Source organism: Vibrio sp. 2-2(8) (assembly GCF_963888495.1).
Classification (GTDB): domain Bacteria; phylum Pseudomonadota; class Gammaproteobacteria; order Enterobacterales; family Vibrionaceae; genus Vibrio; species Vibrio anguillarum.
The window spans coordinates 1-210464 of the sequence record NZ_CAWPJM010000054.1 but is presented as its reverse complement, the minus strand read 5'-3'; the positions used below and the strand labels follow the sequence as shown (position 1 = coordinate 210464).

At 45.4% G+C, this 210464-nt stretch carries 180 protein-coding genes, 18 tRNA genes, 1 pseudogene and 1 riboswitch; of the genes and pseudogenes, 74 read left to right on the top strand and 125 right to left on the bottom strand.

What is annotated here, in order from left to right:
- Window positions 1–133: 133 nt before the first annotated feature.
- The 5 genes from AACV12_RS17475 to AACV12_RS17455 form a co-directional block, all read right to left on the bottom strand.
- Complete coding sequence (locus AACV12_RS17475; RefSeq protein WP_170901082.1) at window positions 134–967, bottom strand: SIS domain-containing protein; 834 nt, start codon at window positions 965–967, stop codon at window positions 134–136.
- Window positions 968–1097: 130 nt separating this feature from the next.
- Window positions 1098–1997: a dihydrodipicolinate synthase family protein gene (locus AACV12_RS17470; RefSeq protein ID WP_170901080.1), complete on the bottom strand. Its 900-nt coding sequence runs from the start codon at window positions 1995–1997 to the stop codon at window positions 1098–1100.
- Between the two features lie 37 nt (window positions 1998–2034).
- A complete protein-coding gene (gene siaM / locus AACV12_RS17465) occupies window positions 2035–3318 on the bottom strand; it encodes a sialic acid TRAP transporter large permease SiaM (protein WP_170901078.1) in 1284 nt (427 codons plus the stop codon).
- A 5-nt stretch (window positions 3319–3323) separates the two neighbouring features.
- On the bottom strand, window positions 3324–3833 hold the full coding sequence (locus AACV12_RS17460) for a TRAP transporter small permease (RefSeq protein ID WP_272870675.1): 510 nt from the start codon (window positions 3831–3833) through the stop codon (window positions 3324–3326).
- Window positions 3834–3898: 65 nt separating this feature from the next.
- Complete coding sequence (locus AACV12_RS17455; RefSeq protein WP_170901076.1) at window positions 3899–4864, bottom strand: sialic acid TRAP transporter substrate-binding protein SiaP; 966 nt, start codon at window positions 4862–4864, stop codon at window positions 3899–3901.
- 247 nt (window positions 4865–5111) lie between these two features.
- On the opposite strand from AACV12_RS17455, the gene AACV12_RS17450 reads away from it, so the two are divergent.
- Genes AACV12_RS17450 through nagA form a run of 3 tightly spaced genes read left to right on the top strand, consistent with a single transcriptional unit; the run spans window position 5112 to window position 7810 of the window.
- The gene (locus AACV12_RS17450) at window positions 5112–5822 is read left to right on the top strand and encodes a putative N-acetylmannosamine-6-phosphate 2-epimerase (protein WP_170901074.1); all 711 of its coding nucleotides are present in this window, start codon (window positions 5112–5114) and stop codon (window positions 5820–5822) included.
- Complete coding sequence (locus AACV12_RS17445; RefSeq protein ID WP_170901072.1) at window positions 5810–6673, top strand: N-acetylmannosamine kinase; 864 nt, start codon at window positions 5810–5812, stop codon at window positions 6671–6673. The genes AACV12_RS17450 and AACV12_RS17445 overlap by 13 nt, the downstream gene beginning before the upstream one ends.
- 3 nt (window positions 6674–6676) lie before the next feature.
- The gene (gene nagA / locus AACV12_RS17440; protein ID WP_170901069.1) at window positions 6677–7810 is read left to right on the top strand and encodes an N-acetylglucosamine-6-phosphate deacetylase; all 1134 of its coding nucleotides are present in this window, start codon (window positions 6677–6679) and stop codon (window positions 7808–7810) included.
- Window positions 7811–8367: 557 nt separating this feature from the next.
- Here the strand turns inward: nagA and AACV12_RS17435 are convergent.
- The 3 genes from AACV12_RS17435 to AACV12_RS17425 form a co-directional block, all read right to left on the bottom strand.
- On the bottom strand, window positions 8368–9138 hold the full coding sequence (locus AACV12_RS17435) for an ABC transporter permease (RefSeq protein WP_170901092.1): 771 nt from the start codon (window positions 9136–9138) through the stop codon (window positions 8368–8370).
- A gap of 5 nt (window positions 9139–9143) precedes the next feature.
- Complete coding sequence (locus AACV12_RS17430) at window positions 9144–10064, bottom strand: ABC transporter ATP-binding protein (RefSeq protein ID WP_026027559.1); 921 nt, start codon at window positions 10062–10064, stop codon at window positions 9144–9146.
- 140 nt (window positions 10065–10204) lie between these two features.
- Window positions 10205–11872, bottom strand: a complete 1668-nt coding sequence (locus AACV12_RS17425; protein WP_094147634.1) for a SulP family inorganic anion transporter — start codon at window positions 11870–11872, stop codon at window positions 10205–10207.
- A 250-nt stretch (window positions 11873–12122) separates the two neighbouring features.
- On the opposite strand from AACV12_RS17425, the gene can reads away from it, so the two are divergent.
- Window positions 12123–12791 (top strand): carbonate dehydratase, encoded by a 669-nt coding sequence (gene can, locus AACV12_RS17420; RefSeq protein ID WP_013857670.1) that lies wholly within the window; start codon window positions 12123–12125, stop codon window positions 12789–12791.
- 84 nt (window positions 12792–12875) lie between these two features.
- On the opposite strand, the gene hpt is transcribed toward can, so the two are convergent.
- Complete coding sequence (hpt, locus tag AACV12_RS17415; protein ID WP_010319544.1) at window positions 12876–13406, bottom strand: hypoxanthine phosphoribosyltransferase; 531 nt, start codon at window positions 13404–13406, stop codon at window positions 12876–12878.
- Window positions 13407–13777: 371 nt separating this feature from the next.
- Between hpt and AACV12_RS17410 the strand changes: the two genes are divergently transcribed.
- Window positions 13778–14395, top strand: coding sequence for a LuxR/HapR/OpaR family quorum-sensing transcriptional regulator (locus AACV12_RS17410; protein ID WP_013857672.1), 618 nt, complete (start codon window positions 13778–13780; stop codon window positions 14393–14395).
- Between the two features lie 117 nt (window positions 14396–14512).
- Here the strand turns inward: AACV12_RS17410 and lpdA are convergent, their stop codons facing one another.
- The 7 genes from lpdA to xerD all read right to left on the bottom strand — a co-directional run bounded on the left by lpdA (window position 14513) and on the right by xerD (window position 25646).
- Window positions 14513–15940: a dihydrolipoyl dehydrogenase gene (lpdA, locus tag AACV12_RS17405; RefSeq protein ID WP_013857673.1), complete on the bottom strand. Its 1428-nt coding sequence runs from the start codon at window positions 15938–15940 to the stop codon at window positions 14513–14515.
- Between the two features lie 300 nt (window positions 15941–16240).
- On the bottom strand, window positions 16241–18124 hold the full coding sequence (gene aceF / locus AACV12_RS17400; RefSeq protein WP_170901067.1) for a pyruvate dehydrogenase complex dihydrolipoyllysine-residue acetyltransferase: 1884 nt from the start codon (window positions 18122–18124) through the stop codon (window positions 16241–16243).
- Window positions 18125–18142: 18 nt separating this feature from the next.
- A complete protein-coding gene (gene aceE / locus AACV12_RS17395) occupies window positions 18143–20818 on the bottom strand; it encodes a pyruvate dehydrogenase (acetyl-transferring), homodimeric type (protein WP_013857675.1) in 2676 nt (891 codons plus the stop codon).
- A gap of 53 nt (window positions 20819–20871) precedes the next feature.
- The gene (pdhR, locus tag AACV12_RS17390) at window positions 20872–21639 is read right to left on the bottom strand and encodes a pyruvate dehydrogenase complex transcriptional repressor PdhR (RefSeq protein WP_096036003.1); all 768 of its coding nucleotides are present in this window, start codon (window positions 21637–21639) and stop codon (window positions 20872–20874) included.
- 530 nt (window positions 21640–22169) lie between these two features.
- Complete coding sequence (recJ, locus tag AACV12_RS17385) at window positions 22170–23909, bottom strand: single-stranded-DNA-specific exonuclease RecJ (RefSeq protein ID WP_170901065.1); 1740 nt, start codon at window positions 23907–23909, stop codon at window positions 22170–22172.
- A gap of 41 nt (window positions 23910–23950) precedes the next feature.
- Complete coding sequence (locus AACV12_RS17380) at window positions 23951–24724, bottom strand: thioredoxin fold domain-containing protein (RefSeq protein ID WP_017045785.1); 774 nt, start codon at window positions 24722–24724, stop codon at window positions 23951–23953.
- A gap of 13 nt (window positions 24725–24737) precedes the next feature.
- On the bottom strand, window positions 24738–25646 hold the full coding sequence (gene xerD / locus AACV12_RS17375; protein ID WP_013857679.1) for a site-specific tyrosine recombinase XerD: 909 nt from the start codon (window positions 25644–25646) through the stop codon (window positions 24738–24740).
- A gap of 152 nt (window positions 25647–25798) precedes the next feature.
- Here xerD and fldB point away from each other — a divergent pair, with 152 nt between their 5' ends.
- Entirely contained in the window at window positions 25799–26317 is a 519-nt protein-coding gene (fldB, locus tag AACV12_RS17370) for a flavodoxin FldB (protein WP_013857680.1), read from the top strand.
- A gap of 21 nt (window positions 26318–26338) precedes the next feature.
- On the opposite strand, the gene ampD is transcribed toward fldB, so the two are convergent.
- Complete coding sequence (gene ampD, locus AACV12_RS17365; RefSeq protein ID WP_212752689.1) at window positions 26339–26890, bottom strand: 1,6-anhydro-N-acetylmuramyl-L-alanine amidase AmpD; 552 nt, start codon at window positions 26888–26890, stop codon at window positions 26339–26341.
- Window positions 26891–27014: 124 nt separating this feature from the next.
- On the opposite strand from ampD, the gene nadC reads away from it, so the two are divergent.
- The 8 genes from nadC to yacG all read left to right on the top strand — a co-directional run bounded on the left by nadC (window position 27015) and on the right by yacG (window position 34157).
- Window positions 27015–27902, top strand: a complete 888-nt coding sequence (gene nadC / locus AACV12_RS17360) for a carboxylating nicotinate-nucleotide diphosphorylase (protein ID WP_017047002.1) — start codon at window positions 27015–27017, stop codon at window positions 27900–27902.
- Between the two features lie 258 nt (window positions 27903–28160).
- A complete protein-coding gene (locus AACV12_RS17355; RefSeq protein WP_176428646.1) occupies window positions 28161–28616 on the top strand; it encodes a pilin in 456 nt (151 codons plus the stop codon).
- A gap of 4 nt (window positions 28617–28620) precedes the next feature.
- Window positions 28621–30309: a type IV-A pilus assembly ATPase PilB gene (pilB, locus tag AACV12_RS17350; protein ID WP_170901063.1), complete on the top strand. Its 1689-nt coding sequence runs from the start codon at window positions 28621–28623 to the stop codon at window positions 30307–30309.
- Window positions 30310–30351: 42 nt separating this feature from the next.
- Entirely contained in the window at window positions 30352–31578 is a 1227-nt protein-coding gene (locus tag AACV12_RS17345) for a type II secretion system F family protein (protein WP_047688859.1), read from the top strand.
- A 38-nt stretch (window positions 31579–31616) separates the two neighbouring features.
- The gene (locus AACV12_RS17340; protein WP_013857687.1) at window positions 31617–32498 is read left to right on the top strand and encodes a prepilin peptidase; all 882 of its coding nucleotides are present in this window, start codon (window positions 31617–31619) and stop codon (window positions 32496–32498) included.
- Window positions 32489–33097 carry a dephospho-CoA kinase gene (coaE, locus tag AACV12_RS17335; RefSeq protein ID WP_013857688.1) on the top strand — a complete coding sequence of 203 codons (609 nt, stop codon included), beginning with the start codon at window positions 32489–32491 and terminating at the stop codon, window positions 33095–33097. Before AACV12_RS17340 ends, coaE begins: the two co-directional genes overlap by 10 nt.
- 32 nt (window positions 33098–33129) lie before the next feature.
- Complete coding sequence (gene zapD / locus AACV12_RS17330; protein ID WP_013857689.1) at window positions 33130–33870, top strand: cell division protein ZapD; 741 nt, start codon at window positions 33130–33132, stop codon at window positions 33868–33870.
- An 89-nt stretch (window positions 33871–33959) separates the two neighbouring features.
- Entirely contained in the window at window positions 33960–34157 is a 198-nt protein-coding gene (gene yacG, locus AACV12_RS17325) for a DNA gyrase inhibitor YacG (RefSeq protein WP_010319526.1), read from the top strand.
- Between the two features lie 69 nt (window positions 34158–34226).
- Here the strand turns inward: yacG and rplS are convergent, their stop codons facing one another.
- The 5 genes from rplS to ffh all read right to left on the bottom strand — a co-directional run bounded on the left by rplS (window position 34227) and on the right by ffh (window position 37825).
- Window positions 34227–34580: a 50S ribosomal protein L19 gene (rplS, locus tag AACV12_RS17320; protein WP_010319525.1), complete on the bottom strand. Its 354-nt coding sequence runs from the start codon at window positions 34578–34580 to the stop codon at window positions 34227–34229.
- Between the two features lie 41 nt (window positions 34581–34621).
- Complete coding sequence (trmD, locus tag AACV12_RS17315) at window positions 34622–35368, bottom strand: tRNA (guanosine(37)-N1)-methyltransferase TrmD (RefSeq protein ID WP_010319524.1); 747 nt, start codon at window positions 35366–35368, stop codon at window positions 34622–34624.
- A gap of 27 nt (window positions 35369–35395) precedes the next feature.
- Complete coding sequence (gene rimM / locus AACV12_RS17310; RefSeq protein ID WP_013857691.1) at window positions 35396–35950, bottom strand: ribosome maturation factor RimM; 555 nt, start codon at window positions 35948–35950, stop codon at window positions 35396–35398.
- A 29-nt stretch (window positions 35951–35979) separates the two neighbouring features.
- On the bottom strand, window positions 35980–36228 hold the full coding sequence (gene rpsP / locus AACV12_RS17305; protein ID WP_010319522.1) for a 30S ribosomal protein S16: 249 nt from the start codon (window positions 36226–36228) through the stop codon (window positions 35980–35982).
- Between the two features lie 214 nt (window positions 36229–36442).
- Window positions 36443–37825, bottom strand: a complete 1383-nt coding sequence (ffh, locus tag AACV12_RS17300) for a signal recognition particle protein (protein ID WP_019281904.1) — start codon at window positions 37823–37825, stop codon at window positions 36443–36445.
- Between the two features lie 305 nt (window positions 37826–38130).
- Between ffh and AACV12_RS17295 the strand changes: the two genes are divergently transcribed.
- Together AACV12_RS17295 and AACV12_RS17290 are read left to right on the top strand one after the other, a co-directional pair.
- Window positions 38131–38925: a cytochrome C assembly family protein gene (locus AACV12_RS17295; protein WP_026027563.1), complete on the top strand. Its 795-nt coding sequence runs from the start codon at window positions 38131–38133 to the stop codon at window positions 38923–38925.
- Window positions 38926–39008: 83 nt separating this feature from the next.
- Window positions 39009–40283, top strand: a complete 1275-nt coding sequence (locus AACV12_RS17290; RefSeq protein WP_017046996.1) for an HlyC/CorC family transporter — start codon at window positions 39009–39011, stop codon at window positions 40281–40283.
- A gap of 82 nt (window positions 40284–40365) precedes the next feature.
- Here the strand turns inward: AACV12_RS17290 and luxS are convergent, their stop codons facing one another.
- The 26 genes from luxS to cysP all read right to left on the bottom strand — a co-directional run bounded on the left by luxS (window position 40366) and on the right by cysP (window position 62391).
- Window positions 40366–40884, bottom strand: coding sequence for an S-ribosylhomocysteine lyase (gene luxS / locus AACV12_RS17285; RefSeq protein WP_010319518.1), 519 nt, complete (start codon window positions 40882–40884; stop codon window positions 40366–40368).
- Between the two features lie 64 nt (window positions 40885–40948).
- A complete protein-coding gene (gshA, locus tag AACV12_RS17280; protein WP_088733042.1) occupies window positions 40949–42514 on the bottom strand; it encodes a glutamate--cysteine ligase in 1566 nt (521 codons plus the stop codon).
- 102 nt (window positions 42515–42616) lie between these two features.
- Window positions 42617–45472 carry a M16 family metallopeptidase gene (locus AACV12_RS17275; RefSeq protein ID WP_170901061.1) on the bottom strand — a complete coding sequence of 952 codons (2856 nt, stop codon included), beginning with the start codon at window positions 45470–45472 and terminating at the stop codon, window positions 42617–42619.
- A gap of 9 nt (window positions 45473–45481) precedes the next feature.
- Window positions 45482–45943 (bottom strand): YqaA family protein, encoded by a 462-nt coding sequence (locus AACV12_RS17270; protein WP_017045773.1) that lies wholly within the window; start codon window positions 45941–45943, stop codon window positions 45482–45484.
- On the bottom strand, window positions 45937–46887 hold the full coding sequence (locus tag AACV12_RS17265) for an NADP-dependent oxidoreductase (RefSeq protein WP_017045772.1): 951 nt from the start codon (window positions 46885–46887) through the stop codon (window positions 45937–45939). Before AACV12_RS17265 ends, AACV12_RS17270 begins: the two co-directional genes overlap by 7 nt.
- A gap of 117 nt (window positions 46888–47004) precedes the next feature.
- Window positions 47005–48135 (bottom strand): sodium ion-translocating decarboxylase subunit beta, encoded by a 1131-nt coding sequence (locus AACV12_RS17260; protein ID WP_013857700.1) that lies wholly within the window; start codon window positions 48133–48135, stop codon window positions 47005–47007.
- A gap of 9 nt (window positions 48136–48144) precedes the next feature.
- Window positions 48145–49923 carry a sodium-extruding oxaloacetate decarboxylase subunit alpha gene (gene oadA, locus AACV12_RS17255; RefSeq protein WP_026027803.1) on the bottom strand — a complete coding sequence of 593 codons (1779 nt, stop codon included), beginning with the start codon at window positions 49921–49923 and terminating at the stop codon, window positions 48145–48147.
- A gap of 30 nt (window positions 49924–49953) precedes the next feature.
- A complete protein-coding gene (locus tag AACV12_RS17250; protein ID WP_029388148.1) occupies window positions 49954–50208 on the bottom strand; it encodes an oxaloacetate decarboxylase subunit gamma in 255 nt (84 codons plus the stop codon).
- A 372-nt stretch (window positions 50209–50580) separates the two neighbouring features.
- Window positions 50581–50657, bottom strand: a tRNA-Arg gene (locus AACV12_RS17245).
- Between the two features lie 66 nt (window positions 50658–50723).
- Window positions 50724–50800: transfer RNA gene (locus AACV12_RS17240), tRNA-Arg, on the bottom strand.
- A gap of 36 nt (window positions 50801–50836) precedes the next feature.
- A tRNA-Arg gene (locus tag AACV12_RS17235) sits at window positions 50837–50913 on the bottom strand.
- A gap of 66 nt (window positions 50914–50979) precedes the next feature.
- Window positions 50980–51056 (bottom strand) — tRNA-Arg (locus AACV12_RS17230).
- A 36-nt stretch (window positions 51057–51092) separates the two neighbouring features.
- A tRNA-Arg gene (locus tag AACV12_RS17225) sits at window positions 51093–51169 on the bottom strand.
- Between the two features lie 66 nt (window positions 51170–51235).
- A tRNA-Ser gene (locus AACV12_RS17220) sits at window positions 51236–51328 on the bottom strand.
- Window positions 51329–51359: 31 nt separating this feature from the next.
- Window positions 51360–51436: transfer RNA gene (locus tag AACV12_RS17215), tRNA-Arg, on the bottom strand.
- A 41-nt stretch (window positions 51437–51477) separates the two neighbouring features.
- Window positions 51478–51570 (bottom strand) — tRNA-Ser (locus tag AACV12_RS17210).
- A 186-nt stretch (window positions 51571–51756) separates the two neighbouring features.
- On the bottom strand, window positions 51757–51954 hold the full coding sequence (gene csrA / locus AACV12_RS17205; RefSeq protein ID WP_010320440.1) for a carbon storage regulator CsrA: 198 nt from the start codon (window positions 51952–51954) through the stop codon (window positions 51757–51759).
- A 92-nt stretch (window positions 51955–52046) separates the two neighbouring features.
- Window positions 52047–53234, bottom strand: coding sequence for an aspartate kinase (locus AACV12_RS17200; protein WP_013857703.1), 1188 nt, complete (start codon window positions 53232–53234; stop codon window positions 52047–52049).
- A 205-nt stretch (window positions 53235–53439) separates the two neighbouring features.
- Window positions 53440–56022 carry an alanine--tRNA ligase gene (gene alaS, locus AACV12_RS17195; protein WP_170901059.1) on the bottom strand — a complete coding sequence of 861 codons (2583 nt, stop codon included), beginning with the start codon at window positions 56020–56022 and terminating at the stop codon, window positions 53440–53442.
- Between the two features lie 121 nt (window positions 56023–56143).
- Entirely contained in the window at window positions 56144–56647 is a 504-nt protein-coding gene (gene recX, locus AACV12_RS17190) for a recombination regulator RecX (protein WP_017047536.1), read from the bottom strand.
- Between the two features lie 35 nt (window positions 56648–56682).
- Entirely contained in the window at window positions 56683–57729 is a 1047-nt protein-coding gene (recA, locus tag AACV12_RS17185) for a recombinase RecA (RefSeq protein WP_010320444.1), read from the bottom strand.
- A 133-nt stretch (window positions 57730–57862) separates the two neighbouring features.
- Window positions 57863–58354, bottom strand: a complete 492-nt coding sequence (pncC, locus tag AACV12_RS17180; RefSeq protein WP_094147674.1) for a nicotinamide-nucleotide amidase — start codon at window positions 58352–58354, stop codon at window positions 57863–57865.
- Window positions 58355–58467: 113 nt separating this feature from the next.
- On the bottom strand, window positions 58468–59595 hold the full coding sequence (locus AACV12_RS17175) for a sulfate/molybdate ABC transporter ATP-binding protein (RefSeq protein ID WP_013857708.1): 1128 nt from the start codon (window positions 59593–59595) through the stop codon (window positions 58468–58470).
- Window positions 59592–60455, bottom strand: coding sequence for a sulfate ABC transporter permease subunit CysW (gene cysW, locus AACV12_RS17170; RefSeq protein WP_170901090.1), 864 nt, complete (start codon window positions 60453–60455; stop codon window positions 59592–59594). Before cysW ends, AACV12_RS17175 begins: the two co-directional genes overlap by 4 nt.
- Window positions 60456–60465: 10 nt before the next feature.
- A complete protein-coding gene (gene cysT / locus AACV12_RS17165; protein WP_017046719.1) occupies window positions 60466–61323 on the bottom strand; it encodes a sulfate/thiosulfate ABC transporter permease CysT in 858 nt (285 codons plus the stop codon).
- Window positions 61324–61389: 66 nt separating this feature from the next.
- Window positions 61390–62391, bottom strand: a complete 1002-nt coding sequence (gene cysP / locus AACV12_RS17160) for a thiosulfate ABC transporter substrate-binding protein CysP (protein ID WP_010320449.1) — start codon at window positions 62389–62391, stop codon at window positions 61390–61392.
- A 213-nt stretch (window positions 62392–62604) separates the two neighbouring features.
- On the opposite strand from cysP, the gene cysM reads away from it, so the two are divergent.
- Window positions 62605–63495: a cysteine synthase CysM gene (cysM, locus tag AACV12_RS17155; protein WP_047688250.1), complete on the top strand. Its 891-nt coding sequence runs from the start codon at window positions 62605–62607 to the stop codon at window positions 63493–63495.
- Window positions 63496–63738: 243 nt separating this feature from the next.
- The gene (mutS, locus tag AACV12_RS17150; protein WP_094129971.1) at window positions 63739–66327 is read left to right on the top strand and encodes a DNA mismatch repair protein MutS; all 2589 of its coding nucleotides are present in this window, start codon (window positions 63739–63741) and stop codon (window positions 66325–66327) included.
- Window positions 66328–66459: 132 nt separating this feature from the next.
- On the opposite strand, the gene rpoS is transcribed toward mutS, so the two are convergent.
- From rpoS to folB, 11 genes are all read right to left on the bottom strand, one after another.
- On the bottom strand, window positions 66460–67461 hold the full coding sequence (gene rpoS, locus AACV12_RS17145; protein ID WP_017047531.1) for an RNA polymerase sigma factor RpoS: 1002 nt from the start codon (window positions 67459–67461) through the stop codon (window positions 66460–66462).
- A gap of 72 nt (window positions 67462–67533) precedes the next feature.
- Entirely contained in the window at window positions 67534–68457 is a 924-nt protein-coding gene (gene nlpD, locus AACV12_RS17140) for a murein hydrolase activator NlpD (RefSeq protein ID WP_029189954.1), read from the bottom strand.
- 5 nt (window positions 68458–68462) lie between these two features.
- The gene (locus tag AACV12_RS17135; RefSeq protein WP_013857716.1) at window positions 68463–69089 is read right to left on the bottom strand and encodes a protein-L-isoaspartate(D-aspartate) O-methyltransferase; all 627 of its coding nucleotides are present in this window, start codon (window positions 69087–69089) and stop codon (window positions 68463–68465) included.
- A complete protein-coding gene (gene surE, locus AACV12_RS17130) occupies window positions 69089–69835 on the bottom strand; it encodes a 5'/3'-nucleotidase SurE (RefSeq protein ID WP_010320454.1) in 747 nt (248 codons plus the stop codon). The genes AACV12_RS17135 and surE overlap by 1 nt, the downstream gene beginning before the upstream one ends.
- 12 nt (window positions 69836–69847) lie before the next feature.
- Window positions 69848–70945 (bottom strand): tRNA pseudouridine(13) synthase TruD, encoded by a 1098-nt coding sequence (gene truD / locus AACV12_RS17125; RefSeq protein ID WP_170901057.1) that lies wholly within the window; start codon window positions 70943–70945, stop codon window positions 69848–69850.
- A gap of 154 nt (window positions 70946–71099) precedes the next feature.
- On the bottom strand, window positions 71100–71585 hold the full coding sequence (gene ispF, locus AACV12_RS17120) for a 2-C-methyl-D-erythritol 2,4-cyclodiphosphate synthase (RefSeq protein WP_170901055.1): 486 nt from the start codon (window positions 71583–71585) through the stop codon (window positions 71100–71102).
- Window positions 71578–72309 (bottom strand): 2-C-methyl-D-erythritol 4-phosphate cytidylyltransferase, encoded by a 732-nt coding sequence (gene ispD / locus AACV12_RS17115; RefSeq protein WP_170901052.1) that lies wholly within the window; start codon window positions 72307–72309, stop codon window positions 71578–71580. Before ispD ends, ispF begins: the two co-directional genes overlap by 8 nt.
- Window positions 72310–72591, bottom strand: coding sequence for a cell division protein FtsB (gene ftsB, locus AACV12_RS17110; RefSeq protein ID WP_026028366.1), 282 nt, complete (start codon window positions 72589–72591; stop codon window positions 72310–72312).
- Between the two features lie 129 nt (window positions 72592–72720).
- Entirely contained in the window at window positions 72721–73524 is an 804-nt protein-coding gene (locus AACV12_RS17105) for an undecaprenyl-diphosphate phosphatase (RefSeq protein ID WP_170901049.1), read from the bottom strand.
- 12 nt (window positions 73525–73536) lie between these two features.
- On the bottom strand, window positions 73537–74028 hold the full coding sequence (folK, locus tag AACV12_RS17100) for a 2-amino-4-hydroxy-6-hydroxymethyldihydropteridine diphosphokinase (RefSeq protein ID WP_088731684.1): 492 nt from the start codon (window positions 74026–74028) through the stop codon (window positions 73537–73539).
- Window positions 74025–74378: a bifunctional dihydroneopterin aldolase/7,8-dihydroneopterin epimerase gene (folB, locus tag AACV12_RS17095; RefSeq protein WP_013857722.1), complete on the bottom strand. Its 354-nt coding sequence runs from the start codon at window positions 74376–74378 to the stop codon at window positions 74025–74027. The genes folK and folB overlap by 4 nt, the downstream gene beginning before the upstream one ends.
- A gap of 187 nt (window positions 74379–74565) precedes the next feature.
- On the opposite strand from folB, the gene plsY reads away from it, so the two are divergent.
- Window positions 74566–75168, top strand: coding sequence for a glycerol-3-phosphate 1-O-acyltransferase PlsY (gene plsY / locus AACV12_RS17090; RefSeq protein ID WP_017047525.1), 603 nt, complete (start codon window positions 74566–74568; stop codon window positions 75166–75168).
- 110 nt (window positions 75169–75278) lie between these two features.
- Here plsY and AACV12_RS17085 read toward each other — a convergent pair whose 3' ends face one another.
- Both AACV12_RS17085 and tsaD read right to left on the bottom strand, forming a co-directional pair.
- On the bottom strand, window positions 75279–76127 hold the full coding sequence (locus AACV12_RS17085) for an alpha/beta fold hydrolase (protein ID WP_017047524.1): 849 nt from the start codon (window positions 76125–76127) through the stop codon (window positions 75279–75281).
- 135 nt (window positions 76128–76262) lie between these two features.
- Window positions 76263–77279, bottom strand: a complete 1017-nt coding sequence (gene tsaD / locus AACV12_RS17080) for a tRNA (adenosine(37)-N6)-threonylcarbamoyltransferase complex transferase subunit TsaD (protein WP_017046706.1) — start codon at window positions 77277–77279, stop codon at window positions 76263–76265.
- Between the two features lie 240 nt (window positions 77280–77519).
- Here tsaD and rpsU point away from each other — a divergent pair, with 240 nt between their 5' ends.
- The 5 genes from rpsU to AACV12_RS17055 all read left to right on the top strand — a co-directional run bounded on the left by rpsU (window position 77520) and on the right by AACV12_RS17055 (window position 82220).
- Window positions 77520–77735, top strand: a complete 216-nt coding sequence (rpsU, locus tag AACV12_RS17075) for a 30S ribosomal protein S21 (protein ID WP_004396009.1) — start codon at window positions 77520–77522, stop codon at window positions 77733–77735.
- A 29-nt stretch (window positions 77736–77764) separates the two neighbouring features.
- Window positions 77765–78208, top strand: coding sequence for a GatB/YqeY domain-containing protein (locus AACV12_RS17070; protein ID WP_010318215.1), 444 nt, complete (start codon window positions 77765–77767; stop codon window positions 78206–78208).
- A 95-nt stretch (window positions 78209–78303) separates the two neighbouring features.
- Window positions 78304–80046, top strand: coding sequence for a DNA primase (dnaG, locus tag AACV12_RS17065; protein WP_170901047.1), 1743 nt, complete (start codon window positions 78304–78306; stop codon window positions 80044–80046).
- A 98-nt stretch (window positions 80047–80144) separates the two neighbouring features.
- Window positions 80145–82001, top strand: a complete 1857-nt coding sequence (gene rpoD / locus AACV12_RS17060) for an RNA polymerase sigma factor RpoD (protein WP_013857727.1) — start codon at window positions 80145–80147, stop codon at window positions 81999–82001.
- Window positions 82002–82144: 143 nt separating this feature from the next.
- Window positions 82145–82220 (top strand) — tRNA-Ile (locus AACV12_RS17055).
- Window positions 82221–82483: 263 nt separating this feature from the next.
- Here the strand turns inward: AACV12_RS17055 and AACV12_RS17050 are convergent.
- From AACV12_RS17050 to AACV12_RS17020, 7 genes are all read right to left on the bottom strand, one after another.
- Window positions 82484–82780: a Dabb family protein gene (locus tag AACV12_RS17050; RefSeq protein ID WP_094123655.1), complete on the bottom strand. Its 297-nt coding sequence runs from the start codon at window positions 82778–82780 to the stop codon at window positions 82484–82486.
- A gap of 144 nt (window positions 82781–82924) precedes the next feature.
- A complete protein-coding gene (locus AACV12_RS17045; RefSeq protein ID WP_064624360.1) occupies window positions 82925–83209 on the bottom strand; it encodes a type VI secretion system PAAR protein in 285 nt (94 codons plus the stop codon).
- A gap of 170 nt (window positions 83210–83379) precedes the next feature.
- Window positions 83380–84108 carry a hypothetical protein gene (locus AACV12_RS17040; RefSeq protein WP_170901045.1) on the bottom strand — a complete coding sequence of 243 codons (729 nt, stop codon included), beginning with the start codon at window positions 84106–84108 and terminating at the stop codon, window positions 83380–83382.
- Complete coding sequence (locus tag AACV12_RS17035) at window positions 84109–87366, bottom strand: T6SS effector BTH_I2691 family protein (RefSeq protein ID WP_170901043.1); 3258 nt, start codon at window positions 87364–87366, stop codon at window positions 84109–84111.
- On the bottom strand, window positions 87363–88250 hold the full coding sequence (gene vasW / locus AACV12_RS17030) for a type VI secretion system accessory protein VasW (RefSeq protein WP_170901041.1): 888 nt from the start codon (window positions 88248–88250) through the stop codon (window positions 87363–87365). Before vasW ends, AACV12_RS17035 begins: the two co-directional genes overlap by 4 nt.
- Window positions 88251–88255: 5 nt before the next feature.
- Window positions 88256–90337: a type VI secretion system Vgr family protein gene (locus AACV12_RS17025; RefSeq protein ID WP_170901039.1), complete on the bottom strand. Its 2082-nt coding sequence runs from the start codon at window positions 90335–90337 to the stop codon at window positions 88256–88258.
- Window positions 90338–90476: 139 nt separating this feature from the next.
- A complete protein-coding gene (locus AACV12_RS17020; RefSeq protein ID WP_013857791.1) occupies window positions 90477–90995 on the bottom strand; it encodes an Hcp family type VI secretion system effector in 519 nt (172 codons plus the stop codon).
- Between the two features lie 303 nt (window positions 90996–91298).
- Between AACV12_RS17020 and arfB the strand changes: the two genes are divergently transcribed.
- Together arfB and AACV12_RS17010 are read left to right on the top strand one after the other, a co-directional pair.
- Window positions 91299–91712 carry an alternative ribosome rescue aminoacyl-tRNA hydrolase ArfB gene (arfB, locus tag AACV12_RS17015; protein WP_017043428.1) on the top strand — a complete coding sequence of 138 codons (414 nt, stop codon included), beginning with the start codon at window positions 91299–91301 and terminating at the stop codon, window positions 91710–91712.
- Window positions 91713–92093: 381 nt separating this feature from the next.
- The gene (locus AACV12_RS17010; protein ID WP_170901038.1) at window positions 92094–93851 is read left to right on the top strand and encodes a lysophospholipid acyltransferase family protein; all 1758 of its coding nucleotides are present in this window, start codon (window positions 92094–92096) and stop codon (window positions 93849–93851) included.
- A gap of 94 nt (window positions 93852–93945) precedes the next feature.
- Here AACV12_RS17010 and AACV12_RS17005 read toward each other — a convergent pair whose 3' ends face one another.
- The 3 genes from AACV12_RS17005 to AACV12_RS16995 all read right to left on the bottom strand — a co-directional run bounded on the left by AACV12_RS17005 (window position 93946) and on the right by AACV12_RS16995 (window position 101110).
- Window positions 93946–97392 (bottom strand): Ig-like domain-containing protein, encoded by a 3447-nt coding sequence (locus AACV12_RS17005; protein WP_170901035.1) that lies wholly within the window; start codon window positions 97390–97392, stop codon window positions 93946–93948.
- A gap of 1036 nt (window positions 97393–98428) precedes the next feature.
- Entirely contained in the window at window positions 98429–100261 is a 1833-nt protein-coding gene (gene glmS, locus AACV12_RS17000; protein WP_017045440.1) for a glutamine--fructose-6-phosphate transaminase (isomerizing), read from the bottom strand.
- A gap of 87 nt (window positions 100262–100348) precedes the next feature.
- Window positions 100349–101110: a DeoR/GlpR family DNA-binding transcription regulator gene (locus tag AACV12_RS16995; RefSeq protein ID WP_013857797.1), complete on the bottom strand. Its 762-nt coding sequence runs from the start codon at window positions 101108–101110 to the stop codon at window positions 100349–100351.
- 424 nt (window positions 101111–101534) lie between these two features.
- On the opposite strand from AACV12_RS16995, the gene pykF reads away from it, so the two are divergent.
- On the top strand, window positions 101535–102947 hold the full coding sequence (pykF, locus tag AACV12_RS16990; RefSeq protein WP_026027602.1) for a pyruvate kinase PykF: 1413 nt from the start codon (window positions 101535–101537) through the stop codon (window positions 102945–102947).
- A 103-nt stretch (window positions 102948–103050) separates the two neighbouring features.
- Here the strand turns inward: pykF and AACV12_RS16985 are convergent.
- The 3 genes and pseudogenes from AACV12_RS16985 to AACV12_RS16975 all read right to left on the bottom strand — a co-directional run bounded on the left by AACV12_RS16985 (window position 103051) and on the right by AACV12_RS16975 (window position 106773).
- Window positions 103051–104916: pseudogene (locus AACV12_RS16985) on the bottom strand (diguanylate cyclase).
- A 165-nt stretch (window positions 104917–105081) separates the two neighbouring features.
- The gene (locus AACV12_RS16980; protein ID WP_170901033.1) at window positions 105082–105774 is read right to left on the bottom strand and encodes an oxidative stress defense protein; all 693 of its coding nucleotides are present in this window, start codon (window positions 105772–105774) and stop codon (window positions 105082–105084) included.
- Between the two features lie 102 nt (window positions 105775–105876).
- Window positions 105877–106773, bottom strand: coding sequence for a LysR family transcriptional regulator ArgP (locus AACV12_RS16975; protein ID WP_094134260.1), 897 nt, complete (start codon window positions 106771–106773; stop codon window positions 105877–105879).
- Window positions 106774–106895: 122 nt separating this feature from the next.
- Here AACV12_RS16975 and AACV12_RS16970 point away from each other — a divergent pair, with 122 nt between their 5' ends.
- Window positions 106896–107528, top strand: a complete 633-nt coding sequence (locus AACV12_RS16970) for a LysE/ArgO family amino acid transporter (RefSeq protein ID WP_017047512.1) — start codon at window positions 106896–106898, stop codon at window positions 107526–107528.
- A 74-nt stretch (window positions 107529–107602) separates the two neighbouring features.
- Here the strand turns inward: AACV12_RS16970 and mscS are convergent, their stop codons facing one another.
- The 5 genes from mscS to AACV12_RS16945 all read right to left on the bottom strand — a co-directional run bounded on the left by mscS (window position 107603) and on the right by AACV12_RS16945 (window position 114485).
- Window positions 107603–108529, bottom strand: a complete 927-nt coding sequence (gene mscS, locus AACV12_RS16965) for a small-conductance mechanosensitive channel MscS (RefSeq protein WP_170901032.1) — start codon at window positions 108527–108529, stop codon at window positions 107603–107605.
- A gap of 233 nt (window positions 108530–108762) precedes the next feature.
- Window positions 108763–109839 (bottom strand): class II fructose-bisphosphate aldolase, encoded by a 1077-nt coding sequence (fbaA, locus tag AACV12_RS16960; RefSeq protein ID WP_013857804.1) that lies wholly within the window; start codon window positions 109837–109839, stop codon window positions 108763–108765.
- Between the two features lie 153 nt (window positions 109840–109992).
- Window positions 109993–111156: a phosphoglycerate kinase gene (locus tag AACV12_RS16955; protein ID WP_026027969.1), complete on the bottom strand. Its 1164-nt coding sequence runs from the start codon at window positions 111154–111156 to the stop codon at window positions 109993–109995.
- A gap of 148 nt (window positions 111157–111304) precedes the next feature.
- Window positions 111305–112330, bottom strand: a complete 1026-nt coding sequence (gene epd, locus AACV12_RS16950; RefSeq protein WP_170901088.1) for an erythrose-4-phosphate dehydrogenase — start codon at window positions 112328–112330, stop codon at window positions 111305–111307.
- 199 nt (window positions 112331–112529) lie between these two features.
- Window positions 112530–114485: a ligand-gated channel protein gene (locus AACV12_RS16945; RefSeq protein WP_170901031.1), complete on the bottom strand. Its 1956-nt coding sequence runs from the start codon at window positions 114483–114485 to the stop codon at window positions 112530–112532.
- Window positions 114486–114628: 143 nt separating this feature from the next.
- Here AACV12_RS16945 and AACV12_RS16940 point away from each other — a divergent pair, with 143 nt between their 5' ends.
- Complete coding sequence (locus AACV12_RS16940) at window positions 114629–115531, top strand: LysR family transcriptional regulator (protein ID WP_019282284.1); 903 nt, start codon at window positions 114629–114631, stop codon at window positions 115529–115531.
- Between the two features lie 63 nt (window positions 115532–115594).
- Here the strand turns inward: AACV12_RS16940 and tkt are convergent, their stop codons facing one another.
- On the bottom strand, window positions 115595–117604 hold the full coding sequence (gene tkt / locus AACV12_RS16935) for a transketolase (protein ID WP_170901030.1): 2010 nt from the start codon (window positions 117602–117604) through the stop codon (window positions 115595–115597).
- A gap of 330 nt (window positions 117605–117934) precedes the next feature.
- Here tkt and metK point away from each other — a divergent pair, with 330 nt between their 5' ends.
- The 7 genes from metK (at window position 117935) to ruvX (ending at window position 123426) form a co-directional block, all read left to right on the top strand.
- Entirely contained in the window at window positions 117935–119089 is a 1155-nt protein-coding gene (gene metK / locus AACV12_RS16930) for a methionine adenosyltransferase (RefSeq protein ID WP_026027375.1), read from the top strand.
- Window positions 119090–119156: 67 nt separating this feature from the next.
- On the top strand, window positions 119157–119657 hold the full coding sequence (locus AACV12_RS16925; protein WP_017045505.1) for a SprT family zinc-dependent metalloprotease: 501 nt from the start codon (window positions 119157–119159) through the stop codon (window positions 119655–119657).
- A 133-nt stretch (window positions 119658–119790) separates the two neighbouring features.
- On the top strand, window positions 119791–120498 hold the full coding sequence (endA, locus tag AACV12_RS16920) for a deoxyribonuclease I (protein WP_013857813.1): 708 nt from the start codon (window positions 119791–119793) through the stop codon (window positions 120496–120498).
- A 108-nt stretch (window positions 120499–120606) separates the two neighbouring features.
- Window positions 120607–121338, top strand: a complete 732-nt coding sequence (rsmE, locus tag AACV12_RS16915) for a 16S rRNA (uracil(1498)-N(3))-methyltransferase (protein WP_013857814.1) — start codon at window positions 120607–120609, stop codon at window positions 121336–121338.
- 13 nt (window positions 121339–121351) lie between these two features.
- A complete protein-coding gene (gene gshB, locus AACV12_RS16910) occupies window positions 121352–122305 on the top strand; it encodes a glutathione synthase (protein ID WP_040122940.1) in 954 nt (317 codons plus the stop codon).
- Between the two features lie 46 nt (window positions 122306–122351).
- Window positions 122352–122915: a YqgE/AlgH family protein gene (locus AACV12_RS16905; protein WP_017045507.1), complete on the top strand. Its 564-nt coding sequence runs from the start codon at window positions 122352–122354 to the stop codon at window positions 122913–122915.
- 82 nt (window positions 122916–122997) lie between these two features.
- The gene (gene ruvX, locus AACV12_RS16900; RefSeq protein WP_017045508.1) at window positions 122998–123426 is read left to right on the top strand and encodes a Holliday junction resolvase RuvX; all 429 of its coding nucleotides are present in this window, start codon (window positions 122998–123000) and stop codon (window positions 123424–123426) included.
- An 83-nt stretch (window positions 123427–123509) separates the two neighbouring features.
- Here ruvX and AACV12_RS16895 read toward each other — a convergent pair whose 3' ends face one another.
- Window positions 123510–124616 (bottom strand): PilT/PilU family type 4a pilus ATPase, encoded by a 1107-nt coding sequence (locus AACV12_RS16895; RefSeq protein ID WP_017048293.1) that lies wholly within the window; start codon window positions 124614–124616, stop codon window positions 123510–123512.
- 10 nt (window positions 124617–124626) lie between these two features.
- Window positions 124627–125664 carry a type IV pilus twitching motility protein PilT gene (locus AACV12_RS16890; protein ID WP_013857819.1) on the bottom strand — a complete coding sequence of 346 codons (1038 nt, stop codon included), beginning with the start codon at window positions 125662–125664 and terminating at the stop codon, window positions 124627–124629.
- Between the two features lie 25 nt (window positions 125665–125689).
- Here AACV12_RS16890 and AACV12_RS16885 point away from each other — a divergent pair, with 25 nt between their 5' ends.
- The 7 genes from AACV12_RS16885 to hemW all read left to right on the top strand — a co-directional run bounded on the left by AACV12_RS16885 (window position 125690) and on the right by hemW (window position 130432).
- On the top strand, window positions 125690–126391 hold the full coding sequence (locus tag AACV12_RS16885; RefSeq protein ID WP_170901029.1) for a YggS family pyridoxal phosphate-dependent enzyme: 702 nt from the start codon (window positions 125690–125692) through the stop codon (window positions 126389–126391).
- Between the two features lie 61 nt (window positions 126392–126452).
- Window positions 126453–127271 (top strand): pyrroline-5-carboxylate reductase, encoded by an 819-nt coding sequence (proC, locus tag AACV12_RS16880; RefSeq protein ID WP_026028958.1) that lies wholly within the window; start codon window positions 126453–126455, stop codon window positions 127269–127271.
- A 70-nt stretch (window positions 127272–127341) separates the two neighbouring features.
- A complete protein-coding gene (locus tag AACV12_RS16875) occupies window positions 127342–127899 on the top strand; it encodes a YggT family protein (RefSeq protein WP_010320643.1) in 558 nt (185 codons plus the stop codon).
- On the top strand, window positions 127899–128189 hold the full coding sequence (gene yggU, locus AACV12_RS16870; RefSeq protein ID WP_026028229.1) for a DUF167 family protein YggU: 291 nt from the start codon (window positions 127899–127901) through the stop codon (window positions 128187–128189). Before AACV12_RS16875 ends, yggU begins: the two co-directional genes overlap by 1 nt.
- A 42-nt stretch (window positions 128190–128231) precedes the next feature.
- On the top strand, window positions 128232–128663 hold the full coding sequence (locus AACV12_RS16865) for a DUF4426 domain-containing protein (protein WP_013857823.1): 432 nt from the start codon (window positions 128232–128234) through the stop codon (window positions 128661–128663).
- Window positions 128664–128675: 12 nt separating this feature from the next.
- A complete protein-coding gene (locus tag AACV12_RS16860) occupies window positions 128676–129275 on the top strand; it encodes an XTP/dITP diphosphatase (RefSeq protein ID WP_017042394.1) in 600 nt (199 codons plus the stop codon).
- Window positions 129275–130432, top strand: coding sequence for a radical SAM family heme chaperone HemW (gene hemW / locus AACV12_RS16855; RefSeq protein ID WP_170901028.1), 1158 nt, complete (start codon window positions 129275–129277; stop codon window positions 130430–130432). The genes AACV12_RS16860 and hemW overlap by 1 nt, the downstream gene beginning before the upstream one ends.
- Before the next feature lie 83 nt (window positions 130433–130515).
- On the opposite strand, the gene glsB is transcribed toward hemW, so the two are convergent.
- Both glsB and trmB read right to left on the bottom strand, forming a co-directional pair.
- On the bottom strand, window positions 130516–131436 hold the full coding sequence (gene glsB, locus AACV12_RS16850; RefSeq protein ID WP_026028230.1) for a glutaminase B: 921 nt from the start codon (window positions 131434–131436) through the stop codon (window positions 130516–130518).
- Between the two features lie 143 nt (window positions 131437–131579).
- A complete protein-coding gene (trmB, locus tag AACV12_RS16845; protein ID WP_026027213.1) occupies window positions 131580–132299 on the bottom strand; it encodes a tRNA (guanosine(46)-N7)-methyltransferase TrmB in 720 nt (239 codons plus the stop codon).
- Between the two features lie 175 nt (window positions 132300–132474).
- Between trmB and mutY the strand changes: the two genes are divergently transcribed.
- The 12 genes from mutY to AACV12_RS16785 all read left to right on the top strand — a co-directional run bounded on the left by mutY (window position 132475) and on the right by AACV12_RS16785 (window position 136441).
- Window positions 132475–133530, top strand: coding sequence for an A/G-specific adenine glycosylase (mutY, locus tag AACV12_RS16840; protein ID WP_170901027.1), 1056 nt, complete (start codon window positions 132475–132477; stop codon window positions 133528–133530).
- Between the two features lie 21 nt (window positions 133531–133551).
- Window positions 133552–133824, top strand: coding sequence for an oxidative damage protection protein (locus AACV12_RS16835; protein ID WP_010320634.1), 273 nt, complete (start codon window positions 133552–133554; stop codon window positions 133822–133824).
- Window positions 133825–133902: 78 nt separating this feature from the next.
- Window positions 133903–135033, top strand: coding sequence for a membrane-bound lytic murein transglycosylase MltC (gene mltC, locus AACV12_RS16830; RefSeq protein ID WP_013857830.1), 1131 nt, complete (start codon window positions 133903–133905; stop codon window positions 135031–135033).
- 106 nt (window positions 135034–135139) lie between these two features.
- Window positions 135140–135215, top strand: a tRNA-Phe gene (locus AACV12_RS16825).
- A gap of 55 nt (window positions 135216–135270) precedes the next feature.
- Window positions 135271–135346 (top strand) — tRNA-Thr (locus tag AACV12_RS16820).
- 6 nt (window positions 135347–135352) lie between these two features.
- A tRNA-Phe gene (locus AACV12_RS16815) sits at window positions 135353–135428 on the top strand.
- Window positions 135429–135464: 36 nt separating this feature from the next.
- A tRNA-Asn gene (locus AACV12_RS16810) sits at window positions 135465–135540 on the top strand.
- A gap of 386 nt (window positions 135541–135926) precedes the next feature.
- A tRNA-Phe gene (locus AACV12_RS16805) sits at window positions 135927–136002 on the top strand.
- Window positions 136003–136057: 55 nt separating this feature from the next.
- Window positions 136058–136133 (top strand) — tRNA-Thr (locus AACV12_RS16800).
- A 15-nt stretch (window positions 136134–136148) separates the two neighbouring features.
- A tRNA-Asn gene (locus AACV12_RS16795) sits at window positions 136149–136224 on the top strand.
- Window positions 136225–136258: 34 nt separating this feature from the next.
- Window positions 136259–136334: transfer RNA gene (locus AACV12_RS16790), tRNA-Thr, on the top strand.
- A 31-nt stretch (window positions 136335–136365) separates the two neighbouring features.
- Window positions 136366–136441, top strand: a tRNA-Asn gene (locus AACV12_RS16785).
- Window positions 136442–136562: 121 nt separating this feature from the next.
- Here AACV12_RS16785 and djlA read toward each other — a convergent pair.
- The gene (gene djlA, locus AACV12_RS16780; RefSeq protein WP_017043798.1) at window positions 136563–137417 is read right to left on the bottom strand and encodes a co-chaperone DjlA; all 855 of its coding nucleotides are present in this window, start codon (window positions 137415–137417) and stop codon (window positions 136563–136565) included.
- Window positions 137418–137566: 149 nt separating this feature from the next.
- Between djlA and lptD the strand changes: the two genes are divergently transcribed.
- Genes lptD through apaH form a run of 6 tightly spaced genes read left to right on the top strand, consistent with a single transcriptional unit; the run spans window position 137567 to window position 144352 of the window.
- Entirely contained in the window at window positions 137567–139930 is a 2364-nt protein-coding gene (gene lptD / locus AACV12_RS16775) for an LPS assembly protein LptD (protein WP_170901026.1), read from the top strand.
- A 56-nt stretch (window positions 139931–139986) separates the two neighbouring features.
- Complete coding sequence (gene surA, locus AACV12_RS16770) at window positions 139987–141282, top strand: peptidylprolyl isomerase SurA (protein WP_170901025.1); 1296 nt, start codon at window positions 139987–139989, stop codon at window positions 141280–141282.
- Window positions 141272–142264 (top strand): 4-hydroxythreonine-4-phosphate dehydrogenase PdxA, encoded by a 993-nt coding sequence (pdxA, locus tag AACV12_RS16765; protein ID WP_129532215.1) that lies wholly within the window; start codon window positions 141272–141274, stop codon window positions 142262–142264. Before surA ends, pdxA begins: the two co-directional genes overlap by 11 nt.
- A gap of 13 nt (window positions 142265–142277) precedes the next feature.
- The gene (gene rsmA / locus AACV12_RS16760) at window positions 142278–143084 is read left to right on the top strand and encodes a 16S rRNA (adenine(1518)-N(6)/adenine(1519)-N(6))-dimethyltransferase RsmA (RefSeq protein ID WP_013857835.1); all 807 of its coding nucleotides are present in this window, start codon (window positions 142278–142280) and stop codon (window positions 143082–143084) included.
- A 60-nt stretch (window positions 143085–143144) separates the two neighbouring features.
- On the top strand, window positions 143145–143525 hold the full coding sequence (gene apaG, locus AACV12_RS16755) for a Co2+/Mg2+ efflux protein ApaG (protein WP_170901023.1): 381 nt from the start codon (window positions 143145–143147) through the stop codon (window positions 143523–143525).
- An 11-nt stretch (window positions 143526–143536) separates the two neighbouring features.
- Window positions 143537–144352, top strand: a complete 816-nt coding sequence (gene apaH / locus AACV12_RS16750) for a bis(5'-nucleosyl)-tetraphosphatase (symmetrical) ApaH (protein WP_013857837.1) — start codon at window positions 143537–143539, stop codon at window positions 144350–144352.
- Between the two features lie 46 nt (window positions 144353–144398).
- Here the strand turns inward: apaH and folA are convergent, their stop codons facing one another.
- The 6 genes from folA to rplU form a co-directional block, all read right to left on the bottom strand.
- Window positions 144399–144881 (bottom strand): type 3 dihydrofolate reductase, encoded by a 483-nt coding sequence (folA, locus tag AACV12_RS16745; protein WP_170901021.1) that lies wholly within the window; start codon window positions 144879–144881, stop codon window positions 144399–144401.
- Between the two features lie 43 nt (window positions 144882–144924).
- A complete protein-coding gene (locus tag AACV12_RS16740) occupies window positions 144925–145413 on the bottom strand; it encodes a threonine/serine exporter family protein (RefSeq protein WP_129532214.1) in 489 nt (162 codons plus the stop codon).
- Window positions 145401–146162 (bottom strand): threonine/serine exporter family protein, encoded by a 762-nt coding sequence (locus tag AACV12_RS16735; RefSeq protein ID WP_013857840.1) that lies wholly within the window; start codon window positions 146160–146162, stop codon window positions 145401–145403. Before AACV12_RS16735 ends, AACV12_RS16740 begins: the two co-directional genes overlap by 13 nt.
- Before the next feature lie 116 nt (window positions 146163–146278).
- Entirely contained in the window at window positions 146279–147451 is a 1173-nt protein-coding gene (cgtA, locus tag AACV12_RS16730; protein WP_010320622.1) for an Obg family GTPase CgtA, read from the bottom strand.
- A 221-nt stretch (window positions 147452–147672) separates the two neighbouring features.
- Entirely contained in the window at window positions 147673–147930 is a 258-nt protein-coding gene (gene rpmA / locus AACV12_RS16725; protein ID WP_010320621.1) for a 50S ribosomal protein L27, read from the bottom strand.
- A gap of 21 nt (window positions 147931–147951) precedes the next feature.
- The gene (gene rplU / locus AACV12_RS16720; protein WP_010320620.1) at window positions 147952–148263 is read right to left on the bottom strand and encodes a 50S ribosomal protein L21; all 312 of its coding nucleotides are present in this window, start codon (window positions 148261–148263) and stop codon (window positions 147952–147954) included.
- Between the two features lie 272 nt (window positions 148264–148535).
- Here rplU and ispB point away from each other — a divergent pair, with 272 nt between their 5' ends.
- Window positions 148536–149507: an octaprenyl diphosphate synthase gene (gene ispB / locus AACV12_RS16715; RefSeq protein WP_017047084.1), complete on the top strand. Its 972-nt coding sequence runs from the start codon at window positions 148536–148538 to the stop codon at window positions 149505–149507.
- 97 nt (window positions 149508–149604) lie between these two features.
- Here ispB and AACV12_RS16710 read toward each other — a convergent pair whose 3' ends face one another.
- Both AACV12_RS16710 and mdh read right to left on the bottom strand, forming a co-directional pair.
- Complete coding sequence (locus AACV12_RS16710; RefSeq protein ID WP_013857842.1) at window positions 149605–151011, bottom strand: basic amino acid/polyamine antiporter; 1407 nt, start codon at window positions 151009–151011, stop codon at window positions 149605–149607.
- 293 nt (window positions 151012–151304) lie between these two features.
- Window positions 151305–152240 carry a malate dehydrogenase gene (gene mdh / locus AACV12_RS16705; protein WP_017043806.1) on the bottom strand — a complete coding sequence of 312 codons (936 nt, stop codon included), beginning with the start codon at window positions 152238–152240 and terminating at the stop codon, window positions 151305–151307.
- Window positions 152241–152565: 325 nt separating this feature from the next.
- Here mdh and argR point away from each other — a divergent pair, with 325 nt between their 5' ends.
- The 5 genes from argR (at window position 152566) to AACV12_RS16680 (ending at window position 158373) form a co-directional block, all read left to right on the top strand.
- Complete coding sequence (gene argR / locus AACV12_RS16700) at window positions 152566–153039, top strand: transcriptional regulator ArgR (protein ID WP_013857844.1); 474 nt, start codon at window positions 152566–152568, stop codon at window positions 153037–153039.
- A 463-nt stretch (window positions 153040–153502) separates the two neighbouring features.
- Window positions 153503–154471, top strand: a complete 969-nt coding sequence (locus AACV12_RS16695) for a TAXI family TRAP transporter solute-binding subunit (RefSeq protein WP_026027829.1) — start codon at window positions 153503–153505, stop codon at window positions 154469–154471.
- Window positions 154472–154716: 245 nt separating this feature from the next.
- Window positions 154717–157290, top strand: a complete 2574-nt coding sequence (locus tag AACV12_RS16690; RefSeq protein WP_094128151.1) for a TRAP transporter permease — start codon at window positions 154717–154719, stop codon at window positions 157288–157290.
- 84 nt (window positions 157291–157374) lie between these two features.
- A complete protein-coding gene (locus AACV12_RS16685; RefSeq protein ID WP_170901020.1) occupies window positions 157375–157812 on the top strand; it encodes a universal stress protein in 438 nt (145 codons plus the stop codon).
- A 168-nt stretch (window positions 157813–157980) separates the two neighbouring features.
- Window positions 157981–158373, top strand: a complete 393-nt coding sequence (locus AACV12_RS16680; RefSeq protein WP_064624308.1) for a DUF2061 domain-containing protein — start codon at window positions 157981–157983, stop codon at window positions 158371–158373.
- A gap of 11 nt (window positions 158374–158384) precedes the next feature.
- Here the strand turns inward: AACV12_RS16680 and AACV12_RS16675 are convergent, their stop codons facing one another.
- Both AACV12_RS16675 and rraB read right to left on the bottom strand, forming a co-directional pair.
- Window positions 158385–159188 carry a glycosyl hydrolase 2 galactose-binding domain-containing protein gene (locus AACV12_RS16675; protein WP_013857849.1) on the bottom strand — a complete coding sequence of 268 codons (804 nt, stop codon included), beginning with the start codon at window positions 159186–159188 and terminating at the stop codon, window positions 158385–158387.
- 163 nt (window positions 159189–159351) lie between these two features.
- Entirely contained in the window at window positions 159352–159777 is a 426-nt protein-coding gene (rraB, locus tag AACV12_RS16670) for a ribonuclease E inhibitor RraB (protein WP_017046663.1), read from the bottom strand.
- A gap of 687 nt (window positions 159778–160464) precedes the next feature.
- On the opposite strand from rraB, the gene arcA reads away from it, so the two are divergent.
- Window positions 160465–161685, top strand: a complete 1221-nt coding sequence (gene arcA, locus AACV12_RS16665) for an arginine deiminase (RefSeq protein ID WP_170901019.1) — start codon at window positions 160465–160467, stop codon at window positions 161683–161685.
- 117 nt (window positions 161686–161802) lie between these two features.
- On the opposite strand, the gene tldD is transcribed toward arcA, so the two are convergent.
- From tldD to AACV12_RS16535, 26 genes are all read right to left on the bottom strand, one after another.
- Window positions 161803–163248, bottom strand: a complete 1446-nt coding sequence (gene tldD / locus AACV12_RS16660; protein ID WP_013857867.1) for a metalloprotease TldD — start codon at window positions 163246–163248, stop codon at window positions 161803–161805.
- Window positions 163245–164078, bottom strand: coding sequence for a carbon-nitrogen hydrolase family protein (locus AACV12_RS16655; protein ID WP_170901018.1), 834 nt, complete (start codon window positions 164076–164078; stop codon window positions 163245–163247). Before AACV12_RS16655 ends, tldD begins: the two co-directional genes overlap by 4 nt.
- Window positions 164079–164088: 10 nt before the next feature.
- The gene (locus tag AACV12_RS16650) at window positions 164089–167973 is read right to left on the bottom strand and encodes a YhdP family protein (RefSeq protein WP_170901017.1); all 3885 of its coding nucleotides are present in this window, start codon (window positions 167971–167973) and stop codon (window positions 164089–164091) included.
- A 10-nt stretch (window positions 167974–167983) separates the two neighbouring features.
- The gene (rng, locus tag AACV12_RS16645) at window positions 167984–169453 is read right to left on the bottom strand and encodes a ribonuclease G (RefSeq protein ID WP_017047090.1); all 1470 of its coding nucleotides are present in this window, start codon (window positions 169451–169453) and stop codon (window positions 167984–167986) included.
- A 22-nt stretch (window positions 169454–169475) separates the two neighbouring features.
- Complete coding sequence (locus AACV12_RS16640; RefSeq protein WP_026027832.1) at window positions 169476–170042, bottom strand: Maf family protein; 567 nt, start codon at window positions 170040–170042, stop codon at window positions 169476–169478.
- Window positions 170039–170527: a rod shape-determining protein MreD gene (gene mreD, locus AACV12_RS16635; protein WP_013857872.1), complete on the bottom strand. Its 489-nt coding sequence runs from the start codon at window positions 170525–170527 to the stop codon at window positions 170039–170041. The genes AACV12_RS16640 and mreD overlap by 4 nt, the downstream gene beginning before the upstream one ends.
- Window positions 170517–171404, bottom strand: coding sequence for a rod shape-determining protein MreC (mreC, locus tag AACV12_RS16630; RefSeq protein WP_170901016.1), 888 nt, complete (start codon window positions 171402–171404; stop codon window positions 170517–170519). The genes mreD and mreC overlap by 11 nt, the downstream gene beginning before the upstream one ends.
- Before the next feature lie 51 nt (window positions 171405–171455).
- Window positions 171456–172499, bottom strand: a complete 1044-nt coding sequence (locus AACV12_RS16625) for a rod shape-determining protein (RefSeq protein WP_013857874.1) — start codon at window positions 172497–172499, stop codon at window positions 171456–171458.
- Window positions 172500–172669: 170 nt separating this feature from the next.
- Window positions 172670–176446 carry a DUF6701 domain-containing protein gene (locus AACV12_RS16620; protein ID WP_170901014.1) on the bottom strand — a complete coding sequence of 1259 codons (3777 nt, stop codon included), beginning with the start codon at window positions 176444–176446 and terminating at the stop codon, window positions 172670–172672.
- On the bottom strand, window positions 176433–176858 hold the full coding sequence (locus AACV12_RS16615; protein ID WP_170901086.1) for an MSHA biogenesis protein MshP: 426 nt from the start codon (window positions 176856–176858) through the stop codon (window positions 176433–176435). The genes AACV12_RS16620 and AACV12_RS16615 overlap by 14 nt, the downstream gene beginning before the upstream one ends.
- On the bottom strand, window positions 176833–177603 hold the full coding sequence (locus tag AACV12_RS16610; RefSeq protein ID WP_170901013.1) for a PilW family protein: 771 nt from the start codon (window positions 177601–177603) through the stop codon (window positions 176833–176835). Before AACV12_RS16610 ends, AACV12_RS16615 begins: the two co-directional genes overlap by 26 nt.
- Window positions 177603–178160: a type IV pilus modification PilV family protein gene (locus AACV12_RS16605; protein WP_170901011.1), complete on the bottom strand. Its 558-nt coding sequence runs from the start codon at window positions 178158–178160 to the stop codon at window positions 177603–177605. The genes AACV12_RS16610 and AACV12_RS16605 overlap by 1 nt, the downstream gene beginning before the upstream one ends.
- Entirely contained in the window at window positions 178150–178647 is a 498-nt protein-coding gene (locus tag AACV12_RS16600) for a prepilin-type N-terminal cleavage/methylation domain-containing protein (RefSeq protein WP_170901009.1), read from the bottom strand. The genes AACV12_RS16605 and AACV12_RS16600 overlap by 11 nt, the downstream gene beginning before the upstream one ends.
- Window positions 178648–178778: 131 nt before the next feature.
- A complete protein-coding gene (locus AACV12_RS16595) occupies window positions 178779–179252 on the bottom strand; it encodes a prepilin-type N-terminal cleavage/methylation domain-containing protein (RefSeq protein ID WP_017046653.1) in 474 nt (157 codons plus the stop codon).
- A gap of 37 nt (window positions 179253–179289) precedes the next feature.
- The gene (locus AACV12_RS16590; protein WP_013857881.1) at window positions 179290–179865 is read right to left on the bottom strand and encodes a prepilin-type N-terminal cleavage/methylation domain-containing protein; all 576 of its coding nucleotides are present in this window, start codon (window positions 179863–179865) and stop codon (window positions 179290–179292) included.
- 95 nt (window positions 179866–179960) lie between these two features.
- A complete protein-coding gene (locus AACV12_RS16585) occupies window positions 179961–180422 on the bottom strand; it encodes a hypothetical protein (RefSeq protein ID WP_017046652.1) in 462 nt (153 codons plus the stop codon).
- Window positions 180423–180432: 10 nt separating this feature from the next.
- Window positions 180433–181650, bottom strand: a complete 1218-nt coding sequence (locus AACV12_RS16580) for a type II secretion system F family protein (protein ID WP_013857883.1) — start codon at window positions 181648–181650, stop codon at window positions 180433–180435.
- A gap of 12 nt (window positions 181651–181662) precedes the next feature.
- Window positions 181663–183387, bottom strand: a complete 1725-nt coding sequence (locus tag AACV12_RS16575; protein ID WP_064624286.1) for a GspE/PulE family protein — start codon at window positions 183385–183387, stop codon at window positions 181663–181665.
- Window positions 183377–184507: a tetratricopeptide repeat protein gene (locus tag AACV12_RS16570; protein WP_170901007.1), complete on the bottom strand. Its 1131-nt coding sequence runs from the start codon at window positions 184505–184507 to the stop codon at window positions 183377–183379. The genes AACV12_RS16575 and AACV12_RS16570 overlap by 11 nt, the downstream gene beginning before the upstream one ends.
- Complete coding sequence (locus AACV12_RS16565; RefSeq protein ID WP_026029164.1) at window positions 184504–185349, bottom strand: ExeA family protein; 846 nt, start codon at window positions 185347–185349, stop codon at window positions 184504–184506. Before AACV12_RS16565 ends, AACV12_RS16570 begins: the two co-directional genes overlap by 4 nt.
- 5 nt (window positions 185350–185354) lie before the next feature.
- Complete coding sequence (mshL, locus tag AACV12_RS16560; protein ID WP_013857887.1) at window positions 185355–186983, bottom strand: pilus (MSHA type) biogenesis protein MshL; 1629 nt, start codon at window positions 186981–186983, stop codon at window positions 185355–185357.
- 14 nt (window positions 186984–186997) lie between these two features.
- On the bottom strand, window positions 186998–187324 hold the full coding sequence (locus AACV12_RS16555) for an MSHA biogenesis protein MshK (RefSeq protein ID WP_170901005.1): 327 nt from the start codon (window positions 187322–187324) through the stop codon (window positions 186998–187000).
- Complete coding sequence (gene gspM, locus AACV12_RS16550) at window positions 187314–187958, bottom strand: type II secretion system protein GspM (RefSeq protein WP_170901003.1); 645 nt, start codon at window positions 187956–187958, stop codon at window positions 187314–187316. The genes AACV12_RS16555 and gspM overlap by 11 nt, the downstream gene beginning before the upstream one ends.
- A complete protein-coding gene (locus AACV12_RS16545) occupies window positions 187955–189397 on the bottom strand; it encodes a hypothetical protein (protein WP_017046644.1) in 1443 nt (480 codons plus the stop codon). Before AACV12_RS16545 ends, gspM begins: the two co-directional genes overlap by 4 nt.
- Window positions 189398–189409: 12 nt before the next feature.
- Window positions 189410–191398: an RNase E specificity factor CsrD gene (gene csrD, locus AACV12_RS16540; RefSeq protein WP_170901000.1), complete on the bottom strand. Its 1989-nt coding sequence runs from the start codon at window positions 191396–191398 to the stop codon at window positions 189410–189412.
- Window positions 191399–191527: 129 nt separating this feature from the next.
- On the bottom strand, window positions 191528–192061 hold the full coding sequence (locus tag AACV12_RS16535) for a single-stranded DNA-binding protein (RefSeq protein WP_013857892.1): 534 nt from the start codon (window positions 192059–192061) through the stop codon (window positions 191528–191530).
- Between the two features lie 285 nt (window positions 192062–192346).
- On the opposite strand from AACV12_RS16535, the gene AACV12_RS16530 reads away from it, so the two are divergent.
- The 4 genes from AACV12_RS16530 (at window position 192347) to AACV12_RS16515 (ending at window position 198800) form a co-directional block, all read left to right on the top strand.
- Window positions 192347–192994, top strand: coding sequence for a LuxR C-terminal-related transcriptional regulator (locus tag AACV12_RS16530; RefSeq protein WP_026027842.1), 648 nt, complete (start codon window positions 192347–192349; stop codon window positions 192992–192994).
- A gap of 117 nt (window positions 192995–193111) precedes the next feature.
- Window positions 193112–193981 (top strand): UTP--glucose-1-phosphate uridylyltransferase GalU, encoded by an 870-nt coding sequence (gene galU, locus AACV12_RS16525; protein WP_013857894.1) that lies wholly within the window; start codon window positions 193112–193114, stop codon window positions 193979–193981.
- A 168-nt stretch (window positions 193982–194149) separates the two neighbouring features.
- A complete protein-coding gene (gene uvrA / locus AACV12_RS16520) occupies window positions 194150–196972 on the top strand; it encodes an excinuclease ABC subunit UvrA (protein ID WP_026029161.1) in 2823 nt (940 codons plus the stop codon).
- A 34-nt stretch (window positions 196973–197006) separates the two neighbouring features.
- Entirely contained in the window at window positions 197007–198800 is a 1794-nt protein-coding gene (locus AACV12_RS16515) for a PglL family O-oligosaccharyltransferase (protein WP_272870670.1), read from the top strand.
- Window positions 198801–198914: 114 nt separating this feature from the next.
- Here the strand turns inward: AACV12_RS16515 and mgtE are convergent, their stop codons facing one another.
- The 3 genes from mgtE to AACV12_RS16500 form a co-directional block, all read right to left on the bottom strand.
- A complete protein-coding gene (mgtE, locus tag AACV12_RS16510) occupies window positions 198915–200291 on the bottom strand; it encodes a magnesium transporter (RefSeq protein ID WP_170901084.1) in 1377 nt (458 codons plus the stop codon).
- A 166-nt stretch (window positions 200292–200457) separates the two neighbouring features.
- Window positions 200458–200853, bottom strand: a complete 396-nt coding sequence (locus AACV12_RS16505; RefSeq protein WP_064624263.1) for a hypothetical protein — start codon at window positions 200851–200853, stop codon at window positions 200458–200460.
- A gap of 852 nt (window positions 200854–201705) precedes the next feature.
- Entirely contained in the window at window positions 201706–202827 is a 1122-nt protein-coding gene (locus AACV12_RS16500) for a pyridoxal-phosphate-dependent aminotransferase family protein (protein WP_170900994.1), read from the bottom strand.
- Between the two features lie 178 nt (window positions 202828–203005).
- Window positions 203006–203181, top strand: a riboswitch (Lysine riboswitch).
- A 109-nt stretch (window positions 203182–203290) separates the two neighbouring features.
- On the opposite strand from AACV12_RS16500, the gene lysC reads away from it, so the two are divergent.
- Window positions 203291–204643 carry a lysine-sensitive aspartokinase 3 gene (gene lysC, locus AACV12_RS16495; protein WP_170889035.1) on the top strand — a complete coding sequence of 451 codons (1353 nt, stop codon included), beginning with the start codon at window positions 203291–203293 and terminating at the stop codon, window positions 204641–204643.
- A gap of 66 nt (window positions 204644–204709) precedes the next feature.
- Here the strand turns inward: lysC and metH are convergent, their stop codons facing one another.
- Window positions 204710–208387: a methionine synthase gene (gene metH, locus AACV12_RS16490; protein WP_170900991.1), complete on the bottom strand. Its 3678-nt coding sequence runs from the start codon at window positions 208385–208387 to the stop codon at window positions 204710–204712.
- A gap of 182 nt (window positions 208388–208569) precedes the next feature.
- Here metH and AACV12_RS16485 point away from each other — a divergent pair, with 182 nt between their 5' ends.
- Complete coding sequence (locus AACV12_RS16485; protein WP_026027845.1) at window positions 208570–209850, top strand: cation:proton antiporter; 1281 nt, start codon at window positions 208570–208572, stop codon at window positions 209848–209850.
- Window positions 209851–210464 lie beyond the last annotated feature (614 nt).

Genomic DNA, 210464 nt, shown 5'->3' with positions numbered 1-210464 from the left:
CGCTGCTTCTAACTTAAATTCTGCGCTAAATAGTCGTCTTGTACGTTTTGTCATAATGTCACCTGTTAACTTATGAGGTGATGATATCACCTCTAACTAAGTGACCAAATTCACTATGCCACTACAATTAGAATCAATCCATGAGAGGAAGAACAACCTCTGCCGTTTCAAAAACAGATTCTGAGTATTCAGGGTAAATATCTAAAAGTGTGTTAATCAAAGCATCAACAAGTAATAACGCTCCAACTTTAGAGGAGAAAGCGCCCCCAGTAAGTGGCCCTTCCGGTCGCGCAGCAACCAGCATTTCATCTGAAATAGACGATAATGGACTGTGGCTTATATTGGTTAAAGAAATGACAGGAACACCTCGTTTATGCGCTTGGGAAGCAGCATGTATCACTTCTTTGGTTGTACCCGAACTCGATACCGAAAACCAAATGTCACCTGTAGTGCTTCTACGGGCACTCATTGCTGCAAGATGAGTATCATCATACATAATCGCTTTTTTGCCGATACGAACTAGACGGTAAGCAAGGTAACGCCCAACGATGCTAGATGCCCCAACACCTACGCAGCCGATAAATTGAGCTTTATGGATAAGTTCGCAAATACGTTTCAGTGAGTTTCTGTCGATCAGCTTTGCAGTATCAAGGAGGCTCTCTACCGCGCTTTGTGCTGATACATCACATATATCACCATCAATTTTAGGTTGTGAGTTGTTTGCAGACTGACTTAAATCAACCGCCAATGCCATTCTAAAATCTGAATAGCCTTTGTACCCCATATCTCGACAGAGACGCAGAACCGTCGCTTCACTCGTTTTTGTATTTCGCGCTAAATCAGTAATGGTTTGATACTGAACATCATGTGCGTTTTCCATCACATAGTCGGCAACCAATCTTAGTTTTTTACTTAACGGCTCAATATTTGATCGCAACCGAACCAGTAAGTTTTTAGGCAAATTCACGGGGCATCCTTAACAATAATTTGGCTACTGATAAAGTATCAAAGACCTGAATCTATTAATACACTATCTCAATGATTTGTTTCTAGATTCTTAAATATGAAGGGAGCATCGCTCCCCTCATTGATGAGAATCAAGATAATGACATAAATCCCGCATCTTTCATTTTCGCAATAACATCTGCTTTCTGCTTATCCGTTAAAGAGCGGATTGGCTGACGAGGATTACCCGCATCAATACCATGCAGTTGCATAGCAACTTTACCCGCCGCAACGCCACCATATTCAACAAGGACACGAATGATAGCAATCACTTTATCCATTAGAGAAGCGACTTCATCATGTTTACCTTGATTAAAGGCTTCAATGATTTTGAGATATAAAGGCGCAGCGTAGTTGTAAGTACTACCTACTGCACCCACAGCACCAACAGCTAAGCCTGCAGGCAGAAATTCATCAACACCAAATGGCACATCAAACTTTCCGCTAGATACACGAACGCAACGTTGGTACTCGTACAGATCAGAATTGTTGAACTTCGCACCCGACAAATTCGGAATACGTTGCTCACCTTTGATTAAGAACTGCTCTAGGTCCAGATTTACACCTGACATTCCTGAATGATAGTAGTAAAAGCCTTTTGAAGGCGCTGCCGCAGCAATTTGCGCGCAATATTCAACCAAATCGTCAACACTTCCTGGTCTAAAGAAACAAGGGCCAATCGCAGATGTTGCCAAAATATCGAGAGTTTCGGCGTGTACAGTTAAGTTTATTGAGTCAACAATGCTTAAAGCACCAGTGTGTAAAACCAAATCCAGTTTACCGTCCGCAGCTTTTACCCAACGTTCAGCAATCGCTTTTCGCTCTTCAACAGAACAGTGGATTCCTTCTCCCGTGGTACCACATATGTAAGCACCTTTAACACCTTGAGAAATTAGTAACTCAGCAATTTGATCAATCGCACCAAAGTTAACCTTGTTGTCCACTGTAAATGGAGTATGCGGAGCAGCAATCAGGCCAGTTAATTTTTTCATTTCATTTACCTTAATAATTTAATTTGCAGTCGCCAAACTACTGTCCATAACCTAAGAACATTTCAGGTAGTAGTAGGGTGAATTGTGGGAAAATTGCAACAAGAGCCAAAACAATAAACAAAGGCACTAGCAACGGCATTACACCTCTAGTCAATGTATGGAATGGAATGTCACCAACACGTGAAACAACATAGAGAGCCATGCCCATAGGCGGTGTTAGAATGCCAATCATTAGGTTAAGAATTGCCATAACGCCAAAGTGAACAGGGTCGATACCTACAGCTGCAGCCACTGGAACCAAGAACGGGACCAAGAGTAGAAGTAAGGCTAATGACTCAATAAAGGTACCTAAGAACAACAACAGTAAGTTGATTAGTAGCAACAATATCAACGGGTTATCGCTGATTGTTAAGAAATAATCTGCAAGCATTTGTGGCAACTGCTCACGAGCTACGATCCAACCAAATACGGTTACACCCATAACCATTAACGCGACAACTGCCGTAGTGTTTACTGTCTCTTTTAAAATGTCGACCAAGCTGCTTAACGTAAGTTGTTTGTATACCACTAGACCCAAGAACAAAGCATATAGAGATGACACTACTGCGGCTTCTGTTGGAGTAAACTTGCCAGAGAAAATACCACCGATGATGATCACAGGCGTTAAGAGTGACAAGAATGCTTCTTTAAAAGATTTTAGTTGTTCACGACGAGTCGCTTTTGGCAACGTCATGTACCCACGCTTTTTACAGATGAAGTAACTCATTACCATCAACGCGACACAACACAAAAGACCCGGAATGGCACCCGCTAAAAATAAAGCCCCGATGGATGTATTTGACACAACACCGTAAATGACCAAAGGAACTGAAGGGGGAACTAAAGGACCAATAATACAAGATGCAGCGGTCAAACCACCGGCAAAATCGTCGTCATACTTAGCATCACGCATTGACTTAATCTCAAGTTGTCCTAAACCACCAGCATCAGCTAATGCTGAGCCGGACATACCTGAAAATAACAAACTTGCCATGATATTTACGTGGCCCAAACTACCCGTAATATGACCAACAAGAGACTTAGCGAAATTAAAAATACGTTCCGTAATACCAGCACTGTTCATTAGGTGTCCAGTTAACACAAAAAAAGGAACCGCTAATAAAGTGAAGTTATCGATACCACCTATCATCTGCTGAGCAGCAAAGTTAATACCTGTGCTATTGGTTAATACTAAAAATACAAGAGCGACAAAAATTAACGAAAAACCAACGGGCATACCTGCAAATAGCAGAGCTAGCCAGCCAAAAATTGAACCAACCATAGTCACTACCTCTCAGCGATTTGCGAGTCATTCATCGATGCAGATTTTGCACAACCACACAACTCTTTAAAAATATGGAACATTTTTTCCAGTTGTCTGAACACCATAAACACACCACCTAATGGCAGACTGTAGTTCATCCAACTAATTGAAACTCCAAGAGTAATCAATTCAAAGAAAGCATTTCTTTGAACATGCTGATACCCAAGGTAAATGATGGCAGCAATAGAAACTAGAACGGCAAGTTCCAATGATAAAACCAGACACAGCCGCACTTTCTCCGGTAGTTTGTCTGAAAAGAAAGTAATGTTTACGTGTGAACTTCGCTTGATAGCGATTGCACACCCGACTAACGACATATACATAAAGAGAACTCTAGCGAGCTCTTCACTCCACAAGGAAGGAGCATTCAGCAACCAGCGAGTACCGATCTGCCAAGTCAATACAACTAGCAGCGCGGCCATCAAAGGTACTGTGATGATTTCTTCTATATTATTGAAAATCTTACGTAACATCTTGAACTCCATAGCTGGCCAAACAAGGCCAGCTAAAACATTGAGAGATCGACGAATCAATCCATTTACATTGCAGCAAGTTTCTCAACGATAGGTTGACCAATTTTGCTTTCAAACTCTTTGTAAAGGGGTTGCATTGCTTCACGGAACGGAGCAAGATCTGGGTGAGTCACGTTAACACCTTCGCTTTGGAAGAATGAAACCTGTTCTTCTTCTTGCTTTTTCACAGATGCAGTATGTGCATCACCCGCTTTCTTCACTGCTTTTTGGACCAGTTCTTTCTCTTCGTCAGACAGTTTCTGCCAAGTTGCATCGGAAATAATTACCATCTGGTCGTTCACAATGTGGTTTGTCATCGCCAAGTTCTTTTGCACTTCGTAGAACTTCATTGTTTTGATCGTTGGTAGTGGGTTTTCTTGTCCATCTACAGCGTTAGTTTGAAGTGCTAAGTAGACTTCTGAGAAAGCCATAGGCGTTGGTGATGCACCAGAAAGCTTTGCATAATTGAGGTTAGGTTTAGCATTAGGTACACGCAATTTCAGACCTTTAAAGTCTTCAATTGAGTTAAGTGGGCGGTTAGAAGTAGTTTCACGCGTACCGTTGTACCAAGTATCCAGCGCTCGCCAGTTAAACTTCGTCAACATCTCTTCACGAATACCTAATCCGAATTCAGAGTCAAACATACGACGTAGATGATCAAAATCGCGAGCAACATACGGTAAAGTTACGGCTTCTGCTCTTGGGATCCATAACCCCATACGTCCAAACTCAGCATAAGTGATATCAAGGTCACCCATACTCAGTTGTTGAAGCATTGCACGGTCATCACCAAGTTGAGCACTTGGATAAAGAGCCAGTTTAATTTCACCCTTACTCATTTCTTCTAGAGTGTCTGCTAGCATTTTTGCAGAAGTGTATTCCACAGAACCTACGGAAGCCTGCATTCCCATTTTTAATGTAGTAGCAGCTTGTGCTGAAACAGCACACCCGAGAGTTAGCATTGCGATAGTAATCTTATTAATGGCTTTCATGTTATTCCCTTTATTTTTCGTGTTACACCTTACTTCACCATTTTCAAAAAAAAATTTTATTTTGTTTGAAAAAAATCTTCGTTATGAATTATCATTGCCGTGAAGATTATTTTCAAACCACCTTTTTTCAAAATGTGATCGCGGACAAAAATTGATTATTTCTGCCCTTTTGCAAATAAAGCAAAGAATCAAGTCTATCTATTCAGATAGGTTGTTCGCCCGCAGTCAAAGACATACGAGGCCTGTTGTGAGAACAAAAAAATTAACGATCGAAGAACTTAAAAAATCTTTACAAGGTCAAACTGTTGTTTCTATACAGCCAGTGACCGGTAGTCCTTTAGACAAAACAGAATTCATTGTTGCAATGGCATTAGCCGCTCAGCAAGCGGGCGCAAAAGCACTTCGTATAGAAGGTGCTATTAACGTCGCGGCAGTTGCCGCAGCGGTGTCTATACCAATCATCGGTATCGTAAAACGTGATTTAATAGGCAGCCCAATTAGAATCACGCCGTTCGCTTCAGACGTTGACGCTCTTGCAAATGCTGGTGCTACTATCATCGCATTTGATGCAACTAACCGCCCTCGTCCTGAAAGCCGTGAACATATTGCCCAGGCAATAAAGAATACTGGCTGCTTTGCAATGGCAGACAGCTCATGTTTTGAAGATGGAGAGTGGGCACACACTCAAGGCGTTGAAATTATTGGCACAACATTGTCAGGATACGTAGGAGATGCTGAACCAACCGAGCCTGATTTCCAATTAGTACAAGCTTTCTCAGACGCCGGCTATTTCACTATGGCTGAAGGACGCTTTAATACGCCGGAACTCGCAGCGAAAGCTATTAAAGCGGGTGCTGTCGCTGTTACTGTTGGTTCGGCAATTACTCGCTTAGAAAGCGTGACTCAATGGTTTAACAAAGCAACTCAAGCTGCAGGAGAAAGGAAATGCGCACTCTAGCAATCGATATCGGCGGAACAAAAGTCGCATTGGGTGTCGTCGAAGGTGGCGTTCTAATTAAGAGACATCAAATAGAAACGCCTGAATCACAGAATGTTGTGCTTTTTACCGAGTCGACACTCAAGGACATCCAAAACTGGATTGACGATATCGACAATATTGGTGTCTCAACGACTGGCTTTGTAACCGAAAGCGGCATTACAGCCATCAACCCAGATACGCTCAGCTTCCCGACACCATTTCCGTTCGCTCAAGAGCTGGAGAGGCAAACAGGTAAAACAGTTTCGATGTTAAACGATGCTCAGGCAGCTGCCTGGTATGAGTTTGTGCAGTTAAATGATGCTTCAGTAAATATGGCCTTCATTACTGTTTCTACAGGTGTTGGTGGTGGAATCATTATTGACGGAAAACTTCATCAGGGTCATAGCGGACTCGCCGGGCATATTGGGCACATGTCCATTGATATCAACGGCAAAGAATGTGGATGTGGTCAAGTTGGATGTGTCGAGTCAATTGCTTCAGGTACTGCAATTAAAAAAACCAGTGATGAACGGTTTAATAAGCCATTAACGAACATCGAATTGTTTGAACAGGCAAAAACTAATCCTGTTGCTGAGCAGATTATTACTACTAGTGCGCAAGCTATTGCCACCCTGTGTTGCAATTTAAAAGCCTGCTTAGATCTGGATATTGTTGTACTTGGCGGCGGAATTGGCTTTGCGGACGGATACTTGGAAAGAGTGAATAACGCAATCCAAAACCGCCCAAAAGTTTTCCAACTGCCTGTTGTTGCAGCAAAAGGCAATTACGATGCATGTTTACTCGGTGCTGCATTTCAATTTAAGGAGTAGCAGATGACGTTAAAAGCGATTTCTGCACCACGTCTTTTTGATGGTGTTAAATATCATGATAATTCGGCTTTACTATGGGAAGGCACATCAATAAAAGCCGTTGTTCCTATTACTCAACTCCCTGCGGATATCGAACATCAGCATTTTGAAGACGCCATCATCGCTCCGGGCTTTATCGACATTCAGGTGAATGGTGGCGGTGATGTTATGTTTAACAATGACCTATCCCCTTTTGCGGTTGATACTATTTGTCGTGCGCATCGCTCCCATGGCACAGCTTACTTATTGCCAACTCTAATTAGCACCACACCTAGCGACATTCAAAAAGCACTCTCAGCTATCGATAAAGCTATAAAAGAAGGGATTGTGGGTGTTTTAGGTATTCATCTTGAAGGCCCTTGGCTAAACCAAGAGAAGAAAGGCGCACATAATTCAGAGCTTTTTTACTCTCCTACACCTGAGCAGCTAGCAAATTTTAACTGGCTAACAAAAGGTAAAACGCTCGTTACTGCTGCAGTGGAAAACATTTCTACAGACTCTTTAGAATGGCTAAAACATAAAGGGATTGTCGTAGCCTGTGGTCATAGCAATGCTAAAGCAGATGAGTTGACCGTTGAAAAGATGCAATTAGTGGATGGTTTCACGCATCTTTATAATGCTATGTCAGCATTGGAAGGTCGTGAACCCGGTGCAGTAGGAACGACAATGTTGAGTGACCACACATGGTGTTCCATCATCACCGATGGCATTCATGTTCATCCAAAGAGTTTCTTGCTGGCTCATAAAGTGAAACCAGAAGGAAAACTACTTATCGTTACCGATGCTATGGCGAGTCTTGGCAGTGTGACCAACCAGTTCGAACTTGATGGCGAAACCATTCGTGTGGTGGACAACAAACTGGTCAACAGCCGAGGAAGTCTGGCTGGGGCTCACATAGGCATGGATGAATCCGTAGCGAACGTAATTAAGTGGGGAATTTGCGAACAAGAAGCCTTGAAAATGGCTTCAACCTATCCATCCATTGCTATGAAATGTGAAGACCTTGGCTTCCTTAAACCGAATTATAGAGCGGCTGCCACAGTCCTTAATACTCAATATCAAAGCCAAGCAGTACTGGCGGATGGCGATCTCTATTAAGTAACGGCACCCTAAAATTCAAATATATTTAAAGATCGAATAAGAAAGCGCTTTTGATTAGAAAAATGGCTTTTTACACATTCGATCTTTTTTATTTTCGAATCAAAAAGCTATTCAAAAAAGCAAAACGATTAAAAGACAACAAAAGAAGTCATTTCTGAAGAGAGAATTGTGTTTGATTGGGGAAAACTGATAAGACAAATGTGTCGCTGAAACCATAAGATGTCCTAACGCCCTACTACGAATCAATCAGTTAAGAACAGTTCAAAACCATATGGTGTCCTAATATGAAAGCATAAGGTGTCCTATTTTTTGCTTCGGTTTAATCCTGATGAGTGTTGTGAAAGAAAACTACTTACAGTCCAGGCAGCATTACAGCCCCAAAATGCACAAATTAATCGTAACAAAGTTTTGGACAAAAACTGTTTTAGCAAACCACATCGATCATCATAAATGGCTTACTCTCAACGCTCACAAAACTAATTCCCTCCTCTTTAAGGGGAGAGTTAGGGTGGGGTGACCCCCTCCTAGCCTCCCCCTAAAAGGGGGAGGAACTATTAAGTCCTTAACCCGATACCACGCGAAACCAGATAATGCGCAACCCCATACAGGGCCACGACAAAAATACCAAGCACACTGAACGAGGTAACAATTCCCACATCCGACACACCAAAAAAACCGTAGCGGAAGGCATTAACCATGTAAACGATTGGGTTGATTTTCGATACCGCTTGCCAAAAGTCAGGCAATAGGCTGATCGAATAAAACACCCCACCTAAGTAGGTTAATGGCGTCAATACAAAGGTAGGAATAATCGAAATGTCATCAAAGGTTTTAGCAAAAATGGCGTTAATCATGCCGCCTAAAGCGAACACAACAGAGGTGAGAAAAACCGTCGCCGCAATGATCCCCCAATGATCGACCTTGAGATCAACAAAGAACAGCGACACTAGAGTCACTATCGTGCCTACCAACAAACCACGCACTACCCCACCCATCACAAATCCGGCGATAATGACGTAGTTAGGTACAGGCGCAACTAACAACTCTTCGATGTTTTTCTGAAACTTCGCACTAAAGAAAGAAGAGGCGACGTTCGAGTATGAGTTAGTGATCACCGACATCATAATTAAGCCCGGGACAATATATTCCATATAGCTAAAGCCGTTCATCTGGCCAATACGCGAACCAATTAGATTGCCAAAAATAATGAAATAGAGCGTCATGGTGATGGCTGGCGGTACTAAGGTTTGCACCCAAATACGCGTAAAACGGTTGATTTCTTTAGTCAGCAAGCTGCAAAAAGCCGTCCAATATAAACGATACATCATGATTATCCTCGGCTCTGCTGTTGAACAATGCTGACAAACAGCTCTTCAAGGCGGTTCGCTTTATTGCGCATTGAAAGCACCGTAATTCCCTGTTCTGTTAACTGTGAAAAGACTGAATTTAGCCCTTTCGTTTTCTCCAACTCAATTTGTAACGAACCGTTGAGCATGGTTTGCGAGATCACACCACTGAGTTGTGGCGCTGGCGGAGAATTCTCTGCGATATCTAAAATAAAGGTTTCGAGCTGTAATTTGGCCAGCAAATCCTTCATCGAGGTATTTTCAATAAGCTCACCTCGGTTAATAATGCCGATATTGCGGCACAGCATCTCCGCTTCTTCTAAATAGTGCGTGGTTAAGATAATGGTGATCCCTTGCGCGTTAATTTCGGTTAAGAACTCCCACATAGAACGGCGCAGTTCAATATCCACACCGGCGGTGGGTTCATCTAAAATCAGCAACTTAGGTTCATGCATTAAAGCTCGAGCAATCATCAAACGACGTTTCATACCACCAGAAAGATTACGTGCACGCTCTTTACGTTTTTCCCACAAATCGAGTTTTGAGAGGTACTTCTCTGCCCTCTCTTTCGCTAACGCTTTCGTCACGCCGTAATACCCAGCTTGCTGCAACACAATTTGCTCAACCGTTTCAAACTGGTTGAAGTTAAACTCCTGCGGCACTAAACCAATATGTTGCTTGGCCAGTTCAAGATCTTTATCAATATCAAAACCAAACACTTTAACGGTGCCAGAGGTTTTATTGACCAGCGAAGAGATAATGCCAATGGTGGTTGATTTCCCAGCCCCATTGGGCCCAAGCAGTGCGTAAAAATCGCCTTTTTCAACCTGTAAACTCACCCCTTTTAGGGCCTCAAACCCACCAGCGTAAGTTTTTCGTAATTGTTCTATTTCTAATGCGTACATTCGACGGATCACTCTTTGTGATATTAACCTATCCTATGTGCTGCTAAGGCTCGCATTTTTCAACCCAATATTAGAAATTGATAAAATAAAAAACGCAGATCCAGCGATCTGCGTAATTCATTCTTGCACAACCTTAACGCTTAACGATTTTGGGCTACCTGCTTAACCGCAGCATTGAGCGCTTCATAACGAAACGAAAAAGTCTGCTCGGTTGGCACCAGATCCAAAATATGAAACTTTTCCAGTTGCTGCTTGGTGTGCACATTTGGGCAAAGTAAGTAGACCGCGCAGTGAGCATCTAAGGCATCATTAATCGCGTTTTCTAAAGCAAGTCCAACCGTCACATCAATCATAGGTACATCAGTAAGATCTAAAATCATCGCTTCATAGTCACTGATGTGATTGTGCTGGCGAGCGATCGCTTTAGATACACTAAAAATCATCGGCCCTGAGAGATAAAAAAACAGCACCTTACCATTGGCTTGATCCAATAAAGCTCGTTCGCTATCAGTCAATGGCACATCGTTTTCATCAGCATCACTAATGGCTTTCACTTGGCGAGCTTGCTCGCGGCTCAAGCGTTCTATGATCAAAATATTTGAGATAAAAACGCCCAAGCCAACCGCAACAATCAAATCGACAAAGACAGTTAACAGCATCACGCCATACATGATGGCCATCCCCTGCACACTCACTTTATGCGCGCGTTGGATAAAGCTCCAATCAAGAATATTAAAACCAACATACACCGCAATCCCTGCCAATACCGCCATTGGAATCGGTTCGGTTAAGCCTCCCGCCACCAATACCACTAAGGCTAATACTAAGGCACGAACTACACCAGACAGAGGAGAACGCGCGCCGACCTGAATATTGGTCACCGTACCCATGGTTGCACCTGCACCTGGCAACGCACCCAATAAGCCCGCGATCATATTAGCCAGCCCTTGCCCTCGCAGTTCTTTATCGGAATCATGCTCTTTACGCGTTAGAGAATCGCCAATTACCGCGGTGAGCAACGTATCAATGCAGCCGAGCGTACCGAGTACTAAAGCGTCAATCACCATGGTGGTGAACATCTCGGCATTGAAGGTTGGAATAACAAAAGAGGGTAAGCCAGCAGGGATCACACCAATACGGCGGATCTCATCGCTATCAAATAACAGTACCGAAACAAGCGTCACGCCGACTAAAGCGACCAATTGAACGGGCACTTGTTTGCGATATTGAACCGGGAGAAAAAATAAAATGCCTAAGGTTAACAAACCAAGAAAGAGCTCACTGAACTTCATCTGGCTAATGATCTCGGGCAACGCGGTTAACGTTCCCATCACTCCCCCAGCGGGAGCCGCCTGACCAAGCAGCGGTGACAACTGCAGGATAATCAAAATCACCCCAATTCCTGACATAAAGCCAGAGATCACGCTATAGGGCATTAAGGTGATGTATTTCCCAAGTTTTAAAGTGCCAAGTACAATCTGAAAAGCGCCTGCCATCATGACAACCGTGAAGCTAACTGCAAGCCCCGTTTCAGGATAACGCGACACCATGCTGGTTAAAATGGCCGTCATAATGACCGTCATTGGCCCTGTGGGTTCAGAAATTAATGTAGATGAACCACCAAACAAGGCAGCAAACAGCCCCACCAATATTGCTCCCCAAAGCCCTGCTTCTGCACCCGCACCAGACGCCACACCAAAAGCCAAGGCAAGTGGCAGTGAAATAATCGCGGTCGTGACGCCACCAAAGACGTCTCCTTTTAGGTCGATATCGGCAAAACGGCCTCTAAACACAATGCTTTTCCTCATACTCAAAATAGGTTGTCTCACTCTAACAAATCATCATTCTAATCATTAACCATTATTTTACATGTGATTGATTCTCTGTTGACCATCCAAATAGCGATGGAAGCAGTTTAATTTTTTTACTAGGAAAACTCGTCAGATGAGTGAGTGTTTTGTCATTTTATAAGAGAACAGAATTGTAACATTGTGTATAGTCAGGCCTATTCTTGCGCATTACCATTGATGCGATTGAACTATTTTTAAGGGAAGTGAGATGCCAGAACTGAAACAGCTTTTTGAAAATAACTCACGTTGGTCTGAATCGATTAAGGCTGAACGTCCTGAGTACTTTGCAAAACTCGCTCGCGGGCAAGACCCAGATTTTCTATGGATTGGTTGTTCTGATAGCCGAGTTCCGGCCGAGCGTTTGACTGGGCTTTATTCTGGTGAGCTGTTTGTACACCGCAACGTTGCAAACCAAGTGATTCACACTGACCTTAACTGCCTTTCTGTGGTGCAGTACGCGGTTGACGTACTGAAGGTCAAGCACATCATCATCTGTGGGCACTATGACTGCGGTGGCGTCAACGCAGCGATTGATAACCCACCGCTGGGCTTGATCAACAACTGGTTACTGCACGTTCGTGACTTATACCTTAAGCACCGTACCTACTTAGATGCAATGCCAGAACAAGATAAAGCCGACAAATTGTGCGAAATCAACGTTGCAGAGCAAGTGTATAATTTAGGTAACTCAACCGTACTGCAAAACGCATGGGAGCGCGGCCAAGATGTCGAGCTGCATGGCGTGGTCTACGGTATTGAAGACGGACGTTTGGAATACTTAGGCGTTCGCTGCGATTCACGTGAGCGAGTCAACGACACCTATCAAAAAGCGATGGAAAAAATTCTTAATGCGCAACATAACTTGCTGTGCCGATAACAGCGTATTAATTGCCGTTAAAACTGATAGTTAAAAATACAGAATGCCCACTATTTAGTGGGCATTCTATTATCGCTGGCAAAATTACGCTTGCGGCACAACTTTACCAATGTAAGGTAGGTGACGATATTTTTGCGCGTAGTCGATACCTACGCCCACGACAAATTCATCTGGGATTTCAAAACCGATCCACTTGACCTCTACAGGTACTTCACGGCGTGAAGGCTTATCCAGTAAAGTACAAATGTGAATGGATTTAGGTTCACGTAAAGACAAAATTTCTTTTACTTTATTTAGTGTATTACCCGTATCAATAATGTCTTCTACCAGCAACACATCTTTACCTTTAATGTCATCATCCAGATCTTTCAGAATGCGCACATCACGTGAGCTTTGCATCGTGTTGCCATAGCTTGACGCGGTCATAAAATCGACTTGATGAACTAAGTCAATCGCGCGAGCTAAGTCTGCCATGAAGACAAATGAGCCGCGCAACAAGCCCACCAGTACCAGATCTTCACTACCTTGGTAATGCTCTGTGATTTGTTTGCCTAATTCACGAATTCGTTCCTGAACGACTTGCTCAGAAATCATCACTTCAACTGTATGTTTCATACTGTTCTCTTTTCGGGTGATGCGACACGCTACGATCATCGCAGTTTAATGATGGCGTCGCGTAACTAGCTTGGCGCGTATAGTACCACTGCCACACAGGATAGTTAAATAATTAGCAAAACTCTGGATATGATGAAATAAAGCTCCTACGCTGCCGCGAACACCTTCACAGCACATACGTCACATCAATAAAACACACAATAAAACACGTTGAATCCGATAAGATTTAACACAATCGCACAAAAAACAAACTCGAAACGTTGACCTCAACCATATGCAGCAGTACACTCATAAAGCTTTAAAGCAACTAACAAAATAATCATTAGAGCGAAAAGCTCAATTCAACAGTCATTGGCAAGGATTAACAACTCATGGAAACATCGATAGAAAAACGCCCCAGAACTCGCTTATCACCACAAAAACGCAAACTTCAACTGATGGAAATCGCCCTTGAAGTGTTTGCTACACGGGGAATAGGCCGAGGTGGCCACGCAGATATTGCTGAAATCGCCCAAGTTTCAGTCGCTACTGTCTTTAACTACTTTCCAACCCGAGAAGATTTAGTCGACGACGTACTCACTCATGTTGTACGTCAGTTTTCAAACTTCCTCGCAGATAATATTGATCTTGATTTGCATGCGAAAGATAACTTAACCAACATCACCACTAAGATGATTTCTCTTGTGATTGAAGATTGTCACTGGTTAAAAGTATGGTTTGAATGGAGCGCTTCAACGCGCGAAGAAGTGTGGCCACTTTTTGTCTCCACCAACCGTACTAATCAACTTTTGGTACAAAATATGTTTATCAAAGCCATTGAACGTGGCGAAGTGTGCGATCGGCATGAACCAGAACATCTTGCTACGCTCTTTCTTGGTATCTTCTACTCACTGTTTGTACAAGCAAATCGCATACAAGACGAAGCCAGCATGGGTGTACTCGTGAAAAGCTACCTCAGCATGCTCTGCATCTATAAAAAAGATCACTAGGCTTAACTTCCTAGTCTCTGAATTATGAGCATAAAAAAACCGCTGAATTCAGCGGTTTTTACTATTTAACTAACCAGCAATTTAATGAACCGGCAATTTAACGCATCAGCGTTGAAGTTACTTTTTCTTCTTCGCTTTTGCGTTTGGCAGATCAGTAATCGTGCCTTCAAATACTTCCGCAGCAAGGCCTACCGATTCATGTAACGTTGGGTGAGCATGAATCGTCAAAGCGATATCTTCTGCATCACAACCCATCTCGATAGCCAAACCGATTTCACCAAGCAGTTCGCCGCCGTTAGTACCAACAATAGCTCCACCAATCACGCGGTGAGTCTCTTTATCAAAGATAAGCTTAGTCATACCGTCAGCACAATCAGAAGCGATAGCACGGCCAGAAGCTGCCCATGGGAATGTCGCGACTTCGTAGTTAATGCCTTCTGCTTTGGCTTCTTTTTCAGTTTTACCAACCCAAGCCACTTCTGGCTCAGTGTACGCAATTGAAGGGATAACTTTAGGATCGAAGTAGTGCTTCTTACCAGAAATTACTTCTGCCGCTACGTGGCCTTCATGCACACCTTTGTGCGCCAACATTGGTTGACCAACGATATCACCGATCGCGAAGATATGAGGAACGTTAGTACGCATTTGCTTATCAACATTGATAAAGCCGCGCTCATCCACTTCAATACCTGCTTTTTCAGCATCCATCAGCTTACCGTTTGGTACGCGGCCGATAGCAACAAGAACGGCATCATAACGCTCAGCTTGCGCTGGTGCTTTTTTGCCTTCCATTGAAACGTAGATACCATCTTCTTTTGCTTCAACAGCGGTTACTTTGGTTTCAAGCATCAGGTTAAATTTGTCTTTGATACGTTTGGTGTAGACTTTAACCATGTCTTTATCCGCCGCTGGGATAAGTTGGTCAAACATCTCAACCACATCAATCTTAGAACCTAGCGAGTGGTAAACCGTCGCCATTTCTAGACCGATGATACCACCACCCATGATCAACAGTTTTCCAGGAACTTCTTTCAGTTCAAGTGCATCCGTTGAATCCCAAATGCGTGGGTCTTCATGAGGAATGAATGGCAGTTTAATTGGACGAGAACCAGCTGCAACGATGGCGTTATCAAAGTTAACCACGGTTTTGCCGTCTTCACCTTCAACTTCAATGGCGTTAGGGCCAGTAAATTTGCCGAAACCGTTCACGACAGTCACTTTGCGCATCTTCGCCATGCCGCCAAGACCGCCCGTTAACTGGTTGATAACTTTTTCTTTCCAAAGGCGGATTTTATCGATGTCCGTTTGTGGTTCACCAAACACAATACCGTGCTGGGCCAATGCTTTCGCTTCTTCGATAACTTTTGCAACGTGCAGCAACGCTTTTGATGGGATACAACCCACGTTCAAACACACACCGCCAAGGGTGCTGTAGCGTTCAACAAGTACTGTTTCAAGACCTAAGTCTGCACAGCGGAATGCAGCGGAGTAACCAGCAGGACCGGCACCAAGTACGACGACTTGGGCTTTGATTTCTTTGCTCATTTTGACCTCTTGTAGTCATTATCCCTAACAGGCTGAGTGGATGTTCTCGTTGTTTTTAGTGTTTAATCCAATGAATTAAACCCATGACTGAGCCAATTACTTAAAACAAATGAATTAAAACGAATTATTTTCAGACCGCAACAGTTTACAGAGATGTTAATGGTGTGAAAAGTAAATCCATTTAGCCTGTGAGCTAGACGACAATTCGATTAAGAAAAAACCCTTCATAATCCAATTGTTCAATTATTCGTGTTAACAAGGGCGGCTTTAACGGCCGCCCTCTCTTTCACTAAACTTGGCTTACAGAACCAGACGACGAATGTCTGATAGCGCTCCATTTAGGAATGTGATGAAACGCGCACCTTCCGCACCATCAATCACACGGTGATCGTATGACAGTGATAGTGGCAGTTGTAGGCGTGGTTCGAACTCTTTACCGTTCCACACTGGCTTAAACTCAGACTTAGATACCCCAAGGATACCAACTTCTGGCGCGTTAACGATAGGCGTAAACGCTGTACCGCCGATGCCACCTAAGCTAGAGATAGTGAAACAGCCACCTTGCATGTCTGCAGCGGTCAGTTTACCTGCACGGGCTTTCTTCGATACTTCAGCCAGCTCTCTTGATAGCTCATAAATGCCTTTTTTGTTCACATCTTTGAAGACAGGAACAACAAGACCATTTGGCGTATCAACAGCAATACCCACGTTCACGTACTTCTTCAGAATCAAGCTTTCGCCATCTTCAGAAAGTGAAGAGTTAAACGATGGGAATGCTTCTAGTGCTTTCGCTACCGCTTTCATGATGAACACCAGTGGGGTGATCTTCATGCCAGTGTCGTTCTTCGCTTCAATCGCATTTTGCTCTTTACGGAAGTTCTCAAGCTCGGTGATATCCGCATTATCCCATTGGGTAACGTGTGGGATCATCACCCAGTTACGATGCAAGTTAGCACCAGAGATCTTCTTAATACGTGAAAGCGGTTTTACTTCTGTGTCACCAAACTTGCTGAAGTCCACTTTTGGCCAAGGTAGCAAGCCAAGCGCGGCGCCATCACCTTTACCAGAAGCCACTGCGGCAGAACCCGATTCAAGACGCTTCAGCGCTTCTTTCACGTAGTTTTGCACGTCTTCTTTTAGGATGCGGCTCTTACGGCCAGAACCTTTGACTTTCGCTAGGTTAACACCAAATTCACGCGCAATACGGCGCACAACCGGTGATGCGTGAGAGTACTCATTGTTCTCTTCAAACTCGGCAGGTGCTGCCACCGCTGATTTTACCGCTTCCGCTTTTGGCGCTGATGCGGCTGGAGCCGCTGCTTGCGCAGGGGCCGCTACGGCAACGGGCGCTGCACCGGCAACTTCAAACACCATGATAAGAGAGCCTGTTGACACCTTATCACCAGCCGCCACTTTAATTTCTTTCACAACACCAGCAAACGGCGCAGGAACTTCCATTGATGCTTTATCGCCTTCAACGGTGATAAGAGACTGCTCTTCACTCACGGTATCGCCAACCGCCACCATGATTTCCGTCACTTCGACTTCATCACCACCGATATCCGGTACGTGGATCTCTTTTGCTGCCGAAGCGGCTGGTGCTGCGGCTACAGGTGCTGCCACTTGAGCAGAGGCTGCCGCCGGAGCGGAACCCGCCACTTCAAAGATCATCACCAGTGAGCCTGTCGATACTTTATCGCCCGCGGCCACTTTGATCTCTTTCAGTACACCAGCAAATGGAGCAGGTACTTCCATTGAGGCTTTGTCACCTTCAACCGTCAGTAGAGATTGCTCTTCTACGATTGAATCGCCGACTGCGACCATGATTTCAGTGACTTCCACTTCATCACCGCCGATATCTGGCACGTGAACTTCTTTAAGCTCAGCGACAGCCGCGGCAGCAGGAGCCGCAACCGGTGCAGCTTCCACTGCTGGCGCTGCGACCGCAGCGCCTTCTGCTTCAAAAATCATGATAAGTGAACCGGTCGATACTTTATCGCCAGCGACTACTTTGATTTCTTTTACAATACCCGCTTGAGAAGCGGGTACTTCCATAGAAGCCTTATCACCTTCTACAGTAATAAGAGATTGCTCTTCTTCAACCTTGTCGCCAACGCTGACAAGAATCTCAGTAACTTCAACCTCATCCGCACCAATATCCGGTACATTAATTTCGATTGCCATTATTCTTTCCTACCTTAATTAAGCGTATAGCGGGTTTGTTTTTTCAGTATCGATGTTGAATTTCTTAATCGCTTCAACCACAACTGATTTCTCAACATCACCACGTTTCGCTAGTTCGCTTAGCGCGGCAACCACAACGTAACCTGCATTCACTTCGAAGTGACGACGTAGGTTTTCACGGCTATCAGAACGACCAAAACCATCAGTGCCTAGTACTTTGTATGATTCAGCCGGGATAAACGCACGTGCTTGCTCAGCGTAGTTCTTCATGTAGTCAGTTGCTGCGATGGCAGGCTCGCTACCCATTACTGTTTGAATGTAAGGTACTTGCGGCTGCGCTTCTGGATGAAGCATGTTGTAACGCTCACATGCTTGGCCATCACGAGTCACTTCATTGAATGATGTTACTGAGTAAACATCTGAAGCCACGCCGTACTCATCACTTAAGATTTGAGCCGCTTTGCGTACTTCGTTCATGATCGTACCTGAGCTCATTAACTGAACTTTACCTTTAGAGCCAGTCGTTCCTTGTGGAGCGTAGCTTTCTAATTTGTAGATACCTTTACGAATACCTTCTTCAGCGCCTTGTGGCATTTCAGGCATTGCGTAGTTCTCGTTCATCAGCGTTAGGTAGTAGAACACGTTCTCTTGATCGCCATACATGCGGCGAATACCGTCTTGCATGATGACTGCAACTTCGTAAGCAAATGTTGGATCGTAAGAAAGACAGTTAGGAACCGTTGCCGCCAATATGTGCGAGTGACCATCTTCGTGCTGTAGACCTTCACCGTTCAGCGTCGTACGACCAGCGGTAGCGCCCAATAGGAAACCACGTGCTTGTTGGTCACCTGCCATCCATGCCATGTCGCCAACGCGTTGGAAACCAAACATAGAGTAGTAGATGTAGAACGGAATCATTGGCAGATCGTTTGTCGAGTATGAAGTTGCAGCAGCAACCCATGAAGACATAGCACCCAGCTCGTTAATCCCTTCTTGCAGTACCTGACCTGAAGTCGCTTCTTTATAGTAAGAAACGATGTCGCGGTCTTGAGGAGTGTAGTTCTGACCGTGCGGGTTATAGATACCGATTTGACGGAACAGGCCTTCCATACCGAAAGTACGTGCTTCATCTGCAATGATTGGCACAATATTTTTACCAATGCTCTTATCTTTGAGCAAAATGTTCAACGCACGGACAAACGCCATTGTGGTTGAGATTTCTCGTTTTTGCTCTTCAAGCAGAGGCTTGAACTCTTCAACCGCTGGAATCACAAGTTCTTGAGTGAACTTAGGCAAGCGTTGAGGTGTGTAACCTTTTAGCGCTTTACGGCGAGCGTGTAAGTATTCGTGCTCTTTCGAGCCTTCTGCCAATGTTAGGTATGGCAACTCTTTCACAGCTTCATCTGTTAGAAGATCTTGTAGACCAAGACGATCACGCAGTTGCAGCACGTGAGTCATGTCCATTTTCTTCACTTGGTGAGCGATGTTCTTACCTTCTGCCGCTTCACCCATGCCGTAACCTTTAACGGTCTTCGCCAGAATCACGGTTGGCTTGCCTTTCGTGTCTTGAGCATTAGTAAAGGCTGCGTACAGTTTAGAAGACTCGTGACCACCACGCTTAAGCGCGAAAATTTGATCGTCAGTCATGTCAGCAACAAGCGCCGCTGTTTCTGGGTATTTACCAAAGAAGTGTTTACGCACGTAAGCACCATCTTTCGCTTTAAATGTTTGGTAGTCACCATCGATGGTTTCGTTCATCAACTGAAGCAGCTTACCTGTGGTGTCTTTCGCCAGTAGAGAATCCCAGTTGTTACCCCAAATCACTTTAACAACGTTCCAACCTGCGCCTTTAAATAGGCCTTCAAGTTCTTGGATGATCTTACCGTTACCCATGACCGGGCCGTCTAGACGTTGCAAGTTACAGTTGATAAGGAAACATAGGTTATCAAGCTTCTCACGAGCAGCGAATGAAATCGCACCGCGTGATTCTGGCTCATCCATCTCGCCATCACCTAGGAACGCGTATACACGCTGTTCAGAAGTGTCTTTCATACCACGGCCATCAAGATATTTGAGGAAACGCGCTTGATAGATTGCAGAAATTGGACCCAGCCCCATAGATACGGTCGGGAATTGCCAGAATTCAGGCATCAATTTCGGGTGTGGGTAGGAAGGAATACCTTTGCCATCCACTTCTTGGCGGAAGTTGTCAAGTTGCTCAGCCGTTAGGCGGCCTTCAACGAACGCACGTGCGTAGATCCCTGGAGAGATGTGACCTTGATAATAAACCAAGTCACCGCCATCTTTTTCATTCGGCGCACGGAAGAAGTGGTTAAAACATGTTTCGTAGAACGAAGCAGAAGACTGGAATGACGCCATGTGGCCGCCAAGATCGAGGTCTTTTTTCGATGCACGTAGAACGATCATAATCGCGTTCCAACGGATGATTGAGCGAATGCGACGCTCAAGCGTTGTGTCACCTGGGTATGCTGGTTCTTGCGCAGCTGGAATGGTGTTGATGTAGTTCGTGGTAATACCGGTTGGCATATCAACACCGTCTAGACGTGCTTTATCTAGAATTTGCTCAAGTAAGAACTGAGCGCGTTCTACACCTTCTTCACGTACAACTGACTCAAGGGCGGCTAGCCATTCCTGAGTTTCCAGTGCATCTACGTCATGCTTCATGTCAGACATGGCGATCTATCCTTCTATTGGTTGGATCTATAAAACAAGCAATTCGCCGTAGGTTACGACTCATTACCCTGCTGAATTCGGCGCAACGAACGCTCACGACGAGACTCTTCTTTGGTCAAATCCAACAATGTTTCTTCGATATAAGCTAAGTGAGAATGGGACATTTCGCGCGCCTTTTCCGGCTGACCAGAAACGATCGCATCCACGATATTAGCTCGGTGTCTACTTACTTTATCCACCACTTCATGGCGGCGGTGTAATAGTTTTAAATTCTGTAGAACATTTTGCTCAAGCAAAGGAGCGAGGCTGCGAACAATATGCAAAAGCACCACGTTGTGGGCCGCTTCAGTGAGAGCGACTAAAAACGCGACCACCGCAGACGCTTCTGCTTCGACCTCTTTTTTCGCTTGTTGTTCACCAATTCTCGCCAAACAGGCTTGAATGCGAGCAAAATCTTCCTCAGTACCACGCAATGCTGCGAAATAAGCTGAAATACCTTCCATCGCGTGGCGCGATTCCAATAGATCGAGCTGGGTTTCAGAGTGGCTAGACAATAAATTTAGCAGAGGATCAGAAAAACTCTGCCAAATGTTCTCACTGACAAACGTACCTCCACCTTGACGGCGGGTTAATAAACGCTTGGCTTCGAGGCGTTGAATGGCTTCACGAATGGATGGACGAGACACCTCGAACTGTTTTGCCAGTTCTCGTTCTGGAGGCAATTGTTGCCCCGGAGAGAGTGTTCCTTCCACTATCAGCCTTTCTAACTCCTGTTCAATTACATCAGAGAGTTTTGGCTGACGAATCCTTTGATAAGCCATAATTTATTATTCTTCTACTCTTTGCAGTCAATTGGTAATACCAATTTCAAGTTGGTGCAGAAATTAACATAATTAAAACGTAGCTGTCCAGCCAAAAGTTGACCTAAATCATAGAACAGCCCACGCTTAAACACTTTGATAACAATAGTCGATTAAAACAGCAATATTATTGGTCAGACCAATTACAAAATGAATACAGATGGGGAAATAATGGGCTAGAAATGGGGAAACATTCTTTGGCTCCTCCCCCTTCAAGGGGGAGGCTGGGAGGGGGTGTAATTAGAAAAACACAAAATCAATCAAAAGATACACCCCACCCTAACCCTCCCCTTAAAGGGGAGGGAAGATCACTTAACCGCAATCTTTCAAGAGGAAACATTCGTTGGCTCCTCCCTCTTCTAGGGGGAGGCTGGGAGGGGGTGTAATTCGGAAAACACAAAATCAATCAAAAGATATACCCCACCCTAACCCTCCCCTTAAAGGGGAGGGAAGGTTATGTCACGCATCGAAAGAAGAGAAATATCAAGCCGTTACTTCGCTTCGAGGTGATCAATCATCAATTGCAATGACTGATTGCCGCGAAACTCATTAATATCAAGCTTATACGCAAGACGCACCGTTTTCACCGACGCATCTGGCCAGCGTCTTAAATCGACATTAAAAGCAATGCCATCGATCATAATGTTGGTTGGGTGGCCTTTGAATAACGGCTCAAGCATCAGTTTCAAATGCTTTTCCCCCACCAGCTTTTGGTGCAGTAGTTTGAACTCACCGTCAAAGAGAGGTTCAGGAAACGCCTGCCCCCATGGGCCACCGGAACGCAAGGTTTCAGCGGTGTGCATCGAGAACTCTTCAGGTGTTAACTCCCCGTCGGATAAAATCACGCCCTTGAGCGCGCTTTCATCTAACTCGCGACGTACAGCTTGATCAAACAGCTCAGCAAAACGCTCAAACTCTTTTTCGGCAATAGTTAAACCTGCCGCCATCGCGTGACCACCAAATTTGACGATTAAACCGGGGTTTTGTGTATCAATGCGATCCAGCACATCGCGCATGTGTAACCCAGCAACAGAGCGGCATGACCCTTTGATACTGCCATCGCCACCATCGGCAAACGCAATCACAGGGCGATGATATTTATCTTTAATACGTGAGGCTAAAATACCAATCACACCTTGGTGCCAATCGCGTTGAAACAGCACTAAACCGTGCGGCAATTCGCTATTTTCACTCAGTTGTAAGCGCTCACAAAAAGCCAGCGCTTCTTGCTTCATCCCCTCTTCAATCTCTTTACGAGTTTGGTTAAGGCCATCCAGCTCACTAGCCATTCTACGCGCAGAATGAATGTCATTGCACATTAGCAGCTCAACGCCAAATGACATATCATCCAAGCGCCCTGCCGCATTGATGCGTGGCCCTAACGCAAAGCCAAAATCCGAGGCAACTAAACGCCTCGCGTCACGTTTAGCAACCTCAATCAAAGCTTGAATACCCGGCCTTGCATGCCCGGCGCGAATGCGTTGCAAACCTTGATGCACTAAAATGCGATTGTTTTCATCGAGCGGCACAACATCAGCGACAGTACCCAGTGCGACTAAGTCAATCAGCTCCATCAACTTGGGTTCACTCATACCTTGTCGAGTAAACCAGCCGTTTTTTCGCATATGCACGCACAGCGCCATCATCAAATAGAAAGCCACCCCTACGCCAGCTAATGCCTTCGAGGGAAACGGGCAGTTAGCCAAATTGGGATTCACCATCGCATCAACCTCTGGCAACTCGTGTCCCGGTAAATGGTGATCGGTCACCAAGACAGTCAGCCCTTGCTGCTTGGCATAACGCACCCCGTCGATAGAGGAGACGCCATTATCGACCGTCATGATCATCTGCGCGCCAAGCTCAATCGCTTGATCGACCACTTCAGGGCTTAAGCCATAACCATCTTCAAAACGGTTAGGCACGAGATAGTCCACATTGTTCGATCCCAACATTCGCAACGCCAAAACAGATAAGGCGCAACTGGTTGCGCCATCAGCATCAAAATCCCCGACGACTATGATGCGCTGCTGCTGCTCAATGGCGTAAAAAAGTAGTTGTACCGCTTGCTCTATACCACCTAATTGTTGGTAGGAATGCAGTGCTTTCGCAGCCTTGTCGAGTTGTTCAAGGTTCGTGATACCACGGTTGATATAGATACGTTTAAGCAGTGTAGGAATCGTGTCAGGGAGTTGCGAAAGATCGGGGGCTGGTCTTTGTTTTATTTCAATCATAAATCAGCGGGCTCAAGAACACTCAAGCCCGACTCCTAAAGTTATTGAATCTGCTGAAGGCGTTGCAACAATTGCTCTGGTGGTAAATAACCGCCAACCATTTCGCCATTCGGTAGGAAAATCGCAGGCGTGCCGTTGATGCCTAACTCACGCCCGAGCTGATAGTGTTTGGTAATCAACTGCTTAGCTTGTTGGATGTTCTGCCCTGCTTCTGGCAATTGATGATTGGTTTTTGCCTCATTCATCGCTGCCATTTTATCATCTGCATTCCAGATAGCGGCCATCTGATCAGCTACCTGCCCCGTAACGCCTTGACGCGGGTAAGCCATGTAGCGCACGGTGATCCCTAAATCGTTATACCCTTTCATTTGACTATGCAAACGAGTGCAATAACCACAGGTAATATCAGTAAAAACAGTCACCACGTATTTTTCATTGGCGGCTTTGTATTCGATCATACTCGATTCAAACTGCGCGATCTTCGCCGCATTAACGGGCGCTTGGCGTTTGGCTAACACATCGACATAACCACCATTCTTATCTAATTCATACAAGGTTCCGGCGATAAAATGGCTCGCGTCAGGCGCAGAAAACAGCACGCCACCGGAAGTTTGCACTTCAATAACCCCCGGAATATCAGAAGCTTGAACACTCAGTACTTCCAATCCGAGTTTAGAAAAACGTTGTTCAAAAACCGTTTTATCAAGCGCAGCCGCTTGCACAGCCGTTGACGTCACTTGCTCTGTGGTTTCGGCGTTACACGCCACAGCAAAAAGTGGCAATGTAAGAAGAGTCAGTTGGCGTAATACGCTCATTAAATTCACCTTTTCAAGCCCTTGGATGGTGCTCGCTATGTAATTGTTTAAGTCGCTCAGTCGCAACATGAGTATAAATTTGCGTGGTCGATAAGTCACTATGACCGAGCAGCATTTGCACTACACGCAAATCGGCACCGTAATTGAGTAGATGCGTGGCAAAAGCATGCCTTAATACGTGTGGAGAGAGTTTTTCCACATCGATTTGTGCGATCACTGCGTAGTGTTTAATTCGGTGCCAAAAGGTTTGACGAGTCATCTGCCTTGCTCGTCGGCTGGGGAAAACCACATCCGACGTTTGTTCGCCCAGCAAAGTAGACCGCCCTTGTTCAAGAAAAGTTTCAATCCAATCAACGGCATTTTCGCCCATCGGTACAAGACGCTCTTTGCCACCTTTACCAATCACTCTTACTACGCCTTGACGTAAACTGATATTTTCCATGGTCAGTGAAACCAATTCGGTCACCCGTAGCCCTGTTGCATACAAGAGTTCCAACATCGCTCTGTCACGTAATTCTAGAGGATTATTAGTATCGGGAGCATTCAATAAATCTTCCACTTGCTGCTCAGATAAATCTTTAGGCAGACGCTGCGGCAATTTAGGGCTAATTAAGAGCGCGCTCGGATCATCGCCGCGGAGCTTCTCACGGTGAAGATATTGAAATAAACGACGAATCGCCGACAACATACGTGCCCGCGAGGTTTGCTTATAGTCTTGATCAGCGAGCCACGCTTGGTACTGCTGCAAACCAGTGACACTAATAAAGTCAAGGCGATAATTATTGTGCTGCATCCATTGCAACAATTTCGTCAGATCATTGCGATACGATGAGAGCGTGTTTTCAGCTAAACCACGCTCCATCCACATCGCATCTAAAAACTGTTCCACAACCCCTTGATCAGGAGAAATATATTCAGACACATCAAACCTCTGTGGTGAAAATCGAGTTGCTCAGGTTATGTGAGCCACTGGTTTAATACCATAAAAAAACATCATCGGCAGGATAATCGCTGCAAAGCGCGTCATTTTATGGTTAGAATTCACTATTCTTGATTTAAAACGAACACAAAATTATGAAGATCGGTCTTTTTTACGGCTCAACAACTTGTTATACCGAAATGGCAGCAGAGAAGATCCGTGCGCTCATCGGTGAGGATTTGGTGGAGATTCACAATGTGAAAGAAACGCCACTCTCTTTGATGAGCAACTATGATCTTTTAATACTGGGCATCTCAACTTGGGACTTTGGCGAAATCCAAGAAGATTGGAGCGCAATATGGGATCAAATCGGTGGCGTGTCGCTAAACGGCAAGTACGTCGCATTATTCGGCTTAGGCGATCAAGAAGGTTATGGCGAATGGTACCTCGATGCGATGGGGATGCTGCATGATGAGCTAAAACAAATTGGTGCTCAATTGATTGGCTACTGGCCCAACCAAGGCTACCATTTTGAAGCGTCAAAAGCCCTAACGAAAGATGGCCGCCACTTTGTTGGTCTCGCACTCGATGAAGATTCGCAATACGAGCAAAGCGACGAACGCATTCAATGCTGGGTTGAGCAAATTTTAGTGGAATATCACGATTCGATTTAATTCGTTGTTCGCTATTTGTTGTTAGCCATTTGCTGCCAACAAGGCTCGATAGCAACGCCAATCAAACACCAAACCGGGGTCAGTTTTGCGTAGTGGTGCAATGTATTGATGCCCGGTAATGCGTTGATTGGTGATGAGCGGATAACGCCGCTGCAATGCACACGTCAAAGTCGCTAAGGCTTGATATTGCGCAGGAGTATAAGCCGTCTCATCGCTCCCTTCCAATTCAATCCCAATCGAATAATCATTGCATTTTGCACGACCAGCGAAGCTTGACTGGCCCGCATGCCAAGCTCTGGCATTAAATGGCACAAATTGCACTACTTCTCCCTCTCGCCGAATGAGGCAGTGAGCCGAGACGCGCATCTGGTGGATGGTTTGAAAAAAAGGGTGTTGATTCGGGTCAAGCGTGCCAGTGAAAAACTGCTCAATATATGGGCCGCCGAACTGGCCCGGAGGCAAGCTGATATTATGTACCACCAGCAATGAAATATCTTGCGCATCGCTTCGCTGATCATAAAACGGCGATGGCACTCGACGTGCGCTTTGATACCAACCCTTTTTATCGATCATCAGTTGCCCCCTTACACTCAAACAAAAATGAACCTTAGCCAGAGGAAATGCGAGATTAGTGGCTGAATTTGAGTAAAACTCAGCGTATCATTCTCACTCTGTTCAACACCATATTAGATTTGCGATGAAAAATACACACAACAGCCAACAACGCCTTGATTATCTGAAACAGCAACTCCCATTGGAAATTACTCGTGCCGTTAGCGATGCACTCAGAGAAGATCTCGGTGGCAGCTTGGATGCGACTGCTGATATCACCGCAAACCTTATTCCAGCGGATGCGCGTAATAGCGCGACTCTCATCACCCGTGAACATGGCGTATTTTGTGGCCAAGCATGGGCAGAGGAAGTCTTCAAACAACTTGGTGGTGAAGTGAAAATTGACTGGCATGTCCAAGATGGTGATCAAGTTAAGCCAAACCAAGTTTTGTGCACTCTTGAAGGTCCAGCTCGCGCGCTGCTGACTGGTGAACGCAATGCGATGAACTTCATTCAAACCTTGTCAGGTTGCGCCAGCATTACTGCTCAGTATGCCAAACAGCTAGAAGGCACCGAATGCCGACTACTTGATACACGCAAAACTATCCCTGGCCTGCGCAGCGCACTGAAATATGCTGTCGCGTGTGGCGGCGGCTTTAACCATCGTATTGGCGTGTTTGATGCTTATTTAATTAAAGAAAACCATATCATTGCTTGTGGCGGTATTACCCAAGCCATCAGCACCGCTAAACAGCTCAACCCCGGTAAACCTGTCGAAGTCGAAACCGAAAGCTTGCAAGAGTTAGAAGAGGCGATTCAAGCGGGTGCTGACATCATTATGCTGGATAATTTTAGCATTGAGATGATGCGCGAAGCGGTAGCAATTAACGCAGGCCGCGCGGCTTTAGAAAATTCGGGTAACGTCACATTAGAAACCATTGGCGATTACGCGCGAACCGGTGTCGATTACATCTCAGTCGGCGCGCTGACTAAGCACATTAAAGCACTCGATCTCTCAATGCGCTTTCAGTAATTAATTACATCAATTATTGGAATAAAGATCAAAAATTTCAAATAGTTAAGGAAGCCGGGCGAGCTTCCTTTTTTATTGCTTGCGTATCAAAATCAAGACGGCATTTTTAAGTCAGTCGTATTTCAGTGATTGATATATGCAACTAAACAGGTAAAAAATCCAAATCGCTCGCGCACTGCTCTTTATCTCATTCCCACCAACCCACAAGCTTCTTATGCTCTGCCCATCCTTATGCGTTCAAACGGAGCAAAACAAATAATGAACACAAATAAGAAAACGAAACAAAGTGGTTTTACCTTAATTGAATTGATGATTGTGGTAGGAATTATTGGTGTACTTAGCGCGATTGCAATCCCTGCATATAAGAGCTATTTGATCAAAACAGAGTCTAATACAGCCGTCAGTATTCCTAGAACATTACTTACAAATATTGATTTATATATACAAGAAAAAGGCAGTTTCCCTGAAACAACAGAAGCGAGCGAAGTTGGTGCAGCTTCAGATATGAGCGCAATGGGGACCCTAGCATTAACTAAGAATGCCACCACACCTACAAATGGAACCTTAGTTTTTACTGTCAATAATGCTGATGCATCTATAAAAGATAAAAAAATAACATACACACGTACAAATTCAGGCTGGAAGTGCACGCATGATATTCCCGAAGCATTATTGGAAAAAGATCTTAAAGGATGCTTAAGAACGATTCCTTGATAAAATGCTAACCAACCTCCCTGCGATTCTGCGTCAGGCTCAGATATTGAGCCCGACGCAAGAACACGCAGTTATTGAACATATCAAAGCGTCTGGTGCGAGTGTGCCTGAAGCTTTGCTCGCATTGGATTTTTTCCATCCTCATGATCTGACTGAGCAGTTAAGTACCCTTTTTGGCTTACCGGACACCGACTTAACCCGCTACGACTACCCACAGCTCTGCCAACAGCTTGGTTTGCGTGATCTCATCACCCGTTACCAAGCACTGCCGATTGCCCATAATGGCCAAACCCTGACTATCGCGGTTTCCGACCCGACCCATTTACAAGTGGAAGATGATTTTCGCTTCGCGACAGGCTTACAAGTCGAACTGGTTTTAGCCGACTACAAAGCGCTGCAAGCAGCCATCCGGCGCTTGTATGGCCGAACAATTCAAGGATCCTCTTCTTCAGGGAAAGAGATCAGCCAAGATGAACTGGCGAACTTAGTTAAGCTGTCTGATGATGAGATTCAATCGATTGAAGACCTCAGCCAAGATGACGCACCAGTCAGCCGTTTTATTAACCAAATCCTGCTTGATGCGGTGCGAAAAGGCGCATCCGATATCCATTTCGAACCGTACGAAGCGCTTTACCGAGTACGATTGCGCTGTGATGGTATTTTGGTGGAAACGCAGCGTCCCTCAAGCAACTTAAGTCGCCGGCTTGCCGCGCGGCTTAAAATTTTATCCAAACTCGATATTGCCGAACGGCGCTTACCACAAGATGGACGAATTAAACTGCGGTTGAATCAAGACACCGCCATCGATATGCGCGTTTCCAGCCTCCCTACTTTATGGGGTGAAAAAATCGTACTGCGCCTACTTGATAGCAGTGCTGCTAACTTAGATATCGACAAATTGGGTTATAACGACCAGCAAAAACAACTCTACTTAGCTGCGCTGAAAAAACCACAAGGGATGATTTTAATGACGGGCCCGACGGGCAGCGGAAAAACCGTCTCGCTCTATACGGGGCTACGCATTTTAAATACTGCTGAAGTGAACATTTCTACCGCTGAAGATCCGGTTGAAATTAACTTATCCGGTATTAACCAAGTTCAAGTGCAGCCAAAAATTGGCTTTGGCTTTGCGCAAGCATTACGCTCCTTCTTACGGCAAGATCCCGACATTGTGATGGTTGGCGAAATCCGCGATTTAGAAACTGCCGAAATCGCCGTGAAAGCAGCACAAACCGGGCATTTAGTTCTTTCTACCTTGCATACTAACTCCGCCGCCGAAACGGTGATTCGCTTAAGTAATATGGGAATTGAAGCGTTTAACTTAGCCTCTTCACTCAGTTTAATTATTGCCCAACGTTTGGCTCGTCGCCTTTGTCGGCACTGCAAAATTGCCGTCGTGCCCTCAATGCAGTTGCAGCAACATTTTCAGCTGCTAGCGACGGAAACTATTTATGAAGCGAATCCGCATGGTTGCAACGAATGCACAGGGGGCTATTCAGGTCGAGTCGGCATTTATGAAGTGATGGCGTTTAACCCACAGCTGGCCGAAGCGATTATGCAAAAAGCAAGCATTCATCAAATAGAACAGATCGCGAAAGCCAACGGAATGCAGACACTACAAGAATCAGGCATTGAAAAGCTCAAAAACGGCGTAACCAGCTTCAAAGAGCTGCAACGCGTGCTCTATTTCTAACGCTTTGATCCCTCTTAGCTAGCCATTGAGTGACTCTATTGTATGAACACAAAAATCAAATCAGAACTCAAAAATTATCGTTGGAAAGGCATCAATAGTTCGGGCAAAAAAGTATCTGGCCAAACTCTCGCTTTAACCGAACTGGAAGTGCGTGACAAACTTAAAGAGCAGCACATTCAGATCAAAAAAATCAAAAAAGGGGGCGTCTCTTTTATCACCCGCTTGACTCATCGCGTGAAGGCCAGAGACATCACCATTCTGACACGCCAATTGGCGACCATGCTGACCACGGGCGTGCCCATCGTGCAAGCCTTAAAACTGGTCGGAGATAACCATCGCAAAGCCGAAATGAAATCCATTTTGTCGCAAGTCACCAAAGGGGTTGAAGCCGGAACGCCAATTTCCAAAGCGATGCGTACCGCCAGCACCCATTTCGATACCTTGTATGTTGATCTCATTCACACAGGTGAACAGTCAGGTAACTTGGCTGAAGTGTTTGAGCGGCTAGCGACTTATCGAGAAAAAAGTGAACAACTGCGCGCTAAAGTCATTAAAGCGCTCATCTACCCAACCATGGTGGTGTTGGTCGCGTTAGGTGTTTCTTACTTAATGCTTACTATGGTGATCCCTGAGTTTGAAAGCATGTTCAAAGGATTCGGAGCCGAATTACCTTGGTTTACACAGCAAGTATTGAAACTCTCTCATTGGGTGCAAAGTTACAGTTTGTGGGTACTCATCATCATAATCCTCACCACAATTGCCGTGAAAGCAGTACGCCAAAAATCTTTTTTAATACGCTTAAAAACCAGCCGATTAGGATTAAAGTTTCCCATTCTTGGCGGGGTGATAGGCAAAGCCTCTATTGCTAAATTCAGTCGCACACTCGCCACCAGTTTTAGTGCAGGCATTCCGATTTTAGCCAGCTTAAAAACCACCGCCAAAACCGCTGGCAATGTCCATTTTGAGACGGCGATTAATGAGGTCTATCGTGATACAGCAGCCGGTATGCCAATGTATATTGCGATGCGTAATACCGAAGCCTTTCCTGAAATGGTGCTGCAAATGGTGATGATTGGTGAAGAATCAGGCCGATTGGATGACATGCTCAATAAAGTCGCCACCATTTACGAATTTGAAGTTGATAATACCGTCGATAACTTAGGCAAAATTCTCGAACCATTGATCATTGTCTTTTTGGGTACGGTGGTCGGCGGTTTGGTGGTGGCAATGTACTTGCCCATCTTTAACTTAATGAGTGTATTAGGATAGTATTAGCACTGCTAATCTTTTAATTATCGAGTCTGTGCATGGAAGTTTTTATTTATTACCCTTGGCTCTTTCCACTTTTTGCAGCGTTGTTTGGCTTAATCGTGGGGAGTTTTCTCAATGTGGTCATTTATCGTCTACCCAAAATCATGGAGCGAGAATGGCGACAAGAGTGCGCTGACTGCTTTCCCGAATATCACATTGCGCCACCGGAAGGGCAACTCACGCTCAGTGTCCCTCGTTCTAGCTGCCCACACTGTGATACGCCAATCCGTATTATTGATAATATTCCGCTACTCAGTTGGCTCTTTTTAAAAGGGAAATGTTCCCGTTGCCAAGGCCCGATCAGTGCACGCTATCCTTTGATTGAACTGCTCACCGCCAGTATGAGCTTTGTCGTGGCTAGCCACTTCGGTTTTAGTTATTTTTCACTAGCGCTATTGTTTTTCACTTTTGTGCTCATCGCGGCGACGTTTATCGATTTCGATACCATGCTGTTACCCGACAAGCTGACACTGCCACTACTGTGGGCGGGCCTCAGCTTATCATTGATGCACATTAGCCCAGTCAGTTTGCAAGATGCAGTGATCGGCGCCATTGCTGGCTATCTGAGCTTATGGTCGGTCTATTGGCTGTTTAAACTCGTCACAGGCAAAGAAGGAATGGGTTATGGCGATTTCAAACTGCTGGCTGCTCTCGGCGCTTGGTTGGGCTGGCAATATCTGCCCATCATCATTCTCATGTCATCTGTGGTTGGCATTGTCTTTGGCCTAATTCAATTGCGCTTGCAAAAAAAAGGGATCGACAAAGCCTTTCCTTTTGGCCCCTATCTCGCCATTGCTGGCTGGCTAACCTTGCTGTGGGGTAACGATATTATGAGTTGGTATTTAGGTTCAATTATGGGGTTATCGTCATGGGGTTAGTGGTGGGTTTAACAGGCGGGATTGCCAGCGGAAAAAGCACCGTTGCTCATTTATTTCAGCAGCATTTCTCGATTGATGTCGTGGATGCTGACATCATCGCTCGAGAAGTCGTCGAACCAGGTAGTGAAGGATTAACGGCGATTTGCGCGCACTTTGGCCTCACCATATTAAAGCCCGATGGACAATTAGATCGCACCGCGTTAAGAGAAAAGATCTTTGCTGATGAGCAAGAAAAGGCTTGGCTTAATCAGCTTCTTCACCCAATGATCCGTGCAAAAATGATTGCTGATTTAGCAAAAACCACCTCGCCTTATGCTTTATTGGTTGTGCCATTATTGATAGAAAATAACCTACAAACCTTAGTCGATCGCATCTTAGTGGTTGATGTTGATCTAAAAACCCAAATCGCTCGCACTATGGCAAGAGACAAGGTATCAGAGCAACAAGTCCGTTCGATCTTAGCCGCTCAAGCGAGCCGTGAGCAAAGATTGCAATACGCTGACGATGTGATTAAAAATAGCGCAGAAAACCAAAAACTTTTGCCTCAAATCACAGAATTACACAAAAAGTATCTAGCCATATGCAGCCTAAGTCTGTAAGAATAACCCAGACCGGACCTAAGGCTAGCTAGATGACCACGCATAAGTTTGAACACCCACTGAACGAAAAAACTCGTATCTATTTAAGAGTCGAAGCGCTGCTTAACCAGTTGATGCATTCCGCTCAGTTTCGTGACGGTATTCAACACCAACTCTTCTTTCGTTCATTGTTTGATTTACTCGAAATCTTCGAACAGATCCAACTCAAAAGCGAGTTGGCTAAAGATATTGAAAAACAGCGTTTGAACTACCGTAGCTGGCTCAATGTGGATGGTGTTGATCAAGAAATGTTGCTATCGCTCCTTGAAGAGATCGACGAGGTCCATCGTAATTTAATGAGCGCTGAACGCTTTGGTCAATCACTCAAAGAAGATCGTTTCTTAAGCACGATTCGCCAACGTTTTAATTTACCGGGCGGGTCGTGCTGTTTTGACCTGCCAGCCCTGCACTACTGGCTACACATTCCGATAGAAAAGAAGACCCAAGATGCGCACCAATGGATGGAAACGCTGCGACCGTTATCAGATGCGTTGCAACTTTGGTTGAAGTTAACCCGCGAAACGGGCCATTTTAAAGCACGCCTAGCACGATTAGGTTTTTATCAAAGCGATGCCGAAGACGCTAATATCTTGCGCTTGTCGATCCCACTTGAGTATGGGGTATATCCCATGATCTCTGGCCATAAAAATCGCTTCGCGATTAAATTTATCGAATTCCAATCAGGCCAAGCAACAGGGCGCGATATCGAGTTTGATCTCGCCGTCTGCTGTTAATCAATTCCGCTTCAATTCCCGACTGACTCTTACTTTCCATTGCGTTAGGTAATACACTTACGCCTATCCATCGTTACTTGAAGTCCGTTATGTCAAAGAAAATTACCATTGTAAAATGCCCGCAGTGCAAAGCCGATGTCGAATGGGGAGAACAGAGCCCTTATCGTCCTTTTTGTTCCAAACAGTGTCAGATGATCGATTTTGGCGAGTGGGCCGATGAGGAAAAAAGTATTCCCGGTGCACCGGATATGTCAGACAGTGATGGTTGGTCAGAAGATCAATATTAGCGTACATATAAAAACAGGGGTCGATTACTCGACCCCTGTTTATTACTATGAGAACGCTAGTTTATAGCATTACTTCTTAGCAAGTTTCTCTTTGATACGAGCTGACTTACCAGAACGCTCACGTAGGTAGTACAGTTTGGCACGACGTACTGCACCGCGGCGTTTAACTTCAATGCTATCAACCACTGGAGAGTGAGTTTGGAACGTACGCTCAACACCTTCACCGTTAGAGATCTTACGAACAGTGAATGCAGAGTGTAGGCCACGGTTACGGATTGCGATTACAACGCCTTCAAAAGCCTGTAGACGCTCACGATCACCTTCTTTTACCTTAACTTGAACAACAACAGTGTCACCTGGTGCGAATTTAGGTAGGCCTTGTTTCATTTGCTCTTCTTCAAGAGCCTTGATGATGTTACTCATTTTAAAAATTCCTAGAATAAACTGATACTAAATTAAATAGGTTACTGATGTATTTGAGTTTCTTTAATGAACTCAACCAGTAATAGTTCCTGTTCGTCAGTCAGAGCTAGGTTTTCCAGGAGCTCTGGCCTTCTATGCCAAGTTCGGCCCAACGACTGTTTCAGTCGCCAGCGACGAATATCCTCGTGATTACCGGATTTCAGTACCGCAGGTACTTCTTTTCCATCTAACACTTCAGGACGCGTATAGTGCGGGCAATCTAGCAAGCCATTTGCAAAAGAATCCTCTTCTGCTGATGCGAAATCTCCTAATACTCCCGGAACAAACCGAGAGACAGAATCAATCAACGTCATGGCTGGCAGTTCGCCGCCTGTCATCACAAAATCACCAATCGACCATTCTTCGTCAACTTCTGATTGGATGATACGCTCATCTACCCCTTCATAGCGTCCGCAAATAAGAACTAGGTTCTCATTTGTCGCCAGCTCTTCGACTCCTTTTTGGTCGAGTTTTCGACCTTGAGGAGAAAGGTAAATGACTTTCGTCTTTCCCGGTGCGGCTTGTTTTGCTGCATGAATGGCATCGCGCAAAGGCTGAACCATCATGAGCATTCCAGGACCACCACCGTAAGGTCTGTCATCGACGGTGCGATGTTTGTCATGAGTGAAATCTCGAGGATTCCAAGCTTCAATAGACAGCAAACCTTTTTTAACCGCTTGACCTGTTACTCCAAAATCAGTAACAGAACGGAACATTTCAGGAAATAGGCTTATAACGCCAACCCACATGTGTTCTCTCGCTCTGAAATTTTAGAGTTAGAATGCCGGATCCCAGTCAACTTCGATCCGTCGAGCTTCGCGATCAACATTCTTGATCACTTGCTCTTCAAGGTACGGTACCAACCGTTCCTTTTGGCCAAAAGCATCTTTCAAATTCGCTTTCACAACCAGAACATCGTTGGAGCCAGTTTCTAATAGGTCAGTGACCTCACCAAGGTTATACCCCTTAGTGGTAATAACTTGCATACCGAACAATTCACGCCAGTAGAATTCATCTGCTGACAATTCTGGTAATGATGCGGGATCAATAGCAATTTCAAAGTTGGTGAGTAGATGTGCGTCTTCTCGAACATCTAAACCTTCAAGTTTTACCACCATACTCTTACCATGGCGCTTCCAACTCTCTACTTTGTACTCGATCCACTGGCCTTTTTGGTTAATAAACCAAGGGCTGTAATCAAAAATACTTTCAGCTTCGTCTGTGTAGGAAAAAACTTTGAGCCAGCCACGAATGCCATAGGTAGCACCAAACTTGCCCATAACAATCTTTTCGTTTTCTTTGCTCATTGTTTCTTTACCTTTCATCGACATAAGCTAATGTTCTTCTATAAAAGTAAGAATTAAGCCGCTTTTTGAGCGTCTTTTACTAGCTTAGCTACGCGATCAGATAGAGATGCGCCTTGACCAACCCAATGGTTAACGCGATCTAGATCAACACGTAGGCCTTCTTCTTGGCCAGTAGCCGTAGGATTAAAGAAACCTACTTTCTCGATGAAACGGCCAGTTACTGCGTTACGGCTATCCGCAACTACGATTTGATAAAATGGACGCTTTTTAGCGCCGTGACGTGCCAAACGAATGGTTACCATGTCGTCCTCTTTGCTTTCTCAATAATAAAATTAACCCCAAAAACCATTTACGAAAAACAGTCTGGGGTCTCGTGCCAAAATAAAGCCTCGGAATTTTACTCTTATTCCGAGGCTTTGCAAGGGGTTTAGCTATTTTTTCACCAGCAGAAGCATTATGCTTTTGCAGTGATGAGCATCACGCTTTAGTAAATTTTAAGCATCGCAATGAGTTAGGTTAACGACCAAAGAAACCACCGCCGCCCATGCCACCCATTCCGCCCATCATGCCTTGCATATTACGCATCATGCCTTTCATGCCACCTTTCTGCATTTTTTTCATCATTTTCTGCATTTGGGTGAACTGTTTCAGTAAGCGGTTAACATCTTGTACTTGGGTGCCAGAACCCGTCGCGATACGTTTTTTACGTGAACCTTTTATCATGTCTGGGTGCTGGCGCTCGTGCATGGTCATCGAACAGATGATCGCTTCCATCTGCTTGAACATCTTATCATCGACCTTGTCTTTCACGTTCGCTGGTAGGTTTGCCATGCCAGGCAGTTTATCGAGCATGCCCATCATGCCGCCCATATTCTGCATTTGCCCGAGCTGTTCGCGGAAATCTTCTAAATCAAATCCTTTCTTTTCCTTGAATTTTTTAGCTAGGCGTTCTGCTTGCTCGTGATCAACATTACGTTGTAGATCTTCAATTAATGAGAGAACATCGCCCATTCCCAATATGCGTGATGCAATACGATCAGGATGGAAAGGCTCGAGCGCGTCAGTTTTTTCACCGACCCCTAAGAATTTAATCGGTTTACCGGTGATATGACGAACGGAAAGTGCGGCACCACCTCGAGCATCACCATCAACTTTGGTTAAGATAACCCCCGTTAACGGCAGCGCATCACCAAAGGCTTTTGCGGTGTTCGCGGCATCTTGCCCCGTCATGGCATCCACAACGAACAATGTTTCAATCGGATTAATCGCCGCATGCAGATCTTGGATCTCTGCCATCATCAGTTCATCAATAGCAAGACGGCCTGCAGTGTCGACAATCAGCACATCGAAGAATTTCTTCTTCGCATGGTCAATGGCCGCATTGGCGATATCAATCGGTTTTTGGTCGGCTGAAGAAGGAAAAAATTCAACGTCCAGATCGTTAGCTAGAGTTTCAAGCTGTTTTATGGCCGCTGGGCGATAAACGTCAGCCGAAACCACCAGTACTTTCTTTTTATCACGTTCTTTAAGCAGCTTAGCAAGCTTACCAACACTGGTGGTTTTACCCGCCCCTTGTAAACCCGCCATTAAAATCACTGCTGGCGGCTGGGCTGCAAGGTTAAGCGCTTCGTTTGATTCGCCCATTACCGCTTCAAGCTGCGCTTGAACAATCTTGATGAACTCTTGTCCCGGTGTCAGCGATTTAGACACCTCAACACCCACTGCGCCCTCTTTAACGCGCGCGACAAAATCACGCACTACAGGCAGTGCAACGTCCGCTTCAAGCAGCGCCATGCGCACTTCGCGTAGGGTTTCTTTAATATTGTCTTCGGTGAGACGGCCTTTGCCGCTGATATTTTTCAGCGTCTTGGATAGTCGATCCGTTAAATTTTCAAACATCGTTGTCTCTTCGCTAGTTCGGCGATTAATTGGGGTCAGTATACCTTAGCCAATCTAATAGTCATACCCATTGACGCTTCGCGATAAGCGACTTAAACCCGTAAACGTAACATTGGGTCCCCAAAACAGGGGGGTCAAAAAGAGTTATCTCTGCGATTTATAGAATAAAAGCCTTCACCCTGTTAATTATTTGCACCATGACCTCAACTAAGGTGGGTATATGTCAAATCAATCGGTATCCAACGTAGCTCATTATCGTGATGCAAGGTATAATTCGTCAATTCAGCCACCATTTTGTAAGAAGTATGGAAAACTTAATCGCAATAGTCGCCACTATTTTGTATTTTTTATCCATAGCGACCATTATTCCAGGCTTAGTTAATCAAACTGGGATTCGTGCGCAGACAGTATTGTTCAGTTCAGCACTGGCGCTGGCTTTTCATGCGTGGTTACTGAGTGATTTAATCTTCAACGCTAATGGGCAAAACCTCAGTATGCTCAATGTGGCATCATTGATAAGCTTTATCATCTCACTGGTGATGAGCATTGCGATGTTAAAAACGCGATTGTGGTTTCTGTTGCCGGTGGTGTATAGCTTCGCCGCGATCAACGTCAGCGCCGCCTCATTTCTTCCCAGCATGTTCATGACTCACTTAGAAAACAATCCGCCACTGTTGTTGCATATTTCTCTAGCACTATTTTCGTATTCAACCCTTTCGATTGGCGCACTCTACGCTTTGCAATTGGCTTGGCTGGACTACAAGCTAAAGAAAAAGAAGATGCTAACCATCAACCCCAATTTGCCACCACTACTGATGGTAGAAAGGCAACTGTTTAAAATCATCTTGATAGGTAACGTATTACTTACTGGTACCTTGATTACTGGTTTTGATTTTGTCGGTGATATGTTTGCTCAAGGCAAAGCGCATAAAGGCATTTTGTCTTTCATTGCTTGGGTTGTCTATTCTGTATTGTTGTGGGGACATTACCGAAAAGGTTGGCGCGGTAGAAAAGTGACTTGGTTTGCTGTCGCTGGTGCAACCTTACTCACACTGGCCTACTTTGGTAGCCGTTTTGTAAAAGAAATCATTTTGAGCTAACTCAACACGTTTGATAGCGTATTGACACATTCATTTAATTAGATCATTACTTAATCACACTATTTATAAGGAAACACCACGTTTTGGACGACATTTCAACGGGTATATTGTTTGCACTACTCGCGGGTCTCATCGTAATTTCGGCTTATTTTTCAGGTTCAGAAACCGGCATGATGTCTTTGAACCGCTACCGCTTAAAGCACTTGGCCAATACTGGCCACAAAGGTGCAAAGCGTGTCGAAAAACTGCTTGATCGTCCAGATCGCCTCATTGGTTTGATCCTCATTGGCAACAACCTAGTCAATATTTTAGCTTCTGCAATTGCCACTATTATTGGTATGCGCCTTTATGGGGATCTAGGAGTGGCCATTGCCACTGGTGCGCTGACGTTGGTCGTTCTGGTTTTTGCTGAAGTGACGCCAAAAACATTAGCAGCGCTTTACCCTGAACGCGTCTCTTACGCCAGCAGCATCTTACTGACCTTCTTAATGAAGATATTGTCACCATTGGTGATGTTCATTAACTTCATCACCAATGGTTTCATCCGCTTACTAGGCCTTAAAGCCAAGCATGGGGCGGAGGATCATCTAAGCTCTGAAGAGTTGAGAACCGTCGTCAACGAAGCGGGTGGCCTTATTCCTCGTCGCCACCAAGATATGCTGCTTTCCATTCTCGATCTCGAACATGTCACGGTGAACGACATCATGATCCCACGTAACGAAATTACTGGTATCAATATTAACGATGATTGGAAATCTATCGTGCGTCAGTTAACTCACTCGCCACACGGACGCGTGGTGCTTTACCGAGACAAAATTGATGAAGCGGTGGGCATATTACGCCTTCGTGATGCTTCTCGTTTGATGTTGGAAAAAAAAGAGTTCAATAAAGAGATGATTTTACGTGCCGCTGATGAAGTCTACTTCATCCCGGAAGGCACACCGCTCAACGTACAATTACTTAAATTCCAACGCAACAAAGAGCGGATTGGCCTGATCGTTGATGAATACGGTGATATCAATGGCTTGATCACTGTTGAAGATATTCTCGAAGAGATTGTGGGGGAATTCACCACCTCAATGGCACCAAGCTTAGCCGATGAAATTACACCACAAAGTGATGGCAGCTTCTTGATTGATGGCAGCGCAAATATCCGTGACATTAACAAAGGGCTGAAGTGGAAACTGCCAACGACGGGCCCAAGAACCTTAAACGGTTTACTTTTGGAGCACCTTGAAGATATTCCAAGTAGCCATTTAAGTGTCAAAGTTTCTGGCCATGCGATGGAGATTGTAGATGTAGAAGAAAACCGCATTAAGCAGGTTAAAGTCTTTCCACGCAAAACCAAAAAACATTAATCGCCAGTCACTGCATAAAAGAAAGAAAAAAGCTTGGTCACTGCCAAGCTTTTTGTTTTTAAAGGGCCAGATCTGGCGATCTTTAATCCACTTTCAGCTCTTTGAGCATCGACTCAGGTAAAGCAAGCTCATCATTTTTATTCACCGCAATACCTGCTGTGATAATCGCTTGAGCAATCTCTTTAGCTTCTGTTAACGAGTGCATTGAGGCTGTACCACATTGGTATTCGTTTAGTTCAGGGATCTGATCTTGGCTCTCTACTTTTAGCACATCATGCATCGCCGCTAACCACGCTTGCGCCACTTGCGCTTCTGTTGGCGCGCCAATCAAACTCATGTAAAAACCTGTACGGCAGCCCATAGGTGAGATGTCGATGATTTCTACATCATGACCATTTAAGTGCGCGCGCATAAAGCCAGCGTATAAATGCTCTAAAGTGTGAATCCCTTTTTCCGAAAGAATATCTTTGTTTGGAGCAGTAAAACGGAGATCAAATACGGTGATTGTATCCCCTTTAGGCGTCTGCATATTTTTTGCCACACGTACCGCAGGCGCATGCATACGAGTGTGATCTACAGTAAAACTGTCGAGTAATGGCATTGCTTTCTCCTTATTTGGCAAAGAGCGATGCTCTGCCTATCAATGTTAGATTATGATCGAGAGATCATTTTAGGTACGAAAAATAGCTTTCAAGAAATTCTTCAAAACTTTGAGTATCGTGTTGTTCTATCTGTTGCTGAGCGGCTCGAGAACGCAGCACTTCCTCTTCCATCACAGACTCAGAATAAGTTTGATAGTGATGTGCCAGGTTGGCTTGTCGGTATTCGGCTCCTAATGCACAACCTACCTTACCGAGCCCGCCAAACTGTTTAGTCTGTTCAAGTAGTTGAGCGGAAAAGGTTAATTCTGGATTATCAATCCACGAGCTTAGTTTCTCGCATACGGCTTGGTATGCGTTGCCACCACAAGCGCTATCCATTACTTGCGCTATTTTGCGTAAGTCATCGAATACATTATGCGCCCACGCTTGCAGCGTCAGTTTCTCACCGCGACAGCCAATTTGTAACTCTAAACCCGGTTTACGACCTTCTAAAATCACTTTGTTCCAGTTATCTCGCCAACATGCCAGCTCACAATTGTCCATCGGATCTGAATCTGAAAGAGCTGTCCAAGTGAGGAACAGATCGAGAAAACGCACTTGATCTTCAGTAATACCAATCGGGCTAAACGGGTTTACGTCTAACGAACGCACTTCGATGTATTCGACTCCGCCTCTCTCTAACGCTTGTGACGGCTTTTCGTCATTTTTGGCCACACGTTTAGGACGGATCGGTGCATAGAGTTCGTTTTCTATCTGCAAAACATTGCTGTTGAGCTGACGATGTTCACCATCGACATACACGCCTAGTTCTGCAAACTCTTTTGATGGAGTGCGGATCGCCTGATTCAACCCTTCTAGATATTGATCCAAGCTATTAAAACCAATTTGCAAGCCACTTTGCGCGCTATTGGTATAACCTAAATCACTGAGGCGCAACGAGGTAGCATGAGGCAAATAAAGCGTTTTACCAATATTTTCAAATGGCAGATGGCTTTCACGTCCGCGCACAAACGATGAACATAACGCAGGTGATGCGCCAAAGAAATAGGGAATAAGCCAGCCAAAACGGTAGTAATTACGAATCACACCAAAATAGGCTTCCGATTTTGTCTCAGTACGCTGGGATTTAGTTTGCTCGCCATGCAAGGCATCCCAAAATGATTCTGGAAATGAAAAATTGAAATGCACGCCAGAAATGATCTGCATTAAGCTGCCGTAACGACGCTTTAAGCCTTCTCGATAAAGGGTTTTCATTTTACCCGTATTCGATGAACCATATTGCGCCAGTTCGATATCATCTTCGCTGCCAACATAACAAGGCATAGAAAGCGGCCACATCTTTTCGTCACCCAATTTGGTTTGAGCAAAATGGTGAATATCCGCCAGTTGTGAGAGTAAAGTCGGCACGTCATGAGAGACTGGTGTAATAAATTCAAGCAATGACTCCGCAAAATCAGTGGTGATCCAACGGTTGGTTAATGCGCTGCCGAGTGCTTCTGGATGAGGAGTCAGAGCTAACGAGCCTTCTGGGGTATAGCGTAACGTTTCACGCTCAACGCCTCGGCCAAACTGCTTAAACACTTCTGATTTTTTAGTGACTTGTTCAAGTCGTGCGGCAAAATTAGTCAAAATAATGATTCGCTTATAGGTGAATGATCCGAATGAAAGCGGCTCTAACTCAGCAAGAGAGTAGAATGGAGGCAAACAATCTGCCCCCTATAAATGTGTACTCTAGCGGATGATTTCAAGCTCTTCTACGGGAATATCTAATTTTTCAAGTTGTGGCTTCAACGTTTTCGCATCACCCACCACGATAATTTGATACTCTTGTGGTGCAAACCATTTAGCGGCGAGTTTATTGAGCGTTGATTTTTTTACGTTTTCTACCAGTTCATTTCGTTGCTGTAGGTAATCTTCATCCAAACTATAGGTCAAAATATTACTAAGCAACTGCGCTTTTTGTGATGGTGTTTCATACGTCAGTGCATCTTGTTGGCCGACAGCAAGGCGCATAAATTTTAGCTCTTGGTCGGTTAAGCCACTTTGACTGAATGTTGCCATCTCTTTTTCTATTTCAACGATTGAAGCTACAGTGGCATCAGCACGCACTTGAGCATTGAAAACGATAGCGCCCACTTCTCGATTGCTCGCGAAATAACTCCCTGCGCCATAGGTGTAGCCTTTATCTTCACGCAAATTCTGATTAATGCGGCTGTTAAAGTTGCCCGCTAAATTAAAGTTAGCCAGTTGGCTGAGAAAAAGCTCGCCAGTGGCATCGAAAGGCAACCCTTTTCGCACAAAACGGACGATGCTCTGCGGCGCATCAGGCTTATCAACCAGATATATCTTCCGCTCTGTCAGTGAGTTCACCACTTGGGGACGTAACAAAGGAGAAGCTTCACCGCGCCACTGCCCTAAAAAGGTTAACTGTTTAGCGACCTCTTTTTTGGAAATGTCGCCAACGACAACGATTTGCGTACCATGTGGCGTGTAATGTTTCGCATAAAAGCGTTTTACATCTTCTAATGTTAAATCGTTTAGTGATTGCTCAGTGCCTTCACTTGAACGCGCAAAAATAGAGTTGCCAAACAGTACTTGACGAGTAGCTTGTGAAGCAAGCCATCCCGGTGTTTGATGCTGATAAACCAACCCTTCCAGCATCTGCTGCTTCAGCCGTGTAAAATCACTCTCTTTGAAAGCAGGATGAAATAAAACTTCTTCAACCACATCCAATGTTGCTGCAACATTCTTCTTCAAACTAGAGACCATAATACTGGTCGAATACTCATTGGCAGTAACACTGATAGTCGAACCTAACGTGTCAAGTTGAGCTTGAATGGCTTCCACTGAGCGTCGAGTTGAACCTTCTTCAAGTAACGCTGCGGTTAAATTAGCTAACCCTTCTTTGCCACGCGCGGCATGTCGCTCTCCTGCTGGTAAATTGATATTAATTAGCACGGTCGGCGTTTCGCTGGTTTGTGTGGCTAATAACTCAATACCGTTATCAAAATAGAGTTCATACAGTGTCGGCATTTGTGCTTTCACACCTTTTGCCACAGAAGGCATGATTGAGCGATCAAATTGATCTTCAACCTGGCGGTAAGCCAATTGATCTTCGGTTATCGTTTGATGCTCGGGCAGCACTCTTTTAGGTGGTACGAAATTAGCTTTTTGAACGGCAAGATCGGCTTTATGTTTAGGCACAACACTTAAGGTAACCTTATGTTGATGAGCAATGAAGCGCTGATAAGCCTGTTGAATTGACTCTGGGGTGACCGCATGAATCTGAGCTAATTGTTGCTCTAGGCGATCAGGCTGCCCATAAAACGTTTCGTTGGACGCAAGCTGCGTCACTTTTCCAGATACGCTTTGCAGCGCAAAAACCGCATTCGCTTCCGCCATACCGGTAATTTGATCAAGTCGACTCTGGTCTACCCCTTGTTGTTCAAACTGACTGAGTGTTTGCATTAACTCTCGATACAAGGGAGCAAGCTGAGCCTTTTCACCCGAAGGGGCCATGGCATAAACATAGAAGGTACAAGCCAATTCGGCGCAATCTTGGAATGCACCCGCATTGACGGCTTTTTGAGTTTTGACTAACGCTTGGTAGAGATAACTATTGGTACCGCTGCCTAGCACTTTGGCAAGCGCATCTAGCGATGCTTGACTTTGAGCACCGCGATATTCTGTCGGCCAGCCCACCACAACCATGGGTTGCTGAATGCGATCTTCCAAGGTAATGAAACGATCTTGCGCCAACTGGGCCGGCTGTTTAGGTGCGTTATCAACAGCTGGGCCTGCCGGTATGGTGCCAAAATATTGATTAACCCATTCAAGTGTTTGCTGAACATCAATATCGCCACCAATGGTCAGCACCGCATTATTCGGCCCATACCAACGTAAGAAAAACGCTTTAAGATCGTTGACGTCCACTCGGTCAAGATCTTCTACATAACCAATGGTTTGCCATGAATAAGGGTGTCCTTCGGCATACATCGCCTCCGCCATTTTTTCCCACATCAAGCCATAGGGGCGGTTGTCGTAGTTTTGTGCGCGTTCGTTTTTTACTGTGTCACGTTGGATCTCAAATTTACGTTGAGAAACCGCGTTGAGTAAAAATCCCATCCGATCAGATTCGAGCCACAACACTTTTTCTAGCTGATTTGAAGGCACGGTTTGGTAATAATTAGTACGGTCACGGTTGGTACTCCCATTCATGGTTCCTCCCGCTTCGGTGATCAAACGAAAATGTTCTTGATCGCCAACGTGCTCCGTTCCTTGAAACATCATGTGTTCAAAGAAATGAGCAAACCCTGATTTTCCAACCTCTTCACGTGCCGAACCCACATGATAAGTGACATCGACATGCACTAAAGGATCTGAGTGATCCGGTGAGAGCACGACAGTAAGACCATTATCGAGCTGATATTTTGCATAAGGGATCATCACTTTTTCTGGTTGAGCATCCACTTGCTCAATCAGCGTAACTCCTTTCGGTAATGATGAAAAAAAAGCGATAGGTGCGACCGTTGATGAACAGCCATAAATGGCAATAAGAGAAAGGGCACCTAGCCAAATTTTTCTCATAACAGCTCCTTAGAAAAAACCATAGAATACAGCGGCAAGCATGATGTAACGCAGTGCTTTGCCGATCAAAATAATGACAAAAGTAGGTAAAAATTTCATGCGTAGCCAACCTGCGGCCAAACAAAGCACATCACCCACCACAGGTAGCCAACTAAATAAGAGAGCCCAATAACCATATTTATTGAGCCAAGCTAACGCTTTATGACCGTGCTTTTCGCGTTCAGTTCGATTAGGCAACCAGATACCGAGCCAATAGTTGGTCAGACCGCCGAGGGTATTGCCAGCGCTTGCAACGGCGATAACCCAAAATACGGGAAATTGATTCAGGCTTAATGTGGCGAATAAACTCGCTTCTGAGCTTCCCGGTAATAAGGTAGCACTGAGAAAACCACTAAAAAAAAGCACCCACAGAGCAGAGCCAGCAAACCAATACGAGAGCGGTTCCAAATAGGTGCTAAAAATGTCTAACATTTCATATCAAGAAGAACTTTGCCTCGAGTATGGCCTGTTTCAATCTGTTGATGAGCCGCAGCCACTTCCGCCATCGGATAAACAGCTTGAATTTCCGTTTTCAATAAGCCAACGCTGACCATATAAAGCATGGTATCAAGCTGTTCAGGATTAGGATCAACTAACATGCCTGTGGCTTCAAAACCAAGTAATTTTGCTTTTTCACAAATAAGCTCAGCACTTAGAGTCGGAACAGTAACGACACGCGCATGATCTTTCAAGCATTTCAAAGCGTCGAGAGCCGCATCACCCCCGACTAAATCAATCAGCACATCCACTTCTTCTAAACGCTGTGAAGCAGGAGCAAAATTGTAATTAATCGCATGAGCACCAAGAGTCGCTAAATAATCCAAATTTTGTTCGCTGCACGTGGTATACACTTCAGCTTTTGCTGCTAAAGCAATTTGTACCGCTAGGTGCCCGACACCACCGGCGCCCGCGAGGATCAATACGCGATCCCCCTCTTTCACTTGCGCTTTATTTAGGGCTTGCGCCGCCGTTTGCCCTGCCAGTGGCAGCACCGCTGCTGCTTCTAAGGTCACAGCATCAGGAACAAGGCTGAGTTCACTTTCTGCCACACACAAATATTGGCTGTAACCGCCACCACGCAACGGAAACCCAACAAAGCCCGCCACATTATCTCCAATTTGAAAGCGGCGATTATCTTCCCCCACCTCAACAACTTGTCCAGAAATATCGTAACCTGGCACCCATGGCAGCTTATCTTTGTTTTGCGCTGCAGCCCACCCCAGACCCGCCCGAGTTTTTACATCAATAGGGTTTACACCAGCAAAAGCCACTTTCACTAACACTTCGCCAGCTTTAGGTTGAGGAACGTCACTGGTTTGAATAACGAGCACCTCTGGTCCACCAAACTCAGTAATTGCGATCTGTTTATTATCCATGTCAAACTTCCCTATTGATAAAAAGAAAGGGATGCCTCAGCATCCCTTTGAATATATACCATTTTATTGCTTCTAGTTAATCTTTAGCTCGCAAAATAACCATCGGCTCGTCTAGGCTTAGCCAACAAGAGCAAGCAAAACGCCTGCTGCAACAGCAGAGCCCAGTACACCTGCTACATTTGGCCCCATGGCGTGCATCAGTAAGAAGTTCTGTGGATTAGCTTCAAGCCCCACTTTGTTCACTACTCGCGCCGCCATCGGTACCGCAGACACACCAGCAGCACCAATAAGAGGGTTAATATCCTCTTTCGAGAATTTATTAAGCACTTTCGCCATCAACACACCACCAGCCGTACCAATACTGAAAGCAATAGCACCGAGCGCCAAAATACCTAATGTTTCCAAGTTCAAAAACTTATCAGCCTGCAGTTTAGAACCAACGCCTAAGCCTAAGAAGATAGTAACGATGTTGATCAGTTCATTTTGCGCTGTCTTGGATAAACGCTCAACCACACCCGATTCACGCATTAAATTACCTAGACAGAACATACCCACTAATGGCGTTGCTGACGGTAAAAATAGAATCGTCATCAATAGCACCGCCAAAGGAAACAGTATTTTTTCTGTCTTCCCAACGTGGCGTAGCTGAGCCATTTTGATTTTTCGCTCTTCAGGTGTTGTAAGTGCCTTCATAATCGGTGGCTGAATGATAGGAACTAATGCCATATAGCTATAAGCCGCCACAGCGATTGCACCTAATAAATCCGGCGATAATTTACTGGCAAGGAAAATAGCGGTTGGGCCATCGGCTCCACCAATGATGGCGATGGACGCAGCATCGGCCATGGTAAATTCCATACCCGGTACATAGTTGAGTAATATCGCACCAAACAGGGTGGCGAAAATACCAAACTGAGCGGCCGCACCTAACCATAACGTTTTAGGGTTTGCAATCAACGCCCCGAAATCGGTCATCGCGCCCACGCCCATAAAAATCAGCAGTGGAAAAACGCCCGTCTCAATACCAACATGATAAACGTAATAAAGCAGACCGCCGGGTTCGGTAAAACCCGCATTCGGAATATTCGCTAAAATCGCACCAAAGCCGATCGGCAATAACAGCAGTGGCTCAAAGCCTTTGCGAATAGCCAAAAACAGCAGTAAACAACCGACCAAAATCATGCAGATTTGGCCTAACTGAAAATTAGCGATCCCTGTTTCAGACCATAAGGTCAGTAATCCGTCCATGGTTCTCCCTTACGCTAAGCTCAGCAATGGTGCACCAACAGTCACAGCATCACCCTCTTTGACATGAAGATCTTGAACAATACCGCCACGTGCCGCACGGATCTCGGTTTCCATCTTCATCGCTTCCAGAATCACTAACACATCCCCTTCTAACACCTCAGAACCAGCTTGAACATTCACTTTAAAAATGTTGCCAGCGAGTGGTGAAGGAACGGCTTCTGCATTGTTACTTGCTGGCACGCTTGGTGACTGTGCTGCTTGAGACTGGCTGGCAGAAATCGAGCTAAGCTGGCCTTCTGGCCCCACTTCAACCGTGTAAATTTGCCCATCCACTTTAACACTGTAGGTTTCAATACCACCTTTTATCACAACGGTAGCAGGTGTAGGTTTGGCTGACTCCAAGGTTGGCGCAGGCTCAAATGCGTCCGGATTGTGACGATTTTTCAAGAACTTCAAACCGACTTGTGGGAACAATGCATAAGTCAGAACATCATCCACCGTATCTGTAGCTAATGAAATTCCCTCTGCTTTTGCCTTTTCAAGCAATTCAGTGGTCAACACGGCCATTTCTGCATCCAACAAATCGGCTGGACGGCAAGTGATCGGCGTAAGATTACCCAACACCTTGGCTTGCAACTCAGTATTCACTGGCGCAGGCGTGGCACCGTATTCACCTTTTAATACCCCTGCAGTTTCTTTCGTGATGCTCTTATAGCGCTCACCAGTAAGGACGTTGATCACCGCTTGTGTTCCCACGATTTGAGATGTTGGAGTCACAAGGGGAATGAAACCTAAATCTTTTCGCACACGAGGGATCTCTTCAAGAACCTCATCAAGGCGATCGGCCGCTCCTTGTTCTTTTAGTTGACCTTCCATATTAGTCAACATACCACCAGGAACCTGCGCAATAAGAATACGAGAATCGACACCTTTTAACTGTCCTTCCCATTTTGCGTATTTCTTACGCACTTCACGAAAATAAGTGGCAATCGGTTCAAGCTGTGTCAGGCTCAGGCCCGTATCACGCTCGGTTCCTTCAAGCATAGCGACCACTGTTTCGGTTGGTGTGTGCCCGTAAGTTTGGCTCATTGACGAGATAGCGGTATCCAAAATATCGATACCAGCCTCTACCGCTTTAACGGCTGTTGCCGCTGAAAGACCAGTCGTTGCATGGCTGTGCAGCGCTAAAGGTACGGCACAAGAGGATTTAATACGGGTGATCAGATCTTCAGCTTCATACGGCTTGAGCAACCCAGACATATCTTTAATACACAAAGAGTGGCAGCCGAGATCTTCCAACCGCTTGGCAAGATCAACCCAAGTATCTGAATTATGAACAGGGCTAGTAGTGTAAGACAGTGTACCCTGCGCGTGTGCGCCAACATCAATTGTCGCTTTAACCGCTTTTTCAAAATTGCGAACATCATTCATCGCATCAAAAATACGGAAAACATCCATACCATTCGCGTGAGCTCGTTCGACAAACTTTTCAACAACATCGTCAGCATAGTGGCGATAGCCTAGTAAATTCTGGCCGCGTAGCAACATTTGCATTGGGGTATTGGGCATCGCTTGCTTAAGCGAACGTAAACGCTCCCATGGATCTTCACCGAGAAAACGGATACAAGCATCAAACGTTGCTCCTCCCCAAGTTTCCAGTGACCAATAACCGATCTTATCGAGCTCTGCTGCAATAGGCAGCATGTCTTCGATACGCATGCGCGTGGCAAATAGTGACTGATGGGCATCACGAAGGACCACATCCGTAATAGCTAGTGGTTTAGACATGCTCATAAACTCCTTTTCATCCTTTCTATGCTATTTAGCTAATGCGCGGTGCTGATGCACTGCTGCAGAAATTGCCGCCACAATTTGCGGGCTCACAGCTGAAGGGTTTGGTTGAACTTTTCGATGTTGAATCGGCGCTGCGATCGGTTGTGGTACTTCTTCCGGTACCAAGGTTGACATTAACCGAACGAGATAAACGAGAATAGTTAGAAAAATAAAGACTACAGCCATCCCCGTAATCATAAGGGTGGCGGCGTCAACTAATAGGCTTCCAATAGTAGTCATGTTGCTTCCTTTCTGTGTCATCCTGACAACAATTGCTACGCATTTTTACAAATGCGATCTTGGCAAGTGGACTAGGATTATCTCGATTGGTTAATAATTGTCAATTTTGTTTAAGGGACTCTTGTAGATAACACACAAAATCGGCGAACAATTACTCACACAAATCACAAAACTCTGAATTTTCTCTATTAAGAAGGGCATTTAACTAGCCAATACGGCTACGTTAATCAAAAAATGATGCAGATACTGAGAGGGAGTTAAAACATTGCAGATTAACAAGATAAAACAAATAGTTGCCATTTTCAATTTAACAAAATAGCAACAAAAAACCAACATAAAAAAGCCCCGCACAATGCGAGGCTTCTTAATAAATGGCGCGCTCAGGAGGATTCGAACCTCCGACCGCCTGGTTCGTAGCCAGGTACTCTATCCAGCTGAGCTATGAGCGCGCAAGGTTTTGATATTAATCAGCGATAATCGTTAACAATATCAGGATCAATGACCCTTTGAATAAGTGGCGCGTCCTGGAGGATTCGAACCTCCGACCGCCTGGTTCGTAGCCAGGTACTCTATCCAGCTGAGCTAAGGACGCGCAGAGTTAATGACAGTATCACTAACTTTAAATAAGTGGCGCGCTCAGGAGGATTCGAACCTCCGACCGCCTGGTTCGTAGCCAGGTACTCTATCCAGCTGAGCTATGAGCGCGCAAAGTTTTGATATTAATCAGCGATGATCGTTAACAATATCAGGGTCAATGACCCTTTGAATAAGTGGCGCGTCCTGGAGGATTCGAACCTCCGACCGCCTGGTTCGTAGCCAGGTACTCTATCCAGCTGAGCTAAGGACGCGCAGAGTTAATGACAGTATCACTAACTTTAAATAAGTGGCGCGCTCAGGAGGATTCGAACCTCCGACCGCCTGGTTCGTAGCCAGGTACTCTATCCAGCTGAGCTATGAGCGCGCAAGATGTGAATTACATCACAAAAATTTTATTTCTGAACAAAAAAATTGACTCATGGTCAATAAATGGCGGTGAGGGAGGGATTCGAACCCTCGATACGGCTATAAACCGTATACTCCCTTAGCAGGGGAGCGCCTTCGGCCTCTCGGCCACCTCACCGCATTTTCACATTCAATCTTACGAAAGAATATGGCGCGTCCTGGAGGATTCGAACCTCCGACCGCCTGGTTCGTAGCCAGGTACTCTATCCAGCTGAGCTAAGGACGCACATTGTTCTTTATTTGGATGCTAAACCAAATAAGCAAGAATGGCGGTGAGGGAGGGATTCGAACCCTCGATACGGCTATAAACCGTATACTCCCTTAGCAGGGGAGCGCCTTCGGCCTCTCGGCCACCTCACCGTCTTGCGGAGGCACATATTACTTTTTACCAAAAATATGTCAAACACTTTCTTGGTAAAAGCGACAAAAATCAAATCAACCGTTGGCTATTTAATCAAAGCGCTGTGAAATTAAACTTTTCTGTCATATCAGTGACTTCAAAGCATAAAAAAGGCCAGCAAAATTCGCTAGCCTTCCTTGTGATAATTAGTAGTTGCTAGGTGCAACACTACCATTACCTTTTTCAGCTTGAATGCGCATGTAGATTTCTTCACGGTGGACAGAAACCTCTTTCGGTGCATTCACACCGATACGCACTTGGTTACCTTTTACACCAAGAACTGTTACTGTCACTTCATCACCGATCATTAGTGTTTCGCCAACGCGGCGAGTCAAAATTAGCATTCTTTGCTCCTTGAGTAATCTCTGTATTATATTGCAACTGCGCTATTATCCACTAAAAGTTATATTTTCGTAAACTATCTATTAGTGCGCTCTCACCCTAAAGAGACATGTTTTAGGTGAAAAGCTAATAGCTCATCTGACGTTATATAGGCCTCATGTAAAATATTGGCTGCCTTATCAACATGTTGTGGCTGCATAACTAGCATTAACGATTGTTTATCAACCGAAAGGGAACTCACTTCGATCCCTTGTTCTGCAAGTAATTCACATGAGCGTTCAACTAATTCCTGAGCTAGTAAACCTACCGTGGTCAATAAACTAACGGGTTCACTATTACGGATTTTGTCATTGAAAACCAGAGCTAATTTAGCACAAGCGTCTCGTTTTATAATGACACCTGTCCATTCTGCCTCTTCGATCACACTCCACACTTCCACACCGAGCATTTGGCACTGCTTGGCTAAACTCGGGAAATGATCATGTTGCACAGTAATAAGCGCCATATCGCGTTGAATCGCAATGCCACATACTGCTTTATGACACTGCTCACCTTTGATTAGACTGCCTGCGTTTACATCAAAAGTAGACAATACGCGTAAAGGAACTTCATTTTCCCACGCATATTGCACACAAGGTAAATGCAGAACTTTAGCGCCTTTACGTGCCATTTCTTCCATTGACGGGAAATCAACGATCTCTAATTTTTGAGCCGTTGCAACCACACGTGGATCACATGTGTAAACACCATCCACATCAGTGAATATTTGACACTCATCGGCTTTAAGAGCTCCCGCTAGCGTCACAGCGCTAGTATCAGAACCTCCACGTCCTAAAGTGGTGATATCCCCATTCTCATTCACACCCTGAAAACCCGCTACCACCACAATATGATCTTGTGCCAGCAACTCGGTAATCGTTCGAGTATCAATCATTTTAATCGTCGCGTCATTGTGTTGATTATCGGTCACAATGTTCGCTTGAGCTCCGGTTAGTGAGCGAGCTGAATAGCCTAATTTATTGAGTGTCATCGCTAATAGCGCCATAGACACTTGCTCACCAGCAGAGAGCAAAACATCAAGTTCCCTTGCAGTTGGTACACTATCGATTTGTTGTGCTAAGCCCAACAGTCGATTGGTTTCTCCTGACATTGCAGAAACAACTACAACCACTTGATTACCATCATTCTTCGCCTTAATGATGTGTTCAGCGACGGTATGGATTCGTTCTATTGAACCCACCGAGGTTCCGCCAAACTTTTGCACGATAAGGGGCTTTTTCACCTATCTTCACCTTCCCAAGACCAAAGTCTCATTAGGACCAAATCGAAAGCAGAGCACTATGTTGAGTATCGATTCAGTAGTTACAAAAACAAAACCAAGCAGATAACTGGCTCGTATCCTATTGCGCCAATTAGACCACTTGGTTTGGTAAATAAAATTACGCCCAATCAAAAAACAGTGATTGAGCGTGACTTATTACAGCGGTTTATAGATGCTCAGCAATCCAAGCATCTACGGAAGCTAAAGCGCTAGGCAAGGCATTAACATCCGTACCTCCCGCTTGAGCCATATCCGGACGGCCGCCACCTTTACCACCCACTTGCAAGGCAACCATATTGACCAGCTCCCCTGCTTTAACTTTAGCGGTAAGATCTTTGGTCACACCCGCAATCAAACCCACTTTATCATCAGCCACATTACCCAGCATGATAATGCCACTGCCTAACTGATTTTTTAGCTCATCAACCATACCACGCAGCGCTTTGTTATCGGCGCCATTAAGTTGAGCAACTAGTACTTTCACACCCGCAATTTCTTTTACATTGCTGATCAGATTGGCACTTTCTTTCGCTGCAAGTTTATCTTTTAACTGCTGCAACTCTTTTTCCAAAGATTTCGCTTTAGCCGCCATTTCAGCCACTTTGACTTCATATTGAGTCTGCTGTTGATCCAATAGATCCAGCGCGCCTTCACCCGTCACCGCTTCAATACGACGAATGCCAGCGGCAATACCGCCTTCAGAAACTATTTTGAATAGGCCGATGTCACCGGTGTTACTTGCGTGAATACCACCACACAGTTCGGTTGAGAAATCACCCATCGACAATACACGAACTTCATCGTCGTATTTTTCACCAAACAATGCCATAGCACCTTTGGCTTTTGCCGCTTCGATGTCCATAATATTGGTTTCAATCGTGTGGTTACGGCGAATTTGCGCGTTCACTAGACGTTCCACTTCTTTTAGCTCTGCGGGCGTCATTGCTTCTAAATGAGAGAAGTCAAAACGCAAGCTTTCCGCTTTTACCAATGAGCCTTTTTGCGCCACGTGCGAACCTAATACTTGGCGAAGTGCAGCATGCAACAAATGTGTGGCGGAGTGGTTCAGTGAAATTGCAGCGCGGCGCTTAGCATCAACAATGGCTTTCGCTTCATCGCCTTTGGCGAGTACGCCCTCGATAAGTTCACCGTGATGAGCAATGGCGTTGCCGAGTTTTTGTGTATCTTCAACTTTAAACAAGCCCGTGGCCGTTTGAATAACACCTGCATCACCACATTGACCACCGGATTCAGCGTAGAAAGGTGTTTCACCCAAGATCAAAATCGCTTTATCACCCGCAGATAGAGTGTCAACTTCATTGCCGTCAACAAACATAGCGGCAATGCGGCTCTCGCCTTGTGTCGCGCTGTAGCCACAGAAAGCGGTATTGGTATCAACTTTAATGATTGCATTGTAGTCAGTGCCAAATTGGCCCGCTTCACGCGCTCGTTGACGCTGCTCTTCCATCGCTTTTTCGAAACCTTGTTCGTCAATGGTCAGCTCACGTTCACGTGCAACATCATTAGTTAAATCAGCCGGAAAACCGTAGGTATCGTAAAGTTTAAAGACAGTTTCACCATCCAGTACGCTACCCTCTAAATTATCGAGTGCATCATTGAGGATCGCCATACCGCGTTCAAGAGTGCGACCGAAATTCTCTTCTTCAATGCGCAGCACTTTTTCTACAAGCGCTTGCTGCTTTTTCAGTTCTTCACCAGCCGTTCCCATCACTTGTGCTAATGGGCCAACCAGTTTGTGGAAGAAGGCACCTTGTGCGCCCAATTTATTACCATGACGCACCGCTCGACGAATAATCCGACGCAGTACATAGCCACGACCTTCATTCGATGGCATCACACCATCCACAATCAAGAAAGCACAAGAACGGATGTGATCAGCAACAACGCGTAGCGATTGATTGGAAAGATCGTCATAACCCGTCACATCAGCGGCGGCTTTAATCAAGGCTTGAAACACATCAATTTCATAGTTTGAGTGAACACCCTGCATGATCGCAGAAATACGTTCAATACCCATACCGGTATCAACGGAAGGTTTTGGAAGTGGCTCCATCGTGCCATCGGCATGACGGTTAAACTGCATGAAGACGTTGTTCCAAATTTCAATGAAACGATCGCCATCTTCCTCTGCAGAACCAGGAGGACCACCCCAGATATGATCGCCATGATCGTAGAAAATTTCAGTACAAGGACCACACGGACCCGTATCACCCATTTGCCAGAAGTTGTCTGACTCATAAGCTTTACCACCCGGTTTATCGCCAATGCGAATAATGCGCTCAGCCGGAATGCCTACTTTTTTATTCCAGATATCAAATGCTTCATCATCGGTTTCATACACGGTAACCAGTAGACGATCAGCGGGTAACTTGAGTGTTACAGTAAGAAACTCCCACGCGTATGCAATAGCGTCTTCTTTGAAATAATCACCAAAGCTGAAGTTACCCAACATTTCAAAAAAGGTATGGTGACGAGCGGTAAAACCAACGTTTTCCAGATCGTTATGCTTACCACCAGCTCGCACACAACGTTGCGCCGTTGTTGCACGTGTATAAGCACGCTTTTCTAAACCAAGAAAACAATCTTTAAATTGGTTCATTCCTGCATTTGTGAACAACAGGGTTGGGTCATTAGCGGGGACTAATGATGAACTATCAACAATTTGGTGTCCTTTACTTTCAAAGAACGAGAGGAACGCGCGGCGAACCTCATCAGTGCTCATAAACATGCAGCTCTTCCTGAAATACTCAAGTTAGAATTTTGCGTTATTGTAAAGCATGGACAAGAGTTCGACTAGTTTTCTTATAGAAAAGGCATGGCAGGAAATAAATTGCGGATCAGACGAAGAGTTAAGCTTCCGATGATGATAAAGCGTAGCTAATTTGCTCGAAGCTAAAACCTCGATACTGCAAAAAACGCACTTGTTTGGCATGTTCTTTTGAACCTTTTTCCGCAGGTTCTCTGAATTTTTTTTCAGCCACCGCTTTTGCCAATTCAAACCAATCTTGAGGCTCTTGATGTAAAGCGGTTTCAATATCATCGCTACTGACTCTTTTTTGGCTCAGCTCTTGTCGAATGCGCCGCTCACCATGACCTTTAGTGACATGTTGTCTTATTTGACTTGCGGCATAGCGCAGTTCATCCAAATAATGGTTCTCAAGGCAGTAACTCATTGTTTGAACGATAATTTCCGCATCATACCCTTTACTCATGAGCTTTTGCTGTAGCTCATGCTCGCTGTGATCTCGTCGGCTCAGTAATTGCAATGCGCATTCTTTGCACGATAACGTCGATTTGAATTTAGAGGAATACATACTGTCCCTATTGGTCATGGATAAAACAAAGCCCTGCATTGCAGGGCTTTGTTGAAATATAAACGTGGAGAAGATTACAACTCTTCTTCTTGAGGCATTTCGCTCAAAATAGGTTCTTCAACAATTAACTCGGCTGGATTGAGCAGCATTTCACGTAACTTAGTATCAAGAGCCATGGCTGCGGCTGGATTCTCTCTCAAGAATTTACAGGCGTTTGCTTTACCTTGACCAATTTTATCACCGTTATAGCTATACCAAGCGCCCGCTTTCTCAACCAATTTATGTTTCACACCGAGATCAACCAATTCACCTTCACGGTTAAAACCTTGTCCGTAAAGAATTTGAGTATCCGCTTGTTTAAAGGGAGCCGCGATTTTGTTCTTAACCACTTTAATACGCGTTTCGTTACCCACGACTTCGTCACCCTCTTTAATAGAGCCTGTACGACGAATATCTAAACGAACTGAAGCGTAGAATTTAAGGGCATTACCACCTGTTGTGGTTTCAGGGTTACCAAACATCACACCAATTTTCATGCGGATCTGGTTAATGAAGATGCACATGCAGTTGGACTGTTTTAGGTTACCCGTTAACTTACGCATCGCTTGAGAAAGCATACGTGCTTGGAGGCCCATGTGGCTATCGCCCATTTCACCTTCAATTTCAGCTTTTGGTGTCAGTGCAGCCACAGAGTCAATGACGATAACATCAATGGCACCAGAACGGGCCAAGGCATCACAAATTTCAAGCGCTTGTTCGCCCGTATCAGGTTGTGAAACCAACAGCTCATCGATGTTTACACCCAGTTTTTTAGCATAAATTGGGTCAAGGGCATGTTCTGCATCGATAAAAGCACAGGTTTTACCCACTCGTTGTGCTGCTGCGATCAATTCCAGCGTTAACGTTGTTTTTCCTGATGATTCAGGGCCGTAGACTTCAACGATACGTCCCATTGGTAAACCGCCAGCACCCAATGCAATATCCAAAGAAAGTGAACCGGTAGAAATGGTTTCAACATCCATTGTACGGTTGTCACCAAGGCGCATGATCGAACCTTTACCAAATTGCTTTTCAATTTGACCCAGTGCTGCGGCTAGCGCCTTCTGCTTATTTTCGTCCATTACTTTCTCCAAACTGTCGCTGTGGGTAGCGGCTCGTTAAATTTTTTATCGACTCTTTAGTCGCCAATTGGGGTTAATTATACTGTTGATTCATACAGTGTCTATAGCTGTGTCGAAAAAATTTCGACTAGGTTCAATTTGGCTGCGATAAAAAGTGACTCACCACTTGTAATGCATGAGTAATCGCCTGCTTGCGCACCTGTACGCGATCGCCTTTAAAACAAAGCGTCTCAGCACGTTCCCAGCCTTGCTTAGAAGCCCATGCAAAGCATACGGTTCCCACTGGTTTTTCTGCGCTACCACCGTCAGGACCAGCAATACCACTGATCGCTACACCAATAGTGGCTTGGGAATGCAAAAGTGCTCCTTGTACCATTTCACGCACCACGGGTTCGGAAACCGCGCCAAAATCCACCAGTGTCTGTGCTTTGACACCGAGCATCTCTTGTTTAGCGAGATTACTGTAGGTCACAAACGATCGTTCAAACCAAACCGAACTTCCTGCAACCTCGGTAAGTGCAAATGCCACACCACCGCCAGTGCATGATTCAGCACTGGTGAGGATCTCTTTTTGTGCTAACAATTGCTGACCTAATTGTTCACTTAATGCAAAAATCGCTTTCATTACGCCCTCTCCAAAGCCACGTTATCTTGCTTGAACCTTTATAGCAGATTGAATCTCCAGAAAACAGAATGGGCACGCAAGCGTACCCATTCTGAATCGTTCGTCCGTTGTATTTAGATCTCAAACATTAAACTATCTGCGTCTAAGAATGGCCAACGAATGGTGTGCGGAGTGCTGCTCCCCCCACCAAAAAAGTAGCCCACTTGTGGTGTAGCAAAGGTTTTGTCGCCTCGTGTGAGTGGTTGTTCACTCAATGCTCTATGGGTTAATTTTGCTTCCCATAATTGCTCACTCTCCCAGCCTACTGGCGCGAGTTCCACTCGCACTTCCGCGCCAACAGGATTGACAGAGACCACTTCAAAAGGCAATGAAGCTTGGCTATTTTGTTTGTTCGATAGGCTCAACTCATGGCTGCGCACATACAACTTTCCTGATTGATTAATCGCGTGATCTTTCGGCGGTAAGATAAACGATTGACCGTTGACCCACTGCTCGTTATTCCAGTTGGCTTGGAAGACATTCACATTGCCAAAAAAGTCAAAGACGAAGCGACTGTTCGGTTGAGCATAAAGCTGCACTGGCGAGTCGATCTGTTCGATGCGGCCATTGCTCATCACGACCACGCGATCAGAGAGTTCAAGTGCTTCATCTTGATCGTGGGTGACAAATACGCTCGTAAAACCGAGCTCTTCGTGCAAGCTGCGCAACCAGCGGCGCAATTCTTTACGCACTTTGGCATCCAGTGCGCCAAAAGGCTCATCCAGCAGTAGCACTTCCGGCTTTGTTGCAAGAGCGCGAGCCAAGGCGATGCGCTGCTTTTGCCCGCCGGACAGTTGTTCAGGATAGCGCTCAGCTAAATGGCCAAGTTGCACAATATCCAATAGCTGTTTGACTCTTTTGGTGATTTCCGCCGCCGCTGGTCTATGACGGCGATCCATCACTTGCAAACCAAACGCGACATTGTCGGCCACCGTCATATGACGAAAAAGTGCGTAGTTTTGGAACACAAAGCCAACTCGGCGCTCGCGGACGTGGACATGAGTCACATCGCGATCTCTAAAATGAATGGTTCCGCTATCAGCACCTTCAAGGCCGGCAATAATGCGCAACAAAGTGGTTTTGCCTGAGCCTGAAGGACCAAGTAAGCCAATCATCTCGCCATCATCAATCTGTAACGAGAGCGGAGAGAGCGCTTGAAATTGACCAAATTGTTTGGAAATGTTGTCTAAACGTATACTCATACCGTCTCTTGCTCTCTGTTCGTTTTTGTCTGATTGTTGTGTTGACGCCATTCAACATAAGCTTTAAAAACTAAGGTTAATAATGCAATGAAAGCCAATAGTGAGGCGCTAGCAAACGCCGCTTCCGATTGATAATCTTCATACAGTAGCTGCACATGTAGCGGTAAGGTATTGGTTTCACCACGAATATTGCCCGACACAACCGCTACTGCGCCAAATTCACCAATGGCACGCGCATTGGTTAGGATGACACCGTAAATCAACGCCCATTTAATATTCGGTAAGGTGACGCGACGAAACAGTTGCCACCAAGATGCACCCAAAATAACCGCGGCTTCTTCATCCGAGCGACCTTGCTGCTGCATCAGCGGGATCAGCTCACGCGCGACAAACGGGCAAGTCACAAAAACCGTGACCAATAAAATTCCCGGCCAAGCAAACATCACTTGCAGATCGCGCTCAAACAACCACTCGCCTAACCAACCGCTGCTGCCGTAAAGCAGTAAATACAGAAGGCCTGCAACAACCGGTGATACGGCAAACGGAATATCAATTAAAGTGGTTAATATTTTTCTACCCGGAAATTCAAAACGAGTCACTGCCCAAGCTAATAACACGCCGAACACTAAGTTAATTGGCACCGTGAGTAGCGCAACTAGCAGTGTTAAACTAATGGCATGACGCGTATCGGGTTCAATTAAATGACTAATATAAGTCGATAAACCACTGGCAAAGGCTTGTTTGAAAATGCTCACTAGCGGGATAATCAGCAACAATGCAACCCAAAACAGCGCAAAGCCAATCAAACTCCACTTCACCCAAGGTGCTTCACCGACTCGTAACGGTTGATGTGCTTTCATCATCGATTCCTTAACGTCCATGAATTCGACGCAGGTATGCGCCCTGCCATAAATTGATCAGTAGTAGCAGCGATAACGATGCCATCAATACTACCGAGGCAATGGCACTCGCCGCCGGAAAATCAAATTCTTGTAAGCGTACAAAAATCATTAATGAGGTAATTTCACTGACATAAGGCATATTGCCCGCAATGAAAATCACTGCACCAAACTCGCCCAAGCTACGCGTAAATGAGAGTGCGATACCAACCAATAGTGCTGGACGAATCGAAGGCATGATCACTTTCCAAAATACGGCGCTGTCTGATGCGCCTAACGTCATTCCCGCTTCTTCCTCTTCTTTGGAGATCTCTTCCAAGACGGGTTGTACCGTGCGCACCACAAACGGAATACTGGTAAACGCCATCGCGACAACAATCCCCAAGGGGGTATAAGCCACTTTAATTCCAAGCTCGCCAAGTACGCTGCCCACCCAGCCATTGGATGAGTAAAGCGTCGCCAACGTGATGCCTGCAACGGCGGTAGGCAAAGCAAACGGTAAATCGACTAAAGCATCAAGAATACGTTTGCCATAAAAATCATAACGAACCAGCACCCAAGCGAGCAATAATCCTAGCAAGCCATTAAACAATGAGGCGATGAGTGCCGCGCCCACCGTTACTTTGTAACTGGCCAGTACACGAGGGTCCGCCACCACCTGCCAATACTCGGTGAGCGACATTTGGCTCGTCTGCATAATCAAACCACTGGCGGGCAATAGCAGCACTAAGCTGACAAAAAACAGCGAAGTACCGAGGCTAATACCAAATCCGGGTAGCACCCTTTTATGGCGTGGGCGAGATAAAGAAGCGGTGAAGGAATGGCTCATAAACCCTCGAAACAAAACGGATGAGTAAGAAAACCACCCACACTCAGCGCAGGTGGCGATGACGAATTAACGACGTTGAAGTTGGTCAAGCTTCGCGCCATTGGCAAAATGAAGTTTCATGGCATTTTCCCACCCGCCAGCAATGCTCTCAACTGTTAGCAATTCAACTTCAGGGAAGCGATCAGCAAATTCTGCGTTCACTTTTTCATCATGAACGCGGTAATTAAACCCAGCCAGCAAACGTTGCGCTTCTTCACTGTACAGATAAGCGAGATATTCGTTGGCTACCTCAAGCGTGCCTTTACGCTTGGCATTTTTTTCCACCACGGCCACGGGAAACTCGGCCAAGATAGAGGTCTTAGGCACCACTACTTGATATTCATCCACGCCATACTGCTGACGAATATTGTTCACTTCAGATTCAAACGTAATCAGCACATCGCCAATGCCACGTTCAACAAACGAAGTAGTCGCACCACGGCCGCCAGTATCAAATACCGCTACATTAGCTAAAAATTGTTTGAGGAATTGATCCTGCTCGGCTTGGTTCTCTTTGCCAAAAGTCTTTTGTGCATAACCGACCGCGGCCAAATAGGTATAACGTGCATTACCTGAGGTTTTAGGATTGGGGAATACAGAAGCCACATCAGCTTTAGCGAGATCGCCCCAATCTTGAATATTTTTTGGATTCCCCTTGCGCACTAAAAATGCGGTCGTGGAGTAGTAAGGTGAGCTTGCATTGGGCAATTTTTCTTGCCAATTAGCATCGATAAGCTTGCCACGATCGTGCAGCACCTGAACATCCGTTACCTGATTGAATGTCACTACATCGGCGGCTAACCCCTGCAAAATTGAGCGAGCTTGCGCAGATGACCCACCGTGCGACTGTTTGATCTCCACTGTTTGGCCTGTCTTTTGTTGCCAGTGTTTTTCAAACACTGGGTTATAAGAAGCAAACAGCTCGCGAGCGATGTCGTACGATGAGTTGAGAATGGTTTGATCCGCGGCCGAAACATTCAACGATCCTACGGCTAATAAGCTGGCTAAGGCTGACTTGATGAACTTCATATATTGCTACTCCCTAATCACTACGGCCAAAATGGCGTCCTTGGCAATTAGAGTATGAGGAAAATGAATTATAACAAAGAGGATAACTAGAACTTTTTGGAATAAACTCTAGCAATAAATTGTATGCCAATTACCAGCACGACTTTATAGTAGTGTTCGGTAAGGTGGATACGTCATCTTACTCTTCCGACTAAAAAAATTAAGGACAACATGATGGCGGACTTTCCAACGATTGAAGCATATGTCGGGCAAACGCCTTTAGTTCGCTTGCAGCGACTGGCGGCTCACACCTCAAGCACCGTATTGGTCAAGCTAGAAGGCAATAACCCAGCAGGTTCAGTCAAAGATCGCCCAGCACTCAATATGATAGTGCAAGCAGAGCGTCGCCAAGAGATCCAACCGGGCGATACCATCATTGAAGCGACCAGCGGCAACACGGGTATTGCGCTGGCAATGGCGGCCGCCATCAAAGGCTACAAAATGATTTTAATCATGCCGGATAATGCCACCCAAGAGCGTAAAGACGCGATGAAAGCGTATGGTTGTGAGCTCATTTTAGTCAGCAAAGAGCAAGGCATGGAAGGAGCGCGCGATTTAGCATTAAAAATGCAAAGTGAAGGCAAAGGAAAAGTACTCGATCAATTCAATAACCCCGACAACCCGCAAGCTCATTTCGATTCTACTGGCCCAGAAATTTGGCAACAAAGCCACGGGGAAATCACCCACTTTGTCTCAAGTATGGGCACAACGGGCACCATCATGGGCACTTCTCGCTATCTAAAAACGCAAAATCCAGAGATAAGCATTGTCGGTTTACAACCAGCAGAAGGCAGTGCAATTCCGGGAATTCGCCGCTGGCCTCAAGCTTATTTACCCGGTATTTTTGAATCATCACGTGTTGATGTGGTACTCGATATCGAAGAGCAAGATGCCATCAATACGGCTCGTGCTTTGGCAACCCAAGAAGGCATTTGCGCTGGCGTCAGCTCTGGAGGCGCCGTTTTCGCTGCGTTACAAATCGCGCAACAAAATCCAGGAGCGGTGGTCGTCGCCATCATTTGCGATCGAGGCGATCGTTATCTCTCATCCGGTCTTTTTTCTTAGATCTAATCTCCACCCCAACGGGCTAATCAGTGCTGAACGCGCTCATCACTTTTTAGCCCTTGGCTTTGCTTCCACATCAGCATCCCTTGATTGCTCAGCAATAGCGAAGTTTGTTATCCTCTCCAACTATTTAAATGCATGCTCTGACGATTCTTTCTAACTCATGTCAGAGCTAAGGCCGCTGCCATTCCTGTAGGGTGGTCATTTTCACAGTCAGCCATTGATAATCGAGTGACGAATAACATGAGCAAATCCAGCGCATCTTCCGCCGAGTCTTCACCACAGCACACCCCGATGATGCGGCAATATCTGCAATTGAAAGCCGAAAACCCCGATATTCTGCTCTTTTATCGGATGGGCGATTTCTACGAGCTGTTTTACGATGACGCTAAACGCGCATCGCAATTGCTGGAAATATCACTCACCAAACGCGGTGCTTCTGCGGGTGAGCCTATTCCAATGGCGGGCGTTCCCTATCACGCCGTGGAAGGTTACTTAGCGAAATTGGTACAGCAAGGCGAATCCGTCGCGATTTGTGAACAAATTGGCGATCCTGCCACCAGCAAAGGCCCCGTTGAGCGTAAAGTGGTGCGGATTGTCACGCCCGGTACGGTCACGGATGAAGCCTTGCTCTCTGAGCGAGTCGATAACTTAATTGCCGCCATCTACCACCACGATGGTCGCTTTGGCTACGCAACCTTAGACATCACTTCAGGGCGCTTCCAACTGAGTGAGCCAGAAACCGAAGAGGCGATGGCCGCCGAACTGCAACGCACCGCACCGCGCGAACTGCTCTTTCCTGAAGATTTCACGCCAGTCACTTTAATGGGCAATCGCAAAGGAAACCGTCGCCGCCCTATTTGGGAATTTGAGTTAGAGACAGCAAAACAGCAGTTGAACCAGCAATTTGGTACGCGTGATTTGGTCGGTTTTGGCGTAGAACAGGCTAAACTGGGCTTATGCGCCGCTGGCTGCTTGATTCAATACGTGAAAGATACGCAGCGCACTGCATTGCCTCATATTCGTTCGCTGACGTTTGATCGCCAAGATCACTCGGTGATCTTAGATGCCGCCACACGCCGTAATTTAGAGATCACGCAGAACTTGTCCGGTGGCTTTGATAACACCTTAGCGGAAGTGCTCGATCACTGCGCCACCCCAATGGGCAGCCGCATGCTCAAACGCTGGTTACACCAACCGATGCGCTGTATTGATACGCTGAATCAACGCCTTGATGCGATCGGCGAGTTGAAACAGCTTGCTCTGTTTAGTGAATTACAACCTGTGCTGAAACAGATTGGCGATATTGAACGTATTCTTGCTCGTTTGGCATTGCGTTCCGCTCGCCCAAGAGACTTAGCACGCCTGCGACATGCGATGCAGCAATTGCCGCAGCTCAGTGAAATACTGCAACCCTTGTCGCAACCCCACTTAGTTCAGTTAACTCATCATGTACAGCCATTGGATGAGCTGTGCACACTGCTTGAGCGAGCGATCAAAGACAACCCACCAGTTGTGATTCGTGATGGTGGCGTGATTGCCGATGGCTACAGCGCCGAACTGGATGAATGGCGTGATCTAGCCAACGGCGCAACCGAATACTTGAATAAATTAGAAGCTGAAGAGCGCGAACGTCACGGCATTGATACGCTCAAAGTCGGCTACAACGCGATTCACGGTTTCTACATTCAAGTCAGCCGTGGCCAGAGTCACCTTGTTCCTCCTCACTATGTGCGCCGCCAAACGCTGAAAAATGCCGAGCGTTATATTATTGCCGAGCTAAAAGCGCATGAAGATAAAGTGCTCAACTCGAAATCAAAAGCACTGGCAGTGGAAAAGCAGCTTTGGGAAGAGTTATTTGACTTATTGTTGCCTCATTTAGAGCAGATGCAAAACCTTGCATCTTCGCTATCGCAGCTCGATGTGTTGCAAAACCTTGCCGAGCGCGCTGAAAGCTTAGATTACTGTCGCCCGACCTTGAGTAAAGAGCCTGCGATCCATATCCAAGCGGGCCGTCACCCTGTCGTTGAGCAAGTGATGAATGAACCCTTCATTGCCAACCCAATTGAGCTCAATCCGCAACGAAAAATGTTGATCATTACCGGGCCTAACATGGGCGGTAAATCGACCTACATGCGCCAAACTGCATTGATTACTTTATTAGCGCATATCGGTTGCTATGTGCCAGCAGAAGCAGCACACATCGGTTCGATTGACCGCATCTTCACCCGCATTGGTGCATCGGACGATCTCGCCTCTGGTCGCTCTACTTTCATGGTTGAAATGACCGAAACTGCCAACATTTTGCATAATGCGACACAAAATAGCTTGGTATTGATGGATGAAATTGGCCGCGGCACCAGTACCTATGATGGGTTATCACTGGCTTGGGCAAGTGCACAATGGCTCGCAAGCCAAATTGGCGCGCTAACGCTATTTGCCACTCATTATTTTGAACTGACCGAGCTGCCAAACCAGTTACCTCACTTAGCCAACGTGCATTTAGATGCCGTGGAACATGGCGATAGCATTGCCTTTATGCATGCGGTTCAAGAAGGGGCGGCAAGTAAATCTTACGGCCTAGCAGTGGCAGGTCTTGCTGGCGTGCCTAAAACAGTGATCAAAAACGCGCGCGCTAAACTGTCGCAGCTCGAGTTATTGAGCCAACAGCAGCCCAATGGCAGCAAAAGCTCAACTGTAGATATTGCTAATCAACTCAGTTTGATCCCAGACCCAAGCGAAGTCGAACAGGCATTAGCAGCTATTGATCCTGACGATCTAACGCCTCGCCAAGCGTTAGAAGCACTTTATCGCTTGAAGAAGCTAATGTAACAATCTGATATTAAAAATAAAAAAGGCATCGATTTTAAGTCGGTGCCTTTTGTGCTTTTATGCAATAGTTTTATAAATCAACGGTTTTATAAATCAATGGTTCTATGAATCAAGGTCTTGTTGAACCAACCTTTAGTCGTATTCAACATTAAACAGCGCTTCCATGTTCAAGCCTTGTTTAACCAAGATCTCTCTCAAACGACGTAGGCCTTCCACTTGAATTTGACGAACTCGTTCACGAGTTAAGTTAATTTCGCGCCCTACTTCTTCTAAGGTGGACGGTTCATAACCTAATAGTCCAAAACGGCGTGCAAGTACCTCTTTTTGTTTTGGGTTCAGTTCATCTAACCAATTCAGTAGTGATTCACGGATATCATCATCTTGCGTAGAAATTTCAGGATCAGAGTTGTTCGCATCTGGGATGATATCGAGTAGTGCTTTATCACCATCGCCGCCAATCGGTGTATCAACAGAACTGATACGCTCGTTAAGACGCAGCATTTTACTGACATCTTCTACTGGCTTATCCAGTTGGAACGCAATTTCTTCTGCGGTAGGTTCATGATCTAACTTCTGCGATAGCTCGCGAGCCGTGCGAAGGTAGATATTCAACTCTTTAACGACGTGAATTGGCAAACGGATAGTGCGCGTTTGGTTCATTAATGCACGTTCAATGGTTTGACGGATCCACCAAGTAGCATAGGTTGAGAATCTAAAGCCACGTTCTGGATCAAATTTTTCTACCGCACGGATCAAGCCTAAATTACCCTCTTCAATTAGATCGAGTAAAGCTAAGCCACGATTACCATAACGGCGAGAAATTTTAACGACCAAACGTAAGTTACTTTCGATCATGCGTTTACGAGCAGCTTCATCGCCTCTCAGTGAACGACGAGCATAAAGTACTTCTTCTTGAGCTGTTAATAATGGAGAAAAACCAATCTCGCTAAGATACATCTGTGTTGCATCTAAGCTTTTTGTTGACGCATCAAATCCTTCTTTGGCATCTTCGATTTGAACATCGTCATCGCTTTGGCTTTTAGTGGTGGTGAGTTCTTCATCAACCTCAATCGAATCCATGATCTCTTGGTCTTCAAACTCTTCGACTTTCGTTACTGCATTGCTGATACTCATAGCGCCTCCCCCTGGCGAGCTAGCAAGACATTACTACTTTCTAATGTCGCTACATGACTCTTTCAAGTATGTTTACGGTAAGTAGCGTTTTGGATTCACCGACTTACCTTGATAACGAATTTCAAAGTGTAAACGAACACTGCTGGTTCCTGAGCTGCCCATGGTTGCTATTTTTTGGCCAGCTTTAACACTTTGTCCTTCTTTTACCAGTAACCGATCGTTATGAGCATAAGCACTGAGGTAGTTATCGTTATGTTTAACAATCACAAGATTGCCGTAACCTCTTAATGCATTTCCCGAATAGACAACGGTTCCTGCAGCAGTTGATAAAATGGATTGACCACGCTGTCCTGCGATATCGATCCCTTTATTTCCTTGATCGCCTGCTGAAAAGTTTTTAATTATTCTCCCTTGTGTCGGCCATAACCATTTTGAAACTTTATCATCTTTTGGTTTAGCAAAGGTTACATTAGCATTAACATTTTGCTTACCTTTTGAATCAACATACTCTTTTGATTTCGATTGTTCAACTACCTTAGGAGGATCTTTCTTTGCGACTTTGGTCGAAGAACTTGCGGCATTAGATCCACTATTTTGATTAGAGTTTTTACTCACTCCGTCTACAACCATTGGGGGGGAAACTAAGCCAGCCATTGTGCTCGAAGGGGTTGCAGCCACAATGACTTCTGTTACACCGTAAGCAGGAGGCGTGTAATTGGGGATCCATAATTTGAGTTTTTGACCGGGATGAATGGTGTAAGGTTTTTTTAAATTATTGAAACGGATCAAGTCGTTTACATTTTTATCTGTGACATAAGATATAAAATAGAGCGTATCGCCTTTTTGCACTTCGTAAAAACTGCCGCGATAACTACCACGAGGAATGGCATTATAGTCTTTATTGAGCCCAGAAACGGGTGCAGGAGTATGAGCAGCACATCCGATAAGGACGCTACTAATTAGCACCATTATTACTCTGTTTCTTAGGTTACTCATCATCACTAAGCTAAATCACCGGCAACTAAAGGAACAAAACGCACCATCTCAATGGTGTTAGAAATAAAATCATCGCCTTGGCGAACTATTTTCAATAACTGTTGCTCACTACTGCCGACAGGAATCACTAAACGGCCACCTTCCGCAAGCTGATCAAGCAGCGCATTTGGGACAAATTCGGCTGCCGCCGTAACAATGATCGCATCAAAAGGAGCTTTAGCATCCCAGCCCAACCAGCCATCACCATGCTTAGTGGAGACGTTATAAATATCAAGTTGCTTTAAACGACGCTTCGCGTCCCACTGCAATGACTTGATCCGTTCAATCGAATACACGTGCTCAACCAACTGGGCAAGCACAGCGGTTTGATAACCCGATCCTGTGCCAATTTCTAAGACCTTACTCTGCGGCTCAAGTTCTAAAAGCTGTGTCATTTTTGCCACAATGTAAGGTTGTGAAATCGTTTGTCCTTGGCCTATCGGCAAGGCATTGTTGTCATAGGCTTGATGCATCATCGCCTGAGAAACAAAGCTTTCTCTTGGCAAACAATGAATGGCATCCAAAACGGTTTGATCTTGGATACCATTCGCGATCAGAAATTCAATTAATCTGTCGGCATGTGGATTGGCCATTACCCTTTTTCCTTCAACCAGTTATCCATACTTGGCAGTGACTCATGAGCCGTGAGATCAACCTGCAACGGCGTCAAGGAGACATAACCATGCTCAATCGCATAGAAATCAGTCCCTTGCCCTGCATCTTGCTCTTTACCCGGAGGACCTAACCAATAAATATCATGCCCACGAGGATCTTTCTGCTTAATCATACTTTCTGCGTGATGGCGAGCACCTAAACGCGTCACTTGAATACCCGCTAACTCCTCAAATGGACGATCTGGTACGTTCACATTCAATAATCGATTGGTTGGGATCGGGGCATTGAGATGCTGTTCGACCAACTGGCGTGCTATCTGGGCTGCCGTAGTAAAATTAGCCGTCCCGACCAATGAAAACGCGATCGCTTGCACCCCAAGAAAGTGCCCTTCCATCGCCGCCGCAACCGTGCCCGAATAGAGCACGTCATCGCCCAAATTCGCACCATGATTGATGCCTGTCAGCACCAAATCAGGCAGATCATCTTTGAGCAGTTCATTGAGTGCAAAATGCACACAATCGGTTGGTGTGCCTTGCACTGAATAGGTATTGGGTGCAATGAGATCCACACGAAGCGGCTGCTCTAATGTCAGCGAATTGGAGGCTCCTGACCGATTACGATCCGGCGCGACAATCACGATCTCGGCGAGATCCGCCAGCGCGCGTGCTAGGGTATTTAAACCTTGCGCGTATACACCATCATCATTGCTTAATAAAATCTTCATCGAGTTTTATCCTTAGAACTCGCGTTCAACCGCTATCTCTTCAACCAATTCACGAATGACTGAGGTAGCAAAACTTCCTGCATCTAAATCAAAACGTAACGTCACATTGTCTTGTTCAACTGTCCAAGAAAGATTCTGAGGCTTAAGCATCAGCGCCCGGCGCTCATGACGCATACGATTGCTGCGGATCAGTGCCATCAAGTCAGGTTCAGCATCAAGGTGAACTTGTTCTAAATCTAAAGCCTCACCTTGCGTCGGTAGTGCGTTATCGCCCGCCAAAGCAGCACTTATTTGCACTTCATTCAATGCCAGTTTGTTATTGAGATCGGTAAGATTCGCCAAGGTAACTAAGGTCGTTTTCTCTCCCTCAAGTGCGATATCTCCTTCGATAAATTGGTGTAACTTATATTGCTCGATACGGGCAGAGACAATTTGGTTGAAAATCCACGAACGGGCCGCCGAGAGATACAAACTGCGCTGATTTTGGTTACGTGAACGCACGTTCTCTTTTCCCCAGCGACGCGCTTCACTGAGGTTATTACCGTGATTGCCAAAACGTTGGCTACCAAAATAATTAGGCACACCGTGCGTGGCGATGTGCTCTAATCGCGTCACTACTTCGGCGGTGTCGGTGACTTCAGAAAGCGTGATTTCAAAATGATTGCCGACTAAATCTCCAGGGCGCAACTTTTTATTGTGACGCGTAGTTTCCAGAATTTCGATGCTCGGATATTGAGCCAAAAACTCGGTGAAATCTGGCGTCTCACCTTTTGGTAAATGTACACTGAGCCACTGCTGCGTAACCGCATGACGATCTTTCAGACCAGCCCAACTCACATCTTTTGATTTCACACCACATGCTTTAGCCAATTCATTGACCACAAAACTGGTATTTTCACCAGTTTTACGAATATGAACCATTAAGTGTTCACCACTTCCTGCCAGTTCGAATCCTAAGTCTTCAATCACTTTAAAGTGCTCTGGCTTGGCTTTTATTTTGGCTTTAGCGGCTGGTTTACCACAAAGGTAAGCCAATGAAGATAATATATCTGACATGTTTTCATCCGTCGCTGACGCGAGTTGGCGGTAATAATAAAAACAGCGACGCATGAGCCGCTATTGCGCGTTACTGAGCGTGCCATTCGTTGGCGGTAGTCCATCAATAACGTGTTTTTACATAGAAGGAGAGGTAAGTGAATTACCATTACCTCTTCAATTTGGGTCGTTTTATTAAGGCGATATTATGCTTTGATCAACCGTGCATTTAATCTGTAGTACATTTGATCAATAAGACAACCGCTTCGCAAGCAATACCTTCTTTGCGCCCAGTGAAACCAAGGCGCTCGGTTGTGGTTGCTTTGACGTTAATATTATCTAGCGTCGTTTCAAGATCTTGCGCAATGGCAGCGCACATCGCTTCAATATACGGCGCCATCTTCGGCACTTGCGCGATAATGGTGACGTCGGCATTTCCTAAACGGTAGCCTTGCGCTTTCACACGGCGATAGACATCTTTCAATAATTCACGGCTATCTGCCCCTTTCCATTTATCATCAGTATCGGGGAAATGGCGGCCAATATCACCTGCGGCAATCGCGCCAAGCAGCGCATCACTTAAAGCATGCAAGGCGACATCACCATCGGAATGAGCAATTAAGCCTTGCTCATAAGGAACGGCAATTCCCCCAATGATGACTGGGCCTTCACCGCCAAACTTATGAACATCAAAACCGTGGCCAATTCTAATCATGGTTATTTCCTATTGCGGCTAGTGAGGAAGTACGACCTAAGTAAAACTCAGCTAAAGCGAGATCTTCGGGTTGCGTAATTTTTAGATTATCCGCCCGCCCAGCGACCAACGCTGGATGTAACCCTTGCCACTCCATTGCGGATGCTTCATCGGTGATGATGACTTGCTGATCTAACGCATCCGACAAAGCCTCAAAAAGCGGCTTGGCTCTAAACATCTGTGGGGTGAGTGCATGCCATAATGCGACGCGATCAACGGTATGATCAATGTTGTTTTCGCCATCAGCACGCTTCATTGTGTCTCGAACGGGTGCAGCTAAAATCGCACCTACCGGATGCTCTTTAGCTGTCGTAATCAATCGGTCAATATCTGAAAAAGTAAGACAAGGCCGCGCTGCATCATGCACGAGAACCCATTCACCTAGGGAATTAGCTAAAACATATTGCAGCGCCGAGAGCACCGAGTCGGCTCGCTCTTGACCACCGCTGACGCGAATAACATTGGGGTTAGTGGCTAATGGCAGAGCAAAATAGTAAGGATCATCGTCACTGACGGCGACAACAACGCGATCAATATTAGGGTGCGCGAGCAGCGTCGCTATTGTGTGTTCGAGAACGGTTTTGTTGTGTATGGTTAAATACTGTTTCGGACGATCTGCTTGCATTCGGCTGCCAACACCAGCAGCCGGTACAATCGCGGTAAGAGAAAGCGTACTGTGCGGCATTTATTGACTATCCTCACCGACCAATCGATAGAAAGTTTCACCTGCTTTTATCATTCCTAATTCATGACGCGCTCGCTCTTCAATCGCGTCCAATCCTTGTCGTAAATCATCAATTTCGACGAACATTTCCGAATTTCGTAGCGTTAGGTTTTCGTTTACTTGTTGCTGCACGTCAATTTCATCGACAATGGTTCGATAATCAGCAATGCCATTTTTACCGAGCCACAAATCGTACTGTAATAAACCGAATAATAACGCCAATGTCACCGCAAAAAGTCGCATCACATCTATAACCATTCAAAACGTTCACTATGAAAGAGAACGTAAACGATAAACAAAGCGTGCTGTTTAAAAAAAGTGACGCTCTAACACAGCACGAAAATGATGGCTATTTATACCACAAGCCTTTATTTAACTCATCATTAGGAACGCAAATAAGCCGCCACCCAGAATTAAACGGTAAATGACAAACGGAGTCATACCCATTTTAGAAATCAGTTTTAAGAAGAAATGGATACAAATATAAGCACTGATAAAGGAGGTCAGGATACCCGTCGTTAAGAAACCAAAATGCACAGGTTCGCCACTGGTCACTAGCTTTAACCCTAAATAGCCACCCGCCAAAACAATGATAGGAATCGACATCAAGAAAGAAAAACGCGCGGCCGCTTCACGAGTAAAACCAAGATACAACGCCGCAGTGATGGTCGCTCCTGAGCGAGAGGTACCGGGGATAACCGCAACCGCTTGTGCCAAACCAATCATCAGCGATTTTTTCCAATCGGCTTGGTATTCATCATCCGCTAATGGAGCGTTTTTATCGACATACCACAGTAATAGACCAAAAATAATAGTGGTGGTTGCTATCACCCAAGCACTGCGTAGGTAGAGTTCAACAATATCTTTCATAAAAAAGCCGAAAATACAGGCAGGAATGGTTGCTAGTACGATCATCCATGCCAGTTTCGATTCTTTACTGCACTCGCCTTTAAAAATCGAGGCAAAAAAAGCGCGCAGTAAAGTCACGACTTCTTTCCTAAAATAGATAACCACGGCAGCTAATGTGCCGACATGCACCGCCACATCAAAGGCAAGACCTTGATCTTCCCAGCCTAAAATGGCTGAAGGCAAAATTAAATGGGCGGAGCTGGAGATAGGTAAAAATTCGGTTAAGCCTTGAATCAAAGCCAAAAAAAACGCTTCTAAATAACTCATTACTGACTCTTATTAATTAATGTCGAACCAAAGTTTGACAGGGGTGAGCGATTCTAAGTTGATCGCCTGTTGCCATATTTGACGCACACTACGACCATCATTGGGAACGATCCGTTCCGGTGACAAATCGTAAAGTGGTTGTATGACAAATGGATATTTAAAGATATCACTGCGTGGCAGTTCAGGATCTTGCGCTGAAATTTCTTCACCAAACAAGATGATATCGAGATCCAAGGTGCGATCTTGAAATTTTTTCGCCTGCGGGTCGCGCCCCCATCGAAATTCAATCGCTCGAAGTTGCGCCACGAAATCACTCAACGAAAGCCTTGTTTCCAGCGCAACGACTAAATTATAAAAGGCCGCACTATTGAACCCAACCGATGCACATTCGTAAATGGTCGAGATCTGTAGATGATTTCCGATGGTCGACAATTCCTCGATGGCCGCTTCGATATGTTTGCGTCTTTCAATATTAGAACCGACGCCAACATAGACCGTAGTCATGCATCGCCTCGCTCAATAATAACGCCAACACTGGATGCCTGTGCTACCGCGCCGGGCTTTGCTAAGCGAATTTTAACCCAAGGAACGGAAAAACGCTGCATCAGAAGCTCTGCTACTTCTTCTGCAACACGCTCTACCAATAAAAAGCGACCATTTTCAATATGTGCGATCACCGCTTGACTCACTTGTGCGTAGTCTAATGCATCGCTCACATCATCACTTTTACCTGCGGGTTGATTGTCGTGCGCCATTTCGATGTCGAGCACCAACTTCTGCTTAATCTCTTGTTCCCAATCATACACGCCAATGGTCGTAATTACCGTCAGCTGTTCAATAAAGACTTTGTCCATTTTTGCGTCTCTTCCTCTAGAGGTCGGATACCCTAATTACGTAAAAAATCGTACTATTTTGCCTAATCGCGATATCATATACCCAAACTGAGTCGAGATGCGAAATCCAAAACATTTTTTTGCTTTTCATCATGGTTAACAATGGCTTGTGAACTTGCTTTAGGGCATTTCCACTGCAGAGGTACTTATGACACCACTCGCACTGATAATGATCATTTCTGCCTATTTACTGGGTTCGATCTCAAGTGCGGTGTTGATCTGCCGTTTATTACGCCTGCCCGATCCTCGCAATATGGGCTCAAATAACCCCGGTGCAACTAACGTATTACGCATTGGTGGAAAAAAAGCCGCCATCGCGGTACTGCTGTGTGACATGCTCAAAGGTACTATTCCCGTATGGGGCAGCTACTATTTGGGGATTGACCCCATTTTGTTAGGCCTAGTCGCCATCGCCGCTTGCCTTGGCCATATGTATCCTATTTTCTTTCATTTTAAAGGCGGAAAAGGTGTTGCAACAGCACTGGGAGCAATCGCACCGATCGGTTTAGATCTCACCGCACTTATCATATTGACTTGGGTCAGCGTTGCATTTTTATTTCGCTATTCATCCTTAGCGGCTTTGGTTACCGTGCTGCTCGCTCCGTTCTACACTTGGTTGATCAAACCGCAATATACCTTACCGGTAGCAATGCTGTGCTGCCTTATCGTGTTTCGTCATCACCAAAATATTAAACGGTTATTGGCTGGCACAGAGCCGAAAGTGGGTGAGAAAAAAACGCTTGGTTCTTGAGCTAGCTTGGATGATGGATAAACCCGCTTGCAAATAACGTCAATGACGAATAAGCAAAAGGCCTCTTACGAAGCCTTTTTGATTAAGCATGACCCGGTAATTAGAGAAGACTAGCTAAGCGCTTTTTTCAAGAAACGGGTCAACATGGCGGTAACGTATTCAGGTTGTTCTAAGTTACTGATATGTCCAGCATTAGCAATAACCTCTAACTCACTGCCGTGAATGGCATCATTCATTAAGTAAGCCTCAAGAGGCGGACGAGGCATATCTTCAGCGCCAGCTGCAATCAGCACTGGCAACCTCAATTGCTCCACCTCTTCAATCATGTCACGACGACCGAAGATCATTTTCCCCAACCGAGCCACTTCCACCGCTTGTTGACCAGTAAGCGCCGATAAATGTTGCTTGAATCCAGCCACTAATGCCGGAGATTGCTGATCGCCATCTTTTGCAAAAAACATCGGTACAACTGCATCAACAATCGGTGCTGGCACTTGCTGCATCGCCGCAATCGCATCGAGCATGGCAAAATATTTTGCATGGCTGACTTCAGGCTCTAGACCAACAAAGGTATCCATCATCACTAATGATTTCACGCGCGCAGGCGCAAGAACGGCTAACTCAGCCCCCCACATTCCACCTACAGAAAGACCAATGATAGAAAACTGCTCAATCGATAAGTGGTCCATCAAAGCCAAAATATGCTGAGCATAATCTTTTAGTGTGTTCATGGATGACGGTGCGAAATCTGACTGACCATGCGCCCATAAATCAGGCACGATACAGCGGTAGTGTTGACTCAACGCTTCCACCTGAGGTGCCCACATTGCGCTGTCCCACAAATAACTGTGACCGAAAACAAGCACTTCACCTTGCCCTTGATCCAAATAACGCATCTGGCAATCATCAATAACAAATGTCTTCATTGTGAATCCAATATTAGTAAAGTAGGTTGGCATTGTAGCATTGATATGAGCGATAACAGCTCAGAGCAGAATGTAAGCAATGGCTAATTAAAATCAATACAGAACGCCACAGAAACGGAAGTACCAAAGAACAAAACGGCCTCTAAAAAGAGACCGTTGCGACACCCGCTAAATAATGGGTTTAAGTTGATCAATCGGCCAGCGAGGTGTTGCCTGCACCGCTAAATCGACTGTTTCACCATTTTTTAAACGCTGCATACCCGCATAAGCAATCATTGCACCGTTGTCGGTACAAAACTCAGTACGCGGGTAATACACTTCGCCACCAATTTTTTTCGCCAGTGCGCCAAGCTCTGCGCGTAACTGTTTATTGGCACTCACGCCACCGGCAATAACAATACGTTTCATGCCAGTTTGCTCAAGGGCTCGCTTGCACTTAATCACTAAAGTGCCACACACCGCCTCTTGAAAGGCATACGCAATATCTGCTCGGGTCTGATCATCATTCTCATTAGCTGCAATCGTATTGGCTGTAAATGTTTTTAAACCAGAGAAACTCATGTCTAACCCTGGTCGATCCGTCATCGGACGCGGAAACTTAAAACGCCCTGGCGTTCCTTTTTCAGCCAAACGAGCCAACAATGGCCCCCCGGGATAATCAAGTCCCATCAGCTTCGCGGTTTTATCAAACGCCTCACCGGCCGCGTCATCAATAGACTCTCCGAGGATCTTATATTCACCAATCCCTTTCACCTCTACCATCATGGAATGACCACCGGAAACCAGTACGGCCACAAACGGAAACGGAGGCGGATTATCTTCAAGCATCGGAGCTAAAAGGTGCCCTTCCATATGGTGAACAGGCACCGCTGGCACATTCCACGCATAAGCCAAACTACGGCCAATCGTCGCGCCAACAAGCAGCGCACCCACTAAACCAGGACCTGCGGTGTAAGCCACGCCATCAATATCCGCTGGCGTCAAATTCGCTTCAGCCATCGCTGCTTTTATCAGTGGAATGGTCTTTTTAACATGGTCTCTAGAAGCAAGCTCCGGCACCACACCGCCGTAATCGGCGTGCAGTTTTACTTGGCTGTACAATTGATGAGAAAGTAAGCCTTTCTCTTCGTCATAAATGGCGATGCCAGTCTCGTCACACGAGGTTTCAATACCAATAATGCGCATAATTTTCTCAGCACGCTTTCATCAACAATTGGAAATGGCCGCCATGTTACCCCGCCTTGGCTCCGTAAACAAATTTTGTACAGACTATAATCGACAAAGTGCTTTACAAAGCTATTGCGATCGGATTAAAATTCCGCACCATTTTTGATCAAGCTGATAACCGAGCAAACAGACAAGAAATCTTGTGGTTTAAGCCTCAAAATATCAGCGTTAACGAATAACCCCTGAGGTGAAAGGCATATGCCAATAGTTAAAGTACGTGAAAACGAACCGTTCGATGTTGCATTACGTCGTTTCAAGCGCTCTTGCGAAAAAGCAGGTATCCTTTCTGAAGTGCGTCGTCGTGAGCACTATGAAAAACCAACTACCGTTCGCAAACGCGCTAAAGCAGCAGCTCAAAAGCGTCACGCTAAGAAGCTAGCTCGCGAAAACGCACGTCGCGTTCGCCTGTACTAATAACCTTTTTCCATTAAGGAACGAGAGTTATGGCTCTAATTGATATCCTCAAAGAAGAGCAAAAATTAGCGATGAAAGCCAAGGATAAAGTACGCCTTGGCACTATTCGTTTAGCCTTATCCGCGATCAAACAACGAGAAGTCGACGAGCAGATCACTCTGAACGACGACGATATTCTTGCTGTGATGGTAAAAATGGTTAAACAGCGTCGCGACTCTGTCGCTCAATATGAAGCTGCCAATCGTCAAGATCTCGCAGATGCAGAGCAAGCAGAAATCACTATCCTTGAGGCATTTATGCCTCAGCCGTTGAGCGATGATGAAGTGAGCGCATTAATTGATGATGCGATCACCCAGTCCGCTGCTGCTGGCATGCAAGACATGGGGAAAGTGATGGCTGTCTTGAAACCGCAAATTCAAGGGCGTGCAGATATGGGTAAAGTCAGCGGATTAGTTCGAACTAAACTCGCTTAAATGCCCGCATCAAATTGCATCAAGCCGTGCTATCCTCTGGAGCGCACGGCTTGTTTGTATCTAATCATTCGTTTTAATCTTTTCTTTTAGGTTTTATGGCAGGACACATCCCTCGCAGTTTTATTGATGATCTCCTTGCTCGACTTGATATTGTCGACATCATAGACGCACGTGTGAAACTTAAGAAAAAAGGTAAGAACTACGGTGCTTGCTGCCCATTCCATAATGAAAAAACGCCCTCATTTAGTGTAAGCCAAGAAAAACAGTTCTATCACTGCTTTGGTTGTGGCGTGCATGGCAACGCCATCGACTTCATGATGGAATATGAACGCCTTGAATTCGTCGAGGCCATCGAAGAATTGGCTTCTTTTGTGGGGCTAGAAGTTCCCCGAGAGCAACGCTCTAGTGGCCATTTATCATCAGCCCCTAAAGCCAATAGTGAAGAAAAACGCACCCTTTATGACTTAATGGGCAGCATTGCGCAGTTTTACCGCAACCAACTCAAAGTTCCGGGTAATCGTCATGCCATCGAGTACCTAAAAGATCGCGGTCTTTCTGGCGAAATCGTGCAGAAATTTGGTATTGGCTATATCGCTGACGAATGGGATTTAGTGCGCAAAAACTTCGGTCAACAACAAGAAAGCCAAGAGATGCTCGTCACTGGCGGCATGTTGATCGAAAATGACAAAGGCAACCGCTACGATCGTTTTCGTGGACGTATTATGTTTCCCATTCGCGACCGCCGCGGACGAGTGATCGGCTTTGGTGGACGCGTTACGGGTGATGGAACGCCAAAATACCTGAACTCCCCAGAAACCCCCATTTTCCATAAAGGTAAAGAGCTGTATGGCCTATACGATGTCATGCAAGCCTATCGTGAACCCCCGCAAATATTAGTGGTTGAAGGTTATATGGATGTGGTGGCTCTGGCGCAATATGGGGTCGACTACTCGGTTGCTTCGCTAGGAACCTCAACTACAGGCGATCACCTGCAACTGCTTTTTCGCCAAACCAATACGGTGGTCTGTTGCTATGATGGTGACCGAGCAGGGCGAGAAGCGGCGTGGCGCGCACTGGAAAATGCGTTGAGTTATCTCAAAAGTGGCAATATTCTTAAATTTCTGTTTTTACCTGACGGTGAAGACCCAGATAGCTACATCAGAACCCATGGAAAAGCGGCCTTTGAACAGTTAGTGCAAGATGCTGAACCCCTATCCAAATACCTATTCACCAACCTACTGTCACAAGTTGATGTCGGTAATAACGAAGGGAAAGCGGCGCTTGAGGCGCTGGCACTACCACTGATTAATAAAGTGCCAGACACATCTCTACAAGCGCAATTGCTCAAAATATTAGGGCAAAAAACTGGGATTTATAAAAAGCCATCACTGCCAGAATCAGACAAACACCGCTCACAGCCACACAAAGAGCTCAAACGCACACCGATGCGTGAAGTGATCGCTTTGCTTATTCAAAATCCAAGCTATGCTGAAATGGTGCCTGATATTTCCAGCGTTCAATCCTTGCCCATACCCGGTTTAAGTTTATTAATTGAGGTACTTGAGAATTGTCAAGCGTACCCCAATATTACTACAGGCCAATTGCTTGAACACTGGCGCGGTAATAAAAACGAGACCCTTCTGTCTCGCCTCGCAAGTTGGGAAATTCCACTTGTTGAAGACAACCAAGAAGAACTATTTTTAGATTCATTGGACAAAATATTGGCTCAATGCATCGAAAAGCAAATTGAAAACCTGCAGGCAAAAGAAAGAAGCGTCGGTTTATCAGCCGAAGAGAGACGGGAGCTTCAAGACTTAATGAAAGACTTGAAAGCGTAACCCAGTTTAAATAGTCAGCAATGAATAAATTTGTTAGTATATGTGGTTTGCATTTCGCATACTAATTCCTTCACCAGATATGAAGTTGGATACCGTCTATGGATCAAAATCCGCAGTCACAGCTAAAACTACTTGTCATTAAAGGCAAAGAGCAAGGCTATCTGACCTACGCCGAAGTAAATGACCACCTACCAGCAGAAATCGTAGATTCCGAGCAGGTAGAAGATATCATTCAGATGATCAATGACATGGGCATTAAGGTGGTAGAAACTGCCCCTGATGCCGATGATCTTGCTCTAAATGATGACAACGCAATCACCGATGAGGATGCTGCCGAAGCTGCAGCCGCTGCATTATCCAGTGTAGAAAGCGAAATTGGTCGTACTACCGACCCTGTGCGCATGTATATGCGCGAAATGGGTACCGTAGAACTGCTGACTCGCGAAGGTGAAATTGATATCGCCAAGCGTATTGAAGATGGTATTAACCAAGTTCAACGCGCAGTAGCTGAATATCCAGGCACCATTCCATACATCTTAGAGCAATTTGACAAAGTTCTTGCTGAAGAACTTCGTTTAACAGACCTGATCTCAGGTTTTGTTGATCCTGACTCAGATGCAACGAACGCCCCAACAGCGACCCATATCGGTTCAGAGCTTGCTAGCGCTGACCTTGCTGATGAAGACGATCTTGATGATGACGACGATGACGACAGCGAAGATACTGACTCTGAAGAAGATGCAGGAATCGACCCTGAGCTTGCGCTAGAAAAATTCACCGAACTACGCAACAAGTATCAAAATCTTCAACTCGCGAAAAATGAGCATGGCTATGACAGCAATAAAGCCGCCCAAGCCACCGAGTTGATGTTGGATATTTTCCGTGAATTCCGACTCACGCCAAAGCAATTTGACTACCTAGTCAACAAGCTTCGCACCTCTATGGATCGCGTTCGTACTCAAGAACGTCTGATCATGAGAGCTGCGGTCGAATACGGTAAAATGCCTAAGAAATCATTCATTGCCTTATTCACTGGCAATGAATCAAGCGATGCATGGTTAGATGAAGTACTCGCTTCAGAAAAACCTTATGCAGAAAAAATCAGACAGCAAGAAGAAGACATTCGTCGTTCAATTCATAAATTGAAAATGATCGAAGAAGAAACGTCTTTGAATGTACAAAACATTAAAGACATCAGCCGTCGCATGTCTATCGGTGAAGCGAAAGCTCGTCGAGCGAAAAAAGAGATGGTTGAAGCAAACTTGCGTCTGGTTATTTCTATCGCGAAGAAATACACCAACCGTGGCCTGCAGTTCTTGGATCTTATCCAAGAAGGTAATATCGGCCTGATGAAAGCGGTAGATAAGTTTGAATACCGCCGTGGTTATAAGTTCTCAACTTACGCCACTTGGTGGATTCGCCAAGCTATCACACGTTCAATTGCAGACCAAGCACGTACGATTCGTATTCCAGTGCACATGATCGAAACGATCAACAAACTGAATCGAATCTCACGTCAGATGCTGCAAGAGATGGGCCGTGAGCCTCTGCCAGAAGAATTGGCAGAACGCATGCAAATGCCAGAAGATAAAATTCGTAAAGTACTGAAAATTGCTAAAGAGCCAATCTCTATGGAGACACCTATCGGTGACGACGAAGATTCGCATCTTGGTGACTTTATCGAGGATACAACCCTTGAACTACCACTTGATTCTGCTACGGCCACCAGCCTAAGAGCAGCGACTCGTGACGTTCTTGCTGGCCTAACTCCTCGTGAAGCGAAAGTACTGCGTATGCGTTTCGGTATTGATATGAATACAGACCATACGCTAGAAGAAGTTGGTAAGCAGTTTGACGTAACGCGTGAGCGTATCCGCCAAATTGAAGCGAAAGCACTGCGTAAACTGCGTCACCCAAGCCGCTCTGAAACATTGCGCAGCTTCTTAGACGAGTAATCGCAACCTATCCAATCTAAAAGGTGAGCACAAGCTCACCTTTTTTGTATCTCATAGTTTAAGTGGATAAAAACTAAGCGCATTTACCCTATTTTGCGGGTAGACACTCATAACTCCATCCCCTATAATCACACACCTAATTTGGCCCCTTAGCTCAGTGGTTAGAGCAGTCGACTCATAATCGATTGGTCCCCAGTTCAAGTCTGGGAGGGGCCACCACTTTCTCTCCGATAACATCCGTCAAAACCTACAAAGCCAATTAAATCAATACGTACCAAATTATTCAGCATTCATAGTCTCTTGTGACATCAATGATTTAATGTACCATCGAATGTACCAGCGGCTAAATATCGACTGTTCTGGTGGTACATCATGGCGAAAAGAATAGCCCCTTAGCTAACACTCAAGCCAAACAAGCTAAAGAATCTAGAGTCCATCCTACCCAACATAGGGTAAGCGCCTCTAGGATTATTGGCTTGTGACTAAATCGAATAATCGAAAACGATGATCTCTTCGAGCAAAGGACGAAAGACATCCTTTAGCGCGTTATGCTCTGGATGAGGTAGGTAATTTTGGCGCCCTTGCTCATCGCTAAATGTCATTAAAACGCTGTGAGTATAACCTTGGTTTTTACCTTCAGGGCTGTCGTTCACGCCCCACTCAACAGCAGCGACCCCCTCAATTTTCTCTGGCATGGCTTCAAACAGCGACTTGAGCTGTTGGATGTCGGCAGGCTGAGCTTGTGGTTTGAATTTGATTAATAAGATATGGCGGATCATTGTTCGCTCCGTTTCTGTCTGTAGAATTTCTTTTCATAAAGAGGTATAACGCTGGCTCACTGGTGCTAAAAGTGCTGCGCTTAAAACAATAAAGCGGCACTCAAGGTTTGAAGCGCCGCTTTATTGATTAAATGGGTTACAACCTTAACCGATATTGACCGATGAGCCACCAATAATTACGCCACCGCAGTCAACGGCATCGCCGACTCGCGCGGCGGGCTTGCCATCAATCATAACGCTACCCGAGCCCCCTTTAATTGCTCGCGGGTGGCTTGGGTTTTGCGGCTTATCATGAGGCTCTAGCGGGTCCCCCTGCCTTGCCACCGCTTTGCCATCAATTTTTACCGTCGGTGACCCAGCGGTGATCGGCGTAGGAGGAAAACCATCATGATCGGATCCGATATCTCCTACTAATGCACCATTTGCCATTGATTTGCTCCTTATCAGATTCGTTGATTAAGCTTGTTGCGATGTTGCTTTTACCCTAATTTTATCGGCTAGTGACACACCATCAACACCACTAAACAGCCAAAAGTGAGCTGTACGCAGCAGACACAAATTAGAGTACAAAAGTGCCGCTGGTGTGAAAAACCTTTAAGCTATTCCTCTTTTAATTCTTGATTAAAGATAGGATGCTTGTACTGATCGTTAACTCGCTGTAACGGAAGATAGTCGACATTATTATGAATACTCTTCACGAGCTCAATAAAACGTGTTTTTTCATCAAAGGAACTAAAAAAAAGTGTTCTACTAAATCGAGGATGTCTTCTGCTTTCGGAATTCAATTTCACCATCTTTTCTTTGATCGGATCAAAAAGGATCAATTGTTCAGCAAAATAAACATCTTTTTGATGTACGGTGGGATGGAAGTTGGTTAAACCAAAGGCCAGCAGGGCAAAACCGCCCGCACCGACAAACGCTAACGGGCCAACGACGGCTAAGGCCAGCAAACAGACCGCAATCCCCACCCAAGCAAAACCTCGTACAAAAGTGTAGGCCGCATCCGGGATCACTTCTTGATCGGTATAATGCACACCCGCTTGCGTTAAGCTGTAACAATAGCGGTGGTCGGGCATAAAAAGATATCTGGCCGCAGCCATGCCCGCCAGACTAAAGCCGATAAACCCCCAAAACTCTTTACTATTAAATTGAATATCTGCAAAAAAAATAAATGGCCAAAGGGGAACAATACCAGCAGAGATTGCCCCCAAAACGCGAAATATTTCGGCTCTTCTTTCTCCGTAAGCCACACTCTCCCATTGATAAATAACCTCACTGCTGTGTAAATTTGCTTTTAACTGCTCTAACTCATCTTTATCAATTAACATTTAACCCTTTCCTACAACGAGATTTCTTGTGGCAATATCATTCGCCTCTGCAGATTGTAAATCCAATTCTCCGGCGCGAGTTCCGCGGGCGCAAAATTTGAGACGCTGTTCCTGGACCCAGCGCAGGGGCAGTTCAACGCAAACTCCAACAGTATCCTTCTTACTGCCACCCAATGTGATGCGATACACTGGCTGCTCATCTTCAATACTCCATTTACCCTGTTGTTCATCAATCAAGATCAGAGGATTTGCCGATTGGGTTCGGTAGGAGTACCCCTCTTGTGGTGGTAAACGCGTGATTTGCAGCCCAATGGTTTGGCCTTGCATATAAGAGGGTAACACGAGTTCCAACTGCCACTGCATAGTCGGTCGGTACGTTTGATAACTGGGTGTCTTGGTGGGAACTGGCATTAAACGAATATTTGGTTGGTGGAGAAGGCGCTCTAACTCGGTCAATTCTTGGCCCACCGACCAATAAGTACTCTCTTTCCCCCACGTCGATTTTGATAACCAAATTTCTAACTCTGAGCGTTTAAACACATTGGTCAAAATCACCCCGATCAAATAGACAATACCAATCACAGCAAAACCGGCGAGCATCCAACCTGCAGAAATCGCAGCTATGGAGGCTCCACCAATTCCACTACCTAAGAGTGTGAAAAACTGAATATAAAAAATAATTCCCTGTGCTCCCGTTGCTCCAGCTTTTAACAAATAACCGAAGCGTTCAAGATCGGTTTTACTGCTGTCATTAAACTTACCCCAGCTTTCCCATGTTTCTAATGCGCTGGCAATCATGCCAACGGTAGCCACCAAGGCGATGGATTTAGAAAAAGTTTTTAGGGCATCTTTGGCTTTAAGGCTGGATGCCTCACCTAATGCTTCTTTTAGTGATTTATCCAAAAGCTCATATTTAACAATCGTCTTCCAAGCGCGCCCAGCACTGATGGCACCGGCGGCCACAATGGTATAGCCAGTGGCATAAATGGCTTCGCCCAACGCCGGATTCTTCGAAGGATCCCAACTGGGGTATTGTGCGACCTTACCGCGGATATTCTCCAAAACCGCCATGGTATTCCATAGGTTCAGTGCAAACAGCAAGCCCCCTAATCCACCCAGTTTTTGACTCACCGATGCGCTACTGGTTTTGACGTTTTTCGATAGCGCGCTCAGTTTCTCATTTACCGACTGCTGAAAAGTGTTCATCACCGCTTGGTTTTTGAGCGTCAGCATCATCGGCAGTTCACTACTGAGTAATTGCCCTAGCTTACGTTGTGCGGATTGCGCGGTCGCAATTTGATGGTTTTTCGGGCTCACATTACCGGGCTTGAGTTCCAGAGCATTATTCATCTCTTGCAAGATGGCATTCAACTTAGTCTCAAATTGCTTAATCTCAGCCGCATACTTGGGGTTATGTTGCAACACCGCCTCTTCTCGTACTAGGCTTTCCACTAATAATAAGCGAAGGTTAGCCAGCAAACTGGGCGTTCCTCCTTTGGGCTGAGTCTGATAAGGAAACAGCAACTCCATCACCACTTGCCAACTCTCTTTAGCTTGATTGGCTACCGCTTTTTGCAGTGCACCAAAACTCGATTGAACGGGTTCAATCCATGTCTTAAACCATGCTTTTTCCCGAATGCGGCCATCTCCCGTGAAAGTATCCCAGTTTGCGATCGCGGCCGAAAACGCCACCATATCACTAGGATTACCGGTAGAGAGAAAGGAGGTGCTAAAACCTTGGATGTGGCTGTTAATGGCTTGATTCGCCTGCAGAGAAAAGCCTGTTGACGCGAGCGCCATGAGGTTTTTCGGTGAATCAAAACTGAGCTCTTTTTTGAGGGTCTCAAGCGCTTTCTCATCATGATTGACTTGCGTAACTGCCACTAGAAATTGGCTAATTAACGCTAACAAATACGCTTGCTGGATCTCATCTTGGTTATCTATACCAAGTAGAATCGGGTCAAGGCCAAGCTGGTTGAAGGCAGACATAAACTGCGCATAGTGCTGTTTAATCTGTTCATCCAATCCTTTGAGTTGGGTGTAATGCTCCACCAAAAAGTTATCTAAATCCGCCCAGCGCACTTCATCGTTAAAACCGTTGTCTTTTTTGCGCCACTTGCGCATCTGAGCACTGGTGGGTTCAAAACGATAGAGTGTTTTCAATTCCGCCAATTGCTGATCCGCTTGCTGCTGCATGGGGGAAAGCGCCTTTGATGGCGTGATCCCTTCACTGGCTAATTGGCTAAATTCCATTTCGGCTAATTCAGCCGTAGCCCAATATTCAGTAATGGCTCTTTCTAACTCTAAAATACGGATAGGATCTTGTTTTACAAAATCGGGAATTTCTTTTTCTTCAAGACGAATTCGGCCTAATGTGCGTGTCAGCTCTGCCATCTGCATTTTATGCTGTTGCGTTTCATCACCAACCGCTTTAGTTCGCTTTGCCACTTGGGTAGTAAAAGTAACAAATAAATCTGACACATCCGCTAAAGGGTCATTCAGCGCCACAAATAAACCGCAGTTTTGCTCCGGCAAATCTTGCAAATAATCACTGCAGCTCACCACCGCTTTGTCGGCAACGAATTTGAATTCCGTACCTTTCACCGCTTCTTCACTTTTCTCTACCGGTAATGAAGGGGTACAGGTATCTTTAAAAATATCCTGCTCAGCTGGCGTCCCGATGTCCGCCACATAGTCTTCAAGATACTGAGCAAAATGCGCATGAGGGTGAGTACCATTGGACTCAAACTGTTTAAGGCTCACTTTTCGCATCACAGCATGACGGCTGCTGGTATTGGAGCGCATATGCTCACACACTCGCCACGTCCATCGTTGATGCGCATAACCGATAGAGAGCGTGTGCTGGGCGGGATAGAGTAAACAGCTTTTGCTTTCACCTTTTGAGCCGCGCTCGTGAGTGGGTTTGCTTGCCTCATCGTCAGACCACTCAATTTTGGTCAAGGTGCTGCCAACGACTTCATATTCGTGCAGTGTTTTTGCTGTTTCATCATAGACATAGAGCCAGCCATCACGCAGTTGCCTTAAGGTGTAGCTACGCTGCTTGGTAGAGAATTGACCTTTCCACTGTCGATCAGCTTTGGGTAAAGGGTGTAATGCTTGACCTTGCTTATCATAAACATCAAAGGCATAACGAACAGGAATTATCCCTATTAACGGCTGTTTAAAAGGACATGCACTGGCTGGATTTTGCGCATCATTGGTCTGCCCTGTTTTCGCAGCTTGATTGGGATTACTCATCCTTGAACCTCCTGTGATGATTGTGAATAGTGATAAGCCAGCTCTGCGGCAGCTTCAATGCGTTGCGAAGGCGTACGACTTGAAGCCTGATGCAACAAAGGATCAATCTCGGGATACTTCCCTTTTTCAAGAGCATCAACGCCTAAAAACCCCAACACATTAAAAAACAGCATTAAATCTCGCTCACTGCTAAAGCCCTGCTGGTAAGCCCATTGAGCATGACGATGAAATAATTCAGGGTCAGACTGCCACTGCTGCGCTAAATCCGGAAACCACTGCTGCACATGCCGCTCGACCGTTTCTAAGGTATTAAGCCATGTGATGTTGCCAAGCCGTTGCCACTGCTCATCGGTTAACTTGAATCGCACAGGAGTGTCCTGAGTCTCCGTCAGTTCTGGTCGTTGCACATATTGCCAACCTTGACGTGTCGGCAACCAAGCTCGATTGATCACTTTCCACAGCGGTTGGCATTGGGTACTCAAAAGTACATACGCACATTCACTGTTCGCCATTTTAAGAAACACCGTTGAACCATAAGGGGATTCCACTTGGATCAAACGACGCAGTTGTTCAGCAATCTCTTCAATAGAGTCTAAAGAAGCAAAAAAGAACCCAGCTAACCCCTGATTCTGCTCAAGGAACCAGGTTTTAACCGTATCCGTTGCTAACACGAGATAAGGAGACACCTCTTTAAGCTGCTCAAAGGGCGGAAAAAGGTACAAAGGCTCCAAAACCAATTCACCCGATAGATGATACAAGGCTTGTGCTAGATGGCTGATTTGAGCACCATCAACCAAAAGGTAAAGCCTTTCTTGTGTATCCATTTCCATCTCTGGAACCGAGCTCACCCAGTTATGCACGACAATGGAATTTGTTGAACGCATTAATTTCACTTGGCCTCTTCACACACTTCACACACAGGTGCAGGACCTTTGAGTGCTTCAATTTGTCGCGCCTTAAGTAAAGGTGACATGGATTGCTGAGTGGGAGTTACCGCTGCTAGCTCAATATCTTGCGGCGTTTTGGCTTCATCAACCCCTTGTGGCAACGCCGCTACAACACCGCCATAACCCGAGCCGCTGCCTGCGCTGCCGCCAGAGTTGAGGTTGATCGCAGGCCCGACTAGGTGCACGCCGCCGCCATCCACTTTGATAAAACTGCCCGCAGCTTTGATGGTGATCTCATTACCTGCATCTAACACCAACTTATTGCCTGCTTTAAGGTGCACTTCATTACCTGAGTCAAAAACCGTTTTTTCACCGATTTTTTGGTGCAGTGAACCACCCACATCAAGGCTACGATCTAACGCTATTTTCTGACGGCTTTCGCCCTCAACCGTTAGGTGTTGGTTATTTTTGATGTGGCTGAACTGGTCGTTATCCACTGTCAGGTGTTTATCGTGTTTGATGTGTGTGGTGGCATCATTAAGCACTAGCGCTTCATAGTCTTTTTGCGCATGCAGGTAGATTTTCTCTTGCCCTGCTTGGTCTTCAAAACTCAGCTCATTAAAGCCTTCACCTTGATGCGTTTCACTGCGCAGTACGGTTTTGGTTTTGTTATCTGGCAGTGTGTAGGGCGCTTTATTGGTGGCGTGATAAGCGCGGCCCGTGACGATGGGTTGATCCGGATCACCGTTTAAAAAATCGACAATCACTTCATGGCCAATTCTTGGGATAGCCATCATGCCATATTGGCTACCCGCCCAACCTTGCGACACCCTCACCCAACATGAACTGTGTTCATCGCCGTTAGAATATCTGTCCCATGGGAAATGCAGTTTAACGCGGCCATACTCATCGCAGAAGATCTCTTCGCCATCGGGGCCAACCACATGGGCGATGCATGGGCCATCCACTTGCGGCTTCGTGTGCGGTGTTGCACGCCACGTTACATCGGCCGGGATCAAGGTAAATTGGTTACTGTAGGTTGTTGCACCGCTACCGCCAGACTCTTCTAATGCTTGCGGCTGCCGGCCTTGATGGTTTACTTGCACCACAACCCAATCTCGGTTCACGCTGTCGTCTAAATGTTCGGCCAAATCAAACAGGGTTCCGGCTTGCAAACGCGCTTCATTGCTTTGGCCTTGTGCGGTACGCGCCTGCCTTCTTAAGTACTCTAAACGAATTTGGTTAAACGCTTTGCCGCTCTCATCGTCTTTAAATCGACCCGGGAAATCAAAATGTTCATAGTGGGTCTGCTGGTAATCCATCGCGGTGCCGAGTGCACTTTGCTTAAAACCGTAAGTCGGTTTTTTAAAGCTGTAATCCGCCAATTGGCTTTCCGCCACTTGCGATTGCGTATGGCTGATTAAGTTGGAAATGTAAGGCGTATCAGCGATACCACCGGACAGCACATTGTAAGGGATCGGCGTATCGAGCTTCGTTAAGCTTTGGCTGTCGTCACTGAAAATGAGGGTATGTTTACCTTCTTCGTGTAGGAGGTGATAGACCAAACCCTCTTCGGCGGCTAAGCGGTGTAAAAAGTGGATATCGGTTTCACGGTACTGTACGCAGAATTCGCGCTGAAGACATTCTCGTTTAAGTGCGAAGGCATAGTCGTCAATGCCCATCTCTTGCAGCACAATGGAAAGAATTTCAGGTACGGTTTTAAGCTGGAAGATGCGGCTATTTTGGCGCAGCGACAAGCGCTCTAATGCAGGTACTAAAGTGAGTGAGTAAAAGGTGTGATGATGACCAATATCGCCTTTACTAAACTGGCGCACGATGCCATGCACGCGCTGCACCACCCCGCCATTACGAAAAACCGTTAGCTGAGCCGTTTTGTCGACGACATCGATTGCACTCAAAGTTGATTGACGGCTTGCTAGCTCAATGTGGTAACGAAACCCATAACAAGGCTCGCCATTGGCCAGCACACTCTCCGATAAGGATTCTTGTCCTTGGTATTCTCGCACCACAAATGCATCGTCGGCGAGCCCGTCAACCTTTAACGTAAAATTCAGCGTGGCCATCTTCCATCCTCTTTACACTAGAAACAGCAAAGCCTTAAGCAAGTCACACTCATTGAATGCACTTTGCTTAAGGCTAAAAAAGGTGGCTGGCCGGATTGGCTTTGCTTACGCAACATCAGCCAGCCACCCAAATCAAAGCTTACGCTTCTACTGGTTTGCGCCAGTCATCTGAACCTGAAGTACCCGCGTTCACGTGATCCCACAGGATTTTACGGTAAGACATAGAAACCGTAACGTTTTGCGTAAAGTCGCCGTTCGCAGGATCTTGGCAGTGTGGCATTTCGCAGTGAATATCGACGATAGACGCACTTTCAAGTTTAGTGGTGAAGAAGTTCTCTTGTTTACCTTCGATAGACGTGCGGTACCATTTTAGCTCAACCGATTTCATCTTCTCGCCAGACGCCAACGCGTTATAAAGAAGAGGAACCGCTTTATTTAGCGCAACGGTGAATTTGAATGGTTTATGAACACGTTGACCAGAAGGCTGACCTGATTGTGGGTCAGTCGGTACTGTCACAACGTGGTCAAACATTTGAACCAACATTTGATCTTCATGACCTTCAACGAAAGCATCGCCGATAGAGTCAGTAGAAAGAGCGCCAGCAGTGATGAGACCCTGAGTTTCGCCTTCGATAGAGATATAACATGGAGTTGGCATGACTTAATCCTTATTCAGTAAGAAAAAGCGATGGAAATTGCATCGCGTTATGTAATGTTTCTTAAAGCAAAGGGGATGCCAAAACAAAAATAGTTAAATTTCAATCAATTAGATTATAAGCTTTCATTTTCGAGCAAGAACTTGCTCGTCCGGGTAGAAACTTGCTCGTATCAAGCAATTTTTCGCTGCGATTTCGCAATACGTCACTCTGTATCGCTTTTCCTAATCTAGCCACAATCTGCGGTAGATAACCTTAGCCACCTCAACTAGAATGCGGATTGAACACATTTTTACTTTGGTTGTATGCTCAAACTATCCAACACTATTGAACTGGCAGACTGGGAAATCGAACTTACTGCGATTCGTGCAGCCGGAAATGGCGGGCAAAACGTCAATAAAGTCTCCAGTGCGATCCACTTACGTTTTGACATCAGACGCTCAACGTTACCGGACATCTACAAACAAAAATTACTCGAAAGACCAGATTCCAGAATGACCAAAGAGGGCGTTATTGTCCTCAAAGCGCAATCTCACCGCACCCAAGAGCTGAATAAAGAAGATGCACTCAAACGTCTCAAAGAGATTATTCTTTCTGCGATGGTGATAGAAAAACCGCGCCGGGCAACCAAACCGACAAAAAGCTCTCAACGTCGGCGAGTTGACGAGAAAAAACGGATAGCGGCCAATAAATCATTGCGCGGTAAAGTCTCTTTTTAAATGAATGGATTGGCAGCAAGGCAAAATAAAGAAGAAAAGAAATAAGCAACCTCGCGCTAAAAACAGCAACGGGAGCACGAAGCTCCCGTCTATTCCAGATCAGCAAAACAAAGGTTCAATTGACATTTTTATATTTTTTACAGCCATTACAAGCTAACACCAAAAATGTCGCATCAACACAAATTTGCTTCATTTTGTGAGCAATAAATTATTTAGTTTTACTAAAAAATCATTGTTGCATCCAAGATTCTAATTTATCTCCAGTTTGAGACGGATTTCATTAAACTGTAAAAAAAGAGCCATCAATTACTCACTTAATCGCAGCCAGATTGTCATCTTCCCTCTCTAGCATAAGCACAAAGCATAAAATGCGAGGTTGCTATGCTCACGATAAGCCCTTTTAAATTACCGAGAAAAACGCCGTTTGGACTAGGCGAACACTTCACTGAGTGGGCGACAGGCCTAACTCGTTTAGATAAGTTTTATGCACAACGCCCACCCCATTGCGATACCGCAACATTTTTGCGTTTTACGTTAGAGGTATTGGGTATTGACTACCAAGTGGTGAAAGGATCATTAGCTCAAGTTCCCACTCAAGGCGCGACAGTCGTTGTTGCAAATCACCCACTTGGTTGTGTGGAAGGCGTTATTCTGGCTGAGATGCTGCTTTCAATTCGCTCAGACGTGCAGATATTAGCCAATCACTATTTAAAAACCGTACCAGAGTTAGATTCGCTGTTCATTGGTGTGGATGTTTTTGAAGACAAAGCCGCGCAAAAAGCGAATATGCAAGCCTTGAGAGCCGCCAATAAACACCTTGCTCAAGGAGGGCTACTATTGATGTTTCCTGCGGGCGAAGTGTCACAACTGGTTGATAGTAAAACGCAGAAACTGGAAGACAAACAGTGGAGCCGTTCAGTCAGCCGACTGATACAAAAGCATCAAGCGACGGCGTTACCAGTGTTCATCAACGGGCAAAATTCGAAACGCTTTTACATGGCTGGAAAAATCCACCCGCTACTAAGAACGTTAATGTTGGGCCGTGAACTGCTCAATAAAAAGCATCAGCGTATCGAAATCGCCATTGGCGATGCGATCAATCATAAAGAAATCCAACATCTGTGTGATGAGACGCTGGTCAGCTATTTAAGGCTCAACACCTACCTTTTAAGTCACATCAACCCAACCAAGCGCAATAAAACCAATGATGAGCCGTTACAACCCATTGCACAGCGGCTCCCCCTAAGCGCTTTGTTACACGATATTGAGCAGCTTTCTTTTTCTGATCATCTATTAAGGCATAACGAATTCGATGTGTATTGTACCAGCGCAGAAAACATCCCCTCGTTACTGCACGAAATAGGACGAGTGCGAGAGCACAATTTCAGGCTAGTAGGTGAAGGCACTGGCACCGAGCTCGATATCGATCAATACGATCGCAACTATCTGCATCTATTCATTTGGGATCGCGAAGCACAGAAATTGGTCGGAGCTTACCGTTTAGGCTTAGTCGACCGTATTGTGCCGATAAGCGGTATTGCAGGTTTGTACTCACGAACGCTGTTTCAGTATGACCACCGCTTTCTCAATACCATAGGTAATGCAATTGAAATGGGGCGTTCAGTCGTCGACATCGAGTATCAAAAAAGTATGGCTCCGCTATTGCTGCTTTGGAAGGGAATCGCAACCTATGTGCACCGAAACCCGCACTATACGCACCTATTTGGACCCGTAAGTATCAGCAATGATTACAGTGAAAGTGCGCGCCGTTTATTAGCCGACACAATGACGCAGCACTACTACAATAACCAACACGCCCATTTGGTAGAGGCAAGTAACCCACTCCCCAAGCAACAAGCCCCTTGGAATGCCAGTTTGCTGAGTGCATTGGCTGATTTACAGCTGCTTTCAAAAGTGATTGCTCGGTTGGATGAAGGGAAGAGCGTACCAGTGCTACTGCGTCAATACCTCGGTTTAAATGGCAAGTTAGTCAGTTTTAACGTAGACCCTGATTTTAATGATTCGTTAGATGGCTTGATTGTGGTCGATTTACGCAACGTTCCGGTGCGCAGCTTAAGCCGCTACATGGGCACCAAAGAAGCATACGAATACCTCACCCATCACGCGCCTAACCCTTGAAAAGGTTGAGCCGCTTTATTGACAAACTCTTCGGGTAAAAAAAGCGCCAGTCATTACTCTGGCGCATAAAAATTAAAACGTTAAACCCTAAATGCTAAGGATTTGAGACGCAGGATACGTAGAGAATGGCGGTTGGAGAGGCGGAGACGGGAATACCATCGCTAAGGAGCAGCGTGTCATGGTTAACAGGATTAGAAAGATCAGTTGTCTTCGACCAGTACCAGTAGTCGGTCGGCCAACTGCGCGCGTTAAACATGTTACCGAATCCAACGTACAGTTCGTTAAGCAACTCATCACTTTCTGCTAAGCGCCAGTTAGTTCGCCCTCCGAGATTCTGAGCATTGTAGATCTCACACAGTGCGTTTGCATTATCCCATTTGAATCGGTAGAAATCACCTATTGGACCATCAATTCCGGTTTCAGTAGTGACATCATTTGCTATTGTACTTCCACCAATACTATTTAAGTAAGCCACTGATGGTGAGTTGGTAAATAATGTCCCGCTACCTATATCGAAGATATCAATACATACACCAGCTAAGTCAGCACACACATTCACATTCACTTGGTTACTGGCAATGCCATCCTCGATGGCGGTTACCGTTGTAGAGCCCACTTCGACACCAGTAAGCAAACCATCCAACGTCACCGTAGCGGTATTGGTATCGACTGACATCCACGTCACTGACTTGGTGACAGAAGATGAAGTGCCATCACTGTACGTCGCCGTGGCGGTTAACTGTCCGTTTAGACCTTTCGCCACATTGACCGTAGTAGGCGTCACTTGAATCGCAGTAATCACAGCCGAAGAGACAGTGACATTCACCGAGTTACTGATACCATTCTTGGTGGCTGTTACGGTTGTAGAGCCCACTTCAACACCAGTGATCAAACCTGTTGAGGTCACCGTTATTGTATTGGTATCGGCTGGTGTCCACGTCACTGAGCTAGAGATGTCAGAGGAAGTCGTATCACTGTACGTCGCAATGGCCGTTAACTGTTCAGTCTGACCTTTCGCCACACTGACAGGAGAAGGGGTCACTTGAATCGCAGTAATCACAGCCGAGGAGACAGTGACATTGACCGCATTGCTGGCAATGCCATCCTTGGTGGCGGTTACCGTTGTAGAGCCCAGTTCGACACCAGTAAGCAAACCATCCAACGTCACCGTGGCGGTATTGGTATCGCCTGACGTCCACGTCACTAAGCTAGAGATGTCAGAGGAAGTCGTATCACTGTACGTCGCAATGGCCGTTAACTGCTGAGTTTGACCTTTCGCAACATTGACCTGTGAAGGCGTCACTTGAATCGCAGTAATCACAGCCGAGGAGACGGTGACATTCACCGTGTTACTGGTAATGCCGTCCTTGGTAACTGTCATGCTCGTAGAACCCACGCCAACACCAGTGATCAAACCTGTTGACGTTACCGTTGTTGTGTTGGTATCGGCTGGTGTCCATGTCACTGAGCTAGAGATGTCAGAGGAAGTCGTATCACTGTACGTCGCAATGGCCGTTAACTGTTCAGTCTGACCTTTCGCAACATTGACCTGTGAAGGCGTCACTTGAATCGCAGTAATCACAGCCGAAGAAACAGTGGCATTGACCGCATTGCTGGCGATGCCATCTTTGGTGGCGGTTACCGTTGTAGAGCCCACTTCGACACCAGTAAGCAAACCATCCAACGTCACCGTGGCGGTGTTGGTATCGGCTGGTGTCCATGTCACTGAGCTAGAGATGTCAGAGGAAGTCGTATCACTGTACGTCGCAATGGCCGTTAACTGCTGAGTTTGACCTTTCGCAACATTGACCTGTGAAGGCGTCACTTGAATCGCAGTAATCACAGCCGAAGAGACAGTGACATTCACCGCATTACTGGCAATGCCATCTTTGGTGGCGGTTACCGTTGTAGAGCCCACTTCGACACCAGTAAGCAAACCATCCAACGTCACCGTGGCGATATTGGTATCGGCTGGTGTCCACGTCACTAAGCTAGATATGTCAGAGGAAGTCGTATCACTGTACGTCGCAATGGCCGTTAACTGTTCAGTCTGACCTTTCGCAACATTGACCTGTGAAGGCGTCACTTGAATCGCAGTAATCACAGCCGAGGAGACAGTGATATTGACCGCATTGCTGACAATGCCATCTTTGGTGGCGGTTACCGTTGTAGAGCCCACTTCGACACCAGTAAGCAAACCATCCAACGTCACCGTGGCGGTGTTGGTATCAGCTGGTGTCCATGTCACTGAGCTAGAGATGTCAGAGGAAGTCGTATCACTGTACGTCGCAATGGCCGTTAACTGTTCAGTCTGACCTTTCGCAACATTGACCTGTGAAGGCGTCACTTGAATCGCAGTAATCACAGCCGAGGAGACAGTGACATTGACCGCATTGCTGACAATTCCATCTTTGGTGGCGGTTACCGTTGTAGAGCCCACTTCGACACCAGTAAGCAAACCATCCAACGTCACCGTGGCGGTATTGGTATCGACTGGTGTCCACGTCACTGAGCTAGAGATGTCAGAGGAAGTCGTATCACTGTACGTCGCAATGGCCGTTAACTGTTCAGTCTGACCTTTCGCAACATTGACCTGTGAAGGCGTCACTTGAATCGCAGTAATCACAGCCGAGGAGACGGTGACATTCACCGTGTTACTGGTAATGCCATCTTTGGTAACTGCCATCGTCGTAGAACCCACGCCAACACCAGTGATCAAACCTGTTGACGTCACTGTTGCTGTATTGGCATCGGCTGGCGTCCACATCACTGAGTTGGTGACAGAAGATGAAGTACCATCACTGTACGTCGCAATGGCCGTTAACTGCTGAGTCTGACCTTTCGCAATATTGACCTGTGAAGGGGTCACGGTAATCTCAGTGATCTCCGCTGAGCTCACATTGACCGTCACCTCGTTACTGGTCACACCGGCCTTCGTGGCAGTGAGGGTTGTACTGTTCTCTTCAACCCCGGAGATCTGACCACTATCGGTCACCATTGCCGTGTCGGTATCCATTAGTGTCCACGTAACAGAATTCGTCACTTCAGAGGAAGTACCATCACTGTACATCGCCATCGCAGTCAACTGCTGAGTTTGACCTTTCGCGACCTTCACTGGCGAAGGCGTGACTGTAATCTCGGTGATCTCCGCTGAGCTCACGTTAACCGTCACCTCGTTACTGGCAATGTCGCCACTAGAGGCATGCACGGTCACCACACCAGGCGCATTACCAGTAATGATGCCCGGTGCATCAAAAAGAACCACATCCAAGTCGCTTGCATGCCAATCAACCGCATTTGAATCCGTTAATATGCGAGACGAGCCATCAGAGTAGTTACCAACGACCTCGAAAGGCTGCTTATTACCTACCGCAAGCGTCAGTTGACTCACTCCTCGCGTTGTTAATGGTGACGCTGTAATATCTATGCGTTCTAATTTCACTGTTGGTTCAGAAGACACATCGTCTGAATTACAGCCTGTCAACAGCATCAATAGAGGTAATACTATTAGCGCAAATAAACCTTTAAAAAATTTAGTCATAATACGACCTACTCTTGAAGTTGAAGCTGAAAGTTGGGGATGGTAATTTCAATTCTGAAATTTTGAGATCCTCCTTCGGCAGTTTGGTCATCTGCAGCCTGCCTTCTGCGCCACAAGTTGAGCGCATTAGGTGCACCTAATGCGCTGATTAAAATTAAATATTTTTTCATTTTCATTAAGATAGATTAATCGAATTAAAATTAAGGGAGATAAGACGAGGGGATAATACGATTATTTTATTATCTATGGTTGTAAGATTATTCCGAAAGCACAGACATCATTAGCTCGGAAGTGCGGTATTGTTGAGCAAATCATTGAACAATCAGCCACTCCCCACAGATTGAGCGATTTAACGACTAGCCCCCAAGACGGCATCCTCAAGGTCGGCATTTTATTCATCGCCTTAACTTCTGGCCAAGGCATCACCAAGCTAGGGATTGTAATCTCTCAAGCTCAATTTCGGTCTTATCAGTTGTTTATATGCAAGGTATTGGCGGTGTGGTTATCTATATGGACGAGTGGTGACAGTAACGTGGCTTCCTCAGCCTTAATCGCTCTCTAATGCTCTACGCTTAGTCTGTTATATGCCAATTCTAACTGGGGTTGAAAGTGTTGATTGTCGGCGGAGGGTACGCCAATCAGGGCGAGAAAATACTGTTCTAATTAATGAGGTTGGCCATCAATATGCACCTCAAGAGGCGCGTTTCCATTTCACTAGCTGTCGATTACAGTCGAATAATGATTCAACCTCTTTAAGCAGTAAAGTAAATAAACAGACTTTACTGTAACTGATCAAACATTAGTGTCTTCCAACAATAATGTTTGATCAGAATATAGAGTTTTAAAGATGATTAACCATTATTTAAAATACTTGATTACATAACAATTATCACTATTTTAAAAAATTAATCCTTTCTATTAATACAAAAAAGTTAACAGATCACTTTTATTCAAACTTGATGGTAAGCGATCAGACTTTATTGTGATTAATTAAACTTTAATATGCTCCGACAATATGTGCTCTAACCACCTTGTATCACTCAACCGTTACGGCTTTGGCCAAGTTACGAGGTTGATCGACATCCGTACCTTTGATTAAAGCAACATAGTAAGAAAGAAGCTGCATTGGAATGGTGTAGTAGATCGGCGCGGTAATTTCACTCACGTGTGGCATGGTGATGATTTTCATTGTTTCATCAGCCGCAAAGCCTGCGTCTTGATCGGCAAACACATACAGCAAACCGCCACGAGCACGCACTTCTTCAATGTTCGATTTTAGCTTCTCTAACAGCTCGTTATTTGGTGCAACCACAACAACGGGCATATCAGCATCAATCAGCGCTAATGGGCCGTGCTTTAATTCTCCCGCCGCGTATGCTTCAGCATGAATGTAAGAGATTTCCTTCAGCTTTAATGACGCTTCAAGCGCGATAGGATAAAACTCACCACGACCTAGGAATAGAGTGTGGTGTTTATCTGCGAAATCTTCAGCCAGTGCTTCAATCTGCTTTTCATAGGCAAGGGCGGCATTAATTTGTGCAGGCAGTGCATGCAGAGCTTCAACAATTTCCGCCTCTTTTTCTTTATTAATGCACTGCTTTTGTTTACCAAGAGCGGTCACTAACATTAGCAAGGTTGCAAGCTGAGTAGTGAAGGCTTTGGTTGACGCCACACCAATTTCTGTTCCGGCGCGAGTCATGAATGCGAAATCAGATTCACGAACCAGTGAAGAACCCGCCACGTTACAAATAGTCATCGCGGCCATGTAGCCTTTTTCTTTCGCCAAGCGCAAAGCGGCTAAGGTATCTGCCGTTTCACCGGATTGAGAAAGCGTGATCAGCAAGCTATTTGGACGAGTGACAAATTTTCGATAGCGGAATTCAGAGGCAATTTCCACATCGCAACTCACGCCTGCCAATGCTTCAAACCAATAACGCGCTGTCATGCCTGCGTTGTACGACGTTCCGCAAGCGACGATTTGTACATGTTCCACTTGGCTAAGAATTTCGGCAGCGTTCACGCCAATGCTTTCTGTCACTACGCTGTCTTTGGTGATACGGCCTTCCATGGTGTTAATCAATGCCGTTGGCTGTTCAAAGATCTCTTTTTGCATGAAATGACGATATTTACCTTTATCGCCAGCGTCGTGCTCTGCGTTAGATTCGCTAATTTCACGCGTCACCTGTTCGCCGTTTGCAGCAAAAACCGTCACATCGCGGCGCGTAACTTCCGCGACATCACCCTCTTCAAGATACATAAAGCGGCGTGTAACATTCAGCAAAGCTAATTGGTCTGAAGCTAAGAAATTCTCACCGACACCAAAACCGATCACGATCGGGCTACCAGAGCGAGCAACCACAACACGGCTTGGATCTTTGCGATCAAGCACCACAGTACCGTAAGCACCCTCGAGTTGTTTAACCGTTTTTTGCACCGCTTCAAGCAGTGAACTGGCCGTGCGCAGTTCCCACTCAACAAGGTGAGCAATCACTTCAGTATCGGTTTGCGATTCAAAAAGGTAGCCGCGTTCACGCAGAACATCACGTAGCGTTTCATGGTTTTCGATAATGCCGTTATGCACAACCGCAATATCGCCCGACATGTGTGGGTGAGCATTAATTTCGGAAGGTTCACCGTGTGTCGCCCAGCGTGTGTGCGCAATGCCTGTGCCTCCGGCAACATGTTGCTTTTCGACTGCATCGGCTAGCTCTTGCACTTTGCCTAAACGACGAACGCGCGTTAATTGACTCGCACTATCCACCACAGCAACACCGGCTGAATCATAACCGCGGTATTCCAAACGGCGTAGTCCTTCCACTAAAATTTCAGCCACATCTCGTTGTGCTACTGCACCGACGATTCCACACATAAGGTTTTTACTCCATTTTAGATTTATGCTTCATCCCTAAAGCCGCAAGCGAAGGCCTTTATTTAGGAATGGTTGAATAGGGGTTAATTAGGCTCGGATCACTCGCACTTGGTGCGATTCAATCAATGCGGCATCTTGAACGGTTAGATCGTTATCGGTCACTAACACGTCGATATGCTCCCAAGCGAGCTCAAGGTTGGGAATTTTTCGGCCAACTTTGTCTGATTCGATCATCACGATCACTTCTCGTGAGACTTCGGCCATCACTTTGCTCAGGCCAATCAGTTCATTGAAGGTGGTGGTGCCACGTTCAAGATCAATACCGTCAGCGCCAATAAACAGTTGGTCAAAATCGTAAGAACGCAGTACCGATTCAGCCACTTTGCCCTGAAAGGACTCGGAATGGGTATCCCAAGTACCGCCCGTCATTAATAGTGTCGGTTCACTTTCTAGTTCATTAAGGGCATTCGCTACGTGCAATGAGTTGGTCATCACAACCAAACCGCGTTTATCATTCAGTTGCTGAATTAATGCTGCCGTAGTACTACCACAGTCAATAACGATGCGATTGTGGTCTCGAATTAACTTAGCCGCCGCCTTAGCCAGCTTTATCTTTCGATTCGAAACTTTAGGATTAAACTCATCATTGACCACCTCTTTAGGCAGTGCAATCGCACCACCGTAACGGCGTAAGAGTTGACCGTTTTTCTCTAAAGAGGCCAAATCCTTTCTAATCGTCACCTCTGAGGTTTCAAACTGAGCAGAGAGTGCATCAACACTGACCTCACCCTGTTCATTCACAAGGTTAGCGATGGTATGTCTTCTCAGTTGTGTATTTCGTTTCGACATTTATATTTTTCTTCAAGATTACGAATCGAAAGCAATATTAATCGAATCGAAACTTTATTGTCTATTTATTTCGATCTAAAAAATTAATAATTCACGCTAAAACCTTGTCCTAAGACAATTCTTAGGCAGTGATATTGAACTCATTAGGTGGTAGAATTCGCGCCGAAAAGAAAAAAAATTACAGAATTGACTGTTATTCTTTTGCAACTTAACCGATTTAAACTCAATAAGTGGCAAAATAACGCTATAAAATCGACAATGCTTGGTCATAAAATGACTAAACTGTTGAAAGACTTTCAGCTCTAATGTCACAAAATCACATCAATATTGTTGGGTAATAGATAAGAAAAATTGCCGCTTGTGATGACGCTAGAACACTCAACCAACTTCAAATTGTAATCATATTTACCGGAGAGAACCTTCCATGAAAAAGACCAAAATCGTATGTACGATTGGCCCTAAAACTGAATCTGTAGAGAAGCTTACTGAGCTAGTGAATGCTGGCATGAACGTTATGCGTTTGAACTTCTCTCACGGTGACTTCGTAGAACACGGCACTCGTATTGCGAACTTCCGTAAAGTAATGGAAAACACTGGTAAACAGCTTGCGATCCTTTTAGACACTAAAGGTCCTGAAATCCGTACCATCAAACTAGAAAATGGTGATGACGTTGATCTCGTGGCTGGCCAGGATTTCACTTTCACTACTGATGCAACCGTTGTAGGTAACAAAGATAAAGTTGCCGTGACTTACTTAGGTTTTGCTAAAGACCTTACTGTAGGTAACAAAATTTTGGTTGATGACGGCCTGATTGAAATGGAAGTGATTGCAACCACAGAAACTGAAGTGAAATGTAAAGTGCTGAACAACGGCGCGCTAGGTGAAAACAAAGGTGTTAACCTTCCTAACGTTTCAGTGAACCTTCCAGCTCTTTCTGAAAAAGATAAAGCAGACCTTAAATTTGGTTGTGAGCAAGGCGTTGATTTTGTTGCTGCTTCTTTCATTCGTAAAGCTGACGACGTACGTGAAATCCGCGAACTGCTAACAGCAAACGGTGGCGCAGATATCCAAATCATCTCTAAAATTGAAAACCAAGAAGGCGTTGATAACTTCGACGAAATTCTTGAGCTTTCTGACGGTATCATGGTTGCTCGTGGCGACCTAGGTGTTGAGATCCCTGCTGAAGAAGTTATCTTTGCACAGAAGATGATGATCGAAAAATGTAACCGCGCACGTAAAGTGGTTATCACAGCAACTCAAATGCTTGATTCAATGATCAAGAACCCACGTCCAACTCGCGCAGAAGCTGGCGACGTAGCCAACGCGGTAATGGATGGTACAGATGCAGTGATGCTTTCTGGCGAAACAGCAAAAGGTAAATACCCTGTTGAAGCGGTCACTATCATGGCGCAAATCTGTGCTCGTACAGACCGCGTTCTACAAGCTGAGTTGGGTTCTCGTTTAGACAGCCCACGCCTACGCATTACTGAAGCCGTATGTAAAGGTGCAGTAGATACTGCTGAGAAATTGGCGGCTCCACTTATCGTGGTCGCAACTGAAGCGGGTAAATCAGCTCGTTCAGTGCGTAAGTACTTCCCAACTGCGAACATCATTGCTGTAACCACTAACAAGAAAACGGCGGCTCAACTTGTTCTGACTAAAGGTGTAACACCGGTTGTTGTTGATACTATCGACAGCACTGATGCGTTCTACATCAATGGTAAAGAGATTGCACTGGCTTCTGGTCTAGGCAAGAAGGGTGACATCGTAGTGATGGTTTCTGGTGCACTTGTTGCCTCAGGTACAACCAACACAGCTTCTGTTCACGTTCTATAATCGAACGTCGAATAAAAAGCAGAAAAAATCGGGGCTTGCCCCGATTTTTTATTTTCGCTATTTACGCTTTACTTGCCAAACCCATCACTCTTTGTGGTATGCCTTAAGCAAGATCATCACTGCTTTTGCACAGTGAAATTCGATTTCGCCCTAAGGTTTTCGCCTCATATAAAGCAATGTCAGCGCATTTATACGAGCGTTTACCATCTGCGGTTAAGTCAGTAAAGCCAGCGCTGATAGTCACGGTGAGGCTTTGCTCTACCGCTACTCGTAATCGGTCTAGGACAGTCTCGGCTTCTTCTACAGAAGTATGCGGCATAATAATCGCAAACTCTTCACCGCCAATACGTGCCAGAAAATCCGTGGTACGCAATGTTTGGCTCAAAATTTCACCAACTTTAATAATGACGCGATCACCTTCATCATGTCCTTGTTCATCATTCACTCGTTTAAAGTAATCAATATCAATTAAGACGAGACAAACATGATGGCTTTCGGGATAACGTTGAATGATGTGCGTATGATGCTGCAATTCTGCTTCAAATTTACGCCGATTCCATAGCTGAGTTAACGCATCTTTTTCACTCAATTCTCGCAATCGGTTTTCTAAGACTTTGTACTGAGTAATATCGACTAAAGAGGTGATGTAATAACTGACTTTAGTCGCCTCTTTAATCGCTTGAATTCTCATGATGGCGGTTAGAGTCTCACCTTGTGTATTGACCATTTCTACTTCACCTTCCCAGAAATGTTGCTGCGATACCTCTTCAAGCACCTCGAGCATAAACTCCATACCATTTGGACTGAGCAGTAACTTTAATGCGTTACTACCTTTTATCTCGTCAATAGTCAAACCTGTAATCTTTTCAAATTCGCCATTAACCATCATCACTTTGTGCTTTCTGTCTGAGATCATCACTGCAGACATACCATTCAAGGCCGCTCTTGCCAGTTTGCTTTCAATACTTCGATGATGGTAATGCAACGCCATAGAAACCATGGGAAGCGCAAAAATGAGTATAACGAAGAAGACAAAAAAAGCTTCTTTGATTAAATCGTTGACGTCACGCTTCGCTCGATGATCTAATTACTCATCGGTGAGTTGAATCATCAAAAAAACAGGTTTCAATGAAGCAAATTTAAGGGTTTTATAAACCGTAACCTTGCCATTTTCGAATACATAGCCAGAAGGAGTTGTCTGCATCTGCTGCCAAGTTTTCGGTAGCAGAAGTGCAAGATTCTCGTATTGATTGGACGGTAATAAGTCTCCAAATAATTTGGTTTTATCGTTGGAAGACCAATAGAAACCTGAATCGCCGATCAGTTCAGGAGTTAATTGTGGATCACGGACATGATTTAAACGCGAAGATTGTGACCAAATATCAACATTGAGGACTAAATAGCCTTTTCGCTCCCCTAATACGGTAACTGGCGTAATCACACATAGCATCGGCTGTATAGCCGCAGCACTTCGAGCACTAGCCAATGCAATGCCCCAAACCCCCACTTCTCCCTCTGACAGGTTTTCTGCAAAGGCAACATAACCATGATGTGACAGGTCTTGAAGATTTTTTGCACTAGAGGCTAAATGGTTGTCCGCAGAATAATCAATACGAAGTCGCTCATGCCCAGATAAATCCAAAAGTGTAATCGAACTATACCATGTCTGCTTTTCAGCAACAGAAGACCATATATTTTCAAGATGCTGCTGGTTTATCTCTGAAGGAGAAAAAATAAATTCATACAAACTTTGGCTTCGACTAAGCAAATCAATAATGGAACCGACCTGAGCTTTCAACCCCCGATACTGTCGCTCACTTTCATTGAGTTGATCAAACGCCTCCGCTACCGTGTTTTGCGTTGCGTTGTCTTTCACTTCTTGGTAGCGCTGATAGTAATACCCAGTCACTATTGCGCTGAATAAGAAACAAATGATGAGAAGGATGCTGATTATTTTTGTGTATCTCATGACTTGTCTAAATATTAACCCTAAATAGTGATGAGCGGATTATAGCATCTTAAAAAATAGACAAAACAAAAAGCTACCGATTAATAATACAATCAATTTATGGAAGTAAAGGCTCGTTTTTATCCATTTTAAATTAACCAATCAATCAGTAGCTTAGGTAAGGGCTTAGTTGTTTAATTGATAGACTACGTCCACCCTATCGCGAATAATAAGCGTCGAGTCTTGGTAACTATTAGATTCAGATTTTGCATCCATTGCCATAGCACGCATCATAATCGGCTGCACGCTGGGCGAGTTGTAGTCTATCTGCCACACATCACCTAATTTCAACTTAAATCCTTCCGCCAATGATAGTGCTTTGGTATTCGCATCTTGAATCGCCGCTAGCCGAGCTTGTTGCTGGTATTGATCTTGATTCCGAACTTTAAGTTGAATATTGTCGACTTGGTTAATGCCCTCACCGAGCGCTACATCAAGGTATTGATTAAGCTGGCTTAAATCTTCAACCTCAACCGTGACACTTCTTGTTGCTTGATAACCCACTAACTCAGGCTTGCCGGACTTAGGGTAGTGATATTGAGGGGCAAGGTAGAGATTTGAACTCGATATTTGTTGGGAAGTCACACCGGATTCTTTCAAACGCGCCACAAATGCTTCTACCACTTTGTCGACCGCTCTTTTTGCCTGCTCCGCCGTCAGCGTTGATTCAACCACTTTAACTGAAAACTCAGCCATATCAGGTGCCGCAACGACTTCACCATAACCTGTCGTTGAAAGATGAGGAAAATTGATTTCCTGCGCCATAGAACCAAAACTGAGCAATCCAGATAATAGCGTTACACTTGTCATTAATTTCATGGGAGTTACCTTACTCAAATGGGTGAATACATCATAGGCGATACTCTATATAAGCACAGTTAATAGCTTATGAAATGACACAACTTTGACGTTGAACTTTTGTCATTGCGGCAACACTTGGTGAGCATATTGAACGATGGCCTGAGAAATTTCCTGTAATATTCCCGTTTCTAACTGCCAATGATGCCAATAAATACGGTTGGTTAAAATGAACCCTGGTGTAATGTCGGTAAGCGTGCCTATTTCGAGCTCTTGTGCTATCTGTAAGCGGGGGATCAAACAATACGCCGCACCGGATAGGGCTAATTTAACAAAAGCTTCTGAACTACCCACGGTATGGTTTATGACGGCATCTCTTGGCACATTGAAGTGATCATGCAAATATTTTTTATGCAGATCATCATACTGATCATACGATACCGCTGGTGCTTTTTTTAAAGTATGAAAGTTCACACCTTGAGAGAAATAACGCTGATAAAACTCCGGGCTGGCAACACACACATAGTCCATTCGGCCTAAGTAGTCAGCATGACAACCAGGAATGGCTTGCGATTCTAAGCTTATTGCGCCAGCTACTTCGCCATTTTTAATTTTTTCGATCGTACGTGACTCACCGAAAACCGTCAGGTTCAACTCAACTTGCCGCGTTTTCATCGTATTCGATAACGCAGGAAGTAACCAAGTGGCCAAACTGTCCGCATTAGTGGCAATAGCTATTGAAACGGGCCGCGTATTCTCCTCATTCATCAATTCAGGCACCAGTTCATTTTCAAGCAAACACACCCTACGATACAGCCCTAGCAATTTTTTTCCCACCAGCGTTGGCCTTGGTGGCTGCTCTCGAATCAGGACCGGTTGGGCGATAAATCTCTCTAATTGCTTGATTCTTTGAGAAATAGCCGATTGTGAAATATAGAGATTTTCAGCGGCTCGTTCAAAGCTTCCTTGTTGCAGTACCGCATCTAATGCCTCAATCCATTTGTAATCTAGCCCTCTCATCCAAGGCTCCTTTTTATGATTATTAGTATTACTAATATAATATTAAAATCATTAATTATACTTATTTTTATACTCTCGCTATTGTGCGCTCACTGTATTGAATTATTACGATGAGGTGAGCTGTGAATGTGTGGATTTTGCTACAAGGTTTTGGATTAGGTGCAACGATGATTATTCCTATTGGTGCACAAAATGCCTATGTGCTAAACCAAGGAATTAAGCGCAATCACCACTTAACGACGGCGACCATCTGTAGTCTACTGGATGTGATTTTTATTTCTCTGGGTATATTTGGTGGCGGTGCCCTACTCTCAAGTAACGAAATCTTACTGACCTCGGTTACCTTAGGCGGTGTTGCTTTTCTCTCATTTTATGGATTTATTTCTTTAAGGAGTGCCTTCACTTCAACAAGCACTAATGAATCGGATGGCGAAGTGATCGCACGTGGTAAACGAACGGTTATCTTGGGCGCGTTAGCCGTTACTGTGCTTAACCCACATTTATACTTAGATACGGTTGTGATTTTGGGATCGATTGGTGGTCAGTTTGAAGGCCATGATCGCATCGCGTTTGCTCTAGGAACCATGATGGCCTCTTTTGTATGGTTTTATTCTTTATCAATTGGTGCTGCGAAACTGGGGCCGACGCTCTCAAAGCCTAACGTGAAGAAAGGAATAGACATGGCCGTGGCTGCTATGATGTTTAGCATCGCCTTTATCCTTGCAAAAGGGCTGGCAATTCAATATCTGGTGTAAGTGTATAACCAACAAAAAGAAAGGGCATGAACTGAATAATCATTTCATGCCCTTTTCACTTGATTGAAAATGAATTAATTCATTTTATTCAGATGAACATCCATTTGTGGGAATGGGATCTCAATACCTTCTTTATCTAACTCTTCTTTGATGGCTTGTAACAAATCAAAATAAACAGCCCAATACTCTGCCGTTTTCACCCAAGGGCGAACCACAAAATTGACTGAAGAATCGGCCAAGGCCATTACACCGATAGTCGGTGCAGGATCTTTCAACAAACGAGGCTCTGCCGCGACTACTTTAGCCAGCACTTCCTTGGTTTTTTGCAGATTGGACTTATAAGAAACACCAATCACCAAATCAATGCGACGAGTGTCATGGCGTGAATAGTTAACAATTGGGCCACTGATGATCGAACCATTAGGCACAATCACCATTTTATTGTCAGGCGTGCGCAGTACTGTTGAAAAAATTTGAATCGATTCAACCGATCCAGCAGTACCACTAACTTCCACGTAATCACCGGATTTGAATGGGCGGAATGCCACAATCAAAACGCCCGCAGCAAAGTTTGATAGGGAGCCTTGTAGCGCTAAACCAACCGCCAATCCAGCCGCACCGATAATGGCCACAACAGAAGCGGTTTGCACACCAATGCGACCTAAAGCGGCAATTAATACCACTACAAATAGCGTATAACGGACTAGACCATGAACAAACTCAACAACTGCTTTGTCCATGTCTTTCTTTTTCAGAGCCTTGGCAACACTTCCAGCGACAGCTTTAACAACAATGTTACCGATAAATAGGATCAGAATAGCGGAAATAATATTGACGCCGTATTGTATCAAAAGATCTGAATTATTGGTCAGCCAAGTATTGGCTTGCGCTAAACCATCGACTAATGGAGCTTCGATGCCCATTGATTCACCTGACATATTGCATTTCCTCTTTATAAAATCATTTTGAATGTTGTTGTTACCACTGAACATCAAATACAAAAAACGACTGACAGCAGAGTGTCAGTTTTTTGGCACAATATCTCACTTTGGTTATGTTGCAAAGTCAGTTTTATGTAAACACTGACAAAACAAATAGTTACTTGGAAGCATTGATATGAGCTTGTTAGAGGTTAAGCAATATTTTAACAATCCGCCAGTCATTTTGTCTGAATCTCGGCCATAAAAAAACCCGCTCATTGAGCGGGTTCATCACTTAGTCCAGATAAATGAACTTATAGTACGTCGATCGCATTAAGGTCAGCGAAGGCTTTCTCTAAACGAGCAACCATCGATGCTTGACCAGCACGTAGCCATACGCGTGGATCGTAGTATTTCTTGTTTGGCGCAGATTCACCCGTAGGGTTACCAATTTGACCTTGTAGGTAATCATGGTTTTCAGCTTCGTACTGACGGATACCGTCCCAAGTTGCCCACTGAGTATCAGTATCGATGTTCATTTTGATAACACCATAGCTGATTGACTCTTTGATCTCGGCTTCAGAAGAACCAGAACCACCGTGGAATACGAAGTTTAGAGAGTTCGCTGGAAGGCCAAATTTCTCAGAAACATACGCTTGTGAATCACGTAGGATAGTTGGAGTCAGTACCACGTTACCCGCTTGGTAAACACCGTGTACGTTACCGAAAGAAGCTGCGATAGTGAAACGGTGGCTCACTGCGCTCAATTTCTCGTAAGCGTAAGCTACGTCTTCAGGAGAAGTGTACAGCTCAGATGAATCCATGTCTGAGTTGTCAACGCCGTCTTCTTCGCCACCAGTACAACCCAGTTCGATCTCGATAGTCATACCCATTTTAGCCATACGCTCTAGGTATTTCGCACAAGTTTCAACGTTCTCTTCTAGAGACTCTTCAGAAAGGTCTAGCATATGAGAAGAGAATAGAGGCTTACCAGTTTGAGCGAAGAACTCTTCGCCTGCGTCTAGTAGACCGTCGATCCAAGGAAGTAGTTTCTTCGCAGCGTGGTCAGTGTGAAGAATAACAGGCACACCGTAAGTTTCTGCTACAGCGTGAACATATTTCGCGCCAGCAACCGCACCTAGGATTTGTGCACCTTGACCAGCAAGTTTAACGCCTTTACCAGCAAAGAAAGCCGCGCCACCGTTAGAGAACTGAACAACCACTGGCGCTTTAACTTTAGATGCAGCTTCAAGAACCGCATTGATAGAGTCAGTGTTCACTACGTTTACTGCAGGAAGAGCAAAGTTATTTTGTTTTGCAACTTCAAATACTTTCTGTACGTCATCGCCAGAAATTACGCCTGGTTTTACGAAATCGAAGATCTTAGACATGGATTTGATCCTATTTTTTCTATCGTTTTAAAAATAAAACAGTTAAGTTTAAATTCTTGCAAACGTTTGCTCACAACTGGCGTCATTCTATCAGAATAAAAACACACGTGCAGCAAACAAGAAAGCGGGAATCACTCCCGCTTTCATTAGTCATTAAGCTTTCGCGCGTGCTTCTAGCATTTCAACCGCTGGTAGTACTTTACCTTCAACAAACTCAAGGAATGCACCGCCGCCAGTAGAGATGTAAGATACGTCGGCTTTGATACCGAACTTGTCGATTGCCGCTAGTGTGTCACCACCACCAGCCACTGAGAAACCTGCAGATTTCGCAATCGCTTCAGAGATACCTTTTGTACCTGCTTCGAAGTTTTTGAATTCAAATACGCCAACAGGACCGTTCCATAGAATGGTTTTTGCGTTAGCGATGATTTCAGCCAGTTGTGCGGTTGAGTCTGGACCTAGGTCGAAAATCATATCGTCATCTTGAACATCCGCCACGTTTTTGATTTCCGCTTCTGCGTTTTCATCAAAGGCTTTTGCACAAGCAACATCTGTTGCTACTGGAATAGAACACTCTTTCATCAACTTTTTAGCCGTTTCAAGCAAGTCTGCTTCATATAGAGACTTACCTACGTTGTGGCCTGCTGCTGCGATGAAAGTGTTAGCAATACCACCGCCAACAACCAGTTGGTCAGCAATTTTAGATAGCGATTCTAGAACCGTTAGTTTAGTAGACACTTTTGAGCCACCAACGATAGCCACTAATGGACGCTCTGGGTTATCCATGGCTTTGCCTAGTGCTTCAAGTTCTGCTGCCAATAGTGGACCAGCACAAGCGATAGGTGCTTGCATACCAATGCCGTGAGTTGAGGCTTGTGCACGGTGAGCCGTACCAAATGCATCCATCACAAATACGTCGCAAAGAGCGGCGTACTTTTTAGATAGTTCTTCTTCGTTCTTTTTCTCGCCTTTGTTAAAGCGAACGTTTTCTAGAACAACAAGCTCACCTGCGTTTAGCTCTAGGCCATCTAGGTAATCTTTTGCCAGTTTTACTTCGCAATCTAGCGCGTCGTTCAGGTAATTAACCACTGGTAGTAGAGAGAACTCTTCCGCGTATTCGCCTTCAGTTGGACGACCTAGGTGAGAAGTAACCATCACTTTAGCGCCCGCCGCTAGGCAGTGCTGAATTGTTGGTAGCGATGCAAGAATACGTGCATCAGAAGTTACTTTGCCATCTTTCACTGGTACGTTTAGGTCAGCACGGATAAATACGCGTTTACCTGCTAGGTCCAGGTCGGTCATCTTGATTACAGACATGGTTTGTCCTCTCAAATATTAATAAATAAAGTTTTTGGAAACCCGGCAACCTTGCCGAGCCTATAAATTCTTCAAACTGGTTATCGATATGGAGATTTGAGTTATTTATTTCAAGCCTGAAAATAAATAAATCTCCATCATCCTGCTACTACTCGGATGCTTGCATTGCGAGTGCCGTATCCAGCATGCGATTCGCAAAGCCCCATTCGTTATCACACCAAACGAGCATTTTAACAAGCTGCCCGTTGCTCACTCTTGTTTGTGAACCATCAACAATCGCACTATGGGGATCGTGGTTAAAATCGATGGAAACAAGCGGAGCTTCAGTATAGTCAACAATGCCACGTAATGTACACTGAGATGCGTTCACAATGGTTTGATTTACGTCATTAACTTTCACATTTGATTTAATTGTGACACTTAAATCCATCGCGGTCACATTTACTGTCGGTACACGCACCGAAATCGCTTCAAATTTGTTAGAAAATTTCGGAAAGATCCTTTCAATTCCTTTGTGCAACTTGGTGTCCACTGGAATGATGGATTGGCTTGCAGAACGTGTTCGACGCAAGTCGGTGTGGTAGGCATCGATCACTTGTTGATCATTCATTGACGAGTGAATGGTGGTAATGGTTCCTGAATCGATACCAAACGCTTCATCAAGCACTTTAATAATCGGTACAATGCAGTTGGTGGTACAGGATCCGTTCGACACAATGCGGTGTTCTGCGGTTAGTGTCTCATGGTTGACTCCATAAATGATTGTATTATCGAGATCATGTGAGCCGGGATGTGAAAAGAGTACCTTCTTTGCGCCTGCCTCAATGTGCTCCAAACCATCGGCTTTTGAGCCGTACACACCCGTGCAGTCGAGCACAATATCAACGCCTAAATCGCGCCATGGCAGAAGTTTGATTTCACTAAGGTGCAAAATTCGAATCGAGTCATACTCATCCAGCCCATGATGAACATAGATATGCTCTTGATCATTGGTGATCTTTTTACCAAATCGACCATGAGTAGTGTCGTATTGCAGTAGGTGCGCCATGGCATCAGGTAGCGCCAGCTCATTCACCGCTACCACTTTTATCTGCTGACTTTTTCCACTTTCATATATCGCACGCAGCACGTTGCGCCCGATACGCCCAAAACCATTGATCGCGACTTTAAGCATCATTCCATCGTCTTAACTTTTTTCGTGGTACAGATAGTAACCGATAGCGACCAAGAGCAACACCCCAAGCCATCAGTTGTCGCAAAAGATTCTGTTTCTAAACGGACTCAAGGTACAAGCAACAGCGGCTACGACAAGAAAGATGTCCATAAAAAATGGCTCACCAAACGGGAGCCATTTCATTTGCGGTATTGATGGTTTAAAAATTAACGTCAATACCTAACCAATAACGACGTCCATCTTCTACATAGCCATATTCTTGGTATGAAATTTCTTCATCGAGTAGATTGTAAATCGCACCTTTCAAGCTTACTTGAGAAGAAAGCGCGTAAGTGATGCCAGTATCGATGAACTGATAAGCTGGTTCAATCAAGCTGCTACGAGAAGGGCCAGTGACTGGGTTGCTCTCTTTTCCACGATAAGTCAGCTTCAACCAACTGCTCAAGTTGTCAGTCGCTTGCCAATCAATATCAGCGCTGAAGCGATGTTCAGGTTGTTGCTCAAGTGGCATACCTTGATATTTTCCGGTTTTTTGCTCTGAGTCAGTAAAGGTATAACTCGCGTTGAAATAAACCGTTTCTGTGATAGGTAAACCGAGCGTACTTTCAACCCCACGCGTGTACGCTTCATCAACGTTCACTCGATAAGTGGGATCAGAACCCCACTCGTTTGGACCTGCAGTACAAATGTGGTTGGGGCACACAACACGGGTAATTTTGTCTTTGAAATCATTATGGAAGAAAGTCAAACTCGCGTTAAGACCCTCTCCATTTTGGTACATCAACCCCAACTCTTTGTTGATTGAAGTTTCGGGTTTTAAATCTGGGTTGCCGTAGATATTACCGCCACCACTCACTTGCGCCCAATTTGGCGTGACTTCTCTGAGCTGCGGTGAACGGAAACCCGTTGCCACGCCACCTTTCAGAATCCACGCTGGATTGATGGTCCACACGCCATACGCTCTCGGGCTAAAATGAGAACCATAATTTTCATCGTGGTCAACACGGCCACCTAAGGTTAGGTTAAACGACTCGGTCATGCGCCACTCGTCTTCAACAAACGCCGCCCATTGAGTGCTTTCAATCTGAGTTAAATCAGAGGCTTTATTTGAGGTGAAATCTTCTAACTTTGAATGTGAAGCCTCAATGCCTACGGTTGCGGTATTGTTAGTCAATGGCACCACTAAGCTTGATTTAGCCACCGTATTGATGATCTCCATCTCACGGCTTTTATTGTTACTTACTTCACGTTGGACATAAGTATCCGACACACCATAGTCACCCCAATCCCCTTGGTGAGAAAGGGAAATATAGGTTCTACGGTATTCGTTTAAGCTGTCTTCGCACCCACCTTTACAACCTGTCGTTGGCACGGATAACCCTACATTGCCTCGGCGATCTTGTGCGGAAGTACCCACTTCAAAAGTCAGATCATGCTGCTCATTAAGTTGGTAGTTCAACTTTGAAGTTAAACTTTTTAAGCTTTTGTCTTGGTAGCCACGTTCAATCTTATCTTCATCGCGTTCGGTACTCTGTCCATAAACTTGCAGAGAAAGATTGTCGGCCAGTGGCCCTGTCAGGAAGAAGTTGACGCCGTTCTGATCGCCAGAATCGCGATTTTCTTGGAAAACCGTATCCAACTGAACACTGCCTGACCACTCTTGATTATCTTTTCGTGTGATGATGTTGATCACACCACCAATGGCATCTGAGCCATACAAAGTCGACATTGGGCCACGAATCACTTCAATTCGTTCAATGGCTTGCAGTGGTGGCATCCATCCCTGCTCAATACCTGGGCCATCACTATTTGGTCGAGTTTGACGCGAAGATTGACGCTTACCATCGACTAACATCAAGGTGTAGTTTGAACTCATACCGCGCAAGCTGATGTCTGTTTTATCACCACCTCCAGTCACCAACACGCCCGGCACACTGCGCAGTGCATCGGTTACATCACGATAATAACGTGATTGCAACTCTTCTCGTGTAATCACACTGATACTCGCTGGAGCTTGCGCTTGTGTTTGTTCAAAACCAGCCGCCGTCACCACTAATTTCTCATAAGATTGAATTTCTTCAGCGAAAACGTGTGATGAGGTGAATAACCCGAGCGCCGCAGTAATTGCAACATTCAGCGGATTGAGTCTGGACATGTACCACTCCTTTAAATGATAATGATTATTAATTTCAGGAGTGGATTATTCATAATTTTGATGATTGAGATAGATAGACAGATGGAATGGTCGATACCGAATATGGAACACAGTGATGATTAGATTAAAAGGCCATTTTACTTATGCATGATTTCAGTGCGATCAAAGCTTTCCATGCTCTCTGTCAATACAAAAGCCTGACTGCGGCGGCGAAAGCGCTGGAACAGCCTAAGTCCACCCTCAGTCGACGTTTGGCGTCTTTGGAAAACGATCTCGGACAAGCCTTAATTGCTCGGCAAGGCAACCGTCTAACTTTGACTAAAGCTGGGCAAGTTTTTGCAGTCTATACAGAACAACTGCTTGAATTAGCAGAAAAAAGCCATGAAGCACTGCAAGAGTTTAATAACCAAATCAGCGGTGAAATGACCTTGGTGGTTCATCCGAACTTAATTCGTGGCTGGTTGAGCAACGTATTGGATGAGTTCATGCAAACCCACACCGAAATCAACATTCGACTCTACAGCCAATATGTGGCAGAAGAGTCGCATCTTGAGCCTGATTTACTTATTTGGATTGGCCCGTTTGCTCAACAAGGCTGGAGACGTGAATTGCTCGGCCATTGGCAATATTCACCTTATGCGTCGCCACACTATCTTGCCAATAACGACATGCCAGAGCATCCACAAGATCTAGTCAAACATCCTTGGATTGATTTTATCGCTTTTCGCCAAGAAGCTTTGGCTCTCATTCATCCTATTCACGGCAGCTATCTTTTACCTGCGCTCACAAGCCGCTTGCAGAGTGATAATTTAGCTATGCAAGCGGATGCGATAGCCAAAGGAAGAGGCATCGGCTTACTGCCGACATGGTTTGCCAAAGGCTTTGAACAAGCGCACCCAAACAGTGTGCAAGCATGTTTGCCAGAATGGTTGTCGCCACCCACTGAAATTAGTTGTCATTATCCAGCAGGCAGACATCCGCTCAAACTGCGTCTGTTTATCGACGCGCTACGTCAAGCCTGTCCTGAGGAATGGAAAGCACCATAAACATCAAGATCAAAAAAGCCCAGCGAATGACTCGCTGGGCTTTTGCATTAAAAATAAGAAGGCTTAAGCAAGCAGCTCTTGTGCTTGTTTCACCACGTTTTCAGTTGTAAAGCCGAACATTTTAAACAGTTGATCCGCCGGTGCTGACTCACCAAAGGTAGTCATACCGATGATCTTGCCGCCAAAACCAACGTACTTGTACCAGAAGTCGGCGATACCTGCTTCAATAGCGATACGCTTAGTCACGGCTGCTGGTAGTACGGCTTCGCGGTAGGCTGCGTCTTGTTTATCAAACGCATCGGTCGATGGCATCGAAACTACGCGCACTTTCTTACCTTCTGCTGTAAGTTGCTCTGCGGCTTTTACCGCCAGTTCAACTTCAGAGCCAGTGGCAATCAGGATAAGCTCAGGCTGACCCGCGCACTCTTTTAGGATGTAACCACCTTTCGCGATATCCGCAACTTGCGTTTCACTGCGTGGCTGCTGCGCTAGGTTTTGGCGAGAGAAAATCAGCGCTGATGGGCCATCTTTACGCTCAATCGCTAACTTCCATGCGACGGCTGATTCCACTTGGTCACACGGACGCCATGTGCTCATGTTCGGTGTCAAACGCAGTGAAGCCACTTGCTCAACCGGTTGATGGGTTGGGCCATCTTCACCCAAGCCAATCGAGTCATGAGTGTAGACTTGGATGTTCTGAATCTTCATCAGCGCGGCCATACGCATTGCATTACGGGCGTATTCCATAAACATCAGGAAGGTTGCGCCGTAAGGAACGAAGCCACCGTGCAGCGCGATACCATTCATGATGGCCGTCATACCGAATTCACGCACACCATAGTGAATGTAGTTACCCGAGAAATCTTCCGCCGTGAGCGATTGAGAGCCCGACCACATGGTGAGGTTAGACGGTGCCAAGTCTGCCGAGCCGCCCATAAATTCTGGCAGCATTTTACCAAACGCTTCCAGCGCATTTTGTGACGCTTTACGTGACGCAATATTGGCTGGGTTGGCTTGAAGGTCCGCGATAATTTGACTCGCTTTCGCTTCCCATTCTGCTGGCAACTCGCCATTTACGCGGCGTTTGAACTCAGCGGCTTCGGCTGGGTAAGCGGCGGCGTAGGCTTCAAACTTGGCGTTCCAATCGGTTTCTTTCGCTTGGCCAGCTTCTTTGGCATCCCACTGCGCGTAAATGTCGGCAGGGATGTGGAAAGGTGCATGCGACCAACCCAGGAATTCACGCGCTGCTTTGATTTCTTCAGCGCCTAAAGGGGCACCGTGACAGTCGTGTGAGCCCGCTTTATTTGGCGAACCAAAACCGATGATGGTTTTGGTGCAAATCAAGGTTGGACGAGGGTCTGCTTTTGCAGCCTCAATCGCGGCATTAATCGCTTCAGCGTTATGGCCATCAACCGCAGCAATAACATGCCAGCCGTACGCTTCAAAACGTTTTGGCGTGTCATCAGAGAACCAGCCTTCCACATGACCATCGATAGAGATGCCGTTGTCATCCCAAAACGCAATCAGTTTGCCAAGGCCCAGTGTGCCCGCCAGAGAACACGCCTCGTGCGAGATGCCTTCCATCAAACAGCCATCACCCATGAACACATAGGTGAAGTGGTCAACGATGTCGTGACCCGGTTTGTTGAACTGCGCCGCCAGTGCTTTTTCAGCCATCGCCATGCCGACCGCATTAGTAATACCTTGGCCTAGTGGGCCCGTGGTGGTTTCAATGCCCGGCGCGTAACCGTATTCTGGGTGACCTGGTGTTTTTGAGTGCAATTGACGGAAGTTTTTCAAATCATCAATCGACAGCGCGTAACCGCTCAGGTGCAATAAAGAGTAAATCAGCATTGAGCCGTGGCCGTTTGACAGCACAAAACGGTCGCGGTCAGCCCATTGTGGGTTTTGTGGGTTATGGTTTAAGTGGCTACGCCAAAGAACTTCAGCGATATCCGCCATACCCATCGGTGCACCAGGGTGACCAGAGTTAGCTTGTTGAACACCGTCCATACTAAGAGCACGGATGGCATTGGCGAGTTCTTTATTAGAAACAAGGTTACGGGAAGACATGTCTGCTCCTGAGTGCATTAAGCGAATTCAAATTAACGGAAATGGGCTGAAAATAGCGCGGCTATTCTCTCAAAGCACTTTTCTCACTGCAAACGTTTTACTGGAGAAATAGTGCTCTTTAGCGCTTATTTTTAGGATAAAAAACCAAACTCCAATTTTTCATCTAAATTATAAGCAAACGTTTGGTTTACAGACAGGCGTAAAAATAACTTGTAATTCGACCATTCAAAACTAGAATAGACGTCTAGATGTAGAAACACCTACATAAACTAATGAATAACGATGGTGAGCGAAGCTTGCCATAGTCCAACGATTAAAAGTGGAGCTCTCATGGTTAAGCACCTGTTTACTTCTGAATCCGTTTCAGAAGGCCATCCAGATAAAATTGCAGACCAAATTTCTGATGCAGTTTTGGATGCGATTCTAGAACAAGACATCAAAGCGCGCGTTGCTTGTGAAACTTACGTGAAAACCGGCATGGTCATGGTTGGTGGTGAAATCACTACCTCTGCATGGGTGGACATTGAAGAGCTTACTCGCCAAACCGTTCGTGAAATTGGTTACGTCAACTCAGAGATGGGTTTCGACGCCAATTCTTGCGCCGTTTTGAATACCATTGGTAAACAGTCACCTGATATCAACCAAGGTGTTGATAAGGCCGATCCTAAAGAACAAGGCGCCGGTGACCAAGGTATTATGTTCGGTTACGCGACCAACGAAACTGAAATCCTGATGCCAGCACCGATCACCTACGCTCACCGCTTGATGCAAAAACAAGCAGAAGTGCGTAAAAATGGCACGCTTTCTTGGCTACGTCCTGATGCAAAATCTCAAGTTACCTTCCAATATGACCAAGGTAAAATTGTCGGAATTGATGCAGTCGTTCTTTCAACGCAACATTGTGACTCTATCTCGACAGCTGACCTACGCGAAGGCGTCATGGAAGAGATCATTAAGCCTGTGTTGCCAGCCGAGTGGCTTAGCAAAGAGACCAAATTCTTCATCAACCCAACCGGTCGTTTTGTGATTGGCGGCCCAATGGGTGACTGTGGTTTAACTGGTCGTAAGATCATCGTTGATACCTACGGCGGCGCAGCGCGTCACGGTGGTGGTGCATTCTCTGGTAAAGATCCATCAAAAGTAGACCGTAGTGCAGCCTACGCGGCGCGTTATGTAGCGAAAAACATCGTAGCGGCTGGCCTTGCTGACCGCTGTGAAATTCAGTTGTCATACGCCATTGGTATCGCAGATCCAACCTCAATCATGGTCGAAACCTTTGGTACTGAGAAAGTATCACAAGAGATCATCATTGAAGCGGTACGCCAGCACTTCGACCTACGCCCATACGGCCTACAAGAAATGCTCAATTTGCTGCAACCGATCTACAAGAAAACCGCCGCTTACGGTCACTTCGGCCGTGAAGAGTTTCCTTGGGAAGCGACTGACAAAGCCGCCATCCTGCGTGACTTTGCTGGCTTGAAGTAATTTTCAACCTAGTTTAAATTTGTAAGCCCTTGCTCATTCGCAAGGGCTTTTTTCTAGGAATGAATCTGTGCCTAATTTTGAGCTACATTACCGTGCGCAAGTAAAAGCAAAACAGTGCATCACAACCGCTCGTCACTATTTTCAACACGACTTCCCTATGCCGAGTATCAGCTATCAGTTGCGGGGAAAGGCGGCAGGTAAGGCTTATTTACAACGTTGGGAAATCAGACTGAATCCAGTGCTGTTTGCTGAAAATCAACGCGCCTTTCTCGATGAAGTGATCCCACATGAAATCGCCCACCTAATTACCTACCAGCGCTATGGTCGTGTTCGTCCACACGGTAAAGAGTGGCAGGCCGTGATGAATCAAGTGTTTCATTTACCAGCCAATACCACTCATCGCTTTGAAGTCTCTTCTGTGCAAGGCAAAACCTTTGAATATCACTGCGCTTGTGCGCATTATCCGCTCACTGTCCGTCGTCACAATAAAGTGATGCGCAATCAAGCCACCTACCGCTGTCAACACTGTGCGCAAACGCTCCATTTTACTGGCGTGCAGCTTTCCTAAATAAACTTTGGTTGCTGCTACTTGAATCCACAGCGGTGTGGTTACACCCATCTGCAATTAACAACAAAAACATCATTTATTATTCTTTAATCTGAGTGTTAGACTAATAAAAACCATACTTATATCAGTCTAAATGATGTCCTATTTTCGCTTATTGCTTGTGAATAGCAGCTTAGCTTTGTTCTCGTTTTGTGCCCTAGCTGCGCCTCCCGCTTCCTTTTCTCAAGCTAAAAAAGAAGCATTGAAAATCTATCATGATCATCCAGTGAGCTTTTACTGCGGTTGTGACATTGCATGGCAAGGTAAGAAAGGCACGCCCGACTTACAAGCTTGTGGTTACCAAGTTCGCAAACAACAAACTCGCGCCAGCCGTATTGAATGGGAACACGTCGTCCCTGCTTGGCAATTTGGCCACCAGCGCCAGTGTTGGCAGCAAGGTGGACGTAAAAATTGCACCAAAAATGATACTATTTTTCGTTCGATGGAAGCTGACCTCCACAACCTGACGCCGGCGATTGGCGAAGTCAACGGTGACCGTTCAAACTACAATTTCAGTCAGTGGAATGGCGTAGAGGGTGAAAGCTATGGCCGTTGTGAAATGCAGGTCGATTTTAAACAACGCAAAGTCATGCCACCCGATAGAGCACGCGGCTCAATTGCTCGTACCTATCTGTACATGAGCCAAAACTATGGCTTTCAGTTATCCAAGTCCCAAACACAACTAATGCAAGCTTGGAATCGCCAATACCCAGCCGATGAGTGGGAATGCAAACGCGATCAGCGAATTGCCAAAGTTCAAGGCAATCACAACCCATTTGTGCAGCAACAGTGCCGTTCATGAGGTACTTTTTGTGGGCCATTTTCGTGATTGAAACTCGCCCTTGCCCCTTGTTTTTTCAGTGTAAAGCATCCATGTTAATGGCTATTCAACGTCAGGTAGGAACTATCCATGCGTATCCCTAGAATTTATCATCCGACTCCTCTTCAACCCTCAAGCATTATTGCTCTCAATGATGATGCGGCTGGGCATATTGGCCGGGTGTTACGCATGCAAGCGGGCCAAGAAGTACTGCTTTTTGATGGCAGTGGCGCGGAATTCCCAGCGGAAATTACCGAGGTCAGCAAAAAAAATGTGCTGGTCAATGTGTTGAAAAGAGTCGAAAGCAGCTGTGAATCGCCTCTTAATTTACACCTTGGGCAGGTGATCTCGCGTGGAGACAAAATGGAGTTCACCATTCAAAAATCGGTCGAACTTGGCGTCAATACCATCACGCCTTTGATTTCTGAACGTTGCGGCGTGAAATTAGATGCCAAACGTTTTGAGAAAAAACTTGAACAGTGGCAAAAAATTGCAATCAGCGCTTGTGAGCAGTGCGGCCGCAATATAGTGCCGCTGATCCGCCCAATTATGCAATTGGAAGAGTGGTGTGCCGAACCCAGTGATGCGCTCAAGCTCAACTTACATCCACGTGCGAAGTATTCGATTAATACCCTGCCTCAACCCATCAATAAAGTCCGTTTGTTGATTGGCCCTGAAGGGGGCTTATCAGAATCAGAAATTAGCATGACTGAACAGTACCATTTTGAAGAAACCTTGCTAGGCCCACGCGTACTGCGTACTGAAACTGCGGCCTTAACGGCTATTACTGCTCTTCAAGTTCGCTTTGGCGATCTTGGCTAACCGGAGAAAAACAATGATTAAACTTGGTATCGTCATGGACCCTATCTCGTCCATTAACATCAAAAAAGATTCCAGCTTTGCCATGTTGCTAGAAGCGCAGCGTCGTGGTTATGAAATCCACTATATGGAGATGAATGATCTACACTTAGATCAAGGTGTCGCTTTTGCCGATACCAAAGTGGTGACATTGAAAGAAGATCCGAACGGTTGGTATGAGTTTTTATCTGAGCAAACTATTCCACTGGCTGATCTCGATGCAGTGTTGATGCGTAAAGATCCGCCGTTTGACACTGAATATATCTACGCAACCTACATTCTAGAACGAGCAGAAGAAGCAGGAACATTAATCGTCAATAAGCCGCAAAGCTTACGTGACTGCAATGAGAAACTGTTTACGGCATGGTTCCCTGAACTAACGCCAACCACCATAGTGACGCGTAAAGCGGAAAAAATTAAAGCCTTCCGCGCGCAACATGGTGATGTGATTTTAAAACCGTTAGACGGTATGGGCGGGGCATCTATCTTCCGCGTTAAAGAGGGTGATCCAAACGTATCTGTCATTATCGAAACATTAACTAACCACGGCCAAAACTACTGTATGGCGCAAACTTTTGTACCTGACATCAGCAACGGTGATAAACGTATTTTAGTGGTCGATGGTGAACCAATGCCTTACTGCCTAGCGCGAATTCCGGCACAAGGTGAAACCCGTGGCAATTTGGCAGCTGGTGGCCGTGGTGAAGCGCGTCCGCTGAGCGAAACCGATAAAAAAATTGCTCAAACTATTGCTCCAACATTGAAAGAAAAAGGCTTAATCTTTGTCGGACTTGACGTTATTGGCGACAAGCTCACTGAGATCAACGTGACGAGCCCTACGTGTATTCGTGAAATAGAGGCCGCCTTTGATATCTCAATTACCGGTAAGTTGATGGACGCGATTGAGCGTCGAATCAACAAGTCATGCTGAACTGGGCAAACTCTTGCCCAGTAATTTGCGATAGGTTGGAGGCAGTATGAATCTTACAAATCATTTTTTAGTCGCCATGCCAAGTATGAGAGACCCTTACTTCAAGCACAGTGTTATTTACATCTGTGAGCACAATGAAGAAGGGGCGATGGGCTTGATGATTAATGTGCCGATTGATATCACCGTGGGCGGCATGTTAAACCAAGTCGATGTTGAGCCAAGCTACCCGAAGCTTCAACTTGATAGCCTAAAAAGGCCTGTATTGAATGGCGGCCCTGTTTCTGAAGATCGCGGTTTTATCCTACATCGACCGAAAGATCATTATGAATCCAGCATCCGTATGAGCGATGACATTGCCGTCACCACATCGAAAGATATTTTAGCGGTACTGGGCACAGATGCCGAACCAAGTCACTATCTTGTGGCTCTGGGTTATTCAGGCTGGGAGCCGGGTCAGCTTGAGTTAGAGCTGGCTGAAAATTCTTGGTTAACCATTGAGGCCGATCCAGAGGTTATCTTTAATACGCCCATTCACGATAAGTGGAATCAGGCGATTAAAAAACTCGGCATTGACCCCATCCAACTCTCAGCGCAAGCTGGGCATGCTTAACTTTTACGGCTCTAACCTTTACGGCTCTAACTAGGTAACGCGCCTTTTTAGAGCCTTCGTTGCACCATTCAAGATACTGATTATGACATCCAGAACCATTATGGCTTTTGACTTTGGCACCAAAAGCATCGGCAGTGCGATTGGCCAAGAAGTTACAGGCACCGCATCGCCACTTAAAGCCTTTAAAGCCAATGACGGAATTCCACATTGGGAAGAGATCGAAAAGCAGATCAAAGAGTGGCAACCCCATTTATTGGTGGTAGGGCTACCAACAGATTTGCACGGCAAAGCATTAGAAACCATTACCCCACGAGCCAAAAAATTTGCGCAGCGTTTACACGGGCGCTTTGGCTTAGCCGTCGAGATGCATGACGAACGGCTTTCAACCCGGGAAGCCCGCGCCGACTTATTTGCCATGGGCGGCTATAAAGCGCTGAGCAAAGGCAATGTCGATTGCCAATCAGCCGTAGTGATCTTAGAGAGCTGGTTTGAAGCGCAATGGGGCGCGTAACTTAACCTCGCGTAACTTAACTTTAATACAGCGGTGCAGCACAATCCCGAATCGAGTTCGGGATTGTTCGTCTTAAACTGCGACTATTCCATATCAATCTGCACGTTATCCAATGTGCCACTGCTGATCCCTTCGCCACGCTTTGTTTTTAACATTAAACGTAAATCGTTAGCCGAGTCAGCGCTGTGCAGTGCATCTTGTTCACTGATTTTGTCCTCAACGACCAGTTGATACAGTGCTTGGTCAAAAGTCTGCATCCCCACTTCTTTTGATTTGCCCATCGTCGCTTTCAATTCGTGCAGATCACCGCGGCGGATCAAATCGGAAATTCGAGGACTGTTGAGTAAAATCTCAAACACACCATGTCGTCCCTTGCCATTTTTATCGCGGATCAACTGCTGCCCCACGACGCCTTTGAGGTTCATCGACAGATCAAACAAAAACTGCTCTTTTTGCTCTTTAGGAACCAAATGCAAAATTCGCTCAAGCGCTTGGTTGGCATTGTTAGCATGTAACGTTGCCATACATAAATGACCTGTCTCGGCAAAGGTCATCGCATATTCCATCGTTTCACGTGAACGGATCTCACCAATTAAAATCATATCAGGGGCTTGGCGCAGAGAGTTTTTCAGAGCCACTTCGTAACTCTCGGTATCCAACCCTACTTCTCGCTGGGTCACAATGCAACGCTGATGCTCATGCACAAACTCAATCGGGTCTTCCACCGTTAAAATATGCCCTGTTCGGTGCGAGTTACGATAACCCGTCATGGCCGCCATGGTGGTCGATTTGCCCGACCCCGTCGCGCCTACCACCAGCACCAGCCCACGCTTTGCAATCGAGAGATCTTGCAACACACCCGGTAACTTTAATTCTTCAAAAGTGGGGATATGAGTTTCAATACGGCGGATCACCGCACCGGGCAGCTCACGCTGAAAAAAAGCACTGACACGAAAACGGCCAATCTCTCTCACCACTGCAAAATTGGCTTCACGTGTGCGTTGAAATTCACGGCGGCGATCCTCATCCATCATGGCATCTAACAACGCCATCACCTGCGTTTGGGATAACTTTTCGCCATGAGCTCTTAACTCTCCATCGACGCGAAATAACACTGGCGCTCCTACGGTGAGGTACAAGTCGGAAGCTTTTTGAGTCAACATACCCTCAAGACATTGGTTCAGTTCCATGAGCTCTCTCTTAAAATGGTGATGAATTGACTTCCAGTTTTTTCTGCACTTCTTCTTGATCGACAATACCTTGCGCAATCAACTGTTTAGAATTCTGTTCCATGGTTTGCATGCCATGCGCCGCACCCGTTTGGATGATGGAGTACATCTGCGCAACCTTATCCTCGCGGATCAAGTTACGAATCGCTGGAGTGGCAAGCATAATTTCATGACATGCGACGCGGCCCCCACCTAAACGTTTTAGCAACTTTTGCGCAATCACGGCTCGCAATGATTCAGAGAGCATTGAACGAACCATCTCTTTATCACTACCGGGAAACACATCAATGATCCGGTCGATAGTTTTCGCCGCAGAGCTGGTATGTAACGTGCCAAACACTAAATGCCCGGTTTCAGCCGCGGTTAACGCTAAGCTGATGGTTTCTTGATCGCGCAGCTCACCGACCAAGATTACATCCGGATCTTCGCGCAGCGCCGAGCGTAGCGCTGCTTTAAAACTGTGGGTATCTCGGTGCACTTCACGTTGGTTAACCAAACATTTATTGTTGCTATGCACAAACTCAATTGGGTCTTCAATGGTTAAAATGTGTTTGTTGTGATGAGAATTAATGTAATCAACCATTGCTGCCAGTGTGGTCGACTTACCCGACCCTGTTGGCCCAGTCACCAGCACCAATCCTTTCTCATAATTGGCGATTTTATTAAAAATGTCAGGCGCTTGTAGTTCTTCCAAGGTTGGGATCACCGTTGGAATCGTCCGGAAAACCGCAGAGCAGCCACGAGATTGATGGAAAGCATTGACACGAAAACGCCCTACATTAGGCAGCTCAAATGAGAAATCCACTTCCAGTTTCTCTTCAAATTCACTACGCTGAGCGTCGTTCATGATCTCAAAAATCAAACGATGCACGTCAGCATGAGTAAAAGCAGGCACTCCGAGCTTTCTTACTTCACCATCTATCCGTACCATAGGTGGAACACCTGCAGATAGGTGTAGATCCGAAGCGTTGTGCTTTACACTAAAATCCAGTAGCTCAGCGATATCCATTTAATTTCCTTAGTAAAGTCAGGCTATGAGTAGTATTCAACAAAACATTGAACAGATCACTTCACAAATTGAAAGTGCACAACAAAAGTGTGGACGCGCTCGAGAGAGAGTGCAACTTTTAGCGGTCAGTAAGACCAAACCTGTCGAGGCGATTCTAGAAGCGGCGCGCGCTGGGCAACGTTTATTTGGTGAAAACTATGTGCAAGAGGGCGCGGATAAAGTTCAATACTTCAATACCTTGCACCCCGAACTGGATTTAGAATGGCACTTTATCGGCCCAATTCAGTCCAATAAATCGCGCATTGTGGCCGAGAACTTTGCTTGGGTGCATACGGTGGATCGAAGTAAAATTGCCCAGCGTTTAAATGATCAACGCCCAGCAGGCATGCCACCACTACAGGTCTTGATTCAAGTCAACACCAGCGGCGAAAGCTCGAAATCGGGCATTGATGAACACGAAATAGTTGAGTTGGCAGAGTTGATATCCGCGCTACCCAACCTCACGTTAAGAGGACTGATGTCTATTCCTGAGAATGTCCCCGATTACGCTGCGCAACTTGCCGCATTTCAAAAACTGGCGAGCTTACAAGCGCAATTGTCTGAACGTTTTTCAGGGTTAGATACGCTCTCAATGGGCATGAGTGGCGACATGCAAGCGGCGATTGAAGCTGGTAGCACTATGGTGAGGATCGGCACCGCTATTTTTGGTGCGCGTGATTACGCTTAGCACTGGCTTATCTATCAACCACATAATAATCAATCAGCGACAAGCAATTAGAGGTCAGCAGATGCAGCAGAGAAACATCACTTTTATCGGTGCAGGCAATATGGCCAAAGCAATTATTGCAGGCTTAGTCGCCAGCGGTTATCCAGCTGATAGAATTACCGCGACCGCACCGTCAGAAACAAGACGCAAACCACTGGAAAGTGCTTATGGCATTCACACCACCAGCGATAATCTTGCCGCAGCGCAGCAAGCCGATGTGGTGGTACTGGCGGTCAAACCGCAGTTGATGGCCAGTGTCTGTCAACCTTTGCAATCCATTGATTTTAGAAATAAGTTGGTGATCTCCATTGCAGCAGGTGTTTCTGCGGCGCGCCTTAATGAGATGCTGGCAACCGAACTACAACTAGTACGCGCCATGCCCAATACACCTTCGCTGATCAATCGAGGCATGAGCGGTCTATTTGCCGCTCCAAGCGTATCAGAGCAAGACAAACGCTTTACCGCACAATTGCTACAAGCCGTTGGTGAAGTGTGCTGGGTTGAAAACGAGTCCGCCATTAATGGCATCATCGCCGCTGCAGGCAGTGCGCCTGCCTACTTCTTTTTGTTTATGGAAGCGATGCAAAATGAAGCCATCGCTCAAGGCTTTGATAAAGAAACGGCCCGTTTGTTAGTACAACAAGCGGCGTTAGGCGCAGCCGAAATGGTGGTGGCAAACCCTGAGATTGAACTCTCGACATTGCGTGAACAAGTGACCTCCAAAGGCGGCACCACCGCCGAGGCGATTCGCACCTTTAACGAGCATCAACTTGCCAATATCGTTGCACAAGCGATGCAAGCGGCCGTAACTCGTGCACAAGAAATGGAAAAACTGTTTTAATCCTAGTGGCGTTTCACTAAGCTATAGCGCAAAAGCGCAAACGACACTCTACTCATATTAAGGGCTAGCTATGAATTCAATGAGTTTTTTGATCTCCACCCTGTTTGATCTGTACATCATGGTCGTAATTTTACGCATCTGGTTACAAGCAGCGCGTGCCGATTTCTATAACCCATTCTCCCAGTTTATCGTCAAAGCAACGCAACCTGTGGTTGGCCCACTGCGCCGAGCGATTCCATCCATTGGTAGCCTAGATTTGGCCACGGTTCTCTTTGCGTACGTGCTGTGCGTATTGAAATTTATTGCCTTAATGCTGGTGGCATCAGGTGGTGCAGTTAGTTTTAGCGTCTACTTTTTATTCTTAGGCTTACTCTCGTTAGTCAAAGCCGCTGGCGGTTTACTGTTCTGGGTGCTGTTGATCCGCGCCATTCTCAGTTGGGTTAGCCAAGGCCGCAGCCCGATTGAATATGTATTTCATCAATTAACCGAGCCGATGCTTGCGCCGATCCGCCGTATCCTACCAGCGATGGGTGGTTTTGATTTAAGTGTATTGGTGCTGTTTATTGTGCTGCAGTTTGCGAACTTCCTAATGGGCGATTTTATTGGCCCAGTATGGTATCAGTTGTAATGTCATCTGCTGTTTGGCAAGAGGGAGAGGATCTAATCCTCAAGCTCTACATCCAACCCAAAGCAAGCCGCGATAGTATCGTCGGCTTGCATGGTGAGGAACTCAAAATTGCCATCACCGCACCGCCTGTTGATGGCAAAGCCAACGCGCATTTAACCAAATTCTTGGCTAAACAATTTAAAGTCGCCAAAGGTTTAATCGAGATAGAAAAAGGGGAATTGGGACGCCATAAACAAGTCCGAATTCATTCACCTCAAGTGATACCACAGCCGATTGAAGCCATCTTGTGATGGCTTTTTATTTAGCCCACTCTGTTTTGTAAGGAGCACCACATGCGTAAATGGATGATAGCGTTTGTTATAGCCTTTATTTCGCTACCCACACTCGCCGAGCAGTTTCAAACCATCAAGAATGTTGAAGTTCACTACTCAGCTTTCAACTCAACATTTTTAACGCCACAAGTAGCGCGCAGTTATCAGTTAAAACGTAATGGTTACTCGGCTATTTTAAACATCAGCGTATTAGATAACTCGGCCTTAGGTAAACCAGCTATGGAAGCGACACTCAAAGGCAATGCGAAAAACCTAATCGGTCAGGTACGTGAACTTGAATTTAAACAATTTAAAGAGGGCAACGCGATTTATTACCTCGCTGAATTCCCCATTACCAATGAAGAGAATTTGAGTTTTGACATTGAGGTTGATGCGGGCTTAAAAGGCACCGGTAAGCTTAAATTCACCCAAAAATTCTACGTCGAAGAATAGAGAAATAGTGCAATGAAAAAAATAGTATTAGCCACAGGAAACCAAGGCAAAGTGCGCGAAATGGCTGATCTGCTGGTTGATTTCGGTTTTGATGTGGTGGCGCAAACAGAATTAAACGTCCCAGAAGCCGAAGAGACTGGCACCACCTTTATTGAAAATGCGATCATCAAAGCACGACATGCTGCCAAAATCACTGGCTTACCTGCGATTGCCGATGACTCCGGCTTAGAAGTGGATTATCTGCAAGGTGCTCCGGGAATTTACTCGGCGCGCTACGCTGGTGAAAATGCCAGTGACCAACAAAACCTAGAAAAATTATTAGCGGCAATGGAAGGCGTACCAGACGAACAACGCACCGCTCGTTTTCATTGCGTGCTGGTTTTCATGCGTCACGAAAATGACCCAACACCATTGGTCTGCCATGGTACGTGGCAAGGTCGCATCTTGCACCAAGCTCACGGCAGTAACGGTTTTGGTTATGATCCGATCTTCTTTGTCCCTGAAGATAACTGCGCTTCAGCTGAACTGCTACCTGCACGTAAAAAGCAGCTTTCACATCGTGGCAAAGCGCTAAAAATGCTATTTAAAACCTTAAGCGAGCAAAATTCATAATGTTGCAACCACCCGCGCTGAGTTTGTACGTGCACATCCCGTGGTGTGTACAAAAATGCCCCTATTGTGATTTTAACTCTCACGCGCTAAAGCACGATATTCCTGAACGTGAATACATTGATGCGCTATTGGAGGATCTCGATACCGATATCGCCAAATACCGCCTTGCAGACCATCCTCGCCCATTGCATTCCATTTTTATTGGCGGTGGTACACCGAGTCTTTTTTCTGCTGAAGGTATTGCTCGCCTGCTGCAAGGCATTGAAGCGCGTATTGCGTTTAAGCCTGAGATTGAAATCACCATGGAAGCTAACCCGGGCACGGTAGAAGCTGACCGTTTTGTTGGATATCGACAAGCAGGGGTGACGCGCATCTCGATTGGTGTACAAAGTTTTGAGCCACAAAAACTGGCACGTTTAGGGCGAATTCATGGTCAGCAAGAAGCGGTTAATGCCGCTCAATTAGCTCATCAAATTGGCTTAAACAGCTTCAACTTAGATTTGATGCATGGCTTACCCGATCAAAACTGTGAACAAGCGCTGGCCGATTTAGACAAAGCGATTGCACTAAACCCGCCTCATCTTTCTTGGTATCAACTGACCATTGAACCTAATACGGTTTTCTACTTTAAACCGCCTACTTTGCCAGATGATGACGCACTGTGGGATATTTTCGAGTTGGGTCACCAAAAATTGGCCGCCGCTGGGTACGTGCAGTATGAAATTTCTGGCTATAGCAAACCCGGCTATCAATGCCAACACAACTTAAATTACTGGCGCTTTGGTGATTATCTGGGGATTGGTTGTGGCGCGCATGGCAAGCTCAGCTTTAACGATGGGCGTATTGTACGCACCACTAAGGTGAAGCATCCGCGTGGCTATCTCAATTTACTCAAACCTTACTTGGATGACGAATTTGAAGTCGCCGCTGCGGATCGCCCTTTTGAATTCTTCATGAACCGCTTTCGCTTGATGGAACCTTGTCCGAAACAAGACTTTGTTGAAACAACTGGATTAAGTTTAAGCGTGATTCAGTCAACGATAGATTGGGCACTAGCCGAACACTATTTAACGCAAACCGAAAGTCACTGGCAAATCACAGAAAAAGGAAAACTGTTTCTTAATGACTTGCTCGAAGCCTTTATGGCTGACGACTAAAAAGATAACCCCAACAGAGATTGGCTAACCTAATCGGTAGCCAATCTTTTGCCAAAAACACGGGCTGTCAGAAAATATTGAACTTAAAAGATAGAGCGACCAATACGCTCAGCCAAGAGTTCTAACATCTTAGTGCCCGCTAAAGAATTACCTGACGCATCAAGCTCTGGCGACCAAACCGCAATCGTCATCTCCCCAGGAACAACAGCAATAATACCGCCACCTACGCCCGATTTACCCGGCATGCCAACACGATAAGCGAACTCTCCTGCGCCATCATACAAACCGCAAGTAGCCAATAAGGCATTGATCTGCTTACTTTGTGTCGGCGTTACTATCGCTTCCTTGGTATGCACGGACACCCCTTTATTCGCCAGATAACTGAAGGTTTTCGCTAATTGAACACAGCTCATTTTAAGTGAACAAGCGTGAAAATAGTTGTGCAGGACCGGGATAACGTCATTATCGAAATTACCAAACGATCGCATCAAATAGGCGATGGCAGCATTGCGATCGCTGTGCATCATTTCTGAAGCCGCTACCACTTTGTCGTATACGATGCCCTCTTCACCAGACAACTGACGTACAAACTCCAGTAAGCGCTGCCGAGGGGCTGATAAACGGCTATGCAGCATATCCGCCACCACAATAGCTCCAGCATTGATAAAAGGGTTACGCGGAATGCCCTGCTCCATTTCAAGCTGGATCATCGAATTAAACGCTTGGCCTGAAGGCTCTTTTCCGACACGAAGCCATAGCTCTTCTGGTTTATAAAGCATCATAGCAAGCGTTAAGCTCAAAGCTTTAGAGATGGATTGAATTGAAAATCCTTCCGTGGCATCTCCAGCCGAAATCACTTCACCTTGATTGGTGTAAACCGCGATCGCCAGCTTGTTATTCGGTACTTTGGCTAAAGCAGGAATGTAATCGGCGACTTTTCCTTTGCCGATCAGTGGGCGAACCTCACACAAAATATCAGCAAGTAGATTGGGTGTTAGCTTCATGGGTGACTTTACCTCGGGTGAGAAATGTTTTTCTCTATTTTTATAATGATTTTCGTAGGGCGCTAAGGCCGAAAAAGCCAACATTACAACAATGTTGGCTTTTCTTTAATCGCTAATTTTGTTGCAGCAACAAAAGTGAGTCGTTACGCGGTGCGTTTATATTTTATATCCCACACACCATGACCTAAACGGTGACCACGCGCTTCAAATTTAGTCAAAGGACGCTCTTCTGGACGAGGAATATAGTCACCTTCTGCGGCAATATTGGCAAAGCCCGGCGCTTGATTCATCACTTCAATCATATGCTCAGCGTAGTTTTCCCAGTCCGTCGCCATATGAAAGATACCCTCTTCCATTTTTAGTTTTTGACGCACCATTTCCGCAAATTCTAACTGCACAATACGGCGCTTGTGGTGACGTTTTTTGTGCCAAGGATCAGGGAAGAACAGTTGCAGTGTATGCAGGCTACCATCAGGGATCATGTGTTCAAACACTTCCACTGCATCATGGCACATCACGCGTAAATTAGTCACGCCAGCATCACGAGCAGCCGACAAACAGGCACCAACACCTGGGCTATGCACTTCAATACCAAAGAAGTTTTTTTGCGGTGCGTTTTTAGCCATTTCAACTAATGAAGCGCCCATACCAAAACCGATTTCTAAAACCACCGGGTTATCGTTACCAAAAACCGCCGCCCAATCGAGCAATTGTGGCTGGAAATCAATACCCATTGTTGGCCAACATTCATTCATTGCCGCTTCTTGGCCTTTGGTTAATCGACCCTCACGACGAACGAAACTACGGATTCGACGCAGTATTTTGCCTTCTTCGGTATATTCGTTGGTGGTTACTTCACTCATTGATCTTGCCTGCACATTGATTAATCAAAGCGGGGATTATCCAAAGAATTATTCTCGGTGCAAGTGTTATCGAAATAAACTTGTTGGATAAATCCACACAATTTGTCCGTTTTACAACGTCACATTTATGTGGTGCAATTTTGCTCCACTAAAACTATAAACCAAAGAGCCTGTCGTGACACCTTTCGCTAACGCCATTTTAAAATGGTATGACGCCTATGGGCGCAAACATTTGCCGTGGCAACAAAACAAAACGGCCTACAGCGTTTGGCTGTCGGAAATTATGCTCCAACAAACTCAAGTCGCAACGGTGATCCCTTATTTCGAACGCTTCATGCAACGTTTTCCAACCGTGATTGATTTGGCCAATGCAGAACAAGACGAGGTACTGCACCTATGGACCGGCCTTGGTTATTACGCACGTGCGCGCAATCTACACAAAGCAGCCAAAATAGTGGCCAGCGAATATGGCGGTGAGTTTCCCCTTGATATCGAACAGATGAATGCTCTACCGGGTATTGGCCGCTCAACCGCTGCGGCGGTGCTTTCTTCGGTTTATAAGCAGCCGCACGCCATTTTAGATGGTAACGTAAAGCGTACTTTAGCCCGCTGTTTTGCTGTCGAAGGCTGGCCGGGGCAAAAAAAGGTTGAAACTCAGTTGTGGCAACATGCCGAACAAAATACGCCAGCGCAAGATGTTGATAAATATAACCAAGCCATGATGGATATGGGGGCGATGGTCTGCACACGCAGCAAACCGAAATGTACGCTCTGCCCAGTTGAATCTTTTTGCATCGCCAATAAACAAAATAACCCACTCGATTATCCGGGCAAAAAACCAAAAACAGACAAACCAACCAAACAAACTTGGTTTGTGATGCTGCACCATAACCATCAAGTATGGTTAGAACAGCGCCCTCAAAGTGGAATTTGGGGTGGATTATTTTGCTTCCCTGAAAACCCCGATAGTGCCATCGAAGATCAACTTGATCACAGAGCCATCAAAGAGAGCGCTATCCGCTCTATTCGCCCACTCATCGCTTTTCGCCACACGTTTAGCCATTATCATTTAGAGATCACACCGATCTTGGTGGAGTTATCTCAACAACCGAACATCATCATGGAAGCAAGCAAAGGTCTTTGGTATAACTTAGCCCAACCGGAACAAATCGGCTTAGCCGCTCCTGTAAAACAGTTGCTAGAAAGCCTTCCATTTGAAATTAACCCTTAAAACACCGAAGAGGAAGTGACCATGAGCCGCACTGTATTTTGTGCTCGACTAAATAAAGAAGCCGACGGTTTGGATTTTCAACTGTACCCAGGTGAATTGGGTAAACGTATTTTTGACAACATCTCAAAAGAGGCTTGGGCACAATGGCAGCATAAGCAAACCATGCTGATCAACGAGAAAAAACTCAATATGATGGACCCTGAACATCGTAAATTGCTGGAAACCGAAATGACCAACTTCCTATTTGAAGGAAAAGAGGTCCATATCGAAGGCTACACGCCACCAAGCAAATAAGAGATACCTTATTTATTTCGAGGATAATCAATGACATCATGGTAAACGCTCTGATGTCATTTTTGTATTGGGAAGATAATGAGAAAGCTGACTTACTTTTTTATTGCAATGCTACTGGCCGGTTGTAGCCGAGAATTAGTTGAACGCATATACAGCGTCGACTATGAGCCGACCAACCGTTTTGCCAAAAACTTAGCGCAATTACCCGGGCAATTTGTCAAAGATACCGCCGCCTTAGATGCACTGATCAGCAGTTTTTCTGGCAACATTGAGAAACGCTGGGGCAGTAAAGAGATCAAAGTCGCCGGTAAAAGCAACTATGTAAAATACATCGATAATTACCTGAGTCGTTCCGAAGTCAATTTCTCCACGGGAACCATTATTATCGAAACAGTTTCCCCAACTGACCCCAAAAAACATCTGCGCAATGCCATTATTACCACCTTGCTCACGCCTGATGATCCCGCACACGTTGACCTTTTCTCTTCACAAAATATCGAATTGAATGGTCAGCCATTTTTGTACAACCAAGTGCTTGATCAAGATAAACAACCGATCCAGTGGGGTTGGCGCGCGAATCGATTTGCTGATTATCTTATTGAAAATAAATTAAAAGTTAAGAACGTTGATTTCAAAAAAGCCTACTATGTGGAAATTCCTATGGTAGCGGATCATGCCTCTAAACGAGGTTATAAATACGCCGACATCGTGCACCGAGCCTCGAAAAAATATAACATTCCCGAAGATCTGATCTACGCGATCATAAAAACTGAAAGTAGCTTTAACCCCTACGCCGTCAGTTGGGCCAATGCGTATGGCCTGATGCAAGTGGTTCCTAAAACCGCAGGTCGAGATGTCTTTAAACTGGTCAAAAATAAATCTGGTGAGCCCAGTCCTGAATATCTGTTTGATCCCGAAAAAAATATTGATACGGGAACGGCCTATTTTTATATTCTGAAAAACCGCTACCTCAAAGAGGTCAGCCATCCAACGTCACTCGAATACAGTATGATTTCGGCCTACAACGGCGGCACAGGAGGAGTACTCAATACCTTTAGCAAAGATAGGAAACGAGCGATGAGGGACTTAAATTCACTGCAACCCAATCAAGTCTATTGGGCGCTGACCCAAAAACACCCTAATGCTGAATCGAGAAGGTACTTAGAAAAAGTAACAAAATTCAAAAAGGAATTTAACGCAGGTGGATAAAAAAGCGCAGCTTTGTCTAAATTCGCAGCAAACAAACCGTTTTTTCAAAATATTTCCAAAAAGCAGTTGACGATTGAAGGGAAAATCCGTTTAATAGCGCTCCGTTGCCCGGATAGCTCAGTCGGTAGAGCAGAGGATTGAAAATCCTCGTGTCGGTGGTTCGATTCCGCCTCCGGGCACCACAAATTAAATTGTTGGTGCTTTTGTTAAAGTAGCAGCAAGCAATAAATAAAGTGCGCCGACTTAGCTCAGTAGGTAGAGCAACTGACTTGTAATCAGTAGGTCACCAGTTCGATTCCGGTAGTCGGCACCATTTATTGCCTCGATAGCTCAGTCGGTAGAGCAGAGGATTGAAAATCCTCGTGTCGGTGGTTCGATTCCGCCTCGAGGCACCATTATTTGGTGCGAAGTCTTAGACTTACACAGATAATTCCCCCTTAGTTCAGTCGGTAGAACGGCGGACTGTTAATCCGTATGTCGCAAGTTCAAGTCTTGCAGGGGGAGCCAACTTTAAAGCCAAGTCTAACGACTTGGCTTTTTTATTACCTGTCATATTTATCCAATCCCCTCTACCTCTACAGCGATTACCTCTACAACGATTGAATTATGGGTCAGTCCATTTTCCGTCAAAAACTAAAACCAGTCTGGTGAGTTTGCTCCTTTAGTGTAACCAAGCGGATAAACGTGTGTTTTTCAACGCGCTTTTATTCGCTATTTGCTCCATTCAAAGCTCCTATTTTCTTTTCAACGCCTCTTTCCCTATCTAATCTGACACTAATTTTTAACGAAAATGGGCAAAAACGAGTCACTAAGTATAGAAAAACAACAAACGACATTTTTTTTGCATTTTACTGTTGACGTTAAATGCGAAAAACCTTTTAATACACCCCGTCGCCCGGATAGCTCAGTCGGTAGAGCAGAGGATTGAAAATCCTCGTGTCGGTGGTTCGATTCCGCCTCCGGGCACCACAATTTCTAAATTGTTGGTGCCTAGCACAGACAATAAATTTAAAGATAAAAATGTGCCGACTTAGCTCAGTAGGTAGAGCAACTGACTTGTAATCAGTAGGTCACCAGTTCGACTCCGGTAGTCGGCACCATTCTTTAAAACCTGTTCCCCCTTAGTTCAGTCGGTAGAACGGCGGACTGTTAATCCGTATGTCGCAAGTTCAAGTCTTGCAGGGGGAGCCACTTTTCATCAATGAGCACTGCTTATTGATTCGGCGCCGACTTAGCTCAGTAGGTAGAGCAACTGACTTGTAATCAGTAGGTCACCAGTTCGATTCCGGTAGTCGGCACCATTTATCTGCATAAGATAAGCAAACATTCTGTTCCCCCTTAGTTCAGTCGGTAGAACGGCGGACTGTTAATCCGTATGTCGCAAGTTCAAGTCTTGCAGGGGGAGCCACTTTCTAAAGCCAAGTTTTCAAACTTGGCTTTTTTTGTGTCTTGCGTATGCTCATAATAAAAAGAGCCAGTTTGCACCAGCTCAATCGATTGGAACGTTCGCGGTAATTCACGATAGCCGGTTACTTAAAACCCTTCTCTTTCTTAATCAAATCGTACGCATTTTGGATCTCTTGCGATTTTTCTTTCGCAACGTTCATCATCTCTGGTGGTAAGCCTTTGGCCATCAATTTATCTGGGTGATGCTCATTCATCAATTTGCGATAGGCACGTTTAATCTCTTTAGCATCCGCATCTTTACTCACGCCTAACACATCGTAAGCATCAGTGAGGCGTTCAGCTTGCGCGGCTTGTTGCCACTGCCCAGATTGCTGGTAGCCTTGTTGTTGGCCACCAAAATTTCCGCCTTGTTGAAAACGAAAGGCCGCTTCTTGCATACGCAAGCGTCTTTCCAGTTGATCGGATGAGAAACCCAAACTACGAGCGATTTTGTGCAGTACATTGCGCTCGCTAGGGTGAACATCCCCATCGGCAAACGCGGCTGATATTTGCAATTCGAGGAAAAATTGCAACAAGTCAAAGCGTCCACCCGTCGAAAGGCGCACACGCTCCAACACTTCCTCTAAAGGAAAGCCACTCTCTTTCCCCTCACGAAACGCATCTTGAGCCGCTTTACGTTGCTCACCATGTAAGTTCATACGCTCCATCATGATGGTAGCTAGCTGGATCTCTTCTTTGGTGACTTGCCCTTTCGCTTTAGCAACATGGCCCATGACCGCGAAAGCGGCTTTAAAAAATTCGTCTTGTCGCTCAGTTTGGCTTGGCCCAGAACCAAATGAGCTAGTTTTAAACCCCGCTTGATTCAAACGACGAGCTTTATCAAATTGATGCCCGAGAAACAAACCAAAAAATGCGCCAAACGGTCCTCCAAATAAGAAGCCAAAAAAAGCGCCAAGAATTTTGCCAAAAATATGCATTATGTGCTCTCAATCTATGAATTTTTCAGGAGTAAAGCGGTCTGATAGTGCCGGGAGCTTCAATTTCCTTTATGATAAGAAACGTTTTATTTTACATTCGGCCATCCATCTTCCGAATCAATCAAGTTCAAACAGGATAGTACAACTCGATGTCATGTTTTTCCCGCACCTTGTTAGCCGCTTCAATTAGCGCAGCTCTTTTTGTGCCACAGACTCAAGCAGAAGCTATGTTAGACAATAGTGTGCAGGAAATGCCCGCTATAGATCAATGTTTGATCAACGAACCTGAAGCAGAAAACTCAAGTCAGCAACCGATTAATGTCGAGGCTGATACGCTAGAAGCCGTGAACGGTGAACGCGCAAACTACTCAGGCAATGTGGTCGTTGTTCAAGGTAAAAAACGCATTCTAGCGGATACCGTTACCCTGCATCAGAAAGATAATATTGTGGTTGCGCAAGGTAATGTCAACTTCAGTGACGGTGAAGTAAGGACCATTTCTGACAAAGCCACCAACAATCTTAATACGGATTTAATGACATTAGAGAACACAAAATATCAATTTTTGTGTGAACCCGGCCGTGGTGAAGCTGTGTATATTTCCAAAACGGGTAAGGCCGTTTATGAGATAGAAGATGGTTCGATTACCTCTTGCCCTGAAGGCAATAATGCATGGCGATTGAAAGCATCCAGCATTGATATTGACCAAAATGAAGAGCAAGCCACTTTTTATAATCCGCGCTTCGAGATTCAAAATATTCCGATTTTTTATCTGCCATTTCTTACGGTGCCGATTGGCGACACACGTAAAACGGGATTTTTATACCCTACCGTTTCTTACGGTTCTAGCGATGGTTTTGAAGCCCAAGTACCTATTTATTGGAACTTAGCGCCAAACTATGACCTAGAAACGACCTTTAAATATATGCAAGAACGCGGTACGCAATTAAACAGTGAATTCCGTTATCTGAATGATTTTGGTACAGGTAACATTAAATCTGAATATTTACCTGATGATCAAAAACATCCGGAAAAGGGCAGCCGCTGGGGCTTCCAATACCAACACAGTGGTATTTTCAACCAAGCTTGGAAGTTTGAAATTGACTACTCTCAAGTCAGTGACATTAGCTACTTTAGTGATTTAGACTCAGGTATCGGTAACCGAGAAGATGGTCAGCTTATCCAAGAAGGTAAAGCCACCTACCGGACCCACAATTGGGATTCATCGATACTGGTTCGAGATTTTCAACTGCTTACCACTGAAGATAAAACCAGCCCCAACCAACCCTATCGCCTGATGCCACAGATTGCGTTTAATTACTATGCGCCCGAATTATTACCGTATTTGAACTTTGATATCATCAGCCATCTGTCACGTTTTGAGACTGATGCCAGAGAAAAACCCGCAGCCACTCGAGCGCACATTGAACCGGGCTTTACTATTCCTCTCAGTAACACCTGGGGCACTTGGACAACCGAAGCTCGAGTGCTTGGTACTTATTACCAACAAGATCTCAGCGGTGTTGGCCTCAATTCAGATAACTATAAAGACCTAAAAGAGAGCGTTTCACGCATCATCCCGGAATTTAGAACTCATGCGGGATTAGTACTGGAAAGAGATACGGTTCTGTTTGATGACTATACGCAGACACTTGAACCGCAAATTCAATACTTGTATGTACCGAGAGAAGATCAGCGCAATATCGGGTTGTACGATACAACGCTACTGCAAACCGATTATTATGGTTTATTCCGCAGCCGTAAGTATAGCGGAGTCGATTATATTGCCCCGGCAAATCAGATCAGCTACGGTGCCTCTTCACGGTTTTTCGACGATCAGTATAAAGAACGTTTAAACATCTCTTTTGGTCAGATTTTTTACCTCAAAAAAAATCTCAAGAACTCCTCACCCAATGAGACAGAGAATTTAGACACTAACTCCAACTACTCGGCTTGGGCCGTCGAAATGGATTTCAACTATGATGATTTACTCTTCTACCATGGCGGGGTTCAGTACGACATAGACAGCAGTACGATGCAGCTCGCCAACAGTACCCTAGAGTATCGGGTTGGCTCTGGCTATATTCAAACCAACTACCGCTATGTAACTTACGATTACATTAAAAACACCGTGGACTTCAATACTAGTGGAATAACCAAAGAGGGTATTTCACAAGCCGGTTTACTGGCTGGGTATCAGATTTCCCAAAAATGGAATGCTAGCGGACAGTACTTCTACGATTTAACCACAGAAAAGAACTTAGAGTGGTTGGCTAACCTAAGCTACACCTCAGATTGTTGGTATATTGGTTTTACTTATAGTAATCAACTGCGGAAATGGGATGGTGATTTTGTTACCGACCCTAATGCTACGCCACTCTACGAAAATAACTTTAGTTTGAACTTTGGTATTGTCGGTTTTGGCACCACGATTGGTGCAGGTTCCGGAATGACGGGCGTAGACAGCGCTGGAAATTCATTAAGTTATGGTCGTCCATTTTTCCTAAACAACTAATTTATTCGGCCTTTGCTTAAGCGTAAAGGCCCTTGCTCATTTTGATAGGACTACAAATGAAATTGTGGAAACACACACTGATTGGATTGATGGCAACATTAAGCCTAAACACCGCATCCGCTACTCCTGTTGAGCTCGATCGCGTCGCCGTCATCGTCAATAGTGGCGTTATTTTACAGAGTGACATTGATGCTGCATTAAAAACCTTGACCATTAATGCAAAGAAAAATGGTCAAACGCTACCCGAAGACACAGTGCTGCGTGAGCAAGTGGTTGAAAAATTGATTATTGATACCATTCAGCAACAAGAAGCACAACGCATTGGCGTTCGCATTGACGATAACCGACTCAGTGACGCGATCGCCGACATCGCGAAAAACAATAATCAAACCCTAGAACAGCTTAACGCTTCTGTTACTGCTGAAGGGCTGACTTATGCCGAATTTCGCGAACAAGTACGTAAAGAAATTGCAGCAAGTGAAGCGCGCAATGCTTTAGTTCGTCGCCGGATCAATATATTACCAGACGAAGTGGACAACTTAGCCAATATTCTTGCGCAAGAAACCAATGCAACGGTGCAATATAAAATCAGCCACATCCAACTGCGTGTTGACGACACTCAAGATAAGGCCGCAGTAGAACAGCAAGCCAAAACCTTAGTCGAAAAACTCAACCAAGGAGCGGATTTCAGCACCATGGCTTATACCTATTCAAAAGGTCCGAAAGCGCTGCAAGGTGGTGATTGGGGCTGGATGCGCAAAGAAGAAATGCCGACAATTTTTGCCGACCAAATCAAAATGCAAAACAAAGGCTCTATTATTGGGCCATTTCGCAGTGGCGTCGGTTTCCACATTCTTAAAATTGATGACGTCAAAGGATTAGAAACCGTCGCGGTCACGGAAGTTAATGCACGCCATATTTTAATCAAACCCACGGTCATTTTAAGCGATGACGGCGTACAAAAAGAGCTACATGACTTCATTCGTCGCATTAAGGCAGGTGAAGCGACCTTTGGTGAATTGGCGCAGCAATACAGCCAAGATCCCGGCTCTGCGGCGCAAAATGGCGAATTGGGTTATCAAACACCGGATCTGTACGTGCCGGAGTTTCAACATCAAATCGAAACATTATCGGTTGGGCAAATCAGCGAACCCTTTAAAACCGTTCATGGTTGGCATATTGTCGAAGTGCTTGATCGTCGTGAAGTCGACCGCACCGACTCTGCACTGAAAAACAAAGCTTATCGCATTCTTTTTAATCGAAAATTCAATGAAGAAGCCAGCGCATGGCTACAAGAAATGCGTGCCAGCGCCTTTGTCGAAATTATACAGGACAACCAAGATGACAATTAAACGCATCGTGGTTACCGCTGGCGAACCTGCGGGTATTGGCCCAGATTTGGTGCTGGCCTTATCAAAAGAAGATTGGGCACATCAACTGGTGGTATGCGCGGACAAAAGCTTGCTTGCAGAGCGCGCTAAAGAGCTCAATATTGACGTTATATTGGAAGACTACTTAGTCGCCTCTGCACCAAAACCACAGCAAGCGGGACGGTTAGTAGTGGATCATATTCCCCTCAGCGCACCAGTGATAACGGGGAAACTGAATGAAGCCAATGGACATTATGTATTAAATACATTAGAAAGAGCCGCTTTAGGCTGTATGAATGATGAATTTGATGCTATTGTCACCGGCCCTGTGCACAAGGGGGTGATCAACCGAGCTGGCGTTGCATTTAGCGGCCACACTGAATTCTTTGCAGAAAAATCTAATACTCCACTGGTGGTTATGATGCTCGCAACAGAAGGGTTGAGAGTCGCGCTAGTGACAACACATATTCCACTGGCTTATGTATCAAAGGCAGTAACGGTCGAGCGGTTAGAAAAAATCATCACTATTTTGCATAAAGATTTGGTGGAAAAATTTGCCATTGCTCAACCCAAAATTTATGTGTGTGGTTTAAACCCACACGCGGGAGAAGATGGCTGTCTGGGCCGTGAAGAGATAGAAACCATCACTCCAACACTAGAAAAAATTCGTCAGCAAGATGGCATTAATTTGATTGGCCCACTACCAGCCGACACCATCTTCAATGACAAATACTTGCAAGATGCCGATGCTGTTTTAGGCATGTATCACGACCAAGTCCTGCCCGTATTAAAGTACAAAGGCTTTGGTCGTTCAGTAAATATTACTCTTGGTCTACCCTTTATAAGAACATCGGTCGATCATGGCACCGCACTCGAATTGGCAGGGAAAGGGCTTGCGGATACAGGGAGCTTTAGAACAGCACTCGCCTACGCGATTGACTTGGTAGAAAAGAAACCTAATTAATTTCGAGAAAACTATGAGAAATGATGTCCACTTAGGGCACAAAGCGCGTAAACGTTTTGGTCAAAACTTCCTAAACGATCCATACATTATTGATGGCATCGTCTCTGCGATTAACCCTCGTCCGGGACAAAATTTGGTTGAGATCGGCCCCGGTCTTGGAGCGATAACTGAGCCAGTCGGCCGCGAAGTGGATAAATTCACTGTTATTGAGCTAGACCGTGACTTAGCTGAGCGCCTGCGCAACCACCCAGAATTATCGAGTAAATTGACGATTCACGAAGGCGATGCGATGCGCTTTGACTTCACGCAGTTGGTGAAGCCGAATAATAAACTGCGCATTTTCGGCAACTTGCCATACAACATTTCAACGCCATTAATGTTCCACTTATTTGAATTTCATAAAGATATTCAAGATATGCACTTCATGCTGCAAAAAGAAGTGGTCAATCGTTTAGCTGCCGGTCCCGGCAGTAAAGCTTACGGGCGCTTAACGGTTATGACGCAGTATTTCTGCAAAGTGGTTCCTGTGCTGGAAGTTCCGCCAACGGCCTTTGTACCGCCACCGAAAGTTGATTCAGCCGTGGTGCGCTTGGTGCCTTATGAAGTACTGCCGCATCCAACGACAAACATGAAGTGGTTAGAGCGTGTCTGCCGAGATGGTTTTAACCAACGTCGTAAAACCGTACGCAACTGCTACAAAGGTTTGATTGAGGTGGAAACGCTAGAAGAACTTGGGGTCAACCCTGGCATGCGCCCGGAAAACCTAACACTTGAACAGTTTGTTGCTATGGCAAACTGGTTAGACGCTCATCACGCCTAATAACGATTGAGCGATAAACGGTCAATGTCTATCGCTCATCTATAAAAACAAGGAGTTAACATGGATATCTCTGAACCTTGTATCAAAATCCAAGTCCATACCCAGTATCTCCCCGAACAGTCCAATCCCGATTTACACCGCTATATCTTTGCCTATGTGATCATCATCCGTAATCTCAGCAACCAGCAGGTACAGCTGATGAGCCGCCGTTGGTTAATTACCGATGCGAATGGCAAACAGATGTCTGTGGAAGGTGATGGCGTGGTCGGGGAACAACCGATTATCTTGCCCAATGATGAGTACCGCTATAACAGTGGTACGGCGTTAGAAACGCCAGTCGGTGTTATGCAAGGTCATTACATTATGTTAGATGAAGCGGACGCTGAATTTATTGTTGAAATTGAGCCTTTTCGTCTCGCTATTCCTAATGTTTTAAATTAAAAGAGGTAGCCGTGGCGAACTATATTGTCGGCGATATTCAAGGCTGTTTTGACGAACTACAGTGTTTATTGGCTCAAGTGCAATTCCAACCACAACAAGACACACTGTGGGTAGCTGGCGACTTAGTAGCAAGAGGCCCTAAATCTCTAGAAACGCTACGTTTTATCAAACAATTGGGTAGTTCGGCGCGTATCGTTCTAGGCAATCACGATCTTCACCTACTGGCCGTCTCGCTGGGCATCCACCCATGTAAACCTCGTGATAAAACCTTACCCATATTACAAGCGAACGATGCAACAGAGCTGCTCACTTGGTTGCGCCATCAACCGCTCCTCGCTGAACATGCTGACTTTGTTATGTGCCATGCGGGGATTTCTCCTCTGTGGGATCTTGAAACTGCACGTCAAGCAGCAAAAGAAGTCGAAAGTATTTTGCAAAGTGATCGTTGGCGTTGGCTTATCGAGCAGATGTACAGCAACACACCTGATATGTGGAGCTCGAAGCTAGAAGGGATTGACCGCTATCGCTATACCATCAATGCCTATACTCGGATGCGTTTTTGCTTTGCTGATGGGCGTCTTGATATGGCGTGCAAACTTCCCCCTCAAGAAATAAAAGATGAAGAATTGTTACCGTGGTTTGCCCTACCCAAACGCCTTAAACTCGATAAAACAGTCCTCTTTGGCCACTGGGCTGCATTAGAAGGTTACCGCAGCGACGAAGTGATAGGGCTTGATACTGGCTGTGTGTGGGGAGGATGTTTGACCATGCTACGCTGGGAAGATAAACACTACTTCACTCAACCAGCGTTAACCCATAAAGGCTAACGAATAAAAAGATCCGGATCGTTGCTTAATATCGATCCGAAATCCTCTATTGCTTATCAAAAACCACAAACTGCATGTTGTGAGCATTTTTGTCATCCGCTTGATACATTTCACGATGAACTTCTTGCCACTCACCCCCCCACTCGGGAAATTGCGTATCTCCCTCAATATTTAAGTCAATAAAGGTGAGGTATAGTTTATTGGCCTGTGGCATACAGGCTTGATAGATAGAGCCGCCACCAATGATCATCACTTCATCCACATGACCCGCAACCTCAATGGCTTCTTCAATCGAAGAGACAATACTCACCCCATCAATTGCCAATGAAGCATCACGACTGATCACGATATTATGGCGACCAGGTAACGGACGACCAATAGACTCATAAGTTTTTCGCCCCATGATCACTGGTTTGCCCAACGTACAGCGTTTAAACCATGCAAAATCGGCCGGTAAATGCCATGGCATTTGATTGTCTTTACCAATAATCCGATTGTCTGCCATCGCGGCAATCATGCTGATGATCATAAATAAGATCCTAAAGTGTCATCACGAAAGATAGCCCATGCCCTTACACTATGGGTTTGCGCCGATAGAATAACAAACCCGGCACCGCAAGGCCAACCGCTAAGCCCGCGATAATAAACATCGCTTTTAAAAAATTATCCATCAGTATCGCCAGCAGATCTGGCGTAAAACCAAGATGGTTAATTTCAACCATTGCAATCATCGCTTTAAAGGCAAAAACCCCGGGAACCATTGGGATCAAAGCCGCTACCGTAAACACTTTAGGGTGAGCTAAAAATTTACGCGACCAACGCACGCCAATCATTCCAACGATAGTTGCAGCAAAAAAAGTCGCCCACTCAATGGGAATTCCAAATTGCATCATTAAGTAACGTGAGCCATGACCAATCGCACCACCTAACGCACAATATTTTAGGGCTGGTACAGGAACATTAAACACCAAAGCAAAACCAACGGCTGGGATTGCAGCAAAAAACATGTCATTGGCTAAACCGAGTAATAAATTCATCCAATCCATCGCTACCACCCCCATACACCCGTCACGCTCATCGCCGCAACGATGCCCAAACTCGTTGCCAACGTAAGCAAACTTGCCATCACAAAACGGGCAATACCCATATTGATATAACCTTTAAGCATATCCGCGACCGCATTAATTAAAGGAAAACCGGGGACTAACATCAGTACAGAAGAAGCCATCACAATGGTTGGTTTATTGCCTAGCTGGTAGATGATAGCTTGCGCTGAAATGATCGAAGTGACAAATGAGGTCACCGTAAAGTTGACGAGCGGATTAAATTGGCGATGCCCAATCTCTTGGCGCACAATCATACCCGCCGCAGAAGCAATGAACGTCATCGTAAACACCGTCCAATCTCCGCCAGCTAAACGAGCAAATGCAGCACAAGAAAGACCAATCATCACCACAACCAACCAACGGTTGTAGCGTTCAGGGCTGATCTGATTGAGTTTTTTCTGCGCAAGGGAATAATCTAAAATCCCTTTTTCCATCATGATGCAGATCCGCTGGACTTGCGTCACTACCCGCATATTGATCCCACGATCAGGACAACGGCGCGCAGTCGTAATGCAATGGCCATCGTAAACCGTGGTTAGCACAAGTGAACTCGCCGAGAGCGATACTTCCACTTCACTCATGCCACACGCCGCTCCCATGCGACGCATAATATCGCCCACCAGTGTACTTTCCGCACCATGAGCCAACAACATTTGCCCAGCCTGGGCGATCAATCGAGAAACAAGCCTCTGTTTGGATGTCATGATTCCTTTCCAAACGTCCTAAAAGCCCAATAGTGTGCCCGAAATTGGGTGCTTTAAATATGATTTAGCTATAAAAAAGCCGCAATAATTATTGCGGCTCAATCAATTCAGGAAAATTAATCACGAACATAGATAACGTGGCCGTCATCTTCTTCGTCGTCCCAATCATCCCAGTCATCACCATCTTCAGTGATCACATTTTGGCTGTTCATCTCATCTTTATGGTAATCATCCCACATGAAATCGACTTTCTGAGCTTCACTGAGCTCTTCCTGCTCACGAGGTAACGTTTCCATATAGTCAGCCAACTCACGGCACAAATCCGCCGTACCTTGTTGGTTTACTGCCGAAATTTTGAAGTATCGCCCTTCCCAAGCCAGCGCATCTAAGATCTCTTGGATCTTTTCATCGGCTTCTTCTTCAAGCATCAGATCAACTTTGTTGAACACCAACCAACAAGGTTTTTGTGACACTTTTTCACTGTATTGCTCTAGCTCATCAAAGATGGTCAGCGCATTTTGCGCAGGATCACTTTGATCAATAGGAAGAATGTCGATCATATGCAGCAACACTCGGCAACGTTCTAAGTGCTTTAAGAAGCGAATACCTAAACCAGCACCATCGGCCGCGCCTTCAATCAAGCCCGGAATATCAGCGATCACGAAACTTTTCTCAGGAACCACACTCACGACACCCAAACTTGGGATCAACGTAGTGAAGGGGTAATCAGCGACTTTTGGCTTCGCTGCTGAAACAGAACGAATAAAGGTTGATTTACCCGCATTCGGCAAGCCAAGCATACCCACGTCAGCTAAGAGTAAAAGCTCAAGGCGTAATTCGCGCACCTCACCTTTTTTACCCATGGTTTTTTGGCGTGGTGCACGGTTAACGGATGACTTAAAGCGAGCATTACCTAAACCATGCCAGCCACCTTTAGCGACCATCACTTTTTTGCCATGCTCTGCAACTTCACCCACAACTTCATTGGTGTGAATGTCAACCGCTCGAGTCCCAACAGGCACCTTCAAAGTAATGTCTTTACCGCGCTTACCTGTACAGTTAGCACCGCCACCATTTTGGCCGCGCTCAGCAGCGTAAAAGCGTTGGAATCGGTAATCAACCAAGGTATTTAAGTTTTCATCGGCTTGGATATAAACGTCGCCACCATCGCCGCCATCGCCGCCATCAGGGCCGCCTTTCGTCACGAATTTTTCACGCCAAAAGCTCACGACACCGTTACCGCCATCACCCGCTTCGACTTTAATTATCGCTTCATCAACGAATTTCATTTGTTACTCCACGCTCTTTGCGTTGCGATATCATTGTCACACAATGATATAAATTCTAGCAGATACACATTCAGGATCGACCGTGATCATCCTTCGTTTTATCCACAATTGGAACACATAAGGAGAAACTCTAGTGATTAGAGTGTCTTCTTTTCTGTTCGGCTGATAAATAAAAAACCCCACCGTAACGGCAGGGCTTTTGAGTTCAGTTAGGTATAAATTTATTCAGCGTCGATGCTAACAAATTTACGGTTTTTAGGACCTTTAACTTCAAATTTCACTTTACCTTCAGTAAGAGCGAAAAGAGTATGGTCTTTACCGATACCAACGTTAGTGCCTGCGTGGAACTTAGTACCACGTTGACGAACGATGATGTTACCTGCAAGAACAGATTCACCACCGAAACGCTTAACACCAAGACGTTTGCTTTCTGAATCGCGGCCGTTACGAGTAGAACCGCCAGCTTTTTTGTGTGCCATTGTTAAACTCTCCTAAATTACTTAAGCGTTGATGCCAGTGATTTTCACTTCAGTGAACCACTGACGGTGGCCTTGTTGTTTACGAGAGTGTTTACGACGACGGAACTTAACGATTTTAACTTTATCGCCACGACCGTGTTGTACTACTTCAGCAGTAATTTTACCGCCTTCAACAAGAGGTGCCCCAACAGTGATTTGCTCACCGTTAGCAACTAGTAGAACTTTATCAAATTCAACAGTTGCACCAGTTTCAACGTCTAATTTCTCTAAACGAAGAGTTTGACCTTCGCTTACACGGTGTTGTTTACCACCAGATTGGAAAACAGCGTACATATTTTACTCCGCTCTTTCCGCACAGCCGTATGCTTTTTATTTGAGCAATTTGGGTGTGCGCTAAACTAATCATCAATAGGGCGCAGATTCTACGCGAATGAGTACCCCAAGACAAGCCATATTTTGAAAAAATTGGCGAAAAGCTAATCGCCAATGAAAAGTGGCGCAATCATGCCTTTAAGCCTTGTATTAATCAACGTTTTTTAGTGTATTATTCGAGAATTATAGAAGAACACAACACCTTATAGGTTCTAACTTCAGCCGGATTAACCATGGATTTTAAAGCTATCCAAACGCTTACTGCCGATGACATGGCAAAAGTGAATGAAACGATTCAAGCTCAGCTCAACTCTGATGTATCTTTAATCAATCAATTAGGATTCTACATCGTCAGCGGAGGTGGGAAACGCCTGCGTCCTTTGCTGGCTATTTTGTCGGCTCGAGCCCTTGGTTATCAAGGTGAAGCGCACACGACAGCCGCTGCATTTATTGAATTCCTCCACACGGCAACCTTGTTGCATGACGACGTTGTCGATGAATCGGATATGCGCCGTGGCAAAGCAACAGCGAACGCGGCATTTGGCAATGCAGCGAGCGTGTTAGTGGGGGATTTCATCTACACGCGTTCCTTCCAAATGATGACTACACTAGGATCGTTAAGGATCCTTGAGCTGATGAGCGATGCGGTGAACGTTATCGCTGAAGGCGAAGTGCAACAATTGATGAACTGTAATGATCCAAACACTACCGAGGAAAATTACCTACAGGTGATCTACTCGAAAACGGCGCGTTTGTTTGAAGCAGCGACCCAGATTGGTGCGATATTAAGTAATGCTTCTCCTGAAATTGAAACGGCACTACAGAACTATGGTAAGTACCTTGGCACAGCTTTCCAGCTCATTGATGACGTGATGGATTACACCTCTGATGGCAGTGAAATGGGCAAAAATGTGGGCGATGATTTAGCGGAAGGCAAACCAACACTTCCTCTATTGTACGCAATGCAGCATGGTACACCCGAACAAAAAGAGATGATCCGTGAGGCCATCGAAAAAGCCAATGGCATGGAACAGCTGGATGCAATTCTAGCGGCAATGAAACAAACAGGCTCGCTTGAATACACAACCAACAAAGCGCTCGAAGAAGCCGATAAAGCGATCAATGAGCTGTCTATCCTGCCAGAAAGTGAATATAAACAAGCACTGATAGCTCTAGCTCATATGGCTGTGAATAGGACAAAGTAGAACAGCAGCTAGCTTGGACGAAGAATCGATCTTTGCCTAAAAATGCACCGCTACAAAAAGAGCCTCAATTGAGGCTCTTTTTGATTCTAAGCGTTATTTAAAACCCGCCTTGCCAAATCATGCCAAATGCAAAAACAGCCACGATCGTTAAAGCACAAGCTCCTAACTTTTCTTTGCCTTGAAAAGGATGAATGCCCTGCTCTCGTTTAGCTTTCATGTAGAAATAGAGCCCAGGTAAGTAGAGTAGCGCGGAGAGCATCAAATAGTGCAAACCAGAGGCATACAAAAGCCAAATCCCATAAATGGTGGCACAAGAACCTATCACCAGAAGTTTGCCTTTATTCTTCTGTTCAATCGCGATCTTTAACGTAAAGGCGCCGATCAAAAAATAGGGAACAAGGATCATTTCTGAAGCGAAGATCAGCAGCGTATCGTAGGTACTGCCTGCGTACATCACCAGAATCAGTGAGACCTGAATGCAAATATTGGTTAGAGTTAACGCTTTTACTGGGCTCCCCGCTTCGTTTTGCTGGGCGTAGATGGCAGGAAACATCTTATCTCTAGCACATAAAAATGGCGCTTCGGAGGCCAGGACCGTCCAGCTAAGAAAAGCACCGCACACCGAAATAATTAATCCAACACCGATAATGTACTCGCCCCAAGGACCAAGAATAGTCGTCAGCACTTTGGCCATTGAAGGGTTCTGATATTGCGCCAATTCAACTGGTTTAATCACGCCCATCGACAATAAGGTGACCAATACATAAATGGTCAACGCCGTAAGCAAACCGAGAATAGTCGCTTTACCGATATCAGCACGGTGGCGAGCGCGGCTTGACACAACAACCGCTCCCTCTATTCCGATGAACACCCATACCGTGATCAACATGGTGCTTTTTATTTGATCCAGCAGATCATGGCCAACACCGAAGTGTAAGCCTGTAAAATCCAATGTGAATTTGTCCCAAGAAAAAGCAAAAGCGGCACAAATGATGAACAACACGAGAGGGATCATTTTAGCAAAGGTGGTAATCAGATTAATGAATGCGGCCGTTTGTACTCCTTTTTTGACCAACGCATGCACCAACCAAAGTAATACCGATGCACTCCCAATGGAAAGCCACGTATTACCCGCCCCAAACATCACGTTATCTGGTGTATCAAACAACATGCCTAAGGTACTAAAAACAATTACCAGATAAGAGACATTAGCCACCATGGCGCTAAACCAGTAACCCCATGCGGAACAAAAACCCGCAAAGTCACCAAATCCTTCTCGAGCAAAACCAAATACGCCACTATTAATATGAGGTTTATGAATGGCAAGTTGTTGAAAAGAGAGCGCGAGAAAGATCATACCAACGCCGGTGATCCCCCAACCGATCATTACCGCCAAAGGGCTGGCGACTGAGGCCATGTTTTGTGGCAGGCTAAAAACACCAGCGCCAATCATTGAACCAATGACCAGTGCTGTCAGTGAGCCCAAACCAAGCTTATTATCCATGGGAACTATCCAGTGAGTGTTTACACATTAGAGGAAGGCGCTATTTTAGAGAACATATTTACCAGACATCAATCCCTATGTGATCGCGGTCACTGAGATAGTGAGTCAATAGTCAAATTCATTGCTAGGGATCAAAAAGTTTGTAAGTTCACGACGAAAATAATGCACTGCTCAGTAAAAAAAACCGCATATTACACAGTTCAAAGCATCATCATACAAAAATATTGGTAAAAACCATAAAAAATGCCGCTTGGATGAGCAAGCGGCATTTTTGTATAAGATAATGTTATTCTTTATTTGGCGAAATCAACACCTAGCTGAATATCACCTTTCAGTGTTGTCAGCATTCCATCTAACGCGGCTTGTTCATAGGCACTCAATGCACCATAGCTCAACACTTCTTCGACACCCTCTTTACCGAGTTTAATCGGTTGTGCAAAGAATGAAGCATGCTCACTACCACCGTCAACGTAGGCACATTCCACAACACCTGGTTCACCTTGTAGTGCTTTGACTAATGATAAGCCAAAACGGCAAGCCGCTTGACCCATTGACAGTGTTGCACTGCCGCCACCCGCCTTCGCTTCCACTACTTCGGTGCCTGCGTTTTGAATACGCTTAGTTAGTGCTTCCACTTCTTCAGCCGTGAACTCAACCCCTTCAATTTGCGAAAGCAAAGGAAGGATAGTGACGCCTGAGTGGCCGCCAATCACAGGCACAATAATCTCGCTAGGGTTTTTATCTTTTAGCGCCGCGACAAACGTTTCTGAGCGGATCACATCCAACGTTGTCACACCAAATAGCTTACGCTTGTCGTAAACGCCTGCTTTTTTCAAGACTTCCGCTGCAATAGGTACTGTTGTATTGACAGGGTTGGTGATAATGCCCACACAGGCTTTTGGACAGACAACCGCAATCTTTTCAGCCAACGCTTTCACAATGCCAGCGTTAACATTAAACAGATCCGCGCGATCCATACCCGGCTTACGAGCGACACCAGCAGAAACAAGGACTACATCCGCACCTTCAAGCGCAGGTGTTGGATCTTCGCCAGCATAGCCTTTGATCGATACGGGAGTAGGAATGTGGCTTAGATCGGCAGCAACGCCCGGAGTCACCGGTGCGATGTCATACAGCGCCAGATCGGAACCAGCAGGAAGATGGTTTTTAAGTAGAAGTGCTAGGGCTTGACCGATGCCACCAGCGGCACCAATAACAGCTACTTTCATCGTAGTTCTCCTTGAGAATAAATCTCTTATAAATGTTTTTGTGTAGGGTATTTTTAAGCTAGAAAACTATAGCAATCACAATATGATTACAATCAATTAACGCTAGCTTTGCGACCTCGCGCAATTCGCTAAAATCGTGCTACAGCACCGATGGCAATTATGACCTTGTTTATCTTTACCGACAAAGAGTTAAGTTGCCATTCGACCAAAGTTTTACATAAAAGTTTACAGTGACCTTTTAGACACTTTTGGACGATAATTTGGCGATAACTGCATAGCTATGCGAGAATATGCAGCAATAAATGGCTAATCGAAGACGATAACTATGCGCAACAATAATGATAAGCAAGATAATCTGGTTCGTGCTTTTAAAAATCTATTAAAAGAAGAACGTTTTGGATCTCAAGGTGACATTGTCGATGCCCTGCGCAATGAAGGGTTTGATAATATCAACCAATCCAAAGTATCTCGCATGCTGACTAAATTTGGCGCGGTACGCACTCGCAATGCAAAAATGGAGATGGTCTACTGTCTTCCTGCTGAACTCGGTGTACCAACCGTATCAAGTTCACTGCGTGAATTAGTGCTAGATATAGATCACAATGCCGCGCTGGTAGTGATTCATACCGGACCAGGAGCGGCGCAGCTTATTGCTCGGTTACTTGATTCTCTGGGCAAATCAGAAGGCATCTTGGGTGTGGTGGCCGGTGACGATACCATTTTTATCACACCGACACTGAACGTAACGACAAAGCAGCTGTTTGATTCAGTCTGTGATCTGTTTGATTACGCAGGGTAATTTGTCACTAAACGCATTTCATCTCACTCTCTAGTAGAATCACACTGAGTCAAGTCGGCGTGATTCTCTTCACATCTTCAGCAATAAGTTGTCACAGCAGAAAGAGGAATAACTCCTTGATAGGCAAGCTATTGCCATATTTTGGCTCTGACAATGACGCTTATTGATAGCCAATTTCGCTACATTTTTTAACATTCCTGTAATTATGTGTCGATTTTTTGGTATTATTTAGCCACTTTTTCAACATACGGATTGAAAAAGATGCCGTTTCTAGATGAGGAAACTCCCCTGATACCCAAACAATTTGAAGTTGCGGGTAGGCGGCAAGTGAGTCAGTCGTCATAAGCATGGATAATTCTGTGATTGGGGTGAACGAACGTAGCCAACACCACAGCAACTTCAGGTGGGAAGGGTGTAACAACAATTATCTATGGGGTTAATAATGAATAAGGAAGGAAAATTCATGGCATTGAATAAATTGATTAAAGTTGGAATTATTGCAGCAGCGGTCATGGGTACAGGTACGTTAAGCGCACAAGAGTTCATTACGATTGGTACAGGATCCGTCACTGGTGTTTACTACCCGACAGGTGGTGCTATTTGTAAGCTGGTTAATAAAGGGCGTAAAGATCACAACATTCGCTGCTCAGTAGAATCAACGGGCGGATCGATCTACAACGTGAACACGATTCGTGCAGGTGAACTCGATTTCGGTATTGTTCAATCTGACTGGCAGTACCATGGTTATAACGGTACCAGTGAATTTGCCGAGCAAGGCCCGAATAAAAAACTGCGCGCAGTTTTTTCCCTTCATACCGAACCTTTTAATATCATTGCCCGCGCGGATTCTGGCATTGAAAACGTGGCTGACTTGAAAGGTAAACGTGTCAACATTGGTAACCCAGGTTCTGGTGACAGGGCCACCATGGCAGTGGTGATGGATGCATTTGGTTGGACCAATGACAGCTTCAAATTGGCTTCTGAGCTCAAAGGCTCTGAGCGCTCTCAAGCATTGTGCGACAATAAAATAGATGCCTTTATTTATATGGTTGGCCATCCAAATGGTTCAATCAAAGAAGCAACGACCTCATGCGATGCAAAACTCGTCTCTGCTACTGGCCCTGAAATTGAAAAAATTGTTGCCAATAACCCTTACTACGCTTACAGCACGATTCCTGCTGGCATGTACCGTGGAACAGATAAAGATGTAACCAGTTTTGGTGTGGCTGCGACCTTGGTATCAAGCACTGATGTGTCTGATGAAGTCGCATACAATTTGGTCAAAGCGGTATTTGAAGATTTTGATACCTTTAAACGTCTTCACCCTGCCTTTGCTAACTTGAAAAAAGAAGACATGGTGAAAGCGGGGATCTCCATTCCTCTTCACCCTGGCGCAGAAAAATACTACAAAGAAATCGGTCTGCTAAAATAATTTCGCATCGCGAAAACCAACAATAGCGATACCGAATCAAAGGAGGCTGAACGTCTCCTTTGATTGCCCTTTCAGTCACGAGCGATATGCCCTTTCGTTTACAACGACTCTCTGGGCACATTTGGGTTTTAAATGATTTAACAACCCACCTTTTGTTCTGTTCCGCAATAGCCCACTTCTCATTAGCAGTGAATTGACCCTGTGACCAACCGAGACGTAGGCAGCCAATAATAAGGATAACGTACATGACGAAGACACTTACTCCGTCAACCGATGTGCAGGAAATGGTAGCGCAATCTGATACTGGCGCAAGAAACCCTCACGGCTTGCCGGGGCGCATTTTGTGGTTTGTCCCACTATGTTGGTCACTATTCCAACTTTGGTATGCTTCACCGCTGCCCTTTATTTTTAACTTTGCCATCTTAAACGATACGCAAGCACGAGCCATTCACCTCACATTCGCTGTCTTTCTCGCCTTTACTGCTTACCCTGCGTTAAAGAACTCACCACGCGATCGCATTCCATTGATTGATTGGATTTTGGCATTGGCGGGCAGTTTCTCTGCTGCTTACATCTATTTATTTTACAATGAGTTGGCTGGTCGCTCTGGTGCGCCAACCTTGATTGATATAGCGGTCTCCGTCACAGGAATGGTGCTATTACTTGAAGCAACACGTCGAGCGTTAGGGCCACCGCTAATGTTGGTCGCAGCACTCTTTTTGCTCTACACCTTTGGTGGCCCCTACATGCCGGATGTGATCGCTCATAAAGGAGCGAGCCTAAACAAAGCGATGTCTCATTTATGGCTGACCACTGAAGGGGTTTTTGGGGTGGCTCTTGGAGTTTCCACCTCTTTTGTGTTCTTGTTTGTTCTATTTGGAGCAATGCTTGAACGAGCTGGCGCAGGTTCCTATTTTATCAAAGTGGCCTTTTCACTGCTGGGCCACATGCGAGGCGGTCCCGCGAAAGCAGCGGTTGTAGCCTCAGGCTTATCGGGGCTAGTGTCTGGCTCATCGATTGCAAACGTAGTTACCACCGGTACTTTTACCATTCCCTTGATGAAACGTGTCGGCTTTCCCGGAACAAAGGCGGGCGCTGTTGAAGTAGCCGCTTCCACCAATGGCCAATTGACCCCGCCTATCATGGGTGCTGCCGCATTTTTAATGGTGGAATATGTCGGTATTTCCTATGTTGAAGTGATCCGTGCGGCGCTACTACCAGCGCTTATCTCTTATATTGCCTTAATTTATATTGTCCATTTGGAAGCCTGCAAAGCAGGAATGAAAGGCCTACCTCGCCGTCATACACCAACATGGGTGCAAAGCTTACTTTCATTTACGGGTACTATTTTAGGGCTTTGCGTTCTCAGCGCTGTTGTTTACTACGGCATTGGTTGGACCAAAGAGGTGTTTGGTGACGCCGCTACTCCAATTGTTACGGTCGCGCTTTTACTGACTTATGTCGCTCTGATTAAAATTTCGTCTCGCTACGCCTCAGAAAGTGCAATGGATATGGATATCCAAGAAGTACCCGACCCTGGGCCGACGGTAAAATCAGGGCTTCATTACCTGCTACCTATTGTGGTGCTCGTATGGTGTTTGACGGTCGAGCGCTTCTCGCCTGGATTATCCGCCTTTTGGGCCACGATATTTATGGTCTTCATTTTGATCACTCAGCGACCAATCATGTCGTTACTCAATAAGAGCAACGATTTGAACACGCAAGTGAAGGCTGGATTTGTTGATCTTGCCGAAAGCTTGGTTTCGGGCGCGCGGAATATGATTGGCATTGGTGTGGCAACCGCAGCCGCAGGAACCGTCGTTGGTGTCGTCACCTTGACTGGCATTGGCTTAGTGATGACCGATTTTGTTGAGTTTATCTCCGGTGGCAGCGTCATACTGATGCTGATTTTTACCGCCGTGATCAGCCTCATTCTTGGTATGGGCTTACCGACCACCGCCAACTACATCGTCGTATCAACCTTAATGGCTCCCGTCATTGTGACACTGGGAGCCGCTCATGGTCTTATCATCCCATTGATTGCCGTACACTTATTTGTGTTCTATTTCGGCATTTTGGCAGATGACACCCCACCAGTTGGCTTGGCGGCATTTGCCGCAGCCGCTATCGCTAAATCAGACCCTATTCGTACAGGTATTCAAGGGTTTGCTTACGATATTCGTACCGCCATTTTGCCCTTTATGTTCGTATTCAACACTCAACTACTGCTAATGGGAATTGATACATGGTGGCACTTAGCGTTAACCATTTTCTCGGCCATTACCGCAATGCTGCTGTTTTCTGCTGCGACTCAAGGTTGGTGGCTCACTCGCAATAAGTGGTGGGAAACCGTCTTGTTGTTGGTACTGACGTTCTCGTTCTTCCGACCCGGTTTTTGGTGGGACATGATTTATCCTGCGAGCGAACTGCACCCAGGCACAGAGATAGCGCAAATTGTAGAAAACCTCGATGTGGGTCAATCGATAGAGCTTATCGTCGCTGGTGAAACCATTGAAGGTGATTACTTATCAAAAACAGTACTACTCCCTTTTGATGATCAAGCGTCAACGGCAGAACAGCGTATTCAATCAATGGGGCTAACCCTGAAAGAAACCAGTAATCGTATGCTGGTGGATATGATTGAGTTTGGCAGTCCAGCTGAAGCTGCAGGCATAGATTTTGATTGGGAAATCCGCTCAGTTGTGTTGGAAAGCCAGCGGCCAATGAAAGAGTGGGTTTTCTTACCTGCATTATTATTAGTGCTGACGCTAGCTTGGAATCAAAAACGCCGTATGAGAACACAAGAAATACGCGCTTAATCAATATGCCTAGCACGAGCTAGGCATATACTTTACGGAAACAAGGTGCTCTAAAGCACCCTATCGTAGATGAGATAATCCATAATGTATAAACACATCCTTGTTCCAGTGGACCTTAATGAAAAAGGCTTTTCTGACAAAGCCGTTGAACTTGCTGTTTGGCACGCGACACATTCCAATGCTGAAATTCATCTTTTAAATGTATTACCTGGTATCCACATGTCGATGGTCGCCACATACTTCCCGAAAGATGCCGCGGCGAAAATGAAAGAAGACGTCAAGCAACAGCTAAAACAGTTTGCAGATCAACATATCGCTGACGAAATAATCTACAAACTGCATGTAGCGGAAGGTAAAGCCTACAGCACCATTTTAGATTACGCAGAAAAGCTCGGAGCTGATTTGATTATCATGCCAAGCCATAAACGATCGAAGATCGATAAAGTGATGCTGGGATCGGTGGCCAGTAAAGTAGTGCAAAACTCGCCAATCAATGTACTGGTTGTCAAACCGCAAGGATAGAAACCCTGCATCGTCATAAAAAAGCGCATGAGGCGCTTTTTTTTATGCCAACGACAAGCGCCTCAGTTAGGAATTGGCTATCAAACTAATAGGCTCAATTACCTTTACTTATTGAGAATAATTATCAATAATGTTTACATCAACCCGATAACCGTTTAGGTGAACATTATGAAAAAAACGCTTAGCTTTGCCGCGATCCATTTCAGTATTGCGTTTACCGTCGTTTATCTACTTACGGGCGACATTATTCTTGGTAGTCTGATTGCCATGCTTGAGCCGATGGTCAATACCGTTGCTTTTTACTTTCACGAAAAAGTATGGGCGCACTACGCCCCACTGCGCCGCTACTCACAGTCGGCCAAAATTAAAACAGGTAGCTTTGCTGTAGTGCACTTCAGTGTTGCATTTAGCGTGGCATATATCATGACCGGAAGTTTTGTCATTGGTGGTGTTTTAGCCATGATCGAACCGAGCATTAATACGTGTGCTTACTACTTCTACGAGAAGTTCTGGCAAAAGAGGCATCCGCAAGAATGGTCACCAATGAAATGCTCTCATTAACTGTACGTTGATCAGATAGGAAAATGGGTAACACAGAGATCTTCGCTTAACGCAATATGGAAGGATTGCTGCTGACCATCAAGTTGCACCGATAAGGTATACAAATCATTCGGGTTAAGCTGTGTAAGATCTGCGTACTTCGGCGCTTCCACTTGAAATAAAGCACTGGCGTGCTGATGACGCACATCAATAGGTAACTGATAGCTCATACCATTAAATTTCACCACCGCGGAAACTAATCCTGGTGCGTAGGTTTGATAATGTAAGTGAACCAAAAACTCACAGCCACCACCATAGTGCCAGATTTGTTCAGTGGTAACATGCTCTAAACGAACATGACGAATGCATTGTAGATAAGGCTCTTGCCAAATACCCATTCGCTCATCGTATTTCTTCACCGAGTGGTGTCCCAATGGGCATAATTGCGGTAAATCTTGATCCTCCAGCAACCACTCTTCTTCTTGCTCAACAAACAAAATTTCGAATCGATTGCGGCCGAGTTGCAGCAAAGGCCGAATGTCTTTTTTATACACCGCTTGACTGCCATCACAATCAAATAGTGCCACACCGTTTAAACGTATTTCCGCATAAAAATCGATCCCCTCAAGCACAAGATCAATTGCAGCAAAACCAAGCATCACTTCATCCACCTCAACATCATGCATCAAATGCCACTCTTGCTCGGCAATTTGTGCTTCTGTCATATCGTGAGGTAATACTTGGCTAAGAGGCGCAGGAAAACAAAGATCATCTTGCGGGATCGATAAATCAGTCAACGGTGAAAGCTGCCAAAAGCCAGCAAGAGAAATTCGCATAATAAACTTGAGCTAGATCAATGTTGAGCGATTATATACAAAATAAATAAAGATGTGCTGACAAAAATAATGATTCGTCACTAAAGTACTCTGTTAGCTTTGCATAGCGAAAAAAATACCAGCCAAAGGGCTGGTATCTCACATTAAGGTAAATAACGCCTAATCACTCTTGGTCGTCTTCATCTTCTTCATCGTCATATAGAGCATCTTCGCCTTCGTAGTAAGTGCCCCAGCCGTCGTAAATAATGTCATATTTTTCAGCAAGTTGAATAAGCTTCTCTGCCTGTTCATCGATCGCTTCGGCCTTCAGTACCGATTGCATAGTCGCGTCACAGCACAATAGTTTATTGCCGTCTTCATCTTCTGTTTCTTCTGCTTCAAGCACTTCAAAGCCCATTTTAAAGGCTTCAACAACCGCTTTTTCTAGCGTGTCAAAATCTTCAGCAAATAGGTGGTGCTCTATCTCATATAACGCATCTGGATCACTGCCATCTTCGAGCAGGGCTTGAATGATGTCGCGAGTATCTTCTTTTTGAATTTCGATTAACTCTTCAACGGATACGTAGTCATCTTGCTGAGGTTGAGACATAAGGTGCTCCAGATTTGGCTAAATGTAGACTATACTCCATCAACCTGGCGTTGCAGATAGGCGGCAAGTGAGTTCATCCCCATGAACATAGATAAACTATGTGACTGGGGTGAGCAAACGTAGCCAGCACCGCTGCAACTTCACGTCGGAAGGGTATAAATGAATTTCGACGAAATATGGCATGGTTCGCCTAAAATTGCCACCAACAACGTACCGTGATCTTTATCTTTCTAAAGGATCACTGCTCAATCAAGTACAGACCAAATAAAAAAACACTTTAATTTAACAATTTATTTTCATTTTGCTAATTCAGTAGATTATCTGCCTGATGATTTGCTCTTTCACCGCATTAAACTGCCTGTTTATCAAACATTCATGCATAGCGAAAAAGGTCGCTTTGGCTAAACCTGCCCACATTATGCACTTTTTATGTAAATAACCGCATAGAAAATCACTTATTCTTCATGCTTAATTCCCCCTCCTCTGAGCCAAAAACGCATAACAAAGCACTTTGTCGTTATTAGGCTTATTTGGCTAGTTTTGGAGTTATTTTTTAATAAGCACACACTTTGAAGCATACACAACTATAAGTTTACAAAATAACAGCTAATATCACCACTAAGTAGACTTGCATCGATCGCTTAAGCTTGTCATAAAGAACATGAGAAATAAGAGTAGGGATACAAAATGAATAAGCTGTACGTTGGATCTGAAGTTGGGCAACTGCGCCGAGTATTACTCAATCGGCCAGAGCGTGCCTTAACTCATCTCACACCGTCGAACTGTCATGAACTGTTATTTGATGATGTGCTTGCCGTAGAAGATGCAGGAAAAGAGCATGATGCCTTTGCCAACACATTGAAGGACCAAGATGTTGAAGTGCTGTTGCTGCATGATCTCTTAGTCGAAACCTTAGCCGTTGCCGATGCCAAAGCGTGGTTGCTCGATACGCAAATTTCTGATTTTCGCTATGGTCCCACTTTGGCGCGCGATCTGCGCTGCTATTTAGCTGACATGGATAACGAACACCTCGCCACTCTGCTACTCGGTGGTCTTGCTTATTCCGAACTGCCCATCCACTCATCTTCGATGCTACCTAAAATGCATCGTCCGTTAGATTTTGTGATTGAACCGTTGCCCAATCATCTCTTTACCCGCGATACCTCTTGCTGGGTGTATGGCGGCGTATCGCTTAATCCGATGATGAAACCAGCACGCCAACGTGAAACCAACCATTTACGCGCCATTTATCGTTGGCATCCTGTATTTGCAGGAGAGAGTTTTATCAAGTATTTCGGTGATGAAGATCTGCACTACGATAATGCCAATATTGAAGGGGGCGACGTACTGGTGATCGGTAAAGGTGCAGTGTTGATTGGTATTTCCGAACGCACGACTGTGCAAGGAGTAGAAAATTTTGCTGCGAGTTTATTTAAACATGGGCAGGCCAAAGAGGTGATTGCCGTTAACCTGCCTAAACACCGCTCTTGTATGCATTTAGATACGGTGATGACACATATGGATGTCGACACCTTTTCTGTTTACCCCGAAATTATGCGTCATGATTTAGAAACATGGCGTTTAACGCCAAAAGGCGATGGCGGGATGAACGTCGATTCAATGCCAAGTTATGTTAATGCGATTGAACGCGCGTTAGGTTTGGACAAACTCAAAATCATCACCACTGGTGGTGATAGCTATGAGGCTGAGCGCGAGCAATGGAATGACGCCAACAACGTGCTAACGGTTAAACCCGGAGTTGTGATTGGCTACGAGCGCAATGTCTACACTAACGAGAAATACGATAAGGCGGGCATCAAAGTATTAACCATCCCCGGCAATGAACTCGGCCGAGGCCGAGGCGGCGCGCGCTGCATGAGTTGCCCGATCGAGCGAGATGATATTTAACTTTTTCAATTCAACGCAGTGAATAAAAGAGATAAAAAAGCGGCGCATCAAAACGCCGCTTTTTATTTGCTTACGCTGCGCGATACAAACCACGTCAGCTCTGAGCGAGTAACAACGTTATTCGGTGCCACCAACAGTGAGCGAATCTAGCTTAAGCGTAGGTTGCCCTACTCCAACAGGCACACTTTGTCCTGCTTTACCGCACACTCCAACGCCGCGATCAAGGCTCAAATCGTTACCCACCATCGAGACTTGTTGCATTGCCTCAATGCCAGAACCGATCAAGGTTGCACCTTTGATTGGATAAGTAATTTTGCCGTTTTCAATCATATAGGCTTCAGAGGCAGAGAACACAAATTTACCCGAGGTGATATCCACTTGGCCACCGCCAAAGTTGGGCGCATAAACGCCTTTCTTCACTGTTGAAATGATCTCTTCTGGCGTATGTTCACCCGGCAACATGTAAGTGTTGGTCATGCGCGGCATCGGTAAATGTGCGTACGATTCACGACGCCCATTACCCGTAGGGTTCACCCCCATCAAACGTGCGTTGAGTTTGTCTTGTATGTAGCCTTTCAACACGCCATTTTCAATTAAGGTGTTGTATTGACCATTGACACCTTCATCGTCGACATTGAGCGAGCCACGCAGATCTTTCAGTGTGCCATCGTCAACAATCGTACAAAGCGTTGAGGTTACTTTCTGGCCAATTTTACCGGAGAAAACAGAAGATCCTTTGCGGTTAAAATCACCTTCTAAGCCATGCCCTACCGCTTCGTGAAGCAAGACGCCCGGCCAACCAGAACCGAGCACAACAGGCATCGCGCCAGCGGGAGCTGCGACAGCTTCAAGGTTGACTAAGGCTTGTCGGATAGCTTCATCGGCAAACTGAAACGCAACTTTACGGCCATCTTGTTCGGTGAGGAAAAAGTCATAACCAAAACGACCACCACCGCCAGAGCTGCCTCGCTCGCGGCGATCACCTTTTTGTGCTAACACGCTGATCGACAAACGGACCAACGGGCGGATATCGCCTGCGTAAGTCCCATCGGTTGCAGCAACTAACATCTGTTCATGCACACCACTTAAGCTCACCGAGACTTCTTGGATCAAAGGCTCTTTGGTACGAATGTAAGCATCCAGCTCTTGCAGTAATTCTGTTTTTTGCTTTTTTTCCCAACTGGCTAATGGGTTATCCGCCGCATAATAGGCTTGATTATCGCTACGTTTAAAGGCTTGAACACAACCACTTTTACCTTGCTGCGCAATGCCTCGTGCGGCTATTGCACTCTGTTTCAAACCTTCTAATTGGATTTGATCTGAATAAGCAAAACCCGTTTTTTCACCTGTGATGGCACGCACACCAACACCGCAATCGATATTAAATGAGCCGTCTTTAATAATGCTGTCTTCGAGCACTAAAGATTCATGCCAGCTCGACTGAAAATAGATATCGGCATAATCAATTTGACGAGTGGCAATTGTCGCTAGTGTATCCGCAATATCTTGCTCGGTTAATCCTGCAGGTTTTAATAGTGCATCTTCAATGCGGTTAATACTCATAGTTTGCTCTTATTATCTATAAACTGATTGGTGAATCGGGTGTGTGCAGCAATGGGCATTTTTTGTCGAACTTGCTCAACGTAAGCCAAGTCAATATCGGCGACTAAATTCCCCACTTGCTGGTTTAAGCTTGCAATAACCTCACCCCAAGGGCTGATGACCATCGAATGACCCCATGTCTCGCGCCCACATGGATGAAGCCCAGTTTGCCCAACCGCAACAATCCAACACTGATTCTCTATCGCTCGGGCTCTTAACAAGACTTCCCAATGTGCCTTTCCGGTCACCGCCGTAAAGGCCGCAGGAACCACTAATATCTGGGCACCCTGCATTCTTAATTGGGAATAGAGGTGCGGAAAGCGCACATCATAGCAGATGGAAAGGCCAATTTGACCAAATGGCGTCGACGCAACACTCAGCTTTGTGCCGCAGGTAAAAGTTTCCGATTCTCGATAGCGCTGGTGGCCGTCAGCGACATCTGCATCAAACATGTGTAATTTGTCGTAGTACGCGACAAGATCGCCACTAGCGTCAAACAGCAAGGAGGTAGTCGTTACCCCGACCTCACGACGGATAGGCATGCTGCCCACCAACAGCCACACCCGATGAAAGCGAGCCATAGCAGCCAATTGACTCTGCAAGGGCCCTTGCCCCAATGGCTCGGCATGTTGGTGATACTGTTGTCGCGTGCCAAACACCAGTGCATTTTCCGGCGTGACAATCCACTTCGCACCTTGCGCCACAAGTAGTGACACTTGCTGTTCGATATAGGCCAAATTCTGCGCAGGTTCAGAGCTTGACGTCATTTGAATAAGTCCAACGCGATCCATGCCTACTTCCCTATTTTTCAGTCAATTTTCTCAACTTTTCTGGTAATTTAAACTCGCCCCTACTACGTGAAAGCTCTTTAACAACCGGTGAATTAATTGGTCCTTTAACCTCATAGTTGACTTGGGTAAAGACCTCAACCACAGGTGCAATCACGGTCGTAATAGCTAGGACATACAGCGCTGTTTGCGGTGTCACCGCAAAAGCCGTCAAGACGGGAATTCCTGATGTGATGTCTGGTACAAAATTCACCTCAGCATCAACAGTACGGCTATTGAGATCCGCTAAGCCTTTAATGGTCATTTCACCGGCAACAGCATCCATTTTGATGTTGTTGGTAACAAAAATCCCTTGCGAAATTTCACCACTGCCCGTAATTGAATTAAAGGCCATTCCTTTATCAAACACGTCACTAAAATCGAGCTGCATTTTACGGATAATGGAATCTAAACTGAATAATCCGAGTAAACGAGCGGCACCGCTGACATCAGAAACGACACCTTTACCCATAGTAGTCTCTATCTTGCCTTCTAAGCTGTCGATCTTCATTGACCAAGGCGCGCCATCCCATTCGGTTTGACTCGACATTTCAAATGGCGCTCTTTGGATACCGGAGCTGATGCCAAAGCGCTCCATCAAATCGCTATTATTGTCACCTTTCATGGTGAGATTCAGTTGAGTATGACTACGCTCATCACCTTGTGCGTCTTTATTCAACGTCCAAGCACCACTGATATTGACTTGGTTTGAACCACTACTGATATAAATCTTCTTCCATTGCAAAGTATCACCTTGCCGTTGGAAGTCCATATTCATCTTGCCCACCTTGTAACCCTGCAACCAAAGATCATCAATGGCCAAAGTTAAGTTTGGCACCAATCGATGAAACTGTCGGTCAAAATCAGTAATAAGCGGCTCAGACTGGCGATCTTGATCAACCAACAGTGATTTTTTGGAGCTGTCCTCCAGCTCAGGAATGTAAACGTGCAAGCGTTCAAGCGAGACGGACAAATCATAAGGTTCAATATAACTCGCTTGACCTTTTGCTTCTTGGCTCTCGAGCTGTGCGTACCAACCGAGATTTTTACGTCTAGCACTAAAATCAACATCGTGCCACTCAATGCCCGCTAGTAGAAGTGCTTTGACGTTGATGTCCACTCTCTCTGGTGGTGGGATCTCGGGAGTATTCATCTCCGCTAGAGCTGATTTTTTCTTCGGTTGAGGCTCATTGGCCAAACTCAACCATTCATCCAAATTAAAGGTATCGCTGCGGATCTGCGCATGGTGGCCAACCACTGGGCTGATTTTGAAATTGCCGCTCCCTACTATGAGATTGGTGGCCGTCAGGCGTGGTTTTTTCGATGTGATATCGATTTCAGCTTGGTATTTCGCTTGTGGTAATTGTAGGCGAGCGGTGATCGACTCTTGGTTACCCGATGCTTGCAAGTGAGCTTTGCCTGCCACGTTGAAGGCTTTTTTTAGCGGGTAAGGGTAATCACTTTCTACCATTTTTAAATCGGCTAAGGTGTCGATTTGATAAGTAAAACCGACATCATTGAGCTGAATATCAACGCCCATTTGCCAAGGAGCATGCCCTTTTAAACGGTTTAGCCAGCGCTCACCGACAAAAGGCGTCAGGGGTTTAATATCCCAGTCTCCCACCACATCAATATTCACCGCGTAACCTTGGCTGGCATTTTCACCTTTAAAATCAATCGCGATCGGTTGAGTCAGCAGATCAGCCGACAAACCGGCTGCCGTCACAACGTCATTATCAAATTCAATTTTGCCAGAGACACCCTCAAGCACCATTGGCGGTGCATCAATTTCCACGTGGTTATTATTTAAATTCGCCCAACCCCATGCTCGGGGTTCCTGTTCACTATCAAAAGGGATACGAAGCTGAAATTCAGATTGCACTTCGCCACTGACTTGGATCGCCGTTAACGCCGCTCCCACCGAATCCACTAAAGGCGTTGAGGTCATATAGTCGCGTACGGCATTGCCTTGGGCTGTTGCACTGGCTTCGATTTCGATGTGTCCACCTTCGGCTAGTTCAGGTATTCGCCCTGTGATCCGCTGGGCAGTGACATCCATTAAGGTCGCAGAGTGTGAATCAAGGTACATCGCATCGTTTTCAAACAGCAGATCGAGTTGCAAATTGGTGATCGGCGGCCACGCCGTATCAAAACTAAATTTCGCCTCTTTTAAACCAACCCAAGCTTGGAATACGCCATTGTTTTGTTGGTAGGGAAAATCGCCAAGTTCACCATACCAAAGCAGTTTAGCAGTGTTGGCTTTACCACCTTGAATCGCAGTAGAGAGATAGTCTGTTAACTTGCGCCCCAATGCTAAGGTGGGCAAATAACGCCAAGTTTCACCTGCATTGTATAAGTCCGCTTCCGCATAAAATGAAAGTAAAGGGCTGCGTTTTTCAGGAAAATCGAGACGAAATGATCCAAGCACTTGTAAGTCTGGCGTCGCCGCAGTCACTTTACTGGCCCACAATGACCAGCCATCGGCTTGCTTTTGCCACACAACATCAGCTTCACCTTGACGAATATTCAATGGTGCTTGGAAAACATCACCATAAGGTAACACGTCATCAATCAGCGTCACTTTGGCGCGGGCACTCTCCATGCTACCTGCAATGGAAGCTTTGAGATGGTGTACTTGTGGCAATAACTGCCATTGCGCCATGGCGCCATCACTGAGTTCGGCAGAATAACGAAGCGATTGCAGGCTATCTCCTTTGCTGAGCCGAATATCTTCTAAGGTGCCCCCCAAATCCAATTGCTGCAAAAGCTCGTTCGTTTTGCTGGAATCGGGCATCATTTTCACAAAGGGAAGCAAAGTTTTTATGTCTAACTGCGACAAGTTCAAACGCCATTGCGTCGGTTGCCATTCAAACGCGGCATCAAGTTTAGGCCACACTTCGTCATCCGTGCGCAACTGAAGTGAGTAAGCGTTAACTTGCCATCCTTGTTCAATAGGTAACAGTTTGATGATTCCCGACTCTAACAACAATTCATGCTGACGCTCTTCACCCCAAACCAGTTCAGAGGGCTTAAGTTCGACATAGCCATCTTTAGGTTGGTTATGTTCTAAGGTCAGCCAGGCATTAAAACTCACCTGTCCTTTCTTAATGCCGGTTTCGTCTTTGAGATAACGAGTCAACCACGGGTTTATTTTGATATTGTCAGCGCTAACATAGAAGCGACCTGAAATATCGCGTAGTGAACCATGATCTTCAAAGTTAGCACTCACTAACAGAGAGTTAATACTGGTATCAGCGATGCTCACCACGCCTTCAGCTTTATGTTGCTGAGCGTTATTTTTCCACCGAAGACGTTCAATATCTAACTGGCGAATCTCCCCCGCGACAGATTGATAGAAAACCGTCGAGTCGAGTAGCGCAAAATCATCCAATTGCCGCAACAGTAGGTTGTCTAAACGTTGAATGACATTGCCTTGTGTGCGGCTCTGTTGGTTATCTTCAGCCTGTAGCTCAAGCCAGTTTACCGAGCGAATATCCAATTTGAGTTGATGAATACTGAGATCCGCGACCACAGGTTGCATTTGCAGTATTGACTGAATGAGGTCAAATTCAACATCGATTTGTTGCGCAGAAAAGTGAATTTGCGATCCATCAGGTAGCTTTGCTTTTAGCCCCTTAAGTGCAATTGACGGGTGAGTATTACGCCAAAAACCAGTGACCTCACTTAATTCAAATTCAAAACCTGAATTTTGGTTGATCAACGTTTGTATTTCGCCTTGGAAACGATTCATTTGTGGCAAAAACACACGCAAGGTGGTGACAGCAACAGCCAGCACCACTAGCACGCAAACGATAAACCACAATACTATTCGCCAAAGGCGCGTAAAAGTTGAGATCACAAAAGCCCTACTACATCATCACAACGTCAAATTGTTCTTGAATATAAAGTGGCTCCGCTTGGATGCGCACTTCTTTTCCAATAAACACTTCCAACTCAGCAAGAGCATGAGACTCATCACCTTGCAAGGTTTCTGCCACCGCAGGGGATGCGTAAACCACAAATTTATCCGCATCGTAAGCGCGGTTGACACGCGTGATTTCACGTAAGATTTCGAAACAGACGGTTTCAACGGTTTTCACACTGCCGCGGCCTTCACAGGTTGGACAACTCGAACATAACACGTGTTCAATACTTTCACGGGTGCGCTTACGCGTCATCTCCACCAAGCCTAACTGCGTAAAACCATTAATATTCGTTTTGACGCGATCTTTAACCAGGGCGGCATCTAAGGAGTTGAGCACTCGCTTACGGTGCTCTTCAGACATCATATCGATAAAATCAATAATGATGATGCCCCCTAAGTTGCGCAAACGTAACTGACGGGCAATGGCTTGGGTCGCTTCAACATTGGTATTAAAAATGGTTTCTTCGAGGTTACGACGGCCAACAAACGCGCCAGTATTGATATCAATCGTGGTCATGGCTTCGGTTTGGTCGATGATAAGGTATCCACCAGACTTGAGCTCCACTTTACGCTCGAGAGAACGCTGAACCTCGTTTTCGGTGTCGTACATATCAAAAATAGGCTTGTCACCTTCATACAGTTCAAGCTTATCGGTTAACTCAGGCACAAACTCTGAGGTAAACTCTTTGAGATTCTCAAATTCAAGGCGCGAATCGACTAAGATCCGCGTCAAATCGGTGCCGACAAAATCTCGTAAAATACGCTGAGCTAAACCCAATTCGCCATACAGTGTCGAGCGTGTTTTGTATTTAACTCGACGCTCCAACACTTTCAGCCATAGCCGTTTAAGAAAGGCGGCATCTTGTGAAAGCTCTTTCTCATCAGCCCCTTCAGCGGCGGTACGAATAATGAACCCACCGTGCTCATCACAATAATGAGCCACGACTTTTTTGAGACGATCACGCTCTGATTCACTTTCAATGCGTTGTGAGACACCAACATGACTTGCGCCGGGCATAAAAACGAGATAGCGCGAAGGTAGGGTAATATCTGTCGTTAAACGGGCGCCTTTAGTGCCTAATGGATCTTTGACCACTTGCACCACGATATCTTGGCCTTGACGAACTAGCTCTGAAATATCACGAACTTGAAACTGCTGTTTTTCGTTCTCAGCCACACATTCAGTATGAGGAACAATGTCAGAAGCGTGAAGAAAAGCGGCCTTGTCTAAACCAATATCGACAAAGGCGGCCTGCATTCCTGGAAGAACTCGGCTGACTTTTCCTTTGTAAATATTGCCCACAATGCCGCGTTTCGCTTCTCGCTCAATGTGGACCTCTTGAAGAACTCCGCCTTCAATCATCGCCACTCGAGTTTCACTCGGGGTGACGTTTAGTAGCAACTCTGCACTCATGAGTACACCTCAATGTTTTTAATTATATAAATTCGTGCAAGAGCTGGTCAGTTTCGAATAATGGTAATCCTACAACAGCGTAATAGCTGCCTTCGATCTTCGTTACAAATCGTCCACCCAATCCTTGAATGCCATAACTGCCAGCCTTATCGCAAGGTTCACCCGATTGCCAATATTGTTCTATTTCTTCATCTGACAAAGGTTTAAACCATACATCCGTCGTTACCACGACGGATTTAGAATGATCATGTGTTGCTACGGTTACGGCCGTCATCACTTGATGTTTTGTACCAGATAAGCTGCGTAACATCTGTTGTGCTTGAGCAAAATCAGCAGGTTTTTCAAGTACTGTTTCACCTTGCACGACTATGGTATCAGACCCAATAACTATCGAAGCAGGGTTAGATAAAGCAACACCAGCCAGTGCTTTATCACGTGACAAACGTTCAACATACACTGCTGGGGCTTCATGCTCATTACGGCACTCTTCAACGTTGGGTACCACAATATCAAACTGATAACCCAGTTGAGTCAGTAACTCTCGTCTTCTTGGCGAGCCAGAAGCTAATACAATTTTTTTATTCATCATCTAAGGTGCCAGTGGCGTCGCACACGACGAAGCAGTAGGAACATCCAAGGCCATAATATGCAATTGATCATACCAACCCATAGCGAGAGCGGGTTAAATGTCACATCTTGAATTAAATATTCGCCGCAGAAGATCAGCACTTCAAGCAACATAGATAACACGCCAATGATTACGGCTTGTTGCCATAACGCCATATTACGCAGCACTAAGAAGTTAATCGCCACTAAGTAGACAACAATGGCCATCATCATGCCACGAATGCCCAATGTTGAACCAAGCAGCAGATCCCATAACAAACCAAGGATCAAAGCCGACCCTACGTTGACTCGATGCGGCAACGCTAAAACCCAATAGCATGTCACCAGCAGTAACCACGATGGGCGCAGTAGATCCAGCTCACCCGGCCAAGGGATAGTTTGTAAAACCAGAGCAAAGAGAAATGATGCACCAATCACCAATTTACTTTTCACGACACTACTGGCCATCGGTTGCTCCCTCTAACATTTTCTCTGGCGTAACTTGCAATACTTTCTGCTGCCTATCTTCGTTAGGCCAGATCAACAGCAAATAGCGTAGACGATCAAAATCCACCACGGGATCGGCGGTGATCGACGCAAATTCACGCTGGGTATCTTTGTCGACCACCGAAACGTGTGCGACAGGATAACCTTCAGGATATACGCCCCCTAAACCTGATGTGACGAGCAAATCGCCCACTTCAATATCGGTGCTGGTGGGAATGTGTTCCAATTGAATACGATCCACCTGGCCATTCCCTGAAGCAATCACTCGAATATCATTACGAATAATTTGCACTGGAATCGCACTATTGGTGTCAGTCAGCAACAACACCCGGCTGTTATGCGCCGCCACAAAAGTCACTTGGCCAACAATACCTTTATCGTTGATAACGGGTTGCCCTTCGTAAACGCCATCCGTTCGCCCTTTATCAATCACAACTTGGTGACGATAAGGTGAGGTATCGACCGCCATCACCTCAGTGACAACCTTCTTTTCATCACGAACAAAAGAAGATCCAAGCAATTTACGTAACCGTTGGTTCTCTTCGCGGTATTGATCAAACAAGATCAAATCACTTTTCAAGGTGATCGCTTCTCGTTTTAAACGTTGATTCGATTCAATCAGTTTTTGATGAGTGGCGAATCGCTCATACAGATCATCAAACATGCTGCGCGGTAAATCCGCCATGTATTGAATGGGAGCCACTAAGCTATTAAGAAAAAAACGAACGTTGGAAAAAGCACCTAAACGACTATCAGCCAGCATAAGACTGGCTGATAAAATCACGGCAAAAAAGAGACGTAGCTGAAGAGATGGTCCTCGACCAAATATTGGCTTCATTCTATAAAAATCCTAGATGTCATGATGAGAGCTTTACGGCTCCCAAAGCCATTATTCTTCGCTAAATAGGTCGCCACCGTGCATATCGATCATTTCCAACGCTTTACCGCCACCAAGGGCAACACAGGTTAGAGGATTATCGGCAACCACGACTGGTATTCCCGTTTCTTCGGTCAAGAGGCGGTCGATATCTTTGAGCAGCGCTCCACCACCGGTTAATACCATACCATTTTCTGAGATATCAGAAGCAAGCTCTGGCGGGCACTGTTCAAGCGCAACCATCACCGCAGAAACAATACCGGAAAGCGGTTCTTGCAGTGCTTCTAAGATTTCATTGGAGTTGAGAGTAAAGCTACGAGGGACCCCTTCAGCAAGGTTACGACCACGAACTTCAATCTCCATCACTTCATCGCCGGGGTAAGCCGAGCCAATTTCATGTTTGATTTTCTCTGCGGTCGCTTCACCGATTAAGCTGCCGTAGTTACGACGCACATAATTGATGATCGCTTCATCAAAACGGTCACCGCCGATACGCACAGAGGAAGAGTAAACCACACCGTTCAAGGAAATAACGGCAACTTCAGTCGTACCACCACCGATATCGACCACCATTGAACCCGTTGGTTCAGAAACACGCAGACCAGCACCGATGGCCGCCGCCATAGGCTCATCAATCAAATACACTTCACGCGCGCCAGCACCGAGTGCTGATTCACGAATCGCACGGCGTTCAACTTGGGTGGAGCCGCAAGGCACACACACCAGAACGCGAGGGCTTGGTTTGAGTACACTGTTGTCATGCACCTGCTTGATGAAGTGTTGCAACATTTTTTCGGTCACGTAGAAATCCGCAATCACGCCGTCTTTCATAGGACGAATTGCAGAAATATTCCCCGGCGTACGACCAAGCATCTGCTTAGCGGCATGACCGACAGCAGCAACGCTTTTTCCACCACGACCTTTATCTTGGCGAATAGCAACAACGGAAGGCTCGTCGAGGACAATACCTTGTCCTTTAACGTATATAAGAGTATTGGCGGTACCTAAATCGATCGATAGATCGTTGGAAAACATGCCACGCAGTTTTTTGAACATATTCTTCGCTCGTCCTGCAAGAATTAGAAGATAGAAAATTGCACTAAATGTACCAATGCCTTGCGATCACAGCAAGGCGTTGACGCATAAACATGGACTGAAACACGCAATTTCTAACAGATTCCTAACTTAGGTAGAAAAATCTTCATGAATTTGTGTGAATTATCCGGTTAATTTTTTTCACGCCACCAGATTACCCGATCGCTGCCTCGGTACAATCCAAACTGTACTCGGCCTGAGATACTGTCTTCAAAGCTATCATTAGCATCAGCATCAACACGTAACCAAGGTAACAAAGTTGAAAGATTGTAGCTGTTCACGACAACACCAGTATTCGCCGAACCTGGCGGAGTATAATCCACACTGCTCTCTCCAGAACTTAAATCACCAGCCAATGTCACTTTTACTTCTGGCGGTATCGGTGTGCCATTTTTCAGCACAGTAAAATCAGAGGAATTGAAAACAAAATCATCAATTGTGGGGAGACTGGTACAACTGTCAGCTTTATTTAAAACAAAGCTATTTGAGGTGAAGTATTCACTGGTAATCGCTTGACTTAAGCCACTCGTTTCTGGGCCATAAGTGTCGTGGATCACCAGTTTTCCCCAGCGCTGATTCTGACTCTCTGAAGATGGAAAATCATAGCCAATACACCCCGAACCAGCGCTGGTTTGATAACACACACCGTCTAAATCTTTCGTATCATCAATTGAGAGGTGTAAAATCACTCCCTCAGCGATAGGCTCTACCGGAGCGTAAGGCTTGTCATAGCGAATTTGAGCATTTTCAAGCCGAGCAATAAAGTTACTTGCATCAATCACCACACTTCCCGACCAAGCAAATCCCTCTTGCGGATTTAATAATCCCGGTGTTTCAGTATCAGTAATATTAAAACCTGAACTTTGCGCTGAAAAATTTCGATAGAGCCAAGGATTACTGTATCGCCACCAGCTACCAATCTTATAATTCTCCGTCTCACCTTCGCCATTAGTACCCAATTCATCGTAAAATCGCCCTGCTACCGCAACTTCAGGTAACCGATCAAATTTCATTGCCTGCCCCAAATAAGTGAAAGTGCTACATGCTTGAGAAAAACTAGGAGTATTACCCTCTAGGTGTAAATAATAGGGAGTAAAACGGCCTGTAGACCCAGTTGAGGCGACCGAGATCGGCAAATTAGCCGCAGTTAAATCTAAGCCAAGATAGGATGTGGGCGGGGCTAATAAAAAATCAAACACACCAACTTCAGTCACACTCTGTTGAACGGTTGTAACCTCTCCCAGCTCATGATCGTAATTCAGTGTACCAATAGAACCAGCAGAACCACCAGCTGGCTCTCTCAGTACATGATCCAGAGTTATTGATTGCTGTTGGTAATTAGTTAAACCCAAATTATTGGTAAAATCATTATCTTCATTGGGCTCAGCCGCAACTGCTTTAATATTGAGATCAAAAACCTCTCCAGCTCTGGCAAATACAGTACAACTGGTATCCGCACTTAAGCATTGCCCATCAGGTGGAGTGGCGTCAAATCGCTTATCCGTTCTTAACACCAACGCACGAGGAACTCGGGTAAAAGTCGTTTGACCTGTTAGTTGCAAATCCTGCTCATCACCACTCCCCGTTAAACGAGCATTCAAAGCAAGGCTACCAGCCTCACGATAGGATACGTTAATGCTCGCCTCACCATTTTGGTTGAAATTGAGCACCACTGGCATCGCAGTATTGGATGACTGCCCTACCGCCACACTATTCACACCAACCGATAAAGCTCTAAAACCTTGCCCCCCATTAGGGCTCAAGTAATCACTCCAAAAGGAAACGGGTTTTTGTACATTTTTAAAACTAGGCAAACACAGTTGTGAAGCGTTATCTTTTCGTACCGCTTTAATGGTCCCAGTTACCGATTGATTGGCATAGGAATTAGGCACATCCAAAATGAAGCCACTATCAACGAAATTAAGTGTACAATTTTGGGCAGAATACCCCCCACTACCATATCGACAAAGATTGGTCGAAAAAGGTTTCGCACTAGGTACTGAGCTCTGAACCCCCACAGTTACATTCCCTGCACTATTTTTACGAAGCTTCAGATTAGCAATACCATTCGTCATATTAACTTGGGAGCCACCTTGCCATCCACCGCCAGCAGAAGGCAATGAATTTGGTAGTAAAGTCGCGGTGATCGGCTGTTGGTAAAGCTCACTACAACTGCTATTTGCACAAGCTTGTATTTGTACATCAGCGGCGTTGCAAGTTAGCCCATCTGACGATGGTAAAGTAAAACGAAAATGATCAACCTGCTCCCCCACGTCACGAGACTTCAAGGCACAAACCTTAAAGTTTTCAATCTCATGGTTATTAACAGAAGCCCCTGTTGAGCCTGCAAGGGAAAGTAAGAACTCTTCAGGTGTCGCACCTTGATTAGGATTCGATAGCACATTAAACCAATCGATAACTGTCTGCATATTGCCATTCACCAGACGATCCACACGAACATAAACCGCGTTATTATTTCGTGAATCGATGGTGATGAAATAGCGATGCCCGGGACCTGGCCCTGGAAAAGAACAGTTACCGCCCCACCATTGACAAGTACGACGTACATCCAGCTTGGGGTTCAAATTAGCGGCAGTTCCCACTAGATAGCGATAACTTGCGGCTTCAGAGCCTCGAATGGCAACGGCTTGGCGACGAAAACCAGGCCCTCCGACTCTTCCCTCTGTTGGGTTGGAATAATTTCCCCATTCATCCAAACCAACCCCAAGCCAACCTCCAGCAAAACCCGGCTTAATTGGATTGGAACTTGTGGTGGGTGCATACCCTAAAGAGCCGCCAAAACCACCCGTTCTAGGGATAATCTCGGCATCCGAAAAAATAATCGACACCCCATCAGCACCATCACCGGTTAAATTCGCCCACGCATAGTAATCAAACTCAACAGTAACTAAGTTGCCAGCCGCTGGGAAAATTCGTTGATAAGTCACTGCGGTTGCTTGGTTATTCTGATCCTCAGTTAAGCGTAAGCGATTACTGATCAAACTCGGCGTAAAGCTACCAGTACTAGTATAAGGGATCCAATTCTGACCAAGCGAGGAGCGGTTAAAATCATCCTCAAAACAAGCATAGCCTTGCTGCTCATTTTGATTGATCTGAGTATTCCCCTCCATCATTAATCGGCGGCTTGTCGTACGGCCATTGATTGTGGCAGAGTTATTCAGAGCTAGAGTGTTACCTATGTAAACATAACCATTAACTTGTGTATTACCATTCAGAGAAAGATTATTAAATCCAACGATCGTTAAATTCCCCGCACCAGAAATATTGATATCTGAACTATTCCAGCTAGAACTATTTTTTATAAATAGCCGAACATCGCCTTCTACTTCAACAATTGCATTGGAGTTTAACTGTAATGTTTCAATCCAATAGTCACCCGACGACAACACAAGAGTTGCGCTTGAGCCCATATCTAAAGACTTTATTTTATATTCAGACAACCCTGAAAATTGAAGCGTGCAGCTATCGTATAGTTGTAGTTTTCCTATATTTGATTGGTTCAATACAATGCTTTGTCCACTATAACACCAGTTGATTTGGTTATTATTATTACTGGAATTTTTGAATGCATTCCCACCGCTTAAACTTAAGGAAGCCACACCTCCCCCTGTAACTTGGCAAAACTGATCATCACAACGAGCATTTTGGCGTTCAGAAATATTGTTGATGGAACAAAATGCCAGTGGGTCACCCGCTGTTCCCGTAATCTGTGAGTATCCGTATTGGATAAGTTGAGGATTTGGAGAGCTTGCACAACTGCCCTGACCTTGGGCAACGTGAGGAAAATAGATAGAATTATCAATCTGCTGGAAAGCCATTACACTTGTTGCAGAGATAGATAGTATTGTGCTGAGCAGTATGCTAATCAGCCATTTATAGTGAATCACTTTTCACCCCCACTTCGATGACTCGCTGCAACATCCAATCACCAGACTGACAACGCCCGGTTGACGTCAGTTGATGAACAGTACGGCCATCATCCATTGTACCCACCAAATTACATTTAACCTTTGCGCTACATTGCGCTAATCCTTCACCTTCAAACGTGAGTGATTGTACAGAATTAGTATGGCAACTCCCGCTAGGTGGCGTTTGATAAAAACGACTCAGTTCAACGTTGATCGCCGATCGCGCGGCCATTTCGGCCCTTGTCCCTAACACCATCGAAACCAATTGCTGGCTATTGCGCTGTTGATTACGGTTAGCGACCGATGCAACAAAGCCGACCACCACAATGATAAAGATGACCAAGACTAAGCCGCTGCCTTGCTGTTTACGGCGTGTTGTAGATAAGCGCATCATGGTCAAACTTTACCTCCTCGCCGCGGTCGGAAAATGTCAGTTCAATTTTCACTAAGCCGTTGCGTTGTAGCTCTGGCTGTGTGACGTGAAAATTAGCTTGGCTAATGTTTTCAGCCATCAATACTGGAGTGCCAAGCTGCTCAGGGCTGAGCGCACTGCGATTAAGCGTGTAATCCGCGTAACGATAAATACGACTGTTCTGATAACAAAAAGCCACTGGCGTGCGATAAAAATAGACTCGTTTAGCTGGCGATTGAATTACAAACCCAGTCGGTTGTGTCAAGGCTACATCGACCATGCTTGTGTTGTTGGGTGATGTAAAATCCACATCTGCGTTTACTTGCGCTGTTTGTCCGCTTGCACTTGGCGTTTGGCGTAGCGAAGCGGCGTTGGTTGGAAACACGACCAGACGATCGCCATTGAGTACCTTTTTGTCGATCGGTAACAACCGTACCGCAGCCGAAGGCGATTGCACGGTTGGCAGCTCGCTGTAGATCGCGCTGTCAGTGATCGGTAAAAACTCAATGCAACCATTTTCTACCATCACGCTGTTTGGTACCGCTTCACGCAGTTCTCGGCTCAGCCGCTCAGTAACAAAGCGCCCTTGTTGGATCAAAGCTTCGCGGGCGGTGGTATCAACATAAATACCCATACTTTGGCGGATCACAGAGCCTAAAAATAGCCCGACTACCGACAACAGAATAATCGCAATCACCATTTCAATCAGGGTAAAACCACGCATCAGAAATTGCCCTTAATCGCTGCAAACGGGTAGCGATTGCCCTTCGGGTCAATGATCACCACAGATACCCGTTTATAGTGAGTCAGTTGGTTAGCGTTCACTCCGCTTAGTTGCCCGCCACTGTCCTGTTCATAAAATATTTGAATCTCAACGTTATAACGTTGGTAATCAGCACTGATATCAATGCCTAATACATCTTTAACCGATCCCGTTAGGCCATGGAAATCATCCACATCGTTGTACAAAGTATTATTGGTTTCACTAGATTCGGGACCAAGTTGCGCAATGGACGTACACATTGTTCGTCCTGATGCTGTCACTAATACACACTCAGGCACTCCACCATTAGGGCCGGAGTTTTGGTCAAAGGCTCGGCCCATTACTTCATCCATAACCGCGCGGCCTAACTCGGCGGCTTTTACTGCTAGCACCTGTTCAGCGCTTTGTTGCGAGCGAGGATAAAGCGCGGCCGTGATGCCTGTCATGGCTATTGCTGTCACTGTGATAACGATGATCATCTCAATGAGAGTAAACCCGCGCGGCGCGTTAACACGCATAAATGTACCCCTCGCTATTGATGCACACTTGGCGAGATTCACCCGATTGCAGATTATTTAAGGTAACAGTGCAGTTTGCCGTTAAGCACTGCGCGGCGCGACCTAAACTATCAAAATCTAAAAAATGGCTACCATCGTTATTGGTTAACGTCAGGGTGATACCGTTCGCCGCCGCGTCAACAAAACTGCTGTCTGCCGGCGTACTTGGTAGTGAAGTGGTGCAAGCACCAGCAGAAACGGAAGGAGATACTTGCTGCGCTTGATTATTGCTGACCAACCAGCGATTACAGAGGTCGGTGCGCTGCATGGCGCGGTTTTGGGTCAAACGCAGTGAGGCCAACACTTCGCTTTGTGTAGTCACGCTTGAAAAGGAGGAGATGCCGGTATAACGGCTTGCGGCGTACACAGCCACAATGCCCAGCAGCACAATCACCACGACCAGTTCGATCAACGTAAAACCAAGCCGTGCTGCTAAATGTTGCTGCATTTTATACCTCTAGCGAAAAAACAAGTGCTTAAAGTATATAAGAAATTTCCGTAGTGGGCTTAAGTTTTACTGACTTTTGTGGGTGAGAAATAACTAGCAGTAAAGGCCAGCAATGCTGGCCTTTACTCTATCTATGGATTTGTACAGTCAGCATTACCAACAGAAACTACTGCTGGAGTATTAGCATCGTTAGCCTGCGTATATTTAACACACTGACTTGTATAATTTGGAATCCCAAATGTAGCTTCTGCTGGAGCTGCACCAGACACAACCTTAATAAAGCGAAAATCAGCATTAGTTCCTATACCAGTTACAATTGCAGATATATCTGCGTCAGTCGCTAAAGGATAGCCGAAAGCAGTATTAATTGTCTGTCCACTTAACGTAACAGATGCACTAGACAGTGCTTCCTCACCTTCAATTGCAGATTTACCATAAACAATTCCTGCCGCACCTTGAATTGAACCAGATAATCCTTCCAGCGTTGCATTACGCGCGTCGTCCTGCAAATTCAAAAAACGTGGTGCGGCGGTGACGGCGAGAATGCCGAGAATGACAATCACAACCACAAGTTCGATTAGGGTGAAACCGTTTTGTCTTTTCATAGTTACTTTCTCTCTATGTTTTAATCAATGCGCAGACTTACTGCAAAGTGACGGTCACACGACCAGTTTTTATCTCATACACAAACTGGTGCGCGGTTCCGCCCTCTTTTTGCACATAAGTACAAGTGGCTTGACCGTCATCGGCTTGTGCTGAATATTTTACATTAGCGTTATTGGCTGCATTAGCGACTGTGTCAACTTTTGGTGGGTTTTGCAGCAAATTATCCATTAAATCAATACATGACTGATCCGTAATCGCCGCTGGATAACTGGTATTATCGGTATTGAGCGCCAACGGATAACCGTCCCTAAAACCTGTTGCGGCCCCGCTGCTATCTGTAGAGCGAGTCAGCCAGAAATTGACACCATCATAGTTGACGGTGTTTTGTTTTTCCGAGCCCAAAGTCACAGAGGTTCTTGCCTGAGCTTCCCACTGAGCACGCGCCGATAGAACACCAGTAGCAAAACCACCGGCAACCCCTTCGATGCTGGCTTTTTTCGCTTCATCGGTGACATCTAAAAAGCGGGGTAGCGCTGCAACGGCTAATAAGCCGACAACCACAATCACTACGACTAATTCAACTAAGGAAAAGCCCGTTTGTTTGTTATCCATGCTCTACCTATCTCTTTGTTATTACCGTGTATTATACGCACTTGTTCTCGCATCGCTACGGGGCGAGTGCCCATTTCACTGCTTATGTCGAAAACTCATGCTGAAAAATCGACGCTTACTGTAAACTTATCCCTTAAAAGTTCAATGGTTATCACCTGTTTTTGACTGTAAACATAGCGACATTGATACTGATTTGCTTGATGTGCCGACTCAATTGAAATCACTTTGCTTTCAAGCAGTTGTTCATCTGGGTATAGCAGGCTTAACCAATAACGACAATCTATACTTGATTCATTCTCAGCCAATGGTAACACCCAGCCCGTTGTACTCATATTGAGTAATCGACCATTCGCGATTAAAGTTGAGGGCCGCCCCTTTAATAACCAATCTTGCTTATAAAAATTGGCACTTTCTACGATTTTACTGCTCGCCATCGCTAATGCGGTTTGATTGGCTTCTTTTTCTATCGACTGCCATGCTGATAGCAAAGCCATCAAAAGAACAAATACAATCAACCCCCAAATTACGAACTGAGAACGCTCTATCGCCGTTTTCATCTGACAACCTTTATCCTTTGATCGCGTCGAGCATTCCCCACATTGGCAAAAAGATGCCAAGTGCCAGCACCAACACCATAGCGGCAACAATCACCAATAAAATCGGCTCTATGCGCGCGGTGAGGGTTTTGAGATCGTAATCCACCTCTCTATCATAGAAGTCCGCGACTTCAAGTAGCAACTCATCAATGCGCCCTGTCTCTTCACCCACCGAAATCATCTGAATAACTAATGGCGTAAAAATATTGGCGTTTACCGCGGTGGTGGATACGCTTGTTCCCGCTTCAATGGCAGCTTTCATTTCTAACAGGCGAGATTCTAGAAATTTGTTATCCAACGCTTCGGCAGATAATGCTATCGATTGGTTTAACGGCACCCCCGCTTTCAACATCAAGGCAAAAGTTCGAGAAAAACGCGCCAATTGCGCTCGGTTCACTATGCCGCCGACAATAGGCATTCTTAAGCGAAACTTATCCCACTTTTGACGCCCTGCGGCTGTGCTCAACCAAGCTCTGAAAGCAAATAAACACCCAAGCAATACGCCTATCATCATCGGCCAGTAGTTGACAAAGAAATCTGACATACCAATTAAAATGCGAGTTGGCAGCGGTAAATCAACCCCGAAACGGCTAAACATGCTAGTAAATTGTGGGATCACTTTAACGTTGAGAATGAACATCGCGACCAAAATAAAGCTGATAACAAAACTCGGATAACGCATCGCCGTTTTAATCCGTTTACGAGTTTCGACTTCTTGCTCGTAGTAATGAGACAATTGCAACAAGGCTTCATCAAGCCGCCCTGTGTTCTCACCGACGTGGATCATCGACACAAACAACGGGCTAAAGACTTTCGGGTACATCTGCATTGAGCTCGATAAACTGCGCCCGTTGGTTAGCTCATTACTAACCGCTTCCAATGCTTCTTTAAGCTGTTTATTGGCACAATTTTGGATAAGTCCTTTCATCGAGCGCAGCAGCGGCACTCCCGCCTTGGTCAAGCTGTAAAGCTGACGACAGAAGATTACCAACACCTCAAGTGGCACACTTGGGGTAAACAGCGATTTCCAATCAATCGAAAAATCAGCCCCTTGGTCTGACGAAATTAAGGTCGGAATCACGCCTTTGTTAAATAGCGCTTCCGCCGCGAGCTCTTCTGTCGGGGCATCAACATGCCCCGAGGTTTTGCTACCATCTAAATTTCGACCCTGATAACGATACGTTGGCATGAGTAACCTTAACTATAGATAGATGGCTTGAATGATGCCGGATGAATCACCTTCACCTAAGCTCATCACTTCATCTAAACTGACAACCCCTTGTAGCGCCAACTCCATCGCCGAAGCTAGCAGCGGTTTGTACTGCTTCGACTGACGAGCGGCTTGCGCAAAACTAACCGCATCGTTGGCGCGCAGCGCATCCATCATCTCGTGTTCAAGTTCTAGCATTTCAAAAACCCCAATTCGCCCACGGTACCCCGTCAAATTGCAGTTCTGGCACCCACGCCCACGTGTAAAAGCCGCTTCAACTTGATTTGGGAAACGCACCGTCAGCCACTGTTTGCGCGCTTCATCAACCTCATCCACCGCTTTACAATCGGGGCACACTTTACGCACTAAACGTTGGGCAACCACCGCCCGCACGGCGCTGGCCACTAAATAACCCGGCGCGCCCATGTCCATCATGCGCAAGGCGCTATCAACCGCATCATTGGTGTGTAAGGTGCTCAACACTAAGTGGCCGGTTAAGGCCGCGCGCAAACCAATTTCAACGGTTTCTTGATCGCGCATCTCCCCGACTAGAATAATGTCCGGGTCTTGACGCAAAAAGGTTCTCAGCACCGTTGAGAAATCAAGGTCAATTTTAGGGTTGATCTGCACTTGGCTGATGCGTGGCAATCGGTACTCAACCGGATCTTCTGCGGTAATGATTTTTTTACCGGGAACATTGAGCTCTGATAACGCGCCGTACAGCGTCGTCGTTTTCCCTGAGCCGGTTGGGCCGGTCACTAAGATCATGCCGTGTGGACGTTTCAGTTGATGACGTAAACGCTGTAAAATATCATCAGGAATACCTGACTCTTCCAGTTTACGAACTCCGGATGATTGGTTGAGCAAACGCATCACCACCGATTCACCGTATTGTACTGGCATGGTCGACATACGAATATCGACCGATTGACCTTTGGCTCGGATATTAAAACGGCCATCTTGTGGGAGGCGTTTTTCTGAGATATCAAGATTGGCCATCAATTTTAAACGCAGCACTAAAGCCGAAGCGATGTTGGTTTCATTGAGTAGGGTTTCGTGTAATACCCCATCAATCCGCTGGCGCAAACGCAATACGTTGGCATCAGGTTCGATATGAATATCAGACGCCCCGACCTGAATCGCATCTTCAAATAGAGAGTTGATGAGCTTAACAACGGTCACTTCATCACTGTCATCATCACCGATATCGAAATCAAAGGCGGTATTGCCTTGGTGTTCCAGTTGTAGCTGCTCGGCAAAGGACGCAATTTCTTTGGTGCGGCGATAGTAACGATCAAACCCTTCAACCAATTGTTTTTCTGGAGCAATAACAAATTCAAAACTGTATTGGGGTAATTGAGTGAGCAGAGATTCTTGAGCAAACAGATCCGCAGGATCACTCATTGCGATGCGCAGCGTGTCGCCATTTTTGCCAATGATTAAGGCGCGTAAACGGCGTGCATGTACTTCCGGGAGGATCTGCACTGCATCAATATCGACATTGGCTCGGCTGAGATCGATCAGCGGCAGCGAAAGTTGCTGCGATAAGAAGCTAAGCATCTGCTGCTCTGACAAAAAGCCGAGTTCGATCAGTGTGTCACCCAGTTTACGTCCACTGCGTTTTTGCGCAGCAAGCGCTTGTTCAACTTGATTTTCAGTGATGATCCCTTCTTCAACCAGCAGATCACCTAAGCGTTTTCGTAGCTTAATTTGCACTCGCACTCTCCTCTAAACTGCTTAGTACGACTAGGCGATCACGAATAAACAGTTGTGACTGACTCGAGAGGCCAACTTTCGCAAGCGCTTGTTGGTAGGTATATTTGGCCGCCTGAAAATCCATCGTGCGCTCTTGTGCTATCGCAAGCCCTAACCACCAGCGTGCGTTCTCAGCATCAAGCTTGACTAAGCGTTGATAGCTTTCTAATGCGAGTGAATCTTGCTTGGCTTTTTGTGCCAAGGCTGCCCTTAGCGAGAGATAATCGATCGAAGCATTGTCAGGTAAATGAACTAGAGGGGTTAACGCCGCTTCACTCTGCTTCTCTTTAATCAGCAATTTAGCTAACGCGATCCGCAAACTTTCTCCGTTATGATTGAGCTTTATACCGCTTTGTAAAATTTCAAAAGCTTTGCGCGCATCACCTTTGCCGTAATAGAGCGCGGATAATTTTTGACGGGCGAGTTCATTTTCTGGGGTAAAGCGTAGCACTTCACTGTACGCATCCAGTGCCTCTTTGAGCTCATTGCTGTCCACGGCTTTATCAGCGCGGCTCATTGCTTTTACCGCCAGTTGCTCTGGCGTCAAATCCACTTGTTCAATCAAAACACTTGAGATTTCTTGGCCACTTTCAGCACCGAGCGCGACCGCACGGTTAGAATGCAACGGCTGTTGATTGGCTAAGGCCGAATCCTGTTTAACCGTCACTGTGGGCATTGCTGAATTTGACGTTTTTTTGTCTACTGCAACAACGGCAGTTTGGTAAACGGGACGGTGAACCGGAACAATTTTGGTGGTCGGGGAAACAAGCGCAGGCGAAGAGCTTCGCTCATCAACCTCTAACAACAGGCTCTTAGGTTCATTCACTATCGCTTGATTGGCCAGTGTCTGACTGACCACTGTTTGACTGACCATTGTTTGGTCAACCGCAGCTTGGTCAACCATAGCTTGCTGCTGTGACACCGCCCATCCACCGACCGCTAAGCTAGCAGCAAACCCGGCTACCATCCACAACCAAGCGCGGCTGCGTTTTACTTTCGCAACTTGCGCTGGTTGCAAGTTCACCACCGATTGGCGTTGCGCTTGTGCCAGTTTTGATAGTGCATCGTTCATCGCACTCATGATTGACTCCATCCCCACATAAAAGGGCGTTTAAACTTAGGCTTACAGGTATCAAACGTATCGTGAATCGCTGTAAATAGGTGCTGATTGCGAATCGTGCTGTCGTTTTGCGTAAAAGCCAGCAACAGAGCTTTGTGACACACTTGGTTAATCAAACGAGGGGTGCCATAACTGGCTCGCCACAACGCTTTTTTCTGTTCAAGATTAAACAGTTGCGCATCACCTCCGGCTTTGCTCAAGCGGCTCTCGATATAAGCGACTGTTTCATCTAAAGAGAGCGGCCGCAGATAAGCGCTAAAAGTAATTCGTTGGCGAAATTGGCGCAGATGGTGCTGCGCTAAACGCTCATCGAGCTCTGGTTGGCCGATCAACACCAGTTGCAACAACTTTGTGTATTCTGTTTCTAAATTGCCGAATAAACGCAGCACTTCTAATGCATCGTCTGGTAACGCTTGTGCTTCATCAACAATCGCGACTACTCGTTTCCCCTGCTGCTTTAGCACAATCAATTGTTGCTGAATACGATCAACAATATCCGCATCATCTTGCTTACTAAGGCCTAGTTCGCTGGCGACAGCTTGGCGAAGTTCTCGACCATTAAGCGCTGGGTTGGGTAAGTAAATCAGTGCAATATGATCATGTAAATGATTGATCAACATACGACACACCATGGTTTTTCCGGTTCCGACTTCTCCGGTTATCTTGATCACCCCTTCGCCTAAATCAATGGCAGCACTCACTGTCTGAATCGCCTCGTAATGTGGCGCTAAGCCTAAAAACAGTGATGTATTAGGCGTGAGATGAAAAGGCAGTTGCTCAAAACCAAAGTGCTCAAGATACATGATGTTTATTCTTCGTCTGGGAACCACTCCTGTAGTAGTTCACGCGAGCGTTCGAGCTCTTTTTGCCACGTATTAACACCCACAACCGTTGGTTTCAGCAAAATCACCAATTCGGTTTTCTCAGTCAGCTCAGAGGTGTTACGAAACAGATATCCTAAACCGGGTAAATCCCCCAAAAAAGGGACTTTAGATACTTGATTGGAGGTGTTGGATTTCATTAATCCACCAATCACCACCACGTCACCATCTTGTGCGCGGATTACCGAGTCTGATTCGCGGATCGTACTGCGCGCTAATGGCAACACAATTTGGTTGCCTGCATATTCAATTTGTTTCGTCTGCTCGTCGACTTCAATCACAGCGGGGTGCACGTGCAATAGCACATTGCCTTGGTCATCAATTTGTGGCGTCACGTCAAGCGAGATACCCGAGAAAAATGGCGTTAGTTGGATATCTGGTGCAACATTAGAGTTATCGCCATTACCAACCACACCCGTCACGTCAGTGACATAGTATTCATCAGTGCCGACTTTGATCACCGCTTTTTGGTTGTTAGCAGCAGTGACTCTTGGGCTGGATAGGACATTCAAATCACCCTGAGTTCCCATAAAATTAAGCACCGCTTCAAAACTACCATCTGAAATGGTGACATTGGTTTGGCCTTGCAACAGAGTGCCTATCGCATCCATCCCCGGCAGTAACGAAGCCGCACTACCGACCTTATTAATCACAACATCACCATTGCCAAAGGACATATTTGACCAATTGATCCCTTGCTGGTAACCATCGCTCAAGGTGACTTCTAAAATTTTTGCTTCAAGGATCACTTGTCGCTGCAGACGTTGCTGAGAAATGCCTAGAAACTCTCGCACTTCACGTATTTCATCTGGGTAGGCTCGAACAGTGATTACGCTCGCTTGTGGCGTGACAACAACGCCTTGACCTTTGCCCGAGCCAATCAGCTGTGCAACGGCTTTTTCAAGCTGCGGCCAGAAATCGCTTTCACTGGTGGTTTCAATTTCCGTTCCACCTTTCGAATTACTAGATGAGTTACTCGAATTGGAATTAGAACTGGAATTTGAGCTAGAACTACTCGAGGAACTAGAACCGGTATCCGTATTAGTGATCGTACCGGTGGTGATGGAAGTTAAAGAACGGCCCGTACGTTTAAGTTGTAAATAATCAACCGGGATAGTCACAGTACGAAGGCCTGACGGGTAAACCTGAATCACTTTACCCTTTTTGATAATTTCATAGCCATACATGTCACGAACGACGGCCAATACATCATCCAAAGTCACGTCGGTTAGATTTACCGTTACACTTCCAGTAACTTCAGGGTGGATGGCGGCACTAAACTCAGTTCCTTTCACTAAACTGGCAAAAAATACCCTTGCATCCACATTATCAGCTTGGATACGAAAGCGTTTAACCGTTTCTTGACTGCGCGCTGTGATTCCCTCAATGTCAGGCATCAAGTCAGCTTCTACGGAGGCCGGTAGAACGGCTAGATTTCGGCTGTTGGCTTCATTAATCGCCTGATTCAAAGACTGTTTCATCTCAACTGGATCGCGATGTCCCATAGAACAGCCCATTAAGGATACGATGACTACGCCTAATACGATTTTACGCATACGATTTCTATACCTTACTGCTTGATGTCCAGAGAAAAGAGGCCTAAATCCCACATCTTTCCTCTGCGAGAAAGGGTCACTTGCTGTGGCTCAATGGCTTCTACTGTGTAGCCAAATAGCGACTCTCCGATGCCAACCACTTGATCGTTAAGCACTGCCACACAAGGTATGCTTTGTTGGCATACAATACTTTGCAACCTAGGTAGCGGGTAACTCTCTATCTTATTGACAGGTGATGCGCTCTCACTCGCCCAACCTAATGGCGCGGTAGGATCTTGCGCTGCCCAACTACTGCATACAAAACACATCAACAGCAGTGAAAAAACGGATCTAACCACCAATAAACTCCTGTCTAATGCCTAATGTGTACACTTCCATAATGACTCTGGCTTGGGGGTAATTTTCTACCTTGTATTGGAAATGACGCCAATAATACTTCATCGGTAAACTTTCTAAATTGGTCAAATAATTCAATATCGCGAAGTAATTACCGGTGAACTCCAATCTCACAGGATGAACATAATAGCCTGAATATTCAGATGATTGGTTGTTATTTGCAATCGGCTCTGCTGCCAATGACTCCATGGAGACCAACGTCAACTCTGGGCTGGTTGCCAAAACACTTTCAAGCAATTGCGCCATCTTCGCGGGTGTAATCAGTGAATCAACCAATGCTGCCAGCTCAAGCGAGAGAGTTTGGCTCTGCGTCATTAACTGTTTGAATTCTAGATTAATCTCTTGATTAGGATCTTTATTAAGCTTAGCAGTCAATAACAGAATTTCACCTTGCATTCGCTGGTTTATCTGCTCAACAGACTGAAGCTGCAACCGATTAGCCGCCACAGATTTCATCGCAGGTTCGAGTAACAAGCTAAACAAGAGCAGTGTAATCACCACTAAGCCACACAGGGCGATCAACATTTTTTCACGCGAACTGATGGCTAAGAATTTGTTGCTGATGCTCTGCCAATTCATTGGCTATCCTCCGCTTTAGTTTTAAGCTCAAAGATGAGAATGCCTTGCTCATTGCGCGCTATTTTTAACTTTTCAAAACTACGTCCCACTAGGTTCAGTTCGCTTTTAAACTGACTTAACCAGTTTGGAATATCTTTCGCCTCTCTGGCTAAGCCTTGCAAATCGAGCTGCTCATGTTGAATGGTAATGGTCGTTAATGAAATATCATCACGGCTGAGTGTGGCGAGCGAACGCATGACTCCTGAGTAACCGACCTGTTGTGATTGATCAAACTCATTAATCGAATCCAATGTGGCTTGTTTGCCCTTAATTTGCTGCTTCAAACGCTCAATCGCCGCCATTTTTTCAACCGATGGCTTATGCTTATCAACTTTCTGTTTGGTCGTTTCTAATTCAGCAGCAAGGACTTTATTTTGCGCTTGTTTAGCTTGTAGCTGCTGTTGCAATTGACTATTTTGCCATTGATAACTGGCATAGGCCAATAGCATCACTAAAGCGACAATGCCCCAAATCGCGCAGACCATGGACAGTGAAAAATACTCTTTCTTCGGCTTAAGATGCGCCGGGTATAAATTGAGCATTGAATCGTCAATGCGAGTCACTTGCTCCACCAGCAGATGCGCCGAACTCGGTAACCGCTCATCAAGCAGGGAAACTTTGACATTTAGGCGTTCATTTAATGCATCGACCAACTCTTGCTGCGCTTCTTCATCACACAGCACTTTTAGCTGATGTAATGAGGCCCCTTTAAGCTGCGAGGAAAGGTAATCGATCGAACGTTGCAGTTCTAACGCTAAACCATCGAGCTGTAAAACCGAGCTGGCGACGCCAGTAATGGGAGAGACAACACCTCTCATCGTGCGTTGAAAACAGCATTTTTGGTCCACAAATGCGTCAAACTTAAAACTGCTGTTTTTACTGCGCTGTAGCAGCAAAAAATGTTCAAGATCACCGGCACTTCTCGCCCACACTTCATCTTCGGGAATTACTTTGCCTAACTCTAAACCCATCGCACTCAGTTGCGACGCCACTTCCAATACCGTGCGTTTTGAGACCACGTAGGCTTGAATTTTATTATCTGCGGGTAACGGAAAAGCATCAGCGATGATGTCAGTGACTTTCTCTGTCACCAGATCTTTCAATAAAAATGGCAGGGCGACTGACCACTCTTCTTTGGGTAACTGCGGTTTTTCTATTTGATAAGTTTGATAAAAATGAGCATGGAGGACAAGGTTAATTACCGTGCCCTTGATGTTGAGCGGTTTGAGTGCGTGAAAGAGTACCTGTTGCCACGTTGCACCATCAAGCGGGATCTCTGTCGGCAAAGTCGCATCATCCAAAGCCGAGAAATAGAGAGCATCAGGTCTTACGACAACGAACAATTGCCGCAACGTCGCTTTAGATGGTTTTAATTTATCAATCAGTGACTGAAGATTCATATAGGTTCGCTTTTATTTTTTACGCCAACGATTTCTTCGCCCTAAGGTCACGCTAGGGCTAATTATTTTCTCAGGTAACAAAGGCTGTTCTTCTTCAAACAGTCGGCCTTGCCCACCATGAATGCCTAGGTTTTTTAGCGTTTGCCACTCTTGCTCTGTTTCGACACCGACCGCAATAACTTGAGTCTGAGTACCGCCACAAGCACCGATCATGCTACGAACAAACAGCTGATTTTCATGCCGTTGGTCTATTTTCTTCATCAAACTGCGGTGTAACTTAAGGAAATCAATCTTAAGATCTTTTATGTAGTGAGTGCTGACAATCGTTCTGCCAGCCTGCCCTACTACTACCTTAGCACCGAGGCCGGAGATCATCTTAATAACGGGGCGCATATAATCGAGATGCTGTACTAACCGACCTTCAGGAAACTCAAAAGAGAGCTGCGATCGGCTACTCGAGGTCAGTTGCAGCAATTCATGTCGAAACCACTTAAAATACGACTTATCGGCGAATGGGACGACATGCAAGTTCACTGACACATTGACCTTAACTTCAGAGCGTTTGAGCAAACGAACCACCTGCAGCAACACGGCTCGATCCATCACCATTTCATAACCTACAGTTTCTAAAGCAGAATGAAAGCGAGAGGCTTTTATGACACCTTGTTCTGGATCATCAATACGCGCAAACAACTCATCGTGCAGCCATACTAAATCATTCGTCTTTTCAAGCAAATAGCAAGGTTGACGGAATAAAATTATTTTCTCAGGCGTCAGCACCTGATCAAACAAAGTTCGCCAACGCACACTGCCGCGTTCCTCTTGGAAAAAAGTACTCTTTTTAAAGCGGCTCCACGTATTCACTCGCTGTAACTGAGCACTTTTTAAGGCCGTTTCTGCCTCATCCAACACTCGACCACGCCGCTCGCCTTCGCTGTACATACTGATACCTATATGGCACCAGTTTTCTTTATCGAGCGGCTCAGGAGGCGATATGCGCGCTAAAAGCTTCAAACATTGTGTAGCAATAGAAGCGACCTCTTTTACCCCTTGGTGCGGCACAAAAATGGCAAAATCGGTATCGTAATAGCGAGATAAAATAACATCCGGGTAACGCTGTATGACGTTAGAGATGTTCTCCCCGACTTCCACAACGAGATCATCCGCTGCTTTTTTATCATTTTCTTCGCACAGAGAATCCCAATCATCGATACGCACTAACAAAACGCCACCACGCGCGCCATTCTCTAACAAGGCTGATTCCAATTTGCTATCAAAAAGGACACGGTTGGCCGTACCCGTCAACTTATCTAAGAAGGTTTGGGTCCGGATAAAAGTATCAAAGCGGCTACGCTCTTGACGAGCATCTTGCAGCTCATCAATCAGGACATCAAGCGCCTCACTCGCCGTATAAGGCCACTCGCGGTGATCACCTTTGGCGTACTGCTCCACTCGACCGGCGAGAATCATTCGCCCTCGCTCCTCCAACAATTCAGTTCCAAGCAATTGCTCTTTAAGCCACTTTACCCCACGAATCAAACAAAACACGATGAGACCAACTGCCAACGTAATAGACCACATGGCACCCAATGAGTAGCTATAACTGAGATAGGGAGGAACTGCTTTAAAGCTGATGCTGTAGCCTGGATTACGTTCAAGGATAATATCAATATGGTACAAACGGGCAGGGTCGACTTTGGACGAGGTATCTTTAAAACGGTAAATAACGCCAGCTGGTGAAGAGAGCTGCATTTCAACAATGCTACTGGCTTGCAACATTTTGGGCATCCAACGTTGCAATGAATAAGCGGCATCAGGATCTTCTATTTCTTTATCGACTACCTCCACAATTCCTGCTAGGTAGTGATTGAGATATTCTTGTCCAAGCCGTTGAAAAGACAAAGTTCCACCAATAAACAAAATGAACATTGCACTGGTTACGATGAGCGTAACAAAAGCTACTAACCGAGTACTCAGTTTCAGTGTTGGTGTATACCGCATGAATGCTGAATTCCTTTTCAACGTAAACTTTGTCGATCACTAAGCTGTGCTGACAAATAAGAAAATGCTAATAGTGATAACTATATAAAAAAGCCGCGGTTTTCGCGGCTTTTTTCGACATTCGAACGTTTAGAATGGGATGTCGTCATCAAAATCCATTGGTGGTTCATTATACTGAGGTTGAGCCTGTTGAGGAGCTGACTGCTGTTGCTGTGGTTGCTTTTGCATCGCAGGCTGCTGAGGTTGCCCCCATCCGCCACCTTGTTGCTGTTGTTGTGGCATTCCACCTTGCGCTGGAGCACCACCTTGAGCACGGCCACCCAACATTTGCATCACACCATTAAACCCTTGTACGACAACTTCGGTGGTATAACGATCTTGTCCACTTTGATCTTGCCACTTACGAGTTTGTAGCTGACCTTCAATGTACACTTGTGAACCTTTACGTAAGTATTCACCAGCAACTTCAGCTAATTTGCCAAACAGCGCAACACGGTGCCATTCGGTTTTTTCGCGTTGCTCGCCAGTTGCTTTATCACGCCATGAATCTGACGTTGCAATGGTGATATTTGCCACAGCAGCGCCACCAGGCATATAACGAATTTCTGGGTCGTTACCTAGGTTACCCACTAAAATAACTTTATTTACTCCACGGCTTGCCATGTTTTGCTCCGTCTTCCATCATGAGTGTTCTTTAAATAGCTGACTAGGATACCACGCTTTATGCGAGGCACAAATCTTCACAGAAATAGTTGTCAAAATTCATCTCACAATCTTGCTCAATTTCCTATTTTTTAGAACCGCCACCTCTAATTTAAGGATGACAAAACACTCAGTTACCTTACTATATGAAACTAAGCGCAATTTTATTTATCTCGTTGGCTTTATAACCTAATTTCCGTCATTTTCTAGGCAGTTGTCTAACATTCTCGTCAACAGGAAGTGACCATGAGAAAAGCAAACTATACCCGCACCATTTACTTTCTTTGCTTAGATAAAGAACAAGAACACCCTTATATTGACCATTTAACCGATCGGCTTGGACTGCCCATTCCGAAAATTGAGCCTGAAATCCTGCGCCAAACGTATTGTCCAGATAAACACAAAATATTGATGATTGACCATGCCGATTATGCGCTACTGCAGCAACGCTTGGGAAACTGCCCATTAAGCAGTCAGCATCATGAAACGATCCTTATCAATGTGTTGCAAAGATTAACCACGAATGACTTATTAACCTTTGGCCATTTAAAGGGGCTATTTTATAAAAATGACACCCTAGATAAAATTGCATTTGGGCTTGGTGAAATCATTAATGGACAAAATTGGCTACCCAGACACGCTGTAAGCCAGTTACTGCACTACTATCGCTACGCGTTTGAATCCCATACTGCTCAAGTAATTACAGACTTAACCGCCCGCGAAATACAGATCCTCCGCTGCTTACAAACTGGCGCATCGAATAACCAAATGTCGGAAGATTTATTCATCAGTGAATTCACGGTCAAATCACATCTCTACCAAATATTCAAAAAGCTATCGGTCAAAAATAGGGTCCAAGCGATTGCGTGGGCCAATCAAAATATTCTGTCTTAATTATGTGCTTTCACGCAGAATTTAACTGAGTTCACCGCTTTAGTGGTGATAGCGTTTCATAAAGCATGATAAGGTTGCGCCATCAATTAACAATTCAAATAAAAATAAGGTTATAGCATGATCAAAAAATGCCTATTCCCAGCCGCTGGCTACGGTACACGTTTTCTTCCAGCGACCAAATCAATGCCTAAAGAGATGATGCCAGTCGTCAATAAACCCTTGATCGAATATGGTGTTGAAGAGGCGATTCAAGCTGGAATGACCGGGATGTGTATTGTGACTGGGCGTGGAAAACACTCGATCATGGATCACTTCGATAAAAACTATGAGCTAGAGCATCAAATTAGTGGCACCAACAAAGAAGAGCTACTGGTTGATATTCGTGAAATCATTGATACCGCCAACTTCACCTACATTCGTCAACGTGAAATGAAAGGTTTAGGGCATGCGATTTTAACGGGTCGAGAGTTAGTCGGCGATGAACCTTTTGCGGTGGTGCTGGCCGATGACTTATGTGTCAATCAAGAAAAAGGGGTTTTGGCACAAATGGTCGCTCTGTATAAACAGTTCCGCTGCTCAATTGTTGCCGTTCAAGAAGTGCCTGAAAATGAAACACATAAATACGGTGTTATTTCCGGTGAAATGATCAAAGACGATCTGTTCCGAGTGGATGACATGGTTGAAAAACCAGAACCAGGCACCGCACCAAGCAATTTAGCCATCATTGGTCGCTACATTTTAACCCCAGATATTTTTGATCTGATTGAGCAAACAGAGCCGGGTAAAGGTGGCGAAATTCAAATTACCGACGCGCTACTCAAACAAGCGCAATCAGGCTGTGTATTGGCGTATAAATTCAAAGGCCAACGCTTTGACTGTGGTAGCGTAGAAGGCTATATCGAAGCCACTAACTACTGCTTTGAAAACATGTACAAAAAGAACGAACAAAAAGTCGCGTTGGATAAACATTCGACTCATAAAGCTTAAGTAACCGAATGCGTTAGTCACCTAATGCGTTAGTAACCTAGCGCCTCCCCAATAAAAACCACGGCAAGTTCCGTGGTTTTTATTTACTGTTTTTTTATCCAGTACCTATTTGCACAAAACTCACACTATGCAATACTTGCTTAACTTGTGTTACATAGAGCCTAGATGATGGACAAAATTGAAGTTAGGGGCGCTCGAACCCACAACCTGAAAAATATCAACCTGACCATTCCACGCGATAAATTAACGGTGATTACAGGGCTATCAGGCTCGGGGAAGTCGTCTCTCGCCTTTGATACACTCTACGCAGAGGGCCAACGCCGCTATGTTGAATCGCTGTCTGCCTATGCACGCCAATTTTTATCTTTGATGGAAAAACCGGATGTTGACCATATTGAAGGTCTTTCACCGGCTATCTCTATTGAACAAAAATCAACCTCGCATAACCCTCGTTCTACGGTTGGCACCATTACTGAAGTTTATGACTACTTGCGTCTGCTTTATGCGCGAGTCGGTGAGCCGCGTTGCCCTGAGCACAAAGTTCCACTTCGCGCTCAAACCATCAGCCAGATGGTTGATAAGGTATTGGAGTTAGCTGAAGGTTCAAAACTGATGCTGCTTGCACCGATTGTGAAAGAGCGCAAAGGTGAACACGTTAAGACGCTGGAAAACTTGGCCGCGCAAGGTTTTATCCGCGCCCGCATTGATGGTGAAACGTGCGATCTGACTGATCCACCAACCCTTGAGCTGCACAAAAAGCACACCATTGAAGTGGTGGTTGATCGCTTTAAAGTTCGTCCTGACCTACAGCAGCGCCTAGCCGAATCCTTTGAGACAGCGCTCGAGTTGTCAGGCGGTATTGCTGTGGTTACTGATATGGATGGTGAAGGCGAACAGATTGTATTCTCAGCCAATTTTGCTTGTCCACACTGTGGCTACAGTATGCAGGAGTTAGAGCCTCGGCTGTTCTCATTTAATAACCCAGCGGGCGCATGCCACACCTGTGATGGTTTAGGCGTACAACAATATTTTGACCCTGAACGCGTTATCCAAGATAGCCAACTCAGCCTCGCGCAAGGAGCGATTCGTGGCTGGGATCAGAAAAATTACTACTACTTCCAGATGCTCACGTCACTCGCTGCGCATTATGATTTTGATTTACACACCCCATTTAACAAACTGCCTAAAAAGGTTCAGGAAATCATCTTGAAAGGCTCGGGGAAAACTGAGATTGAGTTTAACTACATTAATGACCGTGGTGATATTCGGGTTAAACGCCATCCGTTTGAAGGCATTCTCAATACACTTGAACGGCGTTATCGCGATACAGAATCTAACTCTGTCCGTGAAGATTTGGTGAAATACATCTCGACCAAACCTTGTACCAGTTGTAATGGCACCCGTTTACGCATCGAAGCTCGCAACGTATTTATCAATGACACCGCACTCCCGGAAGTGGTGGAACTGAGCATTGCCGATGCCTTGCAATTTTTCCAATCTCTTGATTTAGAAGGCCAACGAGCACAAATTGCTGAAAAAGTAATGAAAGAGATCAATGACCGTTTGCATTTCCTCGTCAACGTTGGGTTGAATTATCTCAACCTTTCTCGGAGTGCTGAAACCCTATCAGGAGGCGAAGCACAACGGATTCGCTTAGCGAGCCAAATTGGCGCTGGACTCGTTGGGGTAATGTACGTCTTAGATGAGCCATCGATTGGGCTCCACCAGCGTGATAACGAACGGCTATTAAAAACGCTCACACATTTGCGCGATCTAGGCAACACGGTATTAGTTGTAGAGCATGACGAAGACGCCATTCGTATGGCCGATCATGTAATTGATATTGGCCCCGGCGCTGGTGTGCATGGTGGGCAAGTCGTCGCAGAAGGGAATGTGAATGACATTATTTCCAACCCTAATTCGCTCACGGGACAGTACCTGAGCGGCGCGAAAAAAATTGCGATTCCTACCGTGCGTACCCCGAGAGATCCCAAGAAAACGGTGGAGCTTATCGGCGCGTCGGGTAACAACCTCAAGACGGTTGATTTATCAATTCCTGTTGGTTTATTTAGCTGCGTAACCGGAGTTTCAGGCTCCGGTAAATCAACCTTAATTAATGATACCTTTTTTAAAATTGCTCATACGGCCTTAAATGGAGCCACCACAGCAACGCCTGCTCCATATCAAAAAATCAAAGGGTTAGAGCATTTTGATAAGGTCATCGACATTGACCAAAGCCCGATAGGCCGAACTCCCCGCTCAAACCCGGCCACCTATACAGGCATTTTCACGCCGATCCGTGAGCTATTCTCGGGCACTCAAGAGTCTCGCTCTCGAGGCTATAAGCCGGGTCGTTTTAGCTTTAACGTACGCGGTGGACGCTGCGAAGCATGCCAAGGTGATGGTGTGATTAAGGTTGAAATGCACTTTTTACCCGATGTTTACGTGCCATGCGATGTGTGTAAGGGCAAACGCTATAATCGTGAAACATTGGAAGTCCGCTATAAGGGCAAAGCGATTGATGAAGTGTTGGAGATGACCGTCGAAGATGCTTACGCTTTTTTTGAGCCCGTACCGATGATCGCTCGCAAACTCAAAACTTTGATTGACGTGGGTTTATCCTACATACGCCTCGGACAAGCGGCGACGACATTGTCAGGGGGCGAAGCTCAACGCGTCAAACTGGCTCGTGAGCTATCAAAACGCGATACAGGAAAAACCTTGTACATTTTGGATGAGCCAACGACTGGCTTACACTTCCATGATATCCAACAGCTCTTGACCGTACTGCATCGCCTACGCGACCACGGCAATACCGTGGTGGTGATTGAACACAACTTAGATGTGATTAAAACCGCAGACTGGGTGATCGACTTAGGGCCAGAAGGTGGACAAGGCGGCGGCGAAATTATTGCTCAAGGAACGCCCGAAGATGTGGCGCAGATCGAAGGTTCACACACAGCACGCTTTCTTAAGCCTATGTTGAAATAGAAAAAAACGGTAAAGTAAAGAAACCAGCAAGTGGTTGCTGGTTTCTTTTAATTGGAACGCGAGACCTATGGCAACATTGCATCTAAGCGGTACACAACTTGAAGCACAAACACCCGCCATCCCCTTAAACAAATCCTTTTTGCTTTCGATTGGCATTCTCTATTTACTGGCAATGCATTTTTTTATGCCCAACCCTGGTGGCTCAGGTCTGGCTTTATCTTTTAATCCAACCACTTGGCTTGCCCTTAGTTTTACGCTCTCATTAGGTCTGTATCAACTCGCATCTAACCGTAGGTTACGCTATTCCAAACTGACCATCGGTCTTTTTATCAGTTGTACCATCATGACGATTCCGCTGCTTTATACGAATGCTCTAATTGAGTCATCGCTGAGTCGAATGTTAGGACTATGGACTGGGCTGCTTTTTTTTGTATTGCTGCAACAATTTCGTTTTAGTAACAAACATAAGCAGCGATTACTCTGGTTTATCGTACTCGCGGTATTGATTGAAACTCTATTTGGTCTGTACCAATACTTTTTGCTTTCACCCGATAATATTTTTGGCTACAACACCCTAATCAACCGCCCTTATGGCATTTTTCAGCAACCGAATGTGATGGCAAGCTTTCTCGCGACAGGACTGGTTATGTCCGGCTATTTACTGGCTCGTCAACCAAAAAAGTACAATCAGCATGTTAGCGAAGTGAGCCTACTTTATGTCACTCCCCTGCTCACTGCACCGTTGCTGGTGATATTAGCCTCGCGCACTGGCTGGATTGGCGCGGTACTCGGCACGCTTTTTGTTCTGCCTTACCTATTTAAATTTTCGACGCCTAAACGGTTTTGGGGATGGAGCGCTGCGACGCTATTGGGTATTGCTTTAGGGTTTGTCGCTGTCTATTCCCAAGGCTCGGGCGATTTTCTAGAGAATAAGGCTGATTTAGAGAGCCCTCGTCGTTATACCTTTCCTCAAACCATCGATATGGTCATAGAAAAACCCTTCACGGGTTATGGCTATGGCAAGTTTGAATCTGAATATTTGCTTTATACCGCAAGGCAACACCAATTAAACCCTAGCTACCAACCGGGGTTGGCGTCGATGGATCATCCTCATAATGAATTACTATTCTGGGCGGTGGAAGGCGGTTTGTTACCTGTGCTAGGGATCACACTGGCCATGCTTTTCGTGCTCATGCGGATGTATTCGGCCAAGAAAGGGACCAGGCTTGCGATGTTCGCCCTTTTCATCCCTATCGTGTTGCACAGCCAACTCGAATACCCATTTTACCATTCTGCCATTCATTGGATAACCTTCATTATTCTGCTTTTTTGGGTTGATCAACGCGTGGCTAAATACCGTTCGGCCCCTTTTGGCCTTATCAGTAAATCCCTGTTTCGAGTATTGAGTTTAGTAGTGCCGATTTTGACTGGCTTTTATATGCTCAGCGCACTGCACAGTAATTACGTGCTTACCCAATTTGAGAAATCTCAACCCAAGAACCCGGATATCCTACAAAAGGTGACGAACCCTGTGGTTTGGAAAGACCGTTTTGATTGGGATGTCTACAGCACTTACCTCAACATTGGCCTGTATAATCAAGATCCTAAATTGATTACGCCATACATCGACTGGTCATTGGCCATCATAAAACATAAACCGCGTCCTGCTTTTTACAATAATCTGATCTTGGCTTACCAAGGTATTGGTGACGAAAGCCGCGCCGAGCAAATTCGCTCCGAAGCCGCATTTTTGTTCCCCAATATGGATTTCAGTGAGGTGCAGTATAGCCCGCCAACCAGTTCGGCTGATCGTTCGTCTGCCAATTAAATCGAGCATATGAGCCTTATTCATAAAAAAAGCTTTCCCAAAAATAGAGAAAGCTTTTGACCGTTGGGCTTATTTCACACTCCAACCCGTAGATCTCACTGCCAGATGAGTGGCTTACGTCACTGGTGGAAAATCCAACACCATGGTAGCAACGCTGAAATAGATGATCACCCCGATAGAATCCGCAATGGTCGTGATCAACGGAGCACTGGCTGACGCAGGATCGAGCTTAAACTTATTCAGAATGAACGGAAGGAGCATTCCAACAACACAACCAATAATCACCACAATTTGCATCGTTACCGCAACGACAAAAGCGATATCACTGCCGCCTCGCCAAAAACCCAATAAAGAAACAGCAATGGCCATTGTTGCCCCTAATAACGCCGCAATCCCTAACTCTCGCACCAACATGGATAGCCAATCTTTCATCACCACTTCACCAGTGGCTAAGGCTCGAACCATCAACGTTGCTGACTGGGATCCTGCATTACCGCCGCTATCAATCAACAGTGGTAAGAAGAAGACCAAGGCGACATAGGTTTGAATCGTCTCCTCAAAGTACGCAATTCCGGCACCAGAAAAAAGGTTACCAAAGACTAACAACACCAGCCAAAACACACGTTTCTTGTACATTAGCCATACGCTGGCTTCTTTAAGGTTACCGGTAAAACCAACCGCAGCGACTTTATGAAAATCCATATCCGCTTGCTGCTCGGCCACGTCCATCGCATCGTCATAAGTCACAATACCGACCAAACGGAATTGATCATCAAAAACAGGCACCGCAAGTAAATCGTATTTGCTGATGGCTTGCGCTGCACACTCTTGATCTTCATCGGCTCGAACAAACACTGTCTCTTTGGTCATGATGTCAGAGACGAGCGAGGTCGGTTGCGCCAGCACTAAATCCTTAAGCGAAAGTGTACCAAGTAAGCGATTCTGTTTATCAATCACATACGCTTGATAGATGGTTTCCCTCTCGTTGGCCATTTCACGTAAACGCGCAATCGCCTGCTGCACATCATCATCGGCGTTTAACGTCGCATAATCTGTCGTCATGATAGAGCCGACCGAGCCTTGAGGGTAGGCTGCAAGTTGTTGTACATCTTGCCGCTCTTGTTGATCCAGTAGAGCAAGTAGCGGCGGTTGGCGCGTCTCATCCAAGTGAGCATATAAGTCAGCCCTTTCATCATGGGGCATAACTTGAAGCACTTTCGCAAGCGCTTCGAGCGGCATTCTCTCCACCACTTTTTCTCTGATAGGCTCAGAAAAATACCCCAATAGCGCCGCTTGACGAGCGATTGGCATCAATTGCACCAGCTCAAAGATATCCTCTTCGCTCAAGGTCTGATTAGCCAACTGCTCAGCGAAGACTTGAGCAATATCAGCGATGGGATACTGTTCCATTAATTGATTTAAGTTTAATGGGTCACGATTAAAATTAATCGCAGCGAGTTCTAACGCTATTTTTTGTAATTTCATTATTATATCTCAGCCGATATTTAACTTTAAAAATAAACATAATAATTTTAAAGCTTATTTTTATAATCAATGTATTCAATGAATGACTTAAATTTTAAGTACACTGTTCCAATCTCACTAAAATTTCATTTAGTGAAGTTGAGCGACTTATTTTAAAGTTTGTTAATATTTATTATATAGAATAAGCGCCAATCACTCGATTCCGACTATCGATGATAGGAATCATAGGCAAATGACTGTCTAATAATAACTTTCTAGCTTGAACCTTATCCATTAAGGCCGATACGGCAATATCGCTTTTGTGCATAATATCTTTCATGATGATATTCATCTGTGATACCACCACCTTGCTTAAATAAACAAACCCTAAGTATTCACCTGCATCACCAGAGATAAAGATAAGGTTTAAGCGCTTATCGGTTAAGGACGATGAGCGTAGAATCGCAATCACCGCTTCTACAGATAGCGATGCGCCTACACAAATAAAGTTGTTATCCATTTCGGTTTGAATAGAGTGAGCAGCAGGTAGCCGGTTGCCCGTAGCTAATGATGTATTGTACATAACCATCTTTGTATCTCCTTGAAACTATCAAGGCAAAGAAACCAAATTATGCAGAAAATCCACGTAACTGAACTGCAATAAGCTTATACCATCAAGCTCAAGCATTCCCCGCCTTGAACAAGCAAGTTAGGAGAAGATAAAGTCAGTCAAATAGAGAAGCCGTGTACTTGCGAAAGTTCTAGCGGTGTACAGATGACACGCAAGAAATTCAAAAGCATTCACGCTCTAGCCAGTAGAAACGCTGTATTGAATAAATCATATGATCGACTTAAACAAACACGATACTCTATAAAAAGAGTGTGATATTGACAGGAGAGAACAAGAAAAGGAGCTTCGTTAGTATGAATACCAACTTAGCAAAAGCGAGGCTTTAAATGAAAAGTTGGCAACAAAACGTAGGCTTTTCTACTAACCAGAAAATACCACACTTGGATAATCGACTACTCGACGAGTCCATAGGTTTCTATTGCACCTCTAAAAAGTTAATAATAAGTATGCTTTCTCAGCGCGGTTATCCTAACGCAGATAAAATAATGGTCAACAAAAACAATCGAACAATGTTCATTTTTTACAATACCATGACAATACAAAGTAGCATCCAAACCGGTTCTAATATTTAGGCCACAAACTTTTTCATCGTATATTTATTATAAATACACAAAATGCCACTTATTATTCATACGAGTAATTAAACCATTAACGACAAACTTTATCTTAAGATATCAATCACGAGTATTCCACTCACGCCAGGGAAGAGCTAACAATAAAAATGCATTTTATGATTGATGCTGAAACGAACAACGTTCAGCATCAGCACCACTAAAAAGGAGCAAATGCTCCCTTATGTGTTTTTTTTTGCTAATTTGTTAATGACTCTTCTAACGCCCGCAAGCATAAGGCCACGTTTTCACTGCGCGCCCCATACCCCATTAAACCAATACGCCACGCTTTACCCGCTAAAGTGCCAAGACCTGCGCCGATCTCCAAGTTGTATTGATTGAGCAAATGCGCTCGCACTTTAGCCTCATCAACCCCTTCTGGAATATAGATCGCATTCAATTGCGGTAAACGACAATCTTCAGCAACGACAAATTCAAATCCTAATTTTTCTAAGCCCTGCTTTAATTTGTCATGCATCACACGATGACGTGCCCAAGCCAGCTCTAGACCTTCGTTTCTCAACACCAGCAAGGCTTCATGCAATGCGTACAAACTGTTAACTGGCGCAGTGTGGTGATAACTGCGTTTGCCTGCACCGCTCCAATAACCAAGCACTAAGCTTTGATCTAAAAACCAGCTTTGAACGGGGGTTGTGCGAGATTGAATTTTTTCAATCGCTTGCGCTGAAAAAGTCAGTGGCGATAAACCCGGAGGGCACGATAAGCACTTTTGGCTCCCAGAATAGACGGCATCGAGCTGCCATTGATCCACATAAAGTGGCACGCCGCCTAAGGATGTCACCGCATCTACAATACTCAGCATGTTGTTTTGCTTAGCCAGCAAACCTAATGCTTGCGCATCACTCAATGCACCAGTTGACGTTTCTGCATGGACAAACGCGAGAATTTTAGCATCAGGGTTAGCCTGTATGGCTTGCTCGACTTTATCGAGCGAAACGGGGGCTCCCCACTCATCATCCACCAGCACCGCCTCTCCGCCACAGCGCACTACATTCTCGCGCATACGCTCGCCAAAAACGCCATTGCGACACACGATGACCTTATCTCCCGGCTCAATCAGGTTGACAAAGCACGCCTCCATACCAGCGCTGCCCGGCGCGGAAACCGCGATGGTAAACTCATTTTCCGTTTGAAAAGCGTATTTAAGCAGCTGCTTTAGCTCATCCATCATCTGGATAAAAAGCGGATCTAAGTGGCCAACGGTCGGCCTGCTCAGCGCTTGTAATACTTGAGGGTAAATATCTGACGGGCCTGGCCCCATCAAAATTCGCTGGGGTGGGTTAAAACTGGTAATGGACATAGTTGCTCCTTGCTTGCGGCCAAATACGAATACCCAGAGTAAAACAAATCCACTGATGCAACAATTCGACCGAAGTCTAGAGGTCAAACCAGTGTCACACTCTGGTTAATTTTATTTTACATTTGGACTTAATTAGCGATTGACATTAACAGTTCAAAAACGTTCAATGAATGAGCTATCTAGCAGAAGAGGAGCACTGCCCAGGCAGATGTTTTGTGGAGCCTCAACTCCAAAACAAAACATTAATGGGGAGCAGTGCCGAGATAAACCAAGGTTGTGGATTTGGTTTATCGGTTGAATGGGCTGAATCCCTTCAACTGTCATCAGCAACCCTGATGAAGAGCTTCTGAGGTAAACCAATCATAAAAACACCTCTTTATTTGCTCTAGAAAAACTCTCTTCAAACATTGGACGTTGGTACACCAACACTATTTTTATTTCAGGAAGTCGTGGGAGAAATGCCGTGAGCGCATTCAATGTCGCCAAATTTGGCGGAACAAGCGTTGCTAACTTTGAAGCAATGAGCCTTTGTGCCGCTGTGATCGAAAATAATCCAGAGACCAAATTAGTCGTGAGCAGTGCCTGCTCTGGCGTGACGAATTTATTGGTTGAATTAGCCAATGGCGTACAAGATGCCAATCAACGCTTAAGTATTATCAAACAGTTAGCTGATATTCATCATGCGATTATTGATAAACTTGCCGACCCGCTACAAGTTGAAAAAGAGGTACACTCAATTTTAGATATGGTGGCCAGTGTCGCAGAAGCGGCCTCTTTTCAAGCGAGTAAAAAACTGACCGATCACTTAGTGGCTTGTGGCGAGTTAATGTCGACCTTCATTCTGACGCAATTACTGCGTGAACGTGGCATGGATGCGATCCGTTTTGATATTCGAGAAGTGCTGCGTACTGATGATCACTATGGTCGGGCGGAACCGCAATTAGAGCAGATCCAGCAATTAGCCCAAGAGAAGTTAACACCACTTTGTCTGCAACACGTAGTGGTAACTCAAGGTTTCATCGGCGCTGATGAACAAGGAAATACAACCACATTGGGCCGAGGCGGCAGTGATTATTCTGCGGCCTTGATCGCCGAAGCGGTACAAGCTTCTGGCTTAGAGATTTGGACTGATGTGCCGGGGATTTATACGACCGATCCTCGCATTGCGCCTAAAGCCGCTCCGATTGCGGAAATAAGCTTTAGCGAAGCATCGGAGATGGCAAACTTTGGCGCTAAGATTTTGCATCCATCGACGTTGCTGCCCGCGCTTCGCCACGATATCCCTGTGTTTGTCGGCTCCTCAAAAGAGCCTGAAAAAGGCGGCACTTGGATCCGTAAACGTGTGGAAAGCTCACCTTTATTTAGAGCCTTAACCCTACGCTGCAATCAAACCATGGTTACGCTACGCAGCGCTAGCATGTTTCACGCATACGGCTTTCTTTCGAAGGTGTTTGAAATTTTAGCCAAACACAAAATTTCGGTGGATCTGATCACCACCTCTGAAATCAGCGTCTCATTAACATTAGATAAAACCGATACCTCAGGTGGAGCACCTGAACTGCCTCAAGCGGTGCGCTTAGAATTAGAAGAGCTGTGTAAAGTTGAAGTCGAACATAATCTGTGTTTAGTTGCGCTGATCGGCAACAACATGAGTGAAAGCAAAGGCTATGCAAAACAAGTTTTTAGCACCTTAGAAGATTTCAATTTGCGTATGATTTGCTATGGTGCCAGCCCGCACAACCTCTGCTTTTTATTACACGAGTCGGTTTCTAAAGCGGCAATTCAGAAACTTCATCAAGATTTATTTGAACAATAAAACCACATTGAGTAGTAACACGCTGAATAAAAAACAGGTTGGCTTAGCCAACCTGTTTTTTATTACTTAATCTAAATTCGGCCCAAGCCATTTTTCCGCTTCTTGCGCATTCCAGCCTTTACGTTGCGCGTAATCTTGCATCTGATCTTGCTGAATTTGTGCAATGGCAAAATAACGAGAGTCAGGATGCGAGAAGTACCAACCTGACACCGAAGCACCTGGCCACATAGCGTAACTGGTGGTTAAAGACATATCGATGGTTTGCTCAACCTGCAACATCTCCCACAAGGTGCCTTTTTCCGTATGCTCAGGACACGCTGGATAGCCCGGCGCTGGGCGTATACCTTGGTATTTCTCACGGATCAAATCATCGTTCGACAACTCTTCGTCAGCAGCATAGCCCCAAATTTCTTTACGAACTTGCTGATGCAAATATTCCGCAAAAGCCTCAGCAAGACGATCAGCTACCGCTTGGATCATGATGGCGTTGTAGTCATCGCCTTGCGCTTTATATTGGTCTGCTAATTCTCGCTCACCAATTCCGCCTGTCACGGCAAATGCGCCGATCCAATCTCGTTTACCACTCTCTTTTGGTGCAATGTAATCGGACAGGCAGTAGTTATAACCTTTGGGCTTTTCGGTTTGTTGGCGTAAGTGATGCAGAACATGAGCAACCTCGGTGCGCGATTCATCGCGATACACTTCGATATCATCCCCCACACTCGCGGCCGGGAATAAAGAGCAAATACCGCGAGCCTTGAGTAGCCCTTCTCGCTCAACTCTATCAAGCAATGCATTAGCATCATGGAATAAACTTTGCGCTTCCTCTCCCACCTCTTCGTGTTCAAAAATCGTCGGATATTTACCCATCAATGACCATGTCATGAAAAATGGTGTCCAGTCGATGTAACGACGAAGGGTAGCCACATCAAAATCATCAAACACATGTACGCCCAATTTAGCCGGAACTGGCGGCGTATAGTTACCCCAATCGATAACCGCTTTATTTGCCCTTGCCACTTCTAATGATACGGGTTTAGTACGGGGGGTTTTACGGTGATGTTGATCACGCGTGCGTTCATAATCGAGGTTTAATTTTTCCACAAAAGCAGGACGTAACTCATCAGAAAGAAGCGAAGAACAAACGCCTACTGCGCGCGAAGCATTGTTCACGTAAACAACTGGCTGGTGATAATTTTGCTCAATTTTAACTGCAGTATGTGCTTTAGAGGTGGTTGCTCCGCCAATCAAAAGCGGTAATTTAAACCCTTGTCGCTCCATTTCTTTGGCGACGTGCACCATTTCATCTAAAGAGGGAGTGATGAGGCCGGATAACCCAATGATGTCGACATTCTGTTCTTTCGCGACTTTGAGGATCTGCTCGCATGGCACCATAACACCGAGGTCAATGATTTCGTAGTTATTACACTGCAAAACGACGCCAACGATATTTTTGCCGATGTCGTGTACATCCCCTTTAACTGTGGCAAGAAGGATTTTGCCATTATTGGAACCTGCTTGCTTAAGCGCGTTGATGTAGGGCTCTAAATGCGCAACGGCTTGCTTCATAACGCGCGCCGATTTCACCACTTGCGGCAGGAACATTTTTCCTTCGCCAAAGAGGTCACCGACCACGTTCATTCCATCCATTAGAGGCCCTTCGATCACATCCAGTGGGCGACTGGCATTTTGACGAGCTTCTTCTGTATCTTCAACAATATACTCGGTGATACCTTTGACCAACGCATGCTCTAAACGTTTTGCAACTGGCCATGAACGCCATTCAAGCGCACTGGCATCCTCTTCCTTACCGACACCTTTGTTCGCGTATTCAGCCGCAATATCCAGTAAGCGTTCAGTGCCATCGCTGCGGCGATTGAGAATGATATCTTCGACTGCTTCACGCAGTTTCTCAGGCACGTTATCGTAAATCTCAAGCTGACCGGCATTGACGATACCCATGTCCATGCCGTTTTTAAAACAGTGATAAAGGAATACAGCATGGATCGCTTCACGCACATAGTTGTTACCGCGAAAAGAGAAAGAGACGTTGGAAACCCCGCCGGAAATCATCGCATGGGGTAAATTACGTTTGATATCAGCCACGGCTTCGATAAAGTCCACTGCATAATTATTATGCTCATCAATACCGGTCGCAACCGCGAAAATATTCGGGTCAAAAATGATATCTTCAGCAGGGAAACCAACCTCATCAACCAAAATTCGATAAGCTTTGGTACAAATTTCAAGTTTTCGCTCACGGGTATCCGCTTGGCCTACTTCATCAAACGCCATCACGATCACAGCAGCACCATAGCGGCGAATGAGTTTAGCTTGTTCAACAAACTTCTCTTTCCCCTCCTTGAGGGAAATCGAGTTCACAATCCCTTTGCCTTGAATGCATTTGAGACCTGCTTCAATTACCTCCCACTTAGAAGAATCAACCATGATTGGTACTTTGGAAATATCCGGCTCAGAAGCGCATAAATTGAGAAAGCGGACCATGCAAGCTTGCGCATCCAACATCCCTTCATCCATATTGATATCGATGATTTGTGCACCGTTTTCGACCTGCTCTCGAGCAACATGCAGCGCCTCGTCATACTGTTCATCTTTGATTAAACGCTTAAAACGCGCAGAACCAGTGACGTTAGTTCGCTCACCTACGTTGATGAATAAGCTCTCTTTGGTAATCGTCAGCGGCTCTAGACCGGATAGACGACAAGCCACTGGAATATCGGGTAACGCTCTTGGTTTCACACCTTCGACCACTTTTGCCATTTGTCTAATGTGCTCAGGAGTGGTTCCACAACAGCCACCAACAAGGTTCAAGAATCCTGCTCGCGCCCATTCCCCGATGTGCTGCGCCATCTCATCGGCTTCAAGATCATATTCACCGAATGCGTTAGGCAACCCCGCATTGGGGTGAGCCGAGACATAACATTCGGAAATACGTGATAGCTCTTCAACGTATTGGCGCAATTCATCCGGACCGAGTGCACAGTTCAAACCAAATGAGATAGGCTCAACGTGTCGCAGTGCATTATAAAAGGCTTCGGTTGTTTGCCCAGAAAGCGTTCGACCAGAGGCATCGGTGATTGTCCCTGAGATCATCACGGGCAGTTTGTAACCCAACTCTTCAAACACACAATCCACCGCAAAGGCACAGGCTTTAGCATTTAAAGTATCGAAAATAGTTTCAATCAAAATTAAGTCGCTGCCGCCACGAATTAAAGCACGTGTTGATTCTGAGTAAGCTTCAACTAATTGCTCAAAGCTGATATTTCGAAAACCAGGGTCATTCACGTCAGGGGAGAGCGAGCAAGTGCGGTTTGTTGGCCCTAGCACTCCCGCCACGTAACGAGGTTTATCAGGCGTTTTCGCCGTCCATTCGTCAGCAGCTTCGCGTGCAAGTTTTGCAGCAGCGAAATTGATTTCCTCACTAATGGCTTGCATATCGTAGTCGGCCATTGCGATGCTCGTCGCGTTGAAGGTATTCGTCTCTAGGATATCAGCACCTGCTTCCAAGTAAGCACTATGAATTTCTTTGATTAACTGAGGCTGCGTCAAGACGAGAAGGTCATTATTTCCTTTCAGATCGCTTGGCCAATGGGCAAAACGATCTCCGCGATAATCTTGCTCTTCCAATTTATAGCTCTGAATCATGGTGCCCATGCCACCATCAATCAATAATATTCTCTGTTGCAATTGAGCTTCAATTTGACTTCTAACTTCTCTTCCCACAGTACAGCCTCATTCCTTTTGGTTATTCGCTCATCCTATCATATAACCATTAGAAATCTAGACGTCTAAACTTCACTTTAATTATCGTTTGATACATCTGCAATCATGGCTAAAAAGTGTTTGCTATTTGTACATCATCCAAGGAGAATTTCATTCATATTTTGTTACACGACGAGAAAACAATGTCTGTCTATTACACTTTATGCTTCCTATCAGGAGCAGCAATGTTGATTGCCTTTCTAAACAGTAAGATAGGCAATATGCAAACCACTATCGCCATTACAGCAGGATCGATGATGTTGTCATTATTGATCTTAGTTGCAGGTCAAAATGATTGGTTTCATCTAACTCAAATAGCGACAGAAACCGTCAACAGTATTAACTTTGAAAATTTTCTGCTCAAAGGAATACTCGGTTTTCTACTTTTCGCTGGCGGCCTAGGCATCAAATTACCCAACCTAAAAGATCAGAAATGGGAAATCGCGGTTCTTGCACTAGGCGCAACGCTATTTTCAACCTTCTTCATCGGTTTTGGGCTATACGCCTTCTGTCAATTTATCGGTATTCACTTCGATCTCGTTTACTGTCTGCTATTTGGTGCACTCATATCACCAACAGACCCAATAGCCGTATTAGCTATTGTTAAAAAGTTAAATGCACCAAAACGTATTTCAACCCAAATCGAGGGAGAATCGCTCTTTAATGATGGTTTTGGTTTGGTTATCTTTGTCACTATTTTCACTATTGCATTTGGTACAGAAGCACCAACCATAGGTAGTGTAACTATGTTGTTTATTCAAGAGGCAATGGGGGGCATCCTGTATGGCCTAGCTCTTGGGCTATTATTCCACTACCTCATCAGCGCCACCGATGATCACTCAATGGAACTGCTTTTAACCATTGGTATACCGACTGCTGGCTATGTTTTTGCAGATGTTATTCATGTTTCCGGACCTTTAGCTATGGTTGTATCAGGGATAATGATCGGCAACTGGACACGCTTCATTGGCTTTTCAAAAGAAAGTGAAGAACACCTTGACCACTTTTGGGAATTGGTTGACGAATTTTTGAATGGTGTGCTCTTCCTACTTATCGGTATGTCGATGCTACTCTTCAAATTCCATGAAGAGGACTGGATATTGATGGCTTTCGCCATTCCTCTTGTCTTATCTGCTCGCTATCTAAGCGTTTTTTTCTCTTACATCGGCTTCAAGCGTTACCGCTCCTACAACCCATGGTCAATAAAGATACTAACTTGGGGAGGGCTACGAGGTGGGCTAGCACTAGCAATGGCACTTTCTATCCCATCTGGCATATTAGTTATCCCAGACAAGCTTATTGATGTAAAAGAGATAATCCTTGTTATGACATACGCTGTCGTGGTGTTCTCAATACTTATTCAAGGTTCAACAATTACCCCATTGATAGATAAAGCAAAACAAGCTGAAAAGTCGTCAATGTAGAAAGAAAACTGTCAGTAATGACTAATCAAATCAATTTTATCCCTAGCCGATGTTCTAGAACATCGGCTTTTGCTATCTTTACTTTGCTCCTCCTCTCTATATCTACTGTAATACCAATTTAAAAAATATGATCTAATTAAGGCTGTTGAACTATGGTGAAATATCACTATGGATAGCTTTAGTAATATCTATTTAAAAAGCTGGCGAACCCTATTCAAATGAAAGTGTGATGATGGCTCTTGCAGACTCCAAAGAAAGTCATTCACGTACACAAATAATCACACAATAGCTTAAAGTCAGCCGAACAAGTTTGAACAAACAGGTTCAATGATTATTGAAGAAGGACGCCAAGTAAAACTACGGACCGGTAAGCGAGCCCTAGCTAATCAGAGTGTTACGGATTACAAGGAGTGAGTATGTAAGTATGCGTGGAATTGATTTTTAGAAGACGGCACTGAGAGTGATAAAAAATAAAATGCTATTTTACTCAAGTAAAAATCCGCCTTCTTAGAAGGCGGCTTTGGTTTATAGCCCCCTATAAGGGGGCATCCCTGCGCTGCTAGTTTATCTTCAACTCTAACTGCGCCTCATATTCTTGATCTTTCTTGTCTTGG

Coding starts and splice junctions, on each gene's coding strand:
- mshL (WP_013857887.1), bottom strand. CDS start 186,983: ATGCGTAAAATCGTATTAGGCGTAGTCATCGTATCCTTAATGGGCTGT.
- folA (WP_170901021.1), bottom strand. CDS start 144,881: ATGATCATCAGCATGATTGCCGCGATGGCAGACAATCGGATTATTGGT.
- trmD (WP_010319524.1), bottom strand. CDS start 35,368: ATGTGGGTTGGCGTTATAAGCCTATTTCCTGAAATGTTCCGTTCTGTT.
- AACV12_RS16675 (WP_013857849.1), bottom strand. CDS start 159,188: ATGCGAATTTCTCTTGCTGGCTTTTGGCAGCTTTCACCGTTGACTGAT.
- AACV12_RS17410 (WP_013857672.1), top strand. CDS start 13,778: ATGGAAACATCGATAGAAAAACGCCCCAGAACTCGCTTATCACCACAA.
- AACV12_RS17050 (WP_094123655.1), bottom strand. CDS start 82,780: ATGATCCGCCATATCTTATTAATCAAATTCAAACCACAAGCTCAGCCT.
- cysP (WP_010320449.1), bottom strand. CDS start 62,391: ATGAAGTTCATCAAGTCAGCCTTAGCCAGCTTATTAGCCGTAGGATCG.
- glmS (WP_017045440.1), bottom strand. CDS start 100,261: ATGTGTGGAATCGTCGGTGCAGTAGCACAACGAGATGTGGCTGAAATT.
- aceE (WP_013857675.1), bottom strand. CDS start 20,818: ATGTCTGACATGAAGCATGACGTAGATGCACTGGAAACTCAGGAATGG.
- AACV12_RS16940 (WP_019282284.1), top strand. CDS start 114,629: ATGCATGATTTCAGTGCGATCAAAGCTTTCCATGCTCTCTGTCAATAC.
- recJ (WP_170901065.1), bottom strand. CDS start 23,909: ATGATTGAAATAAAACAAAGACCAGCCCCCGATCTTTCGCAACTCCCT.
- epd (WP_170901088.1), bottom strand. CDS start 112,330: ATGCTTAAAGTCGCGATCAATGGTTTTGGGCGTATCGGGCGCAACGTG.
- pncC (WP_094147674.1), bottom strand. CDS start 58,354: ATGAAAGCGATTTTTGCATTAAGTGAACAATTAGGTCAGCAATTGTTA.
- AACV12_RS16605 (WP_170901011.1), bottom strand. CDS start 178,160: ATGCGTGTTAACGCGCCGCGCGGGTTTACTCTCATTGAGATGATCATC.
- AACV12_RS16690 (WP_094128151.1), top strand. CDS start 154,717: ATGACGAAGACACTTACTCCGTCAACCGATGTGCAGGAAATGGTAGCG.
- AACV12_RS17275 (WP_170901061.1), bottom strand. CDS start 45,472: ATGAGAAAAATTTGGCTAGGTGCCCTTTCTCTTATTGCCATTTATGGC.
- rpsP (WP_010319522.1), bottom strand. CDS start 36,228: ATGGTAACCATTCGTTTGGCACGTCACGGCGCTAAAAAGCGTCCATTT.
- AACV12_RS17470 (WP_170901080.1), bottom strand. CDS start 1,997: ATGAAAAAATTAACTGGCCTGATTGCTGCTCCGCATACTCCATTTACA.
- dnaG (WP_170901047.1), top strand. CDS start 78,304: ATGGCAGGACACATCCCTCGCAGTTTTATTGATGATCTCCTTGCTCGA.
- AACV12_RS16680 (WP_064624308.1), top strand. CDS start 157,981: ATGAAAAAAACGCTTAGCTTTGCCGCGATCCATTTCAGTATTGCGTTT.
- AACV12_RS16530 (WP_026027842.1), top strand. CDS start 192,347: ATGAGAAAAGCAAACTATACCCGCACCATTTACTTTCTTTGCTTAGAT.
- AACV12_RS16890 (WP_013857819.1), bottom strand. CDS start 125,664: ATGGATATCGCTGAGCTACTGGATTTTAGTGTAAAGCACAACGCTTCG.
- AACV12_RS17175 (WP_013857708.1), bottom strand. CDS start 59,595: ATGAGTATACGTTTAGACAACATTTCCAAACAATTTGGTCAATTTCAA.
- AACV12_RS16860 (WP_017042394.1), top strand. CDS start 128,676: ATGAAAAAAATAGTATTAGCCACAGGAAACCAAGGCAAAGTGCGCGAA.
- uvrA (WP_026029161.1), top strand. CDS start 194,150: ATGGACAAAATTGAAGTTAGGGGCGCTCGAACCCACAACCTGAAAAAT.
- AACV12_RS16485 (WP_026027845.1), top strand. CDS start 208,570: ATGTCTGTCTATTACACTTTATGCTTCCTATCAGGAGCAGCAATGTTG.
- ispB (WP_017047084.1), top strand. CDS start 148,536: ATGGATTTTAAAGCTATCCAAACGCTTACTGCCGATGACATGGCAAAA.
- apaG (WP_170901023.1), top strand. CDS start 143,145: ATGGATATCTCTGAACCTTGTATCAAAATCCAAGTCCATACCCAGTAT.
- AACV12_RS16995 (WP_013857797.1), bottom strand. CDS start 101,110: ATGTCGAAACGAAATACACAACTGAGAAGACATACCATCGCTAACCTT.
- AACV12_RS16875 (WP_010320643.1), top strand. CDS start 127,342: ATGAATTCAATGAGTTTTTTGATCTCCACCCTGTTTGATCTGTACATC.
- AACV12_RS17005 (WP_170901035.1), bottom strand. CDS start 97,392: ATGACTAAATTTTTTAAAGGTTTATTTGCGCTAATAGTATTACCTCTA.
- galU (WP_013857894.1), top strand. CDS start 193,112: ATGATCAAAAAATGCCTATTCCCAGCCGCTGGCTACGGTACACGTTTT.
- pykF (WP_026027602.1), top strand. CDS start 101,535: ATGAAAAAGACCAAAATCGTATGTACGATTGGCCCTAAAACTGAATCT.
- AACV12_RS17025 (WP_170901039.1), bottom strand. CDS start 90,337: ATGGCCACGCTGAATTTTACGTTAAAGGTTGACGGGCTCGCCGACGAT.
- cysM (WP_047688250.1), top strand. CDS start 62,605: ATGGCGGACTTTCCAACGATTGAAGCATATGTCGGGCAAACGCCTTTA.
- vasW (WP_170901041.1), bottom strand. CDS start 88,250: ATGCGTTCAACAAATTCCATTGTCGTGCATAACTGGGTGAGCTCGGTT.
- proC (WP_026028958.1), top strand. CDS start 126,453: ATGCAGCAGAGAAACATCACTTTTATCGGTGCAGGCAATATGGCCAAA.
- yacG (WP_010319526.1), top strand. CDS start 33,960: ATGTCAAAGAAAATTACCATTGTAAAATGCCCGCAGTGCAAAGCCGAT.
- AACV12_RS17135 (WP_013857716.1), bottom strand. CDS start 69,089: ATGGCCAATCCACATGCCGACAGATTAATTGAATTTCTGATCGCGAAT.
- surA (WP_170901025.1), top strand. CDS start 139,987: ATGAAATTGTGGAAACACACACTGATTGGATTGATGGCAACATTAAGC.
- AACV12_RS17260 (WP_013857700.1), bottom strand. CDS start 48,135: ATGGACGGATTACTGACCTTATGGTCTGAAACAGGGATCGCTAATTTT.
- djlA (WP_017043798.1), bottom strand. CDS start 137,417: ATGCATATTTTTGGCAAAATTCTTGGCGCTTTTTTTGGCTTCTTATTT.
- cysW (WP_170901090.1), bottom strand. CDS start 60,455: ATGAAAGCACATCAACCGTTACGAGTCGGTGAAGCACCTTGGGTGAAG.
- AACV12_RS16535 (WP_013857892.1), bottom strand. CDS start 192,061: ATGGCAAGCCGTGGAGTAAATAAAGTTATTTTAGTGGGTAACCTAGGT.
- hpt (WP_010319544.1), bottom strand. CDS start 13,406: ATGAAACATACAGTTGAAGTGATGATTTCTGAGCAAGTCGTTCAGGAA.
- zapD (WP_013857689.1), top strand. CDS start 33,130: ATGACCACGCATAAGTTTGAACACCCACTGAACGAAAAAACTCGTATC.
- AACV12_RS17340 (WP_013857687.1), top strand. CDS start 31,617: ATGGAAGTTTTTATTTATTACCCTTGGCTCTTTCCACTTTTTGCAGCG.
- endA (WP_013857813.1), top strand. CDS start 119,791: ATGATGTCCTATTTTCGCTTATTGCTTGTGAATAGCAGCTTAGCTTTG.
- AACV12_RS16615 (WP_170901086.1), bottom strand. CDS start 176,858: ATGCGCTTATCTACAACACGCCGTAAACAGCAAGGCAGCGGCTTAGTC.
- AACV12_RS16640 (WP_026027832.1), bottom strand. CDS start 170,042: ATGATGAATAAAAAAATTGTATTAGCTTCTGGCTCGCCAAGAAGACGA.
- ispF (WP_170901055.1), bottom strand. CDS start 71,585: ATGATTAGAATTGGCCACGGTTTTGATGTTCATAAGTTTGGCGGTGAA.
- rplU (WP_010320620.1), bottom strand. CDS start 148,263: ATGTACGCTGTTTTCCAATCTGGTGGTAAACAACACCGTGTAAGCGAA.
- pdxA (WP_129532215.1), top strand. CDS start 141,272: ATGACAATTAAACGCATCGTGGTTACCGCTGGCGAACCTGCGGGTATT.
- AACV12_RS16655 (WP_170901018.1), bottom strand. CDS start 164,078: ATGGATCGCGTTGGACTTATTCAAATGACGTCAAGCTCTGAACCTGCG.
- tldD (WP_013857867.1), bottom strand. CDS start 163,248: ATGAGTATTAACCGCATTGAAGATGCACTATTAAAACCTGCAGGATTA.
- coaE (WP_013857688.1), top strand. CDS start 32,489: ATGGGGTTAGTGGTGGGTTTAACAGGCGGGATTGCCAGCGGAAAAAGC.
- mdh (WP_017043806.1), bottom strand. CDS start 152,240: ATGAAAGTAGCTGTTATTGGTGCCGCTGGTGGCATCGGTCAAGCCCTA.
- AACV12_RS17045 (WP_064624360.1), bottom strand. CDS start 83,209: ATGGCAAATGGTGCATTAGTAGGAGATATCGGATCCGATCATGATGGT.
- AACV12_RS16895 (WP_017048293.1), bottom strand. CDS start 124,616: ATGGAACTGAACCAATGTCTTGAGGGTATGTTGACTCAAAAAGCTTCC.
- AACV12_RS16570 (WP_170901007.1), bottom strand. CDS start 184,507: ATGAGTGCGATGAACGATGCACTATCAAAACTGGCACAAGCGCAACGC.
- AACV12_RS17085 (WP_017047524.1), bottom strand. CDS start 76,127: ATGCCAACCTACTTTACTAATATTGGATTCACAATGAAGACATTTGTT.
- rimM (WP_013857691.1), bottom strand. CDS start 35,950: ATGTCGATGAAAGGTAAAGAAACAATGAGCAAAGAAAACGAAAAGATT.
- AACV12_RS17295 (WP_026027563.1), top strand. CDS start 38,131: ATGGAAAACTTAATCGCAATAGTCGCCACTATTTTGTATTTTTTATCC.
- AACV12_RS16585 (WP_017046652.1), bottom strand. CDS start 180,422: ATGAAAACGGCGATAGAGCGTTCTCAGTTCGTAATTTGGGGGTTGATT.
- glsB (WP_026028230.1), bottom strand. CDS start 131,436: ATGAAGCTAACACCCAATCTACTTGCTGATATTTTGTGTGAGGTTCGC.
- metK (WP_026027375.1), top strand. CDS start 117,935: ATGGTTAAGCACCTGTTTACTTCTGAATCCGTTTCAGAAGGCCATCCA.
- AACV12_RS16565 (WP_026029164.1), bottom strand. CDS start 185,349: ATGTATCTTGAGCACTTTGGTTTTGAGCAACTGCCTTTTCATCTCACG.
- AACV12_RS16945 (WP_170901031.1), bottom strand. CDS start 114,485: ATGTCCAGACTCAATCCGCTGAATGTTGCAATTACTGCGGCGCTCGGG.
- can (WP_013857670.1), top strand. CDS start 12,123: ATGCCAGAACTGAAACAGCTTTTTGAAAATAACTCACGTTGGTCTGAA.
- lptD (WP_170901026.1), top strand. CDS start 137,567: ATGTCATGTTTTTCCCGCACCTTGTTAGCCGCTTCAATTAGCGCAGCT.
- AACV12_RS16710 (WP_013857842.1), bottom strand. CDS start 151,011: ATGGATAATAAGCTTGGTTTGGGCTCACTGACAGCACTGGTCATTGGT.
- hemW (WP_170901028.1), top strand. CDS start 129,275: ATGTTGCAACCACCCGCGCTGAGTTTGTACGTGCACATCCCGTGGTGT.
- gspM (WP_170901003.1), bottom strand. CDS start 187,958: ATGAATTGGCAGAGCATCAGCAACAAATTCTTAGCCATCAGTTCGCGT.
- AACV12_RS17105 (WP_170901049.1), bottom strand. CDS start 73,524: ATGAGTTATTTAGAAGCGTTTTTTTTGGCTTTGATTCAAGGCTTAACC.
- csrD (WP_170901000.1), bottom strand. CDS start 191,398: ATGCGGTATACACCAACACTGAAACTGAGTACTCGGTTAGTAGCTTTT.
- AACV12_RS17250 (WP_029388148.1), bottom strand. CDS start 50,208: ATGACTACTATTGGAAGCCTATTAGTTGACGCCGCCACCCTTATGATT.
- AACV12_RS16735 (WP_013857840.1), bottom strand. CDS start 146,162: ATGACATCCAAACAGAGGCTTGTTTCTCGATTGATCGCCCAGGCTGGG.
- recX (WP_017047536.1), bottom strand. CDS start 56,647: ATGCAGGGCTTTGTTTTATCCATGACCAATAGGGACAGTATGTATTCC.
- AACV12_RS17020 (WP_013857791.1), bottom strand. CDS start 90,995: ATGCCAACTCCATGTTATATCTCTATCGAAGGCGAAACTCAGGGTCTC.
- AACV12_RS17265 (WP_017045772.1), bottom strand. CDS start 46,887: ATGGATAATAAACAGATCGCAATTACTGAGTTTGGTGGACCAGAGGTG.
- mltC (WP_013857830.1), top strand. CDS start 133,903: ATGAGAAAGCTGACTTACTTTTTTATTGCAATGCTACTGGCCGGTTGT.
- folK (WP_088731684.1), bottom strand. CDS start 74,028: ATGACTACGGTCTATGTTGGCGTCGGTTCTAATATTGAAAGACGCAAA.
- AACV12_RS17425 (WP_094147634.1), bottom strand. CDS start 11,872: ATGAGGAAAAGCATTGTGTTTAGAGGCCGTTTTGCCGATATCGACCTA.
- AACV12_RS16980 (WP_170901033.1), bottom strand. CDS start 105,774: ATGAAATTAATGACAAGTGTAACGCTATTATCTGGATTGCTCAGTTTT.
- gshB (WP_040122940.1), top strand. CDS start 121,352: ATGATTAAACTTGGTATCGTCATGGACCCTATCTCGTCCATTAACATC.
- lpdA (WP_013857673.1), bottom strand. CDS start 15,940: ATGAGCAAAGAAATCAAAGCCCAAGTCGTCGTACTTGGTGCCGGTCCT.
- nagA (WP_170901069.1), top strand. CDS start 6,677: ATGACGTTAAAAGCGATTTCTGCACCACGTCTTTTTGATGGTGTTAAA.
- plsY (WP_017047525.1), top strand. CDS start 74,566: ATGACACCACTCGCACTGATAATGATCATTTCTGCCTATTTACTGGGT.
- AACV12_RS16955 (WP_026027969.1), bottom strand. CDS start 111,156: ATGTCTGTAATCAAGATGACCGACCTGGACCTAGCAGGTAAACGCGTA.
- AACV12_RS16610 (WP_170901013.1), bottom strand. CDS start 177,603: ATGCGTGGTTTTACCCTGATTGAAATGGTGATTGCGATTATTCTGTTG.
- tsaD (WP_017046706.1), bottom strand. CDS start 77,279: ATGCGCATTATTGGTATTGAAACCTCGTGTGACGAGACTGGCATCGCC.
- pdhR (WP_096036003.1), bottom strand. CDS start 21,639: ATGGCTTATCAAAGGATTCGTCAGCCAAAACTCTCTGATGTAATTGAA.
- AACV12_RS17460 (WP_272870675.1), bottom strand. CDS start 3,833: ATGTTACGTAAGATTTTCAATAATATAGAAGAAATCATCACAGTACCT.
- AACV12_RS16905 (WP_017045507.1), top strand. CDS start 122,352: ATGAATCTTACAAATCATTTTTTAGTCGCCATGCCAAGTATGAGAGAC.
- AACV12_RS16500 (WP_170900994.1), bottom strand. CDS start 202,827: ATGTCCATTACCAGTTTTAACCCACCCCAGCGAATTTTGATGGGGCCA.
- siaM (WP_170901078.1), bottom strand. CDS start 3,318: ATGGTTGGTTCAATTTTTGGCTGGCTAGCTCTGCTATTTGCAGGTATG.
- rpoS (WP_017047531.1), bottom strand. CDS start 67,461: ATGAGTATCAGCAATGCAGTAACGAAAGTCGAAGAGTTTGAAGACCAA.
- AACV12_RS16580 (WP_013857883.1), bottom strand. CDS start 181,650: ATGCCAACGTATCGTTATCAGGGTCGAAATTTAGATGGTAGCAAAACC.
- cysT (WP_017046719.1), bottom strand. CDS start 61,323: ATGAGCCATTCCTTCACCGCTTCTTTATCTCGCCCACGCCATAAAAGG.
- mutS (WP_094129971.1), top strand. CDS start 63,739: ATGAGCAAATCCAGCGCATCTTCCGCCGAGTCTTCACCACAGCACACC.
- argR (WP_013857844.1), top strand. CDS start 152,566: ATGCGCAACAATAATGATAAGCAAGATAATCTGGTTCGTGCTTTTAAA.
- rpsU (WP_004396009.1), top strand. CDS start 77,520: ATGCCAATAGTTAAAGTACGTGAAAACGAACCGTTCGATGTTGCATTA.
- AACV12_RS16740 (WP_129532214.1), bottom strand. CDS start 145,413: ATGGGGGTGGTAGCGATGGATTGGATGAATTTATTACTCGGTTTAGCC.
- AACV12_RS17010 (WP_170901038.1), top strand. CDS start 92,094: ATGCTCACGATAAGCCCTTTTAAATTACCGAGAAAAACGCCGTTTGGA.
- AACV12_RS16685 (WP_170901020.1), top strand. CDS start 157,375: ATGTATAAACACATCCTTGTTCCAGTGGACCTTAATGAAAAAGGCTTT.
- AACV12_RS17270 (WP_017045773.1), bottom strand. CDS start 45,943: ATGTTAGACATTTTTAGCACCTATTTGGAACCGCTCTCGTATTGGTTT.
- AACV12_RS16835 (WP_010320634.1), top strand. CDS start 133,552: ATGAGCCGCACTGTATTTTGTGCTCGACTAAATAAAGAAGCCGACGGT.
- rng (WP_017047090.1), bottom strand. CDS start 169,453: ATGAGTGCAGAGTTGCTACTAAACGTCACCCCGAGTGAAACTCGAGTG.
- mreD (WP_013857872.1), bottom strand. CDS start 170,527: ATGGCCAGTAGTGTCGTGAAAAGTAAATTGGTGATTGGTGCATCATTT.
- AACV12_RS16865 (WP_013857823.1), top strand. CDS start 128,232: ATGCGTAAATGGATGATAGCGTTTGTTATAGCCTTTATTTCGCTACCC.
- mreC (WP_170901016.1), bottom strand. CDS start 171,404: ATGAAGCCAATATTTGGTCGAGGACCATCTCTTCAGCTACGTCTCTTT.
- rraB (WP_017046663.1), bottom strand. CDS start 159,777: ATGTCTCAACCTCAGCAAGATGACTACGTATCCGTTGAAGAGTTAATC.
- AACV12_RS17035 (WP_170901043.1), bottom strand. CDS start 87,366: ATGAGTAATCCCAATCAAGCTGCGAAAACAGGGCAGACCAATGATGCG.
- alaS (WP_170901059.1), bottom strand. CDS start 56,022: ATGTTTATGAGCACTGATGAGGTTCGCCGCGCGTTCCTCTCGTTCTTT.
- folB (WP_013857722.1), bottom strand. CDS start 74,378: ATGGACAAAGTCTTTATTGAACAGCTGACGGTAATTACGACCATTGGC.
- arfB (WP_017043428.1), top strand. CDS start 91,299: ATGCTCAAACTATCCAACACTATTGAACTGGCAGACTGGGAAATCGAA.
- ampD (WP_212752689.1), bottom strand. CDS start 26,890: ATGATCGATAAAAAGGGTTGGTATCAAAGCGCACGTCGAGTGCCATCG.
- truD (WP_170901057.1), bottom strand. CDS start 70,945: ATGCGTCGCTGTTTTTATTATTACCGCCAACTCGCGTCAGCGACGGAT.
- AACV12_RS17445 (WP_170901072.1), top strand. CDS start 5,810: ATGCGCACTCTAGCAATCGATATCGGCGGAACAAAAGTCGCATTGGGT.
- AACV12_RS16545 (WP_017046644.1), bottom strand. CDS start 189,397: ATGAATCTTCAGTCACTGATTGATAAATTAAAACCATCTAAAGCGACG.
- ruvX (WP_017045508.1), top strand. CDS start 122,998: ATGACATCCAGAACCATTATGGCTTTTGACTTTGGCACCAAAAGCATC.
- AACV12_RS17070 (WP_010318215.1), top strand. CDS start 77,765: ATGGCTCTAATTGATATCCTCAAAGAAGAGCAAAAATTAGCGATGAAA.
- ispD (WP_170901052.1), bottom strand. CDS start 72,309: ATGCCGCACAGTACGCTTTCTCTTACCGCGATTGTACCGGCTGCTGGT.
- aceF (WP_170901067.1), bottom strand. CDS start 18,124: ATGGCAATCGAAATTAATGTACCGGATATTGGTGCGGATGAGGTTGAA.
- nadC (WP_017047002.1), top strand. CDS start 27,015: ATGAAAAATACACACAACAGCCAACAACGCCTTGATTATCTGAAACAG.
- tkt (WP_170901030.1), bottom strand. CDS start 117,604: ATGTCTTCCCGTAACCTTGTTTCTAATAAAGAACTCGCCAATGCCATC.
- csrA (WP_010320440.1), bottom strand. CDS start 51,954: ATGCTAATTTTGACTCGCCGCGTTGGCGAAACACTAATGATCGGTGAT.
- AACV12_RS17040 (WP_170901045.1), bottom strand. CDS start 84,108: ATGTTAATTGATAAAGATGAGTTAGAGCAGTTAAAAGCAAATTTACAC.
- recA (WP_010320444.1), bottom strand. CDS start 57,729: ATGGACGAAAATAAGCAGAAGGCGCTAGCCGCAGCACTGGGTCAAATT.
- trmB (WP_026027213.1), bottom strand. CDS start 132,299: ATGAGTGAAGTAACCACCAACGAATATACCGAAGAAGGCAAAATACTG.
- rsmA (WP_013857835.1), top strand. CDS start 142,278: ATGAGAAATGATGTCCACTTAGGGCACAAAGCGCGTAAACGTTTTGGT.
- AACV12_RS17345 (WP_047688859.1), top strand. CDS start 30,352: ATGAACACAAAAATCAAATCAGAACTCAAAAATTATCGTTGGAAAGGC.
- AACV12_RS16590 (WP_013857881.1), bottom strand. CDS start 179,865: ATGGATAACAAACAAACGGGCTTTTCCTTAGTTGAATTAGTCGTAGTG.
- ffh (WP_019281904.1), bottom strand. CDS start 37,825: ATGTTTGAAAATTTAACGGATCGACTATCCAAGACGCTGAAAAATATC.
- yggU (WP_026028229.1), top strand. CDS start 127,899: ATGTCATCTGCTGTTTGGCAAGAGGGAGAGGATCTAATCCTCAAGCTC.
- oadA (WP_026027803.1), bottom strand. CDS start 49,923: ATGTCTAAACCACTAGCTATTACGGATGTGGTCCTTCGTGATGCCCAT.
- AACV12_RS17455 (WP_170901076.1), bottom strand. CDS start 4,864: ATGAAAGCCATTAATAAGATTACTATCGCAATGCTAACTCTCGGGTGT.
- fldB (WP_013857680.1), top strand. CDS start 25,799: ATGAAGATCGGTCTTTTTTACGGCTCAACAACTTGTTATACCGAAATG.
- rplS (WP_010319525.1), bottom strand. CDS start 34,580: ATGAGTAACATCATCAAGGCTCTTGAAGAAGAGCAAATGAAACAAGGC.
- AACV12_RS16595 (WP_017046653.1), bottom strand. CDS start 179,252: ATGAAAAGACAAAACGGTTTCACCCTAATCGAACTTGTGGTTGTGATT.
- AACV12_RS16600 (WP_170901009.1), bottom strand. CDS start 178,647: ATGCAGCAACATTTAGCAGCACGGCTTGGTTTTACGTTGATCGAACTG.
- AACV12_RS16885 (WP_170901029.1), top strand. CDS start 125,690: ATGAGTAGTATTCAACAAAACATTGAACAGATCACTTCACAAATTGAA.
- rpoD (WP_013857727.1), top strand. CDS start 80,145: ATGGATCAAAATCCGCAGTCACAGCTAAAACTACTTGTCATTAAAGGC.
- luxS (WP_010319518.1), bottom strand. CDS start 40,884: ATGCCATTACTCGACAGTTTTACTGTAGATCACACTCGTATGCATGCG.
- AACV12_RS16975 (WP_094134260.1), bottom strand. CDS start 106,773: ATGAGAGGGCTAGATTACAAATGGATTGAGGCATTAGATGCGGTACTG.
- AACV12_RS17380 (WP_017045785.1), bottom strand. CDS start 24,724: ATGAGCGTATTACGCCAACTGACTCTTCTTACATTGCCACTTTTTGCT.
- rsmE (WP_013857814.1), top strand. CDS start 120,607: ATGCGTATCCCTAGAATTTATCATCCGACTCCTCTTCAACCCTCAAGC.
- AACV12_RS16625 (WP_013857874.1), bottom strand. CDS start 172,499: ATGTTCAAAAAACTGCGTGGCATGTTTTCCAACGATCTATCGATCGAT.
- AACV12_RS16505 (WP_064624263.1), bottom strand. CDS start 200,853: ATGGTTATGTACAATACATCATTAGCTACGGGCAACCGGCTACCTGCT.
- rpmA (WP_010320621.1), bottom strand. CDS start 147,930: ATGGCACACAAAAAAGCTGGCGGTTCTACTCGTAACGGCCGCGATTCA.
- fbaA (WP_013857804.1), bottom strand. CDS start 109,839: ATGTCTAAGATCTTCGATTTCGTAAAACCAGGCGTAATTTCTGGCGAT.
- AACV12_RS16695 (WP_026027829.1), top strand. CDS start 153,503: ATGGCATTGAATAAATTGATTAAAGTTGGAATTATTGCAGCAGCGGTC.
- pilB (WP_170901063.1), top strand. CDS start 28,621: ATGCTAACCAACCTCCCTGCGATTCTGCGTCAGGCTCAGATATTGAGC.
- AACV12_RS17435 (WP_170901092.1), bottom strand. CDS start 9,138: ATGTATCGTTTATATTGGACGGCTTTTTGCAGCTTGCTGACTAAAGAA.
- AACV12_RS17355 (WP_176428646.1), top strand. CDS start 28,161: ATGAACACAAATAAGAAAACGAAACAAAGTGGTTTTACCTTAATTGAA.
- ftsB (WP_026028366.1), bottom strand. CDS start 72,591: ATGCGACTTTTTGCGGTGACATTGGCGTTATTATTCGGTTTATTACAG.
- nlpD (WP_029189954.1), bottom strand. CDS start 68,457: ATGAGTAACCTAAGAAACAGAGTAATAATGGTGCTAATTAGTAGCGTC.
- surE (WP_010320454.1), bottom strand. CDS start 69,835: ATGAAGATTTTATTAAGCAATGATGATGGTGTATACGCGCAAGGTTTA.
- cgtA (WP_010320622.1), bottom strand. CDS start 147,451: ATGAAATTCGTTGATGAAGCGATAATTAAAGTCGAAGCGGGTGATGGC.
- AACV12_RS17430 (WP_026027559.1), bottom strand. CDS start 10,064: ATGTACGCATTAGAAATAGAACAATTACGAAAAACTTACGCTGGTGGG.
- arcA (WP_170901019.1), top strand. CDS start 160,465: ATGAATAAGCTGTACGTTGGATCTGAAGTTGGGCAACTGCGCCGAGTA.